A 230,686-nucleotide genomic window follows, 5' to 3' on the forward strand; every position below is an offset into this window, starting at 1 on the left:
AAGCATCATCTATAGCGGAAGCTTTCTCCCAGGCTTCTTTCACCTGGAACCCCGGATAGAGGCACTGGATACGTAAATGGTCCTCTTCGTTGATCATAATACTGACAGATTCGTCCTCACTGAGAATAACTGCACCATTTCTGGATTCGTTCGCAAGACTGGGACTGATCAGATGTTTCTCCACCAGCACCCGTTTGTCGAGTTCATCGATATCCATCAGATCCAGCGTATGAAAATCTCCAAAGGCATGAACCTCATCATATTGAAGTACTTCGCTCAGCTTATTCAGCACTTCTTCCGATTGCTCATTGGAAGCCAGCATCGGAAACGGAACATGCTGCAGGTTGCGTGCGATTCGGACACGGCTGCTAATGACGATTTCGGAATCAGCCGCATCACTGCGCATCCAGTCGCTGAGCGCCTTCTCGGTAAAGCGCAAATTAGGCATTACGCATCCCTCCTACTCATCACAAACTTTACTCCTGAGCTATTTCTTTTTCAAGTTCCCTGATCTGATCACGTATTTGAGCAGCCTCTTCGAACTCCTCTTGAGTAATGCTCTCCTGAAGATCCCGTTTCAGATCAGCGATTTGTCGTTTCACCTTGATGCGGCCACCAGCTCGTGCAGGAACCTTTCCTACGTGAGAAGTGCTGCCATGAACCCGTTTGAATAAAGGATCCAAACGGCTGTCAAAATATTTATAACATGAGCTACAGCCAAAGCGGCCGATTTTGCTAAACTGTGAATACGTCATGCCGCATTCTTCACAACGAAGGGATTGTGCAGGACTTGCTCCCGCACTGCCATTCTTGCCTGAGGGGTCAAAATCAAGCAACCCGGACAATAAGTTGTGAATGGAAAATCCGTTGGATGTTCCGGGGATCATTTCCCCTTTTTCACGAGCGCACGACTCACAAATATGGAACTCCGTCTTCTCTCCATTCACGATTTTCGTAAAATGGAGCGTTGCCGGACGTTTGTTGCATTCTTGGCACAGCACAATGATGTACCCCCTTGATCCCGATAGTTTTCATTTACCGAGCAAAGATATTAACATCGCCTTCAACATTCTGGCACGAATTTGATCCCGGTAAGGAAGTTTGACCAATATAATCTCTCTGGATACAGCTGCTCTCATCAACCCGGCTTCCCTTTTGCTCAAGAAACGTGCTTCTTCCAGCTGGTAGATCAGACCTTCGGCAGCTGTCTGCCCGATCTCATCTCCGATACTATGGTGCAAATGGTTATGCAGAGCCGAGTGAGCCGGCAATTCAATCCGCTGTATGCGAACATAACCGCCGCCGCCACGTTTACTCTCTACAAGGTAACCTTTTTCGAGTGTAAATCGGGTGCTGATGACATAATTGATCTGGGAAGGCACACATGAAAATTGATCAGCCAGATCATTACGTTGAATTTCGACCATTCCTTCGGGACTTTCATGCAAAATACTCTTCAGATATTGTTCGATAATATCAGAGATATTACGCATCCACTCATCCTCCACTGTTTGAAACGTTAAGTCAATAAGGACCCACACGCCCCCACAGAGTACACCTTCTCAACCCATTTAACCAATCGGGGAAACAGCGAAACTCATCTTCCACGGTCATTAACAGGTAAGCGAAGGACGCTCGAAGGTCCTTTATTATTGCCTTTATCCGCTGATGTACTACCCTCTAATTGGCTTCCACCAACGGATTGCAGAAAGAAAGCTACGTAAGTATTTAACCTTTAGTTGACTTTGACTTTCTTTGACTTTCTTTGACTTTATATCCATTATAGCATATTTTGTGGTTTTGCCAAGAGGGAGTACTATTCATTTTTTACGATTTTACACGAAATATTCGGCTGACACAAAAAAACCTCTCCAAAAAAGCTGGAGAAGTCCATTTGTCTCACACTAGCAACGTATTGCTATACAAGTTAAGTCTATGAAAGTGATCCGAAAATGTCGTTACTTCTCGAGGATCAGAAAAAATCCATTAAATACGTTTCCCGTATAGGAATCGCTTGCTCCAGCGCCTTAATCGCATCAGTTGGACCTTCGAGTCTACCGATTTGAGCCATGTCTGCTGGTCTACGATACCCCATTAAAATGGCGGTAAGAGTTTGAATATCGACTTTAACGGTCTGATCTTCAGCTGGAAGCTCAGATGTTTTCCAAATCGAAGCTGTACCGTTCATTGCAACATTCATCTGCCATACCCCTTTATTCCACGGTGCGTGAGCATCCTCAACCTGTAGATTAATCTGTATCGGCGAATCTGGGCTTGCAAAAGGATATTGTGAGATAAATTGTTCTACACTCACAATACGTGCCATGAAAAAAGGTACAATTTCCTGCTGAATTCGCGGATTATCCAATTGAAAAGCAAGCATATCACTGGCTGGTGCCTGTAATGTCACTTCCTCAATCATGGAATCATGGTTGGCTATAAAGGTCCATAGGGCTTGTCTCGCCTCTTCATTGAGATAAATAATCTCTCTAATGCTAAACTTTCTGTCCTTAACCTCATATAAAAGATAGCCTTGTGCTTTACCAGCTTCATCATAATATACAGCCTTCTGGCTGGTTCCATTGGTGAGAACCGAATTCTCCCATCTCGCATCATCCCGTACTAGGGTTCCGTTGTAGCGCTCAGCATAGGCACCATATATTTCTTTGAATATGCTAAGTCCCGGATCGCCGCGCCGAATCGTACCAGGGGTTGCCTTTTTTGCAGGCAAATGAGCTGTAGGCACCTTATATCGTTTAAATTCAACATAAGTCTCCCATCCATATTTCCGATAAAAAGCAAAAGAGAACGGATGCAGAAACGATATACTTTGTTTATTCCGATTCATTTCCTCGAGCGCATGCTTTAACAGCCCAGCTACCCAACCTTTGCGTCTATATTCTGGCCATGTCGCCACACCTGCAATACCGCCCATCTCGAACGATCTCCCATGAATATAGGTTTGAAAAGGAATGATATGAAGTTTCGCACCCAATTGCCCTTCCTCATACACGCCCCATATATCCTGTGACGCAAATTGACTCCGTCGCTTCTCCGTCTGTTCTTCACTCATTACCACTTGAAAAGCATACTCGGAGAGTGCCATTGCTGCTTCAAAATCATCTACCGTCAATTTCTGAATTTCCATGTCGTCCTGCACCCCATTCCCTAGAGTTAATAAAATCAATCCAAATCATGGCTTGATACGTGATATATGTATCCACTATGAGTGTGTCAGAGGAACGAGACAAAGTCAAACAGGAGATATTTTGCATCCCCTAAATTAAAAATAAACAAATAAAAACCACCACCGAATAACATCGGCAGTGGTTCTTTGCTTGGCGGCGTCCTACTCTCCCAGGACCCTGCGGTCCAAGTACCATCGGCGCTAGAGGGCTTAACGGTCGTGTTCGGGATGGGTACGTGTGGAACCCCTCCGCCATCGCCACCAAACATGATTTGTCGAAGCATCGCTTCTTGAAATCCATTGTGGAACTGAAAATCATACACACATTCTGTGATGTACCTATTTTCATTTCAGAGATTATTCTCTGAAAACTAGATCCGAAACGAAACCTGCGATTACAACCTGCAACTTGGATAAGCCCTCGACCGATTAGTACTGGTCAGCTCCATGCATTGCTGCACTTCCACCCCCAGCCTATCTACCTCGTCGTCTTCAAGGGGTCTTACATACTGGGAAATCTCATCTTGAGGGGGGCTTCACGCTTAGATGCTTTCAGCGCTTATCCCTTCCGTACATAGCTACCCAGCGGTGCTCCTGGCGGAACAACTGGTACACCAGCGGTACGTCCATCCCGGTCCTCTCGTACTAAGGACAGCTCCTCTCAAATTTCCTACGCCCACGACAGATAGGGACCGAACTGTCTCACGACGTTCTGAACCCAGCTCGCGTACCGCTTTAATGGGCGAACAGCCCAACCCTTGGGACCTACTTCAGCCCCAGGATGCGATGAGCCGACATCGAGGTGCCAAACCTCCCCGTCGATGTGGACTCTTGGGGGAGATAAGCCTGTTATCCCCAGGGTAGCTTTTATCCGTTGAGCGATGGCCCTTCCATGCGGTACCACCGGATCACTAAGCCCGACTTTCGTCCCTGCTCGACTTGTAGGTCTCGCAGTCAAGCTCCCTTATGCCTTTGCACTCTTCGAATGATTTCCAACCATTCTGAGGGAACCTTTGGGCGCCTCCGTTACTCTTTAGGAGGCGACCGCCCCAGTCAAACTGCCCACCTGACACTGTCCCCGCACCGGATTACGGTACCAGGTTAGAACCTAGATACGATCAGGGTGGTATCCCAACGGTGCCTCCACGCAAGCTGGCGCTCACGTTTCAAAGGCTCCCACCTATCCTGTACAGATCGTACCCAAATTCAATATCAAGCTGCAGTAAAGCTCCATGGGGTCTTTCCGTCTTGTCGCGGGTAACCTGCATCTTCACAGGTATTAAAATTTCACCGGATCTCTCGTTGAGACAGCGCCCAAGTCGTTACGCCATTCGTGCGGGTCAGAATTTACCTGACAAGGAATTTCGCTACCTTAGGACCGTTATAGTTACGGCCGCCGTTTACTGGGGCTTCGGTTCACAGCTTCGGATTGCTCCTAACCGCTCCCCTTAACCTTCCAGCACCGGGCAGGCGTCAGCCCGTATACTTCGCCTTACGGCTTCGCACAGACCTGTGTTTTTGCTAAACAGTCGCTTGGGCCTTTTCACTGCGGCCCCCTCGTGCTATTCACACTACCGGGGCACCCCTTCTCCCGAAGTTACGGGGTCATTTTGCCGAGTTCCTTAACGAGAGTTCTTCCGCGCGCCTTAGAATTCTCTTCTCGCCTACCTGTGTCGGTTTGCGGTACGGGCACCATCACCTGGCTAGAGGCTTTTCTTGGCAGTGTGAGATCATGACCTTCGCTACTATAATTTTCGCTCCCCATCACAGCCCAGCCTTACGATGTGCGGATTTGCCTACACATCAGCCTCACTGCTTAGACGGACATCCATCAGTCCGCGTCACTACCCTGCTGCGTCCCCCCATTGCTCATAACGGCTTACGGTGGTACAGGAATTTCGACCTGTTGTCCTTCGACTACGCCTTTCGGCCTCGCCTTAGGTCCCGACTTACCCTGAGCGGACGAGCCTTCCTCAGGAACCCTTAGGCTTTCGGCGGATCAGATTCTCACTGATCTTTTCGTTACTCATACCGGCATTCTCACTTGTATAATGTCCAGCGCTCCTTACGGTACACCTTCAACCCTTATACAACGCTCCCCTACCCCTGGATCGACTTCACTCCAGCTTCGAAGTCCTGTGTTTATCCCCTGGGAAGCATTTGGTCATCCAAGATATCATCTCTTGTCAGACAAAAATGTCCTTGTGGTAAACACCGCCTCAAAGAAGCAGTGAAGTCGATCCAAGCCATAGCTTCGGTGGTGTGTTTAGCCCCGTTACATTTTCGGCGCAGAGTCACTCGACCAGTGAGCTATTACGCACTCTTTCAATGGTGGCTGCTTCTAAGCCAACATCCTGGTTGTCTGTGCAACTCCACATCCTTTCCCACTTAACACACACTTGGGGACCTTAGCTGATGGTCTGGGCTGTTTCCCTTTTGACAATGGATCTTAGCACTCACTGTCTGACTCCCGGAAGTAAGTCTATGGCATTCGGAGTTTGACTGAGCTTGGTAACCCTTGCGGGCCCCGCACCCAATCAGTGCTCTACCTCCACGACTCTGTTTTCCGAGGCTAGCCCTAAAGCTATTTCGGGGAGAACCAGCTATCTCCGAGTTCGATTGGAATTTCTCCGCTACCCCCACCTCATCCCCGCACTTTTCAACGTGCGTGGGTTCGGGCCTCCAGTGCGTGTTACCGCACCTTCACCCTGGACAGGGGTAGATCACCCGGTTTCGGGTCTACGTCCACGTACTCATTCGCCCTATTCAGACTCGCTTTCGCTGCGGCTCCGGCTCTTCACCTTAACCTTGCACGGGAACGTAACTCGCCGGTTCATTCTACAAAAGGCACGCCATCACCCCTAAAACGGGCTCTGACTTTTTGTAAGCACACGGTTTCAGGTTCTATTTCACTCCCCTTCCGGGGTGCTTTTCACCTTTCCCTCACGGTACTGCTTCACTATCGGTCGCTAGGAAGTATTTAGCCTTGGCAGATGGTCCTGCCGGATTCATACGGGGTTTCACGTGCCCCGCACTACTCGGGATCCGTCTCGGAGGGAACCAACTTTCAATTACAGGGCTTTTACCTTCTTTGGCGGGCCTTTCCAGACCTCTTCACTTAACCGGTTCCTTTGTAACTCCATGTGAGACGTCCCACAACCCCAGAGAGCAAGCTCTCTGGTTTGGGCTTCTCCGCGTTCGCTCGCCGCTACTGACGGAATCACTATTGTTTTCTCTTCCTCAGGGTACTTAGATGTTTCAGTTCCCCTGGTATGCCTCTACACAACCTATGTATTCAGTTGTGAGTAACTGGAAATTACCCCAGCTGGGTTTCCCCATTCGGACACCCCCGGATCAAAGCTTGCTTACAGCTCCCCGAGGCAGTTTCGTTGTTCGCCACGTCCTTCATCGGCTCCTAGCGCCTAGGCATCCTCCGTGTGCTCTTAGTAGCTTAACCACTTCGCTCGTGTTCGAGCTGTCGCTCCGCTTGTTTTGGACTACGTCCAAAGCCAAAAGTTGCTCCATTTCGATCACTCGCTCATGCAATCTACCGTTTTTATTGAAACTTGTTTTACACAAGTTCAGCTAAAAAGGAATGTTCTAATTCGCATTTTTCGTTTCGATATCTAGTTTTCAAAGAACAAGCTAAATAGACGAAATTCTTTGGTGGAGCCAAGCGGGATCGAACCGCTGACCTCCTGCTTGCAAGGCAGGCGCTCTCCCAGCTGAGCTATGGCCCCTCAAATTCCATCAAAACTGAACAAATGGATAAGTAACTGTGTTGCTCTTCATTTCATCCACACCAGAAGTGATGGACCGAAATGAATCGCTGTCGCAGGTTTTCAGAACCTGCGTATTTGAATGTTTCCACGCGGGAAACGATTCTCCATAGAAAGGAGGTGATCCAGCCGCACCTTCCGATACGGCTACCTTGTTACGACTTCACCCCAATCATCTATCCCACCTTCGGCGGCTGGCTCCTTGCGGTTACCCCACCGACTTCGGGTGTTATAAACTCTCGTGGTGTGACGGGCGGTGTGTACAAGACCCGGGAACGTATTCACCGCGGCATGCTGATCCGCGATTACTAGCAATTCCGACTTCATGCAGGCGAGTTGCAGCCTGCAATCCGAACTGAGACCGGCTTTTTAGGATTCGTTCCACCTCGCGGCTTCACAGCCCGTTGTACCGGCCATTGTAGTACGTGTGTAGCCCAGGTCATAAGGGGCATGATGATTTGACGTCATCCCCACCTTCCTCCGGTTTGTCACCGGCAGTCACCTTAGAGTGCCCACCCGAAGTGCTGGCAACTAAGATCAAGGGTTGCGCTCGTTGCGGGACTTAACCCAACATCTCACGACACGAGCTGACGACAACCATGCACCACCTGTCTCCTCTGTCCCGAAGGAAAGGTACATCTCTGTACCGGTCAGAGGGATGTCAAGACCTGGTAAGGTTCTTCGCGTTGCTTCGAATTAAACCACATACTCCACTGCTTGTGCGGGTCCCCGTCAATTCCTTTGAGTTTCAGTCTTGCGACCGTACTCCCCAGGCGGAGTGCTTAATGTGTTAACTTCGGCACCAAGGGTATCGAAACCCCTAACACCTAGCACTCATCGTTTACGGCGTGGACTACCAGGGTATCTAATCCTGTTTGCTCCCCACGCTTTCGCGCCTCAGCGTCAGTTACAGCCCAGAGAGTCGCCTTCGCCACTGGTGTTCCTCCACATATCTACGCATTTCACCGCTACACGTGGAATTCCACTCTCCTCTTCTGCACTCAAGTCACCCAGTTTCCAGTGCGATCCGGGGTTGAGCCCCGGGATTAAACACCAGACTTAAATGACCGCCTGCGCGCGCTTTACGCCCAATAATTCCGGACAACGCTTGCCCCCTACGTATTACCGCGGCTGCTGGCACGTAGTTAGCCGGGGCTTTCTTCTCAGGTACCGTCACCTTGAGAGCAGTTACTCTCCCAAGCGTTCTTCCCTGGCAACAGAGCTTTACGATCCGAAAACCTTCATCACTCACGCGGCATTGCTCCGTCAGGCTTTCGCCCATTGCGGAAGATTCCCTACTGCTGCCTCCCGTAGGAGTCTGGGCCGTGTCTCAGTCCCAGTGTGGCCGATCACCCTCTCAGGTCGGCTACGCATCGTCGCCTTGGTGAGCCGTTACCCCACCAACTAGCTAATGCGCCGCAGGCCCATCCCCAAGTGACAGATTGCTCCGTCTTTCCAGTTTCCTTCAGGCGAAGGAAACAACTATTCGGTATTAGCTACCGTTTCCGGTAGTTGTCCCAAACTTGAGGGCAGGTTGCCTACGTGTTACTCACCCGTCCGCCGCTAAGTATCCAGGAAGCAAGCTTCCTGTCAACTCCGCTCGACTTGCATGTATTAGGCATGCCGCCAGCGTTCGTCCTGAGCCAGGATCAAACTCTCCAATAAAGTATTGAAAAGAGCGATTAGCTCAATTTGAAACTGACGATTCATTATGAATCAAAAGTTACTATCCATTTGTTCAGTTTTCAAGGAACTTGTTTGTCCGTTTATGTTGATGTTTGTCAACCGGACAGGAATCTTATCTTATCATGTTGACTAACTAACTGTCAACTATTTTTTTCGTCAACGTTCAAACCGTTTCGACAATCATTCGTTTGAGGCGACAAGAAATAATATATCATGATCTAATTCATTTAGCAAGCACTTTTTAATAGCTTTTATATAAATGCTTTATAGTCCTCAACTCCCTCTAAGTCAGGATCCTCTCAAATACATCAATAGGCAGATTATATCGATTTAAAAGAACCCTCTCTAATTGCACACAGATACTTCTGCTTACTGAATATATAGATTCTGACTAAAAAACAGATAGGCAGAGCTACATGTACGTAAATAGTATTAGATAGTTATTTAGATGATACTTATAATAAGAAGTGTTCCCCCACCTTTTGATGCAGGTGATCCAAACGCTCTATAATAAGGTATATATAAATAAGATAATGAATGATACTTCCGTTCAAGTAGTCATTAACACCATCATCCTAATGATAATGAATTCTAACCCCGTTCCGTTCTCAAATCATAACCGACTTTATTCATATCGAAGATGTACTGACGAATAACCTATATGGGGTGAATGTATATGAATCAATGGCTAAACAATATTCGAAGGGGTTATGGTAAAAAGCTCGTTTCCATTCATGCCTGGAATGCCTGAATTGTTGTCATCCTCGCGGTATCAGGCCTTATGCTGGTCGGTGGTTTCTGGCGTGAGTTACTCGGGATTGGACGCGTTTGGTTAAAGTGGCTACATATTGTCGTCGGGCTAGCTATGCTAGCACCTGTGGTGTATTACTTACTTTTGGCCGGAAAGCACTGGAAACAACTTCGTAATAGGCCGTGGCAGCGAGCAAATACCATCGTTGTTCTTGCACTACTGGTAGGGTGGCTTTTATCAGGTATAGTGTTATGGCAATTTAAGCTCGCTGGGCCGAGATGGTCGAATGCCTCGCTTCTGGTTCATGATTTGCTGACTTGGGTGGGCCTGCCTTATATAATCTACCACTCCATTACGCGAACGAGATGGTTAAAAGATCCTGCACGCCGTGCAGTAAAAGCAACGACAGTTTTAGTAGAAAGTAGAAATATGGTGCATCCAGCTGATGCTCCTGATGAAAATACGACATCAGCAGCGGTCGTTTCTACCGAATCTATACGTACCACCAAGGAAAATCCTCTCCATCAAGCAGAGAAACCTCAACCCGTGTATACACGGCGGGCCTTTATTCGGTCTGCTGTAGGAGTAGGCCTAGCTGTGACTTTGGGGCCTACTTTCATATCATGGGTTGGACGGAACCTCAGTTTAGATAATAGCATCGACAGCATGCTGGAGAACGACCCCAATAACATGGTGCCCTTACCGCAAGCATTGCCTGCTTCTTCACCACCGATGGGAGGCGGAGCCGAAGGTCATTTCCGTGTATATACGGTAACACCGATACCTTCCTTTTCCAATGCAAACTGGTCCTTCCGAATTGATGGACTCGTTGAACGGGCCCAAGTATGGAACTGGGAGCAGTTCGTTAAACTTGCACGTACCGTTCAGGTCAGTGACTTTCACTGTGTTACAGGTTGGTCTGTATATAAGAATACTTGGGAAGGCATATCCCTTAAGCAATTATTGACCCAAGCCGGAGTGAAACCCGAAGCGCATAGTGTCAAGTTCTACTCCGGAGATGGTGTATATACGGATGCCATTACGATGGATCAGGCACAGATGGATGATATTATGGTCGCTGTCATACATGATGGCAAACCGATCCCGGCAGATCTGGGGGGTCCGGTACGTTTGGTCATTCCCCAGATGTATGCCTATAAATCCGTTAAGTGGCTGAATCGCATTGAACTGATCGAGAGCGAACATATCGGCTACTGGGAAGAACGTGGATACGACAAAGATGCATGGCTCACTGGTGCGGCTCAGCGAATACCTAATTTAAGTTAATACAAACAAACTGTTAAGTTTAAATACACATGTAAACCAAAGACCCCCGTTCCACTTATTCGTGGTACAGGGGTCTTTTAAGTTATTTATTATTTGCTCGGACTACACAGGTTTCTTATATGCCAGGTCATACTAAACATTCACGATTTATCCCTGTTGATTCAAAAGACGCACAAGCTCGTCCTCATCCTCAATGGTAGGAATGCCGAGATCATGGGCTTTGGCCAGTTTGGAACCTGCCTTCTCTCCGGCAATAACGAGATCTGTCTTTTTGGAGACACTACCCGTTACCTTCGCTCCAAGTGCTTCCAGTCGTTGCGTTGCCTCTTCCCGTGTGAGTTGATGCAATGTTCCGGTCAGCACGACCGTTTTGCCACTGAAGAAAGAATCTTCCACAATCACTGCAGGTGCCTCAGGCGCCTGGGCTTTCACACCTAAATTCAGCATCTTCTCAATGGCTGCCTGTGTAAACGGATCTGCAAAGAAATTCACGATGCTCTCGGCAACAATGCCGCCTACGTCCGGAAGTTCAACGAGTTCCTCTGCGGTTGCATTCATAATGGCATGCAGGTCGCGGTAATGATCAGCCAGCATGCGTGTAGTCGATTTGCCTGTATTCGGAATACCCAGTGAGTATAAGAATGAAGCTAGGTCACGATCCTTGCTCTGCTCGAGTGCAGCGAGAAGGTTGTTCGCTTTCTTTTCACCAAACCGCTCCAGCTTCACCAGATCGTCAAACTGTAATGTATACAGATCGGCAGGTTCACGTACGTTCAATTCATCGTACAGTTGAATCGCCGTTTTCTCGCTGAACGTCTCGATGTCCATGGCATCACGGGAAGCAAAATGAGAAATCCGGGCCACAGTCTGCGGTTTGCACGCCAGCTTGTTGTTACAGAACAAATGCGCTCCACGCTGTTCCAGCGGGAATCCACATGCCGGACATTGCTCAGGGAACACAATCTCCTCGCCATCACTCTCTTCCGTCACTTTACCCAGGATTTCAGGGATGACATCATTGGAACGACGGATAAAGACACGTGTACCCAAGGCAAACTTCAGATTTTTCCGCTCAATGTCACCCACGTTATTCAATGTACAGTTCTGTACCGTTACCCCTGCTAACTCAACCGGTTCAACACGCGCAAGTGGAGTCACTTTGCCGGTACGCCCCACATTCCAGACAACAGAGTTCAGAACAGTCGTCGTCTCTTCCGCCTCAAATTTATAAGCCACTGCCCAGCGAGGGAATTTATCCGTATAACCCAGTACCTCACGGGTGCGCATGTCTGTGATTTTGATAACAGCTCCATCAATCAGATAGTCCAGTTGACCCCGGCTCTCCTGGATTGCGGCCAGTTGTTCCATTACATCATCAAATTCATGAAAATACGTAATGGATGGATTGACTTTGAATCGATTCTCACGTAGAAAGTCCATCATCTCCTGATGGTTGGAAAATTGAATATCGTCTGAATAACCTACATTATAGAAATAGGCGTTTAACCGCCGTTCAGCGGTAGTCTTTGGATTCAGATTGCGCAGTGCTCCTGCTGCGGCATTACGAGCATTTTTGAGCGGCTCTGCGGCCGTTTCATTATATCGGTTCAATACAGACAAGTTCATGATGCCTTCACCCTGAACTTCAATCGTACCGCCTGTATAAGGGATTTTGAGCGGGACAGATTTAATCGTTCTAACCTGAGCCAGAATGCCCTCGCCTACGGTTCCGTTTCCCCGTGTAGAGGCTTGAACCAGCTCACCGTTCGTATACGTTAGATTCAGGGTCAGACCGTCAAACTTCAGTTCAATCACATAGCCAGGTTCGGGCAACGGATTGTCCGGATTTTTGGTGTTGTAATCATTGACCAGTTTGAGCACACGAGTATTCCAGTTACGCAGCTGCTCAATGTTCTGGGCTTTGTCCAAGCTCCACAATGCGGATAAATGGCGATGCGGTGTAAAACCTTTGAGCAGTTCCCCACCCACACGCTGTGTCGGAGAGTCAGGCAAAACCATGCCACTCTCCTGTTCCAGCGTAACCAGCTCGTCGTACAGAAGGTCATACTCCTTGTCGCTGATCTGCGGCTGATCCATTGTATAGTACTGATAATTATGCTGGTTCAGCTCGGTAACGAGTTGCTCCATCCGGTGCATCGGGTCCATACAGGGCCATCCCTCCGTTATTATAATTTGGATCTATGTAGAACGAACGTCAGAGCAGGCTCTGCGTTCGTACAAAAAAATTTATTCCACTTTGGTAATTGGAGCAAAGCCTGCAAGCAGACGTTTTAAGCCAACCGGGGCCGGGAATGCGATCTGAAGCTCCGTGTCATTACCCGTGCCTTTCACCCCAACAATGGTACCTGTCCCCCATTTACCGTGTTGTACTTTATCTCCGGCTTTGAACCCTGCTTCACCATTAGTAGCTGCAGGCTTGGAAGCAGACGATGGCGTAGCATATGCTGGGCGGGAAGTACTTGTAGTCACACGAGAAGTTGGCGTGGATGAGGTAGCAGAGGAACCACTTCTGCTTTGTTGTTCGAAAAGCTTGGTTGCATTGCCGCCGCCAAAGTTGCTCCCTCCACTAGCACCAAGCCCACGACCACCATAAGACCCACCTGCGCTGCTACCACGACGGTAGCGGTCACGAGCGATAGAAGTATCTTCTTTTAGCTCATCCGGAATTTCATCCAGAAAGCGTGAAGGCGGGTTCGCCGTTGTTCGTCCGAACAAGGTCCGCATCTGCGCGCAAGACAGGAAGAGTTGTTCTTCCGCACGCGTAATCCCCACGTAAGCCAGTCTGCGTTCTTCCTCCAGCTCTTCATTGTCCATAAAGGCTCGGCTGTGCGGGAACACACCTTCCTCCATACCAACGATAAAGACAACGGGGAACTCCAGACCTTTGGCACTGTGCATCGTCATTAGGGTAATTGCGTCACTCTGATCCTCTTCATCATCGTTCATGCTGTCGATATCGGCAATCAGTGCTAGATCGGTCAGGAATGAAACGAGTGTTTTGTCTTCATTATTTTTCTCAAATTCCATCGTAACGGACAGGAACTCATCAATGTTTTCGAGCCGTGCACGGGATTCGAGCGTGTTTTCATTTTGCATCTCTAGCCGGTACTGACTCATCTCGAGAATCTTCTCGGTCAGTTCGGTTACAGACAAATACTCTACCATCTGGTGCAACGCTGCAATCATGTCATAGAACTCCACCAGCGCATTTCGCGTTCGACCGGCAAAACCAAGATCGTCCACGACCTGAAGCACACGGAATATGGAAATCCCCCGTTCTCCTGCCGCAGCTGCCAGTTTCGCTACCGTTGTATCACCAATGCTGCGTTTAGGTACATTGATGATCCGAGTCAGACTGATATCATCGTCGGGATTAGATAGCAGGCGCAGATATGCCAAGATGTCCTTGATCTCTTTACGATCATAGAACTTAATGCCTCCAACGATCTGATACGGAATATCAGACTTGATCAGAATTTCCTCTATAACCCGCGACTGAGCGTTCGTACGATACAGAATGGCGTGATTTTGATAGGATTTGCCGTTCTTCACATTTTTACTAATCTCGGAGGTAACAAAGTATCCCTCATCATGCTCCGAATCCGCACGGTATACCTTGATCTTCGAACCACCCTCCTTGTCCGTCCACAGCTTCTTCGGTTTACGTCCGGAGTTTAGCCCGATCACCTCATTGGCTGCATTCAGGATATTCGAAGTGGAACGATAGTTTTGCTCCAGCAAAATGGTCTGTGCTTCTGGATAATCTTTCTCAAAGTTCAAGATGTTACTGATATCCGCTCCCCGCCAGCGATAGATGGATTGGTCACTATCCCCTACGACGCAGATGCGGTGGTGACTGTCAGCGAGCATACGGCACAGCATGTACTGCGCACGGTTGGTATCCTGGTATTCATCCACGTGAATGTACTGGAATTTCTTTTGGTAAAAGTCGAGAACTTCCGGTACTTCTTTGAAAAGTTGAATGGTCGACATAATGAGGTCGTCGAAGTCAAGGGAATTGTTGGCTCTGAGCCGTTTCTGGTACATCTTATATACCTTCGCCACAATGCCTTCGAAATAGTCAGCAGCCTGCTTCTCATACTGCTCCGGACTGATTAATTCATTCTTCGCGGTGCTCATCATGGATTGAACGGCTTTTGGTTCAAATTTCTTGGTGTCGATGTTCTGGTCCTTCATACAACTACGAATGACAGATAATTGGTCAGATGAGTCCAAAATGCTGAAATTGGAGGTGAACCCAATGCGTTCAATGTCACGGCGCAAAATACGCACGCACATCGAGTGGAACGTCGATACCCAAATGTCACGACCCTGAGAGCCGCCAACGAGCTGGGATACCCGGTCTTGCATCTCGCGTGCCGCTTTGTTCGTAAAGGTAATAGCCAGAATGCCCCACGGAGGTGCTTTCCGTGTTGCTATAAGATAGGCAATCCGGTGTGTGAGCACCCGGGTCTTGCCACTACCCGCTCCGGCCATAATCAGCAGCGGTCCATCCGTCGCCTCGACGGCTTGCCGCTGAGGGGTGTTAAGCCGTGCAACGGCATCATGTATATTTACAGGTTGCATGCATGCATGCTCCTTTCGTTGGTTGATCGATACAAGTAGGACTAAAGGTTACACTCGTCACTACGATGACAGAATAATCTTCCGATCGCTGTTATTCCCGTATTTTATTAATTCATATTTTAAAAGGTATAAATCCGGTAATAAAGGCGAACGCTCTGCTTCTCCAGCTTATTTCTGTCCTCTCCGTTCTCGTGTAAAAATAGTCAGCTTATAATTTAGAGATAGTTAAAATAACAAGAAAACTGTAATGACTCTTTCAGTTTTTAAAAAGGGACTTCGTTTCTTCAGATTCGTTCTGCACTCTCCGTTCCTGTGTAAACGTTATTGCTATATACGACTTGTTTAAGTAGTAAGGGCAAAGTTCTATTTTAACAGATCAAAAGGGAAAAATGGGGGAATGGTAAACTAAACCGATTAAACGCATTGTTTCACAGCTTGGACCGTCTCCAGCGCCTTGTGTAAATCAATATACACAATGTTGCCAACCACAACGGTGTCTGCAACCTGGGCAGCTTGTCCAGCTTTCTCCGGAGTATCAATCCCGCCGCCGTAAATGAGGTGCGCCCGCTCCAGTTGTCTGTGCGTCTCTCCAACCAGCTCCATGTCTCCAAACGTTCCGCTGTACTCCATATATACGATTGGCAGGTTAAGCAGTCGTTCCGCAGCCTGGGCGTAAGCAACCGCAGCCTCCGTCGTCAATTCCGTATCCGCCCCGGTCATTCGGGCAACAGTAGAGTCGGCATGGAGGACAATATATCCTTCAGCAATAAGCAGATCCCATGGGATAAGATAACCGTAGCGTTCAATAGCTTGCTGATGCTGTCCAATCATCCATTTGCTATCCGTTGCATTCAGTACCATCGGGATCAGATATCCATCAAAACCAGGGACTACCGCCTCCAGATCGGATACTTCAAGCACACAGGGCAACTCGTAGCGACGTACTCGGGACATCAGGTCCACTGTGTTGTCATAGGTAATTCCCGAAGATCCGCCTACAATAATGGCATCGGTTCCCGACAGGCACACCAGATCCAATGCTTCATCTGTTATTTCCTTGTCCGGGTCGAGCTTAAATACATGTCTCCACTGCTTAATCATGTCTATCAACGAACATTCCTCCAGAGGTTCTTCTGCATCCTAAAAAGCTTGTAAACTAAGTCTAAGTCAGCAGGGAGTGAGTGTCAATGTTCGTATAAAAAGGGGAACAAAAAATCACAGACTTTTCCCTGGAATTGCAGGAGAAGCCTGTCATTTTAAAAGTAAGGATGTTGATGTTGAGAACTTTAAATCAGGCACTATATTCCAGTGCGAAGTTCAAAAACATATCATGGGTAAAGCACAACAGGCTTTCGCAACAGTTAACAACCCATATATTTACATTTTAATATCTTAAGGCTTCCAAGCAAATCGCGTATTCATCTCATCCAGTTCCTGCTCGGTCAATACATCCGAATACACGCCGTACACACCCCATTTCTCATAGTTCGCTACCTGGTCAGTGTCATTAATGGTATGCACGTAGGTGACGGCTCCTGCCTGCTTCAGCTTGGCAACGAAATTCTGGTTTACTTTATATTCCGGCATGGTTACGGCATCAATGTCATTCTTTTGCACAAAATCAACGACCTGAGCTTCTGTATCCTGCGTCGCATAGAGCGTATAAATAATAGAAGGAAACGCGTAGACTTCTTTCACGGTTTCGAGCATCGGCTCGTCATAGATCTGAACGACAACACGATTAAGGACTGCCGGATCGTGTTTCTTGGCTGCGTCCACCAGTGATCTCAGTACCTGCTGAATATCTTCGTCCTTCTGTTCTTTGGTATCGGTCACGATATACATATCGGGGTACTTGGCCAATACATCCACAATACCGGCGGCATCCATGGGTTGGTACATGCCCAGAATGGGCGTATTCATAAATTCATCATGTGTCAGCGCCCCTGCCTGCTTGTCTTCAGGTAACTCCTCATCCTGTCCCAGCATTTTGCTCATGTTGGCGGTCCATTCATGTCTGGCTACCGCTTTACGATCCGAGGTCAGCATAAAGTCGATCTCAAACACACGTGTACCCTTCTCATAATTGGCAATCATCGCCTCATAGGCGTTGGTGTAAGGTTGCTCACGGATGCTGCCCATGGCATGGGCAATCAGTCGGTAGGCCGTAAATCCGTCATGCTGCTCCTCACTCTGACTTTCATAAGCAAAAAAGAGTGTGCCCACAGTTACGATCAGTAGTGTAATGACGGCCACAATTCGTTTCATATGGCGTTCACATCCTTAATAGGGTGGTAGGGAAGGAAAAGAGTATGATAATCATGATATGACGAAGCATGTGCGGTATTTCCTTTTTGATAGCTAACTACCCTTATTAGAGAGGAGTAAAACAAAAAGCCGCCCGGAGGCGGCTGTTAAATGGTGGGATGATTTGTTACTCACAATGGTGGAAAATCTAATGTTTCAAGCCTAATAAGCATTCTTGAGGCCATTTCGAATGGTTTCCCATATAATTTTGATATCAAATAATAAAGACCAGTTTTCAATATAAAAGATATCCTGTTCAATCCGATCCTCGATCGACGTATCTCCTCGTAGTCCTTTACTTTGCGCCAAACCTGTAATTCCTGGGCGAACGTGATGTTTAATCATATACTTCGGAATTTCATCCCGGAATTGATTCACGTAGTAAGGACGTTCTGGCCTAGGGCCAACCACGCTCATATGACCAAGCAAGACATTGAAAAATTGAGGTAATTCATCCATGCTGGTGCGTCTTATAAATGTTCCAAAGGCTGTTCGGCGCGGATCATTTTTCGTGGACCACCCCGTGTCAAATGTACCTTCAGGAATGACTTTCATGGAGCGGAATTTATACATCATAAAGTTGCGACGATTGAGTCCAACACGCTCTTGTTTGAAAATTATAGGACCGGATGATGTCAGTCTTACGCCCAGTGCAACGATGGCCATTACTGGGGAAGTCAGTATTATTGCCGCTAACGAAAAAACGATGTCGAACGCCCGCTTCATCAGTCTGTTCACCGCAATATCCAGCGGGATATCACGCACATTAATCATTGGCATACCAGCGAAGTTGTCAAAATGAGGACGGGCCGGTAAATAATCAAAGAAGTCTGGGATGATTAGCGTCCGCACTCCCGCCTTCTCACAGACATTAATAATGTGGGAGTACTTATCGTGAGCATCCAGAGGCAGCGCTAAAATGACTTCGTCTATGAACTGGTTGGACAAAAACTCTTCCAGTTGGTCAATACGACCGAGGATTGGTTTGTAGCTCCCCTGTTCCGTCCGATCCCAGCGGCGGTAATCATCTAGAAATCCCGTGACTTCATATCCCAGTTCTGGATAACTTTTGAGGTTGTCGTAGAAACGCTTGCCTAAAGAACCTGCACCAAGGATCAGAACGAACTGGCGGTTAAATCCTTTTTTACGCAATCGTTTCAGTTGTAATTTCACAACATAGCGATAGAACAGTGTGAATGATACATTGCCAATCATGTACATGGCGAGATACGCACGAGAGATGTTTACTTCTTTGAAAAAGAACATCAGGCTCAGCAACATGAAAAAGGCCACGCCATGAGATTGAACAATTCTCCAAAGTTCGTCTGCAAAACGCTTTTTGCGCTTGGGCGTATATAGAGAGGACATCATGCCAACGACGATCGCAAGAACTCCGTAAACCAGACTCCATAACATGTATTTCTCTATAGGCAAGGGGCTCTGGTGTGTTAACAGATCACTTTCAAATTTCAGCCACCAGGCCAGCAGGAACGAAAGCTGGATCACGCCAAAGTCAGCCGCAATATACAGTTGGGTTAAAAATCGCTGATTACGCCGAATCATGGGTTCACCTCGGAAGATACTTCATTCTCCGCTCTCATGCGGGTTACAGTCTGCCCTGGGCGGACAGGAGGAGACAGCTTGCTGCGCAGCAGGGACAACGTAAACTTGAGCGAGATGCCCATCCACACGGCTGCATTCGTGAAAGGATTGTATTTCTTGGCGTAGTGCTTGCGGTGGAACACCCACATCGCTCTATGAAACTCATACGTAATTTTCAAAGGTTTGCGTCGGGCACTGCCACCCTTGTAGTGCACAATATATGTACGCGGATAATAAAAAATGCCCCAACCCGCCTCTTTGATGCGATAACACCAGTCGATATCTTCTCCGTACATAAAAAACGTCTCATCGAACCCACCCACCTGCTCAATCGTCTCACGACGTACCAGCATGAACGCACCAACAAGACAGTCTACCGGATATTCATCATCCGGGCTGAGATGTCCCAATTGGTACTGATTGAACTTCGGCCGATCCGGAAAGAGTCGAGAAACACCGAATGCGTAATAAAAGGATGCCGATGGCGTAGGAAATCCACGCTTGCATGCTTTATCCAGTGAGCCATCCGGGAGAATGACTTTACAGCCGGAGGCACCCATTTCGGGATGACGATCCATGAAGGAGATCATGGTGTGAAGCGTATCCGGCTGGATAACGGTATCGGAATTAAGGAGGAGAATGTAACGCCCGTTGGCAATGTTCATTCCTTGATTGTTGGCTACGGCAAAGCCTGTATTGCCATGATTTGCAATTAATCGAACTTCTGGGTATGCCTCTCGGATCGCTTCCACAGAGCCATCATGAGATGCGTTGTCCACAACGATGATTTCGTAGCTGTATGACGTAATGGAGGCATAGACAGATTCCAGGCAATCCAGTGTCAGCTGACGGGTATTATAGTTAACGATGATGATGCTCGCGTCGACCATTTGAGATGCTTCTGTTGATTGTAAACCGTCCGTCTGGGCGGCTTCTGATACTTGGGTCATTTGTAAAACTCCTGACTTGTAGTGCTTTATATAATAAATCGATCTTGAATTAATAAAATAGATTATGATGATAAACCTATCATGGCTATTACCCACTTAACGTGAGTATAGCATATTTTGGATGGAGGAAGCAGACCGCAATGCATGCATTTTTTAGAGTTTGCCTGCAATAATAACAAATTTCAGAACAATATTATCCAGAAAAGACTGTCTATAAAAAGGTGTCTTAAACGCATACCACGCTCTATCAAAAACACCTTTTTCTAAGCAATGAAGCAAGTCTCTTATTTCTTCCATTTGTGTATGGGTTAGGAATTCTTCGTACATAGCAAGAAATAGTCTAGCCTGTTTACTTAAAATATAATGGTTGTTCCCGTTCACAAATCGATTTACACGCTTGCGCCATTTCTGAATCCATCCATCACGCCCCCCACCAAGTACATTACCTTGATGCTGCCGATACTGTATACCTGGTATTCCATCAAAGATTACTTCACCGAAAGTAGAGGCATACAGAAAAATCCACCAATCGTGCATAATCACCTGATTTACTTCGGACGGTAGACTGGCTCTGACTTGGTTAAACGTAATGCTATTCATAACCATCGTGCACCCGACACACGAATTTTCCACTAATGCATTGTGTAGCTCAAGTCGCTTCTGAGGAACCTTAGGCCACACACCAATAGCGGTTAAGTGCTGATCTACCATCTGAGTTGAAGAACAATAGAGCAATGGAATTTCCGTACTTCTGTTCTGAAGCAATGTAACCGCTCGAATGAGCTTATCTTGTTCCCACACATCATCCTGATCACAAAAAGCATAATAGTCAAACGTAGGTGGTGAAGACCGCATTAATTCAAAGAAACTGCGAATAACGCCCAGATTCTGCTCTGAGCGAAAATAAATCCGGTCCGGATATGCTTCTACGTATGGCCTCAACTTCTCTATTGTACCGTCTGTAGAGCCATCGTCTCTTATATAGATTTGAGTCTCCACATTTACTTGGGCCATCAAGCTGTCCATCTGTTCATTGATATAGCGCTCACCATTGTAGGTGGACATCATAATTAATACCTTGGGTTGTTTCACATCGCACCTCATTGTTAAATAGCGTTAAGTCATTCTCTAATAGAGATTTTCTCTATTATAAACGAAATCTCCCGCTCATAAGTTACTGGGCGGGAGATTTAAATGACTCAATTTTGCTCTATGTGTATTTCTTTCAAAAAATCACGCAATCCTTCACGCCAAGGTCTAAGGTCTTTTAAACCATTGGTACGGATTGACAAATGGTCCATCACCGAGTTTCGTGGGCGCGGGGCAGGACGGGGAAACTGATCTGTATTACAGGGCTCAAGCTCAGCCTGGATATCAATATCCGGGATTCTCTTCGCCTCTTCAAAGATCGCTTGAGTGAATTCATACCATGTACATGCCCCATTGTTGGAAGCGTGGTAGACACCGTATTTTTCAGTACTCATTAATTCAATCAGAAAATGGGCCAAATCAACCGTATACGTTGGTGAACCCTTCTGGTCATGTACCACTTGAAGCTTGGGTTTCTCCTGACCAAGTTTCAACATGGTTTTCACAAAATTATTTCCGTAAACGCCATACACCCACGAAGTGCGGACAATAAACCATCGGGAAGATAACGATTGTACCAGCACCTCTCCGGCGCGCTTGGATTTGCCATAGATACTTTGCGGATTGGTGTTATCATATTCCTGGTAAGGTACTTCGGAGGTACCGTCGAATACATAATCCGTACTGATATAGATGAGCTTGGCTCCAATCTGCTCAGCAGCTACTGCAATATTTCGGGTTCCTGTGGCATTGACTTGATATGCTCCGTCTACATCCGTCTCGGCGGCATCCACCGCGGTATAAGCCGCACAATGGATGACCACCTCTGGATGATATGTCGATATAACATTGTTGCATTCAAGCTGATCCGTAATGTCCAATTCATCCCGAGCACAAGCCAGAACGGAATGCCCCTCTTTTTCCAAAAGAAGCACCACATCGCGTCCCAGCTGGCCGTTGGCTCCAGTCACAAGCACCTTCATGCCTTGGCGTCTCCCAAACGAGAACCGTATTGCTTCTCATAGTAATCCTGATAGGCGCCAGATTGGATACGCGTCCACCATTCTTTGTTATCAAGATACCACTGGATGGTTTCCTTGATTCCCGTCTCAAAGTTATGCTTTGGCTTCCAGCCGAGTTCGGTCATCGTTTTGGTTGGATCGATACCATACCTGCGATCATGTCCAGGACGGTCCTGTACGTATTGGATCAGAGATTCGGGTTTACCAAGTTGCTCCAAGATTGTTTGGACAATGTGTACGTTCGTTCGTTCGTTATTGCCACCAATATTGTACACCTCGCCATTGCGTCCATGGTGAATGACCAGATCAATGGCACTGCAATGATCCTCTACATATAGCCAATCCCGAATGTTCAGTCCATCTCCGTATACAGGCAGAGCTTCATCATTCAACGCACGTGAGATCATGAGTGGAATAAGTTTCTCCGGGAACTGGAATGGTCCGTAGTTGTTGGAACAGCGCGTAATATTTACAGGAAGACCAAAGGTCTCGTGATAAGCACGTACCAATAAATCTCCTCCAGCTTTGGAGGCAGAGTATGGGCTATTGGGCTGAAGTGGCGTCTCTTCCGTAAACAACCCTGTAGGTCCGAGAGAACCGTAAACCTCATCGGTTGAAACTTGGACAAACTTGGTGATGTTGTGTTTTTTGGCAGCATCCAGTAATACCTGAGTACCATTGACGTTCGTTCTCACAAACACATCCGGTTCCAGGATACTGCGATCCACATGAGATTCGGCAGCAAAGTTAACCACCACATCCACGCCCTGACCGATTAGGCGGTCCATCTCCTTCGCATCAGTGATATCTGCTTTGACGAATGTATGCCGCTTGTTGCCTTCAAGTGATTTCAAGTTCTCCAGATTGCCCGCATATGTGAGTGCATCTACGTTGATAATCTCATAGTCTGGGTACTGCTCAAGCATATATATGACAAAGTTACTTCCAATAAATCCGGCGCCGCCGGTAACGAGTAATTTCATATGGTTGAAACCTCCTAATTACTTCACTTCGAAATCGAAGTTAATATCCGCATCTTGAAGCAAAGGATGCTTTTGGTCCTTCTCTGACAAAATCGGATTAGACGTAGGCCAATCAATTCCAAGTGCCGGGTCACTCCATAATATGCCTCGATCGTTCTCCGGGGAATAGTATTCATCTACTTTGTACAAGACTTGGGTATTCGGGACCAACGTACAGAAGCCGTGGGCGAATCCTTTAGGTACCAGCAGCTGACGGTGATTGTGCTCACTTAGGATGAAGCCCTCCCATTCACCAAAGGTCGGCGATCCTTTACGGATGTCTACGATGACATCATAGATTGCACCTGTTAATACGCGAATCAGCTTTGTCTGCGCTTTAGGATTGAGTTGGTAGTGTAATCCACGGAGCACTCCAGGTTCTGCGGATAGAGATTGATTATCTTGTATGAATTGATAGTTGAGTCCATATTGCTTCATAAGCTGATCGTTGTAGCTTTCCATAAAAAAGCCACGGTGATCCCCATGAACTATCGGCTCAATTAAATAGGCGTCTATAAACTTTGAAGGAGTAATTTTCAAATGGACCTACCATCCTTTCTACTCTACAACTTTAACTTTCCAAACCCCTCACCAAAAATAACATTCTGTGCCAGTTCATTGGCACGAGCCAGAGATGCATGTGTACCTGCATCTGTCCACCAGCCTTCAAGAATATCAAACGTAAGGGTCCCGTTAGCAATATATGCATTATTGACGTCTGTGATTTCCAGTTCGCCCCGGTTAGATGGTTTAAGTGTTTTAACAATGTCAAACACCTTATGGTCAAACATATAAATGCCTGTAACGGCAAAATCACTCTTTGGTTCTTTCGGCTTCTCTTCAATGGAAACAATGCGGTCTCCTTGCAGCTCCGCTACGCCAAAACGATGAGGGTCATGAACTTTTTGTAACAATAGCTTCGCCCCTATTGATTGCTTACGGAAATTATCGACGAAAGGAGCAATGTCATCCTCAAATACATTGTCGCCGAGGATCACAACCATCTGGTCATCGCCTACAAAATGCTCAGCTAGATCAAGCGCCTGCGCGATTCCACCAGCTTCATCCTGCACCTTGTATGTAAAGGTTACGCCCATTTCACGTCCACTGCCGAGAAGGTTAACTACGTCGCCCATATGGTCTTTACCGGTAACAATGAGAATATCGTTAATTCCGGCATGTTTCAGCTTGTGAACAGAGTAAAAAATCATTGGATATTTACCGACCGGCAGTAAGTGTTTGTTGGTAACTTTGGTAAGAGGGTACAGACGAGTGCCTGTACCACCCGCTAAGATAATACCTTTCATCAAAAATCCCCCCGATTTTCTGTTAGTTATAACATTCATTTAACAGAAATACTCTGATAATAGTTGATTGTTTCTTTCAACCCTTGATATAAAGTATACTGACTAGTCCAGCCAAGAATGGAATGAGCCTGTTGATTGCTCAATGAGCTGTATTTAATATCGCCTACACGCTCCCCCATATATTTGGAAGAAGCGTCAATTCCCAGTATGTTACACATCGTTTCAAATAATTCTTTCACCGAAATTTCTGTTTGTGTACTGATATTAGTAATGCAATTCTCCCCTCTGGTAAGAGCCGCGATATTGGCGTTCACGATATCTTTGACATAAATGAAATCGCGAGTTTGATCGCCATCACCGTGAATTTGAATCTCCTTGCCGGAAAGAAGGTTATCCAAAAAAATCGAAATTACACCGCCTTCACCTTTAGGATCCTGTCGTTCGCCGTAAGCGTTGCTGTAACGCAAAATCGTATAATTAACACCATGAAGATTGGAATACAACTGAATATAAAATTCAGGTGTTAACTTGGACAGTCCATAAGGTGACAACGGATAAAGCTTGGCACTTTCTTTTACAGGGAGTTCTTCTGGATAGCCATACACAGCTGCTGAAGAAGCATAGATGATTTTTTGTACGCCGGTTTTATAGCAACAATCCAAAATGTTGATCGTTCCGCTAATATTAATCGATGCGTCCTGTGAAGGATCAGCAACCGAATGCGCCACACTAATCTGTGCAGCATGATGTATTACAATCTGCGGATTAAAGTTCTCAAACACTTCCAATACGTGTTGACTGCGAATATCCACATTATAAAATATAGCCGCAGGATTAATGTTTTCTTGCTTTCCGGTGGACAAATTATCAACGATGCATACTTCATGTTGTTCAGTAATCAACCTGTCAACAATATGAGAAGCGATAAATCCAGCTCCTCCGGTCACTAGTACTCTCATACCTCTACCTTTCCAATACTGTGATTTTTATAATATAGTTCTTCCAATGTATCAATACTCGGCTCCCATCTCCATTCTTCTGCTGTCTTTCTGCCATTCGCGATCAGACGCTGTCTAAGCTCGGTATCTTCGATAAGCTTTTTAACAGCTTGCTTTGCGCCTTCGACATCCCCGATCTTCACGACCAGTGCGTTGTAGTTATCGACAATATACTCATCATGACCGGTCACATCTGCAACTACGCAGGTTCCTCCGCAAGCCATCATTTCCAGAGGTGGACCAAAAAATCCTTCAACCCGGCTCAGTTTAACGAGGATATCACAACTGGAGTAGATTTGATTCATCTGGCTCATTGGCACCTTTTCAAAGAATACGTCGCATTTCCATTCTTTTTTTGGTTTGCCCGCTGAACTTACACACCATACTTCACAATCCAGATCATTAATAGCATTAAAAGCATCTTCCATGCCTTTAAACGGAATATCAATTGGTCCTTCAAGCAGTACCCTTACTTTATCACCTTTTTTTGTAATTGGATCCGTTTGGAAAATAATATTCTCATCCAATCCGTTAGGTACATAGGTAGCGTTGTGGCCAAACTTTTCTTTGAGCCATTTTTGAATCCATTTGGCTTCGGTCATATATTCGTAATCAAATTTATAGGAATCCCATGCTTTTTGACTTTCAATGGATCCTGCAGGATAAAAGCGGCTCTCATCGGATTGAACAAAATATACTTTTCTCTTTGCAGGAATATAGGCGATGGTATAAGCAGTACTCCATCCTGTTGCAACAAGAATATCCAAATTGGCCGGTGCTTCATCAACTCCGATTATTTCAACTTTTTGATTTGGGAACCAATTAATTTCCCGATGATTATCCTCTGTAATAAGCAAAACATCATATCCACGATTTAACAAACGGTTGGCGTGCTGACACACTACTGCGATACCACCCGATATACCGCATCCAGGAATAAGATAGGCAATCTTAGGTTTCATCTCTATAATGTTTTTGTGCTCTTCCAGCATCAGATTAAACCAGCGATTATCATCGTCTTTGAACGAAAGTTCCAGGTTGTTACTGTGTAATCTAAGATTGGTCAACATCAAAGGAATTGATTTGAATTTATAGCCTTTATAAGCCATTCTAAGCCATAATTCATGATCCTCGCGATAACGCATTTTTGTTTTCAGTCCGCCTACCGCTCTGACAGCATCTAGTCTCAACATTACAGTACTTTGGCAAGGAACACACATTTTGAGCAATTCATCATATCCGCAATCCGGACTTAATACTTCCTGTCCATCCTTAATATCAATCATGCGCGATCCGTCCACAAGAGCTCGCCAGCCCCCATAAACGACATCTGCTTTAAATTCATTAATATAATTCAACGAAATCTCCAAGCGATTCAGCTCTGCAATATCATCGCTATCCTGAAAAGCCAGAAATTCTCCGCGTGCCTCACGAATGGCTTTGTTCCGTCCCCGTACCGCATTACCGCTGTTATTATAATATTTGAAAATTCGAACTTTCTCGTGATCTACATATTCATCCACAATTTTCAACGTTTCAGCCGGAGAACCATCACAAACGATGATCAATTCATAGTTCTGATACGTTTGATTCAAAATCGAATCGATGCTTTGTCGTAACACATCTGTTCGGTCATATACAGGAATAACCACACTGATTTGAGGAGTATCTCCAACTTCGTGCTCCACATCAATTTTAATGGGTATAGGAGCGGGAAGTGGCTGATTCCGATTTGTCATTTTTTTGATTACCCATTCTGGATTAGCTATGCCTTTTTTGACCCAGCCTCTATATTTTTTGATTTTGGTAATCAATTTCCAGGAACGAGAACTGTAGATCCTTTCCAGTTCCTTATCTTTTTCTCTTGTGAGTTCAAGCAAGTATTTTGTATTGTTTTCTTTTTGATCCAGCTGATTAAGAAATCCTTCTCTTTCAAATTCCAGATTTTGAATTTGAATGTCTTTGCTGGTTGCCATCTGTGTTAATTTAACAATATCGCGATTCAAAGCCGTTTCAGTCGTTTCCAGTTCAGACTTTAATTGGGCCCGCTGTTTCATTGCCTCTTCTCGTGCTTGCATCAAAGTTGCTTCAGTCTTTCCCAGTTCAGATTTTAATTGAGCCTGCTGCTTCACTGCCTCTTCTCGTTCTTGCATAAGTTTTGCTTGCTCGGCTTGCATCTCTGTCAGGCTTACATTTAATCTGACTTCATTTGCCTCATTGATTTTTTTAACTTCCAGTAAATACTTCAAGTTCTTCTCTTTCTGTACGATCTCTTTTCCAGCAAAAGTATATCCTTCTATGAGATACTCCATAATTCGCGGATCGATAGTAACGATACTATCTCTTTTTTGCTCGCCAAGTTTATACAGCTCAAAATACTGTTCTGCAATGGTTCTAATGTCGTGGAAATGAACAGCAAGTTCCAAATTGGCTTCAATAATCTCACGCGTGTAGAATTTTTGAATTAATTCTATAATTTGATCAGCTGTGTACTTTTCATTGTTTACTCTTCCAGAAAAATTCTTCTGACGAAAATCATAATAAGTATCAGGCGTTACAATACCGTCGCCACCATTATAATCAAACACAAGAGGAAGTCTTCCACAACTCATCGCTTCCAATATGCCACGTCCCAATGAAACAACCACATCAGAATTCAAAATTTCATCTTCCACGTCCCACACGTTGTTGTGTGATTGTCCAACAATGTTAAACTTCATACTTGCTTTGTTGGCTGCTTCTTCCAAAATCTCTTTAACATCAGGAGTATAACGATTAGACAACAATAAGATGGATTCGGGTTTTTCGTTGGTAGGAGTTCTAGGATGAAACCGGGTCTGATCGATTCCATTTCGGATAATAGATATTTGATCTTCTTGAATGTCCCAGTTTTGAATCAGATGTTGTTGTACTTCTTCACTGACCGCTACATACTTGACAATTGAGGGAATAAAAACTGGCTTCTCTTGCCATGGAATAATGCCATGCGAAGTGAATATCATAGGTACAGAGGGATATTTATAAAAAACGGAGATGGCTTCTGCACGATGCTGGGCATGGATAATGTCAACATTATCAGGTAAAGAAGCGATTTCATCTGTGACAAATACACCGATCTCGGTATATTTGTCCGCTAACTGACCAATTCGAGTGGAATAAAGAAAGATTTCATGATTATGTCGCAAAAATTCTTTGATGAGGCTGTAAGTGAAGGTTTCCGTCCCTCCACTGTATTGTAAATCATGAAGAGTAAATAAAATTCTCATTTGACCAGGCGCTCCTATCAAAATAAAGATTATATTCAAAGGTCTACAGGTTTATATAAAAAATCAAGGGGATAATAATGATCCCTATCTTGCAGAAAACCTTTATATTTTTTTAGCATAACTTCCAGTTCATTTTCAGGCCATGAATAGGAATAGGGTTGTCGGGTATATAAAAGCTCATGATTCACCAGCTTTACGTGACCGGAATGAATATTGACACGCAGGCAATAATCCACAATGGTCAAATCGGTAGCATAGGTTTCATCAAAATCTCCATAATATTTGTAGGCATCTTTTTTCAACAGGAACAATTCAGGACTGATTGCTGTAACATTTTGCGCAATTTTGAGTCGACCGAAATAACCGAAAAAGCTGGAATTGATATTATGATGCAGATTTATGACCCCTTTTTGGTTAACTGCAAGTCCATAACTGCTGATTTTATTTTTTTTGTTCAAAACTTTGGGAGCTATAACAACTGATTCGGTAGCAGCAGCTTCTGCAATTAAAATCTTATACCAATCAACAGCCAGAAAACGGATATCCGCATTCAAAACGACAATATAATCAGCAATGCTCGTTTGGAATAAACCATTTAATGCTTCAGCAACATTTTTATCACTGCAGTCATACACTTTATAGTATAAAGACTGCTCAGCAATGCTGTCTGCATCTTTATAAAAAGGAGTGAAATTCATCATTACTACATCAAGCTGTCGGTATTCGGAAGAGATATTCAGTCTGGCATAGTACTCTTCTATAGACTGCGTATTTCCCCAATTGCCCAGGCAAAACAGAGCCGCTGTCTGTATCTCATTTAAAACTGGAGTTATATTAAAAGCGCCATGAAATGCGCCTTCATTCACTGTCAATGATTCGTTTCGGTTTGACATATAATTCTGCAGGGCGTTTTTTCCTGCCTGCAGAGCGTAAGACTTGGCTGAATAGCTGGCAGCTGTGGAATTTTCGCTGATTCGCCAATGATACAAAACTTTTGGAATATGATGGATAAATTCTGCCCATTCAGTCAATCTTAAAATAAAATCGTAATCCTGGCTTCCATCGAATTGGCTATTAAATAGTCCCGTACTCTGAAGCAACGAAGCTTTAAAAACCAAAAAATGACAAATGTAATTATAACTTAGCAATGTATCCGGAGACCAGTCCGGTTTTTTGTGGACACTGATATGTTGCCCGGTATCACCGACTATTTTGTCTTCATCGGAATAAATGACGTCTGCACCATATCTGTTAATAGCATCAATGCATTCAAATAATGCATCTGGCGTCAACAAGTCGTCATGATCAAGCAACCCTATATATTCTCCCTTTGCCATTGCCATTGCACGATTAGTATTTTCCGAGATTCCATAATTAGTTTCCGAGCACGCGTAGACTATTTTATCACTTTTGGACATAAAATGGTTTATTACTTCCTCAACATCACCCTCTGTACTCCCACCATTAAATATGCACAATTCAAAATTGAAATAGGTCTGGTTTAGTACAGAGTCAATCATTTGTTCCAAAAACAGGGGATTGGTATTATAAACAGGAACGACAATACTGATTTTGGGTTGGGTGTCAAATATTTTATTTTTCTGCTCTTCAAGCTGCTGTTCAGCCAACGGTACAAAAGGAGGCTCTGAAAAAGATAGCCGAAACCATTTTTCATGAACCTTATTGATAAAGCTTTTTATTCCTTCATCGCGAACCAGATGAACTGCACGCATGATTGCTCGGAACTTATTAATCATAATTGTCCCCTACTTGTTTTTTATGAATCGCAATAATTCAAACAGTAAAATATTCAGAAAACTAAAGAAAAGACCGTTAATTATAATATCCATAATAGTAAATTGATTCTGGTAAATAAGTTTGCCTACCAGACTGCCTTCCTGGTGCTTCCCCGCGAATGACAGATTCCCGTCCGCCAGACTGGTATTGTCCTTCCAAAAGGTTACTGCTTGAGAACGATCGCTTGTATTGGAAGTTATCTTCAAAATATACATCTTGCCTTTTGAATCCTCAACAGGATCAAAGGAAAATTCGCTATATGCATTATCCTTGGCCTGAGCGTTATTGAATTTTGCCTGTCTTATTAATTGGTTGGTATCTGCTTCGTATAGAGATAACAGCGTTTCACTGTCATTTTGCCTGTTGAATGTAGAAAAAAACAGATCGACTTTAGTAAGACCATCCTGCTTGGCAGAAAAGGACTGTTCAATTACTTTGCCATCTGTAACTTCACCAAAGTTTACATTCAGATTTGTGCCCAGGTTGATCGTCTTGATCTTAGACACTTCCGATGCAAACAGATTGCTATTTTGTATAGCATATACCGAAGATACAAAAGCAAACGTGACGATTATTACAATAACATAGTGCAACATTCTTTTGATCATCATACACACCCAAACTCTCTAAATTATTCTGACTGGCGCCATATCACTCCAGTATCTCCCATTCATGCTTACATCTAAAAAATCCTTCCGCAACAGGCAATCCACGCAGATTTTTCTTGGGCAATACTCTAAATTCGGATATATAATCATTACGATCATACGGATACATAACCATTTCATCAGAGATATGAACGGAAATGAAATATCGTCCATCCAGAAAATCATTGTTCTCCACTTTGATTTTGAATACGGAATAAGGCTGCTCTAAGTTTATATCGTCGCGAACAGTATTAAATAGAGTGACAATGTCGCCTTGCTCATTATAAATGATCAATCCCACCCCGTATTTCAAGCCGGAGGCTCTGAAACCGAGTTCAATCGTGAATACAATATCTTCTCCGGTAACCATTACGTTTTTATTTATTTGAAAGTTTTTCACAAAAATCTTATTTCTAGCTTTATCGGCAGGCACATCAGTAGGTTCTTCTACATCCGCGGCCTTTACAACTTCTTTTGCCTCTTTTTGTTCGATAAAATATTTGTATTTTTCGCAAATTTCGTCTGCTGGTCCCACTTCTCTCAGAATGCCTTTTTCAATCCAGACTGCACGACTGCAAAAATTACGGATCGCGCTTAAGCTGTGACTCACAAACAGAATGGTAGCTCCGCTTTGTACCATTTCCTTCATTTTCTCATAACATTTTTCCTGAAAAAACATATCCCCTACAGCCAGCGCCTCGTCCACAATCAATATATCCGGCTCAACATTGATGGCTACTGCAAATGCCAATCTGGCAAACATACCGCTTGAATAAGTTTTTACGGGCTGGTAAACAAATTCCCCAATATCAGCAAAGTCGAGAATTTGCTGCAGCTTCTTATCAATCTCGTCCTTGCTCAGATTCATCATGCTTCCGTTCAAATAAATATTTTCAATACCTGTGAGTTCCTGGTTAAACCCCGCACCCAGTTCCAAAAGCGCGGATATTTTACCAAGAACGCTCACTGTACCATTCGTTGGATTCAATAGCCCGGTAATAATTTTTAGAATCGTTGATTTACCAGAACCATTTGTACCGAGTATACCTACAATTTCCTTTTTTCTGACCTGAAATGAGACATTGTCAAGAGCAGCATAATCGTTATGGTATTTCTTTTTCATCGGATGCAATGCTTCTTTAAGCCGGTCAGCAGGCTTGGCATATAATTTGTATACTTTGCTGATATTTTTTACATCAATGACAATTTCAGCACTCATCTTAACACTCCATCCTTATAAAACGTCAGCAAAATGAGGTTTTAATTTTTTGTAGAACAATGCTCCGACCACAAAAATGATAAAGGAAACACACCAGAAGTATAGCGTCATCTCGGGTTTTTGCCAGAACCATACTTCACCTACTAGCGAGTCCCTGTATCCTTCAACAATGTAATACATAGGGTTCAGTTTCAATAAAGTCAAATATTTGGCCGGAAACAAAGAAGGTTGCCACAAAATAGGAGACAGCCATATTCCAAATTGCAATATGATAGCCACGATTTGGTTCAAATCCCGAAAAAAAATGACGCAGGAGGCCGTAATGTAAGACAAGCCCAGTAATAAAAAGCAAAGTGCAAAAAGATAATAAAGCAGTTGCACAATATAGATAGTCGGCTCATAACCATACAGGAAATACACATACAATAAAAAAGCCATAAAAAATATGTGTACAAACAGAGCCGAAATAATTTTGATACTTGGTAAAATACTGACTTTAAACACAACTTTTTTTACCAAATAACTGTATTCAATCAAGCTGTTGGTCGAATTGCCAAGGGCCTCGGAAAAAAAGAACCATGGAATAAGACCACACATCAACCATAAAAGATACGGGATATTGTCAAGCGGAACTACACGGAATCCAATTTCGAAAATAAACCAGTATACGAGAATCGTCATCAAAGGTTGGACAAAAGCCCACAAAATCCCAAGTTGAGAATTGGCATATTTAACCCAAAAATCATTTTTAGCCAATCTTAAAACAAGACCTCTGGAATTATAAAATTCTTTAAAAAGAGTTAAAATCTTAATCACTTCTTTCGCATGATATCATCCAATCATCTTATAGGTGGACATCATATAATGTAAGACCTTGGCGATATTTCCTTTTTCATCACAAAGACCAATATCTACTTTTTTGAAAGACTTAATTTAGGTAGCACCGCTCGCCATAAGAGGCTCTGATAAGGAAAATAGGGGAAGCAATCATTATAAAAAAGCTCATACAGCCAACAAACATAAAAAGGATCCCAAAATAGACATTTTCCTTTTTCCATTCTGAAAAAGATCGGTGCAAAAATGTTAACACCCAGCAGAATAGCCAGAATAAGCAGCAAATACTTTTGCTCGATCAACGCTCCTTTAAGATTATGGGCATACTCTTTAAATCTTTGCAGTAATGATGCATGATAATCGATCGCTTCAGATCGTTTTTTATTGTCCGGAGTTAATAATCATAATTGCAAATCCAAGAAAGACGCCTATGCCGCCTGTATAGAACCATTTGGGTAATTTTCCAAACTTAAACCATACCAATCAGTCAATTACCTTTCAGCAGTGACTTTTCTACAACCAGATAGCTTTAAGGGAATAAAAAAGCATAATAAATACAGTTGTCCATAAGTAGTTGACAGAGCCTATTAACCAGATTGAAGTTCCTCCGAAGTTTGACAGTCCGAACCAGCACAAAATAACTACGCAAGTAAAGATACACATCTTGCATACTGTTCATCATTCTTAAACGCACCAAATACAAAATTGTTCCTATCAGCAACACCATCATGATGGCATTCATGATATTAAAGATCGGTTTTGCCAGTAGCAAAAAAGCTGCCCAAAGAAGTGTGCAACTAACCGACCACCCCAGGTAAAATAATGTATATGCAAGGATTGAAATATATTTATTAAACTTGTTACTTTGATATCCGTTTTCAAATAAAGCTATACGCAAAGTCATACGCAAACAATGGTTCATTTAAAACATAAAAACAAGCGAGTAACAGGTCCCTATTATACCTGAGATTCAAATTTACTTTTTGGACATAATATTAATTTCACCCTGATTGTAAAATTTAATCATATTAAAGGCGTCCACCGATGACAGCAAACGTAATAGCATCTTCCAGATCATTAATCTGTATTATTCCAAGCCTGCTGATTAGCCAAAAATAAATTAAATGACCACCTGCTCTGCTCAAAGCAGGTGGATTTAGACATCAATGTTGACGACCATTCCGTAAAGAGTGAAGCTCTTCTGGCGGAGCCTTCGCTCAAGTGTACTTCAACTTCAACACGGATACTCGTCCTCAAGCGGGCATGTCAATAACAGGTGAAATGTTCTGTTCCCACATTTCCCCGCAAACCCCCTATTCCTCTTGCCTGCAATTAAACTATGGCTTAATATTAATTCCATTACTAAAAAGCTCATCACCCCATTTATACAAAGGACGACCAAAATCTGATTTTTCATGAACAGCCTTCCCTTTTCTTTCATTCCACTTTATTTCCCATAAGATTCGTATGGAAAATAATTAGTATAATACTCACATGTTTCTTCTCAATGCTGAATCGACAGGGATTTCCCATAATGTCGGCAATAAAACAATGTAACTATACTACTGTCTTCCGTAAATGAAGGCTCTCTTGAATCCAATGAATCCAATCCTCTATATCTAATACTTGCATTAGTCTCCATAACATAACAATATCTCTTCTTTCAGGCACGAAATATTTTCTGAAGTTGAACAGTTGCCGGGAGGTGCGTAAGGCTGCTGGTCCTCCTTGGTTATATAGGCATCAAACAGTTGAATTTTAACTATATCAACCTTCTAAGAATCATTAGAGTTTATAAACTCTCTTATTCCCCCTATATATTGCTCATCAGCGTCGACGCAAAATATCCATTCAGGAAAATAACATGAAGATAACTTTAGAAGATCATTGTGATGTTCTGTTTCACTTTTTAGTCGTTCCTCAGGATTTTCTCCCAATGTAAATTTCCAATTACTGCAATAAACTTCTCATAATTCTTTAAAATTTCAAAAGTGTTATCCGTACTTGCATCACCAAATAATACCATCTGCAAATTCACTCAAGTGATCTAATGTAACTTTAAGAATTAGAGATTCATTCTTATACGCAACACTACTAAAAGCTTGTAATTTTTATTTTTCTATACTCAAAATAGTATATTTTTCCTTTTTTAAAATGTTAGAAAACCAATTTAATAATTCTATGAATATTTATTCCTCATCACTCCATTTATAATTGGAATACAGGTTTATTCCTTTTTGTATCTGTATGAAATTTACCAATTTATAATTGAGTAAGGATAATTCATCATATAAATCAAGACCACAAATTACTTTCCTATAATTAAAAATGATTCCATTTTTTAAGAGATTAGGAAAAATAACGCTATTTATAGTTAATAAAAGTTATTAATTGTACAGTTGTAATAATTATTATGTTAAAATACTAACAGTAACTACAAGAAAAGGAGATTGCGAACCTTGTCGAATCCAGTATACGGTAAACAAATCAAAACGTCGAGCAAAGCAGTTGCAGGTTTGGCTTCGCCCCTGCAATGGACTCTGACCATAGGACTCATCTTATTTTTACTCTGGTCCGCTTTCCAAGTTGCGTTATTTAACGGACAAACGCTTCAATTTGAAGGACCCATTTATTGGGCGATTGCAATTACAACCCTCCTATTCACTATGTGGGTTGCTGTCTACTTCAAGCAGATTAAGTTAGAAACTCAGCAAGATTGTCTTAAGATCGCGGTGATATTGTTGCCACTTACCTATGTCCTGTCACTCATCAGTGCAGCATCTGAATATTTGGCAGTCAACATGATCCTCATCCAATGCATGTATGCAATGATCTTTGTAATGGCTATGTACCTGCTCCAAAACAACAAAATCAATCATATCATACAATCCTCCTTGATAGGAATTGCATATGTTATTGTCGGATTTGGGTTGTTAAACTGGCTGGGGGCCTTCAGTTTCGCAGGCAAGCTTGTCGGGTGGTTCTCGGCCGGTGTCGTGAATGGAGTCTATAACCAAGCCATCTGGAATGATTCCAACGGTCCACGGCTTGCATCGGTGTTTCAGTATCCCAATACATACGCCGCTTTTCTGATTCCATTTTTGTTTATTACCATTTTTAGTATGATTCGTTCCAAAAAAGTGTACATGCAGCTACTTCATGGATTTATGCTTGTGCCAATCATCCTGTCGTTGCTGCTGACGCTCTCCCGTACGGGGCTTGTCATGCTGCCAATTGTGTTTGTCATTTTGTTGCTCCTGTTGAAACCTGCAAAGCAAATTTTGTGGTTTATCTATTGTGGAGTAGCAGGAATCGGTACAATTATCGTTTTAAATCCGATAAATACAGCTGGACTGGAATTACAAAAGCAATACTCTGGCTCACTCGCAGCCAAGGGTTGGATTTACCTGATTGCTGCATCCGTAGTTGTGACATTGTTATGTTGGGTTATCCAGCGCTGGGTTGCGCCTCGCCTTGAAGGCAAGCTTCAATCCTGGTCAGATCGGAAAGGATCCAGTTTATGGATTCCACTAGGCTCCGTCGTTCTCACCGTCATTGTTGCCGTGCTTCTGCTCGGTACCAGCGTGCGCAACATTTTGCCAGACAGCATTAGTACCCGGCTTGAAAATATCAATTTCCAACAGCACAGTGTGCTGGAGCGGATTACCTTTTATAAAGATGCCATGAAGCTCGTCGCTGACTATCCAATAATTGGAGCAGGCGGTGGTGCGTGGACCTCTTTGTATGAAAAATACCAGAACAATCCTTATATCAGTGCTCAGGCCCACAACTTCTTCATGCAATACCTGGTTGAGGTTGGGATTATTGGATTTGTTGTGTTTATGGCATTCATTCTCTTTGTTTTCTATCAATATGTTCGTGCCTATGTAGTAAGGAGTGAGGAAGAACGCGAATCTCATTTCGTGTACTTCATTCTGTCCATGTCCATTCTGGTACTAAGTATCCTTGATTTCAATATGAGTTATGTCTTTATTGGAATTCTTGTTTTCCTTGGTCTCGGTGGAATGGCTGCTGCGATGGATCCTAAGCCGATGCGTCGCTTGAAGCTTAGTGACTCTACAGCACGAGGAATCTACAGTGTGATTGCAGGAGTAGCTGTAATCATTCTGCTAATTGTATCTGTTCGTTTTCTACAAGCCAATCATTATGCCTATAAAGCTAAAGAGGTAGCTCAAACTAGCCAGGACTTTCAGGAGATCAAAGCTCCACTGGACAAGGACTTATCTATTCGCAGTACACATTTTGATTCATTACTGATGCTTTCTTCCCTCTATCAACAGGGCTATGAACAGACAAAGGATGATCAGTTCTATACTGCATCCGTTCAATTGCTCCAGCGTGGTCTTGAAGCAGAGCCATTCAATAAGAGCATGGTGAAGCAACTCATCAGTCTGTACGAATTGAAGGGTGAGGCTGACCAAGCCTATACTCTCCAAAAAGAGTACGCCGACAATTATGCCTGGGATATGAGCTGGTATGAACAGTTGATCAGTCGATCCTTCGATCTTGGGTATCAGGCAGTTGGACAAGGGGATACAGCTAAGAAAGAATCGTACTTCGCTTCGGGTCTGGATGCTTATCAGCACGTTGTAGACGGAATTGCACATCTGAAGACTCTGCCTGAAGGACAAATGCAGGGAGAAGCTTTTGAGCTGACTCCAACGATGATCCTCAATTCAGGGAAAATGAAATATATGTTAAACGACGCGGCCGGAGCCGCTGCCATCCTGAAAGGCGGGATAGCGGAGGATCTAACCGATGCAACCAACCGTGAAATTGCAAGGTGGTATCTTGCCGTGCTGGCGAAGGAAGGACAACAGGATCAAGCTGTATATGATAAACTGATTGCTGTTGCACCGACCGAGGCAGATGAAATTAAAAAGATCTCAGAATTAAATTTTTAATATGTTTTATAGTTAATAGTTTCATATCATCACAATTTTTATACACAGCAAAAAGGTTTGCCTTCAGCTAAAATGTACCCTATAAGATGGACACTTTAAAAAGGTCATCTTATAGGGTCTTTTTTGTGTACAATGAATAAAAAACGAGCGGTGGTCAAAGTGGATGTCTAAAAAGTTATTTACAACTCAAGAGCAAGCTCAGTTAAGAACAAATCCCTATGTGAAAAATGTCAGTGCTAAAGCCATTACATATACGGATGCTTTTAAAGAACGATTTATTCAAGAGTATAATCAAGGTAAGTTTCCAAGTGAGATTTTTCAGGAGGCGGGCTTTGCCATTGACGTTTTGGGGGCAACCCGGATTCGAAAGGCTTCCAATCGATGGCGTGCGGCTTTTCAGGAACAAGGACCTGCAGGATTAACAGACGCTAGAAAACACGCCTCAGGACGTCCTCTGACCCGCGAATTAAGTCTCGAAGAAAAATATGCCCGTTTAGAAGCGAAAATGAAATGGCTTGAAGCGGAGAATGAATTCTTAAAAAAGCTCGATCAACTCGAAAGGCAGATGAGAAAAAAGAAATTCAATTAAGTACGTGGCAAAAATTCGAACTGATTCAACAGATGATGAGGGCATACCCTCTCCAGCGAAAGGTGCATGTTCTATGTGAAATCGCCGGGGTCTCACGTTCGGGCTACTATCGATATCGTAGTGAAAATGCTCAATTACATCGTCAAAAACAGGAACAAAACGATGAAAACGTCAAAGCGATTCTTCTGAAAGCCTACCGTTACCGGGGAAGGAAGAAGGGAGCTCGTCAAATCAAAATGACGCTGGAGAACCAATATGGAGTTACATACAACCTCAAGCGTATCCGTCGAGTCATGCAAAAGTACAACATCGTTTGTCCGATTCGAAAAGCCAATCCTGCACGACGTATGGCCAAAGCCACTCAAGAGCATCGAACCTGTCCCAACACGTTAAAGCGAGCCTTTAAGCCAGGGGTCGCCGGTCAAGTTCTCTTAACCGACATCACGTATTTAACCTATGGGAAAAACAAGCGGGCCTATCTGTCCACGATAAAAGACGCCGAAACGAATGAAATTTTAGCCTATGAAGTCTCTGCTTCACTTGGTTTGGACATTGCGATCGACACGTTGAAACAACTCAAGAAACATCGCCATCTCACCTCGGATGCCTTGATTCATTCGGATCAAGGATTTCACTACACCAATCCGAAGTTCCAAAAGCTTGTGAAAGAAATGGGGCTAAGTCAATCCATGTCACGTAGAGGAAACTGTTGGGATAACGCTCCACAAGAATCATTCTTTGGGCATTTTAAAGATGAAACGAATTTCAAAACGTGTATGACTTTGGAAGAAGTTACGCAAGAAGTGAAAAGCTACATGATCTATTACAATCATTATCGAGGTCAATGGAACTTAAAGAAGCTGCCGCCTGCGCGTTACAGGCAGCAGCTTGAGGTGGCCTAACCTTTTTTTAATTGTCCTTTACAAGGGGTACATTTTAAGCAAAGGCAGACCTTTTTTTGCTTTGAAACCTAATTCCTATACTTTGCAATTAATTCGATGAAACAACTTTCTTTAAATAGTTCAACAAATCTTCCCGTAGATCATCATGCTGAAGCGCATAATGAATCGTTGTCTCAATAAAGCCCAGTTTCTCTCCCACATCATGACGAAGGCCGTCAAAGTGGTACGCCAATATCCTTCTCTGTTCATTCAGACGGGACAAGGCATCCGTTAACTGGATTTCTCCACCAACACCTGCCGATTGCTGGCCAAGGATCTCAAATATGTCTGGGGTAAGAATATATCGCCCCATAATGGCCAGATTCGAAGGAGCATCTTCAGGCTTTGGCTTTTCAACCAAACGCTTCGATCGGAATACTCGTTCATCGGTTTTTAGAATCTGCTCACCGTCCACAATCCCGTAGCGGGATACCTCCTTCCAATCTACCGGCTGCACACCTACGATTGGGGATTGGTATTCGTCGAACACTTCGATCATCTGCTGCAGGCAAGGCGTTTCTGCCTCTACGATATCGTCCCCAAGCAGAACAGCAAAAGGCTCATCCCCAATAAACTTGCGGGCACACCAGATAGCGTGTCCAAGACCCTTGGGTTCTTTTTGACGGATATAATGGATGTCTGCCATCTCAGAGGGCTTGCGAACTTCATTCAGCAGATCCCATTTCTGTTTACCAGCCAGGTTCTGCTCCAGCTCAAATGAATAGTCAAAATGATCCTCGATGGCCCGTTTACCTTTACCTGTTACGATAATGATATCCTCAATGCCTGAAGCCACAGCTTCTTCAATAATGTACTGTATCGTCGGCTTATCAACGATGGGCAGCATTTCCTTGGGCATCGCCTTCGTGGCAGGCAGAAACCGGGTACCGAGCCCGGCCGCTGGAATAATTGCTTTGCGAATACGCACGCTAGATCCGCCCCTTCTGGTGGAGAAATAATTATATATTAGATGAATCGTAGACTAATTTGGCTAGACTTCATTATACCATCAACAGCTCCCGGATATCCTGCTCGGATAAGGTGGTCGATCCCCCATCCCCCGGTTCAATCACTTCGGCAATCAAATCTTTTTTGCGCTGCTGCAGCTCCAGAATCTTCTCCTCAATGGTACCTTCCGTAACGAGACGAATAACCTGTACCACTTGTTTCTGTCCCATCCGATGGGCGCGTCCGATGGCCTGTTCTTCCACGGCGGGATTCCACCACAAATCATATAAAATAACCGTATCTGCACCCGTTAAGTTCAATCCGGTACCGCCAGCTTTCAAGGAGATCAGGAACAACTCAGCCTCACCCTCATTGAATCTGTGGCACATATCCACCCGACTCTGTGCAGGTGTCTGACCATCCAGGTAGAACAAATCTCTTCCCTGCGCTGCCAACGTCTGTCGGATCAGATTCAGCATGCTTGCGAACTGGGAGAAGATGAGAATACGTTTGCCAGCAGCCAGACAATCCTGAACCGTCTCCAGTAGTTGTTCCATTTTCCCGGAATCTCCCTGATAACCTTCCACAAAAAGGGCTGGATGACAGCACAATTGGCGCAGGCGTGTAATGCCAGCCAGAATTTTGATGCGGTTCTTCTGAAAACCATTCTCTTCCATATCCCTGGATGTCTCATCCTGAAGCTGGGTCAGGTAGGCAGCATACAGTTTTTTCTGCTCAACTGTTAGCTCGGAGCGCTGTACCGTTTCAATACGATCCGGCAATTCCTCCAGCACATCTTTCTTCAGACGACGGAGAATAAACGGACGGACCATTCGTGCGATTCGCTCAGGTGGCAGATCCCGGAATCTGCGATAGCTTGGGAACAGTCCTGGAAAAATCGCTTCAAAGATCGACCACAGCTCATCCAATGAGTTCTCCACAGGTGTTCCTGTAAGAGCGAAGCGACGTGGTGCCTGAATCTGTTTAACGGCCTGAGCTGTCTGGGAAGAAGAATTCTTGATCGCCTGGGCTTCATCCAAAATAAGCGTATGAAACGTTCTTCCGAGATATGTGTCCAGATCGCGGCGCAATAGCGGGTAGGAAGTCACAATAACGTCTGCGTCATCCATACCTTCGAGCATACTGGCTCGTTCGTCTTTTTGACCCGCTGCAATGAGGACTCGCAAATGCGGAGCAAATCGGGCAAATTCATTGGCCCAGTTGTAGGTCAACGAAGCAGGCGCTACGACAAGTACCGGAGGATGGACAGCGCGGCTTCGGATTGATAATCCATCCTGTAATGTACCTGAGGCAGTAAAGAGACTCCCAACCCCTTCCAAAGGCGCCTCATTCAATGGCAGCCCGGTTACAGGATCAATTCCAGAATAAGCAGCATCTGAAAGTCCCTCTGCCCGTAATACGTTCTTCCCATAAACATCTACGCCGTCATAACCTCCGTTTAAAATCGGCTTTTCTTTCAGTTCAGCTGCAATATAAGCGATACTTTGCAGCGTTTTGCCAAGCCCCATATCATCGGCCAAAATGCCGCCAAATCGGTAAAATGCAAGTGTACGCAGCCACTGGTATCCACTGGCCTGATAATCACGCAACACAGGAGCAAGAGCATCTGGCAATGCAAAATCCATTCGTTCGGGATCACGAAGATCATCCAGGAAACGTTTCAGGGAACCTCCCCATTTCACATGTCCCGAAACCTCGTCCCGGCCAGGAAGCTGCAACGCTCGAACCGCCGGTAGCCGAATATGACTGCTCTTGATATCGTCCGCTGCAAGTCCAAGCGAATCTGCCATGTGAGCAAAGCTGTCTGCCCCTTCATTTTCAAGAGAGAGAAAGACACCACTGCGCAAACGGAAATACGGTTTCTTTTCCACAATGCTGCGCATCATTTCCTGAAGCTCCAGCTCGTCTACACCTTCCATCTCGAATGAGATCTCCAGCCAGTCCAACCCCTTACCCAGATCTGCCCGGACTTTTGGAGGTGTCGGATAGGATTGCACCATGGCCTTCACCGCATTCGGAATATAGATATCCACCTGTTTCTCAAGCTCAGGCAGCAAATGATACATCACATCATATATCGCATCTTCTCGTTCACTCGCCCATACGCTACCATCCCGTTCCAGGAAAGAGCGATCTAATCGATCGATCAGGTTCCGCTCCGCATGGCGGTCACGCACCAAAATTACCTTTTTCTCTTCCTCATCGATCAAGTATTCGGCAAGTGGATTAATCACCATAACACTATAATCAAATTCTAAACGCGCTGTAATTCGTTCACGGTAAAAGTCAATGTATAACTTCGGTGCAAGTTCAGGCTCTGCAATCTGTTCGCGTACCTGGGAATCAATAGACAGATGTCCAAGCGTGCGCAGCTCCGGCACCACATGCTGTACAAATTCATCTACCTGCTGAGCAGAAATATCGATACTTTCCTTAATTCCATATGAAGTGAGCGCTCTACTCAGATCTTCCAGACTTCGCATCTGCATCGGTTCCAATATATGCAATTGTCCTTCCACAACAGCAGCGTCGTAGGCCGGAAGTAGAATCAGCTCACGCAATCCGGAAATTTCAAGCTGATACCCTTCATTGGCGCCCTGTGCAATACGGTAAAATAAAGGCAGTGCACCCTCACCCAAGGCGAGTGGTCCGTTCGCGAATCCCGTTCCCTCCATCCGGCTATCTGCCTGAAGCAGCAAATCCAGCAGAGGTTTCCAAACCAGAGGAGCAATCAATATATCTCTTCCGTCCGAAGCTCCCAAGTAACCCGAGATCGACTCGCGGTACGCCTCTTCACTCTGCCTCATCCGAATAAGCATAGACAGGATCGCCTGATCCTGGGGGCTAAAATAATGCATTGAAGGGTCGTAGAAAAACAGCTTGGTAAACGCCATCGGTTCGCCCTTCTCAATACAACTCAGAAACTGCTTTACTTTCTGTACTACATACAGGCGTTTATGGCCCACCTTCAGTTCGAGCGCGAGTTTGGCTCCGCCTTTGTGAACCTGCACTAGCTTGCATATAAACTGGAGCTGGAGCTCTTCCTGCGGGGACGAGCGCAAGACTGGTGCGGTGTATTTACGTTCATTTGCATGCAGGGGGCTACGTTCCCTGGCAAACATGGACAGGATTTGATCGGCTGTGCGATAAGAAGGTTTATCTGCTGATTTGCCCCATCCTTGGGCAGAGCTCGGCCGACCTGCTTGAGCGAAATGCACGAATGGACGATCCACAGCCGAATGGTCATGCAGTTTGGAATCGGAAGGCAAAGGCTCCGTTACAAAGGCGTGAGCAGATGAAGTCGATTGAGAGTCCACATTCATAACTGAACCGTTGTTTGAAATGGAGTTTGGGCGCTCCCACTCCTTCTCTTCCACCAGCGTCCCCACTCTGGAGCTGGAGCCACGTCCTGATTTGGATACCGGGCTCGTCTTCGTTTGAGAGCCAGGTTTAGAGGGATTCATTTGGCCTTCTTTGCCAGTTCCTGTAGTTCCTTCTTTCCCACTTACAATCTTGCTTTTCCGTTGTTCGCCCCATTCATGGATCGCCAGCAAAACAGCAGCCACATGTTTGCAATGGTCATAATAGTTCCCTTCATCGGGACAGTTACAAACGGCCTCTATCTCTCCGGCTTCATCCAGATTAACCGTCACTTTATATCGTTCTGTACCTCGGACCAGTGCCTCATAATGCCGCTCATCCTCACTGACGAGCAGATTGGTCACTCTGCCGGATTGGTTGTACGCTTCCCCGCTTTTGAATGCCGTGACTCCACACAGCAGTTTGATATCCATCATGGTGAATGGCGCCACATGTTCCGCCTCCTTATACGCCCTGACTCATAAAAGTACGTCATTTACCCTCTATTTCCCTTTTAAAGAAAAAACCCCAAGACTCCTTATAGCAGAGATTGGGGTTGCTTCATACTTGTAACATGTTATCGTAACATACGATCCGTTTATTTCACCAATTGACCACGCGTTACGCCAAGCTGGTTGGTTGCTTTCAATGTTTTCCACACTTGTGTACCACTGATCTCACCGCGCAGCGCACGATTGTACAGATCAATAACTTCACGTACCTGCTCCGGTGTTTCCTCCAGGAATTCCACACGATAGCGGGATACACCCAGATCCATGAAGTTGGTCAGATATTCAGCACCGGATTGTTCCACCGCATTATAAACGGTATTGCGGCAGCCTTCATCCACACGTACGGGATGGGACATGCCAATCCGGTCTTGCAGCGATGCACGCTGTTCTTCACAAGGACGACCACAGTTTGTAAAGTCCGTTCCTTCACTCATAAACGTACAGTACACACAGTGCTCCGTATGGAACATCGGCAGATGCTGATGAATAACCACTTCGGTCTGGCTTGTACGGGAGTTACCCAGCAGATCAACCATTTGTTGAATGTTCAGGTCATAGGATGGTGTGATCCAGTCACATCCTGCTTCCAGGAACAGTTCTACCGCTTTATGGTTGGCGATGTTCAATGAGAAGTCACCGATCAGTTCCGGGTGCTTCGCATCCGGATTCTCCATCCGGTGACGCAGGTAGAAGTACAGCGCACCTGTATTACGTACCAGCACAGCGTCCGGCTTCAGACGCAAAATGTTGTTGTGGTAACCATTCTCGCCAGGCATATGAATACGCGGCGTTGCCAGCGCAATCTTGCGGCCTGCGGCATGAACAGCTTCCACAGCTGCCGGGAATTGCTTGATAAACTCGAAGTCGGCGTAGATCATGCCGACACCCGCTTCCAGCGCTGCCTCTACTTGAGGCAGGCTGCGGCAGAGCGCGGTCAGCTCCGCTTGACCGCGAGCCACTGGCGATGCCGGTTTAACCGCATCGCCGTAAACTTCTACCGCCCGTTTCACGTAGACGGGCGGTTTAGGGCGCTCGCCCGCGAGCTGTTCCACCGCCTGACGGCGAATGTTATTCAGCTCGCGCATCGGAATGATGACGTCACCGTGCAGGTTGACGTCCAATTCTTCCAGCTGGAACACCGTGCCGCCCAAACGTCCGAATTGCTCTTCGAGCAGTTCGTGCGTCATTGGACGCTTCTGGGCGATGTCCAGTTCCATCTCGGAATTTACACGGACGGTCGTGCCCTTCTGCACGTCTGTCCACCAAGTGCTAAGCGGCTGCCCTGGGCTGCCGATGACTTTAACGTTTACAGGGAAGACACGATAGGGTTTCTCGGTTTCAAAGCTCTGACGCAAACGTTTGTCCAGGGCCGGGTCATTCGTTTTCCATACTTTATCGCCAACTTTCACGCGGCGCAGGTCCACGTCACTGCGGCCAGGTACAACGTCCACGATCCAGCCTTCCTCGGCTTCGCCTTCAAGCTTCACGCCTTTGCGACGCACATCGTAGACACGTCCGCCTTCTTCCTTCTGCGTTGGATCTCCAGCATCGAATACGATCCCGTCCCCACGCTTCACTGGCGCATCCAGTTTCAGGACGACACCATCACGTAATACTTGGTCTACACGACCCAGGTAGACGCCACGGCTTTTCGGGAACGTCCCGTCAACCAGTTGTTTATTGTTCGTTCCGTCCAGGAAACCGTGCGTGAATCCGCGGGAGAAGCTTTGCTGCAACTCACGGACTTCTTCCTTGCTTGGTGGCGTGTTATCCCCGTCAAAGTAACGGTCGATCGCTTTACGGTATTTACTAACCACGTTCGCCACGTATTCTGGCGTTTTGAGACGTCCTTCAATTTTGAAGGAAGTAACGCCCGCTTCGATCAGTTCGGGCATCAAGTCAATCGCAGCCAGGTCTTTCGGAGACAAGAGATATGCCACATCACCCATCGGCTTGTGCACTCCGTCCACCATCAGGTCATAAGGCAGGCGGCAAGCCTGTGCACATTCACCACGGTTGGCGGAGCGTCCGCCCCACATTTCAGAAGTCAGACACTGCCCGGAGTAAGATACACACAGCGCACCGTGAACAAATACTTCCATCGGCAGCTTCGCCTGTTCTCCGATCTTCTGAATCTGCTTCAGGTTGTTCTCCCGTCCAAGTACGACACGCTCCATATCAAACGGCTTCGTAAACTCCACCGCTTCCGGTGATGTAATCGTCATTTGAGTTGAACCGTGAATCGGGAAATCCGGCGAGATCTCGCGAATCATTTTAACCAGACCCAAATCCTGTACAATCACGGCATCCACACCTGCATCGACACAAGCGTCGATCAGTTCCTTGGCATCCGTCAATTCATTTTCAAAAATCAATATATTAAAGGTCAAAAAACCTTTTACGCCATAACTGTGTAAAAACGCCATAATCTCCGGCAGCTCGTCCATACGGAAATTGTTCGCACGTGCTCGTGCATTAAACTTTTCGACTCCGAAGAAAATCGCATCTGCGCCATTGGCTACCGCCGAACGCATACAATCCCAGTCACCTGCGGGTGCCAGAAGCTCGACGTCTTCTCTTCGTATTGTTGCTGTTTTCATGTAGATCCTCCCCATAACCGGCCATAGCCGGATTTCATCCCTGTATCCTTATACGCTGAGCCTGTACTCTTCCGTACTCCTGCATGGTCACTGTATCGCTATATCTATACATTATGTCTGTATTGCCTGATTCCCGAGCCTACAATCATCTTTATTTGTCAGATCAGCAGTCATAACTCCTGAACTAATATATTGTATCACTTCTGAACGGACTCTTCTACGCTTTCCTAAAAAAACCGTTTATCATTTTCATTTCCATTAAAATTTACACTAGACACTTTCGCTTGCAGGACCATCTTTCCGATCAGCACTCTTCGTTCCATTGTAAATGTATAGAAACCAAATAAACCGGAAGGTCTCCAGACCCTCCGGCATTCATTTCTTTTATTTAATAAAGGTAAATGAGTTCACCGCTTTTTCCAGCGCTGCTGCCTGTACTTCCGTCTTGTTGGCATCATTAAGCCCGCTCGTTATGGTATACGTTGTACCGTTCTGTTCGAACACAATTTGACGTCCGCTATACGGCACACCGTTATCCACCTCATGATACGTGAAGGAAAAGGCAGGTACACCTGCAAACATTAGCTCCTCACTGCTAAGCAGTTTGAAGTTTTTACGAGTCTTGGTTGCTTCGGCATACGCCTCTCTCAGTTGACTGACGGTCATCTCGATCGATTTGTCATCGCTCGCTACAATGGAGAACTCTCCACCAGTAAAGGTATAGACTACAGGAGAATACTCAAAGCGGTCATTGTACGGCGTCCAATAGCGAGGGATATCCACACTGTAATGATATCGTTTGGACGTCCTCGTCAACGTTTTCGTCTTATCTGTCAAATACGGGTCCTCATCCAGCTGACCAAAGTTATCGGATACTGTATCAAAGTCAATCTCAACGCTCTTCATAATCCGTTTAAACCACTCTCGATCTTCGGCCTGATCCTCAGGGAACGTGTATTCAGCATAATAGCGATAGCCGTTCTTTTGTAAAAGAACATCGAACTCCGTCTGCCATCCATCGCCAAAGTTATAACGGAATTCATTGACCTCGGCAGTCTCGCCCGATATATTCATCGTGGAGGAACCAATCGGTTCGTAACTGTCTGGTGTAAATGTCTCTCGCATCCATTTGTCCAATTGGCCACTCCAGTCTTTTACGGTTGCCCCCGTTGGAGCCGATGTAACACGAAGTTGGAGATAGGCCCCGTCTTTGGATTCGTATACCATCTGATTATTGTCCATAGACCAGCCCGCAGGAATGCTCAGTTCAATGCCATAATCATCATTCCATGCAGAACGCATCCCATCATCCACCGTGGAGAGATCCTTGATCGTACGATCGGACTCTGCATATGTAGGCTGGAATGAATTGAGCAGCGCCGCACGCTTGCTTAAATCCTTGTAATTCAAAGCTTCATAATCTGCAAGGTATACATCATATTGGCGACCATCACGGATATACTGACGCATTTCCCATAACAAGCCGTCAACATCTTTAACAACGATTCGAGCATAGGGTGTTTTGCCTTTGGCAATCGATTCCCGATCCAGTACCGTATCTCCCGACTGTTTCGCTTCCTGAACCAGCTGCTGCAACAAATCATCCGCATCCAGCGCCACATCCTGATCGCTCACATACACCTCGAGATAATAACTGCTGTCCGCCGTACCAAAAGTCATCATGCGCTCCTGCTCACCCGTTTGCAGAATCATCAGGTCAGCCGGATAATTAATGGACCAGCCGTAGAAGCTGTTACCAATTCGTGTTTTGCCTGCATCCAGATCAATGCCGCCCTCATCCTCATCCATCGAATCATCCGATTGCAGTAATCGAATAACCATTTCACCTGCACTATTTGGGGCAAGCGTCGCACCAATGCCTGCAGCAACCGGACGAAGTGGCACCATAAGAACTCCATTCACCATTTTGGGGCCTGCCCCCATCTCCTTTTTGACTCCATCCACCCAGGCAATCGAGCTGCCAATCGTCAACGTGACGGTATGCGGGCCTTCCTTGATTTTGACAACATCGTTCTTCTCGAGCCGGATTTCACTGCCAAATGCCTTTTTGAACACACCGACAGGCACCATGGTAATTCCTTTAATCTGATATGGCTTGGCGATTGCCTGCTTACTGCCATTGATGTATGCATTTGTGCTCCCTTCTTTGATCCGCAGTTCACTTGTTGTATGATCCGATGCCCATGCGGGCAATGCCGCACCGATGGTCAGCATCCCGGCCAACACACCTGTGCTCAGCACACGTAAAAATGACTTCTTCATTCCGTTCATTCGTCCTCTCTGATTCCGGGTTACTCGCCGGGCTTTATTGATCTTCATCTATAGGGAACTGTTCGTCTTCATCGTCCTGAATGTCCGCCCGATCAGCGAGTATCACGGTGCGAGTGACAATATCACCGTCTGATTGCATCAACAACTTCATCTTTTGTCCGGGCAAATACTTCTTGAGCAACTCATTGATGTCGACAGCAGAGGATACACGTGTGCCTGCCACACTGTATAACAGATCGCCTTCTTTAATTTTGGCTTTCTTCGCTTCAGCCGACAGCACACCCGTGACCGTCAATGGATCATCTGTAGGCAGTCCCACAATCGCAGACCAGCTCTCTTCCAGTTGCAGACCAAGGCTTGCGCGTTTGATTTTTCCGTACTTAAAGAATTGATTGGTTATATATTGAACGGTATCTACCGGGATTGAAAACCCCATACTCTCGATACCCACTGCTGAAAATTTCATGGAGTTAATGCCAACGACTTCACCTTTCATATTGACCAGCGGTCCCCCGCTGTTGCCCGGATTAATGGCCGTATCGGTTTGAATCAACCGATAGGTGGCCTCCACCCCGCGATTAAGCCCACTGATCACACCTACCGTTGCCGAGTTACGCAAAGAGAAAGAGATCGGTGTACCAATGGCGATGACGGTTTCTCCAACCGTTGTCTGTGAAGCTTTGGCAAAGGTCGCTGTTTGAAGAGATTTGGCATTAATTTTGATCAGGGCGAGATCGCTCAATGGATCACTGTATGTTTTCGTAATTTTGTATGTATTGCCATCGGTCGTCACGACCAGAGGATTAGTTAATCCATCTACTACATGAGCATTTGTCACAATCCAGCCGTTGGAGCGGATAATCACGCCTGTGCCATGAGCCAGGTTATAGCGGTCTGATGTGACCCCATCCTGAGCTTCATCAGATTTGCCGATGATACCAACAACGGACGGAGATACCTTTTCGATCACTTTCGGAATGGCTTCACTACCCTTATACTGATACGTTCCGGTTTTGGCATCATACTGCCCACTTCCGCCAATCGCTTTGACCAAATCCGTTGAATTGACATAGACTTGTCCATCGACCATTTTAGCTTTCATTCCCTTGGCAGTCTCTGCTGCTCCAGCCGTTGTCGCAACACTAACCGAGAGTACAGCAGTCATCAACATGGCTACGGCCTTTTTCCCCAACACTCTCATTCCCTCACCTAACCCTCTCTATATATCCTCCGTTATGCGACCTAGCCATACGATCCATTACTGAATCTATTCTATTCTCTCTATCATCTGCAATACCGGTATTCCCCAATTTATCATACATATTATTCCTGTACAATTGCTTTAAGCCCTATTTTTAATAGAAGTAATCGTATTTTCTATTCCACCCTGCAAAACACAAAAAAACACCCTCCTCAACTCCCCTGGAAAGTGTTTATCTGTTCTTCAACTTGATGTTTTTTTGAATTATTCAGCGGTTTCCCTACGAACCAAACCAACCGGTGATCATAGCATAATCCGTCAACAAAAATACCAAAAGACTGACCACTGCAAATCCGATGGCAAACAAATTTTTCTTCGGTGCACGAATCAGACGTACTACTCCGATGAAAATCAGAATCGTAAACAAGATGACAAAAATATCAAACGCATTAAAATTCGAAGTACTCGCCGTGGCAGCTTCTGCAAACAGCATGGATAGACAGACCTCCTCACCATAGTTGAACAAGCATTTCGCATAAAATCCAGTATTGCAACCTGCTGAAATGCTAACGCATACCCTAATATCTTCCTCTATGTTATCTGTACCCCGCTTGTAATGCAAGCCCTATCATCCAGAAAAATGAAAAAAATCCAGTTTGGACGCACATTCCTGCAATGCTTGCTCCATCGCATATGTAAACACTTTCACGTTATCATAATCGTAAAACCCTTCTCCTCGGAAGCAGGGGACATCAGATCATACATTGATGCCTCCTACTTCATGAAAAGAAGGGTTAGAAATGTGAAAACCAATCTTCCTACTATACTGCAATGATTAACAGATGAAGCGGGTGTAAATATGGTTGTGGGATAACGAGAATGCTGATGAGGATGAAAAGATAGATCATATCCATTTTTCATCCTCATCTCTGCAAGCAGTTACTCCGTCAATTGTAACGTTTTGCTTCGTTCCGTATCCCGCTCCAAGACTGGCTTCAAGTACTTGCCTGTATAGGAAGCTTCCACTTTAATAATATCCTCTGGCGTGCCTGTCGCAACGATGGTTCCTCCACCACTGCCGCCTTCCGGGCCCAGATCAACGATATAATCGGCTGTTTTGATAACGTCCAGGTTATGCTCGATAACCAATACGGATTCGCCGGAGTCCACCAGACGATGCAGTACGTTCAGCAGACGATCGATGTCATCGACATGCAGACCCGTGGTTGGCTCATCCAAGATGTATATCGTTTTGCCCGTACTGCGGCGATACAGCTCGGAAGCAAGTTTCACCCGTTGTGCCTCGCCGCCGGATAACGTTGTTGCAGGCTGCCCCAAGTTAATGTAACCCAAGCCCACGTCGAGCAAGGTTTGCATTTTGCGATGAATTTTCGGAATGTTCTCAAAGAATTGCGTTGCATCCTCTACCGTCATTTCAAGCACATCTGCAATATTTTTGTTTTTGTATCTGACCTCAAGTGTTTCACGGTTGTACCGTTTGCCTTTGCAGACCTCGCAAGGTACATAGACGTCCGGCAGGAAGTGCATCTCGATCTTGATAATGCCGTCCCCGCGACAAGCTTCACAACGTCCACCTTTAATGTTAAAACTAAACCGACCCTTTTTGTATCCGCGCACTTTGGCTTCATTGGTCTGTGCAAACAGATCCCGGATGTCATCAAAGACACCTGTGTACGTAGCCGGGTTAGACCGTGGTGTCCGCCCGATTGGCGACTGGTCGATATCAATGACTTTATCAATATGTTCCAGACCCCGAATTTCTTTGTGCATACCTGGGCGTACGCGTGCACGGTTTAGATCACGAGCCAGTGTTTTGTACAAAATCTCATTGATCAGCGTTGATTTACCCGAGCCGGAGACGCCTGTTACCGCGGTAAATACACCTACCGGAATTTTCACATTCAGGTTTTTCAGATTATTTTCCTTCGCTCCGCGCACTTCCAGCCATCGGTCTCCAACACTACGGCGTTCGGTACGTACCGGAATGAACTTGCGTCCACTTAAATATTGACCTGTTAGCGAGTTCTCGTCATTCATGATCTCTTCCGGTGTACCCTGCGACATCACGGTACCCCCGTGGATACCTGCACCCGGACCAATGTCAATGATATAGTCGGCAGCCAGCATTGTATCTTCATCATGTTCAACGACAATCAGAGTGTTACCGATATCCCGCATATGAGCAAGGGTAGAGATCAGGCGATCATTATCCCGTTGATGCAAACCGATACTTGGCTCGTCCAGAATGTACAATACACCCATGAGACTGGAACCGATTTGTGTCGCCAATCTGATCCGTTGGGCTTCACCACCAGACAATGTTCCGGCAGCACGACTCAGGGTCAGGTAATCCAGACCTACGTTCACCAGGAATCCGAGGCGGCTGTTGATTTCTTTTAAAATAAGTTTGGCAATAGTCTGCTCCTTCTCACTCAATTGCAGTGAATCGAAGAAACGACCAGCTTCTCCAATGGACAAGCTTGTTACATACGCCATGTTGTGATCGTTAATGGTAACAGCAAGGCTCTCACGTTTCAGTCGGTGTCCTTTGCATGTACCACAAGGCTTCGCACTCATATAACCTTCAATGAATTCACGGATACCTTCGGATGCTGTCTCACGGTAACGACGCTCCAGATTATTGACAATCCCTTCAAAGGTAACCAGAGCCTCTTTCCGTTGACCAAAATCATTCTCATACCGGAAACGTATTTTCTCCGTACCTGTCCCCAGTAACAGCTTGTTCATCTGTTCAGCAGGGAGATCCTCTACAGGTACGTTTTGCGGAATGTTAAAGTGTTCGCATACCGACTTAAGGAACTGCGGGTAATAGGTTGACGTTCCACCTGTCCAGGCATCAAAAGCACCGTCTTCAATCGTTTTACTGCGATCTGGTACCAGCAGATCAGGGTCAACTATCATTTTGACACCTAAACCATCACATTCTGGACAAGCTCCAAACGGACTGTTGAATGAAAACATCCGCGGAGCCAACTCATCAATACTAAATCCGCATACCGGGCAGGCAAAGTTGGAACTGAAGCGCAGCTCTTCCTCACCCATAATATCTACCAATAACTGTCCGCCAGACAGATTAAGTGCAGTCTCAATCGAGTCCGCCAACCGTGATTGCACATCTTCCTTGATGACAATCCGGTCAACGACGACTTCAATTGTATGTTTTTTGTTCTTTTCCAATTGGATATCTTCAGATAAATCACGTAATTCCCCGTTTACCCGTACACGGACAAACCCTTGCTTTGCAATATCGGAAAACACACTTTTGTGTTCCCCTTTACGGCCTGAGACAATCGGTGCCAAAATCTGTAGCCGGGTCCGCTCAGGATATTGCATGATGCGGTCTACCATCTGCTCTACGGTCTGGGATGTGATCTCCACACCATGATCCGGGCAATGAGGATGCCCAATACGTGCAAATAACAGACGCAGATAATCATAAATCTCCGTAACGGTTCCGACGGTGGAACGCGGGTTACGACTTGTCGTTTTCTGATCTATGGAGATAGCCGGGGACAACCCTTCAATGGAATCGACATCCGGTTTCTCCATCTGTCCCAGAAACTGTCGTGCATAGGCCGACAACGATTCCACATAACGTCGTTGTCCTTCGGCATATATCGTGTCAAAAGCCAGCGAGGACTTGCCTGAGCCACTCAGACCGGTCAATACGACAAAACGGTCACGCGGGATGGTGATATCGATGTTCTTCAGGTTATGCGCTCGCGCGCCTTTAATGACAATGTTCTCGCTCGCCAATAGTATTCATCCTCTCAATGTTGTAATTCCAACCTTATTTAAAGGCTTTTCGATCCCACCCAAACCCTCCCTTCCAAGGGAGGGCCCCAGAGGGCGCAGCCCTCTGGACACCCGAAACAGGCGGTGCAATGTTGAGGGGTCGGGTCTTGCTATGTGAAGGTGTGTCGTGTGCCCGCAGCCTCGTCCAAGATTCCGGCCGTTTGCCGGTTCTCTTGGACGGCCGCTCTACCGTGAGAGGACGCTCACGGCTTCGCCTCGTTCGCGGAGGTCGCCATTGCCTTTGGCTCGGCTCCCAGGTACACGACTACCAAACGCTTTCCTATAAACCTTTTAACCAATTTCAAGTTTTCTATCAGTATAGACCTGATTTCACATTTTCAACATGTCTAATTATCGGTAGAACCGACTGATTTCCTTACTCAACAAGAGAACGGCCAGTTGGCCGTTCTCTTGTTGCAAATTTATCCTTCAACCGCATCATATCGATGCTCTATCTGATCTTACAAATCATGCCCGCTCAAGGCTATTCTGCACGCAGCTCCAACAATGCATCGCGAAGTTCAGCAGCACGCTCAAACTGCAGGTTTTTGGCGGCGTCTTTCATCTCTGCCTCTAGGCGCTGAATAAGCGACTGACGTTCCTTCTTCGACATCTTCTCAGCAGCGCCTGTAAGATAGTCTTTCTTGGATTCGGCCACTTTGGTTGCTTCAATCACATCACGCACTTTTTTACGAATCGTCTGTGGTGTAATGCCATGTTTTTCGTTATATTCAATCTGAATTGCACGACGGCGTTCCGTTTCCTTAATCGCCTTATCCATCGAATCCGTCACTTTGTCACCATACAGGATAACTCGACCTTCGCTGTTCCGTGCCGCCCGGCCAATCGTTTGAATCAGCGATCGTTCGGAGCGCAGGAACCCTTCCTTGTCCGCATCCAAAATGGCTACCAGAGAAACCTCGGGAAGATCCAGACCTTCCCTGAGCAGGTTGATTCCGATCAACACATGGAATGTACCCAACCTGAGATCACGCAGGATCGCCATACGTTCCAACGTCTTGATCTCAGAGTGCAAATATCGCACCTTGATGCCGACCTCCTTCAGATAATCTGTCAGATCCTCGGACATCTTTTTCGTTAATGTCGTGATCAAGACACGTTCATCCTTGGCAATCCGGTCGTTAATCTCACCGATTAGGTCATCGATTTGCCCCTTCGTTGGACGCAGTTCAATAATTGGATCAAGCAGACCGGTAGGACGAATGATCTGTTGTACCATTGTATCCGTATGCTCTATCTCGTAAGGACCTGGTGTCGCAGATACATAGATGATCTGATTCATCTTTCCCTCAAACTCTTCGAATTTGAGCGGACGGTTATCCAGTGCAGATGGCAGACGGAATCCATGTTCAACCAGCACGTTCTTCCTGGCTTGGTCACCGTTATACATCGCACGGATCTGTGGCAGCGTCACATGAGACTCATCGACCACGATCAACATATCATCCGGAAAATAGTCCATCAGCGTGTAGGGTGTATCGCCACGTTCGCGGAATGTCAGTGGTCCGGAATAGTTCTCGATTCCTGAACAGAAACCGACTTCCTTCATCATCTCGATATCATACCGTGTACGTTGCTCCAGTCGCTGAGCCTCCAGCAATTTCCCTTGTTCACGCAATACTTCAAGCCGTTCTTCCAGTTCACGCTCAATATTCACCAGCGCCACGCGCATCGTCTCTTCTTGGGTTACGAAGTGAGACGCCGGGAAGATCGCAATATGTTCACGTTCGCCAACCAGTTCTCCGGTTAACACGTCAATTTCCGTAATTTTCTCAATCTCATCTCCGAACAACTCCACCCGAATCGCATGCTCACCCTTCGACGCAGGGAAAATCTCAATGACATCACCGCGTACGCGGAACGTGCCCCGCACAAAGTTAATATCATTCCGTTGGTACTGAATCTCCACCAGACGAGACAAAATCTGATTGCGCGGTTTCTCCATGCCTACCCGCAGGGACAAAAGCATGCTGGAATACGAATGCGGTGAACCCAAACCATAAATGCAGGACACACTCGCTACAATGATGACATCCCTGCGTTCAAACAATGAACTCGTAGCCGCATGGCGAAGTTTATCGATCTCTTCATTGATACTCGAATCCTTCTCGATGTACGTATCCGAGGAAGGAATATAGGCCTCTGGCTGAAAATAGTCGTAGTAACTGACAAAATACTCAACCATGTTATTCGGAAAAAAATCTTTGAACTCACTTGCAAGCTGTGCTGCCAGCGTCTTATTGTGGGCAATAATCAGCGTGGGACGTTGCAGCTTGGCAATCGTCTGTGCAATGGTGAACGTTTTACCCGTACCGGTTGCACCCAGCAGCGTCTGATATCTCTTCCCCTCCTGAACACCCTTCACCAATTCTTCAATGGCTGCAGGCTGATCACCTTGGGGAGAAAACTCTGACTCGATTTCGAACGTTTTGTCGCTCATTATAATATCGCTCATTGCCGTATCTCACCCTATCGTCTAAAATAATAGTCACTATATATTGTCGAAGTTCCCCGAATTTACATATGGGAAAACTTATATTAATAAGAATATTTGTTCCCGTTTAATTATACCTCGTCTGTGCAAGTGATGCAAACGCGAAGTGAAGATAGGAGTGGGTTAATTTATGGATATTGCGACACTTATCGGCATTATTGCCGGGATTGCCGCAGTCATTAGCGGTTTTTTATGGGAAGGGGGCCAATTATCAGGTTTGTTACAGAAAACGGCTGCTTTAATTGTATTTGGTGGAACGATTGCAGCAGTGGTTGCCAGCTTCCCTGCACATCGACTGCGTACGATTCCAGCTGCCCTGAGAATGGCTTTTGGACGCAACAACAACGAATCAAGCCAATGGGTTGAAGAACTTGTGGACATGTCTTCCATTGCTCGACGCTCGGGTGTACTTGCACTGGAACGCAAAGTGATGGATCACCCGCATCCCTTTTTACAAGACGGTATTCAAATGGTCGTCGATGGTACGGATCAGGATGTTGTTCGCCAGATCATGGAGATGGAGATTGACTCCGTTGAACAAAAACATGAAGGTTATGCCAAAATTTTCGAATCAGCAGGTGGTTATGCCCCAACCATGGGGATCATTGGTACCGTTATGGGCCTTATTCAGGTCCTTGGCAGCCTGACCGATCCTACCGGACTCGGACCAGCGATTGCTGTAGCCTTTACCGCCACCCTATACGGGGTCGCCAGTGCCAATCTGATCTTTTTGCCCATAGCCTCCAAAATCAAATCCCGCGGAGCAGATGAAATTCAAACAATGGAAATGCTGCTCGAAGGTGTGCTTGCCATTCAGAACGGGGAGAACCCTCAACTGGTGCGTAAACGGCTGGAATCCTTCACACTTACTCATCGTCAAACCACACGACCTGTAGTGAAGGAGGGATTGGATGAGTCGGCGCAGTAAGCGGCGCGGAAAACGTGAACCTGCCGATCATCGGGATCGCTGGATGATTACCTATGCCGATCTCATTACCCTGCTGCTGATCTTCTTCGTCATCATGTATGCCATGAGCCATCTCGATTCAGGTAAATATGACGTTGTTACTCAATCGTTGCAAAATACGTTTAACCAATCCAACTCCCTGCTTGACCAAGGTGAAGGGATTGCTGGTACAGCGGGACAAGCGATTACCAAGAATCCGCCATCTCAGATTCAAGGGGAGGACCCCGGAGAGGGTGAAGGCTCCATCTCAGGTTCCGAGACGGATATTCCCGAAGAGGATGATCAGCCCCTTACGGAACGGGAAGAACAATTCAGGTCACAGGAACAGGAGTTACAAAATCTGTTCAACGTGATTACCCAATATATTGAGGATAATAAACTGGAAAATCAGATTTTTGTCGCGGACAAGCCCCAGGGCATCTCCATTACGCTCAGTGACCACTTCCTGTTTGATCAGGGACAGGCAGCCCTCAAAGGCGATGCTGCACCCACACTGACCAAACTGGCAAGCCTGTTCCGTGATCTCAACACTGTTGTCAGCATTGAAGGGCATACGGACAACGTTCCTGTCGGTGCGAACTCTACCTATAAAGACAACTGGGAACTTTCCGGTGAACGCGCATTGTCTGTATTACGATTTTTCCTGGATAAAGAAAAACTCGACCCTGACGGATTCCAGTATGCCGGATACGCGGACACACGCCCAACCAGTGACAACACCACAGCGGCTGGACGGCAAAAGAACCGCCGTGTGGAAATTACCGTTTTGCGCCAACTCCAGCCCTAGTCTTCAACCTTTCGCGTAATGCATCTTTGCTCCATAATATAAAGAGCACGTTCTTGCTGAATTCGATTCAGAAGAACGTGCTTTTTGATTATACTCTGATCTAATTTTTCTATAACCTACCTATCAAGAGTCTACACCCGGCTGGCTGGGACGTAAAATCACCGAACCCACGGTCAGCAAAATGGCAGCCATGCCCCCCAGAATTAACAGCGGCAGTGTGATATCTGACAATGTACCGCCTGCAGAGACTGTTTCCACAGCCTGAATCGTCCATTTCTGTGGCACAAAATTAGCGAGTTTTTGCATGTAGTCCGGCATAATCGACAGCGGCCAGAAGCAGCCGCCAATCATACACGTCGGTGTAATGATCAGCGAATTCAACATGTTTGCATTTTTGGATTCACGGATCAATCCGGCAACCGTACTTGCAATGCCCATGGAAACCAGCATGAACGCAGCCAGAATGAGGAAATGAATGCCAAAGGGAATTCCCGCATCATAATGAAGCACCCATCTGCTGATCCCCAGAACCAGAACAATCTGGATCATGCCAATCGCAAAGCTGCCCAGGAAATTACCAAGCGCGATTTCATAGGCGCGGACTGGGGCCGTGTAGACCCTTGCCATCGTTCGCTGCCTGCGATCTTCCATAATAACAGCAACAGCACTCGTCAGCAGCCCCATCATGAACATAATCGTAAATCCGGTCACGTTGTTCAGGCCCGGTTTCGGATAAATCTGAAGGTCGGTTGCTTCGCCCGAAATTTGATGTTTGCCCAATTCCACTAACAACTGTTCGAATTTGGCTTGTACCTGAGCAGGATCAGGAGCCTCACCAGAAGCCGCATTTGTTGCCGCCAGTACTGCCGAAGCCGACTGATTCAGTCCAGCTGCCAACCCCTCCACCGCGGCTCTCAGCGTATAAGAGCTTTCACTGACACGAAGCTCGACCAGCTGTACTTCAGCCTGTTTATTTTTCAACAGGTCATTTGTATAATTCGCCGGGATGATCATCCCGGAACTCCCCTTTTGCTGGGCTATGGCTTCCTTAAGTTCGGCGACATTGTTCATTGGTTTGAGCAGGTATTCCTCCTTCTGGCCAAGCTCACCCAAGATCCATTCGCCTGCTGCTCCCTGATCTTCGTTTACATAGGGAATGACCGCACGTGTTCCTTGCTCACTCCCAAACAACAGAACCGCTCCACTGACGACAAGACAGGGAAGGAGAAAAAACGCAATGAAGCCACGTTTGCGCAATATGGTACGCCGGATCATCAACCAGGCAATATTCAGACTATTCATAGCGGTATCCCGCCTTTCTATAGATCAATGCCGCTGCCGCTACAAGTACCGCACATACCGCACTCAGCATCATGATGCTGGACATGATTTCACTTACGGGAGCGTTCAGCATCATTCGAAGAAAACTTTGCAAAGCCCAGTGGTTTACCGTAAATTCACTTATTCGTTGTACAAAATCAATGGCAATCGGTGTAAAGCCGCCGCTGATAAACGTCATGGCAATGATAATGCCCTGCAGAGCAGCACTTGCCGATGTGGCATTTTTGAAGAGCAGAGAAACAATTACGCCGAGAGTCATCGAAGCCAGCGTAATCAGCACACAGATCAGAACAATCAGCCAAGGATGTGTACCCCAGTTCACACCGTATAACCAATGTGTCATCAGTACGATGAGGATGGCCTGCATGAAAGCAAGGAGGCTATTGCCTGCAATTTTCCCTGCAAAGATGACTCCATTGCCAATTGGGGCTGCCTGTAAGCGCATTAATGTTTTTTTGTCTCTCTCCCCAAAAAGGCTATTACTTGTTGTCATGCCTGAATAAAGCATGAACATGGCGAGCATGGAAGCCGCATAGTATTGTGAAGCACTATAGGAATTCCCCGCTTTTCCAGGACTACTGACCGTTACAAAGGATGCGTTCGAGGCATTGGTTTGCGATTTCACACCCATTACAGCCATCGCTTCCGGACCTAACACCTTTGCCCCAGCGACTTGTCTGTTCAGTTCGTCTGTGAATCGGGCAAACAACGTCTGACCCACGACATTAAGCGTGCCATCTTTCCCCAGTATCCATTGCAGTTTCGCCTCTTTCCCTTTCATGATCTGCTCCTCCAGATCGGCTGGGACGATGACTGCAAAATCCAGTTCACCACGACGCAGAGCATACACAGCCTCTTCTTCTGAAGACATGGATTGTACATTCATCATGCTCGCTATCGCCGGAGAAGCCACAAACGATTTCAGCGCTTTACTGACCCAACCGGATGAAGATTCTGCCTGTAGAATACCCACTCTCACCGAGTCCGGGATCGCTCCCTTACCAGTATCCATCGTACTGGAAAGTGCAGTACCCAATATAAAGATCAGCAGCAACGGCAAAATGAACAGGTTCAGCAGAACCGAGCGAATTTTCAGTATGCGTCTTAACTCAAAGATACAAATATGCCATACTTTCATCGGATATCCCCCTAGTCCCGCAGCGTACGTCCGGTCAGATTGAGGAACAACGTTTCCAGATCCGGCTCTTCGACCTGGAGCGACTGAATGGAAACTTCGTGTTTGCTGCAAATGAAAAGCATATCTTGCAGATCTGGCTGTGCCGCAGGCAACGTAATCGTCAGTGTATCCCCCGAAACCTCTACCGCTCGCACGCGGGGGTGCAGTTTCAACTCCTCCACCACAGCTGGACCGATACCCAAAGTCGTGAGTACGATTTTTTCCTCGGTTGCGACCCGTTCTCTCAGTTCTGCTTCAGTACCGCACGCAATAATATGACCTTTATCCATAATCGCTACCCGGTGGCTGATCGCAGCAACTTCTTCCATATAATGACTGGTATAGATAATGGTTGAACCCATCTGATTAAGTGTGCGCACCGATTCCAGAATATGATTCCGAGATTGCGGATCAATACCGACCGTCGGTTCATCCATAATGATCAGCTCCGGGCGGTGCGTAATGGCACATGCAATATTCAGCCTGCGTTTCATCCCACCGGAGAAGGTGGACGGGGCATCCTTCGCTCTGTCCTGCAAACCTACAAACTCCAGCGATTCCTCTACCTTTTCCTTCAGCAGCTTCCCACGCAGCCCGTATAACCGGGCAAAAAAAGTGACGTTATCTGCAGCACTCATCGTTTCGTATAAAGCCAGATCCTGCGGCACCAGCCCGATCTTTCGCTTAACTTCAAGCGGTCTTTCCTTAACGGATATGCCACCCAGACGGATTTCGCCCTGATCGAAGTTCAGGAGCCCGGCAATCATGCTGATGGTCGTACTTTTGCCTGCCCCATTGGGACCCAGCAGCCCGAAGATTTCACCTTTGCCCACATTCAGGTTTAAATGATCCACCGAAATCTTGCTGCCATATCGTTTCACTAAATTTTCGACTTCAAGTATAACAACCATCGTCCTCGCTCCTCTTACTCCAGTTTTCTTCCTGGGTTTCATATCTGTATTGTAACGGATTGCCTTCTTTTGCGAAGGTACGAAAGGTCATGAAACGAAGGTGACTTAAGTCATCTCCTGCTCGGGATGCGGCTTATGATATAATTCAGGGTACATTAACGGGTGATTTTTTCACTCCACTTTTGAAAAGGATGTTACTGACATATGCCGATGCGGTTATTGCAATACGGTTTAATTATCGTTCCGTCTGTGTTGTACATCTTGACGCTTCCCATGGAACGAGAAGATGTATATACCCTATATATCATCATTGCTATTGGACTTGCCGTGTGCAAAGACTTCGCTCGTTCAAGCACTTCACGTATGCTGTTGCTTCTGGTGGAAATGCTCTGGAACTGCTGGCTGATCGTTTTATATGGACCATTTATGTTGTTCCTCTCCCTATCCGTGCTATATGTATATATGTATAAACTGGGAGGGAACCTTCGCTGGCTGATGCTGGGAGCCCAACTCCTTATAAGCAATGTCGCATTACACTGGCACTACGCAGCCCCATCGGAGCTGCCCCCATGGTTCAATGTATCCCTGACCATATCAGGCACCCCATTCACTGAAGAGACAACCGGAAGAATTGTCGGTAACCTGTTCTTGCTCATTATGGCTGCACTCTCCTGGCAGGGGGCCAAGACGGCAAACAGCCGGGGACAGCTGGAACAGGTGTATGATGAAATTCGCAGCAAACATTACGAGCTACAGGAAGCACGCGCACAGCTATTGCAATTCACGAAGCAACTTGAAGGCTTGGCACAAGCGGAGGAACGCACCCGTATCTCAAGACAGCTTCATGATGATATCGGACACCGCCTGATTCGCACCAAGATGATGTCTGAGGCTGCCCTGCTGACTCTTCCAACGAATACGGAACAAGGTACGGTAATGGTAAGACAGATCCGGGATCAATTGGCGGCCAGTATGGATGATATGCGCACGACACTCCACAAATTGCGGTCTGACTCATACTTATCGGATGCCTATGCACTGGATCGTCTACTCGAAGAATTGGGCAGGGAAACGGGTGTAAAAACAAATTACAAGGTTCACGGTCATTCCCAAGCCCTGTATCCCAGCATACAAATCGTCTTGTACAAAAATGCCAAAGAAGCCCTGACGAACGCTCTAAAACACGGGAATGCAACGATGATATCTATACAACTGGCATTTGGTGAGCGTGAAGTGTGCATGACCGTAACCAATGACGGGCAGATCCATTCCCGGCCCACCAAAGGATCAATGAAAGAACATGACGGGGAATCACATACTGACCGGAGTGCGAAAGCAGAGTCTGCAAAGCATGGCATGGGACACGAAGGAATGCGTATGCGAGCCCATTCGGTTGGGGGCACCCTGGAGATTCAATCCGATTATCCCTATACGGTGATCACACGGCTGCCAATCACGAAACAAACGGATATGATTTGAAAAGGAAGTGATGTGTCTCATGTCTGAACAAGAGAGTATCGATCCAATGAATGATGCTGTCTCACCCCAATACATTCGGTTGCTTCTCGCCGATGATGATTCCTTCATCCGCGAAAGTCTCAAAATACTGATCGGACTTGATCCTGGCATTACGGTCACAGGAACAGCTTCAAACGGAAGGGAAGCACTTACACTGCTGGAGACAGGAGCCATTGCCGACGTTGTACTCATGGATATTCGTATGCCAGATTGCGACGGAGTCGAAGGGACTCGAATCATTAAGTCACGTTTTCCTGACGTGCGGGTGTTAATGCTTACCACATTTGACGATGACGAGTACATTATTCAGGCTTTGCAGAACGGAGCCAGCGGTTATTTGCTCAAAAATGTGCCCCCTGACCGGATCATTCAAGGCATCAAAACCGTTCATAATGGCGATATGCTCATTCATCCTGATATCGCCCGCAAGCTGGCCAGTCTTCTCCGCCCAGCTGCAGTTCCTCAGGCACACGGACCCATCGACTCCTACGGACTGACCCGTATGGAACTGGGGGTTGCAGTAGCAATATCCGAAGGGTTATCCAACAAGGAAATTGCCGCCAAACTGTTCCTCAGCGAAGGTACGGTCAAAAACTATGTCACCGATATACTAGGTAAACTAAGCCTGCGGGATCGGACTCAGATTGCCATCTTTATGCTAAAAAATAAATAAAAAGAAAGGGTGTTTCCTCACCTGTGCAGGTTGTGGAAATACCCTTTCTTGGATCACATCTCTACAGACCTTTGCTCTCCTGCAGGTGCAGGGGGCAGGGCCAACGGAGCTTCGTCGGTTCGTTTATCATTACGTCGTGCGAACAATTTGAGACTTACGATATGAAACAACGTTAGGGGACGTAAACGGAGCGCCCAGGCTTCATGATTGTCCGGGGCCATGAGAACGCCAAGTTGATGATGCTCGCCTTCATAGATCGCCCGTTGCATGAACTTGCTCTCTCCCTGATGATTACGCACCTCCAGCTTGCAAAAGGCCGGATTCATGCGCAAGGCCCGATGTAATTGTTCGGGTGAATGCACCAGTACGCCATTCACCTTGTACAACGTCTCCCCCGCTTCAATCCCCAATTCTTCCGCAGGACTGTCAGGAATGACGCCCAGCACCTTCAGGCCGTGTTCAGGATGAACAAACAACGGGCTGCGGTTTTGTTCCTCGAAGCCACTGTACCACACCAGGAACTCATGTCCTGCGAAAGCAGCGAGGGCAGCGACCACCATGAATGGAGACCACCATACTGCCAGAAGACTACATACGAGTAGTCCTGTCCCATAGAGCAGCAACCGTTTCGCCGAAATCTTCACTTTCTGTCCAGGGAGCATACTCTGGGTAACCTCTCCGAATCCCAGTAAAATCGGCAGTGCAACCAGCATATAGCCACTACCCCCGTTCACCAGAGGGGACCATGGGAGCTCTGCCCCGCCCGTAACAGGAACAAGGATCAATAATGGAATCGGCCAAAAATGTTGCAGTTGGTACCCTCCGACAAGCTTGCCGCGTTTGCCTTCAAAGAGCAACGGCGATGCCATGGATACCCCTTGCATCCGTACCATGAATCCTTCGCCGATATGTAATACAGCTGCGAGCACAAGAAGTGCAGGCATATCCAGCGCACGTAAGGCTTCAGTGACAGTTCCTATCCATCCTTCGGGCTGCCAGCCCGAAGCCATATTTAAACCAAACTGCAACACACCAAGCAAACCTGCAGCATAAGCAAAGCATAAGTATCGGATACGGAACAACGCCAGAAAGATCGTAGCTGCCCATATACAGATCAGACTGCTCAGTGTGAGATGTGCCCCGAGGAACAGAGACACGATGGAGACTATTACTCCGATCACTATACCTCCAAGCACTGCACGAATGGTCTGAGTGATCGAGCTTTGCAGACGAACGTGGAACAATTTGCGTTCCTGTAATAATTGACGATGATAAACGAGAGCAATCAAGATTACCGCAATATAATAAAACGGCTGAATCAACAACTGCAACAATGCTTCCCCTAATGTAGTCAACCACAGCCAAACCCATTCCATTGTGGACGGTCACTCCTCTCCTTCAGTCGGTTCAGAAAAAAAGAAGGCTGAAAATCAGCCTTCTTTATGGCTTCGACACCGCGGACGAAATATCCTTTGAGACATTTTCGATCGCGCGCTTCAGCTGTGCATCATATTGAGGATTGGCAATGCGTTCAATCAGAGCCGCTTCCAGTGATTCCGCGGTTTTCTCGTCAATCTGGCCTGTTGCCTGAATGCCTTTTTGTTTCTGGAATGCTTTGACCGCTTCTTCCGTCTTCTGGTCATAGTATCCGTCCACACGATCCGGCTTAAAGTCAAGTCCTCTCAGCATCGTCTGCGCGCTTTTCACATCCGTGCTATTGCTGTCATATTTCAAAGGTAATTTTTCTTTGTTGATGGGTGCCACCGAGAAGTAATCCGGCTGGTTCACCGCAATATCCGGTTTGATTCCTTTTTCATGGATCCAGTCACCATTCGGAGTCAGCCATTTGGCGATGGTGATTTTGAGCAGGCTGCCATCACCCATCTGCTTGTCATAACTCGTCTGTACGGTTCCTTTACCAAAGGAATTTTCTCCAACCAGCGTTGCGCCTGCGGACTGTTGCAAGGCACCGGCCAAAATCTCGGACGCACTCGCGCTTCCTTTGTTCATCAATACCGTAATTGGATAGGATTTACCTGAACCGTTTGATTTACTTTGTTCCTTTTTACCATTCTTGTCTTCGACTTGAACAATAACCTTGCCTTTCGGAACAAATTGCTCGGCAATATCAATAACGACCTGCAAAACACCACCCGGGTCATTACGTACATCAATGATCAGGCCTTTCATGTTCTGCTTCTCCAGCTTCGCCAGTTCTTCCTTAAAGCGATCTCCTGTGTTGAGCGAGAATTGGGTAATTGTAATCACACCAACACCGTTATCCTCCATGTGGGCATACACCGTCTCCAAATCAATGTCATCACGTACAATGACAAATTCAATCAGTTCGGAAGATCCGGCACGTTTAACCTGTACCTTCGCTTCACTGCCTTTTGGACCTCTGATTTTGTTAACGGCTTTGTTCAGTTCCAAACCTTGTAAGGATTCACCATTGACCGACATAATCATGTCTTTGGCGCGAATACCCGCTTTTTCGGCTGGCGATCCTTTGATTGGGGATACTACCACCACATTCCCGTCCTGCGAGGATACTTCTGCACCGATTCCGGTAAATGAACCTTCAATTGATTCCTCGAACTGGGCCGCTGTTTCCTGCCCCATATAGTTGGAGTACGGATCACCAAGGGATTCCATCATGCCGTTGATCGCACCATCAATCAGTTTGGTTCGATCCACGTCTTTATAATAGTTGCTTGAGATCAAATCCATCGCGGTTTCAATCTTCTTCAAATCGTTCTTCTGCTGCGAACTGCCAGTAACACTGGCGAGCAGTCCTTCGCCAGATGTCGTCTGTGCCAGGCCAGGGGAGCTCATCAGCGCAAGCGTAAGCAGGCTGCCCCCAAGAAGGGCTACAATGACAAGCAGCAGGGCCGATCTTTTCTTCATCATCCGTTTGTCACCGCCTTTAGTATTGAAGCGTGTCAAATTCAATTGTTCCGTAAATCATTCCCTGAACATGCCAGCTTAGTATATGTCTAGCTTGTACGGAATATGTTCGTTCCATTCCAACCGTTGCCTAAAATCTACAAATAGTTGAATGGATTCACCGCTGTTCCATTATCACGTACTTCAAAATGCAAATGCGGTCCAGTAGAGTTGCCTGTACTGCCTGATTCAGCAATAATATCGCCACGGCTTACCGTGTCTCCCTTACTGACCTTAAATCCACCTTCACGTAAATGACCATATAACGTCCATAAGCCGCCTCCGTGGTCAACAATGACCGTGTAACCATAGCCGCTGTACCATTCAGCCATAATCACGATCCCGCCAGAAGCCGCATGAACTGACGTTCCTTGAGCAACCGCAAAGTCTACACCCGCATGCATTTTACCCACTTCACCCGTAATCGGGTGAATACGAGGTCCGAAGCCGGAAGATACACGCGCACCCGATACAGGCATCCCAAAGATACCGTTACCACTGGAGTACGTAGTACTACTGCTGCTGTTGGAGCTGACTTTGGTCGGCGCCTTGGCCGCCGCCGCCGCGCGGGCCGCCGCCGCTGCTTTTGCTTTAGCTGCTGCTGCCGCCTGCTGTTCACGCAATTTATTTTTCTCTTGCAGAAGCGCCGAACGCTTGCTTGCAATCTGCATCAATACGTCTTCCTGTTCTTGCGTCAGCTCTTCTGACTCTTCAATTTTAGCATCATAGGAAGCGAGAAGCACTTGCTTTTCTTGTTCCTTCTCATTCAACTGGGACTTGCGCTGTTTCTTCTGCGCATACAGGCTCTTGGCTTCCGCATATTGCACATCCAGTTCTGCCTTTTTGTCCACGACGAGCTGCTTGTCCTTTTTATGCTCATCCAGCAGATGCTGGTCCTGATCCACGATCGTTTTGAGTGAATCTGCACGAGTCAGGAAATCGGAGAAGCTTGTTGAAGTTAGCAATACATCGAGATAAGAAACGGCGCCGTCTGTATACATGAGACGTACACGTGATTCAAGCAATTTCTCCCGAGCCACAATACGATCTTCTGCTGCTTCCAGATCTTTCTTCGTTGCGCGAAGATCCTCTTCTGTATTTTCGATCTGCAAGGATACGTTCGCCAGTTCATCACTTACCACATTGATCTGCTCCATGACAACTTTCAGGTAAGCGTTGGTCTTGTTTTTGTAATGCTGGGCTTCCTTCTTGTTGCTGGCAGCCTTTTGCTGCTCTTTTTTGGCCGAAGCCGCCTTACTCTCCAGTTGCTGAATCTGCTGATCAATATCGCTAATGCTACTCTTGGCATATCCGTCAGAAGGTTGAAGCGTCAAACTGGCCAATAACGTTAAAGCCAGCAGCGAAGCTGTTTTTTTCAAAATGTGATCCCCCATCCTATGAATTCACAAGAAAGCAACCTGCACAGGTGGTGAACAGCATGTTCTTGCTTTCTTTACACTAAAGACTCCGTCATTACTACATATCGTCAAACAGTGTTCAGTTGTGAACCTGCTATGTCATTCTTTTCGATTAAACGTTAAGAGACTTGCGGATGGACAATGTGCTTCCCAAAATTCCAACCAACACACCAAGTCCGATCAACAGTGTTCCAAACAATAGCCAAATATCACCGAGTGGAATCAAATTAAGCATCTGCATAAATACATCCTGACCAATCGTAGCCATCAAACGGCTATATCCGAAGAACAGAACGGCTACCGTAATGGCCGAACCGATCAGTCCAATCAATGCCCCTTCGATAAAGAATGGCCAACGAATGAAGGTATTGGTTGCCCCAACCAGCTTCATGATACCGATCTCCCGGCGCCGTGCCAGAATCGTTACGCGAATCGTATTCGAGATCAGGAACATGGACATTAGAGCCAGTCCCCCGACAAAAATAAATCCGATATTCCGGACAAGCTTCGTAAATTTGAACAACACTTCCACCGTTTCCTTGCCGTAATTCACTTTCATGATTGGCTTCTCCGGATGTTTATCGTTCAATGCTTCAATTTTTTGCGCCACAAAAGTGACGGTTTCCGGTTCAATGACCTCTACTTCAATGGTCTCCGGCAGTGGATTGTTATCCACATCGAAACCGCTCAGCACATTGTCTGCACTTTCGCCAAGACGTTCACGGAACTCTTTGAGTCCTTCCTCTTTGGAGACAAAACGAATTTCACTGACTTCAGGCATGGCACTGATCTCCTGCTCCAGCGTGTTACGCAGGTTCTCATCCACATTCAGCTCAAGAAACGTACTGATCTCGACCTGACTGTCCACCTGGTTGGCCATGGAATTCACATTGAGCACCAGCAGCATGAACACACCCAAAATAAGCAGTGACACGATAATGGACATGATGGAGGCCACGGACATCCAGCCGTTGCGGAATACGTTTTTGAATCCCTCCCGCAAATGGCGCAAGAGAGTACTAAAATTCATAACCGTATTCCCCTCTCATCTGATCCCGTACAATCTGTCCCCGTTCAATCGCAATAACCCGTTTACGCATCGTATTGACGATATCTTTGTTGTGGGTTGCCATAACAATGGTTGTCCCCCGGAAATTAATCTCATCCAGCAGTTGCATAATCCCCCAAGACGTCTCCGGATCCAGATTCCCCGTAGGCTCGTCCGCAATAATGACAGACGGATTGTTCACGATGGCACGTGCGATGGCAATACGCTGCTGTTCCCCACCCGACAACTGTGAAGGTTCACGGTTCGCCTTGCTGCGCAGTCCCACCAGATCAAGCACTTCCATCACTCGCTTCTTGATGTGACGCTTCGGCGCTTCAATAACTTCCATGGCGAATGCCACGTTCTCAAATGCCGTCATGCGTGGCAGCAGACGGAAATCCTGGAACACAACGCCGATATTACGGCGCACATAAGGGATCTTACGTGGCTTCAACTTACCGATATTAAATCCGTTAATGGATATTTGTCCTTTGGTCGGAACTTCTTCCCGGTACATCAATTTCATAAATGTCGATTTGCCTGCGCCGGATGGACCGACGATATAGACAAATTCATTGCGGTCGATCTTCACCGACACCCCTTGTAATGCGTGGGTCCCATTGGCATAGGTCTTCCACACGTCCTGCATTTCTATCACATCATCACTTCCCGTTGCATAGTTAGCCATTATCATTTCGACACAATCCCGGCATTTCCTTTAAAAAGACCTGAATTTCATCAGGGAAAATCCATTTCGCCCCTTTTTCGATGGTGAAGCATGGATACATATAAATTTTATTGTAACAAATTTGTTACCTATTGAGTACCCGAAAGTTTTCCATCATTGGATCATATATATGGAAAGTGTTACGAATTGCGGAACAACAGAAGTACAAAGGAGCGTACGGATATGAAAAAAATACATTTGACAGTCATTGTGCTATTCTCAATCCTCTTGATCGGTTCCGCATCTTACGGATTACTGTACATGTACGTGAACCAGCCTGCTCTGCCGAAAGGTGTACGTGTTGGCGAATGGTCCGTAGAGGGGATGAATCGCAAGGAGGTACAACAAGCACTGGATGAACGATTGAAACAACTGGAGGAGTGGCCTGTCACTCTGAAGGTGGACGATCCAGCAGCCAAAACAATGACGTTCACCGCTGCCCAGACAGGTGCAAATTACAGTGCTGACGACTTCCGGGCAGCCGTAAAGCAGCTGGATGAAGGCAATCTGTGGGAGCGCGCTTATGCCCGGTATCATTTCATCCAGGAGTGGCCCCTGAAGCTGACGTATCATTCAAAACCACTGCAAGAACAACTGAATCCTGCCTGGGAAAAGGAAAGCTTCGGTTCACCCGCGGACGCTGTCCGCCGCATTACCGCAAGTGACCAGGTACAATACATCCCGGAAAAGGGCGTCCGCCGGATCGCCTGGGATGAACTCGCGAGCCTAATGCAGGTCAAACTGCACCGGGATTTCGCTGCACTGGAGCAAGAGGCGAAGCCGAATCCGCTGCTAATTCAGCTGCCATTGTATACACTGCAACCTGAGATAACTCTCGACTCGCTGCGCAAGGAGGGGATTGAGCGGAAGATCATCCAGTTCTCCACCAGCCTTGGCAACAGCAGTGAAGGCCGGATACATAACGTCAGTGCAGCAGCGCAAGCCGTTAACAACATGATTTTGCCGCCTAATGGTACGTTTAATTATGAGAAGATCATCCGCAAGGCGGAGGAAGACTATGGCTTCCGGGAAGCACCAGTCATCGTGAATGGACGGTTAACCCCTGGTATTGGAGGCGGCATCTGCCAGGTATCCAGCACGGTCTATAACGCTGCCTTGTTGACCGGACTGGATATTGTCGAGCGCCGCAATCACTCCCTGCCCGTCAAATATTTGCCAAAGGGGCTGGATGCCACATTTGCCTCAGGTTCGATTAATTTTCGATTCAAAAACAATACCGGCAAATCCTTGCTGATTCAGGCCAAAGTGGAAGGTGGAAGCTTAACAGTCAAATTTTTCGGCACCTTCCCGGAGAACGTCAGTTATGCGCTGGAATCACATACGATTGAAACGTTAAGTGCCCCCGTGAAATATGTTGCCAGCAATGTATTGCCGGATGGAGTCCAGCAAGTGCTCCAGAACGGTCAGCCCGGGTATATTGTTGAAACGGTCCGCACCAAAAAGGTCGACGGTAAAGTTGTCGAATCCAAAACCATAACACGTGACACGTACAAAGCTCAGAATCGCCTGATTGCCCGCTCCTCTGGTCATATTAACCTGCCTGATCCTCAGGAACCCTCTATTGTGGAAGATGGCATTAGCGACACGAAGCAACCTTAAATTTAATCTCTATATCTAGTTGATCGCACTTTAGATGGAATCACGTTGCCAAAATAAAAAAAAGAAAAAGACACATCTCCCGTTTCCCATACTGGGCTCCTGAGAGATGTGTCTTTGGTTTGTTGTATAGATTCTTATCGTTGTAACGATCAGACTGAAACCTTTTTAATGTCCGCCTGTATATTCTCCCTGCTCCTCGCCAATGACCATCTTCTCCTTACCCATGAAGAACGCAGCAATTAATGCGAGCGCTGCCGGAATCGCAGCCCAAGCAAAGAGCTGCACGATGGAGGAAGACAATGCATGCGTAATGGCATCCAGCACCTGTGGCGGGATCGCCTTTCTCAGCTCTGGCGACAGCAACGCATGCGGATCGCTCAGATCCACTCCCTGAGGTACACCGCCTGCTGGAGCACCGGCGCTACCCGCTTCCGCCGCTGATCCGGCGAGGGCATCGTTCATTTTGCGCGTAAATACCTGGCTCTGCACGATACCAAAGATCGTAATCCCCATCGTCATGCCGAGTGACCGCAAAAAGTTAAGCGTGGAACTCGCAGCACCGCGTCTTTGCGGTTCAAACGAGTTCATGGCTGCATTGCTAAGCACCGAGAACGAAGCTCCAACACCAAGACCTATCATCACCATGTAAATACGTATCGTCCAGAGGGAAGAACCCTCATCCAGTGTGGTTAACAACCCGAGGCCAACGACCAGCAGGGCCAATGTAGGAATCATAATGTTACGATACTTGATTTTGGTCATGAGTACCCCACCCATAGAGGCGGTTACGACAGAACCCAGCATCATGGGCAGCAGAACGAGTCCGGAATTGGTCGCTTTGCCGCCGAGCACGCCCTGAATAAAGATCGGAATGTACACGGATGCCGTAATAAATGCCGCGCCACTGAACATGCCAATGACGTTACTGGACCAGTACACCCGGTTGCGGAACATGCCGAAGGAGATAATCGGTTCCTTGGCTCTTGTTTCCGCAAACAGGAAAAGCAGCGCCAGCACTACAAATCCGGCAAACAATCCGATAATCTGCCACGATCCCCAGGCGTATGTTTTGCCACCCAGCTCAAGACCGAAGATCAGACAAACCACAGCACCAATCAGCGTCACTGCACCCAGCCAATCAATCTGTTGGGACTGATGCTGATGAGATTCTTTGTAGAAAAATGCAATAAACACAAATGCAACCAGGCCAAGCGGCAGATTGATATAAAATACCCATTCCCATGTCGCATACTGTGTAATGTAAGCACCCAGCAGCGGACCGAATACGCTGGACAAGCCAAACACAGCTCCAAACAAACCGCCTAATTTGCCCCGGGATTCAGGCGCGACCACATCAAACATAATGGTAAAGGCAATCGGCACCAATGCACCTGCACCAATACCCTGAATAGCTCTGTACATCGTCAGTTCAACAATCGAAGTTGCCGTTCCGCATAATGCTGACCCAAGCATAAACACAATAATGCCAAATACAAAAAACTTCTTCCTTCCGTACATGTCGGATAATTTACCAAAGATCGGCATACCGGCCATCTCGGCTACCATATACGCGGAGGTCACCCAGACGAACTTGTCGAGACCGCCCAGCTTCCCGACAATATCCCCCATTGCCGTTGCCACGATGGTATTGTCCATCGAAGCCATCAGTATGCTCAGCAGTAACCCTGCCAGCACCAATCCAATATTGTTTTTACGTGCAACCATTGTACTCTATCTCTCCATTCACGCTCTATTCATATGACTGCATTAGTATATCCGAAAAGTTGCGGTGGATAATCAGTCCAAGGACCGATTGCTTTGCACCAAAACTTCCGATAGCGGATGAATTTGCAGAGAAGAGCGGTATTCCACTGTACCAATCCGGCAGCCGGGGCCAATTTTTATTTTATCCCCTCGAACAACTTCTGCCTCGGTGTACTCCAATTCGATATCGTCACCTTCGATCATTTCTACCTTGAGTACCGATTTCTGCCCCGAAAATAAACCTTCGAACAGTTTGCCCTTGCCGCTCTTCACTGAAATGATAGATCCACCCATTTCCCTGACCTCGGATGGCCCCATGATTCTGAGTGTCATTTGTTCGGCGCTGAGCATACCTGCTATCGTAAAACGGCCGTTTAGCTTCATATCCTCCACCTGACAATCGCCTGACACATGAAACTCCCCTACCACTTTCATATGTTCAGCTTTTGCATGTAGGTTAGGAGCATAATTGCCCTCCTGATCTTCGTCGCCGGCAGCAGCCCGCTCTTTCAGGGTAAGGGTTCCCGTAATTTTGATATCGGTTGATTCAAGAGATCCATATATAACCGATGTGCCAGTACATTTGAATTGATCACACAACAGATTATCGTTAAATGAGGAATCCCCCACTACCTTGACCTTTCCGTACACACCACCAGAAGAACTGCCGTCGCCGATGATGCTAATATCATGTTTTTTATCCATTGAACTCGCAAAATGGTTATTCAAACCGATCACATCCCTTTCGCTCCAAATCAAAAATTAAATTTGCTGACTGCTGCCCACCTTGGCATCCCGATCTACCTCAAGCTCACCCGAATATTCGACCAATCTGATGTTACAGCCGCGACCGATATGAACCTTGTTGCCACGAACAATGTCTGCCTCAGTATCTTCCAGCATGATTTCATCCCCCTCAATCAAGGATGTCTTGAATGAAGGTGTACCGCCCAGGCCAATACTTTTCCAAAAACCAGTCTGTTCCTTACGACGAATATCAATGCGTTCCCCGCCGATCTCTTTGGCCGAAGAGGATGTATGCAGCCTGATCTCAACCGTTCCCGCATTCAGGAAGCCACTGATTTTAATATTGCCCTGTACGTTCAGGGACTCACACTGTACGTCGCCTTCGATATCGATCACGCCGCCAATATCGATTCGTTCTCCATCCACTCGTCCGCGTACGGTACACTTTCCGTTCACTTCAAGCTCTGGGCTGCGGAGATCTCCGTTAATAGTGGTCAACCCATCCACACGAACACGAGAACTGATCAAGGGGCCATTCAGGGTGCACATGCCATTGATCGTTGCACTTTCTGCACTCAAAGATCCATGCATCTTCAATGTCCCATTCACATTAAGAGAGGTACAGTCCAGGTTACCGTTTACCTTAGCCATGCCATCAATGGATACCCGGTGAAATTCCCCGCCTGCCGTTTGGCTCAAGCCTGCTACGTTCAGATCATTTCGCAAATTTCGTTCCTCCATATATGATCCTCTCCTTATCCCAATTTGAGTTTTAATTCTTCCATAAACGTGCCCATAGGCTGCCTTAGAACCACCTTCACACCATTGTCAAAATAAAACTCCGTTCCTGCCGCCACCAGCATGAATGATGGAACACCCATCTTGCGAATAAGGACCAGCTCGCTTGGTCTGCCAGTGAAACGATAATAATGTTCAGACATCACATCGATCAGCAACGCACCCTCCTGCCGAGTTATATCTCCGCACATTAACAGCTTATCAAGTACATACAGCATCATAATCTGTTCCAATGCATACAGCGGTCGTTCCTGATGTGCTTCTTTCAACAGATCGAGCGATATTTGCGAAACAATGTTTCGCTCCACCAGTTGTTGAGCAGACATTTCCACTTCACCCAATGTAGGCGAAAATACGTCTGCAAGCTCATCCAGTGACAATCCATCCTTCATATTGAGTATCTTGTCAATCCGCAATAATATCTGTTGTTTCGGAAAAAAGGTCTCCTGTCCGGTATAGGACGACTTCCGAATAAACCATTCTTCCGGAATTAGATTTTTCCGCTTCCAGCGGTATAACTGGCCGTAGGAGATTCCCGTCAGGTCCAGCAATTCTTTTTTGGAGATCAAATCATCGGTCATATATGGTCCCCCTTTATATTGAAATCAGTGTAACATAACATTGTTACGTTGTAAAGCAGGCGAAGAACATTGTGAATTGAACCACCGTTTTCTATTCCTATCTCCTGCTCCCACATAAAAATTCACATATTTTCGGAAGCGTTTACTTTCCTCTCCCTACAGTGGACCTTGTTGTTGCATCGGAAGAGATTTACGTATAACCTGTTTACTATAAACACTTTGGAGCCATGACAGCTCCAGCTTCCATCCCTTGTATCAAATTCAGAACACTTCGACAATGAATTATGAAAGGGGTTACTTTAGCACATGGCACTTATTCAATGTAATTTTTACTCGGACACGCTTGGTCTAAGCACCAGCATGCATGTTATCCTGCCACAACAAACCCACAATCAGATTGGTATGGAGAACGTATCAGGTCAAGGACTGCATCCCACACTGTATCTGCTGCACGGTCTATCGGACGATGACTCTATCTGGCTTCGCCGCACATCCATTGAACGATACGTCGCTGACTTGGGGATTGCTGTGGTCATGCCTCAAGTGCATCGCAGCTTCTACACGGACATGGTTGAGGGAGGATCGTATTGGACCTTCATCAGTGAGGAACTGCCCACCATCGCCCGCTCTTTCTTCCCGTTATCGCATCAAAGGGAGGATAACTTCGTTGCCGGCTTATCTATGGGGGGCTACGGTGCATTTAAACTAGCTCTTCGTAAACCAGATCAATATGCTGCGGCAGCAAGTTTATCCGGGGCACTCGACATGAAAGCGCATATGGATAATATGAATTCCAGCCCACTCTGGCGGGCCGAAATGGAACGTATCTTTGGGCCGAAGATTGCAGGCTCGGAGAACGACCTGCTCCAACTACTGAAGGAGAACCAAGCGAGCAGTGGACCTCAGCCATTGCTCTATCAATGCTGCGGGACGGAAGACTTCCTGTATGATCAGAATCAATCCTTCCGTGAAGCCTGTGCGCAGACCGATCTCCAATTGACCTATGAGGAGGAACCTGGTGAACATGAGTGGGGCTATTGGGACAAGAAGATTCAGAATGTATTGAAATGGTTGCCTCTGCGAGAGCGTAAATAAAAAAAATCCAGTGGAACCCGCCAATCCATACTCAAGTAGAACGGTTCATTCACTAAAAGATCGTGAGTCTACAAACCAAAAAAAGCAGGCCTGAGAAAAATCTCTCTGCCTGCTTTTTTTGGTTTTATTTCAAAAGGTGCCTTAAAATCAACCTCGATTGGTAATCCATTGCTCTGTCATTTCCAGCACCTTTTCACTACGTGCAATCGCCTCAGCCACCTGGTTCGAAGCTGTTCCGCCGTATACGTTACGAGCATTAACAACCGCTTCCGGTTGCAGGACATCATAGATCCGCTCATCGAACAGCGGGGAGAACTGCCGGAATTCATCAATGGTCAGATCGAGCAAATACTTGCCGTTTTGGATACAGTACAATACCGTCTTACCGATAACCTCATGTGCTTGGCGGAACGGCAAACCTTCTCCCACGAGGAAGTCCGCAATATCCGTAGCGTTGGAGAAATCCTGATTGACCGCTTGACGCATCCGACCCTTGTTGACCGTCATCGTGGCAATCATCGGAGCAAACAATTGAAGTGCTCCCTCCAGCGTCGCTACCGTGTCAAACATGCCTTCCTTGTCTTCCTGCATGTCCTTGTTATACGCGAGCGGAAGAGATTTCAGTACGGTAAGCAAACCGATCAGGTTTCCATACACACGTCCGGTTTTACCACGGACGAGTTCGGGAACGTCCGGATTTTTCTTCTGAGGCATAATGCTGCTGCCCGTGCAGAATGCATCATCCAGTTCAACAAAACCAAACTCCGTACTGCTCCACAGCACCAGTTCTTCACTCAGACGGGACAAATGAGTCATGATCAGCGAAGCGGCTGCCAGGAACTCCACAATAAAGTCACGGTCGCTGACCGCATCCAGACTGTTCTCATATACCCCATCGAATCCCAGTTGTTCCGCCACAAAATGACGGTCAATCGGGAACGTTGTGCCCGCAAGTGCACCTGCACCCAGTGGCAGCACGTTAATGCGTTTGTAGCTGTCCATCAGACGCTCCGCATCCCGTTGGAACATTGAGACATACGCCATCAGGTGATGGGCGAACAGAATCGGTTGTGCACGTTGAAGATGCGTATACCCCGGTACAATCGTATCAAGATTGTCTTTGGCTTGTCCGATCAGCGCTTCCTGCAACGAGTGCAGCATGCCAACAAATCCAACCACCCGCTCACGCAGGTACAAGTGCATATCCGTTGCTACCTGGTCATTTCGGCTGCGTCCTGTATGTAATTTGCCGCCTACAGGGCCGATGGTATCGATCAGGTTTTTCTCAATGTTCATGTGAATGTCTTCATCCGATACGGAGAATTCCACTTCGCCCGCACGGATTTTGTGCAGAACGGTGATCAAACCTTCCTTGATCGTCTCTACATCCTCTGCCGGCAGAATGCCGCATTTGCCCAGCATCGTTACATGCGCCAGACTTCCTTGAATATCTTCCTCAGCCAACGCTTTATCAAAGTTGATTGACGCTGTGTATTCCTCAACCAGGTGATTGGTTTGTTTGGTAAAACGTCCTCCCCACAGCTTGCTCACAGTGAGTACTCCCCTTTCGCTCATGGACAAAGCCGCTCCTGCCAGATGTGCAAGAACGGCCCGCCTTGTCAGTTATAATCGTTTATGCTCTATATGCAGGATGAAATTAGTTTTTGTTTTGCTCCACACCGGAGTTTACTTTCAAACGCAATGCGTTCAAGCGGATGAAGCCTGTTGCATCCCCTTGATCGTATGCTTGCGTTGGATCAGCTTCCATTGTGGCAATGTCCGGATTGTACAGGCTGACAGGGCTTTTCACCCCTGCGCCGATGATGTTGCCTTTATACAGTTTCACACGAACCGTACCTGTAACATTTTTTTGGCTCTCGGTCACCAGCGCTTGCAGTGCCAGACGTTCCGGTGCGAACCAGAAACCGTTGTAAACGAGTGTGCTGTAACGTGTGATCAGGCTATCACGCAAGTTCATGACTTCGCGGTCCATCGTGATGGATTCCATTTTGCGGTGTGCTGTAAACAGAATGGTTCCGCCCGGTGTCTCATATACGCCACGGCTCTTCATGCCAACAAAGCGGTTCTCCACCATGTCCACACGGCCGATCCCATGCTTGCCACCCAGCTCGTTCAGTTGCTCCATCACTTGCAGTGGGCTCAAACGCTCACCATTCAGTGCAACACAATTACCTTGTTCAAAATCAAGTACAACATATTCCGCTTGATCCGGTGCATCTTCAGGTGCGCTGCTGAGCAGGAACATGTCTTTGTTCTCGTTCGTACTTGGATCGAACCAAGGGTCTTCGAGCACACCGCTCTCATAGCTGATATGCAGCAGGTTACGGTCAGTGGAATACGGTTTCGCCGCCGATGCGGTTACCGGAATTCCATGTTTCTCAGCGTAAGCGATCATCTCTGCACGTCCTGGGAACTGGTTGCGGAACTCTTCCAGACGCCAAGGCGCGATGACCTGAATGTCTGGTGTCAGCGCAGCTGCGTTCAGCTCAAAACGAACCTGGTCATTCCCTTTACCCGTAGCGCCGTGAGCAATCGCAGTAGCGCCTTCTGCACGAGCGATATCGACCATACGTTTGGCGATCAGTGGGCGTGCGATACTTGTACCGAGCAGGTATTGCCCTTCATAGAGGGCACCCGCCTGGAACATGGGATAGATGAAATCTTTTGCGAATTCATCGCGGAGATCGTCGATGTACACTTTGGAAGCGCCAGTAGCGAGTGCTTTTTCCTCAAGGCCGTCCAGTTCATCCTTTTGTCCGATATCCGCCGTAAATGCGATAATCTCTGCATCATATGTTTCTTTCAACCATTTCAAAATTACAGATGTGTCCAACCCGCCAGAATAAGCGAGTACGATTTTTTCCTTAGCCATGTGTGGTGGTCCTCCCCAAGTTCAGTTGCTTAATCTATCATCGCGAAATCTGCACCTAAAATCAACCCATTCAGACAAACAGCTTCTATTCGCTCATTAACGCAGCCATCAATGCTTTTTGTGCATGCAGACGATTCTCCGCCTGATCAAAGATCAGGGAGTTCGGGCCATCAATGACTCCGGCACTCACTTCTTCCCCGCGGTGAGCTGGCAGACAGTGAAGGAACATGTAATCCGGCTTGGCGCCTTTCATCAATTCCTCATCTACCTGATACGCTGCAAATGCCTGCTCACGAATCTTCTGTTCCTCTTCAAAACCCATGCTTGCCCATACATCCGTATACACGATATCTGCATCTTTCACAGCTTCCTGTGCACTGTACGTTACAATCACCTGTGAGCCGCTCTCCTGTGCAATGCTGCGCGCCTGCTCTACAACTGCGCTGTCAGGCTCATACCCTTCCGGAGTCGCTACTGCAACATGCATGCCCATCTTCGCTGCACCAAGCATAAGGGAATGCGCCATGTTATTGCCGTCTCCGACATAAGCCATTTTGAGACCTTCCAGCTTGCCTTTATGCTCAAGAACGGTTTGGAAGTCCGCGAGTACCTGGCATGGATGTGCCGCATCACTCAGGCCGTTAATAACCGGTACATCCGCATGTTGCGCCAGTTCAGTCACATTATGGTGTCCAAAGGTACGAATCATGATGCCATCCAGGTAACGTGACAGGACTTTGGCTGTATCATGTGTCGTTTCCCCGCGACCAAGTTGGATATCGTTTTTGCTCAAGAAGAGCGCGTGTCCACCCAACTGGAACATGCCGACTTCAAAGGATACACGCGTACGTGTAGATGATTTTTCAAAAATGAGTCCGATCGTTTTGCCTTGGAGTGGCTGATACGGAACACCGTTTTTTTGTTTGCCTTTAATCTCAATCGCAAGGTCCAGCAAATAGCGGATTTCCTCCGCTGTATAATCTGTAAATTCAATAAAATCCCGGCCTCTAAGATCTACCTTCTGGATCTTTTCCGTCTGTTGCGCTTGTGTCATGTTAATGTTGTCCTCCTTATTTCCGGTTCCCTGCACCCGCATGGGCAGAAGAGTGTAGAAGATTGAGATTTGACCATCCGGCTGCTCACGTGCATCTTCCGCTAGTTTACCGCGCGGCTACAGGGATTCATCATCTTGTTCCGCATCGAGGCCGGTGAAGGCCTCGAGTCAGAAAGGTTCCTAAACGAATTACTTTATACGTCCAATTAAGCGTTCTTCGCCGCCACATGCTCTTCAATCAATGTAGCTACCAGGGACACTGCTTCGTCAATCTCTTCCTTGCTCACATACAGATTCGGAAGCAGACGAATGACATTCGGTCCTGCGGATACAAAGAGAATGCCTCGCTTCTGACCAGCAAGCACGATGTCGCCTACCGCTTCAGCACATTCAATTCCGACCAGCAGACCCATACCCCGTACTTCTTTTACAAACGCATTACCTGTCAGGCGCTCCCGCAGGGAGTTCATCAGGTATTCGCCCATTTCAGCTGCACGCTCTGGCAGGTGGTCTTCCAGCATCGTTTCAATCGTTGCAATGACAACAGAGGAAGCAAGCGGTGTGCCGCCAAACGTCGTTGCATGGCTGCCCGCCGTAAACGCATCCTTCAGATAACCTTTACCCAGCATCGCACCTACAGGGAATCCACTGCCAATACCTTTGGCTACCGTGAAAATGTCTGGCTCAATGCCATAATGCTCATGCGCGAACAATTTACCTGTACGTCCCATTCCCGTCTGCACTTCGTCTACAATCAACAGCAGTCCGTGCTCTTCACACAGTTTCCGAACATGGTGGACAAAATCCGGCTTGACTGGGTGCACACCACCCTCGGCTTGCACCATTTCCAGCATAATCGCTGCTGTATGGGGTCCAATCGCCGATTCAAGTGCCGCTGTGTCATGCAAGGGTACAGTTACGAATCCGGCTGGCAATGGCAAAAATCCTTCTTTCACCTTATCCTGCCCGGTTGCCGTTAATGTTGCGAGTGTCCGTCCGTGGAAGGACTGGGCAAATGTAATGACTTCGTACCGATCTGTACCCTTCACCTTCTGGTGATAGCGACGAGCCAGTTTAATGGCCGCTTCGTTCGCTTCTGCACCGCTGTTACAAAAGAACACGGCATCTGCGCACGTATTTGCTGTCAACAAAGTGGCTGCTTTTTCCTGACCCGGAATCTGGAACAAGTTAGAGACATGCCACAGCTCATCTATTTGAGCTTTCAGCTTGGCTCCTACCTTCTCCGGTGCATGGCCCAGGCTCGTTACAGCCAATCCGCACATAAAATCGAGATAACGGTTGCCCTGATCATCCCATAACCAGCTGCCTTTTCCCTTGACCAGACTAATCGGATAACGTGCATACGTTTGGAAAAGAGAGCTTTCCGTCTGGGCCGCTGCCCCTGTCGCCGCTACGCCCGCTACTGCTGTGCCAGAACCTGGCTGTTCATTGCCTTTTGCCATCACCTATCACTCCTTATTTGTTGGTACACTCCTAAGGTGAATAAAACATAACACTAGACCACTTGATTGCAGTCCACCTTCCGAACATATGCATACTTCCACTTCGATGACAGAACAACCTTCCGATCGCTGTTATCCCCAGATTTCTTCAATTCATTTTTAAAGGTGGAAATCCAGTGATAAAGGCGCACGCTCCGCTTCTTCAGGTTATTTCTGTCCTCTCCGTTCTCGCGTTGATGTCTTCAGATTGGTTCTGCACTCTTCGTTATCGTGCTATGGCAGATTCACAAAAATCGAGTACATATTTTTTTATATAATATAAGACTTTTAAGACTCTAGCGTATTGAGAGCAAGTTAATGCATACGCATAATTCGGGTTCCGATCGTTTCTCCGCCAAGCACACGGCTCAGGATCTGTGGTTCGCTGCCGTCTACGATGACGACCTCACGCACTTTGCCGTGAATACAAGCGATGGCTGCGCGTACCTTCGGAATCATGCCGCCGTAGATTTCTCCAGTTTGGATCATATCCTCAATCTCCTGTACGGAAACGGATGCCAATACTTTTTTCTCGCCGCCTACGGTCTTCATGATGCCAGGAACATCGGTTACTACGATCATCCGGCTAACTCCGAGATGAGAGGCTACCGCACCTGCGGCTGTATCTGCGTTGATGTTATAACGTTGGCCTGATGCATCCACACCAACTGGCGCAATAACTGGCATATAGCCCATGTTTACGATACCTTGAATAATCTCCGCATTAACGCCCGTTACGTCACCTACCCAGCCAATCTCTGCATGGTTGGTAACGGGTTTCGCCTGTATCAGACCACCGTCCACACCCGACAAGCCCAGCGCACGTCCACCGACACGTTGGATCAGGCGTACGATCTGTTTGTTGATACTCCCCGCAAGAACCATTTCCACCACATCCAGCACGGGTTCTGTCGTCTTGCGCAATCCGTTCACGAACTCGGTCTCAATGCCCAGCTTCGCCAAGTTATCCGAAATCGCAGGGCCACCGCCATGCACGATGACAGGCTGAGTCCCTTGGGACTGCAAGTCACGCAGATCTGCAAAAAAGGATTCAGGCAATGCCGCCAACGTGCTGCCTCCGCATTTCATGACAAACGTCTGCTTCTCGGCACCTGACTCAGCTCCGGCACTCTCATTTTGCAATGTTGAATTCATGAGGGCACTCCTTTCATTTAAAAAATTCTAAAGGGCTTAACACTTAATTGATGCGATAATTGATGGCTGACCGTTCCGAATCCGGATCGTTCTTTCGATCGCTGTTGTCTCCAGGTTTTTTTGAATCCCTCTTTGGAGGGAAAAACCCGGAGACAAAGGCGAACGCTCCGCTTCTACAGAATCGATTCCGTCTTCTCCACTGACTTCACCAGTGTTCAACTACCAAATAAAGTTCAATCCTTATACATTTTCTATATATTATTTGTGAAACAGCTTCTCGTAGGGAAGCTGTTAGCTTCAATAAAATTAATTCAAAATATTTATTACGTGCGGTATGCCGCGTTAATTCGTACATAGTCATACGTCAGGTCACAGCCCCAAGCGGTAGCTGTTCCCTTGCCGTGGTGCAGATCGACCACGATGCGTACGGTATCCGTCTGCAAGTAGGCCAACGCCGCTTCTTCGTCAAATACGACCGGACGGGACTGTGCAAGTACAGAAATATCTCCCAGACGGATATCAACCGTCTCCGGGTTGACTGGCTGCCCTGCGCGCCCTACAGCTGCAATAATACGTCCCCAGTTGGCATCCGCGCCAAACATGGCGGATTTCACCAGGCTGGAGCCAATGACGGTCTTCGCAATCGCTTGCGCGGATTCATCACTAACTGCACCTGTAACCTGTACCTCAACCAGCTTCGTTGCTCCTTCGCCATCACGTGCAATGGCTTTGGCAAGCACTTCGCACACATAAGTAAATCCGGCAGCAAAAGCTTTCCAATCCGGATGTTCCACAGTCAGTTCTTCATTGCCTGCCAGACCACTGGACATCGCTACAAGCATGTCGTTTGTGCTTGTATCTCCATCCACTGTAATCATGTTGAAGGTATGGTTGGTCGCCTGGCGCAGCAGGCGCTGCAACGCTTCTGCGCCAATGACCGCATCTGAGGTCATAAAGGCCAACATGGTCGCCATATTCGGATGAATCATCCCCGATCCCTTGGCGGCACCTGCAATTGTAATCGTTTTGCCGTTCACTTCAACGGCGACGCAGGCTTCTTTTTTCACCAAATCGGTTGTCAGAATAGCTTGGGAAAAATGCTCCGCTTCTTCTTCTTCCTTGCCCATGTGTGCCGGAAGGCCGCTAATCCCCGAGTGCACAGCGTCCATCTTCAGCAATTCACCAATGACACCTGTGGAGGCGACAGCAACATCCTCTTCCGCTACACCCAATTCACGTGCAGCCGCCGTACGCATGGCGTAGGCATCCTCTTCGCCTTGTTGCCCGGTACACGCATTGGCGTTGCCGCTGTTCACGATGACTGCCTGAAGGCGTCCATTGCTCAAGCTCTCACGTGTGACTTTCAGAGGCGCGGCCTGGAACACGTTCGTTGTATACACCGCGGCAGCGGTAGCTGGAACGTCACAGCGGATCGCTCCGATGTCGTTGCGAGATGTTTTTTTCAAACCACAATGCAGTCCGCCAGCAGTAAACCCGCGCGGGGTTACAATCGTTCCGTTCTCAACTATCGTAAAAGCCTTTTGCTCCACATTCGTTCCCATATGTTATCCCCCGTTATGCGTTCGGCTGCATGCCGATGATCCGCTCGCTTAGCTTGATCCGATTCTCCTTAGCTGGTTCCGGAATGACGTCTGCACGCTCTTCCACCAAACCAATCCTTACGGATATACCGGCGTCATGTTCAGCCCGAGGTTCTCCTCCCATCCCATCATCAGGTTCATATTTTGAATCGCTTGCCCGGATGCACCTTTCACCAGGTTGTCAATAACCGAAATGATCGTCAAACGACCTGTACGAGGGTCAGCGGCAAATCCGATATCACAATAGTTCGATCCGTACACTTCCTTGGTTGAAGGCCAGATCCCCGGCTCACGCACACGCACGAAAGGCCGATTCTCATAATATTTGCGATACAGATCAATGATTTCACGGTCACTGTGTTCGCCAGTTAGTTTGGCATACATCGTACTCATGATCCCACGCGTCATCGGCACCAGCTGCGTTGTGAATGTTACTGTGACTGGAGTTCCAATGATATTGCCCAGCACTTGCTCAATTTCAGGAATATGCTGATGTTTATTGAGTTTGTATACTTTGAAATTCTCATTCATTTCTGCATAATGATTCGTCAGACTTGTTCCCCGTCCCGCACCCGATACACCGGATTTGGCATCAATGATGATACTGGAAGGATCAATCCATCCCGCCTCAACAGCTGGAATCAAGCCGAGTAACGTAGCCGTCGGGTAACAGCCTGGGTTGGAAATAAAGCTTTTGCCCTTCACTTCGTCTCCATACACCTCTGCCATGCCGTATACCGCCTGTTCCAGCAATGAAGCAGATGGTGCCGGGTGTTTATACCACTCTTCATACACCGTTCCATCCTTGAGTCTGAAATCTCCAGACAGATCAATGACTTTAAGACCTGCTTCAAGCAGGCTCGGAACGAGTTTCGCGCTTACACCAGACGGGGTTGCTGTGAACACCAGATCTGCACGACTTGCGATCTCAGCCGGGTCTACTCCGTCGAGTGGCCTATGAATCACGTCCGTCAAATGCGGGAATCCATCTGCGATGGACTCACCACTGCTGGATGAAGAGATTACCGAAGTAATTTCAACCTGCGGATGGTTCTGGAAAAAACGAATCAGCTCCACCCCGCCGTAGCCGGTGGAACCGACGATTGCCACTTTTAATTTGTTATTCACTCTCGCTCCCCCAATCTCGTTGTATGCGCTACTTATACTGTTCTCCTGCTCTCAATGAGCCTTCATACAGCAATTCCGTCGCTTCTATGCATATTTGTGTATTATTATACGACTCTAGTTATATAAATACAACACTCTCTCATCAATTTCACATGGATTCTTATGGCTCCCGAACATATCTTTCCAACATCTGCGGACGAACCGGGATACTTCTGCTAAAATACGTATTATAGGAAACATTACAACCAGGGTCTAATTCATAATCAATCTACACGAGGAAGGGTTTATGAATGGATTCATGATGGTCATTATGAAACATGGGGGACTACAGTGCATATCGAATCCATTTTACTTGTTGTACTCCTGGGCCTGAATATTATTTTCGCTGCGGCGGTCGTCTTCTTCGAACGAAAGGATGCGAGTGCATCCTGGGCCTGGCTGCTTGTCTTGAACTTTATTCCGGTGTTCGGGTTTGTACTCTATCTATTAACAGGGCAAAATCTGACGCGCTACCGGCTTTTCCAGTGGAAAGAGCGCAAGAAACTCGGGCTTGAAGAACGTATTGCTAGCCAGCTTGAACAGCTGCACGACAATCGGACACCGTTCCGTAACCAAGCGACAGAGAGCAGTCAGGACATGATCTATATGAACCTGAAGCAGAACGATGCTCTACTGACTGAAGACAATGCGGTCGAGATTATTACCGACGGGACAGACAAATTCCAGCGATTACTCGATGATATCGAGGCAGCGAAGGATCATGTTCATGTGCAATATTACATTTATAGAGGTGACCGACTCGGCAAAAGAATCCGGGATGCACTCATCCGCAAAGCGCGGGAAGGCGTCAAGGTTCGTCTGCTATATGACGCGCTGGGATCACGGCGGGTATCCAAACGCTTTTTCAAAGAGTTGCGCGAAGCAGGTGGCTTAGTTGAAGTCTTTTTCCCATCCAAATTCAGTCTGATCAACTTGCGTATGAACTATCGAAATCATCGTAAAATTGTCATCATTGACGGTAACCTTGGATATACAGGCGGGTTTAATGTAGGAGATGAATATCTTGGTTTGAACTCCAAGTTCGGATACTGGCGAGATACTCATTTGCGTATTCAGGGGAACGCCGTTCATGCGCTTCAGACCCGTTTTCTTCTGGATTGGAATGAAGCGTCCAAACAGCATGATACTCCGTATGTTCCGGCGCATTTCCCACATATTGAGGGGACAGGAACAACGGCCATGCAGATTGTGTCCAGCGGACCGGATGCAGAGACAGAGCACATCAAGAATAGTTATCTGAAGATGATCAATGGAGCCAAACACTCCATTCTGATTCAGACGCCTTATTTTATCCCGGATGCCAGTGTATTCGAAGCCATTCGTCTTGCGTGCCTGTCAGGGATTGATGTTCGCATTATGATTCCCAATAAACCGGATCACGCCTTCGTATATTGGGCTACGCTATCTTATATCGGTGAGTTGTTAAAAGTGGGCGCTACCGTATTCATCTACGATAATGGCTTCATTCATGCCAAAACGCTTATTATCGACAGTATGGTCGCATCTGTGGGAACGGCTAATATTGATTACCGCAGCTTCCGATTGAACTTTGAGGTCAATGCATTTATGTATGATGAGGCCATTGCGACTGCACTTGTGCAGACGTTTGAACATGATCTTCTTGTTTCCCGTGAGATGACACTGGAGGAGTACAATAAACGCAGTGTGAAGATCCGCTTCAAAGAAGCGATCTCTCGTCTGTTGTCTCCGATTCTGTAATAGCAGATATGCGTTGCAGACCAGACAAACTACCGATTCATGTTATTCGGTGATTTTCTCTGTCCATAACGTCCATCGATAAGATTTTAATTTAATATTTAATTGTCGCCATAAGTAATTTCAATAAAAAAGCAGGGACGACCTCGCCAGATCCGGCTGAGACTGTCCCTGCTTTTTATATACAGATGATTCATGAAATATACTATGGTATGCGTATTTACGTGTGTTCGCGCTTAAAGCCTTCGCCAAGCACTTCATGCGCATTACTAATGATGACAAAAGCCCCTGGGTCTACCGACCGGATTAATGCTTTTAATCTCGGTACCTCATTTTGCCCAACCACAACCATCAGTACGGTTCGCTGATCATCGGTGTATCCGCCTTTTGCCTCCAGCTTCGTCAATCCGCGATCCAGATCTTCGAGAATCACCTTCGTAATCGGTTCGATCTGGTTAGAGATAATGTACGCCACCTTGGAGTACCCCAATCCCATCTCTACGGCATCAATGACTTTCCCTGTAACGTACAACCCAATCAGCGCATAAAGCGACTGCTCCAATGACAATACAAAGGCTGCCATAATAATGACTGTAGCATCCATAATCACGACGCAAAGAGAGTAACTCAGTCCACTGTACTTTTGCACGATTCTGGCGAGGATGCTCATGCCTCCTGTTGAACCTCTCCCCCTGTATACAATCCCAATACCAAGTCCAACCCCAATTCCTCCATAAAGAGAACCGAGCAGCGGATTCGTTGTTGGAATAGCCCAGTCTTTCGTGAGATAGACAAACAGTGGAAGCACAATACTTCCGAGCACTGAACGGATACCATACTGCTTGCCAATCAGGAGAAAACCTGCGATCAGAAGAGGAATATTAATGGCCCACTGGGTATAAGCCGGTTCAAGCCCCAGCCAATGTTTGCCCAATATCGATAACCCGGATACTCCGCCTGACGCAATCTGGTTTGGAAGTAAGAATAAATTAAAGGCCACGGCAATCAAAAACGAACCTAAAATGATGGATGCGGTATCCACGACATTTCTCCAGGGGCCGTTCAGGGGGATGAGGGTGGTCAACCTCTTTTTGCGATTATTGTGTAAATGCTGTTGCTGCTGCATGTCATCGTGCTCTCCTTTTTTTGTATATATGCTCAAAAAAAAGCCCCTGTATACACCAGCATACGCCTACACGTATCGGGTCTATACAGGAACTTTTGATTAATCGGTATCTACTTTAATCTGGCTGCGCAAATAACCATCGATGAATCCATCGAGGTCGCCATCCATAACTGCTCCTGTGTTTCCAGTCTCCACGCTCGTACGGTGATCCTTTACCATACTATAGGGATGGAATACATAGGAGCGAATCTGGCTACCCCACGCAATATCCGACTGTTCTCCTCGGATTTCGTCCAGCTGTTGTTTTTGTTCTTCAATTTTACGTTCATATAATTTGGAACGAAGCATCGTCATCGCTCGCTCACGGTTCTTGATCTGTGAACGTTCATTCTGACACGTTACCACCACACCTGTTGGAAGGTGAGTAATCCGTACGGCTGAGTCGGTGGTATTGATATGCTGTCCACCCGCGCCACTCGCACGATACGTATCGATCTTGAGATCTTCTGTTCGAATGTCCAATTCAATCGTGTCATCAATCTCAGGCACCACATCACAGGATACGAAGGAAGTATGCCGGCGTCCAGAGGAGTCAAAAGGTGAGATCCTCACCAACCGGTGAACCCCCTTCTCAGCTTTCAGATACCCATAAGCGTTATGCCCCTTGATGGATAACGTTACACTCTTGATTCCTGCCTCATCGCCTGCCAGATAATCCAGTACCTCCACCTTGAAGCCGCGCTTCTCGGCCCAACGTGTATACATCCGCATCAGCATCTGTCCCCAGTCCTGTGACTCGGTACCCCCAGCACCGGGGTGAAGCTCCAGAATGGCATTCATCTTGTCATACGGCTGATTCAGGAGAAGCTGTAACTCGAACTCTTCTACCTTGCTCACGATGGCCGTCACACTGTTGGCGATCTCAACGGCCAGATCATCGTCGCCTTCTTCATCAGCCAGCTCTGCCATCATCACGGCATCGTCATAATCCTGCTGCAGCTTGGTGTATTGATCCACAGATCCCTTTACCGCATTCAGCTCAGCGATTAAAGATTGGGCCTTATCATTATTATCCCAGAAATCCGGGGCGGACATCTTCACCTCGAAGTTCTCGATCATCTCTTGCTTCAGATCTAAGTCAAAGAGACCCCCTAAGATTTGTTAGTTTCTTGCCTATTTCACGCAGGTCCTGCTTCACGCTTGGATCGATCATGTGCAATTCCTCTTTTCATTAAGATAAGCTCCCCGCATCCAGGGCATTCCTTCAGATCAAGTATCCGATGTTTCACCCTGGAGTCCAGGTTACCTTTATATCGGCAATCCCTTCTCCATGAACATGGTCACATAGTTATAACTATGCACCAATGACAGGTTGTGCATCCTTCACTTGATCATTTAGAATACCCGGCCGCAAGGAGCCGTTCATGTCATTCTATTTAAGTTGATCCAGCATTCGTTACACCTTACCACTCCAATTACAGTAGCATCTTCCGATCACTCTTATCCCCAGATTTTCTTGATTCCCTTTCACAAGGGAAAAATCCGGTGATAAATGCGAACGCTTCGCTTCTCCAGATTGCTTCTGCACTCTCCGTTATGGTGTAAAAAATTCAGATCCAACTTATACGCAGGGTAATATATGAGAGTCGTTTAACTACTCTTGACCGTGACAGTGTTTGAACTTTTTGCCGCTGCCACATGGACAAGGATCGTTACGTCCGATCTGGTCAGACACTTTTACCGGACGTTTCTCCGCAGGTTCGCCGCTGGTCGAGATCTGACTTTCGTCCACAACCGCCTGACGCTCCTGATTGCTCTCGATTTGCGCTCTCATCACATAGGTTGCCACTTCTTCCTGGATCGAAGCAATCATCTGATGGAACATTTCGAAGCCTTCGAACTGGTACTCACGCAGCGGATCTGTACCGCCGTAAGCACGAAGGTGGATACCTTGACGCAATTGATCCATCGCATCAATGTGATCCATCCATTTGCTATCTACTGCACGGAGCACAACCACTTTCTCGAACTCACGAACCATCTCTTCACCGATTCGTTCTTCACGTGCATTGTACTTGTTCTGAACTTTCTCAAACAGGTAATCGATAATCTCTTCGGCTTCCTTGCCCCACAGATCATCCTTCGTTACGGAGCCTTCATCCAGCAATTTGCTGTTCATGTAGTCAGCAACTTCCTGCAGTTCCCAGTTTTCCGGAATATCGTCACCGCAATGCGCTTCGACGATGCGTTCAATGGAAGGTTTGATCATATCCATAACAATTTGTTTGATATTCTCGGACTCAAGCACCTCGCGACGCTGTTTATATATAATTTCACGTTGTTGGTTCATGACATCATCATATTGGAGAACGACTTTACGTACGTCAAAGTTATTACCTTCAACCCGTTTTTGTGCCGACTCTACCGCACGGGTAATCATCCGGCTCTCAATCGGTTGGTCTTCTTCAAAACCAAGACGCTCCATCATGTTCAATACATTGTCTGCACCAAAACGTTTCATCAGCTCATCACCCAGTGACAGGTAGAACTGTGTGGAACCCGGGTCACCCTGACGTCCTGCACGTCCGCGCAGCTGGTTATCAATCCGGCGAGATTCGTGACGCTCTGTACCAATGATATGAAGACCGCCCACTTCAGCGACACCTTCGCCCAGGATAATATCTGTACCCCGTCCAGCCATATTGGTTGCAATCGTCACCGCGCCTGCTTGACCTGCACCTGAGATGATTTCCGCTTCTTCAGCGTGGTACTTGGCATTCAATACCTGGTGTCTGATTCCACGGCGTTTCAGCATGTCTGAAAGACGCTCGGAGTTCTCAATCGATACCGTACCAACCAGAACCGGCTGGTTCTTGCTGTGACGTTCCACGATTTCTTCCACAACCGCTTTGAACTTGCCGTCGATGCTCTTGTACACCACATCAGCCATATCATTCCGTTTGTTCGGACGGTTGGTTGGAATTTGCAATACTTCAAGACCATAGATTTTTTTGAACTCTTCTTCCTCAGTCTTCGCTGTACCCGTCATTCCCGCAAGCTTGCGGTACATCCGGAAATAGTTCTGGAATGTAATCGTAGCAAGTGTCATGCTCTCGTTCTGTACTTCAATGCCTTCTTTGGCTTCAATCGCCTGGTGTAGTCCATCGCTATAACGACGGCCTGCCATCAGACGGCCAGTGAACTCATCGACAATCAGTACTTCCTCATCACTCACCACATAATCGACGTCACGACGCATGATTACGTTGGCTTTCAACCCCTGTACGATGTGATGGTTGAGCGTAACATTGGCATGATCATACAAGTTTTCGATACCAAACGCTTTCTCCGCCTTCGCCACACCAGCTTCAGTCAACGCTACGGATTTCACCTTGATGTCCACCGTAAAGTCTTCTTCTGGAACCAAACGTTTCACGAAACGGTCAGCTGCGTAGTACAGGTCTGTCGATTTCTGAGCTTGTCCCGAAATGATCAGAGGTGTACGCGCCTCATCGACCAGAATGGAGTCCACTTCATCAATGATACAGAAGAACAATGGACGCTGTACCATCTGCTCTTTGTACAACACCATGTTGTCACGCAAATAGTCAAAACCGAATTCGTTATTCGTTCCGTACGTAATATCACATGCATAAGCATGTTGCTTCAACGCATGGTCCATACCGCTCAGGTTAACCCCTACCGTCATGCCCATGAATTCATAAATTTGTCCCATTTCCTGGCTATCCCGTTGAGCCAAATAATCATTGACCGTTACCACGTGTACACCTTTGGACATCAATGCATTCAGGTATACCGGGAGTGTTCCTACCAGTGTCTTACCTTCACCCGTCTTCATCTCTGAAATCCGGCCTTCATGCAAGGCAATGCCTCCGAGCATCTGTACGTCATAGTGACGTTTGCCCAGTACACGGCGAGATGCCTCACGTACGGTTGCAAATGCTTCCGGAAGAAGTTCATCCGTAGTTTCTCCCTTTTCAATGCGGGCACGGAATTCATCCGTTTTGGATTTCAGTTGTTCATCAGACAGAGCCTGAAATTGTGGTTCCAGTTTATTGATCACATCGACTGTCTTCATCAGACGTTTAACATCACGTTCGTTCATGTCGCCGAAGATCTTTTTGACAAGTCCTAGCATGGTATACCCCTTTCGTGCAAAACAGAATAGACCCCCTGCTGCCGCCGCGCGACACCATCGGATGGATATGTATCCACTTGCCCGGGGGTGACAAACGATATAAATAATAATATGGATGAATCAACTCCAGGCTTGCCAAGGTTCCCTCATGAAGCTGATTCGGTAATTCATCCGGATCCGGTTTATTAGAAAAAACCGAATACCGATCCTTATGAATCATGTTCATGGTGCTGTGCCTGTCATTGATTATGATTAGTGATCATTCGTTGACAATTCCTCATCAGGACAATGATTCTCTTTGTATAAATTGTAACAGTTTGTAAGGGTCCCCGCAACAAGCCACGGTACACTTCTTTGAACTTCTGAAGCCTCTCGGAAGGAGAATAAGTGCAAAAAATCATAGTCGTTAGCGGAAGCCTGAATTTATGCCGTTTCATTTCCCAGGAAGATAAGCCATGTTAACGAGTTTCAGTGGTAAATTTGGATGAAAATCTCAATCTCAATATAGAGAAAAAGAATACATCTGAGAATTATATCTGCCATGACATCTTCGTGCTATGAAAATTTAGTATATCCTTTCCACGGATCTGTCGCATTTCTACTATCTATTAGACGTAGCAGCATGGGAAATAGTTTCACAATCTTGCTTCAGCGACTTTTTTCCAGCCACCGCCGCGCGCCAAAGAGCCCCATCCCATAAAGGATGGAGGCTCTTGTTAGTTTTTTAATTCCAATACAGGAAGCATTGTATCCCTGTCATTATTCGTTTTCATTAAGTAATTACTTTTTCTTTTCAAACATAGGTTTAGTCATTCATAGATTCAATCATTAAAACTAGGCTAGGTATTATCATCAATCCATTAACCTTGTTCGATCAAACCGTATTTTCCATCATTCCGTTTGTATACAACGCTGACTTCTTCATTCTCAATGTTGGAGAATACGAAGAAATTATGGCCAACCATGTTCATTTGGAGAATGGCTTCTTCCACGTCCATCGGTTTCAACATAAACCGTTTCGTCCGAACCACTTCCAAATCATCGTCATCCGTTTCCGTATCCAGTTCAGCAGTAGCCACTGTGCCTGTCGGATCTTCCACGAAGAGCGTTTTCAGGCTGCCTTCCTGGCGGAACTTACGGTTAATTTTTGTTTTGTGTTTACGGATCTGACGTTCCAGCTTGTCTACCACGGAGTCAATGGAAGCGTACATATCGTCACTCTCATCCTCGGCGCGGAGCACAAAGCCTTTCAAAGGGATCGTCACCTCTACCGTATGCAAGCCTCTCGTCGTGCTCAATGTAACAGCACCGTCAGAGTTAAGGGGTGCATCGAAATACTTCTCGAGTCTACTCAACTTTTTGTCGACATAATCTTTCAAAGCATCGGTAACCTCGATTTGTTGACCTCGAATACTTAAATTCATAGGGCACTCCTCCTTTTCCTTTGCCACTTCATTATAACACGAATGTAAGCGCCATGTAAAAACTCCAGGTGTCCGAATAATGACATCTGTTCAAGCCACATCAGCCAACATAGGCTTACCGCCATATTTCGCGATATTTCTCCATTTTGAGGCATAATCATTCATTAACATGGATTATCTTAATAGGCGCTTGATGATGTAATTAACCGTTTCCGAGCTGCTTCAATCTGTTATGTAAAATGAACATCAATTTACCTGTTGTATCTGCCAGACTCATACGAATATTGACCTCAACTGATCCTCAAATATCGAATCTATTAAACAAAAAAAGACCCCGGAAAAACCGGAGTCTGATGCTAGCGATAATTCAATTGGTAACCATCTAACCATATATGTAGGTCGGATTGTCCGGATGATTATAATTTGATTACGTTAGCTGCTTGCGGTCCACGCGCGCCTTCGACGATGTCGAATTCTACGGATTGACCTTCTTCCAAAGTTTTGAATCCTTCGGATTGAATTGCGGAGAAATGTACGAATACGTCGCCGCCGTCTTCAGTTTCAATGAAACCGTAACCTTTTTCTGCGTTGAACCATTTTACTTTACCTTGCATGCACTAACATTCCCTTCGTCATCAAATGAAGTGAGGTTGTGTCAAAGACCCTTGCCCACAATTCAGACTATATCACCTAAAGTTATCCATTGTCAATTGGTAACGTAAATGTTTTCTTGGAATTTTTTGTAGATTTTTGTTGCTTAATCTCTAATCGGATACACCTTTAATCCTTATAGCTCACTTCTGAGCTCCAGTAGCTTTTGTGATATGTTTTCAACCATTAAGCACACTAGTTAGTTTAAATCAATTTTTAATTAGTAAACTTAAATGTCCCATAGAAGAAAATTCTTTCTCAGTAAGAAAATCAATTATATTTTTCACATATACATTTGTATGTTCAGATATCTTAGTAAACGATTGAATAAGTTTAAGGACCTTATCTGTTGTTAATCCTTTATGTTTAATTGACATACCAATGAGAAGGAGCTTTAACAATACATAATGACTTACCAATATTGTATATACCTTATAAACATTTTTGCTCTCACTCTTAGGGAATAAGTGGGAATAGATAAAGTTAACAGCATAATTTTCAAAAATATACTCATATTCATCCATGAAGGGTTTATAATAAGAATGATAACCCTTTTGATAAAAATTAACTAAATCTAGTTTATCGTCTGAATCTTTGTGCTCATTGAGTCCATCTAAATAATCTTGCACACAAGAAGCAAATCTTGCATTTGAACCTATGCTTCCAAGATTTTTAGAGATAATATTGTTTAGTGCAATAAATTGAAATTCATGATCCTGGGGAAAAGTTCCATAGTCCTGTAACTCTGCGTTGTTATTGATCATCTCTTTGAAATTTTCAATAAGACCTTTAATATCACTTTCACTTTCTAGGTTTTGATCGATTAACCGTTGCAGTTGTTCACAGAACAAACCCATTATGATTAACCTATGTGGAAAACTGTAATTCCTATTTTGAATAATTTCAATAGTGAAAATTCGGATATCCCAGAAAAAATTCATGAATGTGGGATTTGGCTGATCAGTAAAAACCTGACCTTTCGATTGAGCGTTTTTTTGCAGCATGGCCTCGGTATGTGTAAACTCCATTTTTTCAGGGTTCAACAATGCTAATCTGGCCGCTTCTGGACACGACATCACTGCAGAGATTTCCTGCTCGTTATTTACCCAGAATATATTACGTGGATACGTAGCACATATGGGTGCCAAATATCTTTCTCCAAGCGAAGCTTGTATAGTACATAGCTTTTGTTCGTCTAACATGGAACAACATCCGGTTTTACTATCCATTTTCATTTTTGCAAACTGGTCATTGGTTCTTGAAGGGGTTTCAACCTTTTCAATACCCGATTTAAAGTTATCCCTTAAAGCTTTTTGTGAGACACTCGTTAGATTGGTATAGGTTGTTTTATCAATTTGCACATTCCATCCTATACAGCAACTATCCTCACAATCAGATCCAATACACTTGAAATCTAACATATATTTTGGAACAAGCGCAGCTGCAGTATTCATAATCATTCCACTCCCTAAATCACGTTTTTTTTGATTATTATATTTGAAACAGGTTATAATTTATTTTGCAAATATTCAAAATCTCCTTGGATATATATTTGATAGCCTTCTTCCTCTTCTTCCTCTATGAGTTTAGTTTCAAATGAGAATTTGACTAATATAAAAACATCCAAAACCATTATTCATTATTTAATATATCGGCATACATGATCCAGAAAATTAACTCATTAGTATAGTAGAAAAATTAAAAAACCGAATTTTCTATGAAAATTCGGTTTTCGTTGTCACTTTCTGTCATCAATGAACAGGCTATCTGGAATGTAAGCTGTCTGATACGCAACTTGCTGAGCTTTAATTGCCCCCTGCTTCTCCAAGAAATTTGAAGCTTCGTTTTTAAAGAATTCCATACGAGATTTTATTAGAGAATCGTAGCTAAGAATAGACACAATTTGTTCTTTTTCATCTGCTGTAGGCTTCTCTTGGAGAACCAGGAGTTGCTGAACAAGTAACTCCCTCTCCCCCGTAAAGCTCTCCAACTCTTCATACGTCACTTCACTTAACCTATCTACCATTTGATCCGTTAATAACGTTAATTTAATTAGGATTTGCTGGATAGTCACGTTCAGCCCTCCGCTGTCATTCCAGGCGATTTGGCTGCCTCTAACCATGCTTCTCTCAGTTCAGAAAGATGCTCCAACACTTCCATAGCTATATCCTTGTTCTTTTTAATATTAGCTTCAACAAGTCGATTCAACAAGTACTCATATATAGACAACAATTCAGTAGAAATGGAGTAATTAAAGTTCAGAGAAGCAATTAATTCATTAATAATGGCCTGAGCCTTACAAAAGTTATTGTTAGCCTTCTCTATATTCCGCTCTTCCACACCCTCAATCCCCACATTGACGAAACGAATGGCTCCATCATATAACATAATCAGCAATTTGGGTTTAGAGGCAGTCTGTGCTTGCGTCTGTTGATACTTTTGGTACGGTGAAGTAATCAATTATATACCCTCCTTATAATCAAGACAAGAAGCTGGTAAGTGAGCCAGATATACCATTATACTTGTTAATCGCCACTTCCATGGCGGTGAACTGTTTATAGTACTGTGTCTCCTTCCTTGTCATAAGACTGTTCATAGTCGTAATTCGATTGTCAATATTTCTAAGTTCTACTCCCATCAAACTGGTAGCCAGAAATGATGAATTCAGATCACTGTTTGTTTTGGAAGTTCCCGCTTTTTGAGCCATGCTTTCTAGAGAAGTTGAAGAAATTTTCCGCAGTCTTGTGTAAATACCATCCGTGGCATCATATCTTTGACTTGTTCCAGATGAACCAATTTTCCCTGAACTAAACGCATTAGCAACAATATTTGGGTCTGAAGCGATAGCCTGCTTTAATTTATCTTCATCCAAATAAAGCTTCCCTTTTTCAGACCAAGTTCCTGTCGTAATACCTAACTCGGTAAGATTTATTTTTTTCCCATTGCCAAGATCAATATCCTCTATAATTGAAGATCTCATGTCGGAGATTGCTTGTTTTAATATACTATCATTCTTCAGCATCCCGCTCTTGGCTTTATCTTCCCAGAGCTTGATCTCATCTTCTTTCATACCCTCTTTTTGTTCCGAAGTTAACGGTGTATATTTCAAATACCTTTCTTCATCACTCTTGCTATTAAGCGCCGCCAATATTTCATTATATGCAGTCACAAATTGTTTAACGTTGTCTACGATTTTATCAGTATCTTGTACCACTTCAATTTTGGATGATTGCCCGGTAGTGTGAACACCTGTCAAGTTAATTTCTACACCATTCAATGTAAATCGGTTAGATGATTGCTGCATAGTAATTCCGTTAACTGTTAACTTTGCATTCTGACCAACCGATGGTGTTGCCAGATTGAATTTATCAATAATATCACCACTAAAACTGAGTTGTGCATCAGCTCCTGTGGCTTTGTTCGTTAAAGAAAGCTTGCCTAGTGTTGGGTCATATACAGCTGTCACCCCAGCTTCCTTGTTGTTGTTGATTTTAGCGATCATAGAATCAATTGTATCTGTAGCATCAATGTTTATATCAATATCGTTTATTGTAATTTTCGTTTCAGCTGAAATGTCGGAAATGAGAGTCGAGCCTGGCTTATTACCAATTCCCGTGGTACTTACAGTACTCGCTGCCTTAGCTAGTTGTTGTACACTAATATCAAGTGAACCCGTACTCGCCGCTCCTGTGGCTGAAGCAGATACTACACCGGCCGTTCCGCTAACTTCAGCCTTTTTGGTTTGAGTTGAGCTGCTCAAACTCAAATTCATTAAGTTTGTATTCGAGAATGTAATCAACTTTGAACTTATTTCTCTATAACCTTCACGTTTCCATTCAACCAATTGCTTTTGTTGATTAAGCTTGTCTAATGGTAACCTTTGAGCTTTCATTAGTTTAGCTACCGTTGCATCAACATCCATACCTGAAGCAAGACCTGTGAGTCTCATCGTTTTTTATCCCCCTTAGATTTTCTCATCAATAATCAGTCCCGTAATTTCCATCATTCGTGCTGCAAGATCCAAAATTTTCTCTGGAGGAACCTCACGAATCAGATCTCCACTTTCCTTATCCAACACCTTAATCATAATCGTGTGGGTTTGTTCATGCATAGAAATCTCAAATGCCTTTTGGGGGCCTTGAATGGCACGAATAGCCTTCTGAAGATCAGCGATTATTTTTTCTTGATCCAGAGGGGTATTGCCTGTAGTCGAAGTTCTAATCTTCTGGTTTTCCTTTGAATCAGAAATAGGAGATCCAGTTGATGAAGCAGATGAATGGCCAATTGAGGGCATAGAATTTAATGAAGTTTGTGTTGATAATTTCGTATCCATGTATCATCCTCCTATCATAATCATTGATTGATCTAAAAATGTGCCGGTATGTAGTTTCAATTACTATATATATCGGTTAAAGTTCGACTTAATTTAGGTTAATATAGAGAAATCCCAAAATTCATCTTTCAAGCACAACAAAAAAGAGGCCTTGAAAATCAAGACCTCTGAATTGATTGTAAATCTTAACGAAGCAAGGAAAGAACGCCTTGTGGTGCAGAGTTGGCTTGCGCCAGCATGGATTGGGAAGCTTGCAACAAGATGTTATTCTTGGACAGAGCAACCATTTCCTTAGCCATATCTGTATCACGGATACGAGATTCAGCTGCAGTCAAGTTCTCAACAGTAGTACCCAAGTTGTTGGAAGTGTACTCCAGACGGTTTTGAACAGCACCCAGTTTCGCACGTTCAGTGGAAACACCTTTAATAGCGGTCTCAATATCTGCAGTAGTTTTAGTTGAATTCAGTCCTTTGAAAGTACTTGTATCAATCGTTCCAATAGCGATTTTTGTAGTACCGTCATCGCTAACGATGATATCAGCACCACCAGTGATCGCTTTACCATTGAATTTAGTCGTGTCAATGATTTGGTCGATTTGACCGGACAATTCAGTCAACTCTGAATCAATGTTAGCTTTATCTTCTGTACCATAAGTACCGCTCGCTTTTTGAACATTCAGTTCTTTCATACGAGTCAACATGGAGGATACTTCGTTCATCGCACCCTCAGCTGTTTGTACGAATGAAATTCCGTCTTGAGCATTACGTTGTGCTTGCTCCAGACCACGAATTTGGCCACGCATGGACTCGGAGATGGACAAACCAGCAGCATCGTCAGCAGCACGGTTGATGCGCAAACCGGAAGCCAATTTCTCCATGTTTTTGCTTGCAGCAGTGTTATTCAAAGTCATGTTACGGTGAGTGTTCAAAGCTGGTACGTTGTGATTGATAATCATTTTTTATTTCCTCCCTGAAATGGTTATATGCCCACATCCATGTGGTATTAGCGTCTTCACAGGTCGGCCGCCCTGAAGATTACCGCCTTAATATATATATCGACGACATGACATAATTTGTTTATAGCCATTTCAACTTTTTTTCTATTTTTTATCATAGTTTTTTGACTAAAATACATTTTCAATATTAATCATTTATTTTCCCGAATTCTTTGATCGTTTTTTGCAATATCTCCAGATTCATCGCCGCGTTTTGATTGTTCTGCTCAATTGCTTCCAGAACTTCTTTACGATAAATATCAATATCCCTCGGAGCTGTTATACCAAGTTTCACATTTTCTCCATCTACAGATAGCACAGTCAGCACGATATCATCTGAAATGACAATAGATTCACCTTTTTTACGTGTAAGTACCAGCATTAGATGTCACCATCCTTGTTGAAAGAAGCCTCATCTTTCCATAATGCATGTTTGGTTTTGTATTCTGTATTCTGCAACACAATTTGTTTGCCCATTTTATTTTGTTTATTGAACACAATTGGAGCCAGCAAGTTTGCGGTTGCGTTTCGAATCTCATCGTGTAGTGTGACAATACAACGAACCCCTACGTCATCTGGATCTGTTACACCCAAATCTTCTACGTTTTCAGGTGAAAGTTCAAACTCATATTCCGGATGAAAATCAAATGGATTTACGGTTACAAAGGCTACAGCCGGTTCTTTAACTGAACTGAAGAGACTGAACACTTCGTCATGCTGCTGCAAATCAAACGTTTTTAGTTCTTCAAATCCTGGGATCCCTTTAACAAAAGTATATGTTTCTTTTAAGGTCTGCTTTTCAGTTGTACCAACTTTATTGTCCTGATTCATTTTGTTCATCCTCCTAAATTAGTAAAAAAAGCTACGGACTGTTCTCTGTCCATAGCTTACGGTGTATCTATGATTAAAATCAAATATTTACCTCATAAAGTCCATTAGTGTGGGTTGCATGATTTGAGCAGAAGATTTAAGAGCTGCTTCATAGATCGTCTGTGCGGACGAAGCCTGAATCATCAGGCTTGCAACATCAGCGTCCTCAATTTTTGATTGAAGAGTAGTAAAATTCAAGCTTTCATCGCTTAAACGATTCTGTACTAATTGAACTCGGTTACTACGAGCACCGACTTCTGATAAGCTGGATTGCATTTTCACTGACCTGGATTCTATATTCTTTAGCTCTTGCTGTGCAGCAGCCTGATCACCACTTGCTAATGCGGTCGAAAGATTATCAATAACTTTAAATATGTTGTCAGCTTCACCTTTACCTCCGAAAAAATCTGAGCCGGAAGTGTTAATTTGAAAACTGACCTGCTCACTGATCGAATACATAACGGCTTGATTATCGGTCTCAACATCATAATACTCTGTTACACCAGAGGATAGTTCATAAGGCTGTTTATCATAAGTTTGTCCGTTAAAGATATACTTTCCACGAATCTGCGAGTTTCCAATTTCCGCAAGATGCTTCTTCAGTTCTTCTACTTCAAGATTAACTGCTTCGATTCCGTTATCCGGAAGAGTACCATTAGAACCTTGGACAGCCAACTCCTTTAACCTTTTCACTACATCAAGCGCTTGCTGCATATTCGAATCCGTCGCATCCAGCCAACTTACCGCCGCATCCGTGTTGGATTGATACTGCTCATTCGCAGCCAACTCTGCACGATAACGAAGCGCATAAGTCACACCAACAGGATCATCTGATGGTTTATTGATTTTACGACCGGTGGAAATCTGATTGGACATGTTGTCCATACGATTCAGGTTACGATTCAGGTTACTCAGCATCTGAGTGCTCATCATGCCTGAGGTTACACGAATGGCCATTCTTGGTTACCCCTTTCTACGTCTTAGCGACCGACTACACCGGTGCTGTTTATTAGTTTGTTTAGTAGTTCATCGTATGCAGTCATGAAACGGGCAGCGGCACTGTAAGCATGCTGAAACTTAATCAAATTACTCATTTCTTCATCGAGAGATACGCCACTTACGGATTGGCGATTTAAGTCAACCTGCTCCGTGAGGAGTTGAGCATTTTGTGCCTGACGATTGGCTTCTTGAGTCTGGACACCTAATTGACCCACAATCGCGCCAAAAAAGTCATCCACCGTGGTCGGTTTGGACAGTCCAGTACCAAAATCAAATTTTGAATCTTTTAGTCCAGCCATGGCCAGCGCCAAGCTGTTATTCCCCAGTACTACACTCTCGCCTGTACCTGTTCCGGTAGTACGCATCGAAGTTGCGATGTTATTCGGGTCATTTTGGATATCTGTACTTAATGTGATATTCCCAGCCGTAATCGTTCCTGAGCCGTCTTTGGTTGTAAAGAAGTCTCCGCCCGCTGTTGGCGTATTTCCACTAAGCGTATAGCCCAGTTTGTGCAGCCCATTGATCCCTTGAACTGTCACTTTCAAATCTGATGTTAGCGTTCTATTGTTATTGGCATCTGAATAGGTCACATTGTTGAAAACCGTACCGCTAGGCAATACGGATCCGGCAGGAATGGTAATCTCAATATCCCCGGTTGCGAGCGTATTGGCCAGCTGATTTATCTGATTGCGATAGTCTGCTACATATTGATCACGGGAATGGATCATTCCGTAGACCTCGCCACCCGTTAGCGTACCCGCTTGATAGGCGTTCTCCAAAATATCAGCCGTGACAGGAACAACTGCTGCTCCGGTGACTGCTACTTGGCCTGCAATCGTTACCTGGTAGCCACTATCCAGTTCTGTTATCTGAACGCCTGCAATCTTGGAGAGCTGATCTACGGCATAATCGCGTTTGTCACGCAAATCATTGGCATTGTCTCCAAGTCGCTCTACTTTTACGATGTTGTTGTTCAGATCCGCTATGGACTGCAGATATGAATTGATTTCGGTCGTTTTTAATGAAACGTTGTTCGTCAGGTCGCTAGTCAGCGCATCCAATTGGAGACTGATTTGATTCAAACCATCTGTCAACGCCAAAGTTGTCTCTTTCACAATTTTGCGGTTGGTAATGTCCTGTGGGTCTTGGCTTAGATCGGACCAAGAGTTCCAAAAATTATTCAGTACCGTACGGATTCCCGTATCCGAAGGTTCATTCACAATCGTTTCAAGCTTTTCAAGTGTACTATTCCGAACGGTCCATCCTCCAAGAGAGGTATTTTCATTGCGGAATTGGCCATCAAGGAAAGATTCGCGAACACGCATTATCGAGTTAAACTCTACACCCGTTCCAAGCTGGCCTGGCGCTGTTGTGCGATAAAACGCCACTGCATCAATTGGATCTGCTGCAGTCATGTTAACGACTTGACGTGAATAACCTGGTGTATTCGCATTCGCAACGTTATGTCCTGTTGTGTTCAAAGCGGCCGTTTGTGTAATCAGACTGCGTTTGGCCGTTTCAATTGAATGAAATGTTGAAGCCATATTGTTTTTCCCCCATTATTATGCTCGAGTATCAAATAGTCCGGAGCGAGCCATACCATAAGGCTTCTCCGAAGGATTCTGATACGTGGCTTCTGATTCAGAATGAAATGACATTGTCTCAATAAAAAAGTCGATGTACGAGAGCGACTGCTCAATAAGCTGTTGATTGGCTTCATTAAGATATTTCACCTTTTGCAGTACATCTGTTAATGAAGTTTGAGCTTCAAGAAGTCTCCTTTTCTCTGTGGCATCGAAAACTAGTCTCATCAGCTCACTAATGGTCAGATTCAACTTGGACTTGATGCCACGTTCCTCCAGAAACTGGTGGACAGCCTGAAGTCTTTGCTGCTCGATCAACTCAATCCTTTTCAGCAGTTTGGATTCCTGATTAATTAGAGAGATCAGTATATCAACTTTGTTAGCAACAACAGCTTCCTTCTTCCGTTCCCCCAGCTCAAGCATATCCACATGTGCGGCCTCCAGCTCTGCAAGTACATCAATTATCGATTCAATTGCCATGTGTCCTCCTATTGATTAGGGAAGTTCTTAAAGTATGGAGCGAGCTTCTCGGCAAGCTTCTGGCTGTCTACTTGATAAGTTCCCGAATTTACCTGTTCCTTTAATTCTTGAATACGTTGTATACGTCCTGCATCCTGTGTACGACCTTGTTCCTCAAGCATCTTCATCGCCTCCGGAGAAATGGATACTTCGTCCTTACGGCGGCTCTTTTTGGCATCAGCCTGCTGATTGGATTCAACGTTCCTCTGATAGGAATTGATAGCACCAATTCTATTCGGTTCATTGATTTTCATACGAACTACACTTCCTTTACCTTAGGATTTTATTAGATTATAGAATTCAGACGTTTTCAGCCAAGCTGAAAAATTCTATAATCGCAAGAAAAACTACTGCTGAAATGCGGTCTGTCTCCCTTGGACATTCGTCGATCAATGTTTCTTCTTACATTATCTTTATGTTAACGAACAATTAGGATAATAAAAAAAACCGATAATCTTTAATAAGTTTATCGGTACGTTCCAAAACATTTGTTATAGCAAAAACGGTATTTAAGCCCTCGTTCCTATGAATCGCGCAGTTTGTCGACAGCATTGTAGGTTCGTCCGCCTATATTGCCGTTATCCTTCTGGCCTACCTCACGCGCTGCCCCAGCCAGGTCCTTCGTCAAGCGACTTCTACAAGAGTCGCACATATGTCCTTCGCGGATCAACGTTCCGCATACTTCACAAGGATACATCATATTCGGGGCGTTTTCGATGGAAATCCGACCCTCCCGAATGAAGCCGGTGATCTGCTTAATAGAAATTTCCGTTGCATCAGATAGTTCCTGTATATTGGTACCCTTATTCTCACGTAGATAGTCTACACATGACTGATATTCCTGCTCAATTTCTTTGATACAGTTCGAACATACATCTCGAAAATTCAACGCATATAATTTTCCGCAGCGAGGACAATTACCCAGATTCATCGCTAAAACGCCCCTCTCAAACTTCTACTAGGTATACTTTACTTTATAACGTCTTTTCAAGTCTACTTTTTAATATCATACCAAAAATATGAGAAAAAGACTGCGTCAATGCGCAAGCTGATCTTAGAAAATAGAAGTTTATTTTAATGTCTTTACGCTAAGCAATGTGGTCCATCCACTTATGTTTGAACTGTTTAGCGCCCGAATGCGGTGCTTGTGAGTACTTAATGCAATTAATTCGGAGTGCAAAATACTTGTTCATCCGTAACAACTACAGTCTTCCTATTTGCTTCAATTTCATATGATGTAGCGTTTTGGATTAGCAACCCAGGCCCGTGTAATTGACGCGTTCGTCTGATTCCCTTTTAATATCGGCGTTACAAGTTTGGTTAACCCCAATATTTGTTCGCTCCATGAGCTTACGCCTGCTGCATTTTTGGATCGGATTCGAAAAACATGATCCGTGTCAGGTAGAAGATTGCTTTTAATATAGCTTGTACCGGATACAGAAACAATAACGCCATCCACTTCCAAATCATACGCAGTTGCACCTTTAACAGCATTCCATTTTAGTGTTATGGATTTATTGGTAGAGGCAGTAACATTTAATCCGGTTACAATGTCGGGTTGAGTAACTTGAGAAACGATTCCCGTCCAAGCGCTATCGTTAGTATCACTTAATGCACGAATACGATATTTATGTGACTCTCCCGGATTTAATCCCTCAACAATGTAAGTAGGATCAATAGATCTGCCAACTATGGTTCCATCTATCTCTATTTCGTAATATGAAGCTCCTTTAATGAGTTGCCAAAATAATTGAGTGTCTTTTGATGATAAAGAATTTGTCTTAAGTACAGGGGTCGCTAATTGGGTCAAACCCAATACAGAATTGCTCCAGCTTCCTACTTCCAGTTTGTTTTTGGTTCTTACCCGGAAAGTATGCTGCGAATCAGGTGTAAGTCCTGTCTTCGTATAGGATGTGCCCGATACTGAAACTAATTTGCCGTCGATCTCTAGTTCATATCCCACGGCACCACTCATAGCCTGCCAACTGACTTTAATCTGGCTGGACTTAGCTTCCATGATCTTCAAACCACTCTCATAATCGGATACAGTAAGTTGAGAATAGGTATCACTCCAAAGACTCTCGTTATCAGAAGAGAACGCTTTGAGTTTATAGGAGTGGTTGGACCCCGGAACTAAATCTACATGATCATATGAATAAGTATCATTCAGATGAACCGGTTCATCCTCATCAATTTGCAATTGGTAGAAATCCACCTCTTCTATAGGTGACCATTGAATTGTATTTTTTCTTGCCACTGGAATAACGTTCAGAGAAGGCTTGCTTAATAATGTTTTTACTGAATAAGTATCACTCCACTCACTTGCTCCAAACGAATTCACCGCTCTTACTCTATAGTTATAGACTGAGTTCGAATTCAAAGAATGATCAACCCACGTATTTATGTACGATTGCCCTTTTAAAATTCCATTCACTTCTACTTCATAAGCAGTTGCTTTATTTGATTTATTCCAACTAAGTTCAACCGAACCATCACTCACTTTAGCTACCAATTCGTTTGGGGTTTCAACTGGCACAGAAGGTTCTTCTACATCTACTATTTCAGGTATAAACGAATAAATCTCCTCATTCGAATGATAGTATGGGTTAATGTTGGCAATCAAATCTACAACTTGACCTGTTTCGGCATTAATCACCAGGCTCAGGGGTTTGACTTGCGTGTCATATACTTCAATCGGAGTCACGTTTCCTAATGGATCGGTTTCAGAAAATAGCCAATCTCCATTCACAAAGTCAACTTGGTGATATTCCTCCCAAAGTTTATTGAATTCAACAACGAAAGCATGCTTAACTTCTCCTGTATAAGTTGAATGGTATGTCCCAAAAAAAACTTGAGAAATATCGTTAGTCTCCCCTACAATTAACTGACTTTTAAAGGAAGGTAACGTTGACGTCGGAATATTCTCAGATCTTTGCCACCTTAATTCAACTTGATTCATATTTGATTTTAATTTACCTTCTTGGACGTAAAGAACAAACTGAGAATCATTACTAGAAGAAAGTACACCTCCTTGAACCATTTCGGCATGTGCCCGATTCCCCCCGTACACGCCAAACTGTCCGAATACCAGCATGAACACCAGTAAACGGACGATCCATAAGTAAAACCCGTTTTTTCTTTTCCCTGCACCCACCGTTGTTCTCCCCTTTAAACAGATAAGTTGTGCCACTCCCCGTACTGTCACCTATGGTGAACGGCAGAACTATCTATTCTACATGGAAGAAGGGATTCCTCTTTTTCACATGTAAAAATATTCTTGTTTAATAAAGCTCCAAATTTCATCAAACAACCAATATACAAATCATATGCATGCATATAAAAATCCAAAAAAAGATAACGCTATAAATATATGAACATAAGTTCCTATTTGTAAGCTATTAATTTTTGTCATCATGTAACCTGCTTCTCATAATCGGACCATTATTAAGTAACTATCTGCTCAAGCTATCTGTCCTATTCAGGATCTGGCCAACGTCAGCGTGTAAATTTCAATTGGAAGGTTCATGGAAGATCCAGTGTTCAGGATTACCTGTCCGCAAGCATCCAACGTACTGCCCGTTGTGTAAATATCGTCAATCATCAGCAAGCGTAAGGGAGCAATTTGCCAACCTTGTTCCGTTGATCTGTTATTCGAAGACACTTCCTGCCCATAAGCGTATAAATTTGCCCGTTGGGAATGCATGTCCTTTTGTGTGGATTGATTGATGGTCCTATAGAGTTCGAACATCAGCTCCATTCCACCTGGCTGCATTGCAAACGCATCCTGCATGGTCTGAATGCGCTCGCCGCGTGTTTTGAAGCTTTGTTTGGTGGTGTTGATCCGACGCTGCAGCAGATCAACTACAGGCAGGCGGACGGCTCCGGCAAGTCCTGCTGCGAGCCGCTCGGCCTGGTTGAAGCCGCGCTCGGCAAGGCGTTCGTTGCTGACGGGCACATAGGTCACCGCGTCTGGCCGCCATCGCGGCTTGTTGTTTTGGAGCAGCGACTGGCGGTTTCGCGTCGCTGTTCCGGGATGAGCGTGTGTGTAGCACGCGTATGAGCTGTGGTGTTGCGAGCGTGTATGTGCGGGCGCAAACACGGCATGTGAGTGAACAGGCTCGCTGATTGATTGACGCGAGCCAAGTCGTTGAACGGGCGCGTGTGTTGTTCCGCGCCCGCCAGGTCGGTGAACGAGTGCGTTGGTTGACGCGCTCGAGTCAGGTGGATGCAAGCTGGCATCCACCTGGTAATGAGCAGGTGTGGCGGGATGAGCCACGGGGGCCAGGGTTTCTTTTCCCAAAACAGGGTTGAGTTCTTCACTCATTGCTTGGAATGCTTGAATAATAAGCGCAGTTAATAGCGGCGCGTAGCGCTCGTGTCCTCTGAATTTGTACATCCCAATCCACTCTTTCATAAGAGCGTTATACTGGACGGCGCTGCGGTTGCATATAAAAGAACGGTTTTGCATGTGTGTGCGGACGCAGTCCGGGCAGCCGATCCCCCGACCACAACGCAGACAGCGAATGGAACGAATCCATGGAATTTGCTGCACACAACGCTGACATATGCCTGGATAGACTGGAGATAGTAACGCTCGAGTACCACAGGTTAGACAAGTCGCTCCCGGTGGGGCGAACAAGCCATGCAGGCGATGGGTGAGATGTTGCAGATGGTCGGTTATATTAGTTAACCAGTTGGGCATCGAATATTAGCCTCCTTTCGTATTTATTGGTGTGATGGGGGATGGAGGTAGCCTTTGCGCCTTGCGATCGTGTTCATTTTTTGGATCTGTGCCACCGCTTTTACCTGGGATCGCGTACGACGGGAGGATGCAAAGACGACCCTTCCTGCTGGATCATCCATGGAGCGACCTGCTCTGCCCGCCATCTGTACCAGAGAAGCTTCGTCGAAGAGCCCGTTATCCGCATCCAAAATAAATACATCGCTGCGCGGAATGGTGACGCCCCGCTCCAAGATAGTGGTGGTCACGAGCAGACGGATCGACCGTTCACGAAAAGCAATAACTTTGCTCGCACGATCCGGATCTTGGGATGATGTTCCTTCGATATGGATTTGCGGAAATATGTGACGCATGAGAGTTACAAACGCCTCAATCTGAGCGATCCGTGTCACAAATACAAATACCTGTGCTTCTCGTTGCAAGGAAGTCTGAATACTCTTTTTAAGAGTAGCAGGCAGTTCGCGCTTCCGAATACATTCGGCGACTGTAGGCATCTTCAATAAACGTGGCACGGGTAAAGGATAGCGGTGGAAGCGCACCGGAACTCTGGCGTGATCGAGTTTCCCTTGCGCCGCTTCCCGCTGTAGCCGGGCTGGTGGCGTAGCAGACAAGTACATAAAATGGCCATCAGGCTTGCACGAGGACGCCGCCGCATGAGCCAGCATAGGATCATTATGGTAGGGAAATGCGTCGAGCTCATCGATGATGACCAGATCAAACGCCTGATAAAAACGCATTAACTGGTGCGTAGTCGCGAGTGTGAGCTGCGCGTCTTTCCAGCGCTCGGTGCTGCCTCCATATAGCGTAGCGAGCGAGATGTCGGGGAATGCTTTCGCCAGACGAGGAGCCAGCTCCAGCACGACGTCCCGGCGCGGCGTAGCAACAAGCGCACGTCCACCCCGCTCCAATATGTTTTGGAGCAGTGGGAAAATCATTTCTGTTTTGCCGGCCCCGGTCACGGCCCACAGCAAAAACCGCTCCGGCCCATCTCCTCCGGATGGCCGGGCCAAAAACGCCAGCGCCGCGGCAGCCGCCGCGCTCTGCGCCGGGCTCAACCCCCACCGGGCAAGTCCGCCCTCGGTGGGGGCAACGGTCGTGCCACGCGATGCTTCGCCGCGTCGTGGCACGGCCCATGGCGCTGCGCTGCGCAGCAGCAGCGCACAGGCACGGCTGCGCCCCAACGCGAGGCAAGCCTCGCAGTAGGCGCACGCCGCCAGGCCGCAGGCAGCGCAGGGCACGCGCTGCCCGGCAAAGCTGCCGCATCGGCGGCAGCGGGGCGCGCTCTGCGCGCGGCCAAGCCACGCGAGGCGCTGCCGCCGCGTGGCAGGCCCTTCCAGGGCGGCTGTGATGCTCAGCCGCCCGCTCAGGTGCGCGAGCTGCGCAGCCGCGCGCCAAACCGAGGCAAGCTGCGGCGCCGTGTCCGCCAGCAGCGCCTCTGCCTCGGCCGCCAGCAATTGGCGGCCGCGAAGCAGCTCAGCCAGCAGGGCTGCGCCCCGCTCCAGCTGAGCCCACTCCCCGGCGGGATACGACTCTGGCATCCCGCCCACCTCAAGCTCCCTGCCAGCAGCACTCCCTGCATTGTGCCCAATCCCTATCCTATCCTCATATTCCCCAGTAACTCGCTCATACTCATCCATTTTCCGCTGCATATATGCCTGCCAGTGCTCCCCGCCCCATTGATCCATGCCTCGCTCCATTTCAAAATTCTCAACCATCCAAGAGGCCTGACTTAAAGGCAGCTCTCTGCCTAGCAGCAACCACCGCAACACCTGCTGTCCGCTCATACCTTCAAGCCACCACGCTACATCCACCCGGATATCCAGGGACAGCATCATCTTCCACCTTTCTCTAACCCGGCACACATATAATCCAACCTTCATCTGCTCTCCTCCCTCTTCTCCCTGTTTCCAAACGCAAAAAAAGCACACGCCAACCGACTATTTGTCGGAGCATGTGCTTCATGTCCATATCTCACTTAATTCAATATCTACTTGTATAATCACTATATCAATTGTTAAAGCTTCCCACAAGTTGTTGTACTCCAAATCTGCCCAATAGGCCCATTTTACCAATCCTACTAATAACGATATTCTTTCTTTATCATGCGAAACTTTTTCCAATCCGCGCAGTCTATACTTTTAACTTAAGAGTTCTGAATTCGAAAAGGTTCATTCTTCACCTCAACAAGCCTCCAAAGGCTCAATAACCATAGATTGCATAAAAACCCATATTTAATTTAACAGCAAGCTTGGCTACAATGACAAAAAAAGACTACAGCATACGCTGTAATCTTTAACCTCGAACATGATGAACTCCAAGCTTATTTTGGCAAGCTGGCATGACTTCATTGAAAGTGCATTCTGACTGATGACCCGCTTTAGCCAGTCTGTCTCAGCAGCATCCACGATTAATGAGCCCAACTGGTGCAAAAAAACATCTACTGCTTTGGATCACGCAAATCGATAAGACGAATCGCACGGTTCCCGGTCTGAGTTACCTGTTCCATATCGGAAGGGACAGCAGACAGGTAGGATAGCTCCATTCCTTGCCTATGCATAAGCTTTTCAATAATACGAACCGTTTCCGCTTCCGTACGATCAGCGATAACTGTCAATGTGAAGCTCTTTCCACGGTAAAATAATTCCCGGCAAAGCGCTCTTACAATGCCTTCAATCCGTTGTTCCTGATTGGAAGGAATGAGCATAATCTGCTCGTAGCCTTCGGGATCCGGATGGGAAAGATAGCGCTGGTGCATGGCATGAACGGCCATTGCCGCCAGGAAGTATATGAGCAGAATCATAGTCAGATGAGCAACCATGGCAACTGCACCTCCTCGGAAGGTCATGCTCACCCATGGCGAACATCCCTGTATACAGCAGTATATGCCACTCTTTCCGAAGGGTTACACTTGCAATTCCAAATGCTCATATTCATTCTGATCGACACCGGACGAAGAAGACAGGCCAGGTCGCTCACTCATTCATGCCGAAAATCGAACCTAAGTTTCGCATAACTCCACGCTTTGCTCATTTGCAGTAGTAAAGTCCATTAACCCGCTAACCAGTCCAGCATTCTGGAACGGGCGCGAGTAAACAGAATATCCTATGATCTCGTAAGGTTATACTGTGTAGTACTACAATGATATTAGAGCGTTACCCAGCCATATTTAATTGAATTGATAACGGCTTGGGTACGGTCGTCCACTTCCATTTTCTGCAGAATACTGCTGACATGGTTTTTTACTGTTTTCTCACTGATAAAGAGGAACTCACCAATCATTTTGTTGCTCTTTCCTTCTGCCATCAGACGCAGAACTTCAGCTTCACGACGAGTCAGCGGATTATTGTCGCCAGCGACAAATTTGACGCCTGCTTCTTTTGAAGCTCCTTCGCTCATTGCCCCTGTTTCGTTAAGGTACGTCATCCGACGCAGCTGCATGATCAGTTTGCCAGTTACTTTAGGGTGGATGAATGCATGCCCTTCATGAACGGAACGAATCGCATTAATCAGGGACTCGGCCTCCATATCTTTCAGCAGGTATCCATTAGCGCCTTTACGCAGCGTCTCGAACACATAACTCTCATCATCATGAATAGACAAGATAATGACTTTGACATCCGGGAACAGCTCACGCAATTTCTCCGTCGCTTCAACCCCATTTTCAACAGGCATGTTGATATCCATCAATACAATATCCGGTTTCTCCTGGTTACAGAATTCGAGCACCTGAATCCCATCGCCACATTCGCCGATGACCTCAATGTCGTCCTCCATATTTAAAATGCGCTTCAGACCTTCACGGAACAGCTGATGATCATCAGCCAAAAGAACTTTAATCGATGTCTTGCCAGTATCACGGTTTTCCATCCTGCTACTCCTTTCCCTTATCCACGTTTGTCGGGATATGAATCACTATTTTGGTTCCTTGATTTTCCGCGGATTCGATCTCTATTCTTCCTTCTAGCAGTTCAACCCGCTCTCTCATCCCAATCAGACCGAAGTGGGTATGATCCTTGCTCTTCTTCGCAAGAAGCTCCGGTTTGAACCCAAGCCCATTGTCCTGCACGACAATTTTGACGAGCTGAGCCTGGTATGTAATTTCCACCACAACATAAGTGGGATAAGCATGCTTTGCAGCATTGGACAGACCTTCCTGCACGAGGCGGTAGATCGCAGCCTCCATCGCGGAAGACAACCGGTGTTCCTTGCCTCTCGTTTCAAAAAGCGAGCGGATTTTTGTTTTTTCTTCAAAATCCTGCACGTACTTCCGAAGCGTTGGAATCAATCCCAGGTCATCCAGTGCCATAGGACGCAAATTGAAAATAACTTTTCTCATTTCTCCAAGACTCGAACGAACCTGGCCTTTCAAATCTACTATTTCGGCCTGGACCATCTTAAAATCCTGCTTTATGAGCATTCTTTCTACAATTTCCGTCCTAAGCACTAGATTTGCGAGCATCTGCGCAGGACCGTCATGGATCTCACGAGCAATACGCTTCCGCTCTTCTTCCTGGGCCAAAATTATTTTCAAACCTATCATTTGTCGATTTTTGGCGGATTCAATGATGCGGGTCACTTGACCCAGCTCACCCGACAGATACTCCAGCACAACCCCCATCTGGGAGCCGATCGTCTCGGCGCGCTCTACCGAAGCTTCCACATTTTTGGCACGCTTCTGCAGATCATCCCGACGGGCCTTCAGATACATTTCCTTCTCACGATAAATCATCAGATCCAGCTGTAGCTGCGTCGCTTTCTCATACGCCTGTTTGATATCATGCTCGGAATAACGGACAAAGTCACGGCTAACCTCGGTCAGCCGGATCCGGGAGCGGCGGTAGTTGAGCTCCAATTGATCTACTTTCTCGATCGTTTCCGCCGTCTCCTTCAGGACCGACTTCAACTCCTCGTTCAGCGTTTTCAGCTCATTCCGAGTCGAGTCCATAATCTCAAACATTTGATATTTACTGTTTTCCATGACTTGTATGGCGTTTTTTATGACGCGGTCTATGGCATCGGCTTGTAAATCCACGTTTGTTCGACTCCATTTCTATCGTTTCCGGTATATATCATACCATATCACGATGAGATGGTAACGGTCTTCGTGTTCTGTTCCCATTTTACAGTCAGTCCAAGCTGCTCCGAAACGAGTCTGAGAGGGACTAAAGTCCTACCACCAGATACGTATGGTGCTACTGTAGCGCTTTGCCTTTTGCCATTAATGATGAATTCTTTCTGGCCAACAACCAGATCAATCAGCTTGCCGCCACGTACAACCGTAATCCGTTGATTTTTGCTATCCCAGCTCGCCTGCCCTCCAAAAGCGTCCAGCACATGCTTGATGGGCACATACGTTGTTCCATTTTTTAGTACCGGTGCCGCATCAATTGCCTTTTTCGTTCCATTAACGGTCATGGATTTCTGTCCAAGCACCAGCGAAGCTGTTCCTGTAGGCAATCCCACTTCACTGGACTTCGATGGCATGGTGAAAGCAATGTTGTCAAAAGCGACCGTTCCTGTCATCGCACGCTCATCCTGACCTTCTTCCACGTTCACCACATAGACCCGTTTCAGCTTCGCCGGATAGGCCATGTTCAACCCATTCAAGTCCACAGTGAGCTTTTTCCAACCCTCCCAATCAATGGCCTTGGCAAGATCAGCATATACCGTTTTGCCATTGGCATCGGTAAATTCGGCACGCAGCCAGTTCAAGCTTTTATCTCCCATCACATCCATGGACATGGATGTCGCTGTTGCAGATACCTCTTTGCCGGTGGAACCGTTCAATTGGGCATAAGCATACATTTTACCTGTGCCTGCGGTCATGTCATAACTTAGCTGCAACACCTTGGAGACCGCTTTTTCACCTGTTCCTGCTGTTACGGAAGCCGATCCGGTTACACCTGGTGCATTGGTCGTGAAGTTGATCGGGTAGCTCACATTTTCGAAGTTCTCCCATATCGTTTCACTTCCTGCAGCGGAGAGAACAACTACCGTGCTGTAACCGTCATAACGACCAATTGCATAACCTACTTGAGCGCCAGAGTCCACAGAAGATACAGTTAATTGGTCGGCAGCGACTTTACCCTTGAAACCGATAAACTCCCATGTCAGCGAGTCAGCCGGAACCGTCACACTTTGCCCATTTTTCGTCTTCGCCGTTACCGGGATTGAAATGGTTGTGCCCGCCTGGAGCGATCCCAATCCAGATCCTGCTGTCAGCGAAGCCAGTTCACTGCCCCCTAGTACGTTAACTTTAATGGAGGATGAAGCGCCATTACTCGTTGCCGTCAGTGTTGCTGTGCCTGGCTTCACGGCTTTGATCGTTCCGTTGCTTACACTCACGATACCGTTGTTGCTGGATTTCCACGTCATCTTGATATCGCCTGTCGCAATCGGGTTGTAATACGTGTCATATCCTTTGGCTGTGTACTTGCCCTCTTGCCCTACCAGCAACGTTTGGCTGCCACTCACGGCAAAGCCCTTCAGCTTGCCTTCCGGTGCCGTAGAGAACACCCCCAGCGTGTTTACGACCTGACGCTGCTCTGTACCGTACTCCGTGTTGAACGTAAGCCCTGCTGTCTCCTCGCCGAGTGGACGAGTTACCATCGTTGTGGAGCCCCCTCCGTCCAGGTTCATGCCCTTCCATACACCAATGCTAGTCATGAAGGATTGCAGTTCAGTCAGCGACATACCGCTGCTGTTACTGTTTTTCTCCGCTGCAACGATGTAGACATACCGACCATCCTGAGAGTAACCGACTGCTGTTCTCGCACGAATGCCACCAATACCGGAAGCAGCAATATCGCGGGAAAATGTAGCCGCCTTGCCGCCATTCACCAGAATAGTGTGACCACCGATCATCATCTCCAGGTTGCTTGGATCAACGGTTTCCCCACTTGTTTTGGCTTTCAGTTTGTAATCCGCATTCAGCGTCTGCCCCACTGTGAGATGGGTCATAATCCAGGTCGCTGCCGTTCCATGCGCGCGCAAAATATACCCATCTTTCGGCACCGTCATGTCCAACGCCTTTTTATCAGAAATCTGGGTAATCACGCCGTTCTGCACAAGTACCTCGGTTGGTGTTGTGGAGGGATCATTCGGCCGTTTCGTGGATGTCCACGCCGGTGTATAAATATACATTGAATTGGCATGACTGTATTTGACCGAACTCGATTCGACCGTGTAATCCTCTTTATTTATCCCACGCAAAGGGAAGGTTGAACCATCGTCTGCTCTCACGGTGCCATCGAATGAATACTCATCAATCATCGGTTTGCCATCCTTGGTTACAGTGAGGGCATACATGCCCGACAGTTCCGATGGAGTGGATACGAGGACCCCGTCCGAGACCTGTCCACCAATTGGAGCGAGCTCACCAGATACATTGAAATAATCGCCGTTCACGGCAGCTACTGCACCGTTTTCTTTGGCCATGCTACCCGTGCTTTGTTTACTGTTCAGATTGCCACCCTTGCCTGTCATGACGTCCAGCTTCACATATGGATTTTGCAAATCCACTTGAATGACGTCTGCCAGTACGTTTACCTTCGCGCCAGAACGTGTTGTTGTATAGTTATATTTCATCAACTTCGCACCCGAAGTCAGAATTTCTTCACTCAGTTTGCTTGTCGTTGTAGATGCCGCAGCAGCTACCGATTGCCAAGAAGTGCCTGACCACACCTGCTGTCCCGCTCCCAGAACCGGAGCAATCCAGATGACACCTGCCAGTGTTACCATCGCCCATTTCTTTGCCTGATTACCCTTAACGTCATTCAGCCGTTTCCCTTGTTTCCCCAACATGTTTGAAACGTCTCTCCCATCTTGTATATCAATCTTAGAGATCACGATCTCTGCCACGTGGCAGCAGATAGCGAGATCTCTAGTATACTCTTCTATTAATAGACTGCTTTTTGTGGAAAAAGTTACGCCAATAGCTAACTTTGAGGGTATTCTTGGCAAAAAAAGAACCCACATATGGAGTTAACTATCCGTACATGGGAATATACCGGTATATTCGTATTAATCAGATTCTAAATCTAACTCTGGGAAATGAATCTCGGTTAACGTTCGATTGGTATCCTCATCGTTCGCACTAATGTCATTATCATAACTATAATTCCAGTGCCCATTGGCGTAATCGAGGTAGATCAGCGCCTCATATATAGAACGGTTCTGCTCTATCTTCTCTGAAAAGTAGCTCCATTCCAAGGTGGCATGAACAACAGCTTGCTTCTCCCCTAGAAACACAACTCGTTCATTGGATATACGATACGTAGTGTCTCCATACTCAAAAGAAGCTCTTGTAATGTGCTCCCAGGTTCTCCATTCATCAACAGTATCTGCGTTCATTCGTTCAATATCAAATGGCGAAGTATACTTATACGTTAAATCAAAATCTTCCTGATTATATGCTCTATAATATGTCTTTAAGTCAGATAGGACACTTTGTTGCTCATCATTAAAATTCTCTTTTATTATACTTACAGCTTTATCGATATCTTCTGGAAGCGTAGTATTACGGGAAAGATATCGATCCTGAAGTATTTTCCACTGATTGTTCTCCTTTATAATTCGAAACACGACCTCATGTTGGTCATTTATTACCTGATTATTATGAATATAAGTAACGTACAATAATGCCTGGTTCGCAGATTCGTATGTAATGCTTGTTATATCAACATTATAGATTCGATCCGGAATTTCACTCTCTGGGAGTGTAATCTTACTGTCCGTCAAATAGGATCTCTGTATATGATCTGAAGCAAGTAGTTTTACAGTAAAAGCTCTATCATACGTTGTTATCAAATCAAGTATCTCTTTCTCTTGACCATACCCATACTGCAGCATCCACGCCGTATTCGACTTTTTATCATAATTAACCGAGTGCTTAGTTAACCAGGCGGCATAGCGGATAGGTAAATAGAATTTACCATTGATTTGAATGCCTGGTCTTTGTAATTCGTAATAATCTCCTGATCCACTAATGTAGTCGTCATTCGGTAGGAAAGTGAATGTCGACGCTCCAATAGTGGCTGTAATCTCTCGATCCTCCACTGAATAATTCACCTGATGCCCCATGACTTGGATAAACTCAGAGTCCCAAAATCAAGAATATACATAGCAACTTTCTGATCATAAAAACACCTTCTATCAATAGATTTTGCCTATTAACTCACATAGCAAAAAGCGGAAAACAATCAGATGGACTTATTATTCTGATCGCTTTCCGCTTCAATTAGATAAATCGATTTTTTCCTGATTAGAACTACAGATAACCCAATTTATTCAATACACGCTTCAACATTACCGCTGCTTGTGCACGTGTTGCATTACCTTGTGGCACAAAAGTCGTCGATGTCATTCCTTGGATAATGCCTCCCTGAACCGCTTTAGCAACAGAATCCTTGGATTGAATTTTGTTGCTGTCCTTAAACTTCGATAACATTGACGCTGCCGAAGTATTAAGAACAGTTGGCTGACCGGCATAATCCAAAGCCCGAACCATCATGATGGCCATCTGCTCACGAGTAACGAGGCTATCCGGTTTAAAAGTACCATCCGTATTACCAGTGACAATACCCGCTTTAGCGGCTGCACCAATATATGCACCTGATATATCACCATACCGAACATCTTTAAATTGTTGTGCACTAGCATAGTCGCCTGGCAATCCCAACCCTTTTGCCACTAAAGTAGCGAATTCTGCTCGTGATATCTGCTGATCAGGAACATACAAGGTTCCATTTTGTCCATTGATAATCCATTTTGCAGACAACTCACCAATGACGTCCTTAGCCCAGTGTGAAGCAGTATCCCGATATGAAACGGGATGGGACGCAGCCACAATAGCCTGATTGCCTTTCAGCTGTCCTGTTATAATAACTGCTCCAGTTGCATTGGAGAAATGATGAGGAATATTAGCCAGAGCTGAAGTACCTTGATCAATGTAGACCAGACCTGTAGCCGGTCCTGTTGTCGTTGAAGGCAATCTGAGTGCAACTGAACTCTTCACCAGTTGTTCTGCACGTTGGCCACTGTAGCCATTATAGGCGGATAGATAAACATCCGTAATCTCGGATACTCTCTGTGCTCCGGCGGATGCAAGCATACCGTCCATCGTACCAGAGACAGTTACAGGAATTGATTCAAGTTGAATATAAAAGTATGAAGAACCCGAACCTGCATTCACGCTTTGCGCAATACTGGAAGGATTCAAATCTGACAAAGGCACTGACCACAGGCGCTCACCATATTTCACCCCAATAAATGAAAAGCGCTCACGTGACGCTATCTCCGTCAGCGTGTCTATAGGGAATCCAACGTAAGCTGATGCTTCTGTAGAAGGAACTTCAAATACCACCATGCGACTTGAATTATTGCTTAAGTTTGCATATTGAAATGCCTGATTTAACTTGCTAGCATCCACATTAAACTGACGGGTAGAGCGACTATTGCGCGACTGGGCGGAAGTTGTTGCCGCTGCATCCGTGCTCATGACATACATGGACTGGTTAAAAGCCGATGTGTCCGATACGGTTAGCCAGGATGGCAAGTTGCCACTCAAACTGCCAGTGTTAGTAGTAGAACCCGTACTTTGAGTTTGGCTTAACGATAGCGGTCCAAAAGCCTCAACAATTACGTTCTGAAGCGTACTTAGCGGGATCACTCCTGGTGAATAACTTACGGTTCCCGTTGATCCACTTGTTGCTGAACTGGCTAACTTCAGAGTTACCGTCGTTCCAGACGCTGTAGCAGAAACCACACTTACCTGTGAGCCTCCCAACTGTACACTAAATTGAGATGGGGTAAGCAGAGTCTGTGACTGCAGAGATTCTCTAAAGGTAATAGTCACTGTATCCCCTTGCAATGTAGCTGATTTCACCATACCATTACCCGCTGTGTAGCTTACAGGGGTTAAGTTGATATAACCAGCAGGATTACCGTTTAGGTCCGTCAGACGCAATGCTCCAGGGACATAAGAAAGTGTTACATTCTGGTTCGTGCCTACGGCTGAAGCCAAAGTCAGCGTGACTGTTTCATCTTCAATATCCGTGTCGTTTACAAATAAAGGTTTACCATCTACAAGGACAGAATACTGGCTTTTTAACGGTTTGTTGGTTGTTCTAAGTGGCTCGTTATAACGGATCCATAGCTTGGAGCCACTTATTTCAGCACTCTGAAATTCAGGCGCCTTGGTATCGATGCTATTCCGAACATAGAAGCCGCTGAATCCCGCAAGAGCTTGTCCCCGACTGTCTTTTACAGGAGAAGAGCCTGGTGCATACGAGACACGAACCACTTCCCCATCGGTAATGGAACGGCTCAGATTCAATGTAACCATTGAACTATTAGTTAAGGATATACTGTTGATTCCTACCGAAGACTGGTTTGCAGTCACACTGAATTGTGACACCGCATCACTGGAATTGATATATACTGTCTCCGGGTAGTAGAGATTAATTGTACTGTAATATACAGTACCTTCCCGTGGTTTGGACATGACCGAGTCCAATGTATTTTCCACATCTCGTGCTGCAAACGAAGCTGCCGGGTTCAGCGAATTATCCTGTATTGGACGCAATCCAGGCGTATACCCGATCCGGACAACCTGCCCTACAGCTACACCTGTATCGAGTACGACATATACGCTATCTCCTGATACATATGCAGTGCTGACATTACGCGCTTCCCCATTTACTGTTACCGCGAAGCTGCTATAAGCTGGATTCGCGCTGAACAAACTTTCATCGTAGGTAAGACGAATCGTATTGTTACTGTACATCTTGACTGTTTTAAGTACCGGGGCCGTAGTATCTCTGCTAAGCGTCTTAAAGCCCCATGTACTGGTACCTGTCAATCCGGTGAACAGGTTACCCGCCTTGTCCCTAAACACATTTGCGGGGATATCCACGTAATAATTCGTATTGCTTTCCAGTGTGCTCTGCGGAATAATCCGCAGCTGTCTGTTGTTAGAACTGCTAATGGTTGTTGTTACGGCTACGGTTCCACCATTGGCCTTTCTCAACGTCGCATTGCCTGGATAATTGGTATCAAGCTCTTTGTTAAATGTAACCGTTAGTTCTCCCGTCAAAGGTGCATTCGTCGTACCGTTCGTTGGGGAAACAGATGATACGGTGAGGGCAGTAGGATCCGAAATGACGCCAAACCCCCACTCGGTTCCTGCAATTCCACTGGTGTCGTTCCCAAGTTCATCCCTTAAAAGACCTTCTGGCATAACAACATAATATGTGCTGCTACTATTCCAGTTTTTCTCTGGATCAATCACAATGGAATTCGTCCCCAGACCATTAACACGTGGAGAACCTGCATTCACAGGTATTTCCTCATATAGTGTAGTCCCTTGAAAAATCTGCAGTTTCCCAGCACCTGCAAAAACCTTTTTACTAAATGTCATTGTTATGTTAGATGAAGGTGATACCTGCATCGCTGCATTCGCGGGAACCTTCTCTACCAATGATGCTGTGCCTACACCTTGTGTATGGAACGTCCATTCTTTGCTCAGTCCATTGAAAGCTGTATTATTCTCATCCGCGTATACAAATGAATTTTTATCGATTTGAACATAATATGTCCCTCCTGGCAGAGGTGCATGATTAATCGTCACTTTTCTCCCTACATCCGGAACACTGGCGTCATCTAGTGTAATGCTAATATTACTTGATTCCGTTGGGTCCACTAAGATAGGTGGAATAACCTCCGTATCATCTGACACACGTTTTATTGATATGTATCCACTGGTAGTCCCCGCTGCTTTTCGAACAGGTTGGCCAAATTCGATCTCCAATGGGGTGCTTCCATTCACATTTTTCTCTCCTGCTACAGGTAACGTTGCCGTGACTCCCAGCGTAGTTAAGTCATCTGCTGCATAAACAGTGTTTTCCACTCCAAGCAGGCCCGTCAGCCAACTTTGGGCGGTAAATATTACGATTAAAAGCCCAATTGTACTCTTCTTGGCCATTCGTTTCAAACTCACCAATTCGTCCCCCTCAACTTATATTTCTTCTCCTGTCTAATGTACAGACCTCATTATGTATGTCGGTTATAACAGACATTTTATTTAGTCAAAAGGGATTAAAAGGAATATTAATTAGTTCGGTAGATTCTCTCTATAACCCAATTACTTATGTATGTAAAAAAGCCCCTGATTCCTTATCGGAACCAAGGGCTTGAATCTATTTGTATCTTAAACTTACTTACAGACCCGCTTGCTCTTTCAAAACGTCTGCTTTGTCCACTTGTTCCCAAGGTACATCCAGATCTGTACGGCCAAAGTGACCGTAAGCTGCCGTTTGTTTGTAGATTGGACGACGCAGATCCAGCATACGAATGATGCCTGCCGGACGCAGATCGAAGTTGTTACGTACCAACTCAACCAGCTTCTCTTCGCTGACTTTGCCTGTGCCGTATGTATCCACGTTGATCGATACCGGGTTGGCTACACCAATCGCGTAAGCGAGCTGGATTTCCACTTTGTCTGCAAGACCAGCAGCAACGATGTTTTTCGCTACATACCGAGCCGCATAAGCCGCGGAACGGTCTACTTTTGTCGGATCTTTACCGGAGAACGCGCCACCACCGTGACGTGCATAACCGCCGTAAGTATCCACGATGATTTTACGTCCAGTCAGGCCTGCATCTCCTTGAGGTCCGCCAATAACGAAACGTCCTGTCGGGTTGATGAAATATTTAGTCTGCTCGTCCAGCAATTCAGCTGGAACAACAGGCAGGATTACATGTTCTTTGATGTCTTTTTGAATTTGCTCCAACGTAGTCTCTTCAGCATGCTGAGTGGACACGACGATCGTATCAACACGTACCGGTTTGTCACCGTCGTATTCGATCGTTACTTGAGTTTTACCATCCGGACGGAGGTATTCCAAAGTCCCGTTCTTGCGTACTTCAGCCAAACGGCGAGCGATACGGTGTGATAATGCAATTGGCAAAGGCATGAGTTCAGGTGTTTCGTTGGTTGCAAAACCAAACATCAGACCTTGGTCACCAGCACCAATGTTCTCTGTTTCGCGAGCCATTTGTTCCGGGTCACGGTTCTCCAGAGCTGCGTTCACGCCTTGTGCGATGTCAGCAGACTGCTCGTTCAGAGAAGTCAGGACTGCACAAGTATTATAGTCGAAACCGTATTTGGCACGTGTGTACCCGATTTCCTTAACCGTATTACGAACAATGGACGGAATGTCCACGTATTCAGACGCTGAACTAATCTCACCGATGACAAGCACAAGGCCTGTAGCAACGGAAACTTCGCACGCTACACGAGCGTTTGGATCATTCGCCAGGAACGCGTCCAACACGGCGTCCGAGATCTGGTCGCAAATTTTATCCGGATGTCCTTCAGTTACAGACTCCGATGTGAATAGATGCCGGCCTTTAATAGACATTGAAGTTTCAACCTCCCATAACCAGTAGTATGGCGATTGCCCGAACAAAACATTTACGGTGATTCGTTCACTGTACCCTCGAAAGCTTTCCGGGCGGAATAAGGACGCGGGTCCGCAGTTACGAAGATAAGGATTTTTCAGGTAATGGCCTCAACAAAAAATCAACCTTTCCCTAGTGGAAAAGGTTGCGTACCTCAACTGCCATCTTAACGTATTTGTCAAGACGTGTCAAACGAATTGGAATAAGGAAAATACCCTATAAGTGCTGCTCTGCCTGACGAATCAGCCTTTTCGTAATCTCTCCACCAACCGATCCATTCTCACGGGAAGTCAGGTGGCCCCAGCCTTTATAATGGCCATAGGAGTGATCACTCACAGCTCCCAGTTCAGAACCAAATTCGGTATCTGCACCAGCAAGGCCTCTGCCACCATATCCCACATTCAGCCCAAATTCGGCAGCAATTTCATACTTCATCTGATCCAGCATTTGACGACTTTCCGGCACCACTTTGCGGTTGCTTCTAGCCATGATTCCTGCACCTCCGATTATTGGTTGTCTACAGTTATAGAGTGAGCAGGAACAAGGTTGGCTAGCCATATTAATGTTTGTTAGAACTGGTTAATCTGCGCAAATAAAATGAATGACAACCGAATAATTTCTTGGACAGATGCACATTCTATTTCAGAGAATATCCACCACGCACCATCACTGTCAGGCTGTACTTGTTACCATCCAACACCGTTATACCTCGTCCATCTCTTGGAAAAGAAAGCAGGTGATTGGACGGCGCCGCCTGCCCATTCGTCAGGTCAATCCCGTCCGTCAGATCAGCTACCCCATTCGTACCTTCACTGACGATCACAGCTTTGCCGCTACGCACGATGAACTCTGCGCCAGACTTACCGATCAGCTGCTGACCCGGCTTCACCGTTACGATCTCAACAGCATCTGCCGCACCAGATACTACTGGTGGAAGTGTTGTATCACCACCTGTGCTTCCTGTTCCTGTAGAGCCGTTGTTGTTCCCTGATGTATTACCCGCCCCTGCATTGTTGTTGCCTCCACTATTCGTGTTACCACTTCCTGTGGGAATTTTACCACCCAAAGCTTGTTGAATTTGCTGGTCTACATAACTCTTCGTTACTACCGGATCATCCGCTGTTCCTGGCTGGCTTGTACCCGCACCTATCGCGGTGTTGCTGTATACGGACCCAACCCATACGCCAACACCGATTGCCAGCGCTGCCATTGAGATTTTCATATAAGGTTTCATGTAATACCTTCCTTTCTATCAGACTATCCAAAGATATTTATTCTCTTGGTCTATCATATCTTTAATAGAAAGATTCTACAACGACTCCGGTGAGGGATTATTTCCACCATCCGGTAGATTCCCAACCGCAGGAACAAAACCCATCGCTTGAGTAGCAAGCTTGATCCGTTGTCCCTGGAATTCATCATAAATGGCGATTGTGTAAGCCCCACTGCGGCGATCATCAAATACTACATCTTGGATCGTCCAATTTAAGAATTGATTATTACCTTCTTTAAGATCTTTGTCCAACACAATCTCTTTATCGAATACTTTTCCAGTAGGTTCAATAATTTGTACAATCAGCTTATGACCATTCTCTGGCAAATTCAACTCATTATTCCGGGAGGCGTCGTAATTCCATGCGAGGTTGACCGTAGAGCCACCGCTAAGAGATGCTTTGAAGTCTCTCGTTTGAATGGTAAAAGGATAAATATCCACATTTTTAATTGTTGTCAATGTAGACTCTTGATCAGGTTTGAGTTCATAGGAAGCTGCATCCACATATCCCGTACCAGCAGCCACTGCTCCTTCTTTGCCTGTGCTTTCTCCTCCCACAGTTTCACCGATTAACAGCCTCATATCTGATACAACCGTATTTCTCGGGATTTTGGACCACATGGTCACCAAAGCCGAGTTTCCAGGACCTGCGGGATAATCAATTTGTTTAACGGTCGTTTTGTAGTACTGCCCGTTTTTGGATTCGTAATATCCCGTTAATTGGGCCAGATCAATTTGGCGATTTTCCACATTTTTCACCTGTAGCTCGGTATATACGATGTCGGAAGATGTTCCCGGATAGACGAGAGTTCTTTTCACTTTGATTTCAGATCTCTTTCCAGGCTTATTTAATACATAATTAGTTCCCAACTCCACTTGTGGTAATGCTGGAAGTTCGCCAATGTGAGTAAGACGAATCAACTCAGATGAATTCTCGCCCACAACCTCAGATAACGCTACTTGCAGTTGAGCCACGCCCAGGTCACTAGGAAGAGAAGTCAATAGGTGAATATCCACCGAATTTCCAGGTCCAAGTAAGGCTGAATTTTGGCTAATCATTAATTTCGTATCCGAAATATCCGCCGAGTCAATGGACAACATTCCTTTTAGATCAGGAAGCTTGAGCGTATTCGTAGAAATATTACGCAAAGTCACCCTTGCTGACAAGACATCCGAGTTCTCCCAAGGCAAGCGTTGAATCGAGTTCCACGTCACACCCAATGTTCCATTCTGTAGTTGCAGAGTACTCTCCGTTCCAATAGACTGTTGCATCGAGTTTGCTTTAGGCAAAACATAAATTCCAGCCGGATACGAAAACTTAATTTCCTTGTCCACCGCGCCTTCAGCGCCCTCGGCCTTTGGCGTGTTCATCACCAATTTCAGCGATTCATCGGATTCCTCATAAGGCAAACTAAATGTCAAACGTATTAAACGTTCTTCATCCGGCTTTAATTTGAGACTATCCAGTGCCTTTGTAGTTAACGGGAAATCTTTTCCTTTTTTGTTCTGAACCGAGAATTCATACTTAGGAACAGTAACTTCCCGTGAACCCGTATTTTTAATTTTAAAGTTGACGGTATAATAGTTATTGCCATGAGTCTGACTTACACTTACCTCTCCTACACTTGTAGCCATCTTACCTTTGTTATCCTCAAGTGTGATCGTATGAACCTTGCCGACCTTAATTTCTGTATTCTTCAATGAAGTAGACTTTGGCAATTGCATGGTGGCCAGCGGAATGACTGATTTCTCTGCTTCATTTTCTTGCACCATGATAAGCTCAGCCCCGTCCAGCTTCACCTTCTTGGGAATGGTTGTTATATAGTTAATACTCTTTGATTCCTGAGGCTGTATGCTATACGTTGCATCATTAGCGTTCAAATTAAGCGGGTAGCTGCTTCCACCTTTTGTGATAAGAACCCACTTCACACTAGGGTTTTCCAATCCCTTATACCCCACATTATGCATATTAATCTTCACACTTGCATAATTGGATTTGTCTGAAGCAGAGAACGTCTGAAGACTTTGAACCTTAACCTTCACCGGGATATCATTAATTCGCACCTTTTTAGGTGTATTTACAGGAGTAGCCACACTATACGCGGCAGGAATATTGATTTTCCCAAGGATGCTTTCATAGTTTGGTTTACTGAAATCCCATTTCACAATTTCAAAATTAAGACTGCTTAACTGCACGTTCTTACCTACCGTAGTCACATATGTAACCGAGAGTGTAGAGCCCCCAGCGACACTTTTTTTCTCTGCATCCTGAGCCAGCAGTTTGGAATTATAGGTTGTTCCGCCCTTGCTGCGCACCTTTGTCCAATAATCAACTAACTGCAAGCTTTTCTTATCATTGTTAGTGTATGTGAGAGTATACGTAATTAGCTTGCCTTCGTCCTGTGTTAACACGTTAACATCCGTGAGTCTAACACTACTTTTGCTTGATAATTTGACAGCCGGAACATTTCCAAGCGTTTTTACAACCACTTTTTTCGATTGCGCTACAGAACTTGAAGATTTTGAAGCCCCCGCAGCATCCACGCTTGCAACATAACCGCCCCATACACTTTGCGTAATCCCCAATAAAGCACCAGTAATAATAACCTTCGTCAATTTATTTTTCACTTGAAACCTCCATACATAGATTTCCATTATGTTATAGTATAGACGCTTTTTAGGTAAAGGAAGTTTCAAAGAGGTAACTTTTAATGAAATTTAATGATTTCTTGAATAAGAACATAACAAAAAACAGCCTTGCATCTTATTGATGCAAGGCTGTTTTAGGAAGATATGGATTACAGTTCTTTACCGTATGAGAACTCACCCAATGCATTGCCGTTTTCGTCGTTAATAGCTTTTGCTGCTTTGTTCTTTTCACCGTCAAATTTGACAGTTGCTACTTTTCCATCTGTGTTACCAACTACAGTTGCAGTAACAGTGATTGTTTTCTTATCTGTAGGGTCGATAGTAGCACCTGTAATTGTTGCAGTCACGCCGCTACCTGCATCAACACTGAACAATCCTTGAATGTAAGCAGTACCGTAGTTGCCATCTTGTTTAAGAGCCTCAGATGCGTATACAGTAAATGTTACAGTGTTACCCGATTTAACGATATCTTTCAAAGTTACCGTTGGAGCAATACCGTCCAATACAGTTGCAGTGAACGCTTGAAGTTTATTACCAAAGCTATCTTGAGTGCTAGGGTTAGTAGCTTTCAAAGTATAACCGTCAACATCGTTAGCGATAGTGTTGTCAGCGAACTTCAGAACTACAGTTTTGTTAGAATCAGCCATTGTGTAGCTTGTAGGGCGAATTCCGTTCAGATCGAAGTCTCCCAAGTTAACATTCGACAACGCTGTGTTGAATTTAACTTTAACTTCGTTACGGCTTGTAGCATAGACATCGTTAGTTGTCGCAAGTACTTCGGAAGAACCAACGTTAGATCCTACAGTGTAGTTACCACTGTTGAAGTATTTACCTTCGGAATCTTTAATGTAGCTTGCGGAAACTTTAGCTTTAGCCCAGTCAGTGATCGCAACATTATTTGTAACAGCGATTCTAACAGTGTTTGTAGAAATCAATGTGATGTCATTGTTTTCTTTAGCGATTTGATATGGAGTTCCAATAGGAGCACCATTGTTATCAACGTTTGTTACCATATATTTAGCTGCATCCAGAGCATTACCGTCACCGGAAGTAGCCAAAGTTTTGTTGAATTGAACATACACATAACGAACACCGTTAGTCACATCGGACCATACACGTGTAACACTACCGTTTTGAGCTGTGTTAGCGTTCAGTGTCGCAGTGTAAGGCAACAATACATTTCCGATGTAAGCAGTATCGATAACACCTGATACAGTCAGAGTGTAAGTTGCATCAGATTTCAAGCTGCTTCCCAGGTTAACTTTAACAGTTTTATTGTTATCAGTATAAACTGGTGTGATTACTGGGTGACCTTTGGAAGTCAATCCAGAAGCAGTTACAACTTTACCATCTGCATCTTTGAGAACATAGTTCTCTGGGTTTTGTGCAGAATCCAATTTCAAAGACTTGCTGAATTGAATTTCAGCGATGTAGTTTCCGTTTTCCATTTTGAACTTAGTATCAACAACTGCTGGACGAACTGTATCCAAAGTTGGAGTTACTTTTGCATCAACGGAAGCAGAGTTATTGCTGTAGTCAGAAACCGCAGTCAGATAAACTGTGTTTTCCGATACGTTCAACGGATTGTTGAATTTCAATGTAACTTTGTTGTCGTTGATTTCAATGGATTGTGCAGTGTTGCCTGTAGTGTTAGCGTATGCACTTGCAACGCTTTTCACTGTTTCGTCGAACTCAACAGTTACTTCTTTCAAGTCGTTGGATTTAACACCAACTACTTTAGGAGCAGCTGTATCTTCAGTTGCAGTGAATTTGCTTTCTACTGGAACGATAGCCAGACCAGAGTAGTCTTGTACGCCGCTCACACGCAATGTGTGCTCACCAGCAGTCAGATCTGTAGTTACAATTGCAGTGTTAGGATAAACGTATTTTACAGAAGCTGCAATTACGTTGTTATCTACACGGAAAGAAGTTGCGTTTACAGTTTCAGGTTTAACTGGCTCACTGAAAACTACTTTGAAAGCTTTTGTTCCCAAAGCTTTAACTTCTTTTACTTCTGGAACTGCAACATCAAGTGGAGTAAACTCTACTTTTTGTGTGAAAGTTTTTGTTGCATCAGCATTTTTAACATTGTTGATTTGAAGACTAGTGGATCTTTGGTTAGTCAAAGAAGTGTTACCTTCAGATACCAACAAAGTTACAGTAGTTTTGTCATCGGACAATGTAGCGCTTTTGAAAGTCAATCCGCTAACAACATAGTTATTAGTGCTTTCAGCAGAGTTAGGATCTACAGTACCATCAAACTTAACTGTGATTTCTTTCAAGTTTGTAGCAGATACAGAAGCTACAGCTTGAGCTACAGTAGTTTTATAAGTAACTTTTTCAGTGAAGTTTTTCTCTTTGTAAGTGAATTTCACTTCAGTTTCTTTGTTAGCTTCCAGAGCTTTATCCAAAGTCACTTTAACGGACTCTCCATCGCTCATTTTGAAAGTAACAACTTTACCAGCTTCAGTTACTTCGTAAGAAGAAACTTTCAAGCTTTGCTCTTGATCAATTGCATAAGCAGCGCCTACAAGCAATTGACGGGAAGCATTGGATTGGAAGTTCAATTTGGAATCAAGCAGACCAGCGTTGATTGCTGCTTGAACATAACCTTTAGCCCAAGCTGTTGCTGAGTTGTTAGTTTCAGTTGGAACTTCGAGATCCAAAGCGATTGTCAGAACTTTCGCCATTTCTTCGATAGTTACTTTACCGTTGAAGTCGAAGATTTTCTTCTCAACGTTTTTACCTTCCATGATGCCTGCAGCTGTTACTGCTTCAATGTAAGGAGCAGCCCAGTTTTTAGCATTGTAGTTTTTATCCTTGTAAGAATAAACACCAGTAATTTCTTTCAGACCAAGCAATTTAGTGATAACTTTTGCGAACTCAGCGCGAGTCATCTCTTTGTCCAAACCAGCTGTTCCATCTGGATAACCAGTGAAAACACCTTTTGCTTTCAATGCATCAAACTGTTGTTGTGGTGAAACTGCTGTATCACCGAATGCTACAGATGCAAACATCGAGAATGCCATTGCTGTAGACAATGCTACGGATAAAATTTTCTTCATAACCTTTTTTTCTCCTCCTTGGGCGTTCATAACATGGGAATTTTCTTTAATAGTTTCGCTCGTGTTCCTCATATATTGTTGCACCCCCTTTCCAGAGTCCTGAGCAAGTTAATATAAATGATGTCTGTGAGCATATCACAGAAACTTGTAAACAAGCATAATAATAGAACCATACGAAAATAGAGTAGTTTCCTAATCCTACCTAACGTATTATACAATGGGTTACTCTCGCCGTAAAGAAATTTTTTCTAATAAATAGACAAGATTCTTCACGAGGTCATTCTTGGTAAGAGGCCCAATGTTTTTGACTCTACATCTTAAACGCAGCAGATTTCAAAAAGTTGCGGATTCTTCAAAAAAAGTTTTGAACTTATTTATGTATTGATACAGTGCGGGTATTTAAGACGTCCAAAACCTTTAAATCAGTGGCATTACAGCAGCATAGATGAAATTATTCTGTGTCTGGATCGTTGTGGACGTTTAATTAGTACCCACTTATTACCTACATGAAGCGACAAATTCCTCTAAAACTAAAAAATAAAAGGCATTCCCTATGGAATGCCTTCATGTCGAGTTCTCGCTATATAACTTAGCGAATTTTCATCGCAAGATCAATAATTTGAGCACGCATATTTGGATCACTGTTCAATCTCAGATACATGTCGTCAATAGGTTGTCTATTTTCCCGGTATGTCTTTTCATGCTTCATCGTGGTGTGAGACCATTCAATCAAGTCATTCTCAGCCAGAACCAAATTGTTATACGCATCATGGAAGCCAGTTGCCTGTACGAGCCCTTCCATCACTTCTTGGGAAACTTCCTGTGTTTTACGTGTATCTTCTATCTTCTTCTCCAGAATGACTGCCTGCTTCTCGAACTGTGTCTTTGCCTTCATGTAGCCCAGTTGGGCCTTCGAATAAATCGGTTTCATTAGCTAACTTCACCCTCTAGATCATTGTGTATTTATCGTTATTGTATCTTAATCTCTAGCAAATTACAAAAATAGTTACTGGTAAAAAACTTATTTCTTCTATTATAAAAGTGTTCTTTAACAGTTGTTTTTCAGTTAAAAAGACCTGCCCTTTCGCACAAGGGACAGGTCCTTCCAATAATGCATAGATGATCTTACATGAATTAGCTCAAGTTTTTAGGGAATACTTTAGTGCTTTTCTTGAGCAGTTCCACAGCAATTTTGCCTGCTTCTGCCCGAGTTAAGTTACCTTTCGGATTGAAGTTATACTGCGGTTTTTTCTGGCCCGGAACCGTTACAGCGGCACCTTCCATAATTTTCGCCTTGGATACAGCCATAATGGATGGACCTGCATACTTCTCAATACTGCCCGAATCCATAAAGGCCTTGGCGAGTGAAGCATCAAGCTTGCTATCGTTATTTGCCAGTTTTAATTTCAGAGCACGTGCTATCATGACTGCCGCTTGTTCACGTGTCAGCGGTTGATCCGGTCCAAACACCCCGTCAGTCAAACCTGTTACGATACCCGCTCTTGCTGCTGTCTCAATACGGTCATAATCCCATGTTGCAGAACGTGCACCTGGCACAAGATCCACGAATGTACGATTGTTATCCGAGTTAATTGGCAGATTAAGGCCTTTAACCAGCAAGGTAGCAAATTCGCCTCTTGTCGTCTGATCATCTGTACCAAATTGCTCGAAACGCAAGTTGTTCATAAAGCCTTTGGAATAGAGACCATTCAGAATATTACGAGCCCAATTGTGATTCGTTATATCATTATAACTGCGGCTTAATTTCATTACTTTGTAATAGCCGAATTCATCAAACGGCACAGTGACCGTATGCGCTTTGGTATCGACCTCGCCACCAATATTTTCCCACTGGCGATTAGACGTATAGCGATATACTGTAATCGTAGAACCAGCTTCGTCTACTACATTAGGATCAAACGACAATGTCAGACTTCCCCGCTTTGATGGTGTAATTTTGCGTTCTGCCGGTGTCTGAGGATTACCAAACAATCCTTCTACGGAGTATGGAGCAAGTCCATTCGTTGGAGCCGCATACGTAGCTGCACCCAGATCCCCGGCTTCACCCAAACCTCCATTAATCCAGAAGATCTGTGAGACTGGACCGAAGTTGCTTGACGCACTCGTCGACCCAAAGTTAAGCAGATACTCATCCGGAATGCTCCACGACGGTGCACCACTGTTTTCGCCCGTTCCAGGGAAACCAATCACGTTACCATAGTCATTTCGTCGTTCCACAATTCCCGTAGTCGGGTCCGCGATACCAAACAGCAGCTTCGTATCCGGATAATACTTTGTAATGCCTCTTGTGTTGGTGCTTTGCATGACAGTCCCTTTCGGGAAACTGAGTTGTAACCCCTTATTGAAGACGTTATATTTGGTTGCTACCTTCGGAGCCATATACTGAGCATCCACACCTACAGTACTTGTATAGAATATTTCAATGGTATCTGTGTTGCTTGTACCTGCACGTGTGATTGTAATTTTGATCTTGTTTTCTTTGTCCTGCTTCAATCCTACATAGTCATATACAAAACGGTTATTTCCCAGATCTGTACGTTTCACAGCAGGGTCTTTACCGATGAGAACTGCTGTCGCTCCCTCAGCTTCAATGTCAAAATGAACAAAGTTTTTGTTCACTACAATCTGCTTACCCACCGTTGGTTGTGGAGAAAGAATGCGATATGCACTCACTTCTCTTACTATTTCCAGTTTTTGCGACGTTTTGGCTCCGGTCTCATTGATTAACTCCAACGTGTACACATAAGTACCTGGTGCATCTGCAACGAGATCCTGAACACGCATGATAAAGTCTTTTCGATCACCGGCAAAATCATAAGTGTAACGATCACCAGCGAATGTAACCGTTGCGTTATCTACTGAGTTAACCGGCAAGTCAACCGACATAATATTTTTGGTTCCCATGTTAAGATTCATCTTGACTGCACCGCTACCACGGAGAACCACATCATAGTTTTTCAAGCTGGTCGTATACTTATTATCATTATAAGTAAACTCAGGAGTCAGATTGAAGATCTGTGCCAGCTGCGGGTTATCGGCGCTATATTCTTTCGGGGGGAAGCTTGGACGATCTTTCCCCACAGCCGGTTGGAAATTAGCAATGGTAGATACATTGTTATCCACAATATAAATCCGTAATTCTTTTCGAATTTCACGGGCCTGACCTTTCTCATCTTTACCCGTTCCCGTCAAGATAATACGGTTTTCCCCGAAGACCAAAGGACCGTCTTTCAAAGAAATATTGAGATTGAGATTGAATGCTCCAGTGGTTTTATTCAACCAGGCAGGATCTAAGCTTTCTGAAGTATTCGTTGATCTCACTTTCACACCATTAGCAAACACTTCTGCCACAAAAAAGCTGCTGTTGATCGTATCATCGAAGTCAATGTACTGCCCTTTGACAGCAAGCGTATTTCCGCTTCCCGAATTTACATTGTACGTTTGACCATCTGTGAGGTTCTCAACGTAAATAAAGTTCTTGGAAGCATAGGAGATTGTGACATCCTTATAAGCTGTAGATCCATCGTAGTTGAACCGAACTGTCTGGTTACCATTCTTCAATCCAACTACTTTGAAGATATAGCTGGTATCAGACACTGTTGCTACATATTGAAGCGTGATTGGGCTTGTTCCCAAAGGGAGATAATTTGCTTTCAATCCCGTCGTAGGATTAGCTGGCTTACCGTTCGTATTTACCATGACGTAGAAATCACCAGAATCCACTTTCGCGCCGTTCAAGGGCTCGCCCGTCGGAAGATTGGTTGTACCACTTCCACTGTAACCTTTGAGATACTTCAAGTCAGTAATAACCGTCTGTCCCTTCATATATTGAAAGTCCATCCGCTTGCTTATTGTCTTCGTTCCGTACGTTACGGATAATGTATGATTTTGATCGACCAAAACTGCACCATTAGTATCCTTGTTAAAATTCACAGCATTGATATCAAACGATACCAGCCAGTATGAAGGCGTGTTATCCTTCAGACTCGGAATGAAAACTTCTTCAGTGAAGGTAGGCGTCTCTTTCGTTGTGTTGTTGTCTACAATGATCTCAGCGCCTTCACTGAATTTGTTTTTGTTTACTTCATCATAAGGAATCAACATTTGCACATGTACCTTGGCCTTATCCGTGTCTTCTGTAAAGACAGGCTCCACACCAAGCAAACTCTGCGCATTCCCACTCGAATCAAGCAGGTCGAGCTTCACTACCGGATTTTTTTCATCATAATAAAACAAAGAATAATTAAAGGTAAGTGTATCTGAACCATTCTGTATAACCAGTTTCAGATCATTCACGCCTGGTTTCAGCTTAAGTTGCGGTGAGAAGAATGTACCATCTTGTAAAAGTTGTGTTGACAAAGCTTGGCCACTATTTACCGATACCGTTCCTTTCGTGGCATTCATGGCTTTACCTTGAAGCGTAATTTCATCCTTGTTCACTACAATTTGTGTTCCTTCATTTAGATCCAGATTGTCTGAACCGCCAAGCACCTGCAGCTTCTCCACATAAGGTACTTGGTCAAAGAGGATATAGAACGTTTCGGAACGTTCATTCTGTCCTTGTGCACCCGTAAATGTAATGCGGTTCATACCCGGGTATAAAGTAACATTTGCTTTGAAACGGTTATCCGGTCTGTCCGGGTCCAATGTTACTACTGCTGGAGCGACACGTGTAGCGTCCTCTACCCAGCGATTCGTGGTTTGATCCCAGTTCAGCAACTGGATATTAGCACCCAATGTCGATCCGGTTACTTTTGTATACGTACCGCTAATTGCTTGCTGTGCATCTGTTACTTTATATACTTTATCTCTCGTTATTTGATTTACCCCAGCCGTCAATGTCAAATCAACCGTGTTTCTCAGTGCGGAAACATCCGGGGTGAAATAACTTGTCAGTTTGTCTGCCGCCGATGCGACTGGTGCAAGGCCTGCTGGTATTAGAGATACAACCAGTGCCACCATCATCAGCCATATCATTGGCTTCTTCGTACGCTGCATGCAATCATCTCTCCTCTTTTTAAGTCAGTTACCGTTATATATCGGCCATTAGGTTCCAATTATTTAGTAAAAACAACAAAATAAACAAAAAGCCTTGTCCACGAGGGACAAGGCTTGGGCCTGAAAGAATATTCAATAAGATCAGTAAACGAGCGTTTCTATTTAGGATTTCGAACGAGTCTCCGGGTTTAGCTTCACACGCATGCGCATCAGGAAGTTAATAACCGGTCTTCTGGTTTTGCTTACAAGTCCGATGACTTCTGCTCCGACCTGAAGGAAGAACATCATGATACAGATTACAACGAACGTTACCCAGTTGGCTTCGAACATCGCAGCGGAAGATTGGATAATCGCCAGTACACCGAAGAATGCGGCAATTCCGTAGATGATCAGCACCGTCTGACGGTGACTGAATCCAAGTTCACGCAAGCAGTGATGCAAGTGACCTTTATCCGGTGAGAAAATCGGTTTCCGTTGTACCGCACGACGAATGATCGCGAAGAAGGTATCCGAGAGCGGCACGCCGATAATGATCAACGGTGTAATGAAGGACACGACCGCAATTTGTTTGAATCCGAGCATGGACAACATCGCCAGAGAGAACCCAAGGAATAGCGATCCCGTATCTCCCATGAAGATCTTGGCCGGATGGAAGTTAAAGAACAGGAATCCGATAATACTACCCAGCAGCACAAGACACATCAAGGCAATCATCATATTACCCATCAGGAAGGACATCACGGCAATGGTACCAATGGCAATACCGGATACACCGGCAGCCAGACCATCCAGACCATCAATCAGGTTAATCGCATTCGTTACCCCAACAATCCAGAGGATCGTCAGCGGAATGGACACCCAAGCTTCCAGTGAGGAATAGGAATCCTGAAAAGGAATATTGACAAAGTCTACACGGATATTGAATCCGAACACGACGACAGCAGCAGCAACAATTTGTCCGAGCAGCTTCACTTTGGCTGACAGTTCAAACCGATCATCCAATGCGCCAATCAGCACAATGATCGTTCCACCGATCAGAAAGGCACTGACAAAGCTCATATCTCTTGTTGTAAACCAAGAAGACACAAAAGGAAGCAGTGCAGCAACCGTAATGATAAAGGCCAGGAAAATTCCTAAACCACCAAGACGAGGCATAATCCGAGTGTGCACTTTACGTGCATTTGGCGTATCCATCGCCCCAATTTTGACTGCGAACTTTTTGACAAGCGGTGTCAGGGCTAGAGCCAGTCCCATTGACACGATAAATCCAATGATAAAGATCGCTACCATATGAACATTCGACCCCCAATTATAATACCTGTACGAAATTATAAATCCCCTGATCTCTTTTTATATATAAAAATGTTTTGTTAGTTATTTTTGAATACTTGTTACACGATAACGAAGAGAGCAAGGAAAGCCTAAAGAAGCGAAGCGTTCGCCTGAAAGCTTTCTGAAAGAAAGCTACTTCGAAAGCATACGCTATCACCGGATTTCACCCTTATAAGAGGGTAATAAAAGAAATCTGGGGATAACAGCGATCGGAAGGTTGCCTTGCTATCGTAGTTGCTCAGTGTAACCTTTTAATTCAAGCAGCACGACACATGTAATCCAGAACGAATTATACGCTGATCACAGGCGAAATGCCAACCTCAATTTTTAGCAAAAACGTGCATTTTACTCGTAATAGCCTAATTTTAACGGACTTTAGTCACGTTTTCTTTGTCCCGCATCACTTTGACAGCAAATTTCGGAAGCGCAAGCATTCGGCCAGCCCGACTAGGTTCGCGAAGCAGACGGTAAAACCATTCCAGTCTTAACTTTTGAAACAGTTTCGGTGCACGTTTGGTTTTACCCGAAATCACATCAAAACTGCCTCCAACCCCCATGGTTACGGGAACCTGAAGTACATCTTTGTACTTGTGAATCCACGGTTCCTGTGTGTCTGCCCCACGTGCAACAAACAGCAGATCAGGTGCAGCTTCACGAATAGAGGCAACCACCTGCTCGTCCTCAGCCGGACCAAAATAACCGTCACGATAGCCCACAATTCGAATCGCCGGATATTGCTCTTGTAACCGAACTGCTGTTTCTTGAATCACCTCAGGTGTAGAGCCGAGCAGATAAACGCCCCACCGATAGTTTTCTCCAACACGTAGCAATTCATGTAAAAGCTCAAATCCAGGCACCCGCTCAGCCACAGGCTCTCCACAATAATTGGCAGCCCATACCACACCTGTTCCATCGGGAACAATCATTTCCGCAGACTGCATAACCTTCATCATCGCCGGATTCTCCAGCGCTGCCATGACCATGATGGGATTGGCTGTGATAACCTGGTGCGGCTTCTTCGTGAGCACTGCTTCGCGTAAAACCTCCACCGTTTCTTTCATCGTTAGTTTGGAAAAAGGAATACCATAGATCGAAACGGTAGGTATCGGTCCGGTCTGATTCATTTTAATTCACCCTTTGCGGCCTAAATAGTTAATAATTTGCTGTGCAGGCACTCTGGCTTCCTGCTTCAATTCAGTAATGCTTTCTTCATGTTCCTTCAGCCACTGTGAACGCTGATCCAACAGGTTAGCCACCGTCTTCGCCAGTTTATCCCCATCCAGCGCATCCGTACTGCCCACGGTTTCACTATCCAGACGCAGCATGAACTGATCGATCTTCGGATCATACGAGATACCAACGGGTGGAACATACTGTGATGCTGCATAGATCAGACTGTGCAGACGCATGCCGATAACGACATCACAATTGCTGACTTCCTGCAGCATCAGCTGCGGATCAGTGAGATCCTTGGTAATACTTACTTCGCTACCCTTGTTACCCAAATCACCGAGCATTTCCATGACAAAACGTGAAGCCTGCTCATCAATCGGTAAGTGAAATGGCATAAAGCGCAAGTGAACGGCTTTTTTGGAGCAGAGCTTCTTAAGTCCAGCAGCAATCGCTGTAAGTTCTTTACGATCTGACTCCCAGAAACGTACGGATACACCGACAACCGGGAGCTTCGTATGAACGCTTGTTTTATCTGCAATTACATCCCCTGCATTAAGATCAACAGCTTGATCACCCACTGTGATCTCCTGAGCATTAGATGATGGTTCTGGAGATTTCAGTTCTGGCAAAGGCAAGCCCATCACCGGGTCGGGAACGACATGAATCTGATTCCACTGCAACCCCAGTCCTCGCAGATAATCCGCAGATTGTTCATCCCGAACTGATACATATTTGCAGGCCTTGAAGACCGAGCGAATCATCGGATTGAAAATTTTGCGATTTACAGGCCCAATGCCCTGCGCATAGATAAATGTTGGCTTCTTCAACCATTGGGCCAGTTTGATGACACCCAGATAGTAGGGGATGGATTTCAGTCCGGTTGCATCCTGCAACAGACTTCCACCCCCGCTGATTAATCCGTCACTTTCCTTGATCGCTTCACGAACGTCCTTCAACTTCATCCGATGTACTGAACGTACTCCGTACATTGAAGTGGTCGACTCCGGGTCACCGGAGAGCACAATCGGTTCAATTGTGATGTTCGACCGTTGGCTCTCCTCTTCCAATGCCGTCAAAATCGACTTCAGCACTGCTTCGTCTCCGCTGTTGCGGAATCCGTAATATCCCGAGATGACTAACTTTTGAGAAGTGGTGACCATTTTTTCCAACATCCTTCCGCTACTTGCCACACACCCACAGCAACGATACCGAAGATTAAGCCAAGTCCCAATCCCATCACTCCACGAATGAGTGACAACACAGCAGGCGTATGGATATGCGCGAACGTATCCACCATGGACAATTGCCCAATTGCTGCGATAATGAGCACAAAGATGACTTTACGATATTTTAAAGCGGCGAACACGCCAACGATAAACAGCGGGTGTCCCAGCATAAATTCTTTGAATCTTGGTCGCACGCCGAACGTGTCTTCCAACACAACACGCAGGAACATCTCGAAAGGCGTAACCGAACCCGAGTTGCCTGTACGACTCAAATAGTAATACCCAACAACGGCAGCAACAAGTGCCAATACAACCATCACAACGGTGATCGGTGTACGCAACAGTTCTTTGACTTGCTTAATGGAGAACGAACCCGAACCCCGGTAAAACACAATATATATCGCCACCAGCGCCATCGGTGCAAAGTGTAACAGACTCACGCCCCGGAACTGGTTGATGACCAGACTGTACGTAATGCTGTTCAGCAAAGCGATGACAAAAGGCACGGCTAGGAACGACAGAATCGATGTTCTTACATATAAAAATAACGTTTGCGCTAAACGACGACCCGCAGGCGCGTCTGGCTGACGCTGTTGCTGATAGTTCACTGTCCGAACCGCCAGTACCATCGCGATGGTCGGCGCGCTGATTGCGACCAGCAAAGCAATGCCTTGCTCCAGCAATGTCGGTTTGAGCAAGAATAATCCGGCACTCCCTACCAGAGCCAGTGCAAATACCAGCAATGTCAGCAGTGGTACAAAATATGAAACCATAAGAGCAATCATTGCAATTGCACCAATCAAGGCAACCAGCTTGGCATAACGCTGAATGGATGAATCCTTAACCGTGAATGCTTCAGCTTGTCCCAGTTCAAAGCCATGTTTGCCCATTCGTTCAATCGCATGACCCGGCTCATTCAAACTGTTGATCAGATTATCAATCGGATTGGTGATCATGGCTTTGGCGGTATTCCGGCTTGGCGAAGCATTCATATAGAGCATACGAATGTTACGGTCTTTGGTAGCCAGAACAAAACGGTCAGCAATGGTATCTACATCCAGATTGGCATCCCCGTCACTTAAGGAGTACAGACGAGTTACATTATAATCAATTTTGTAAGAGAGAGTCTCAAAACCGGATTGTGGTTTCTTCAAATTCTCAATAGCCGCCAGTCCAATATGGTGCTTGTTCAGCAACTGGGCAAACATATCGAGACTTTTCATCTCTTCATTATCATTGTACCCTTTCACAGCATCGCCATCAAACAGGATGCGCTTTACCCCATTCTCTTCGAAGAAGGTAAGCAGACGTTCCATGGATTCCTGATTGTAAGGAACACTGTCCGAGATCCGTGGCAAAATGTAAAATCCTTTATCACGCAGCATCTTCACGGCAACCGGATCAGGCTGCAAAGGCTGCATGTTGGCATTCTCCGGTGGAGTCTGCAATATTAAGCCGCTACGACCTTCATATTCCCATGAAACCACAGGAATCTCCCGATCGGCGAATGTTTGTTCAATGATAGGGGTATACGTTTGTGCATTTTCCTCATTTGTGAACAGCACATACGTGTAATTATCATTAGCAGGAATGACGTTTTTGGTCATATTCGCAAGATCCTGCCCGTTATATACCATCAAGCGGCGGGACTTCTTCAACTCATCCAGTGTACTTTCGAACACTGCCATGGTTGTCACTCCGGCATCTTTCAAACGAGTCAGTTGTTCATTCATGAAGTCTTGCGGATGGGCCTGATAAGCCGAGATATCCAATAGACCCCGATAATTGAAGACAAGCTCCACCTTTTTGGCGGAAGATTCCGTCTGCACCCGATCACTGATGACAGGGATGGAAGCAATCAAACCGATAATGACAACAATCCACAACCACTTCCGTGAAGCGGTATTCCAATAAAGCCATTTTTGACGCACTACATGTACCTCCTCAAGTGTTGGAACCAAATGCACGTTCAGTTCATGATTTTCATTACAAGATCGTGAATAAATACCGGATACAAACAGCTTGTGTCAACAAACGTGCATCTATCCGCAATTCATCCCAAATCGACGAGACTTTCATCTTTTTTTACCTAAAAGAAAAGCCCCTCCGCCAACCAACCTTACGGTGCGGAGAGGCTTTCTCATGTTATTGCTCCGTGCTGCTTCGTATTTATTGTGCATCTACTCGCGTCATCACCGTAGTAACCAGACGTTCGATGCGGCTTTCCGCATCTTCCAGGCTCTCTCCGCGCACGGCGAAGTATACTTTGATCTTCGGCTCTGTTCCCGAAGGACGCAGGCAGAACCATGATCCGTCTGCCAAAATATACTTCAGCACATTCTCTTTAGGCAAGCCGTCCAGGCCAAGGGAGTAATCCAGCACATCTTGTACAGCGATGCCTGCAACTTCTTGTGGCGGATTAGAACGCCAGTCGGTCATTTTCGCCTGAATTTGAGCTACGCCGTCTTTACCTTTCAGTGTACGGGATTCCAGCTTCTCCAAGAAGTAGCCGAATTGGCTGTACAGCTCTTGCAGAACATCATAGAGGGTTTTACCTTGATTTTTATAATAAGCAGCTGCTTCAGCAATCAGCATTGCAGCCAGAACAGCATCCTTGTCACGTGCGTAGCTGCCTGCCAGGTAACCATAGCTCTCCTCGTAACCGAACAAGAACGTATGACTGCCGGTTGCTTCGAACAGGTTCATTTTTTCACCGATATATTTAAAGCCTGTCAGAGTGTTCATCACTTCTGCACCGTAATGCTCAGCAATGACTGCTCCCATCTCGCTCGTTACAATCGTTTTGACAACCGCACTGTTTTTCGGCAATTTACCTGTCTCTTGCAAGCGGCTCAGCACATAATGCACCATGATGGCTCCCGATTGGTTACCGGACAGCACAAAATATTTGCCGTCGTTGTCTTTCACTACTGCACCCATGCGGTCTGCGTCCGGGTCTGTACCGATCAGAATGTCCGCACCTACAGATTCACCCAGCTTCATCGCCAGCGTGAACGCTTCGCGCTCTTCCGGGTTAGGGGATTTCACTGTGGAGAATTCAGCATCCGGCTGCTCTTGTTCTGCCACAATGTGAACCTGCTCAAAACCGATCTGTTCCAACACACGGCGTACAGGCACATTACCTGTTCCGTGCAGTGGAGTGAAGACGATTTTGAAATCACGGCCGACGCCGGATTGAATCAGGTCACGACTGAGACTTAGGCTTGCAACTGTATCCACAAATGCCTGATCTTCCTCTTCCCCAAGCCATACGAGCAATCCTTGGGCTTCAGCTTCTTCCTGTGTCAGCTTCTTCACATCCGCGAGGGAAGGAACTTCCTGAATGTATTGGATGACTTTCTCCGCTTCATGCGGTACCAGTTGACCGCCTTCATGGTTGTACACTTTGTAGCCATTGTATTCAGGAGGGTTATGACTGGCTGTCACCACAATACCACCGGTTGCTTGCAAATGGCGCACACTGTATGACAGTTGAGGCGTAGGACGCAGGGATGTAAACAGCTTAGCCACAATGCCATTGCCAGCCAAAACTAGGGCAGCATCCAGTGTGAACTCCGGTGAGAAATGACGGGAATCATGCGCGATCACGACAGAAGGTTTACCTTCTTTGTCACCATGCTGCTCCAGCAAATAACGCGCAAACCCCTGCGTCGCACGACCTACAGTATAACGGTTCATCCGGTTGCTTCCGGCACCGATCACACCACGCAATCCACCTGTACCAAACTCCAGATTTCTGTAGAAACGATCCTCCAGCTCTTTCGGCTGATCCTGCAAATCACGAAGCTCCTGTTTCGTCGCTTCATCAATCGAAGCATCCTCCAACCATTGCTGCAATGTTTGTGCTGCTGCTGTGCTTAACTGTTCCATTCCTGCAAGCCCCTTCCTTCTATATAAATTCAATTACCCATCAATGAATATAATCCTTAGCTTGGGTCAGACAGGGCGAACATGATTTCGCCTTCAGCCACGACTTTATCGCCTACTTTGGCGGTAGCTTTGCCTTTACCAATTGAACCTTTGAGACGCGTGATCTCCACTTCCAGCATCAACGTATCTCCAGGCACAACTTGTCCACGGAATCGGAAATTATCCAGTCCCGCCAAAAAGCCGATTTTGCCTTTGTTGCCTTCCAGATTGAGGATAGCTACTGCACCGACCTGTGCCAGTGCTTCTGTAATCAACACGCCCGGCATTACCGGATACTCTGGAAAATGACCAATGAAGAAAGGTTCGTTAATGGTTACATTTTTTAACCCAACGGCACGTTTGCCATCTTCTAACTCTACAATCTTATCCACCAGCAAAAACGGGGGACGATGCGGAATAATCTCTTGAATCTGTTTGATATCGAGCACAGTGTAATCTCCTCTCAGGGTGTTTATATGAGAATTCTTCATCATGGATTGAAGTTAAGCGCAATGGCGGTCGTTCCGGTTACGGATCGTTCTTTCCGATCGCTGTTGTCCCCGAATTTTCTGATACATTTTAGAGTGGTCTAAAATTCGGTGACAAAGGCGAGCGCTTCGCTTCTTCATGAACGATTCCGTTCCCTCCACTTACTTTAGTGCCCGTAAGCCGTCAACCCCAACATGATCAAGTCGAACCTCATATAAATGTTTTTTTAATTTAATGTTGTATGAAAAGCATATTTTCGGTTAACACTAGTTATATCCTTCATGACTGCAGTAGTGAAGGTTGAGATAAGGGGTCTCTCTTCGCGATGACGAAAGTCTTTCGCAGGGGAGGCCTCTTTTGACGTCAAACGTCATCCATCATTATACTGTTTTCAACGCCAAAAAGAAAACTCCTGCCTGCGCAGGAGTTTTCACATATATCATCAATCTACGGAGCGAACACCAGATCATATACATGTTCCCATGTACTCCACTGCAATACGGAACCGATATCCTGTTTACCCAGTACCACATATCCAGCTACCATTCCGCCAGCGAGGGCAAGAACAAGCAGGACCGGAACCAGAAACCATCTTGCGATGCGCCATCCACTCTTCTTCTTGACTTTCGTCTTATCCGGCTTGCTGTTCTGCTGTTGTGTATCTGTCATCACATTCACCTTTTATGCTCTCATATTGTTGGCAAGACCCGACATGGAATCACTGGATGTCAGCGCCCGTGCCGCCAGTTGGTAGGTCCGCTGTCCTTGCATCAGCAAAGCCATCTCCTGTGTCAAATCCACATTGGATTGCTCCAGGTAACCGGTACGAATCATGGCAGTGGCTTCACGTGTAGCTGCATTGGCTCCAAATACATCATTTTCAGTCAGACCGGCACCCAGACCAAACAGGTTATCTGCATACTGCACAAGCCCTTCCGGGCGTTCGATATCTACGAGTTGCAGTTGGGCTCCAATTGTTGCATTAGCTGCATTCCCACGACGGATCAACAGATTGCCTTTTTCATCAAAAGCTACTTTGCTATTATTCGGTGCCGTAATGCGATTACCCTGACGATCCAATGCAAAGTGGCCTTCCCCATTGACCAATACCATCATGTCTGGTGCATTGGGATTCGTTTTGGGTCTCGTGTCAGGGACAAAATGGAATGCACCCTGACGCGTCCACATTTTCTCACCATTTGCTTCAACGGCAAACATCGCATTACCTTCAATGGCCAGATCTGTTGGATTGCCTGTCTCATTGAACGAACCCTGAGACATATCCTTCGTCACATCAGCCAACCGAACACCAAATCCGAGGTTGTACCCCATCGGAGTCGAGCGTCCATCCAGCTTATACTCATCGGGTTGCTGCTGCACTCGGGTTAGTACATCCTCGAAGGCTGCTTGCTTGCTCTTATAGCCTGCCGTATTCACGTTGGCAATATTATCGGAAATGACATCCAGACGTTGCTGTATTCCGGTCATGGAGACCATTGCACTAATCATGGAATTATTCATACGGTGGTTATCCTCCCTGTTTTCACCCTCCCAAACCCTCCCTTGTAGGGAGGGCCCCAGATGGCGCTGCCCTCTGAACTCCCGAAACAGGCGGAGTGGGTGCGTGGGGTACGATCTTGCTAAGTGACGGTGGTGTGTGTGCGCCGCGACTGCCCAGCTATGATTCTCGCCATGGTTTCACATGGCTGAATCATAGCTGGGCACGCTCTTTATCCGGCGGGTAGCTCCGCGTGGTCTCTCCCTGCTTTGCTTCGCAAAGGACTGTCGAGACCTTCGCTGCGCTTAGGATAATGCTTCGCAATCCTCGCACAGGCTCGGTTGCGTTTGAGCTTGGCGCTCCGCGTGGTCTCTCCCTGCTTTGCTTCGCAAAGGACTGTCGAGACCTTCGCTGCGCTTAGGATAATGCTACACTATCCTCGCACAGGCTCGGATGTGCTTATTCTTTCGCTTCGCGTGAGCCTCTCTGCTTTGCTTCGCAAAGGGCGTTTGGCTCTCCGCTACGCGGTTATATTGGTATGTCGGCGTTATACGCGGCCGACTTCATTAACGGCTTTATCCAGACTTCGGTCGTAGAATTGCACGACCTTCTGGTTCGCTTCATACGCACGGAATGCGGCGTTCATATCCACAGTCGCTTGTGAAGCATCTACATTGGACCCTTCCAGATAACCCTGACGGATCTGCACATTATCTCCGGCAGCCATCATTCTGGCGGTTGCTCCACCCTGATCATTCAGGCTGAAATTCCCATCGCCCTGGCGTACCAGCTGGTTGGGTTGATCGATTACACTAATTCCCAATGTTACACCTGTTGGTACACCTGTGTCTGCATTGACAAGACGACCTTGCTCATCCACTTTAAATTGGTCTACCGAACCTGTCAACACAACCGGCTGTCCATTATTATCCAACACTTGCGAACCCGTTGAACTCAGGAGTTGTCCAGTCCCTGTAACCTCGAAATGACCATCGCGTGTATATCTTGTATTACCTTCTGCATCCTGTACCGTAAAATACGCCTGAGGCTGGTAGGTTACCGTGCCATCAGCCCGTACAAATTTGCCTGCAGAATCAAAGGGGACAGGTTGTCCTGTCTGCGGATCATTCACGGCCAGATTGGACGAAATGGCAAAGTCACTCTTTTGCCCGCTTTCCATAATGGTTCCCTGCAAATTCATGGACAAACTTTCTTCCGCGAACACACCCGTGTTCAGCTTGCCCAGCCGCTTTGTCGGAAGATTCGCATCTCCGCCTACCAAAGTAATGAGCATTTCCGGGAAAGAACGGCTTACGCTGTTCACTTGTTTGTAACCCGTTGTGTTCATATTTACAATATTCTGCGTTGCGGTGTCATGGCGGCGTTGTTGCGTTATCATTCCCGCAGTTGCGGTGTACAGACCTCTTAACATGTATTAACCCCTCTCCTCAAGCGCTTGTCCTGCATTACAGGATGGCTGCTTGTCCGTTCTGCTTCCCGAGCATGGCGAACCTTTGCTTTTTATATCGGCAGATCAGAACTTTTTCTTAACCACCTGATCCAAATTATTCAACATAATGCCTGTTCCCTTCACGACACAATGCATCGGATCCTCTGCAACCCATACCGGTACATGCAATTCATTGGACAACAGTTCGTCCAGTCCGTTCAGCAAAGCGCCTCCACCTGTCAACACGACACCTCGGTCAATAATATCTGCCGACAATTCCGGCGGTGTCCGCTCCAATACCGACTTGGCTGCAACGATGATGGATTGCACGGAATCCCATAGTGCTTCCTGCACTTCATTTCCCGACACCGTTACGGTAACAGGCAAACCGGATACCATATCCCGTCCGCGAATGTCCATCTCCGTCTGATGACCACCCGGGTGAACAGAACCAATCGCAATCTTGAGATCTTCGGCTGTACGTTCACCGATCATGAGCTTGTATTTAGCTTTGATAAACTTGGTAATCGCTTCGTCGAACTTGTCCCCTGCGACTTTAATAGAAGAGGCGGTGACTACGTCGCCCATAGACAGGACTGCAACGTCAGTCGTTCCGCCGCCGATATCCACGACCATATTGCCGCTCGGCTGAAAAATATCCATTCCCGCACCGATCGCTGCCGCTTTCGGCTCTTCTTCCAGAAATACTTCTTTGGCACCGCTGCGTTCCGCAGCCTCACGGATGGCCTTCTGCTCCACGGAAGTAATATTGGTTGGTGCACAGATCAGAATACGCGGGTGGCTGTACCAGCTTCTAGCCCCCACACGATTAATGAAATGTCTAAGCATTGCTTCCGTAATCTCGAAGTCCGCAATAACACCGTCACGCAGCGGTCTAATGGCAACAATGTTACCTGGAGTACGCCCCACCATACGACGCGCTTCTTCCCCAACAGCAAGGACCCGCTTCGTATCGCTTTCAATGGTCACGACGGAAGGTTCATCGAGGACGACCCCACTTCCTTTCACGTGAATAAGCACGTTCGCCGTGCCAAGATCAATACCGATATCCTTGCTAAACATAAAAGAGCCCCCAAAGTGATATTATTTGGTCAGCGTATCCTGTGAAAAAGAGTCCCTTATCACGTCACCGCTCGTTCGACAAAGTGCAACATATATATGTAAAAATCGGGCTGATAAGATGTCATAATTCGATCCTGTACCAGCTTTTAACATATCATACTTCAGGGGAGGGATTCAATGCATGTGTGAGCTTTTTGACCTACGTCTTGCCGCAGGTCCCTACAATTTAGCGGAAGCCAGCACCTCACGTTTTTTACCGCTTGTTTTTTTGTATTTGATTTTGGTCGCTTCACCGCCCCGCAAATGGCGGATGGATTTGTGATACTCCAGAATGTGTTTCACCTGGTCAGCAAGATCAGGGTTGATTTCCGGCAGACGCTCCGTCAGATCCTTATGCACAGTACTCTTTGACACGCCGAATTCCTTGGCAATGGTACGGACCGTATTCCTCGTCTCAACAATGCAGCGACCAATTTTGATGGTCCGTTCCTTGATGTAATCGTGCACGCTCCCGCCTCCCTACTGTGTGGATAGTTTGGTACATTATATGAGGAGCATGCCTATATATTCGCGGTTTAGAGGTGTGACAAGCTTCGAAGGTCCCATTATTTTCTGAAAAGCACAAAAAGAGCAGAGGAGAAATCCCCTCTGCCCGTCATGTTGCTGCGGTAAAAATCATTTATTTTTCCGGAAGATATCCTTGCGGGTTGACCGGTTGACCGTCTTCGTATACTTCAAAGTGAAGGTGGTTGCCCAGCGTTTTTTCCAACTCGTTAACGCCAGCAGATGCAATCGCATCTCCTTGCTTCACTTCATCATCCTGTTTCACTTTAACGTCAGCCAGGCTTTGGTATACGGTCTTGAGGTTATCACTGTGTGTGATTTCCACAACTTGACCTGTCAGCGGGTTTTGTTCCACCCGTGTAACTTTACCGCCGAGTGCTGCTTTGACTTCGAACGTTTTGTTATCGCCCCGTGCCAAGTCTACACCCGTGTTCGGGATAAATGTGTCATTGTACTGCACCATCGCCGCTTCATGTTCCTCGGTTGAACCTTCGTTCTCATAGAATGGTTTTACGACCGAAATTTCGGACGGCACCGCTACCGGCCAAACAAAATTCTCCGACTTTGCAACAACTTCCACACTTTCCTGTTCTCCATTAACCGCAGTTTCTTCCGTACCCGATGCGCCGGTTTCTACTACCCCGCTTGCAGGGTCCGAGTTCAGCGTTTTTTCGCCTGTGCCCTGATAGACCCACACTAAGGTTAGTATAATGCCTGCTGCTGCGATGTAGGCTGCCGGGAAGACCCAGCGTTTGGACATTGCTCTTCTCCATGAAGAGGGCTGGCTAGCCGGTACTCCTTGAGTTGTTTTAGGAGTTTCTTCTTGGACTGTTTTTTTGTTTTGTTCATTCATCTTGATCACCTCAGTAACAAGTGTTACCGGGTGCAACTCTTTTATACACGCGCGACTCTAATTATTTTCACAAAGCTTTCAAAGAGTGCTATATAAGGTGAAAAAGAGGAGCTACACTGGGCCACTCCGCGTGCAGAACAACCTTCCGGCCACTGTTACTCCCAGATTTCTTCTATCACCTTCTTCAAAGGTGAAATCCGGGAGTAAAGGCGGACGCTCCGCTCCTACAGGTTTTTTCTGCACTCTCCGTTCCGGTGTAGCTATTGATCCAGCCTGATATACCCAAGTTTTGAAAGCTCCGGAAGGGAGAGACGGAAATACATCGATTGGATTTAACAGCCAATCCTTATCAAGTGCGGCTGTAAGATTGAACATGGCGTTATAATTTAAGTTCATTAATAGAGCAAAACTGTGGCTTTTAATTTTTTCGGCTTAGCAACTTCATAGATTGCCTGCGAGGACTCGCTTTATATTATAAGCGACCCCATTCCATTACTACTAATAGACTAACGGTTGGTAATTCAAATGGTCTGGTCGAAACTGACTTCCATGTTAGCCTATTTTGAGGCCAGCATCTTGGATGCCTGTCCGAAAGAGATACCGGTGTAGTAGTGTTTGAGAATCTGGGTTGCAGTGTGACCCTCCTGTGCCATCCCATTGGCTCCCCACTGGCTCATACCGACGCCATGACCGTATCCATACGTGGTAATCTGGACCTCATCCCCATCCGTCTTCCAGCTGAACTGGCTCGATCTCAGGCCTAGCAGCTTTCGAACCTCCGGTCCGCTAAAGGGTGTACCTGCAATCCGCATTTCCTTGATCCGATGGCCTTGCGTGGTAGACATGACTTCCATCCAGCCACCGTTCTGCTGCGCGGTCACCGGGATAGAGCTCGCACTAAGATTCAACTTCTGGAGAATCTCGCTGCGTCTCATTGTGATCGTTTCCTCAAAACCCGGAGCCAGTTTTTTATCCCACGGACTGGCTACACTTTGCAAGTAGGGAACAGGGTTGCCCCACACATCCTCTGCATTTTCTGTATATCCGTTACTCGTGGAGAAAAAAGAAGCGGTGATCGCCTTGCCCTGATATGTCATGACCGCATCCCGGCTCTCGCGGACAGCCTGTTGCAGTTTCTCCCATTCCTTGGCTTTCCCTAATCTTGTCCAGTCCGCTTTCACTTGGTCTGGTGGTATAAACACCTGATGGCTCACGGTATCGGTCACATCGGCTTCTCCTGATGGCACACCGCTTGTATCATTCGCGGCCAGCCTCCGGACGATAAACGTTCTTGCAGCAATGGCCTGAGCCTTTAATGCTTCCAGTCTGAATTCAGCTGGCATCTCGGCTGCCACCACACCCGTAACATATTCCTCCAGCGGAAGATTCATCGTTGTACCGGTTGCAGACAGGTATACCCTTACTTGAGGTTCAGGGTAGGTAACAGGTACAGCTGGAGAAGGCGCTGGAGGCGTTACCTTACCTATAACTGATGGAACAGGGATCGGTTTGACCGGATCAACCGCCCGGGGCCAGACCAGAACGGCGGGTATGAGCAAGGCAAGCGCCAGTAATGTAGAAACAGCTGCTACCGGCTGCCAACGAGTTGTGCCTTTCCCCCATCGGGGGACTCTGCCAAATGTACGCATTCTGCGGCGTTTGACACGACGGAACTGGTCCAATTCAATAACAGGTACGTGCGCACGCCCCGCAAACGGCCCCGCTGGCTCTATTAACGGGTCTGGACTGGATGATGGTGTTACGGATTTTCCTGAAACGGTCCTGAAGTTCGTGGAAGCAAGCTTGTCTTGTTCCACACCGAAAACAGCAATCTCCTCTGGCTCCTTCCCAGGTGGACGGGGGACAAGAGGTACTTTAACCTGTACACGGGCTTCTTTCATTGTGATATAACCCTCCGTTGTCCATGGCCGGTCAAGCGCCGGTCCTTTTGTTCAAATCCATAGTTTAGGGTATGAGCTGCACGGATCTGATAGAACCTGATTTAAGAGAAACGAAGGGAGTTCATATGGGCTGCCTTTAACTAACCTCTGCACTTTAAAAACAGAGAAACGTTGACCCGGCGCGATTTTCCGGTTCGTATTGTACAACACATTTCTTTAAAACTCGCCCTTTCATTTTGTCAGAATCAGCACAGAATACGATGTTATGCTACAAGTTAGGACCAGCTATTAATAGAATCAGGTACTGATTCAATTGATTGATGAACACAAAAAAAGCCAAGCCAGTTGGCTTAGCTTTTAAATCTGTAGTTACATGACAGCATGCATGCTCCTGGATCGTCAATCACAATATTTTGAGATTGCGGTTTAGAACAACAGCCATTATCCCATCTAACGTTAAGCCCAAGTCGGTTGTACCTTAAACATCGGTACTTCTTCCTCAACCTTTTCGTTCGATGCTTTGACTGCATCCAGCTTAGGCTCTTCAACCGAAATACGATAAATATCGGCTCCAAGTCCATTAAGCTTCTCAGCGAGGTGTACATAGCCACGGTCAATGTGATGAACACCGCCCACTTCTGTTGTACCTTCAGCAACCAGACCCGCAATAATGAGTGCGGCACCCGCACGCAAATCAGTCGCTGTTACTTTGGCACCCTTCAGTTTGGCATTGCCTGTGATGATGGACGAGCGTCCTTCCACTTTGATCTCCGCATTCATCAACTGGAATTCATCCACATGCATGAAGCGATTTTCAAAAACAGTCTCTGTCACCACACTGGTTCCCTCAGAAGCAAGCAAGAGCGCCATCATCTGGGACTGCATATCGGTAGGGAAACCAGGGTATGGTAATGTTTTCACATCCACAGCCTTAAGAGGACGGTCTGCGATCACTCGCACGCCATTCTCGTCAGGGTGGATTGTTACACCCATCTCTTCCATCTTCGCAATGACGGAGCCCAAATGGTCTGAAATCGCACCTTCGATATACACATCACCACCGGAAATTGCAGCGGCAGCCATATAGGTACCTGCTTCAACGCGATCCGGAATGACGGTGTGTTTTACGCCAGTCAGTTTCTCCACACCTTCGATGCGGATGACTCCAGTTCCAGCGCCACGAACTTTGGCACCCATGCCGTTCAGGAAATTGGCAAGATCCACGATCTCTGGCTCTTTTGCCGCGTTCTCCAGAACAGTCACGCCTTCAGCCAATGTTGCAGCCATCATAATATTTTGAGTGGCTCCTACGGAAGCCACATCCAGATAAATTTTAGCTCCACGCAACCGTCCTTGGCTGCGAGCTTCTATATAGCCCTGGCCCAAGCTGATCTCAGCGCCCATGGCTTCAAAACCTTTCAAATGCTGATCAATAGGCCGTGTACCGATGGCACATCCACCAGGAAGCGAAATTCTTGTATGACCCATACGTGTCAACAATGGCCCCATGACCAGAAAAGACGCCCGCATTTTACTTACCCATTCATACGGTGCCTCACAGGAAGTAAGTTTCTCCGCATTTACGGTAATCACTTCGTCCCGGTATGTAACACCCGCTCCCAGCGATTCCAACACCTTGTTAATCGTCATCACATCGTCTAGAGGAGGAGCGTCAATAATTACGCTTTGTCCTTCTTCCCCTAAGAGAGAGGCAGCGATGATCGGAAGAACAGAATTTTTAGCGCCGCTAACTTTGACACTTCCGGTCAACCTTTTGCCACCGCGGACGATAAATTTGCTCATCATGGTTCCCTCCGCGCTTTTATTCCCTTTTCTTCATTCCGGAATACGTGAGCCCCTCTGTGATAGAAGGGACCGTTGCTGTGTGTGGAATTTCGACATAACCTGGCAAATAACGCCCTTCATGTCTGTTCAGAAAAGAATTGGTTTATGATCCATATCGATGATACCACGTGCCGTGCATAATACCTTCCGACCTTGTAAATATAATGCCTTACAGGTCAAGCAAGCATCAGAACAACAGATTGGGATGATTATTAGCCGGATTCAACCGGATATCCCGTTTATAACCACAAAATAAGTGAACAATGGTGAATTCCCTAACTTCCATCATAACATTGTTGAATTGTACGATACAAGCATTTTTACATAAACATCTCAAATTCATTCAATACCTTGTCACACTTTTTTCTCAATTCTTCCGCCGACAACTGATACTCTAATTGTTAACACAATCAATCGATGTTATTCGACAATGACTGCTTGAAGAACTTAACAGATGATTAACCAACCATCTCAACATTAAAACAAATGACGCAACATTTGTGTCCATGACAAATAGTCAATGACAAAGCCTGAAACCGCATGACCAAGTATGATGGCCAGCAGCAAATGTAACAGTCTTCCCTGTGCTCCTCGTGGCTGCCTGATGATTAAATCCAGCTTGAGATTCTGCAGAGCCCACCAAGACAACGCTATACATAAAAGAGAGACGATAATCGAGACCAAGCCATTCGTACTTAATGTCTGGTTCAACTGATTTGTCAGATCAGTATCCATATATTCATTACCTCCACATTTGTTGCAGCGATCAGCATAATTATGCCTGGCATCCATAACTTGTTAGAATACTGGAATGTCTCGAACACAACACACTGAACCTACATTCAGACTTACTCCTGACATGCAGGAACTTTTGATGCCCAATCACGGAGCAGCAACCATCTGGTTGTGAATGACTATGGAATTCATCTACGCAGTTTCCTGCATCTGCTGACTCTATGGAATATAGGCTCTTTCATCATACATTGTCAATTACATTGATTTCCACTTTGCAAATATTTTAAATTTAAATGGTCGGGATTTTGTGACTAAAACGACATAAAAGAGGGTGATTTCGATATCGATCTTGTCATTTCCTCGGAAATAATTTGGAATTCCGTCGTTAAAAAATGGTTCTACCAGGGATCTGTATTGTCACGACTTTAGTCCTACATTCTATTCATATCCCCATAAACGGTGAATATATTTAACATCAATTAACTCAAAAAAGCCTGGCACATTAAGCTGCCAGGCTTCCAAGAATCGTTTATTTGCCGTGTACGTTGATCCGGTTAACCGCTTTTTGCAGAGCAATCTCTGCCCGGCGGTGATCAAAGTGGTCCTGATTGCTTTGGCTGCTAAGCCGGCGTTCCGCCCGCTCTTTCGCTGCACGCGCACGGTCCACATCAATACTTTCCGGGAATTCGGCACTCTCTGCGAGCACAACAACCTTATCTTTACGGACTTCGATAAACCCGCCGCCAATAGCGACTTGCTTGTTCTGTTTTCCGTTTTTGATAATAATCGGTGCGATCTGCAATGGTGTGACCATAGGGATGTGACCTGGCATAATACCCAGTTCCCCTTCAACACCTCGAACGATGATACTATCCACTTGCTCTGTAAATACCAAACGCTCGGGCGTTACAATTTCCAACAAAAAGGTGCTCAATTCCATCCCTCCTGAAACTATCCGATAGCTCGCTTCATAAGGACAATCCCTGGATTCAGACTATACCAGTGTTTTGGCTTTCTCCACTGCCTCTTCAATTGTACCCACGAAGAGGAAAGCTGCTTCCGGAAGATCGTCGTGCTTGCCTTCGAGAATTTCTTTAAAGCTGCGCACCGTTTCTTTAACCGGAACGTATTTACCCGGAATACCGTTAAATTCTTCAGCAACGTGGAATGGCTGGGACAAGAAACGTTGAATCTTACGAGCACGGTAAACGAGCGCTCTGTCTTCTTCACTCAGCTCATCCATACCAAGAATCGCAATGATATCTTGCAACTCATTGTAACGAGCCAAGATGCGTTTAACGCCCTGAGCTACGTTGTAATGCTCTTCGCCTACAACTTCAGGGGACAAGATCCGGGAGCTGGATGCCAACGGATCTACCGCAGGGTAGATACCCATCTCGGAAATTTTACGCTCCAGGTTCGTTGTTGCATCCAAGTGGGCAAACGTTGTTGCTGGAGCCGGGTCAGTATAGTCATCCGCAGGCACGTAGATGGCCTGGATAGATGTTACAGATCCTTTTTTGGTCGAAGTGATACGTTCCTGCAGTTGACCCATCTCTGTAGCCAGCGTTGGTTGGTAACCTACCGCGGAAGGCATACGTCCGAGCAAGGCAGATACTTCTGAACCTGCTTGGGTGAAACGGAAGATGTTATCGATAAAGAGCAACACGTCACGGCCTTCTTCATCACGGAAGTATTCCGCCATCGTCAGACCTGTGAGGGCTACACGAAGACGTGCGCCTGGAGGCTCGTTCATTTGTCCGAAGACCATCGCTGTTTTGTTGATAACGCCGGAATCACTCATCTCGTGATACAAGTCATTACCTTCACGTGTACGTTCACCAACACCCGCAAATACGGAGATACCGCCGTGCTCTTGTGCGATGTTGTTGATCAATTCCTGAATCGTTACGGTTTTACCTACACCGGCACCACCGAAGAGACCGATTTTACCACCTTTGGCGTAAGGAGCCAGCAAGTCGATAACTTTGATCCCAGTCTCCAGCATTTCAGCCTGGGTAGTCAATTCATCAAAAGCAGGAGCCGAGCGGTGAATCGGGTTCTTATGTTCAGCAGCTACAGCGCCGCCAGTATCAATGGCTTCGCCGAGTACGTTAAATACACGACCCAGTGTCGCTTCCCCAACAGGTACAGAAATCGGAGCTCCTGTATCTACGGCTTCCATACCACGAACAAGTCCGTCCGTGGAGGACATCGCGATACAACGTACTCGGTTGTCACCCAGATGCTTTGAAGCTTCGAGTGTAAGATTCACACTTACGCCGCTTTCGCTTACTGTAGTGATCGTAATGGCATTGAGGATTTCCGGCAGACCGCCGCGATCAAACTCGACGTCAACAACCGGACCCATGATGCTCACAACGCGTCCTTTGTTCATCTTAACGTTCCCCTCCTACAAGCCTGCTAGTTTTGCAGAAATAATGTCCGTTCTCTTTTATCTCTGCACTGCAAGCCTTCATTAATAAAAAACGGTTAGCCTTGTGCTGCGTTGGCACCTGCCACAATTTCCGTAATCTCCTGCGTAATCGCCGCCTGACGGGCACGGTTGTAGGTCAATGACAAGTCGTTAATGAGTTTGGATGCATTTTTGGTTGCATTACCCATTGCAGTCATTTTCGCGCCCAGCTCACTCGCCTTACCATTCAGAAGTGCACCGTAGATCAGCGTTTCCGCATAACGCGGTAGCAAAACTTCCAGTACAGCCTCAGCTGAAGGCTCGTATTCGTAGCTTGCCGTCGGTCCTTCCGCAGCAGTTACCTCAGGTGTATCCATCGGAAGAAGACGTTCAACCGTAGGAATCTGGGTCAACGCATTCACAAAGCGGTTATAACAAATGTACAATTCATCAAATTTAGCCAGCTCAAACCCTTGAACAGCCTCGTGTGCAATGGATTTGATATCTGCAAATGATGGTGAATCCGACAGATCCGTTATAACGGATGCCATCGCCATTTCGCGCCGTCTGAAGTAATCGCGTCCCTTACGTCCAATGACGAACAATTCGTAGTCATTCTGAGAGTTGTGGCGCTCTTTGAGCGTCAGATTGACCTGACGCAAAACGTTCGCATTGTAACCCCCCGCAAGACCACGGTCCGATGTGATGATTAGATACGCTGTCTTTTTAACCGGACGGCTCTCCAGCATCGGATGTTGAATTCCTTGCGTACTTGATGCAATACTAGCCACAACTTCTTTCAGTTTCTCCGAATAAGGACGGGCTGCCTCTGCTTTCTCCTGCGCTTTCCGCAGTTTTGCAGCAGCAACCATCTCCATTGCTTTGGTGATCTGCTTGGTGCTTTGTACGCTTTTAATTTGCCGCTTTATTTCGCGCATGCCTTTTGCCATGATTTCACCACCTTAAAGTTTTGACAAGGTCAAAACTACTTCGTAAGCATATTGAAACTTTGATAAATCAAAGTTTTACATGCAGACATGCGGAATCCGTTAAACAACTCCGCAGCTGCATATCATCTATTTAGACAGAGACAGCGAAGCTCTTTCTGAATTTCTCAATAGCATTTTTCAGAGCGGATTCATTGTCTGCAGTCAATTCTTTTGTATCACGGATGGATGCCAGAATTTCAGGGTGGCTGCTCTCCATGAACGCGAGGAATTCACCTTCAAAACGAGTCACATCACCTGTAGGAATTTCATCCAGGAATCCTTTAACCGCTGTGTACAAGCTGACTACCTGTTGTTCTACAGGCAGAGGCTGGTTTACACCTTGTTTCAGGATTTCCATCATGCGAGCACCACGATTCAGGCGGGCCTGAGTCGCTTTATCCAGATCGGAACCGAACTGAGAGAACGCTTGAAGCTCACGATATTGAGCAAGGTCGAGACGCAGGGAACCTGCAACCTTTTTCATCGCTTTGATCTGAGCAGAACCACCAACCCGTGATACGGAAATACCTACGTTGATCGCTGGACGTTGTCCAGCATTGAACAGGTCAGCTTCCAGGAAGATTTGTCCGTCTGTGATGGAGATTACGTTCGTCGGGATGTAAGCAGATACGTCGGAAGCTTGTGTTTCAATAAACGGAAGTGCGGTTAAAGAACCACCACCAAGTTCATCATTCAGCTTCGCTGCACGTTCCAGCAAACGGGAGTGCAAGTAGAAGACGTCACCCGGATAAGCCTCACGGCCCGGAGGACGACGAAGCAGCAAGGAGAGCTCACGGTATGCGGAAGCTTGTTTGGTCAAGTCATCATAGATAACCAAAACATGCTCACCTTTATACATAAAGTACTCTCCCATCGAACAACCGGAATACGGTGCGATGTACAACAGTGGTGATGGATCAGATGCTGCCGCAGTTACAACAATCGTGTACTCCATTGCGCCTTTACGACGAAGAGTTTCTACGACTTGTGCAACTGTAGATTGTTTTTGACCGATAGCAACGTAGATACATTTCATGCCGCTACCTTTTTGGTTCAGGATCGTATCAATCGCGATTGATGTTTTACCTGTTTGACGGTCACCGATGATCAACTCACGTTGTCCGCGACCGATTGGAACCATTGCGTCAATGGCTTTGATCCCTGTTTGCATCGGCTCATGAACGGATTTACGATCCATTACGCCTGGTGCTTTACCTTCAACCGGACGGAATTCCGTTGTAGCGATTGGCCCTTTGCCATCCACTGGAATACCGAGCGGGTTAACAACGCGTCCAATCAATGCTTCGCCAACAGGCACTTGCATGATTTGACCCGTACGTTTTACTTGGTCGCCTTCACGAATATCATAGTAAGGTCCCAGGATAACGACACCGACGTTGCTCTCTTCTACGTTCATGGCGAGTCCCATAACACCGCTTGGGAATTCAACCAACTCATTGGACATTACATTCTCAAGTCCGTATACACGGGCAATACCGTCACCGACCTCAATAACCGTCCCGACTTCGACTACATCGATATCGTTCTTGTATTGTTCGATCTGACTCTTAATTAATGTACTGATTTCTTCTGGTTTGATACTCAAGTGTCCTCACCCCAATCTACTGTACTCGTCTGTTAAAAGACTGCTCAAGACGTTCGAGCTTGCCAGCCAAGCTGCCGTCATAGATCGTATCGCCAATGGCAACTTTCAATCCGCCCAGCAGAGTCGGATCGACAATGTTCTCGATACGGATCTTTTTATTCACACGGCCACCGAATTCACGGGCTACCGCTTCTTGTTCTTCATCATTCAAAGCATAAGTCGAGTACACGCGTGCATCGGCTATGCCGAGCGATTCGCCCTCGATCTTCACATAATCATTCAGCAGAGCTTCCAGCAATTCAACACGTCCTCGCTCAATCAAAAGCAAAACGGTTTTCAGAACAGGTTCAGACACCTTGCCGTCAAGACTTGTGCGAAGTACGTTCTGTTTTGCCTCTTCAGAGATGTTGGGTGACTCGATAAATTTACCGATTTCCGCATCACCTGTGATGGCACTCACGACAGTACGTAGCTCTTGTTCGACTTCAAGCACCTGCTGCTGTCCGAGAGTAACCTCAAACAATGCTTTCGCATAACGCTTGGCAACAATCGTATCGCGGCTCATTGTCGGCCTCCTACCTCATTGAGGTATTGGTTCACAAGCTCCTCTTGTGCAGGACCGTTCTCAACTTCTTTTTTGATCAGCTTGGAAGCGATTTGAACGGAAGCTGTACCCAGTTCGCGGCGAAGCGCTGCAACCGCTTTGTTCTTCTCGCTCTCAATCTCACGCACAGCATCGTCTTTCAGGCGATTCGCTTCTGCTTTTGCATCCGCCAGAATCGTTTCAGCCTGTTTGCCGCCTGTTTGTTTCGATTGTTCAATGATGTCATATGCATCTTTACGTGCCTTTTCAAGAGCCTGCTTCTGTTCCTCAACATAGGCAATAGCCTGATCCCGCGTTTGGGCAGCCTCATTCATTTGCGCCAATACGAGTTCACGACGTTTTTCCATAATGGAGAAAAGTGGACCAAATGCATAACGGCTAAGCAGCCAATATAAAATACCAAATGCTATAATCGCCAGAACTGTATTTTCCCATACGAAATTCAATCTGTTCACTCCTTCCTGAAGGTATCCTCAGGCCGCAACTCCGCGTTTACGGACGCTACCTAAAAAGAAGGCGCGGATGGCTGTGGCCTTCCCCGCCAAACCTGCACTGATTTTATTAAGCCGCTCCGTAGAAAATGAACGCCAGTACCACACCGATGATCGGCAATACCTCGATCAAACCTACACCGATAAACATTGTTGTTTGAAGAGTGGATTTTGCTTCCGGTTGACGGGCAATACCCTCCACCGTTTTGCTGATTACCAAACCATTACCGATACCTGCGCCAAGTGCGCCCAATCCTGCAACAATTGCTGCTGCCAATAATGCCATTGCTCCCATTTGTATATCCTCCTTAGAATGTTCGTTCAAATTTTATAGTTCAGCCCTACAGGGTTAACCGTATTGGACTTGAATCTTAATGTTCCTCGTGCGATTCGACGGTTTGTGATATGTATACCATCATCAAAACCGTAAATACGAATGCCTGTATGGCCCCGATGAAAATACTGAACCCCTGCCATGCCGTCAACAGCGGGATTGCTGCAATTGCGCCAATCCATTTGAATGCTGTAAGCTTCATAATCGTGGAGATCAGAACCTCACCTGCAAAGATATTGGCAAACAAACGCATACCGTGTGTCAACAATTTGGATGCCGTCTCCACAATGTTTATTGGGAAGAACAGCCAATGTGGTTGGAAATAATGCTTGAGATACGTTTTGGTGTTTCGGAAAAGTCCCAATCCATGCGCGATAGCAAAAGCAATCAACGCAAGACCCATGGTTACCGAAAGGTCAGCCGTAGGTGATTTCCACCAGGCAACTTCGATATGTGGATGAGCTTCAGGATCCTTCTCATGAGCTTCATGGAACGCTTCCTGGACCGAAACAATTGGCTTGCCAAAGATTTCAGCTTGGCTTACATCCGTAGCTCCAGTGACTACGCCCAAAGGGAGACCCAACATGTTTCCCACAAAGATAAACATAATCATTGTGGTTGCCAAGGTAAGGAAATGTTGCCCCTTCTTCATGTCCATCGTGCTTGAGATCAGGTTGCGTACAAACTCAATCGCCCACTCTAGGAAGTTTTGCATTTTGCCCGGATTATCCACCGACAAGTTCCGCGTAGCCAGTTTAGCAACAATAAATACAATGGCGGATGTTACGATGAGCATGAGCAGAACAGACAAATCCAGATGGAACCCACCCAGGTTAATTATCGGAGATTCATGCATATTTTTCTCACCCCTTTCTCATTCGAAAGCTTGCAGCACCACTATGAGTCTGCTTTGCGGGACAACAATATCCCTATAAATAGCAAGGAAAATTGTGCTATGACCAGGCCAGCTACAACCGCATATAAATTGAAGTATTGCGGATACTGCATCGCCATGAATATAGCGAGTACTGCGAGAGCTGCTCTAGTCAAGAATCCCAGGTTCACTCGCTTAAGGTTTCCTTCCGCTGCACCATCCAACATTCTCCTGACTTTGCGACCCAGATATGAAGCGTTGATCCAACTGATCACCGTTCCCAGGGCCAGTCCCAAAGCTATTGTTTCCACACGGGGCAGAAAGGCCGCTGCGAGAAAACAAATCATAAGAAAGTACATGATGAAAACAGTCATCCATCTGCGGTATCTGGTTAGTTCACTCATCACTTTCCCCCATGAATTTTTTCGCGATAAAGTAGATGCTTACGCCGCCTGCCGCCAAGAAAAAGAGAACGCTTACGGCGATCCATATTCCGCTACCTCCAATGGTCTTGTCCAACCAGGAGCCGACGTAATATCCGGCAACAGCGAGAATGGCAATCTCGATTCCAAAAGCTGTCACGAGCCCCATTGCTTTCCACACATTATCATCATGGTTACGGGATGAATTTGGTTTGTTCGAATCGGCCATTTTCCACGCCACCCTTGCAATCCCAGTTAATTTTACTGAATGATGAGAGCCTTTGTCAATTGAATGATTTTAGCGTTTTAAAGGGGGAAACGACGGGATTACAGGCCATCAGAGCCCATAAACCCGCGTAAACCGTACAGTTTAACTGTATGCTGTACCCTTTATAAATCTGTCAGAAAAAATGAATTATTTTTTGAATTTTCTGTGAAATGATTCCGGACGTTCACTATTCACACCAAAATGGTGCAAAATCGCATTGACAATTCTTTCCGAAGCATGTCCATCACCGTACGGATTGGCAGCCTGACTCATGCTTGCATACAGCGTCTCGTCTGTAAGCAGAGCTCTGGTCCGTTCATATACACGTTCCTCTTCGGTGCCTACCAGTTCAAGTGTTCCTGCTTCGATGCCCTCCGGGCGCTCCGTTGTATCCCGCAGGACGAGCACAGGCACACCAAACGAAGGCGCTTCTTCCTGCAAACCGCCTGAATCGGTCAATATCAAGTGAGTATGCGGATAAAAGTTATGCAAATCCACGACGTCTAGTGGATCAATCAATTGAATACGGGGATGATTCCCCAAAATCGCGTGAGCCGGCTCCTTCACAGCAGGACTTGGATGCACCGGGTACACGATGGCAATATCCTCAAACTCGTCGGCAATCCGTTTAACGGCCTGGAAAATGTTACGGTGAGGCTCGCCCTGGGATTCACGGCGGTGAGCTGTCATCAGCACAAGACGTTTGCCTTTTGCCCAATCCAGTACCGGGTGTGTGTAATCCTGCCGTACTGTATATTGAAACACATCTGTTACCGTGTTGCCTGTGACATACGTACTAGACTCTGATTTATTTTCTTTGGCAAGATTGGAAGAAGACCAGTCCGTTGGTGCAAAATGCAAGTCAGCAAGTACGCCGGTTAACTGCCGGTTCATCTCTTCCGGGTATGGAGAGAGCTTGTTCCATGTTCGAAGGCCCGCTTCCACATGCCCCACCTGGATCTGCTGCAGGAACGCAGCATAGCTGGCTACAAACGTAGTCAGCGTATCACCGTGAACCAGCACGATATCCGGTTTGGCTTCACGCAAGACTGGCTCCAGGCCTCCCAGCACACGAATTGTAATTTCATTCAGCGTCTGGCGATCTTTCATCACATCCAGGTCATAGTCTGGATGAATATCGAATACTTCTAGAACCTGATCCAGCATTTGGCGGTGCTGTGCAGTAACGCAAACGATGGATTCAATCGATTCGGGATGTTTCTGCAGTTCCAAAATAAGCGGAGCCATCTTGATGGCCTCCGGGCGCACCCCAAATATCGTCATGACTTTAATTTTCTTGGACATTGAAGCAAGCCCCTTTTCTATTCAGCATGCAATATGCTTATTTTGTGCCGTACAGACGGTCTCCTGCATCTCCCAGTCCGGGAACGATATAACCGTGATCATCGAGACGATCGTCCAGCGCAGCCACGTAGATGTCTACATCCGGATGAGCATCCTGAACTGCTTTTACCCCTTCAGGAGCTGCAACAAGGTTCATCATTTTGATCTGGGTGCATCCGCGTTTTTTCAACACGTCAATAGCTGCAATGGCAGAACCGCCAGTTGCCAGCATCGGGTCAATTACAATCAATTGGCGCTCTGTCACGTCTGTAGGCAGTTTGGTGTAGTATTCTACCGGTTGCAGGGTTTCCGGGTCACGGAACAGACCCACATGTCCAACTTTTGCAGCTGGCAACAATTTCACAACGCCATCCAGCATGCCGAGTCCTGCACGCAGAATCGGTACCAGTCCGAGCATACGTCCAGAGATGACTTTGCCTTGTGTGGCTGCTACAGGTGTCTGTACATCGATCGTCTCCAGCTCAACATCTCTTGTAATCTCATAAGCCATCAGCGTTGCCACTTCATCCACCAATTCACGAAAATCTTTCGTATTCGTACGCATGTCGCGTATAAACGTCAGTTTGTGTTGAATCAAAGGGTGATCACATATTACTAATTTTCCCATCTAATTTGTCCCTCCGGTAAGTTCTTCATGTTCAGCATTTCCAAATATGCCTAATCACCATTCATAGGCCCGATAAATCCTGTATATTATATCATCACCTACACCGAATTACACCATCAAAGGGCACCTAATCATTACAGAAAACCGAATCCTATAAAAATAGGACCGGAAAAATGAGTCATCCGGTCCTTTTTTCTCTCGCTGTTATGTCAGTTGAATGTTAAAAAAATCTGTAAACACTTATGAAGCTCCGCAAACCGAATGACCTTCTGATCGCTGTTATCCCCAGAATTCTTTGATCCATTAATAAATGGTGGAATTCCGGAGATAAAGGCGAGCGCTACGCTTCTTCAGGTTCTTTCGGTTTGCTCCGTCTGCATGTTTACATTAAGAACACCTCAAATACAAACAGCATGAGCAAATTTTTTAGTATTTAAGGTCAGTGTAGAGCGGGAATTGATCTGTCAGTGCCGTCACTTCCGCACGAGCTTCATCCAATTTCGCTGCATCTTTAGGGTTTTTCAATGTTTTGGCAATGATTTTACCAATCGCTACCATTGCTTCTTCGTTCATACCACGGGAAGTGGCCGCAGGTGTACCGATCCGGATACCACTCGTTACAAACGGGCTGGTTGGATCGAACGGAATTGCATTTTTGTTCACGGTAATGCCGATGGAATCGAGTACATGCTCGGCTTCCTTACCTGTGATGTTTACGCTGCGAGTGTCGATCAGCATCAAGTGGTTGTCTGTACCGCCGGATACGATGTTCAAACCTTCAGCAATCAGCGTTTCAGCCAGAACCTGTGCATTTTTCACGACATTTTGTGCATACGTTTTGAATGATGGCTGCAACGCTTCACCGAATGCTACCGCTTTGGAAGCAATCACGTGCATCAGAGGTCCACCTTGGGAACCCGGGAATACGGCTTTATCAATGGCTGCTGCCCATGCTTTGCGGCACAAAATCATACCACCACGAGGTCCACGCAGCGTTTTGTGTGTTGTTGTTGTTACAAAATGCGCATGTGGAACCGGGCTTGGATGCAATCCGGCAGCCACCAGTCCTGCAATGTGAGCCATATCCACCATAAACAAAGCACCTACATCATTGGCGATGGAAGCAAGCTTTTCAAAATCAATGGTACGCGGATATGCACTTGCACCTGCAACGATCATGCGAGGACGATGTTTGAATGCTGCTTTGCGCACTTCATCGTAATCAATCAGGAACGTATCTTCTTGTACACCATAAGCCACGAAATTGTACAGCAAGCCGGAAGCGTTAACCGGGCTACCATGAGTGAGGTGTCCACCATGCGCAAGGTTCATACCCAGCACAGTATCACCAGGTTTCAAAGCCGCAAGGTATACTGCCATGTTCGCTTGTGCACCGGAGTGAGGTTGAACATTGACATGTTCAGCTCCAAACAATTCTTTGGCACGGTCACGTGCGATATCTTCAACGATATCGACATGTTCACAACCACCGTAATAACGTTTACCTGGATATCCTTCAGCGTACTTGTTCGTCAGTACAGATCCCAGAGCCTCGATAACCGCTTCGCTTACGATATTCTCGGATGCGATCAACTCAATGTTGTTTTGTTGACGTTTCAGTTCAAGATTCATCGCTTCCAGTACTGCCGGGTCATTCTTGCGCAATTGTTCCATGATTAAATTCCTCCCAGTTTATAAGTGAAGTTATAAAGCGAAATCATGTTTACACGAAAACGGAGAGTGCAACACCAATCTGGAGAAGCAGAGCGTTCGCCTTTATCACCGGATTTCCCCTTATATAAGGGATTCAAAAAAATCTGGGGATAACAGCGATCGAAAGATGGTGATGCAATCGAAGTCAGGAGTGTAACCAATCGTTTCGGTTTATATGTTAGTCACAAAATGTCGAATCTGGTTGCTCTTCCATACGATACACTGCGCGTTCGCCGCCAATCAACTTGGGACGAGTCAATGCTGTAGTTACACGGGCATCCCCGATGTAGCGGAGCGCTGTTCGGAAAGGCACCGCCACATGCCGCAGATGCATGCCAATCATGGTTTCCCCGATATCCAGTCCCGCATGGGCCTGCACATGTTCAGCCAGACATGGATCAGACAGTGAGCGATACGCTGCGGATGCCATGGAGCCACCTGCTTTTGGCACAGGTACAGCACCTACCTCAGTCAATCCAAGACGTGTAAGCAAGGAACGCTCCATCACCAGAGCACGGTTCAGGTGCTCACAGCATTGGAATACAACATCAAAACCGAACTCCTGCTGCACCTCGGATATACCTGCAAGAAGCTGCTGCGCCACTTCGATCGCACCGCTTGTACCGATCCGTTTGCCTGCGACTTCACTTGTACTGGTACCAATCACAACGATCTGTCCATGTCCAAGCTGTCCGGCAAGCGCCAATTCACGCAGAATGGATGCGGTCTGTTCATGTAATCCGGGTTGTTCCGAATCCAACTCAATAGTCATCCTATCGCCTCCCGATAAAATCATGCCCGACTTCCTCTTAGCTGTCCTTCGTATTCTTGTACGGCATTTCAGGTACTATTATAGCGAATATTCAGATGAAAGACGAAAAAAAGAGCAGTCTGCGGGTATCGCAGAATTGCTCTTTTGCCCAGGCGACCGGCCGTTTGTTCCGGTGCTCCATCGTGGTTATGCCCACTTCGTCGCCAGTTACACCGGATCCCTGTTTTCCCCTTCATCATAAAACAACCTGCGTCTAAAATCAACGGGTAATTTACATCCTGTGTCCGTTTTTTATAAAAAATGACTCGAATTAATCTAACTTGTCCAAAAGTCTGTCGAGCGCAGTCCGAATCTCTGCCGCGGCTACATTGTAATCATCGCGACTGCCGCCAAACGGGTCCGAAATATCAAAGCTCGGAATGCGCTGCCTGATCTCAATCGCCCGCTCACGCTCAGACGCCAGGATCTCCTGACCGAGTGCACGTTTCATCTCCAATGTGGCAAACAGGCTGTCCAATTCCTGAAGATCATTCAGGACGCTCTCATCATTCTCCACATATTCTTTCAAAGTGTACGTCTTGTGCACCGCGTCGGGAAAAACCTGCATAACATGCTGTTTATGGCTCCGTGTTAACGTTAGAATAAGGTCCGCCCAGCCGACTAGGTTCGGACTAAGCATCGTCGAATGGGGTGGCCCCTCAACGTTATGATCCCTCAATACGGCCTCCGCGTGGTGAGAAATTGGCATGCCCGTTGTTGCGGCTACGCCTGCAGAACGAACATCCACTTGAATGCCCCTCTCAGACGCCAGTTTACGCATAAGCCCCTCTGCCATGGGGCTGCGGCATGTATTTCCTGTACATACAAACAAAATATGTTTCATTGTGTTAGCCTCCCCATTTTGCAAATATTGTCGAATCATGTTCTAAACCCATCTAATCAAGTGAACCTATAACTCTATATTGAAGACTGTACTTGGCTGTAGTCGTCATTAACGTTGTATTCTAAAATATAAACAAAAGTCCAAAAGCAAGCAAGATCGCGCCGCCGACTGCTTCCCCGTAGTCCCCCATATTTTGGCTCACACGCCGTCCCAACAGCAGGCCCATAACAGACATCACTCCGCCGCATACACCGAAAGCCAGCACGGTTAACACCAAATCACTGCTGAACATGCCGAGCGAGACACCAACGGAAAATGAATCAACACTGACACTGAGCGAGAACAAAATCACACCGAGCAAAGATCGATGATCCACCAGCTTGGTATCTCCCTCACGAAAAGCATTCAGAATCATATGGGCACCAAGCAACACCAACAGACCGCCAGCTGCATACGTGGTGATGTCACCCAGCAAAGAACTGACGTATTTGCCCGTATACATGCCGATGAGCGGCATGATGATGTGAAACAGGGCCGTTACGGTACTGATCCGCAATATGTCTCGCAGACGGATACCTTTCATGCCAATCCCGATTCCGAGTGAGAAAGCATCCAGTCCGAGAGCGACGGCCATTATCAAAATGGTTACTAACTGCCCAACATGGGCAGATACATCCCACATCCCCATACCCCCAAGTCACGTAAAGGTTCTTGTACACCATATGCGGACAAGGACATAAACATGACCGGAGAAGTCTTTTGGCATGACTGGCATTCAACGAATGAATGACTAGTCGTGGCTAGAGGACGGATGCAGAAGGAAATATTCTTAGCGATATTATAGAAAAAGGGGAGCTATCCGTTACCGACCTGTATGAGTCGGTGACCTGCCGCCTTGAGCAGCCGATTCATGACGGCTGCTCCCAGCCCTTCGCGCGAGCAGGCCTCAGCCACAATATATGTGGCACCCTGCTCATCGCAGCTGCGCAGCGCGGCGTACAGCCGGTGCGCTGCTTCCTCCAGCTCGCTGGCTTCGCCCAGCGAGAACACGGCATCGGCGCGGTACTGCTCCGCGTGCTCGGCGAACGCCAGCACCGCGGTGCGCTCCCCGCGCTGCGCCGCCTCTGCGAGGGCGGCGCTGATCCAGGCCGCCACCGCTGCGGGCGGCCCCTCCACCACGCACAGCGCGCCTGTGGGCGCATAGTGCGTGTACTTCATGCCCGGCGAGCGCGGCGCCGGGCTGTCATCGCCACCGGGCCCCTCGGCGAGCAGCGCCGGGTCCGTGGCGACACGAGCGGCAACGGCGGACAACTGCTCCGCCGTAATGCCGCCAGGGCGCAGGATGGTGACGAGACCGTCGTCACCGACCTGCACCACCGTGGACTCGACGCCCACCCCAGTGGGGCCGCCGTCCACGATGCCGCCGATGCGGCCTGCCAGATCCTCGCGCACATGTGCGGCGAGTGTCGGGCTTGGCCGCCCGGAGCGGTTGGCGCTCGGCGCGGCGACCGGGCATTCCGCCGCCGCGATCAACTGCAAGGCCACCGGATGGTCCGGCATACGCACGGCCACCGTGTCCAACCCGGCGGTAACCCGCGGGGATACCGCCCCTGGCCTAACCGGCAGCACAAGCGTTAGTGGCCCCGGCCAGAAGGCCGCCATAAGCGCCTCCGCTGTGTCGTTCACTTCCGTGACCAGGGAATCCAGCTGATCCCGATGGGCAATATGCACAATCAGCGGATTGTCCGAAGGCCTCCCCTTGGCTGCAAATACAGCTTCAACTGCAGCTGTACTGCGAGCGTCTGCGCCCAGACCGTATACCGTCTCGGTTGGGAATGCCACGGTCTGCCCTTGACGAAGACAGGATGCGGCATCCTGCAAGTCAGAAAGGGCCTGTTTATACACACTCCCTTTTGCCACATCATCCGAGTTTTTATTGGCTACAAGTACATTGACATCCCACATATGCGTAACCAGTTGCCCTGTACTCTCATCCATCCCCATGCCTTTCATGGAAGACTGATGCAATTGTTCGTTCTCTCTATTCATATATCCATCATTCCTAAACTTCAGTAGGGTAGTAAACGCAAGACATCCCGCTTCCGCGATGCCTTTTTATCTTTTATGGCTGATTCTTATAATTATAACATATCTGCTCCACCCGAGGATGCGTCCCGTTAACAACCATTTAGCTTCATGGGTGAATAACATGTATTCATAATAATAATAATAATAATAATAAAAGGGCACTCCCCTAATTCGAAGTCCCCCTGATCAACTCACTCATACCCACATGTTTATGCAAACAATCCCGTTACCCAATCCCACAACTTTACTGCCATATCCCACAGGAAGAAACGTGCCTCCGGTGTGGCTGCCTGCACGGATGCTTTCGCATCTCCTGGCTCTGCAGACACTGCTGATGCTGTTGCAGGCTTCGCTAGTGCATCACCTGTCCCTGCATCTATGAAGCATAATGGCGGAAACAATACACACCACCAGTTTTGCCCTTCGCCTTTACCCAGTGTTATCCGCACTGCTTCATAATCTCCAGCGGGATATACGGTACCCCCATATAACTTGGTAGGAAACGGAACAACGCCGAGTTCCACCTGATACGAATAGGTTAACCCACGATTGGCAAGCTCTTCGCCCACACGATCCTCGATTTCCGATAAATGCTGACGAATGACCCCACGAGCTTCTTCCAGACTTTGCGGATTCTCCAGCTCGGTTACCCATTCATCCATCTGGGCAACAACTGCATCACGAATCTCGCGTTTGACCAATTGATCCCCCGCTGCATCCGAGTTTGCGAGAATACGCAAGCGAATGGATTGTTCCGGAATCGCTGTGGCTGCCACAGCTGCATCGGTTTTCTGACCTTCCCACATCATAATGACCATCATAAGACATACCATAATAAGTCCAATTTGTTTCACGATTCTTCTGCTCATTCCGTTCTCCCCCTCGGCTCCCATGATCATGATCCCTGTAACTCTCTCATGTCTATCAGTATGCCCGGAAGAGACGGAAGTAAACCTGGTAGATTACAAATCTACTAAAATTTTAATAGGATGGACAGACTTAAAACGAAAGGGCTGTTAGCACGCCTTATGTGTGACGAAAGTCAAAGAAGCACCTGCCTAATGGAACGCTTGTCGGCTGGCACTTCCTTGAAAATCCAATATTCTAACCTACCCTTGATGTTCCAATTTGGCTAGCTGCATGAAGCTCCTGCTTCTCGGTTACTTGTTCACCCGGAAAGCTTCCCAGGCCCCACCAACCGAATTGCGGCTCGCTACAAGTTTACCGCCATTATTCAGATCACAGGTCACATACAGGTTATTGGCGAGTGCCTGCAACGCAATTGTTCCATCACCTAAATCCACACGATTAAATTTCTCCCATTGCTGAATGGTTGTGGCTTTTGCGATCAGGGCACCACCCGCATTAACATCTGCTGTGACATATTTATTATTGATTTTGGACTTGAGTGACACCGTTCCATCGGAATTCGTGATCCATTCAAAAAGCTCCCAGTCTCCAGCCGTCGCCCGATTGGCAACAAGCTGGTCATTGCCTTGATTCTCGGCGGAGACGATTTGCTGATTTGCTTGAGCAACCAAATAGTTGTACCCGCTTGGATTCGGAGGCTGCACCGTGCCACCACCCGTCACCTCTGAATATACGGCCTGAAGCAGCGCACCAGAGCGATCATTGCTGTACTCCCAGAACATGATGCCGCCCAAATTGCTGTTTTTCACATATTGCACCTTCAGGCTGAGCGATTGCGGGTCGTCATAGGAGATAAAGGTATTTCCATTAAACAGATAAGGAGCTTGGGCACTGCTGTCCCAGTACCGTGTATATCCGTTTTTATTTAAATATTGGCTGACAATGGTGTTGTAATCGGGTTCAAAACCACCGGAACCAGGCCTGTCCAGACCATTGTTCGAATTCTGAACACCAGTCCAGGCCCGGCCGTAAAAGGCTCCGCCAATGACCAGTTTGTTCGCGGGAACACCGCTGTTTCTGAACAGATTGACCGCAGAAGTTACGCTTATATCTCTTCCAGACAGATTGGTATGATGCCCTGTAGTAGCGTCCCAGGTTCCATGAAAATCGTAAGTCATCAGATTGATCCAGTCCAGCAGAGGCGTGATATTGTTGATTTCCACACCGTTCAGATAACTGCTGCTTGCTCCGGCGGCAATGGTCAGCAGATATTGCTTGCCATTGATTTGCCCTTGAGCATTCAGCTTCTCACGAACCTTCGCGAGCAGTTGTGTGAAATTTTCTTTATCCTGTGGCCGTGCAGTTGTACCCGCAGCAGGGTTGGTTGGATACTCCCAATCCAGATCGACGCCATCCAAATTATTGGAGGTGACCAGCTGCACAATACTGTCAGCAAACGTTGTGCGTGACGCGTCTGTTAGCGCAGCGTCGGAGAAACCGTTAGCTCCCCAGCCCCCAACAGACAGTAACACCTTCAAATCCGGGTTTCTGGATTTCAGTCCAACCATGAGTTGCAGTTTGGTACGATCTGTATTAGTAATCGTCGCTTTGCCGTTGGAGATGAGAGCGAAGGAGTAATTGATATGAGAGAGCTGCTCTGCCTTGATATCATTTGCGGTCCAATTGGCCCACCCAGCCACATAAGCAATAATTTTTTTGGGAAGGGGAGCTGCGTCAGCTTGTTTCGCTGGTCCGATGGCAAATGTTGAAACGGTTAGCGCAAAAGATAAGAATAAGAGCATGAACACTTTTACCAATGAAGGGATCGTACCAACTCGATTTGGGTTCATTGCATAATTCTCCTTTGATTTTTAATTTTAGAAATTTGCAGTTGCGTTACGCTTTTGTAAGCAGGAGGATCACGCCCTGTACTCCCTACGCCTTCTCTCATTAACGCCCCTGAACGTCCTGTTTTGTTGATCCACATCAGTTTCCACCCTTTCTCGTCGATTTAGGGGAAGCGTTTACATTTTAATGTAATCGATTTCATTTATGATAAAATATATCTGGTTCGTTGAAATTCATGAATAGAATACATAGATTTGCAGAAAAATTAGGCTAGTTCAAAAAGGATCATAGAACGTTGATCTGAAGGGTAATGGGATATCCAAGGATTTTTGCAGCTGAAAAATTTTTAAATCTCGGGAAGAGTACACCAACGAATTAAAATACATTCATCATTGGCATGACAGGGTGCATGGATGAGGAGTAGGTTCATAACCCACTTTCAAAGTATTGATTACTATTTGAGGTGTAGAGTGTAAGTAGGCAGGTAAAATACTTATATAATCTAGTTAAAATTAGGATAATACACAATTGAAATATTTGTCAATAAAAATTAAATTTGTCATTCACCCCGTCTTCTAAGTTCACGGTACCTTTAAACATAAAAAAGATCTTCACCTGAATGCGCAGGTAAAGATCGAAAGGGTAAACCTATCGCAAAGTATCTGGTTTTAATATACGTTCCAACAAAGTGCATTGGAGGATGGGTGTTCATAATAGAGATGCTCAAACCAGTGATGTTCGTACCAGAGAAGTTTATACCAAAATATCAGGCTTATGCTGTTGTCTTTTCCTTTTTGACCAGACTCCATAAGCGTTCCAGCAAGTTAGGTCGTTGTTCTCCCATAAGAAGTTCGTCCTCTTCTTCCTGACCATATAATTTAATACTCATCACCAGCCCGATACACGCCATATTGATGAGTAATGAGGTACCGCCATAGCTGATAAACGGCAGCGTAATGCCTGTGAGCGGCATCAGCCCAAGGAAAGCCCCTATATTTTCAAACACTTGATATAACAGCATACCGATAATACCTACAATCACAATAGGCCCTGCCCGGTCCCTGCAATGTAGAGCGATTAACACCATACGATGGATGAGGATAAAGTACAACAAGAGCAAAACAGATCCACCCACAAAACCAAACTCCTCGGCAATGACCACAAAAATGGAATCTGAATACGTATACGGTACCCGCCCGGATTGCACGGACGTACCCTGCATGTAGCCCTTGCCCGTTATACCTCCTGAGCCTATGGCAAGACCCGCATTTTTCGTATGCCAGGAAGCCTTCGACGTGGCTTTATCCGGGACAAGCCAGGGATCAATTCGCTCAGCCCAGTGTTCCCGGTTCGCCTTTTCCAGAAAAATAAAAATCTCATCGTGATACGACGTATATGTTTTGACAAATCCAAAAAAGGTTACTCCCACAATGGTAAGAGCAATTAGTGCATGAGACCACTTGATATTCCCTATCCATAACACAGCGACCAGAATCACGATGTATCCGAGGGCATTGCCCAGGTCATTCTGAGCCATCACAAGCGCAAAGGGTACGAACGTCCATAATCCGATGGGCACGATATCTTTCCAAAAACGAAGCGTAGACTTTTTTCTTTTGACTAATACATGTGCCAGAAACAGAATCAGGATCATTTTGAACAACTCTGCCGGTTGAAAAGAAAGATATTCATTAATCTTGATCCAGCCATTCGCATTATTGATAGGCCCGCCAACAAAGTTGACAAGAATCAGCAGAACGATCCCGACTCCGTAAATATAGAACGCATATTGGATATACAGTTTATAATTGACCAATCCAATACCAATGATGGCCACGAATCCAATCACGTAAAACAATAACGTTTTGATATGATGATTTCCAAGATTCGGATCGGACTGAATCGCACTGTACACCGTAAATACACTCATGACCATAAGCAACAACAACACAAACAAAATAACCCCGTCCATCTTCTTCAGCATTCTCAGCATGTTCTCACATATCCCCCTGAGGCTCAGTAATCCAATAGTTATTTCCAGTAGTCTTTAATATTACCATTGTATATAATTGGAAGACAACTTGGAAATTACACACGCTAAGAAAAACCCTGAGTCCAACAGATCCTCTTGCTCTGATCTGTTTGGTCTCAGGGTTCCTTTTTTCACTATACTTCGGCCAATCGTCTAGTTCTATTCCTTGAATAAACGCTATTGCTCCTGCTGGGATGGTTTGCGTCTAAACAGCTTCATGACCAGCTCTGTAATGCCTGGTTGTTCTGAGGAACCAAGGATGTCCTCGTTCTCTTCCGTGTGAACCTTGATACTCATCACAATCCCCATGCTGACCATGTTGATCATAATTGAGGTCCCCCCCGAACTGATAAACGGCAACGTAATCCCTGTCAATGGCATCAGACCAATGAACGGACCGATGTTGACAAAGATCTGGTAGAGCAGCATCGCTATAATACCGACAATCAGATAGGGCCCTGCCCTGTCCTTACATTCCAACGCAATCAGCACCAGCCTGTGAATAAGAATGAAGTACAATAGCAGCAACACGGAGGCGCCTATAAACCCAAATTCCTCCCCAATCTGTACAAAGATCGAATCGGCATATGCCAATGGCACCCGATTCGACTGAATCGTTGTTCCTTCCAAATACCCTTTGCCCGTAATGCCGCCAGAACCTATCGCAAGCTTCGCATTATAGGTCTGCCAGAGGACATCTCTTGAGGTCAGTTCCGGCACGAGCCATGGATCGAAACGATCCGCCCAGTGCGAACGCCCAACATCCTTCAGGAATTTCACAATCTCATCATGATAATGAATATAAGCCTGTATACCACCGATAAAAGCAGCCACAGCGATGATAAAACCAATAAGAGCATGGGTGAATTTAATATTACCAATCCATAATAATCCCACAAGAATGACCACATAACTTAACGCATTCCCCAAGTCATTTTGAAGTAATACGAGTAGTAATGGCGGCAGTACACAGAGTGAGATTGGAATGACATCACGTCCGAAATATAGCGGACGATTCTTTTTTCGGGCCAAAAAGGCTGATAAAAACACAATCAGGCACAGCTTGAACAATTCAGCAGGCTGCAGACTGACTCCGAATATGGATAACCAACCTTTCGCGCCATAATATTCTTTACCAAAGAACATAACGAAAACGAGCAGCAGCATACCCACGCCATAGATATACAAATAATTTTTGATAATGAATTTGTAATTGATCATCGAGATCCCAAAAAAGACCACGAAGCCCAAAATATAATACATCACTGCACTTTTCGTGAGTCCCTCCAGCTTGGGTCTGCCAAAGGTGGTACTATAGATTGACAAGATACTGATGACCATCAGAATAAGCAATATAAAAACAATCGAGTAGTCTATTTTTTTGAATTTATGCAGCATGTAATTATGTTCCTCCAAGCATTCAGCAATCTCCGGTATATCTCATTGTAGAGGATTTCACGGGAAAAAGAAAACCCGTAGAACCTTACATTTTCGTCACCTGTTCCGAAGTGCGAACACCCAGTACATGCCGTTCAATGCCCGCAAGGTCCGGCACGACGATAATTTCCGGCCAGTATCCCGCCGATTCAAGCAGGGCCGCGATGTCCCCTGCCTGTCCCTGACCCAGCTCAAAACCGATGACCTGCGGCGGTGCAGGCAGCAGCGCAAGCTGCTCCAGCATGATGCGGTATGGCCCAAGTCCATCCGGGCCGCCGTCCAGTGCCGTGCGCGGCTCATGATCGCGCACCTCGGGCTGCAACCCGGCGATATCTGCCGCCGGGATGTAGGGCGGGTTGGACACCAGGATGTCCACCCGCGCCCCGGCGAACGGGGCCAATAGATCGCCTTCACGGAAGTCGATCTGCACCCCGTTCGCGGCCGCGTTCCGCGCGGCCACTTGCAGGGCAGCCGCCGAGATATCTCCGGCGCCTACCTGCCAGCGCGGGCGCTGCGAAGCCATCGTCACCGCGATGGCACCGCTGCCCGTGCCAATATCGACGGCGAGCGGAGCGCCGCCGGGAAACACGCGGTCGGCTTCGCGCAGCACAGCCTCGACCAGCAGCTCGGTCTCCGGCCGCGGAATCAGCACGGCCGGCGTGACCTCGAACGGCAGCCCATAGAATTCCTGGCTGCCGATGATGTACTGCGCCGGCTCACCCGCAGCCTTGCGCGTGACGGCGTCTTCCCAGCGGCTGCGAAGCTCGCTGGGAAAGGGCTCCGGCTGCATCATGTAGTACGCGGCCCCTTCGCGGCCGAGTACATATTCGAGCAGCAGCCGGGCATTGTTGTGCGGCTCGTACACGCCGCACTTCTCCAAAAAAGAGGAAGCCTCCACGAAGGCTTCCCGACAGCTCTGTTCCGGCGTCATGACAAACTGCGCGCGGTTCACAGGTTTATTCTCCTCTTTCCATCATATCCGTCTGCTCGGCAATCGTCAGTGCAGACAAGATATCTTCTATCTCCCCGTTCATCACCTGATCCAGCTTGTGCATGGTCAGACCAATGCGATGATCCGTCACACGGCTTTGCGGGAAATTGTAGGTACGAATCCGCTCACTCCGGTCGCCTGTTCCCACTTTGCTCTTACGCTCACTCGAAATTTTCGCCTCTTCTTCCTGACGCATCATATCGAAGATACGGGTACGAAGAACCTGTAACGCTTTTTCCTTATTCGAGTTCTGCGATTTACCATCCTGACACGTTGCCACAATTCCCGTTGGAACGTGGGTTACCCGTACAGCGGATTTTGTCGTATTTACCGATTGTCCACCAGCACCACTGGAACAGAACGTATCCACACGGATGTCTTTATCATGAATTTCGATATCGAAATCTTCGGCTTCAGGCATAACCGCGACTGTTGAAGTAGACGTATGAATCCGTCCGCCCGACTCGGTTGTCGGGATACGCTGTACACGGTGTGCACCACTTTCGTATTTCATTTTGCTGTATGCACCGCGACCGTTAATGAGGAAAATAACCTCTTTGAATCCGCCCACATCATTTGTATTGGCATCCATCAATTCCACGCGCCAGCCTTGATTATCGGCATAACGTGTGTACATCCGGTACAGATCCGCTGCAAACAGCGCTGCTTCATCTCCACCCGCCGCTCCGCGAATTTCGACAATGACGTTTTTATCATCATTCGGGTCTTTGGGCAGCATCAGCACACGAATCAGATCATCCAGTTCTTTCTTGCGCGCGCTCAGCTCATCAATTTCCATTTTGACCATTTCACGCATCTCGTCGTCCAGTTTCTCTCCCTGCATCTCCTTGGCAGCTTCGAGATCCTGACTTACCTGTTTGTACTCATTGTATGCTTCATAGGTAGGTTGCAGATCGGATTGTTCTTTGGAATATTCCCGCAGCTTCTTGTTATCACTTGCCACATCCGGATCACACAGCAACTCGCTTAATTTGTCATAACGGTCGGCTAACGCCTGTAATTTATCCAACATATATAGTCACCTCACGCTTTATTTTCGGTTATTACGCTTCGCATCGTTTCAGATGAGCGTTCCATGTTCCATCATTCGTACCATTTATAATTTACATCGCACAGCATATTTGGGAAGAAACCCTACCGTAACGTTCATTTTATGATCGACGTATAACATCGCTACAACGTCATCAAATCCTTTGCTTTTAAGTTATAAAAAGAAATCGCGTACCCTTTGCGGAAACCCGCTTCAGCTCCTTAAGTTGAGCGCGAAATTCAACATGGGTATACGACTCTTAATTATAGCATATTCTTATGCTCGTGAATAGCAACTGTTCACCAAGCCTTACACCAAAATTTCATTCTGATCAGATGGAGCCATAACGAAGTCTCTTCTGATTCTTCATCATGTAACCTGCCTTGGCGTCCTACTTTTTATTATATCCACCACTCGCAAACAATCCAGCAAAAATAATGGTCATGCTAAAAGGATCTGAAAATATAGAAAGTCCTGCTGTCTTCTCTTGAAGATAGCAGGACTTTCTATATAACATATAAGTGGTTCTGTGTTGAATTAAGAATTAAACGTTGAAGCGGAAGTGCATAACATCGCCGTCATTGACAACATACTCTTTACCTTCGAGACGAAGTTGTCCACGTTCCTTCGCACCGTTCATGGAACCGGCTGCAACCAGATCATCGTAGGAAACGACCTCTGCCCGGATGAATCCGCGCTCAAAGTCCGTGTGAATAACACCCGCTGCGCCTGGTGCTTTCGTACCCTTGCGGATCGTCCATGCACGAACTTCCTGTACGCCTGCTGTGAAGTACGTGTACAGACCCAGCAATTTGTAAGCGGCTTTGATGAGCAGGTTCAGACCGGAATCCTCGATGCCGAGTTCTTCCAGGAACATTTGTTTATCTTCGCCTTCCAGCTCGGAGATTTCTTCTTCCACTTTCGCACTGATCGGTACGACTTCAGCATTTTCAGCAGCTGCGAATTCTCTTACTTTTTGCACGTAAGCATTATTGGCTACATCGCCGATTTCATCCTCTGCTACATTGGCTGCGTACAGTACAGGCTTCAGCGTAAGCAAGTGCAGATCGCGCACGATCAAACGCTCTTCGTCCGTAAGCTCCATGCTGCGTGCCGGCTTGTCTTCGTACAAAACAGCCTTCACTTTCTCCAGTACTTCCACTTCCTGAGCAGCAGACTTGTTGCCGCCCTTCATGTTTTTCTTGGAGCGGTCGATTTTTTTCTCGACACTCTCGATATCGGCCAGGATCAGCTCCAGATTAATCGTCTGGATGTCGCTTACCGGATCAATTTTGCCATCGACGTGTGTGATGTTCTCATCTACGAAGCAGCGTACCACGTGTACAATTGCGTCTACTTCACGAATGTGGGCAAGGAACTTGTTACCAAGGCCTTCTCCTTTACTTGCACCACGAACAAGACCTGCGATATCTACAAATTCAAACGCTGTGGGTACCGTTTTTTTCGGTACAACGAGTTCTGTCAATTTGTCCAAACGCTCATCCGGTACTTCAACGATCCCCACGTTCGGGTCAATCGTACAGAACGGATAGTTTGCCGACTCGGCACCTGCTTGTGTAATTGCATTAAAAAGTGTGGATTTACCAACGTTAGGCAAGCCCACGATTCCAGCTTTCAAAGCCATGTATATGACAACTCCTCATTGATTACTTGTTCGGTATGGATAATCCTATACATTATATATGACAAACCCCAAGGCATCAAGAAACTTCGCCAATTCGACCAGAGCACCATCCGCTTCCCGAAATCCCCGGTTACTGCGGATGATGCGTTTTGCATAGATCATACCTTTGGCTTAGATTATCCGTTTTTAGGCTTACCCTTTAATTTCCTTGTACATGGTCAAATCCGTTATCTCATATCCCATCTTGCGATACAGGCTGCTCGCCCGCACATTATGCCCAAACACATGCAGACCAATGCGATCCACCCCAAGGCTCAAGGCTTCCCTCTCAAGTGCCTCCATCGTCTCTGTACCATATCCTTTACCGCGGTGCGCTTCTTCAACGACAATATCGAGCAAAAATGCCTCTTTCCCACGGCGATTATCCGTAACGTTAAACCAGATATAACCCACATTCCCGTCAACGGCATGTACCAGATTATATAAATAAGCACCCGGTGTATTCAGCCCTTCCGGCAAATATTTATCGTAGGATGCCTCCGCAAGTCCCTGCGCCTCTTCCGCAGCCCAAGTACCCGCCTCCACTTTCTCTTCTGCAAAATCTTTAATCGAGCGAACACGGAAATTTGCATATTCTTCTTGATTCATTCTGGTTAGCTTCATCAGAGTATTCCTCCACATTCATAAATATGTATACAGTTTTGGTGATGTATTCACTACATTAGAGCCTTATCTAAATATGTTATCCTATTCAACAAAATGACGCTAATGATTTCATTTGCGACTCTTGTTGTCTTGATACTTACAAACAAACGGAAATAGAACGCCCTACGGCAAAAGGAAGCGGTCTATTTTTAGGCTTTCATTCTAAATCCGGAGCCGAACCGCCCAAATATAACATCCATTTTAATGCGCAGTCCACAATTCAAACCCCTGTTCCCACGTATTCCTATACAACTTTTAGTTACCTCACTCTGTTTATACCTATATGAACGAAAGGAGCAGATTACTTATGAATACACGTCGTCCCTTTTCAAAAAGGAAAATAATCATCCTATCTATAGTGATTCTCTTCATTGGATTAGTTATTTCTATGGTTTATCAGGCGCTGGAACCCTTTAGACATTTAAGGATCACGATTCACAATCAGTCCGACTATGATCTTTCAAATATTACAGCACGCGTGAGCAGCGGCATTGACTCGTCCGACACAAACAATCCGGGTACCCTATACGCCTTAAAAAAAGGTGTCCCCAGCGGGGAACAAGTGAAGTTCGCTCCACAGCTGCGACTCTCCGGTGAAGGATCCATCCATCTGGAGTTTACGGACAGCCGTGGTGAAACCCATAACAAGACGGTTTGCGGTTATACCGAATACTTGTCTGGCAACTCCTATGTGACTGTAACCAACGAAACGATAACCGTGAAAGAGGAATGTATGTAATAACGATACTTCGTCCAAGAACTTATGTTAAAATATAGGGGCGAGCGACCCGCCAAAGTTTCTCGCCCAAAGTCGATTGGATTATTCCATCGGCTTTTTTATTTTAACCTGATTGTATTGATTAATTAGATCATCCAGGACCATAGATTGCTGTATAACATGAGGATGAAGCAGATCTCCATAGTCCATCTTAAGTTGATAGAGCTTTTTCCTCGCTGCTTCGATCTGCAACTTAAGCTCACCACAATCCATATTCACCCCTCCCTGTTGTAACATTCTAGTCCATTCTGCTAATTAGTAGGAAATCAAGCGAACTCCAACACGAAAAAGCTCCCTTCAACGTAGACAATTCATCATTCTACTTGAGGGAGCAGCTCATATAAAAAAGGCGTATTTTCAGAAATACTGGTTAACTCCCTGTGCCGTGGCCATTCGCCTTTATGATTGCTGGATGGTCTATTTCAAGGGAGATTGGTTGAATAGTAGGCATAATTACTCCTACGGCGATACTGCATGTAAATATAAATGTTGCCAATTTCATCTTCATTCGTCATCAAACCTCCTGAATCAATTTTTTGTATCGCAGTTTAGCTTCTTCGACTGCACAATACCGAAATTCTTCAAATAATTTTATACATTCTAGAATACTATCTTTATTCTTAATTTTAATTGCAAAATCCATACCTCTAAGGATCAGTTCATATCCTTTGGTGAAATTTTGATGTTGAAGATAGTATCTCCCTAAACCAATAATAAAAGTACCATATTGATCATTCGTATATTGCTCGCTGATTTTTCCAATACGGCTACTCTGTTCTTGGTACATGAAATAACCATCATATGCTTCAAGAACTGAATCAATGTTGATATCAAATCGATTTGCCGCATTCACAATTGCACATAAAGCAGGAAAGATCTCATTTTCTCTCTCAGAGATGTAGTTGATATAACTTTGGATAACCTCTGTTTTACCTGACATTAGTTCATATAGATATCGGTTGCCTTCTGCCCATTCCTCAAACTGACGAATAACAACGGTTTCCTCTTCGCTCGGATCATTTACCCAACTATAATCGGTGTACATAGACACATATTGAAGTGCTTTTTCATATTCTTCATAATAGAAACAAGCCTCTCCAAGCATCAAATATGCGTATAAAACATAGAATATAATCTGCTTTTTAGGGTTATCTTCCACTACTTTTGCTTTTTTCTTTAACTCATAATGAATCATTGCTTTTAACTTTAACTGATTAGCAAGGCTCCTCACCTTTTCCCATCGACGCAACGATGCATACACATTAATCAAATCGTTCAATCCATCAAGCTGGAAGGATTCATCAAGCCGATCTACAAGAAACTCAAACTGCGTAGCAAGTGCAAGATTGCTCAACTGATCCTTGGACAGTCCGATTGTGAACAAACGATACTGACTTAGAGCCAACCGTTCAGAATGCTGCATTTTCTCGCCCTCGGCTACACAAAGGTACAGGGGCTTGGCCGCTTCAAGCCTCCCTTCACGATATAACTGTTCCGCCAACTCGAACAAAAGCGGTGCATAGGAAAGATTATCCATAATTAGACTAACGGCTTCTTCCATATACTCGACCTTACCGAGTTCGGCACAACGGTATAAAAAAGGTCCAAGTCTTCGCCAATCCGGGCTTGTATGTACAAAACACTCATGTATGTATAATTCATAGAAGTAACCCTCTGTTAGACCCATCCCGGCAGTAAGTCGATCCAACTGCTGCATGCCTATTGGACGCAGCCCGTTCAGCGTACCACTCAACGTTCCTGAGTTAATTCCCGATATCTCAGAGAATTGATTGAGTGTCATATGGTTAGTTTTTAGATAGTCTGCTAAATGATCACGTATTGTGGCTACTGAATTCAAAGGTACACCACCTTCCAAGAAAAATTAAGCAATGGTCAATAAAATAATACTATATTTTTGAATTTAATATCAATATTTTACTTGTAAATAATTTACTTTTATTATAATGATATTTATCTGCTTTGCTTAAAATGTTGTAAAGAATAGCCTGGAAGAGGGCTAAAAAGCCTTTGTCATAGAATACGATCAAGCATCAGATCTATATCCACACGGTCGGGAGTCCACAATAAGACATCCGTGAGAAATGTCAACGCATCCATACTTGGGCGACACTTTAGATGCAGCCAGCGTCACTAAAAATGCACTGGCTAGGGAAGCAAAAGTAAGACCAAACCTTATATATGATTTGTGTGAAGGAAAAACGAAAAGGCTTGATTTAGATACCTTAAATAACATCGTGAACACTCTACGGGCAATGACAGGAAACGACTATACTCTTATAGATGTGTTAGAGTACATACCGGACGATGATAAGGTGTAATAAAACAAACTGGGCTGAGCATTGTCAATGGAGCCTTCACCTTCTCACTTTCAAAGAGAAACACAAACAAACCGTCCATGTTTACTTTGGACGGTTTGTTTGGCTTACTACTGACTTCTGATTATGTTAAAACAAGCACGAAATAGATAAGGCGCTTTAAGGATTTGATAAGTTGTACTCCATACGGAGTGCAGCCGACCCACTTCCGCCTGGATGATTTCAATCCACGTGCTCCATACGGAGTGTGACCAACAAGATTTGCAACAATACTCTAACACAGTTAAATTTCAATCCACGCACTCCATACGGAGTGCGACCCTAGCAAGTACAAATTATCCAAAATAGATCGAGCTATTTCAATCCACGCACTCCATACAGAGTGCGACTGCGAGTAACCTCTAGGTTTGTATTCCACAATTATTTCAATCCACGCACTCCATACGAAGTGCGACAGCGGAAACACACGTAATAAAGTCGCAAAATTTAGACATTACTACGTGTTTCCCATAATTATAACAAATCTTATCTACATTTATGATATAAAACAGCCTAAATCGAACATCAGTGTTGCCAAAAGGTCACAAAAAAGTTGTTTTCGGGTGCGAATCCTTCAGGGAAATCGTGTGAGCTTGGGATTCGCACCTCCATTTCGGTCCCCTATCTAACGCCGCCGCTCGACCAAACGTGGCGTCCCTTGCAACTCTTCGATTCGTCCGGCGCCGATGCCGAACATGACGGTACGCAGTTCGAACTCGACTTGCTCCAGCCGCTGATCCAGTGCCTCGTCGGAAGCGACCGCAGACTCCAGCAACGATCGGCCAAACCCCGCCAGGTCTGCACCTAGCGCGAGCGCTTTGGCCGCATCCACTCCGTTATATAGTCCACCACTGCCGATCAGGACACCATCCGGATTCAGTGCTTTCACTTCCTGAATACTTTCCGCTGTAGGAATGCCCCAATCGGCAAATGCCTCTGCTGCAGCCCGGCGTACCGGATTGTTGTTTCGGAACTTCTCCACCTGTACCCAACTGGTGCCACCCGCTCCAGCCACATCGACAAAGGCTGCGCCTGCTTCATACAATCGCTGTGCCGTCACTCCGTCCATGCCAAAGCCCACTTCTTTCACGCCAACAGGCACATCCAACTGGTGACATAAATCCTCGATCCGTTGAAGTAACCCGCTAAAGTCGGTATTTCCCTCCGGCTGAAAAATCTCCTGCAAACTGTTCAGGTGAAGCACAAGCATGTCCGCTCCCGCAATCTCAACGGCCCGCTGGAAATCGGCCGTGTTGAAGCCGTAGTTCAGCTGCACCGCACCGAGGTTCGCGATGACCGGAATATCGGGTGCCCAGCGCCGCACATCGAAGGTATTGGCCAGCTCCGGGTTTTCTACAGCGGCTCGAATCGAGCCTACACCGAGTGCCCAGCCCCGGGCATTCGCGACACGGGCCAGCCGTTCGTTTATGGCGCCTGTTGTCTTGCTTCCGCCTGTCATCGAACTGATGAGCAGCGGCGTACGCACGTTTTGACCCATAAAAAAAGTTTCCAGGCTCACGTCGTTAAAATTCAATTCAGGTAACGGGTTATGACGAAAAGAATACCGCTCCATCCCGCTGGTTACCCCTTCTCCTGCAACATTCTCCTCAAGACAGAGGCGCACATGCTCCAGCTTCCGTTCTCCCGTGGCCACCTCGGGAAGCAGCCGTTCGCTGGCCCGTTCTTGTTCATTCATGATGAGACCTCCTTATGTGAGAATAGTGCTGATGGACAGAATAACCTGTCAGTTTCAGATTCCTTGCCTCTATGTAACGTACAAAATATATGAATTGGATCTATATATGTTCAACTAATATTTACACGATAACAGCGATCAGAAAGTTGTTCTATCGTCAGAGTGTCCATGGAGATATCCATTAGTTTACTTATATGGTTTAGACGTATTACAGGTCAACTCTATCCAGTATACCGTTCCACACCTTCGATGGAAAGGGCGCCCCGAAACAGAACTTCAGCTTGGATTTCGGGGCATGCTCCTCCAAAAATGACCAACTGGTCAAAATAGTTGAATAGATCAATGAAATGAAAAAAACACCCCTCGCGCTCTTGCGTCAAAGGATGTCCTGTATACACTAACCTATACCTTTTATTGAAGTCCTGCTTTAAGAAACATAAGAATCAGTACCTTAGCCCAGGCGGCCGCTCTGCAAAATACTCACGTTCCATCCACGATTGCCAATCCGCTGAATCTCCGGGCATAATCCACTGCGGGTAACGTGCATTCTCTGCACGCTCATATCCCTTGCTCCCAAGAACAAAGCGCATATGCGGGAACTCGCCCGCAATTCGTCCCAAAAGCTGATCACACAGCTCAAGCAGTTCAGAACGGGTAACCGAAAGACAGACCAACCGGATGTTCTGCTCTCGAATGATGGGGAACACCCCCTCTTCCGGCGTATTAGCTCCGAGATAGAGCACTTCTGCACCATTTTGCGCATAAAGAGCGAGAACAACAATAACCCTACCTGATGATGCTCCCCTTCCGGGCACATGGCCAGAACTTTGGGCAGATGCGGATAGATCGGGAACAGATGGAAAAACTGATAGAAGCGCTGTGAGATCAACTGTGTCATGAAATGCTCCTGAGCAACCGAAGCCCTGCCCTGTTCCCAGGCATCTCCAACCCGAACCAGAATGGGTACCAGCACATGATAAAACATGGAATCATATCCGTACATGGTGAAGCCGGAATCTATTAGCCCATTGGCCCGTCCACCCTGAAAGTTGTATAGCGAGTCGTAGATCTGATCGGCTATACGTTCATACGCCTCATCCATCGTGGGTACTGGAGCTGTTAACGGCGTGGGCAAAGCGGCCTCAGGTGGTGGGGTGGTTTTGTTCGCCTTGAGCATGCGAACCGCTTCCGAAATATTGGTCTGATGCTGCTCTACCTGCTCTTTCAACCAGCGCAGATCCTCGACAATCTCTGTCAATTGAATCCATTGAATGGGGCGCTCTGCGTCAATGTTGTTATCCGGGTGGTAATAGAAGTCAGCAAGCACAGAAGGGGGAGCTAACATTGTTTTCTTTTGGCCGCAAGACATCTGACCGCAAGTCTTCACGCGGCAAATTTCCATACATACGAACAGGTCTTGGATTACTGGTATTATGGCTTATTACCGTTATGCTCTACCAGACCTATAAGCCATTACCACCCGGCATTTCCTATGAAAGTCCGGTATACCGTGTGGATCAGGTGCAGTTTCTCACTGATCTGACCTACCCCTCCACTGACGGACAGATGGAGCACGAACAGCAGATCTTCCAACGCATGCTTCAGGTTGTCGAGGAAGCGGAACAGTTTGTCGTGGTGGATATGTTTTTATTCAATAACTACCAGCACAAAGGGCAGCATTTTCCACCTGTCAGCACAGAGTTCACGGACGCCCTGGTCGCCAAAAAAAATCAGAAACCGGATATGGACATCTGGTTCATTACGGATGAGGTGAACACCAACTACAACTCTGCGCCCAATCCGCTGCTGGAGCGGATGAAACAGGCCGGAATTCATGTAGTCATCACAGATGTGGACCCTTTACGCGATTCCACTCCCGTGTATTCTGCTGTATGGCGCACCTTCTTTCGGTGGTTTGGTCAATCCGGGGATGGATGGATTCCGAACCTGATGGCAACCGACGGACCGGATGTCACTCTGCGCTCCTACCTCAAGCTGCTTAATGTGAAAGCCAATCATCGCAAAGTTGTAGTCAGCGAGAAGACGGCCATTGTCTATTCGGGCAACATTCATGATGCCAGTGCATACCATTCAAACATCGGTTTTGAAATAACTGGGCCCGTAATTGGGGATATTCTTGAGTCGGAGCAGGCTGTACTGAACTTTTCGGGCGGGGGCAAACTCCCTTCGTATACCGCCCCTTCCACAGACCCGAATAAGGGGGATTTGCGAATTCGTTATCTGACCGAGGGCAAAGTAAATGACGCGGTGCTCCATGAGATTAATCTATCCGTAAAAGGTGACACCTTATGGATGGGCATGTTCTACATCGCTTCACCTAAAGTATTGGACGCTCTGCTCGAAGCCTCGAAACGCGGTACCGAGATAAAGCTTGTCCTCGACCCGAATGAAAATGCCTTTGGTCAGGAGAAGATCGGCATTCCCAATCGTCCTGTAGCTGCCGAGCTGCATGATAAGTCGGATGGCAAGATTCAGATTCGTTGGTATAACACAACCAAAGAGCAATACCATACCAAACTGATGTACATTGCCAAAGCTACCGGAGATCATATCGTCCTTGGCGGATCAACCAACTTCACCCCCAGAAATATGAATGATTATAATCTGGAGAATGATCTCTGGGTCGCTGCCCCGGCAAACAATGCCTTTACGCAAAGTATCGCGAATTACTTTGATCGATTATGGAACAATGAGGATGCCAAGTTCACCCTGGACTTGGATGAGTTCCAGGAAAAAACGACATTTTTGAAAGAAATCGTATATAAGCTGCAACTGATCTTGGGTTTGACGACCTTCTAATTAAAGTTGAACTCCAATTTCTAAGCATACACCCGCCTGTACACATCGTGCAGGCGTTTTTTGTGGCTTGACAGCGAATGTGAAATGTGAAAATATAGATTACCTAACGACCGTTAGGAAGGTGATGTTAATGACTGCACATTCGATTCGGGATGCTGCCCTGATCCATTTTGCAAGAGATGGTTATGAAGGAGCTTCCTTAAGAGCAATCGCAGACGAAGTCGGGATTAAGAAACCGTCCATATATGCACATTTTAGCGGCAAGGATGACTTGTTTTTGCACACGCTTGCGCATGCGTTCAAGGATGTTCAGCGTCGAACGCTGGAATACTTCCGTGACCATTCCGGTCTCCCTCTGGAACAGCGGTTAAAGGGGTTGCTGATGTGGTTTGAGCTAGAGTACAACTCCAACGCCTCTGCCCGCTTTATGCTGCGTATGTGTTACTTTCCGCCGCTTGCACTATATAGCGAAGTAATGGATTTGGTGTATCCATTTCTGGACGGGATGGAACGCTCACTGACTAGGCTGTTGGAGCGTGAGATTCGTAATGGGGGCATGCCGGCTGTTCCGGTAGAACAAGCTGCAATTGCTTTTATGACTTTTCTCGATGGCATTACGGTCGAGATTATTTATGGAAGCTCTCGTCGATACAAGAGACGTATTGAAGCGTCCTGGCCTGTGTATTGGCACGGCATTCAATATCTGAAAGTAGAGGCACAGACAAAGGTGCCGAAAGGAGATTCATCATCATGAACCGCAACTGGTTATATGTATTCATCGGAGGAATCATTGAGATTGTGTGGGTAAGCGGGCTGAAACACGCCTCGAATGTTTGGGAATGGGCCTTGACGGCCGTTGCCATCATTTTCAGCTTTGGATTAATTATCGCTGCTTCCAAAAAGTTGCCTGTAGGAACGGTGTATGCCGTATTTACCGGGATTGGTACCGCAGGTACGGTACTGACCGAAATGCTGCTGTTTGGTGAAGCATTCTCCCTTGCCAAGGTTTTGCTAATCGGTCTGCTGCTATGCGGAGTGGTTGGACTGAAACTGGTCACGGACCAGCAATCAGCAAAAGGAGGTGAAGCATAATGGCTTGGATGGCAATTGTTGGTGCAGGTATATGTGAAATTTTTGGCGTGATCGGCATCAATGGCGCTTCGTCTCGCAAGGGCTGGCCTTATATCGTGCTTATGCTTGTATCGTTCGTATTCAGCTTCTCGCTCTTGTCCTATGCCATGACTTCTATTCCCATGGGCACTGCATACGCAGTGTGGACTGGAATCGGTACGGTGGGCAGTACGCTAACAGGTATGTTCCTGTTCGGTGAGCGGAAGGAAGCCAAGCGCCTGCTATTTATAGCTATGATTTTGGTGGCGGCAATCGGATTGAAATTGATTACGTAAAATCTAAACTGTACCCTATAGAGTAGACAATAAGTCTATCTATAGGGTGTTTTTGTTTTATGCTTGAATAATAGGTAGAAATGGTGAAATATGAGCAGAAAAATTTTATAGTAGGCGAAGTGAAGTTGCTTTCTGCAAATCGATATGTGAAGTCCTTATCTGCGAAAGGAATTAGGTATATAGACGAGTTTAATCAACTGTTTATTGCATCAAATCAGCAAGGAAAGTTGCCCTGAGACATTTTTAAAACCTGTGGATTTGACGTACAGATGATTGAAATGACTCGCATCGAATCCTCTGGGAAGCGCGCTTATCTTTCCACCATCAAGGATAGCTCGACCAATGAGATTTTGTCTTATCATGTGTCGGAGCCGAATGACCATGGATCTGGCGACAAATGCCTTGCTTCACTTACAGAAAAATCGAAGATGACCGAAGATGCCTTCATACATACCGATATAACGCTCCGCAGGATCGTTCTTTGGTCATTTTAAGGAAAGAACTATACGATGCTAGACGAAGTCTAACGAGAAATTAAGTCTATATGATATTCTACAAACTACTACTGACAATGGAACTAAAAAAAGATGACCCCTGTAGAATACAAAGATCATCTTCTTAAAGCAGTATAGTCTTTTTTAAAATGTCCTTTACCTAGAGCACGGTTTATGTTTGACTTGGTTTTCTATTTATTCGTTTACTCCTGATAGACAACTACACTTACATTGGCTTATTATCTTCTGGCGTGTTTGCTGTAAAAATGACATTATGATTAACTTTGGTGACACTCCATCCGACCATTAAATTCCCGAATGCAGAACCTATTTTGTCAGCCAATTCATCTAATGTCTCTGTTCCTGATAATCTAACACGTTTGGTAACTTCAGTTGTACCGTCTTGGAATAAGACTCTAATGGTCCCTGGCTTGCTAGGAGGAGCATCAATTTTTAAAGTTATAGCTTGCTTCACGCCCGCATACATCTCAGTTCCCGGTGTGGTGATCGAGCTGGATACAACTCCAAAACCTACTGTTGCTTCCTCTATTACCACGGATAGATTAGGATTATTCTCCGAAGGTACTCGGGCTGTAAATATAACCTTCCTATCATTTGACCTGACGTCCCAATCAGCTAAAGAGTTATTAAATGCCATCGCTATTTTCATTGCCACTTCAGCAGCAGTCTCTGTACCCAGCAATTTAACATTTTGGAGAATAGTAATGTTACCGTCTGTAAATTTAGCCGTAATGGTTCCGGCAGATGTTGCCCCTGAGTCTATCACTAAAGTGGCCACTTGTGCAGTACCTGGTAGTGGTGCTTTTCCTACTGCTGTTATAGTACTATCTGGCATGCCAATTCCTGTGTTTAATCCAGAAAGTCTCGCCATAGCCTTTATGTTATTCTCTGCCGGAAGCTCTGAAGTGTAAATCACTTCTCTGCCACTTGAAGAAACGATCCAATTAGGAATCGTGCTCCCGAATGCAGCCGCTATCTTGTCAGCGAGTTCACTCCCTGTTTCAGGGCTCCCCATCATAGACACATAGGCTGTCCATGAAGATATTCCATCCGTGAACTTAACCCCAATCGGCCCACCGCTACTCTCAGAATAGGGAAGACTTAGCGTGACCACCTGAGAAGTGTTGGTGTTAGGGTTCCCTGGAACCGTAAGCGTACTCGATGGCGCCCCAACCCCTGATGCTTCCAATGCATATATCCGAACACTTTCATTATGAGTACCTGGCACTTGAGATGTGAAATGTACCTTGACACCCTCAGCTTCTGTACTCCATCCCGCTACGAGCGTTCCAAATGCTTCTGCTATTTTGGAAGCTATTTCAGCAGCTGTTTCTGTTCCCATCATGTAGAAGTCTTTTCGGACAGATACTACTCCATCTGTAAAATAGACATAATATGAACCTGGAGCAGTCGCACCGTTCTCTATCTCTAACGTTGCTATTTGAGCCGTACCTGCATTGTTATGAATACTACCTGGAACAGTAATGACACTGCCACTCGAGACCACACCCGTCATTATGCTTTCCACAGTGACTTTAACCTGATCGTTGTTAACGGCTGGATCTACTGCTGTGAAATAAATGCTTGCACTCTCAACATCCACATTCCATCCTATTAACGTGTTATCAAACGCTCTGGCTACTTTAGAAGCTACCTCAGAATCCATTTCAGTTCCATCAAGTTCTACATAAACGGTCACTGGATTGACTCCATCCATAAACGTTGCACGCAATGAACCTGGCGCATTCGCACCGCTTGTTATTGTGAGAGTGGCCACTTGAGATATACCTTGGACGGCTTTGACGCCTTGGGTGGTAATTATTGTGGATGTCCTCACTCCTGTAGTAGTCGAAGGTGAATCAGAGTCATTAGATGTACTGGGTGAACCCGAGTTCGCAGTAGGTACAGATGGTGAAGGAATATTTCCGTTATCTTTACTTTCATTTTCTTTTTCTCTTTCTCTTTCTCTTTCTCTTTCTCTTTCTCTTTCTCTTTCTTGAATCAAGGTTATCACTTTATCCAACATCACAACAGCTTCAGCTCGCGTAATTGGGGATACCGGTTTGAATGTACCATTTGTATAACCAGTAATGATATTTTTTGAGAATAAAGCACCTATAGCACCCTTACTCCAATATACAAATTCTGAGGAATCCTTAAATGCTAAAGTTGCTTTTTCATTACTCGGTAATTTTAGTAAGCCTGCTAGAATAACTGCAGCTTCTTGACGACTTATCGGTTTAGAAGTACGTATAGTTTGATCTTTATAACCTTGTATGTAGCCTGCTTTTATAGCCTTTTGTACTTCTAGATAGCTCCAATTTGAAGACAACAAGTCAGTGAAATGTATTTCTTCTACCTCATTAAAATCAAACTGCCGATTAACCAATGCCATAAATTCCCCACGCGTAATCAAATTGTTCGGCTTGAGTGTTTGGTCAGAATAACCTCTAATCAATCCTTCTGAAAGCCATTTACTAAGGGTATGTTCAGCCCAATGTCCTTCAATATCTAAATGGGTTTTCTGACCATATGCAACCCCACCAAACAGGGATAGCATACTCGTAGCTAAAATGAATATGCCTACTTTTCGAGTCGTTTTTCTAAAAAACATATACATCCTCCAGTTCAAATTTAACCATTTAATTAATCAATCGAATAAATTAGACTATCCCCTCCAATTACTGCTCGTAAAGCGATTTAAGATTACAGTATTGAGTTTCAACCGTTTACCTCTCAATACTATATTAGTATATCGGTTTACACTAGTTCACTAGTTATACTTAAATTAGGAGCGAACGTTTGCCAACGTCTACTACATCTGATACCAATGGGATTTATAAAAGACGACCCCTGTAGAATACAGAGATCATTTTGAAGAAATGTAGTCTTTTTGGGGATATGATGTAAAAAGGGAACCTCCAAACACTCTGTTACGTAAGAAAGGATGTCGTGATAATGAAAAAATGGTTCGTGCGCATGGGTTCTTTTACCGGATACATCTTTCTGATCGCAGTGGGAGCCTTCTATTTGATTGCTCTTGTAGCCATTATTCTTCTGGCCATTTACGTGTTTAGGGGCGGGGCCTGAAATCGATCATGGTGAACTTATCAACCTCAACTTGTCTCTGCCTTAACCTGAATACTCCGTATTTGATACATATTGCAAAACACATTCATCACTCATTACATTGCCTTTATGGCGTCTGCATGCTGTAGGAAATGCCCCAGAACCCTCAACATGCCCCACCTCTTTTTCCATTTTCCTCCCATTTGAATTTCATTGTTCATATCGCTTATACTTGTTTTGACCCTAAAGTCAATTCCAGAACTCATAAGTTCCGCAGATGAGGTGAACGAATCGTTAATGAACCCTATCCATGAAATGAATGAGAAGAAAAAGCTCATTATTACCACAGCACTCAAACTGTTCTCAGCCAAAGGCAGTGCTGCAACATCCATGCAGGAAATTGCAGAAATATGCGGGATGTCGAAGGGCAGCCTCTATCTCATGTTCAAATCCAAAGAAGAATTAGAGGCCAGTACCATGGAGTACTGCATATTTACGCTTATGGATGAAATGTCCCAGATTGAACATGAAGCTGGCCTCACTTCGAGAGAACGTCTGCACAAGCAGATCGAGACACTGCTTGTCCATGTATCCGAGCTGAAGGAATTTTTACGCGTGCAAATGCGCAGCATGATGATGGATGATGAGCAGTATCGCAAGGAAAGGTGCAACCCGCAACACAAGGATCTCGAGGTCCGCACCTTGCACTGGTTCAAGGACAAACTGGAGGATCTGTACGGACCGGAGATTGAACCCTATACCATTGACCTTATTTTGCTCACCCATGGTCTGTTCCTTTCCTACGTCAAGATCTGGTTTACGGAAATGCCTTCCCTCACCGTCTCCAAGTTGGCAAACAACATGTTGCAAACGATCGATTATGCAGCTCTCGGATTGCTGGGTCAGCGCCCTGAGCCTTTGATCCCTTTGGAACATTGGCCCGCGTGGAGCAGCGATTCAGATACGGATTCCACTGTGATGCGTCATCCCATTCACATTATCAAACAGATGAAGGATATCATCACGTCTGATATGCCTCCAGGGCAATTGCGCAATGACGCGCTGGAGACCATCGCCATCCTGAGACAGGAAATGATGGAATTCACACCGCGACGTGCCATTATTCTGGGCATGATGCGCAATCTGGATCACATTCCTGTCATCCAGCCATTGCACTCCGAGCTTCAGCACATTATGGATGCCATGTATAGCCGGTATATCCAGGCTGGCTCGTCACAACCATAAAGAAATACAGGGAGAAACAGAGAGGAGAAGAAACCATCGTATGAAAGGAATTATTAATTTTTCACTGAACAACAAGTTTGCGATTTGGATTCTGACCATCATCGTTTCCTTCGCCGGTTTGTACAGCGGACTGACGATGAAGCAGGAAACCATTCCAAACATCAATGTGCCATTCCTGAGCGTCACGGCCATTGATCCGGGGGCAGCTCCAGAAGGTATTGTCGAGGATGTCACCAAACCACTGGAACAGACATTAAGAAATGTAGAGGGAATTAAGACACTTACCTCCACCTCCATGGAGAATGCTTCATCTATCACTCTCGAATTTGATTATGGTACCGATCTGGACAACGCTACAGCAGCGGTACGTGAAGCGTTGAATGAGGTACAATTGCCGGATGGTGTACAGAAACCAACCATTTCCAAGTTCAGCATCAACTCCTTCCCGGTTGTCTCACTCAGCTTGTCTGACAAAGACGGCGGCGATCTGGAACAATTGACAAAACTGGTTGAAACGGATATCCAGCCTGCACTCGAAGATATTGACGGTGTAGCTCAAGTCCAGGTTTCCGGCCAATATGTTAAGGAAGTTCAACTGAAGTTTGACCAGAAAAAAATGAATCAACTTGGTTTGACCGAAGACACAGTCAACGGCATCGTTCAAGGTTCTTCTGTCCGGGTACCATTGGGACTATTCGAACTGGACAAAGCACAGAAAGCTGTTGTTGTTGACGGTAATATCATCGATCTGAATGATTTGAAAAATCTCGCTATTCCGGTTGTACCAGGCGGTGCAGGAGCAGGCCGCGGTTCGGCCACAGCTCCACAAGGCGCGGGTGCACCAAGCGATGCTTCCGCACAGGCTGGTGGGGCGGCACAAGGTACAGCTCCAGGATCTGCGCAGGGTTCAGACCAGGCTGCAGGACAAGCCGCTGGTGGAAATGCCAGTGTGGGTAGCCCTTCAGGCGCCGCTAATGCACCTGGAATTCCAACGGTTAAATTAAGCGAGATCGCCAAAATTGAAGTTATTGGTCAGGCGGAATCAATCTCCCGGACAGACGGTAAGGAATCCATCGGGATCTCCATCGTCAAGTCCAATGATGCTAATACGGTTGATGTCGTTAAGGCGGTTAAAGACAAAGCGGAAGAATTGCAGACGCAGTTCAAAAACGCCGATTTGACTGTTTTGCTCGACCAAGGTAAACCTATTCAGGACTCTGTAAATACGATGTTGTTCAAAGCAATGTTTGGTGCTTTGTTCGCCATTTTGATCATTCTGTTGTTCCTGCGTGATATTCGATCCACCATTATTTCCATTATCTCCATCCCGCTCTCCTTGCTCATTGCATTGACAGCACTCAATATGATGGACATTACACTGAACATGATGACCCTGGGTGCCATGACGGTCGCGATTGGTCGGGTTGTCGATGACTCCATTGTCGTGATCGAGAATATCTATCGCAGACTGACACTCAAGGGAGAAAAACTCAAAGGCCGTGATCTGATCCGGGAAGCCACCCGGGAAATGTTCATTCCGATCCTGTCTTCCACCATCGTAACCATTGCGGTATTCCTGCCGCTGGCACTGGTGAGTGGCATGGTCGGTGAGCTGTTCATGCCATTTGCCCTGACAATGGTCTTTGCCCTCGTGGCATCCCTGATTGTGGCTGTTACGATTGTACCCATGCTGGCACACACGCTGTTCCGCAAAGGTCTGAAGAACAAGCAGAATCATGAGAAACCAGGCAAGATGGCGGAAGGTTACAAACGACTCTTGAACTGGACATTGTCACACAAACTCATCACCGTCAGCGTTGCTGTATTACTGTTGGTCGGCAGTTTGTTCCTGTATCCGTTCATCGGTGCAAGTTTCTTGCCGGAGCAACAGGATAAATATGTGACGATAACGTACAGCCCGGAAACTGGAGCTTTGCGTGAAGATGTTGAAAAAGAAGCTCTCGTAGCCGAGAAATGGTTGCTGACGCAGCCAGGTCTGGAGAAAATGCAATATTCCATCGGCGGCAGCAATCCACTGAGCAGTATGGGTGGAGGAAGCTCCAACTCTGCGCTCTTCTATATCGAATATAACGAAGATACAAAAGACTTTACCAAAGTGAAAGAACAGCTTGTGGAAGGTCTGAAGAAGGAAGTTACTGTAGGAACTTGGAATGAGCTCGATATGTCCGGGGGTCTGGGAGGCAGCAGCTTGAGCCTTTCCATCTATGGTGACAGTGTAGAGCAGATCAAACCGGTCTCGGATGAAATTCTGAAATTGGTTGAAGCAGATACCCAATCTTTTGAAAAAGCCGACACTACACTTTCCGATACCTACGGGCAATACACACTCGTCGCGGATCAGGAGAAACTGAGCTCGCTGGGTCTGACTGCAGGCCAACTGGCTATGACGCTCAGCCCTGCACGTGAACGCCCTGTACTCACAGAAGTGGATATCGACAACAAAACGTATAAAGTCTATGTAGAGACGGACAAAAAGACATTTACCAGCATAGCTGATATTGAAAATGAAAAAGTCACTTCACCGCTTGGCATCGAAGTACCGATCAAAGATGTCGCCAAAGTGGAAGAAGGCACCTCGCCGAACTCCATCATGCGTATTGATGGCAAAGTCGTCGTTCAGGTGTCAGCCAACATTTTGGCTTCCGATGTGCAAAAGGCTTCAACAAACTTGCAGGCGAACATCGACAAGCTGGATCTGCCTGATGGTGTTGAAGTGAAGTTTGGCGGTACAACCGAACAGATCAATGACACGTTTACCCAACTTGGTCTGGCCATGCTGGCAGCCATTGCGATTGTGTACTTTGTACTTGTCGTTACGTTCGGCGGCGGACTGGCGCCATTTGCCATCCTGTTCTCCCTGCCATTTACCGTCATTGGTATTATGGTCGGCCTGTTCGTGGCTGGCGGTACGCTAGATGTCTCTGCCATGATGGGTGGACTGATGCTGATCGGGATCGTGGTCACCAATGCCATCGTCCTGATTGACCGTGTTATTCACAAGGAAAAAGAGGGTATGCCTACCCGCGAAGCCTTGCTGGAAGCCGGTGCAACACGTCTGCGTCCTATTCTGATGACAGCTCTGGCTACCATCGGTGCCTTGCTGCCACTGGTTACAGGACTCGAAGAAAGCGCAGGGATCATCTCGAAAGGTCTCGGCATTACTGTTATCGGCGGCCTGATCAGCTCCACGCTGCTGACTCTGGTTATCGTGCCAATCGTGTATGAATTCCTGATGAAGTTCAAAAAGAAAAGAATCGAAGATTAATCGACATCTTCTGTTGATCGATTTAGATCACCATTTAGAATTAAGATGAGCTTCTAACTTAGAACACCCCTTAGTCCACATTAGAATGGTTTGTACATTCTGATCTTCGGCTAAGGGGTGTTTTACATTTAGCTACGATTGCTTAGCGTGTAAAATGAGAGCAATTCCCCTCACGGATTCCATCCCCCTATTCCCGGTAACACATGAACAAAGTAAATCTTCCTCCAAATAAAGACGCATAATCATTTGTATTTATTGATGAAATATTCGGAAAATATGACATATACCCTCGTATTCTTGTTGATTTTCTTGTATAAACATTGATAACAGCATTTTGCAAAATGCTTGTACAGAAGGACGTGAGATCCCGCCTCGATACGGTGTCTGGTTCTGGAATAATGAAGGCGGTGTCATTGATCACCGTCCGTCACCCATACTGGCTGGGAAATTACGTTTCCGCACAGTCTCGCAAAGGAATTTTAAAATCAGAAATCGGGGTGGTCCGCATGTTTGATTGGCTGGGATGGAGAAAAGGGTGGCCGCTGTGGCGGTCGTACCGGTTAAATGTACATATTCAGCAGGATGTGGAGGAAATCTTTGAGGGGATCGCCGAGACCCGGCGGCAGCTTTTGATGGATTGGACACATGAGCAGTGGAATCATCTGGATCGATTGCTTCAGCAAGTACGGGCGGCTCAGCCACAAGGTATGCTGCAAGGCTCGGCCAACGGTCAGACACTAGATACATGGTTCGCAGCAAGTTATATACGCGCTTCGGATAGTACGGAGCTTTTTATGGTGAACGAGCAAAACCAGGTTGTATTTTCTACATACAAGCAACATATTGGACAGATCTACGAAGATGGAAATACTTTGATCGGGCCAGGACTAAGGTATGCCCAGGCAGATATCAACGGACAAAAGTGCCTGTTCGGGCCTTATTCTGATCCAATCACATTAGAAATCGGACCACGTTCTTCCACGTTTCACGATGATGTAACCTTGATGTTTATCGTACCTATTATGGAACAAGATCGATACATCGGTTCCCTGTGCAGCCGTGTGCCAAATGATGTATTAGGTGATCTGATCCAGCGTGAATCTGGCCATATCTATCCCGATTCCGGTGACAATTATCTCTTCATGGCTGAATCGAAGCTGCGCCCTGCACTTCAACCGGGCACTGCCCTGTCCCGCAGCCGCTTCGAGGATCATACGTTCACCCATGGGGAAAATCTGAAAGACGGCGTTACCACCGATTGGGGCGTCGTATCAGTTAAGGAGCATACCGAACTAGAGTTAATATTTACCGATCCTTCCACCAGCGAACTTCATCCCGGTGTAGCCAATACGATCCGCAATGGCTCCAATCTGTTTGTGTCATACCCGGGGTACTCGGATTATCGTCATATCTCAGTTATTGGCAAAGGCATTACATTCCAGTTGCCCCACTGCCCGGATCTATGGGGCATGATGTGTGAAGGCGATCTGGAGGAAGTGTATCGGATACGCAGCATTGGCTGGCGGCAATTCAAGCAGCACAGCCTTTATATCCTGTTGTCAGGCATGGCGGGAGCGGCACTTGTATATGCGCTGACTGGAAGTGCATGGAACGCAGCAGCCATTGCTTCCTTCAATGTCATTTATGGATTCCTGACTGCAAGCCAGCTGCAACGAAAACATGTTCAACGGGTTCATGAGGATTTACGCCGCATTAGCCGATTTATTCGAATTAACGCCGAAGGCAAGGGGGATCTGACCCAGCGTCTGGATACATCTGCTTTTGCCCAGGATGAATCGGGGGAACTGGCAAAATGGATCAACAACATGATTGACTCGCTGGAAGGCATCATGCTCAAGGTACAGCTTGCCACGGTAGATGTCATGAACAACCAGCATCAGATGCGGGCGTCAACGGAGACCACACAGGGAACAACCGAACGTGTAAACCTCAAACTCGGCTCCATGATTCAGGGGATTCGCAAGCAGCTTGAGGACCTGGATCAGGCCAAAGCAGCCGCAGATGATATGCGCCTCACCCTGCAGCAGCTTGAAGTGTCTGCTACAGAACAGATTGACGTAGCTCGTCAGGAAGTGGAGCGCATTGGTGACAAAATGGCTCAGATTTCGGGAGCCGTGTCCGATACCAACCAAACGATCCTGTCCTTTATGGCGACCATGCAGGATATCTACCGCGCGCTCGCTGTCATTGATGAAATCTCTGCACAGACGAACCTGCTCGCACTGAATGCTTCCATTGAAGCAGCCCATGTCGGCGAACACGGACGTGGATTTGCTGTGGTTGCAGGTGAGATCCGCAAGCTGGCCGAATTATCACGTTCCTCCACGGAAGACATTCATCAGATTCTGGATAATATCTCTGTAGCGGCAAGAGCAGCCTCGCAATCCATTAAGGAAGGTGATCAGGTGCTGGCTGAGGGAACCACGCTCGTTCAGGCCGCTTCACGTTTACTCCAAAGTGCTACAGCTGATGAACCCCAACGGACACAGGTTGTGGATCAGGTTGTGGTGTTAATGGAGAATATCGCCGCGATCAGCCACAATAACCGTTCCACATCTTCCGAGGTGGAAGCCGAGATGGTTGAGCTTATCAACGACATGCTCCATGTTCAGCATTCATCCCATAACGTGGAAGCCATTACGGTCTTTTTGCAACAGCTTGTGGGACAATTCCAACTTACGCATCCTGAAAAAAAGAATTTCACCTGACATCATCATTGACGCGGATTGGAGAAATAGCTAAAATTTGATGCAACTGTTCATTTAGACATTGTCGGTTCATTTATTATAGAAGCTCTCGAATCTGAGGTATGAAAGGGTGGTCTGCATGGAAATGCTCCAGGATTCTTTTGGCAGGATACATGACTACATCCGGATTTCCGTTACGGACCGCTGTAATTTGCGTTGTGTGTACTGTATGCCCGAAGAAGGCATGGAATTTGCGCCGCATGACCAAATTATGAGCTACGAGGAGATTACCCAGGTGCTCAAAGTACTCGCTCCAATGGGCATGCGCAAAGTGCGTCTGACCGGAGGCGAACCGCTGGTACGTAAAGACCTGCATAAACTTGTCGGCATGATCTCGGCCATTGACGGGATTGAAGATATTGCTTTGACTACCAATGCATTGTTGCTGGATAAACAGGCACAAGCATTGAAGGATGCCGGATTGAACCGGATTAATATCAGTCTGGATTCCCTGCAGGCGAGCCGCTTCTCCATGATTACTCGCGGTGGGGATGTAAACAAGGTTCTGAAAGGCATTGAAGCGGCTACGGCTGTTGGACTGGCTCCGATCAAATTGAATGTGGTGTTAATGAAGGGCATCAATGATGATGAGATTAAGGATTTCATTGCCATGACCATCGATCAGCCACTGCATGTGCGCTTCATCGAATACATGCCGATTGGGCAGGCTTCCGATTCATGGCGCAAATCGTATTTGCCGCTGGAAGCCGTTACGGATGTATGTGCAGAAGCGGGTTGGACGGTAGAAAATACAGCAGGTCCGGCAGGAAATGGTCCATCTCGGAATATGAAGATTGCCGGTTCACAAGGTACATTCGGATTGATTCATCCGGTGAGTGATCACTTCTGTGACAACTGCAACCGTCTCCGCCTGACAGCAGACGGACATATCAAAGCTTGCCTGTATTGGTCGGATGAATACAATGTTCGTCGCTTCGCAGATGATCCAGATGCCATGGCAGCACTCTTCCTCAAGGCTCTTGGCACCAAGCCGAAGAACCATGAAATGGCATTGGCATTGGAACAAAAAATGCAAAGTCATACGCCGACCGTACGACGCATGTCCCAGATCGGTGGATAAACAAACATTTCACTCCTGAATGCATGTTCATATTCATCTGCATGCATCTGAGCAGTCCCATATCAAAAAACAATCGCCCGCTTTACGTAACGTTCGTATTGACCAGCGTTATTCCCTAAGCTGCTGAAGACCTACGGCCCTCAGCAGCTTTTTTTTCATATGATCATTCCTGCTCAATATAGTCGATTGATTCTCCTGATTCTATCGTTAAAATAAATCTCTCCATGCCCTCGCCGGGCCTTCAGGAATGCTTCAATTGTGACGATGTATATACCATACAACATCAAGATCATACGTACCCATAAATAGGAGTTGATTCGATTGAATATTGTTGAAGCACTTGTAGCAGCAAGCCCGTATTTTAAAATCATGCTTAAAGAAAATGATTTGATGATTGCTGTTACCGATATGGAGCAGTTCCGGTATTACGTACGGAGCGAAGATCTCGATCTGGGCATCCAGGCCGGAGATCCCATCTCGCTGGAAGATCCTACTCTGCGCCGGGCACTTATAGTTGGCGAGACTTCAGCCAATCGTATCGATGCCAAGTTTTATGGTACCCCTATTAATTCGGCGGCCACCCCGCTTCGCGATGAAGCAGGCCATATCGTCGGTGCACTCGCCATTGGGTTTTCACTCAAAAATGAGGAACAACTGGAGCATCTCACCGAACTGATCGGCGGCATCAGCGGCAGATTGACGGAAATGGTACAGAGCGTAGCTGCCCAATCCCAGCAGCTGACCGCATCATCTTCGCAGATTTTGGACAACACACGGATAGCGGTGCAAAATTCCAGTGAAGTCACCAAAGTGGCTTCATTCATTCGCGAAATTTCAGAGCAGACGAACCTGCTAGGTCTGAATGCTGCCATTGAAGCGGCTCGAGCAGGAGAAGCAGGGGCCGGTTTTGGCGTCGTGGCTACCGAAGTACGCAAATTATCGACCGGAACCAAAGAAGCCACGGTGAACATTGAACATTCCTTAAAAGAAGTACAGCATTCCATTCGTCAAATGGAACAGGAGATTACATCCATTACCCAATTCAGCAGCCAGCAAGCCGAGCTCGTCACCGAGTTCAGCGAGGTGATTGATCAACTGAACAACGCATCCAGGGATCTCAAAGCTTTCATTGAATCCATGCTACTGAAGGCAGAATAATAGAATACTCATTAGGCATATTAAACATAAGGCCAGCATACGACAATGAGGATGTCCCATAAGTCATGAATATGACGGGGGGACATCCTCTTTTAGTGTTATTTTGTTTTAATGAACCTGACACACGCTATTCGCTCCCATTTGCCCAGATCTGAGATCTAACGAATCACAGAGACGTTATTTCGTCGATTCACTTGATTTTTTAGGTTTTGAAGCCCTTTTATGACGAAATAGCGTTACTGAGGTTCGTTAAATCTTGCAACCATTGATGATCTGCCTTTTAAGGTGCGGTAGGTTCGTTAGCGCTTGGATCGAGGCGGAATTCCTTTTGAGACAGCCCCATTCTTTTCTATTTTTACGATACGATCAGCTTCCACAGCATCATGCCCGCCATTCCGATCATCACCACAGCGGACAACCGATTGAACAAAATACTGACCCGGCCTGTACGATCTTTACTCCCTATAAGTCTGCCTGCACCTGCAAGCCCCAGAAACCATACCCATGATACCACGGCGGCCGTGATGGCAAAATAAATGCGTGCCTGTCCATCATACTGAAGCGAACTGGTGCCGATCACGGCTACTGTGTCCAATAGAGCGTGTGGGTTAAGCAAGGAAACGGAAGCTGCAAAGGCGATCTGTCGCCCCGCAGACAGTACGGTTGCTGAATCATTTGCAGGTCCGGCTGACCTCCAAATACTCCATGCCATATAGAGCAAAAATGCACTTCCTCCCACATACAATACACTCGCCAGCAGCGGCCATTGCAGCAAAATGAGAGACACCCCTCCAACCGCTGCGCCAATCAACAACGTATCACTGATTCCTGCGGTTAATATGGCTGGCAGCGCCCGCGCATAACTTCGCTGACTCATGCCCTGATTAAAAATAAATACATTTTGTACACCCAGTGGCAAGATCAGGCCAAACGCCAGCACCACCGCGTGAATAATTACACTCATCGTTCATCCCCCTTAGACATGTCTCCATAGTAGTAGAGATAACGTCAGGCGTAACCAACCACTTGGATGGCATCAAACCCAACCAAATGATATAGTGTTCGAAATAAGAGAAAACGGGATATCGTCACTCATTCCTTAAAGGAGGCTAACCTGCTTATGAATCGTTCCGATGCTCGACCTGAAATCGGCTGGAAGCCGGACCCCTCCCATGCGTTACCCCTGTACCGTCAGATCGAGGTCTTTATTCGTGAGAAAATCACTTCCGGGGAATGGACGGCGGGATACCGGCTTCCTTCACAACGGACATTGGCTCAATCCATGGATGTGAACCGCAGCACGCTGGTCACTGCGCTGGAAAACCTGGCCGCCGCAGGCATGATTGAAGGCAGACATGGCGGCGGAACCTATGTCTGCGGCTCCGGCTGGCATGCGCTGGCTCACGGAGCCATGCCCAACTGGCAGGAAGCCATCGAAGAAGGGTGGTATTACCCCAATCTGCCAGAGGTGCAGCAGATTAATCGGGCTGAGTTCCAGCCAGGCATCATCCGGCTTGGTACAGGCGAGCTTTCCCCTGAGCTGATGCCCCAGGAGGCTTTTAACGACATTCTCCAAACGCTATCCAGTCGTTCTCGTACACTAAACTACCTCGAACCTCAGGGCAGTCTGGAGCTCCGGCAGGCTTTGTCCGTTTACTTGCAAGCAAGTGGCATTCAAGCCTCCCCTGACTCCATTCTGATCGTATCCGGCTCTCTCCAGGCATTGCATCTTATCTCCGTTGGCCTCCTGCCCCGCGGATCAGCAGTCGTGCTGGAGAAACCATCCTATCTATACTCCATTCATGCCTTTCAATCTGCCGGGTTGAAAATGAGCGGAATCCCGATGGATGCTGAAGGATTGCACATTTCGCGTCTGGAAGATGCCATCCAGAACGTGGCTAACAGAGACAGCATCTCGCTGCTTTATACGATTCCGAGCTTCCACAATCCTACCGGCTTGGTCATGAGTGACAGCCGCCGGGAAGAACTGCTCGCCACAGCGCGGAATACCGGCATCTCCATATTGGAGGATGCCGCTTACAGCGACCTGTGGCTGGACGAGCCCCCGCCGCCATCGCTGAAGGCGCGCGACAAGGAAGGACGGGTGCTGCATATGGGCACCCTGTCCAAGGCGGTCAGCCCCGGCCTGCGCCTCGGCTGGCTGGTTGGACCGGAGCCGGTCATCCGTCGCCTCGCAGACATCAAGATGCAGACGGATTATGGCACCAGCTCCCTCGCTCAGGAAGCAGCTGCGCTCTGGTTTGCCGATGGATACCATGCGCAGCATATGGATCGTCTGCGGCCGGAACTTCGAAGACGCAGAGACGTGATGCTGGAGCTTCTGCAACGCGATTTCGGCGAACTGGCCGAGTGGAGCATACCTGCCGGAGGCTTTTATATCTGGCTCCGATTTATCGACAGTCCTGTTTCCATTCGTGAACTGTTCCATGCCTGTCTGGAAAAGAATGTGTTGATTCATCCGGGATATCTCTATGACCGATTGGATGCAGACCACATTCGTCTGTCCTACGCCTATGCTTCACCGGATGAGATGGAGCGTGGACTTCAGTTGCTGGCACAGGAAGTCAAAAAGCTGATGACATCATAAATAAAAGACCGCCTTGATCGGAAGGGATTACATCCCTCAGATCAAGGCGGTCTTTTCGAGCTTTAGTATAAATGAGACCGATACCTCTAGGTAACAGGTTTTCCTTATCCTTTTACCGCACCCTCTGCAATACCCTCCATGATGAACTTTTGGAAGAACGCATAGATGAGAACCACCGGGATCGCGGTAAGTACCAGGGAAGACAGAATCAGCGGCCATTCCTTGTTGTACTCGCCAAACAGCATGTTGGTGGACAAAATCAGCGTATAACGATTCACATCCGTCAGCATGAGCAGTGGCAGCAGGAAGTCATTCCAGATCCACAGAAAGTCCAAAATGGCGATGGTGACTGTAATCGGCAGCAACAACGGGAAGATAATCTGGAAGAACGTCTGGAACTCATTACATCCATCCATCTGTGCCGACTCTTCCAATTCACGCGGAATGGACTTAACAAACCCGTGATACAGGAAGATCGCCATGTTCACACCAAGTCCGATATAGATGAGGGCCAGCCCGTATGTGCTTCCTTGGACGTGAAGTCCTTTGGCAACCCGTGTCAGTGGAATCATGATCGAGTGAAAAGGAACGAGCATGGAAGCCACGAACAGGAAGAAGATCAGATTGCTCAATCTGCCTGAGGTACGCGACAGCTTGTATCCGGCCAATGAAGCGCAGAATACAATACCACCTATGCCCAGGAAGGACACGATCGCCGAGTTCATCGAGCTGCCCAGCAGGTTGATTTTGTTAAACGCATCCGAATAGTTTTCCCAATGAAATGTCGTTGGCAGAGCGATAAAGGACTGGAACATCTCCCCTTGTGTTTTGAATGAGTTCACAATAGCCATGTAGATAGGCAGCATGGCGACAAGAGAGCCCAGCACCAGCAGCAGTCGGATCAGGTAGCTGTTGATTCGTTGCATCCTCATGCTTCCACCTCTTTCTTCTTCATCACCGTAATCTGAATGAGCGTGAAGATGAGAACGATGGCGAATAACACAACCGACTTGGCGCTGGCATATCCGTATCTAAAATTGTTGGAGAATGCCTCTTCATAGATATTCATCGTAATCACCTGAGTAGCTCTGCCCGGACCGCCACCGGTCAGGCCGTACACAACTTCGAATACTTTGAAGGCTCCGTTCAGTGTCAGAAAGAAACAGATCGTCACGGCATGCGTAATCATCGGCAATACGACATTACGCAGTACCTGGAATGCGTTAGCTCCATCGATAACTGCCGCTTCCTTGAGACTCTTCGGTACACCCTGGAGTGCTGCCAGATAGATAATCATCATATACCCCACACCATTCCAGAGCGACACGATCAGGATGGAGTAGAATGAAAATCTCGGATCACCCAGCCACTGCTGGTCCAGAAAAGACACGGCCAACTTCTCGGCCAGCTGCGGCAGCACCTGGGAGAAGATGAACGTCCACATAAAAGCGCTGATGATCGTACTGATCATGTTCGGCATGAAGAACAGGGTCCGGAATAGTCCCTTGCTGCGCGTCCGTGTCTCAATAAACACGGCGAGCAGCAAGGCAATTCCATTTTGCAGAATCAGCATAAACACCACATATTTCAACGTGAACCACAGGGAATTCAGAAAGTCGGGATCTTCCTTGAACAGTTCCACGAAGTTCCCCAGACCGATAAAACTGTAATCCCGGTTCAGACCATTCCAGTCTGTCAAACTGTAGAACAAGCCGCTAAATGTGGGATACAGCAGGAAAATGGCATAGATGACAAAGGCAGGCGCAGTGAACGCGAGCAGCGACAGATACTTCTTGAATACATTCGTAGCCATTGGTTCTCCCCCTTTTCACTATAAGCAGACTCGCGGAAACGGGGGAACGAAGACCGTTCTGCCAGCCGTTTCATCTGCTTAGAGACTACGACGAAATAAAGTACCGCTAATTTGTTGACAAAACTCCCAAAACCGTGGAGATTTTGTCAACAAAAGCGGTTACTAAATTTCCTCGCAGCTCCTTACTTGTTGACTTTGTTGTAGGATTTCCACGCCTTGTCGAGCGCATCGATCACCTGCTGCTGATTCAGTTGTCCGGAGTAGTAACCTTGCAGTGCTTTGCCTGATTCATCTTTAACCGCTTGAGGAATGGATGGATCCTGATAGGCTTTGCCTTCATTGACATATTTCAGGGCATCGTCTACCCAAGGGAAACTTTTGAAATCATGGATTTTGGCCACCGGATTGAATTTCAGTGCTTCATAGAATGCACTCGAATCTTTGTCATCGAGAACATAGTTTACGAAGTCGAGTGCCACTTCCTTGTTTTTACTGGTAGAAGACACGGCCAGCGATGTGGATGTGCTCAAATTGATTTTGGTATCATCCGGGTTGTCATTGATCGGCAGTGGTGCCACACCGAAGTTGATGTCCGGATTGGACTTCAGGATAGTCTCCGCGAACCACGGTCCTTGAATCCACATCGCTGCTTTGCCTGTTGCAAAGGCTGCTGATCCATCATCGCCGCCCACTTCAAGCGCTTTCTCTGTTCCATTGGCATTGACGAGATCGAAGACGTCAAACAACGGTTTCATATCCGCGAAGGACCCTTGATCCTGATTCATCTTGTCGATGAAGTCTTTATGTTCTGACTGGGTCAGTGCACCCACCGTGAGTGGCAGGAAGAGTTGTGGAATCCAGGCTTCTTTGTAGGACAGTTCAAACGGTGTGATGTTGGCTGCTTTCAGCTTTTCCACGACCGCTTTCATTTCCGTCAGAGTCGTTGGTACCTCTAGGCCCTGCTCTTTGAAAATATCCTTATTGTACAGGTATCCCCAAGACAACGTTTCCAAAGGAACAGCCACGACTTTACCCGACGCATCCGTTACAGAAGGCTTAACGGAATCCAGTAATTTATCAACAAAAGGTTGACCCGACAAGTCTTCCAGATAACCCGCTTTGCTGAATGGTGGAATCTCATTGACCGCATGAAGGGCGAACACGTCCGGTGCATCATTGGAGGCAAGTCTTGTTTTCAGAATCTGCGGCGCATTATCTGCTGGCGGCATCTCCAGTTGCACGTTAACCTCAATATTCTTTTCGGCTTTCTCCTTGGCTTTGAACTGTTCTATATATTTATCGTAATGTTCTTTCAGCCGCGGCTGTGCAATGAATACTTTGAGGGACACCGTACTGCCTGATGCAGACCCCTCTGCCTTACCATCCGTACCCGCATTGGAGCCGCAGCCTGCGAGCAGAACACTCACAAGCACCGCACTTGCTACGCTTTTCCATACTTTCATCTCTTATGACCTCCCGGTGTAACTTGTTTGTCTTTCATAGGATCATTATATATCACGAAATGAAAGCGCTTCATTGGACAAAATTAGACTCGTTTATTGGATTATTTTAAACCTTAATCCAGCTTCAATCGCTCTGTGAGTAAATTATTTAGGGCTGTTATCTGACACGAGGCTGTCCTTTTCGCATCTCCCCAGGCGAAACGCCGAAGTGCTTCTTGAATACCCGGTAAAAGTAAGAGACATCCTCATAACCTGTCATCTCGGCAATATGTTTGAATGGAATTTGATCATCCAGCACCCATTCCTTTGCTCTTGCCATGCGTAACTGGACAATATAGTCGGTCACATTCACGCCGTATTCTTTTTTGAACACCTTGCTGAGATATTCTTTGCTGACAAAAAAGATCTGGGCCAGCTGCTCCAGCGTAATCATCTCCATGCAGTGCTGCTCAATGTACTGCTTCACCTCATCCAGGTTCAGCTTGTTCTTGAATTTGCGCTGCGCAATCAGCTGCTCCAACGAAGTATAGTAAGGCGCTGATATCCAGTCCACTGCCGATGTGATGGACGCCAGAGCAGCCGGCGGCGGGAGCACAGCTGCTACAGGTTGCTCGCATAAGCCGTTGGAAACGCACAGCTCGCCCAGCAGGGTCTGCAATTCGTATGCGACCCGTCCAAGCTGTTGCGGTCTTCGGATATCACTGGTATCAAGGCGGTGCTCCAGCTGCCCGAACAGCTCATGCAATCCCTGAACGTTCAAGTCATTAAAACGCAGGCGTGCCTGCTGCTGGAACAACGAGAACTCGCCAGAAAAAGCGGAAGGATACGGTTCCCAGGACTCTGGTCCGGATTCGGTCTTTTCCAATTCCCGTTTACATTTAGCCAGAACGTTATTCAATTCATCAGGATTCACCGGCTTGAGCAGATAATCAGCCGCACGGTGACGAATCGCATGCTTCGCATAATTGAAATCATCATATCCGCTGACTACAATCACTTTGATATGTGGATATTGCGCGCTTAGCGTCTGGAGCAATTCCACACCGTCTGTCCCCGGCATACGCATGTCTGTAATCATTATATGGGGCTGATGCTGCTCTACCATCCGAATGGCCTCTTCGCCATCCTCTGCCTCACCTGCAACAATCATGCCAAGTTCATCCCACGCGCCCAAATTGCGCAAAATATCTCTGTTCCATGGCTCGTCGTCCACCAATACCACTCGATAATGATCCTTGTTCACAAGAATTCGCCTCCTGTATGGCAAGGAATTCGAACAGTGACAATCGTTCCCTGTCCTTCCCTGCTCTCCATGTTCATGCCGTATGCAGGACCAAAGTGCATCACGATCCGTGATGCGGCATTAACCAGCCCAATGCTTGTCCCCGAGCTCCATACCCTGTCACCTTGCTGGGACAGCCTGGACAGTCTGGATTGCATCTCGGCCAATCTCTCTTGATTCATGCCAACCCCGTTATCGGAAATGCGGATAGTTACCTTATCGTGCTCACGGACAACGTTAATGTTCAATTTCCACTCTCCCTGCTTTTTCTCCAGACCATGGACAAATGCATTCTCCACAATCGGTTGCAGGGACAACTTGGGAATATAGCAGTCTCCCAGCCCGCCCTGAATCTCCAGTGTAAATTCAAGTCTGCTGGCAAAACGCTGCTTCTGTATGAGCATATAATGCTCCAGCTGGTCCAATTCGGACTGTAAGGGTACGAGACCATCCGGCGCTCTGACAATATAACGGAACATCTCACTTAATGCACGAATCACTTTGTAGCTATCTGCCGGCTTCTGTGAGTACACCATACCCCCGATCATCTGCAGCGTATTTTGCAGGAAGTGCGGGTGAATCTGGGACTGAAGCGCTTTGAGCTCAGCAGTCTGTTTCTCCAGATTCATCAGATAGTTGTCCCGGATATGTTCCCGGATGCGACTTGCCATCCCATGCAGATTTTTCTCCAGCAGGCCAATCTCATCCACTCGACCACTGCGCACCACTTCCTTGTCCTTGATCAGCTGGATTCCCTTCATGGAATTTGCCAGTGTAACAATCGGTTTGGATGTTCGCCATGCCACGAATGCTGCCAACAACACCGAAACTACGGTAGCCAACCCACCCACAATAAGACCATACTTCATCGTTTCCAATGCACTCTCATTGATGACATGAGAAGGAACAATTTTGATCAGCCGCATTCCTGACGGGTCAATGGCATGATAAAATACATATTCCTTGGCTGTTCGAATGAAACCGGAATTGTCCTTCGTAGCTGCAAGTCTTTCCAGCGCTTCTGCTGAAGGCCGTATCTCTTTGCTGGGCTGATAGACCGGACTTCCCGTACTATCGGCAATGTACACCGCATAATCGCCCCGGCTGTCCAGCAATTCCAGCGTCTGATTGAATTCGGCCCACTTGACTTCCAGACTGATTGCGCCGATCTGTGCCTGATCCTCGAAACGGTTCATGCTGCGGGTCATATGAAACTTCTCTGGATCATTCGGATCATTAATAATCGTAAAGTCCTTATGCTGCTCAAAAAGCTCATGATATGCCGAAGGAATATCCGGGACTGATCTGATTCGGCTCTCCATTGAATTAAAGGTGAACAGCGTGTCCAGTTCTTTCAGGTATAATTCCACGCCAAATACATAGTTGCCAGCCGAATAATAGACACTGTTCAACATGTTGAACATCGCCTTCTGTTCATCGAATCGGCTGGCAGCTGGAGCATCCTGGTTTAATGCCAGATACTGATGGAGTTCATCACTGATCTGAATGGAATAGATGAGATTGTTCATCCGCGCGAATTGTTCACCCAAATAGATGGAGGCCCAATTCATATTCGCACGGTTGGTCTCCATGATCTCTTCTTCCATGGAAGAGCGGGTATTCTCGGCCGCTACAACGGTCATGGCGATGACGGGCAGAATCGCTAGAAACGTCATGGTGAGAATTAACTTGTTGCGAATGCTTCGTTTGAACGGATCAGTAAGCTTCCGGTATAATTCGGTAAACACGATGCATCCACTCCTGACCTTATGAGCTAAAAATAAGAACAAACGCCCCGGCGTGGAAGCCGAGGGCGCTTTGTCTTGTATTCTTTTTATAGTCATTGAACATTAACTTGTCAATTCATTTATGATTTCCCATTATTGCTCAATAATGCAGAACCCCCAAGGTTCCAGCTCCATGTTCTGCCCTACGGACACCGATCTTCCCGCCAGAAGTTCCGTTCCATCACCGTAAGCATTCACGAACGAAGCCGCCTGATCGGAGTAGTTAAAGAAATACCGAATCGTATTTCCCTGATCATTCACACCCGACTTCACGATGATTGGAAAAGCCAACTCCTGATCAGTTCCCCACAGTCCGGCTTCCTTCATGACACGCTCCAACACTTTACGGATCACAGCGGAGCTGGTATAACATCCAACGTACGTCGCTTTGCCCTTGCCGTAGGCATTCTCGGTAATGGCCGCATATTCTCCCCAGTGAGGATGATCATACCAGGCTAACACTTCAGCAGTTGTTGGTGTGATGAGTTCCATCCAGGTATGGATCTGGTTCTGTTCCTCTCCAACCTCGAACGGATCATCCCGAAGCGACACATTTTTCGGCTCAACAAACAGGTTGTAACTGATGCCACAAGCCTCGCTGATCAGTCCAGGTTGGCGGGTGGAGCGGACCTTAATATGTTCGTTGGCGAATCCGCTCTTGAAAGAGTAAACGACATGCCCACCATCCTGTACAAATTGGTTCAGCCTCTCAAGCAAGATATCGGAAGCTGCGTACAAAGCAGGCACAACAATCACATCATATTCTTCATAACTTTCAACAGACGGATCAATCAGATCACAGCCTATATTCATTTTGTATAATTCGTCGTACATCCAGCGAACAACGTCATTGTATTTTTTGTCACTGGTAAAATTAAACCCGAACCACTTCATCGACGTCAATGCCTCATTGCTGAACAGCACGGCTACGCGATTCGTTTTCTTCAAATTCACCAATTGCGGGCTGAGTCTGGCAAAATCCCGACCGATCGTTTTCGCCTCGTTGTACACCGGATTCGGTTCAAAATCGTGGCTCAGCAATCCTTTCCAATAGGTCTCGAACGAATTGTGCAAGGAATGCCAGTGCCAGTAAGCGACCATGTTTGCTCCGGAGGCCAGGTGGCTGAATGCCTGCAGTCGAAGCTGTCCCGGATAGGGAACCCAGTGCCAGAATGCCTGTGCTTCGGTCTCCAGTACGAGATAGTTCGATTGTTTGGTGGAGCGCGCGACATCACCGCCGAATGAAATCTCAATGCCGGTCAGATCATCCTGCGACGGGTGATAGATGTCCACACTGGTAATGTCAAAAGGTTTGGATGCGGCAAAATGGTCCACATCCCCTTGAATGCCGTACGAATATCCACGCCAGTCGAAGTCAAAGTTCTGGGTGACAAACTGGCCTTTCTGTTTATACTCATTTACAATTCCGACCTGCCACGCCAGAAAGTTGGTAACCAGCTGGCGCTGGAATTTGGCAAATTCAGCGCCTAAACTGCCGTTGATTGTACCAACAACAGACGGGAAGTCCTCCCAGCTATTAATGCGGTTGCTCCAATAATCCAGCCCAAACTCCTTGTTCAGATCATCCAGCGAGCTGAACTTGTTGCGCATATATTTGACGAATTGCAATTGCACATTGTCTCCTGCGGTATTGTAATGCTTCGTTTCGTTGTCTGTCTGGTAACCAATCACGGCAGGGTGCTTGCTGACACGGGAAATCAGCTTGCGAATGATGCGTTCGGCATAGAAAAGATACGTCGGATGTGTGATATCCATGATCTGCCGCGCACCATATTTCCCTGGTCCCTGCACGGTCGTTGCCAGAACATCCGGGTGTTCCTTGACCATCCACGTCGGAACAGCATACGTAGGTGTACCCACGATGACCTGAATGCCCGCTGCGTGCATGGCATCCAGTACACGATCTACAGAGGAGAAGTCGAAGACGCCATTTTGCGGTTCATGTGTACTCCAGGTGGATTCCGCGATTCGTACCACATTGATGCCCGCATCCTTCATCATCTGAATATCTTTGTCCAATCGCTCGTAAGGCATATATTCATCATAATAGGCTACCCCGTATAATAACTTGTCCATGTTATAATCCTCTTTTCATCTGAAAGTATGGAGCGCTTGGCATTTATACAAAATGAAATAATTCATTTGAAAAATGATAACGTTTACATTAATATCTATTGAAGTACATTAGACGCTTAGCCATCTGTCCAAACGCTGTCCTATCCTACGATTTCCATCGTTGGCGTTTAAACTGATTATAATGAAGTATACTATGGGTGCCGATTGTACAAGGCGAGTTGTTTTTACCCTTTTCCGAGGTGAATGTTCATGGATATCCGTTCACAGCTCCGAGAGATGCCACATCATACGCTGGCTCACTGGCTGCCTATTATCGACTGTAACATTAAATTCTATGGAGCGCACAGCCAACAAGTTCCATATGGTTGGGCAATGCCGGAGGAATCCCATCCGGGCTTTGAAATTATGCTGATTATACAAGGTACCCAGGAGAGTGTGATTCACGGGTATACCTATACGGTTGAGGAAGGTTCCATTCTGCTGATTCCACCGGGATTCAAACATACAAACCAATGCGTATCACCAGAGGGCATGACGTATTTCAGCGCTCATTTCAATGTGGATGATCCTGTATTTACCTTGAAGCTGATGTCACGGCACAGCCAAATCTATGCGGCGGGTACCGCTGACAACATGCAAATACGCCCCGTCCTGGAGAACTGGATGAGCATGATCAGAACATCAGAGGCCTACACTTCCACAGACAAATTTGTAATGCAGGCACGCATGTTTGAATTGTTCGCCCTGCTGTCCCAGGCAGCTGACCGCGAACCACTGTCCAACCTGTCCGGCACAGAACCACATGCTCCAGCCCCAGCAGCCATGCATTACGCAAGCGCCATCGCAGAAGCTATCAAGCAGGCGTTCCATACGCAGCTCCGAATCAAAGATGGCGAGGTTTCTCAGGTCAAGGTGGAACAGATCATATCCTCCTTTGGCATTAGCCCGGGATATGGCTTACAGATTTTTCGTAAAGTATACGGACAATCTCCACGGGCCTATCTGTCCAGCCTGAAGCTGCAGGAAGCCAAAGTGCTGATCGAACAGCCGGAGCTCTCTTTGGGGGACATTGCATGGAAGTTGGGTTATACCCACCTGTCGCACTTTAGTCGGCAATTCAAACGATGGACTGGCCAAAGTCCGCTTCAATATCGCAACTCCGTTCAGGGTTAGGAACCCTGATGGCGGTTACGAATATGCTCATACTCTTCCGGGGTATTCATATTACTAAGCTGCATTGCCACATCGTGGACACCAGCGCTTTCCAGTTCATCCACGTCGACATATCGGCAACCGATCTCTTCAAGCCATTGGGTTACCTTCAGCCGATGATCTATTAAGCGCTGTTCAAGTTCGGGTAAAACACGTCTATGGTATGCACCTGCAAGCGGATGAACGCGCCCTGCCAATCGCGGAACGACCGCATGATGCTCTTGCCCTGATTCGATGAGCTTCTTGATGCCTTCGAAAAAGGATGGCTGTAACAGCGGCATGTCACAGGCGCAGACGAGGTTCCAGTCCGTCTTTGAGACTTTCAGCGCAGCATGCAACCCAGCAAGCGGCCCTTTCCCCGGATAGTCATCCTGAACATGAACGCAGTCGTAGGCCAGCGCGGGGTATGCAGTCGTGCTGGTGCCTGCGGAAATGATAAGACGTTGTACTGCTGGTTCCATCGCTTGGATGACCTGTTCCAGCACACTGGAACCATTCCATTCCAACAATGCTTTATTGGAACCCATACGGCTGGATAAGCCTCCTGCCAATATAATGCCAGTCCATTCCATTTTGCTCACGGTTACCCTCCTCATTCAATAAACTTATTCTATACATTGAATACCCTTTCAACAAATGATACATTGAAGAATATGATTCTGAAAGGAATGGCTGTATTGGACAGATATGCACCCGGAAGAGGCAATCCCTCTTTGGTTTCGCTGAAACTATATAACTTTTTCATTTATGGAGCCATTTCCATCTTCGCCGGTTTTCTTCAGTTATATTTGCAGGAAATCGGTATGACCAAATTGGAGATTGGCAGTCTGATGGCGATTGGTCCGTTTGTATCCTTGTTCGCTAATCCGTTCTGGGGCTTCTGGAGCGACAAATCGCGTAATATCCGTATTATTTTGATGATAATGATGGGTGGTACCTTTGTGCTTGCCCAGGCCGTATTTTATGCGCCTACCTATGCCTGGATATATGCAGCCATGATCTTTTTTTATTTTTTTCAAAGTCCTTTGTTTGCCCAAACCAACAGCCTGATTCTCGGTTATATTGATGGGACCACTCAGAAATTTGGCACATTTCGGCTTTGGGGATCGCTGGGTTGGGCACTGACCGCTGTGGCTGCCGGACCGCTCATTGACCGTTTGGGTGCAGGCAGTGTATCGATTGTCTTTGCGTTTATGATTGTCATTGCCTTTATTTTCGCCTTGTTTTTACCCAGACAACCGATCGCTTCGGATACACCTGTAGTCAGTTTTCGACGTTTCGGCAGAGTCATGTTCAATCCGTACTTTATGGTCTTTATCGGGCTTGGGGTGCTGGTTTCCGTACCCAACGCCATGAACAGTACATTCATGTCATTGTACATCGTGGAGATGGGTGGGGATAAACAGATGGTCGGCTGGGCCATCTTCACATCATCCATACTCGAAGTCGGCGTGTTCCTGCTGCTGGACCGTTTTCTCAAACGTAAAATGAGCATGCTTCTCGCATCACTGATATGGATCAGTTTGCTGTTCGCCATTCGCTGGCAGCTCATGGCCCTGGCGAACAATCCGTTAGAGATTGTGTTCATTCAGCTTATGCACTCCATTACGTTTGGCGGGTATTTCTATGTCGGGACCCAGCTGACGATGCTGTTCATTCCAAGACCTTATCGCTCCTCGGGCCAGGCCGTGTATACGATGGCCTGGGGCGGGATATCCGGTGTCATTGCCGGCCTGTTCGGCGGCTGGTTATTCCAGAGCTTCGGTGCTGAAGTGATGTATAACATCGGGGTATTCTTCTCCCTGATTGGTGCCGTTGGTTTTGGTGTCATGTGGTTCTCGAACCGCCGTAACGGCTATCAGCCAACTGTGCTGACAGAAATGGGTGAGAGGTAGTCTTTTGTTGTAGGCTATTCGCACGTTCAAAGTCACACTGGAGCACTCCGATGACAGAACAACCTTCCGATCGCTGTTATCCCCAGATTTTTTGAATCCCTTATTTAAAGGGGAAAATCTGGGGATAAAGGCGAACGCTCCGCTTCTTCAGGTTATTTCTGTCCTCTCCGTTATCGTGTAACATCATCGTTTAAAAAACCGAAACAAAAGATTAAGAATAATAGTAGTAAAGAGAAAGGCGTCTCCTTTGGCTTATTGCCATGGAGACGCCTTTTACGTTTATAGGTTGAAGTTTACAGCTTAGGTGTATAACCCTAACTTGTAGCTTGAGACTAAACCTCTAACTTTACCCTCGCCTACCTTTGTACTTCACCTTATGCTTTTGGCAGTTGGAACGAGCTCTTCAGGGATACGACCCGGTTAAATACCGGACGGCCTGGCTCGGAGTGTTTCGGATCAACACTGAAGTAGCCGTGACGGAAGAATTGGAATTTATCCTGAGCTTTCGCTTCCTTCATCTCTTGCTCCACAAACCCTTGAACCACTTCAAGCGAGTTCGGATTCAGCTGATCCAGGAACGTTTTCTCCGGTTGTTCTTCCAAAACCTCAGCTTCTGCCCCTGCTATTTCCACTTCCACATCTGCTTCCGGCGCCTCTGCCAAGATTAATGGCTCATACAGGCGGAATTCAGCCGGTACCGCTTGAGTCGCTTCTACCCAGTGGATCGTTCCTTTGACTTTACGACCTGTGAACCCACTGCCACTTTTCGTCTCCACATCATAGGTACAATGGATTTCGGTCACATTGCCTTCTGCATCTTTAATCACATCGTTACATTTAATGAAGTACGCATGTTTCAAACGAACCTCGTTGCCAGGGAACAAACGGAAGTATTTGTTCGGCGGATTCTCCATGAAGTCGTCTTGTTCAATATATATCTCACGAGAGAACGGAATTTGGCGACTGCCCATCTCCGGATTCTCCACATTATTCTCTGCTTCCAGCCATTCAACTTCTCCTTCAGGATAGTTGGTGATGACTACTTTGAGCGGGTGCAGAACAGCCATCGTGCGCGGCGCTTTCAGTTTCAGATCTTCACGGACAAAGTGCTCCAGTGTTTGCAGATCGATGACACCCTGACTTTTGGAAATGCCCGTTTCGAACACGAAATCACGAATGGCTTCCGGTGTATATCCCCGGCGGCGCAGACCCGAAATCGTTGGCATGCGCGGATCATCCCATCCATCCACATGACCTTCGTCCACGAGAAGTTTCAGTTTCCGTTTGCTGGTCACCATTTGAGACAGGTTCAGGCGACCAAACTCATATTGATGCGGTTGGTTCTCCATCTCACATTCGGCAACAACCCAATCATAGAATGGACGTTGGTCCTCAAACTCCAGGGAGCAAAGAGAATGGGTTACCCCTTCAATGGCATCTTCGAGCGGATGTGCAAATGCGTACATCGGATAGATGCACCATTTGTCACCCGTATTATGATGATGTGCATGAGCAATTCGGTAAATGACCGGATCACGCAGATTGATGTTCGGTGAAGCCATATCAATCTTGGCGCGCAGCACTTTCTCGCCGTTCTGGAACTCGCCTGCACGCATCCGTGTGAACAGGTCGAGATTCTCTTCTACAGTGCGGTCACGGTACGGGCTATTCTTGCCCGGCTCTGTGAGCGTTCCACGCATAGCGCGAATTTCGTCGGCGCTTTGGTCGTCGATGTATGCTTTGCCTTTTTGGATCAGCAGGACAGCACGATTGTACATTTCATCAAAATAATCAGAGGCAAAACGTTTCTCGCTCCACTCGTATCCGAGCCATTTTACGTCCTCCTGGATCGATTGTACATACTCCACATCTTCCTTGACAGGGTTCGTATCGTCGAAGCGAAGATTCGTTTTGCCGCCAAATTCGCCACCCAGTGCAAAGTTAATCCAGATCGCTTTGGCATGGCCGATATGCAGATAACCGTTCGGTTCCGGAGGAAAACGGGTAATGACTTCCTGGACTTTCCCTGACCGGAGATCTTCGGTAATAATATTTTTGATAAAGTTAGGTGGGGTTGTACGATTGTCCACAGGTATCAAACCTTTCATGAATTGATTGGAACTTTCAGTAATTGCAACGCGTTTCATATAAATATACCTTTAACGAGGGAGGAGTTCAATAAATAACGCCCCAAAGTCAGGATCAGTTATACACAAGATAGGCCCAAAACCATTTTGACGGGTTCGCGCGAATCATGTAGCATGATAGAAAAACACAATTTAAGGGAGGGTTTCCCATTGAACGCGCTAAAACTGAGCAAAGAACAACAGGATGAAGCCATACGCACCATCCAGTCGTATTTCGAAGAGGAACGCGGCGAAGAACTTGGCGATCTGGCAGCATGGGGTATGCTGGATCTATTCATGACCCAATTGGCTCCCTACATATATAATCAGGCACTGAGTGACGCACGTTCTACGGTGAATCAACGCATGGCCTCGATGGAAGAAGACCTGTTTGCATTGGAGCGCAAGCTACCGAAAAATTCCCGATAATCCATTATTTCAAAGAAAGAAGGTTGCACTCATGTTTACCTATTCATTGGATGAATATACCGAACTCCGCCCACTTGCCATGGAACACACCAAACCGTTGTTCGAACTCACAGACCGCTCGCGGGATCAGTTGAGACATTGGTTACCGTGGGTGGACCATGTGACCGAGATTGAGCACACTTCAAACTTCATTACAAATGCGTTGAAACAGGGAGCCGAGAACGGCGGCTTCACCGCAGGTGTATGGCTGAAAGGCGATCTTGCAGGCGTCATTGGCTTCCACGAAATTAACTGGACCAACCGCTCTGTCAGCATTGGATACTGGCTTGGCAAAGGTTTTGAAGGCCAAGGCTTGATGACCAGTGCATGTCGCGTTCTGGTGGATTACGCTCTGGTTACACTGGATCTGAACCGTGTTGAGATTCGTTCAGCAACCAACAATAAGCGGAGCCGGGCTATCCCTGAACGCCTTGGATTTGTCCTTGAGGGCGTTATTCGCCAGGCTGAGAAGCTTCCCAAGGGCTATGTTAACCATGCGGTATATGGCATGCTGCAGCATGAATGGGAACTTTTACGCTAATCAGACTTACATAATTGGAATTACATCCTACGGAGAACAGTGATATGCCCCATACCTGTGAGATTTCCAGACATAGGTGAGGGGCTTTTTCCTCCCAATGCATGAATCAACTCAAAGCCCCTCCTTCTCCACAGTACGTGGATAGGAGGGGCTTTATCTTTATCCTATTTTCATATTGATGCATCCGTATAACTTGGAATCTTTAAATCAGGCTTCTTCCTTAGAGTGCACGCACCATGCCACCATCCACCACAAGAGATGTACCGGTAATGTACGTATTTGCTCCTGATAAGAGGAATACGACCGCTTTGGCAAACTCCTCGGGTTGACCATAACGTCCCAGTGGAATATCCTTACGGAATTGTTCGGCAACCTCTTCCTCACTTATTCCGTTCTGCTCTGCACGCGCTGCATCCAATTCCCGTATCCGATCGGTTCCGATCCGACCAGGCGCTACCGTGTTGATCAAAATGCCATATGGCGCAAGTTCCTGTGATAAGGTCTTCGCCAATCCAAAGACACCCGTACGGAACGTATTGGACAAGATCAGACCGGGAATCGGCTGTTTTACGGAAGTTGAAGCAATGTTCACGATATGTCCGCCATTCTCCTTCATGTAAGGAAGTGCACCACGAATCAGTCTGACATAGCTAAGTACATTTAATTCAAATGCGCGTTCCCAGTCTTCATCCGTCAATGACTCGAATGTTCCTGAAGGCGGGCCACCTGAATTGTTCACCAGAATATCAATCTGCCCAAATCGTTCGCCTGTCTTGCGGATCAGAGCATCAATATCTTCCTTGCGTGTCACATCCGTTGCACAATATTCGACACGTCCGCCACCACCAAGCGCCAGCAGCTCCTGCTTCACCGCTGCAAGCTTCTCTTCGCTCCGGCTGGCGAGCATGACATCAGCGCCTTCTGCCGCCAATTGAGCGGCTACCGCTTTGCCCAGTCCTCGACTGGATGCAAGCACCAGCGCCTTTTTACCCTGAAGTCCCATGTCCATTGCTATTCCTCCTTCAACAGATAAACCCTATCCTTTTCTCTGTATAAAATAACTCATCAGAATATCGTCCACATATTGGCCTGCAATATAAAATTCCGACACCAATCTGCCTTCCGTCACGAATCCGCACTGTGTATAAAACGCAATCGCTCCCGGATTGCTGGATAACACCCGCAACCTAAGTTTGCTGATCCCATGTTCATGAGCATGCTGCTTCATGGCATCCATCAAGGCCGTAGCCATACCACAGCGACGGTCATGGGGATGCACCGCGATATGAATTTCGTATACATGACGGTTGACAGGCATGCCTGTCGCCGGATGAAAGCCCACATAACCACATACCCGCTCTCCCTGAACGGCAATCAACTGACTGCCGGGAGGACAGTGCTGCAAATATTGCTGTCTGGATCGCCACTGCAATGGCGCCGGAGAGGTATGTTTATCCCATACCATGGCGTCCAGCTCCATGAGTTGGCCTGCATCCTTGATCTCGGATGGACGAATGGTAAATGTATGGCTGGTAAGCATAAAAATTCAACCTTTCGTGCAATAGTCAAAAATGCTGCGCGAAGCAGCTTTCGGTAATATTGTGGCTATTCGTTTCATATTGAGCGATATGCAGATGTACATGAAATCTGATGCACATGCTCCTTTGTTTTATATTGTAGCATAGCCTCAGGCCGGACTAAAATTTCACGCTGTGGATTGAAATTAATGCTAACCTTTCCGTAACGTCATCCTTTATACTAAATCGATAATATACTGATTCGATAAGGAGGTGTACATGATGAACATTAAGGAAGCCGCTGACAGACTCGGCATATCGGCGAGAGCCATTCGCTTTTATGAGGAAAAAGGACTGATTTCCCCCGCTAAACAGACAACTAACGGGTATCGCACATACACCGAGAATGACATCTGGCGGCTGCAAACCATTGCAGCGCTGCGTGAGATCGGGATGTCGCTTCAGGATATCACCCAAGCCCTCGGCGAGATTGATCAAGGCAATCAGCAGCGGCTGGAAGAATATCTGGAGTTACAGCAGGCGGTCATGTATGCCCAGTGGGTCGAACTCAAACGCATGCTGGATACAACCCAGCGCATGATTGATCTGAACCGCCAGGACGGGCCGCTGGACGTCAGCCATCTCCATGATCTTGCAGACAGTGCGCGTCGCCTCAGGGAAGCCCGGCAGAACTGGCATGATCGCTGGAACTACGACACCCAGGCGGCTATCCATGATCAACGAGTACAGGCGGAGGATGGCCGTATGCCCGGACAAACTGCATCGAAGGTCAGAAATGATTCGAAACCCGGAGCCATGCGAGCAACAGATGAGCCGGATCAAGAAGGCGAGCCAGATCATAACGGTGATGAAGTTCGTATTGATAAGAATAGCTGGATAGTACACAAGCTAAACAGCGTTACAACGTATTCAGAAGATACAGGATTAGGGTTAGATTCAGGAGTAGGTGCAAGGCCGTTCAATATATATGACAACTATGACGAAGCGCTGGAGCAGACAGCAAGCTGGATATCTCCTGTGCCCGGTGAGAAGGGGCTGGACATTGGAACAGGCACGGGCAATCTGGCTGGCAAACTGTTAGAGCGCGGCGCAGCGATGACCGCCATCGATCAATCCCGGGAGATGCTGCGTACATGCCGCACCAAATATCCAGAGATGCATGTGAAGCTTGGCAACTTTCTGGCGCTGCCTTTTGCCGACCAGTCCTTCGATTTTGTCGTATCCAGCTTTGCCTTCCATCATCTAAGCTCAGACCAGCAGCAGTTGGCGTTACAGGAGATGCAGCGAGTGTTAACTGCACGTGGACGGATCTGCCTGACAGACCTGATGTTTGTGGATGCAACTCACCGCCAGACGTATATCCAACAGGCTGAGGCAGCAGGTCATGAGGACCAACTGCACACGATAAGGGAACGTCATTTCCCACTGCTGGACGAGCTGTGCAGCTGGCTGGAGGGCGAAGGCTATGTTACGAAGCATATCCGCCATAATGCATTGTTGCACACGTTGCTGGCCGTTCCTTTGCGTTAGAATGAATATTCGTATCGTAACCGTCCCCCAACCTACCGATTGATCAACTAAAAAAGCCACAATAACAAAAGGTCACCCTTCCCTGTTAGGGAGGATGACCTTCCACTCTAGTGAAACATCGAGCTTGTATTGAATTTACATATAAATTTCAACAATCGCACGCTCAGAAGCACTACGCGCTTGTTTGAACTCATCCAGCGAGATACGGGCTCCACCCTGACGGTAGCGATTCGCCGTTTGCTCGGTGCGGATGTCCTTTCCGTTTACCGTTACACGGTTAACCGAACCTTCGTTCAGATGATAGATAAACGTTACCGGCTCGCCTGCATATTCAAATTCGAATTGCATGCCATCCAGCTCAGCCGGCAATACCGGGTCAATCACCAGATCTCCGCCTTCCTGACGAATGCCGAGTGCGTTCGAGATCAGTTGGTTCATGTAGATTCCAGGACCGCTGGAGTAGATTCTCCATCCACCCTTTACCTGCACCGTTCCTTTGCGTAGTTGATCAAAATGCTCCTGAGCCTCGTACCGCGTGTTGAACTTGCCGTCAGAACTGCTGAAATACGCATTCGCCTGACGAATCTCCGCATTAGGTACAACTTCGCCGATGCCAACCGGGTTAATCATGGCGAGACCATTCCACACCTGATCTGTCTTGCCGAGCTTCGCCATCGCTTCAACGTAACGGATATGAGCGTGTACATACTGCAAACCGATCTCGCGACCGAAGTTGGACGCCTGCTCTGCCCGCTTGAAGTGACTGCTCACACCGCCTGCATATTGAGCTGGGCGATTCATCAGACGTACCCCATCCGGGCACAGGAACTGCTCACGAATCAGTGCATAATGCGATTCTGCCTGTTCTGCATTCAGCAATTCACCGATCATGCTGCGTGTCATCGGCAGAAGGCGGTATTGAATGCCTGTCTCTGTGTCTGTTGGGTGAAGCATCAGCTTCGCCTGATCCGCTTCTTCCATGTATACGAAACCTGGAATCACATCTGTACCCAGCATGTAACGATTAAAGTCTTCACGGATACCTTGAGCCAGAACGTCCAGCTCCTGTGCAAATGCTGCGTCCTTATGCTGCAGTGCCTGTGCAAGCACATTTACAGACTGATACGTCAATGCAACGGTCCAGCTGCTCACCATGTATTGTTTGAGCTGTGCATTGGCTGGCTGGAGCGTATCATCCCAGTCCCCATCCCCGTAGGAAGACAGGAATGTGTCGTGAAGGAAGTGTGAGCGGATATATTCGATCTCTTTTTTCGCGTGGTCGAGTACAGTTGCCGTTTCTTCCGTGAATCCAAAGCTGTGCTTCACGGTATACGGCACTTTCTCATCCAGAATCGCATAGTCGCGAGTCGCTGTCAGATAATCCGCCAACACTTTCAGCGGCCATACGATGATGTCACCATGGCTCTCTTCCTGCTGAATGGCAAAATACTTATCAAACATGAACCATTGCGGCCAGTTGCCATCATCTTCATATTGGTGGGTATACACCATTTTGATGATATCCCGAACTTGCTCGTATTTTTGCGTTGCCATGAAGTATTCAACCGGACCTTGGCATACATCCCGAGTGCCCCATGCCGCGCCGCCATACTGCTCCAATCCGTGAGGTACGGAGTAGTGAACCAGCATGTTATGTGTGTACCACCAAGCCAGCGCGTTCACTTTGAACAGATCCTCTGCACTTTGACCCTCACCACGAGACAAACGGAAACCGTTCATTACGCCTGCGAAGAATTCGCGGTACGCCTGCACTTCCTCTTCAAATGTAAGGCTGGAGCCTGCTGCGACAGAGCCGTCTGACTCGTTTGCCTGACCTTCCAATACCCCTTGTACCTTCAGTGTCCATTCTGCACTCTCTTCCAGGCTAAGTGTAACCAACGATGCAGACCCACTGCGGATACCGCTCGCCAGCAGCGTTTCGTCTCCAACATTTACGGCTGCGCCATCCACCGACATGCGGTATTGCAGGTCTGGATACGTTCCGGCACTAATCGCTTGCGAATCAGCCTTGAAGATCAGCGTATTGCCATCCTGCGTCATATGCAGTGGATACTCGTATTCATTGACATTCATCGTAATCTGGTTGGTTACCAGATAGCGATATGCTTTTCCACTTGTCGAGCGTACGTTCATGCTTACTTCGGTCGTGTGTGCCCCGGTGTAGTTGGTCACGATAATGGTATCGGACTCGGTTTTATAGATCCAGCGTACATAGTTGAAGCCGATTTCGAACAGAGAAGGCATGGTCAGCAGACGATATTGTCCGTCCATTTCCACATAAATGCGTTGCCCAGCCGTCTTCGGCACGTTCAATGCGTTGCGGGCATTACTGATCATTTTATTAAAATTGGTATTACCAATAACGAGCTGTGAGTTGAAAATACCATACATATACGACGTTGTCGTAATCACTGGTGCACCAAGCTGTACGTTGCCGCCACTCATCAGAATATGGCCGTGCGGACGCTCTACGAGCAATTCTTTCGCTTTCAATACGATATGTTCATAGCTGTCCGTAAAGAAGGACAACAGCGAGTCACCGCTATGCTCTTCCTGATGACGATCAGGGAACAGCTCATTAATCTCATCTTGTGTCAAATCAAGTGCAGCAAGCGGTTCACCCAAGAAGGATGACAGTTTCACCTGTTCCAATGTCTCGCCATGCTGAGCAGTCAATGCTTGTACTTCGTTCCATGCTGCATTCACTTCATCCCCAAATTCCAGTGTAGAGATTCCGGCTGGATGATCTGCTTTGGCCAGTCCGTAGAAGACCACTCGGGCTTCCCCGTCCAAGTTTACGCTCTCCGATTGCAATGCTGTATAGGCAAATTCATACTGGTACGTCTCATTTGCCAGGGTATTATGGCTCAGGCTCTCAGGCTGGTTCGTTTCCTTGTAAGACAGACCAAAGAATTGGAATCCGTCTGTGGAGTAACCCACTGCCTTGGTCAGAGAACCTTGTTGCATGTAAGGGAAAGCACCGCCCTGAGGCTGGTTTTGACGGGAACATACCACATATCCCTTCGCTTCATCTTCGAACACCGTATGGTCAATATACTGTGACAGATAGGCTTCATTGCTGCGTACGGCACCTGGATCAGCAAGACCTACATCCTGTCCATATACCACGTCAACGTTATGTTGTTGTCCTGTGAGCTTCACATCCCAGAACCAGACGCCTTGCGTTGTAGCTGTAAACACAACCTGATAGCCAATGCCTTGTTCATTACCTTCAAGCTGTACTGTACCTTTCCAGATCAGTTGATTGCCGGATTGCGCTTTGCTTGTAATCACTTTGCTGTTCGAACGCACACCGAGCAATGGGAACGAGTGGATGTTCTCTCCCTCATGTACACGCAGGTACAGGTTATTCAAAGATCCATCAATCTGGTTGCTGAGCAACTGATTCAACATGGTCGTACCAGACTTGGCCTGATACAAGTCCCCACTGTTCAAAAAGGTAAAGGATAAATCCCCGGCAGTCAGCCGGATTGGTTCATTAATCATCGTTGTCATACTACTCACTCCTTCAATTGGTATAAAATCGAAACGTTTCGATACATCTGAAAAAGAATAGGGGTCCTCTGCGAAATGGCCTTTGCTGGCCCATTCGGACGGTGATCCCCATCATTCAACTCTCCATTCAAAACTTCTAGCCCATCAAAAACAGTGACTCAAGCCGCATTCCCTACCGACAAATCACATTTTAGGCCGGCTGAATTCCTGACTCTACCTGCAGCGATCGCACAGATTCACGCTCAACCAGATCAATGGTTAATGTGTACGATGGATTCACTGCTTCTCCATTCAGCATCTGGAAGAGCAAATGCCCTGCCAATGAACCCGCTTCGTGCTTGGGCTGCCGCACTGTTGTAAGCGGAGGATGAACATATTCGGACAGTTGAATATCATCAAATCCGATAACCGAAATGTCATTCGGTACGGATATTCCGCTCTCTTCAAATGCCTTCAGTCCACCAATCGCCATTTCATCATTCCCGTAAAATACGGCAGATGGTAGCTCGCCCTGCATAACCATCATCTTGGTTGCACTATATCCGCCCTCACGTACAAAGTTACCGCTTAGACGCCATTTGGACTTCTCTTCAAGGCCAGCCTCCTGCATGGCTCGCAAATATCCTTGATAACGCAGAGCATTATCATAAGAATTGGATGGCCCACTGATATAGGCGATGGTCTTATGCCCCTTCTGAATGAGGTGTCGTGTAGCCAGGTAACCACCTTGTTCCCCATCCACCAGCACGTTGACCAGATGATCACTCGACAACTGCCGATCCATCACAATGATTGGGAAACGCCCCCCGGCAGATTCCACCAGGGTATCATCATGGATGTTATGAGCCAGGATAATAGCGCCATCCACTCTTTTTTCTTGCAAGAAACGAACCGCTGTGGAGTCGCGACCTCCCATAGAGCTGCAAGCAATCAGATCATATCCGTTAGCCAGCGCTACGTCCTGTACGCTCCGAATCAATTCGGAGTAATACGGACCCGACAGATCTGTAAGAATCAACGCAATTGTGTTCGTTCGGCTCCGCTTCAGGTCCATGGCAAAGCCGTTTTTGCGATAATTCAATTCCCGTGCTGCCGCCAGCACTTTTGCCTTGGTCTTGGCACTTACCTTGCTGTCCCCATTGAGTGCATAGGAAGCGGTTGAGAGCGCCACGCCTGCCAGCTTTGCCACATCCTTAATCGTTGCCATTCCACGTTCGCTCCTTCTAACTTTCTTGTTACCTATCATTTTATACTGTACATGGTTGCAACAACCACTCATCTCTATTCATTGTCCAACGGAAGTTACATCCACTCCCGATTCATCGAAACGTTTCGAGGTATTTCCAAAAAAAATCTCTCTTCACGTCTTTTAAGCATCACTGCTGAATCTTATACCCTTTAATTGTAAATATAACTTGGTCGAGAGACCTTATTTCAATATTGGACTAGAGGAAGAATTCATTATAAATCACAATGAATACGCCTGTAAACCATAGATTGAAACGTTTCGACATTTTCATTATAGTCGGAGTTGATAGCGATTTCAACCTCTTTATCCATTTTCCACGGAAATATGTGAAAGGAATGATTTGGGTACCTACAACATGCCTTTGTGGTATTATACTGCATATTAGTTCAATTCACTATAAGGAGTCCGTTAAGTTATGAACAATCTGGTTCCAAACTTTCATAAATCGTCCCAGCTCCAAGCTGGGCGCTTGCAGGAAATCAGCACTGTTCCTCCCGCGATGTTTAGACTGTGTCACCTGGCTCGGCTCCATGATCACGAATCTTACTCTCGTATAGATGAACTCTGGAGCAATAAGCATGTTCTCTATGTCATTACCTCGGGTCAGGCAAGGCTGATTAGTGATCATGGACATTTGATGGTTAATAGCGGCTCGGCTGTCATGCGTCAGGCGGGGACTTTACTTCAACATGAAAGCAAACGCGGTTCACTATCGCCGGTTCAGGGCATCGCCATTGCCTTTGATCCTGCTGATAACGAACAAACTCTCTGGCCATTTGGACCTCCTGCTGCCATTTCGAGTCGCGTCATTATCGAACTGGTCTCTGATCTCGTTCTGGCCTGTTCGCAAAGCAAGGAGTCCGGTCCGTTCAAACCCCATGCGTTGTTCTATCAGCTGCTGGATACTTTACGTGATCATGCTGTGCAATTGGCTCATGAAGACCATTCGTGGCTCGATCTTGTGATTGCACACATTCATGAGATGGTTGCCTATCCCCTTACCCGGGAGCAATTAGCAAGAGAGGTGAATGTGAGTCCAGAGCATTTTTCACGAGAATTTAAAAAGCATACCGGACTTACGTTTGTGGAGTATGTTACCCGGCTGAGAATTCGAATTGCCCAGGAAAAGCTGCTTTTTGCTAATCCGACATTGCAGGAGCTCGCGCAGTTGACAGGATACAGAGACACCTTTTATTTAAGTCGGAAATTTAAGCAAACGGTTGGTTGCGCACCGACACTCTATCGGAAAACGCCAAAAAAAATCGTAAGTCTTACTTACAACTATACTGCGTCCTTGCTCGCACTGGGCCATATCCCTCATATGGGTGCCGTCGGGGATTGGATGGAAGCAAAAGTAGTTGAATACGGGGCAGAACCATTCATACAATATTCTGAACATGAACTTATTAATCATACGGATCTAATCGCAGACACTCATCCTGATGTCATTCTTGGTTATGCACCTCATTCGGGCATGGATAAATTACGGCAGATTGCACCCACCATTTTGATGCCCTTCGAGGAACTCGACTGGCAGGAACAATTCATTCATTTGGGACGTATCACGGGATTGGAAAAGAAAGCTCGTGCGCTATTAGACCGTTATGATACGCTTCAGCAGGAGGCCAATCGTACACTGGATCAGATGATGGGTGAACGTGGTTCAGCCGTATGCATATTCATGATTGGTGAGAGTGGGGCGTACATCTACGGTCACGGATGGGGCAGAGCTTCTCATATTTTGTATCACTCGCTGGGCTTCACCCCTCCTGCACGCATGGAGAAGGATGGCCAGCTGCTCACAGGTTACATTCATGTTCCGTTAGCAGAGATTCATCTGTATGCGGCAGATCATATTTTTATTGACTATGCCAGGGAATCGTCGGAGCAGCATGCTGTGGACAAGCTGTTCGCTCAGGAGTCCTGGAACGCCTTGAGTGCTGTCCGGGAAGGGCGACTGTACGAAATTGACTCAAATATGTTTTATGGATTCGACCCCATCTCGGTTATGGAGCAATTACAGCACATCATGCATAAACTGACATCACATCTGTCCATGCACTAGTCATCATAGATGTCCATGTACAAATATCACGTCATCCTCTATGTTATTAATGAGAATAATAATCATTATTGATTACACATAGGGGGAACAATCATATGTTTGCTGCAAAAAAACGCTTTTCCGGCTTGCTGCTTATGCTCGCCATCCTCATGATCCTGGCTGCCTGTAACAGTGGTACGGGTTCGGGCACAACGGAACCAACAGCGGCGGGTTCAGAATCGACAACAGGTTCGACCGAAACAGACACCGACTCTTCGTCCGGTTCAGGCAATTTGAAGGCTACGCGGATCTACAAGTCATTAAGTGGAGATGTTGAAATCCCGGCTGAACCGAAACGAATTGTTACGGATATGTACGTAAGTGATCTGCTTGCACTAGGGGTGAAACCCGTTGGTGCTGTTCAATATTATTTGGAAAACCCGTTCTATGCAGATCAGGTGGAGGGCATAGAAAGTATTGGTGATCGGGGTGCTGTATCCCTGGAGAAGGTGATTGCGTTGGACCCGGATCTGATTATTACCTACTCTGACCAAGCCGAAGAAATTGAGAGCTATCAAAAAATCGCACCTACTGTGGTCATTCCCTACGGTACATTTACGAATGTAGAGGATGAAATTCGGGGGTTTGGAGAACTCATGAACAAATCCGAAGAAGCCGAAGCCTGGCTGAAAACGTACGACGAACGAATTGAAGCGGCTCGTGCCAAAGTAAAAGCAGTCATTAAACCGGAGGAAACCTTCTCGATCCTCGAAGTATCAGACAAGAGCTACTATGGTTATGGAGACAACTTTGGTCGCGGTGGACAGGCCGTTTATCGTGCTTTGCAACTTGCACCACTCGAAATCACCAAGAAAGAACTGATGGGTGATACCCAGTGGAAAGAGATTTCACGTGAAGTCGTTGGTGATTATGCTGGAGACCATATTTTCCTGACCGTAGGGGAGAACAATAAAAATTACCAAGGCGACTCCATCTGGCAATCGCTCCCGGCAGTAA

General features: G+C 46.5%; 173 protein-coding genes, 1 tRNA gene, 3 rRNA genes, 2 pseudogenes and 1 riboswitch (2 of these 180 cut by a window edge). Of the genes and pseudogenes, 30 read left to right on the forward strand and 149 right to left on the reverse strand.

What is annotated here, in order from left to right; all coding sequences use genetic code 11:
- The 8 genes from mcsB to JNUCC31_RS11185 form a co-directional block, all read right to left on the reverse strand.
- On the reverse strand, positions 1-448 hold the start of the coding sequence (mcsB, locus tag JNUCC31_RS11150; protein ID WP_192271115.1) for a protein-arginine kinase McsB. The gene continues 623 nt to the left of window position 1, outside the view; 448 of the gene's 1,071 nt are visible here — the first part of the coding sequence; the start codon lies at positions 446-448; its stop codon lies beyond the left edge, outside the window.
- Positions 449-476: 28 nt separating this feature from the next.
- Positions 477-1,001 (reverse strand): protein-arginine kinase activator protein McsA, encoded by a 525-nt coding sequence (mcsA, locus tag JNUCC31_RS11155; protein WP_192271117.1) that lies wholly within the window; start codon positions 999-1,001, stop codon positions 477-479.
- A 30-nt stretch (positions 1,002-1,031) separates the two neighbouring features.
- A complete protein-coding gene (locus JNUCC31_RS11160; protein ID WP_024633618.1) occupies positions 1,032-1,493 on the reverse strand; it encodes a CtsR family transcriptional regulator in 462 nt (153 codons plus the stop codon).
- Positions 1,494-1,972: 479 nt separating this feature from the next.
- Positions 1,973-3,148, reverse strand: coding sequence for a GNAT family N-acetyltransferase (locus tag JNUCC31_RS11165; RefSeq protein WP_192271119.1), 1,176 nt, complete (start codon positions 3,146-3,148; stop codon positions 1,973-1,975).
- 188 nt (positions 3,149-3,336) lie between these two features.
- Positions 3,337-3,453: ribosomal RNA gene (rrf, locus tag JNUCC31_RS11170) — 5S ribosomal RNA — on the reverse strand.
- 143 nt (positions 3,454-3,596) lie between these two features.
- Positions 3,597-6,644, reverse strand: a 23S ribosomal RNA gene (locus JNUCC31_RS11175).
- A 207-nt stretch (positions 6,645-6,851) separates the two neighbouring features.
- Positions 6,852-6,927, reverse strand: a tRNA-Ala gene (locus JNUCC31_RS11180).
- Between the two features lie 152 nt (positions 6,928-7,079).
- Positions 7,080-8,631: ribosomal RNA gene (locus JNUCC31_RS11185) — 16S ribosomal RNA — on the reverse strand.
- Together the 16S, 23S and 5S rRNA genes with 1 tRNA gene alongside form the textbook arrangement of a ribosomal RNA operon.
- A gap of 802 nt (positions 8,632-9,433) precedes the next feature.
- Between JNUCC31_RS11185 and JNUCC31_RS11190 the strand changes: the two genes are divergently transcribed.
- Positions 9,434-10,690 carry a molybdopterin-dependent oxidoreductase gene (locus JNUCC31_RS11190; protein ID WP_323374372.1) on the forward strand — a complete coding sequence of 419 codons (1,257 nt, stop codon included), beginning with the start codon at positions 9,434-9,436 and terminating at the stop codon, positions 10,688-10,690.
- Positions 10,691-10,837: 147 nt separating this feature from the next.
- On the opposite strand, the gene ligA is transcribed toward JNUCC31_RS11190, so the two are convergent.
- The 19 genes and pseudogenes from ligA to JNUCC31_RS34090 form a co-directional block, all read right to left on the reverse strand.
- A complete protein-coding gene (ligA, locus tag JNUCC31_RS11195; protein ID WP_192271121.1) occupies positions 10,838-12,856 on the reverse strand; it encodes an NAD-dependent DNA ligase LigA in 2,019 nt (672 codons plus the stop codon).
- An 81-nt stretch (positions 12,857-12,937) separates the two neighbouring features.
- Positions 12,938-15,298, reverse strand: a complete 2,361-nt coding sequence (gene pcrA / locus JNUCC31_RS11200; RefSeq protein WP_192271123.1) for a DNA helicase PcrA — start codon at positions 15,296-15,298, stop codon at positions 12,938-12,940.
- A gap of 414 nt (positions 15,299-15,712) precedes the next feature.
- Positions 15,713-16,399, reverse strand: a complete 687-nt coding sequence (pcrB, locus tag JNUCC31_RS11205) for a heptaprenylglyceryl phosphate synthase (RefSeq protein WP_416234430.1) — start codon at positions 16,397-16,399, stop codon at positions 15,713-15,715.
- Between the two features lie 291 nt (positions 16,400-16,690).
- Positions 16,691-17,566, reverse strand: a complete 876-nt coding sequence (locus tag JNUCC31_RS11210; protein WP_192271127.1) for a phosphatidylinositol-specific phospholipase C/glycerophosphodiester phosphodiesterase family protein — start codon at positions 17,564-17,566, stop codon at positions 16,691-16,693.
- A gap of 201 nt (positions 17,567-17,767) precedes the next feature.
- On the reverse strand, positions 17,768-19,168 hold the full coding sequence (locus tag JNUCC31_RS11215) for an undecaprenyl-phosphate glucose phosphotransferase (protein ID WP_192271129.1): 1,401 nt from the start codon (positions 19,166-19,168) through the stop codon (positions 17,768-17,770).
- On the reverse strand, positions 19,165-20,097 hold the full coding sequence (locus JNUCC31_RS11220) for a glycosyltransferase family 2 protein (protein WP_192272934.1): 933 nt from the start codon (positions 20,095-20,097) through the stop codon (positions 19,165-19,167). The genes JNUCC31_RS11215 and JNUCC31_RS11220 overlap by 4 nt, the downstream gene beginning before the upstream one ends.
- Before the next feature lie 213 nt (positions 20,098-20,310).
- Entirely contained in the window at positions 20,311-21,249 is a 939-nt protein-coding gene (locus tag JNUCC31_RS11225; protein ID WP_228469619.1) for a glycosyltransferase family 2 protein, read from the reverse strand.
- A 107-nt stretch (positions 21,250-21,356) separates the two neighbouring features.
- Positions 21,357-22,229 carry a dTDP-4-dehydrorhamnose reductase gene (gene rfbD, locus JNUCC31_RS11230; RefSeq protein WP_192271133.1) on the reverse strand — a complete coding sequence of 291 codons (873 nt, stop codon included), beginning with the start codon at positions 22,227-22,229 and terminating at the stop codon, positions 21,357-21,359.
- Entirely contained in the window at positions 22,226-23,251 is a 1,026-nt protein-coding gene (gene rfbB / locus JNUCC31_RS11235) for a dTDP-glucose 4,6-dehydratase (protein ID WP_192271135.1), read from the reverse strand. The genes rfbD and rfbB overlap by 4 nt, the downstream gene beginning before the upstream one ends.
- 18 nt (positions 23,252-23,269) lie before the next feature.
- Positions 23,270-23,830 carry a dTDP-4-dehydrorhamnose 3,5-epimerase gene (gene rfbC / locus JNUCC31_RS11240; RefSeq protein WP_192271137.1) on the reverse strand — a complete coding sequence of 187 codons (561 nt, stop codon included), beginning with the start codon at positions 23,828-23,830 and terminating at the stop codon, positions 23,270-23,272.
- A 23-nt stretch (positions 23,831-23,853) separates the two neighbouring features.
- Complete coding sequence (locus tag JNUCC31_RS11245; RefSeq protein WP_192271140.1) at positions 23,854-24,597, reverse strand: sugar phosphate nucleotidyltransferase; 744 nt, start codon at positions 24,595-24,597, stop codon at positions 23,854-23,856.
- 35 nt (positions 24,598-24,632) lie between these two features.
- Positions 24,633-25,556 carry an NAD-dependent epimerase/dehydratase family protein gene (locus JNUCC31_RS11250; protein ID WP_192271142.1) on the reverse strand — a complete coding sequence of 308 codons (924 nt, stop codon included), beginning with the start codon at positions 25,554-25,556 and terminating at the stop codon, positions 24,633-24,635.
- Positions 25,553-28,861, reverse strand: coding sequence for a glycosyltransferase (locus tag JNUCC31_RS11255; RefSeq protein ID WP_192271144.1), 3,309 nt, complete (start codon positions 28,859-28,861; stop codon positions 25,553-25,555). The genes JNUCC31_RS11250 and JNUCC31_RS11255 overlap by 4 nt, the downstream gene beginning before the upstream one ends.
- 35 nt (positions 28,862-28,896) lie before the next feature.
- Complete coding sequence (locus tag JNUCC31_RS11260) at positions 28,897-30,618, reverse strand: glycosyltransferase family 2 protein (RefSeq protein WP_192271146.1); 1,722 nt, start codon at positions 30,616-30,618, stop codon at positions 28,897-28,899.
- Positions 30,619-30,627: 9 nt separating this feature from the next.
- On the reverse strand, positions 30,628-31,269 hold the full coding sequence (locus tag JNUCC31_RS11265; RefSeq protein ID WP_192271149.1) for a hypothetical protein: 642 nt from the start codon (positions 31,267-31,269) through the stop codon (positions 30,628-30,630).
- Between the two features lie 40 nt (positions 31,270-31,309).
- The gene (locus JNUCC31_RS11270; RefSeq protein ID WP_192271150.1) at positions 31,310-32,524 is read right to left on the reverse strand and encodes an ABC transporter ATP-binding protein; all 1,215 of its coding nucleotides are present in this window, start codon (positions 32,522-32,524) and stop codon (positions 31,310-31,312) included.
- Between the two features lie 15 nt (positions 32,525-32,539).
- Entirely contained in the window at positions 32,540-33,340 is an 801-nt protein-coding gene (locus tag JNUCC31_RS11275; RefSeq protein WP_192271152.1) for an ABC transporter permease, read from the reverse strand.
- Between the two features lie 112 nt (positions 33,341-33,452).
- Positions 33,453-33,644: a DUF6056 family protein gene (locus JNUCC31_RS34085; RefSeq protein WP_416234431.1), complete on the reverse strand. Its 192-nt coding sequence runs from the start codon at positions 33,642-33,644 to the stop codon at positions 33,453-33,455.
- A 227-nt stretch (positions 33,645-33,871) separates the two neighbouring features.
- A pseudogene (locus JNUCC31_RS34090) lies at positions 33,872-34,240 on the reverse strand (DUF6056 family protein).
- A gap of 1,577 nt (positions 34,241-35,817) precedes the next feature.
- Between JNUCC31_RS34090 and JNUCC31_RS11280 the strand changes: the two are divergent.
- Together JNUCC31_RS11280 and JNUCC31_RS11285 are read left to right on the forward strand one after the other, a co-directional pair.
- On the forward strand, positions 35,818-38,283 hold the full coding sequence (locus tag JNUCC31_RS11280; protein ID WP_192271154.1) for an O-antigen ligase family protein: 2,466 nt from the start codon (positions 35,818-35,820) through the stop codon (positions 38,281-38,283).
- Positions 38,284-38,446: 163 nt separating this feature from the next.
- A protein-coding gene (locus JNUCC31_RS11285; RefSeq protein ID WP_416234357.1) for an IS3 family transposase occupies positions 38,447-39,774 on the forward strand; the annotation gives its coding sequence in 2 pieces (ribosomal slippage) (positions 38,447-38,816 and positions 38,816-39,774; 1,329 coding nt in all).
- Between the two features lie 88 nt (positions 39,775-39,862).
- Here the strand turns inward: JNUCC31_RS11285 and galU are convergent.
- The 9 genes and pseudogenes from galU to uvrB all read right to left on the reverse strand — a co-directional run bounded on the left by galU (position 39,863) and on the right by uvrB (position 57,060).
- Positions 39,863-40,741: a UTP--glucose-1-phosphate uridylyltransferase GalU gene (galU, locus tag JNUCC31_RS11290; RefSeq protein WP_192271156.1), complete on the reverse strand. Its 879-nt coding sequence runs from the start codon at positions 40,739-40,741 to the stop codon at positions 39,863-39,865.
- A gap of 73 nt (positions 40,742-40,814) precedes the next feature.
- Positions 40,815-44,246, reverse strand: a complete 3,432-nt coding sequence (locus tag JNUCC31_RS11295; RefSeq protein ID WP_416234432.1) for a DEAD/DEAH box helicase — start codon at positions 44,244-44,246, stop codon at positions 40,815-40,817.
- 90 nt (positions 44,247-44,336) lie between these two features.
- Positions 44,337-44,579: pseudogene (locus JNUCC31_RS34095) on the reverse strand (SWIM zinc finger family protein); the annotation flags it as partial.
- Positions 44,580-44,740: 161 nt separating this feature from the next.
- Entirely contained in the window at positions 44,741-47,254 is a 2,514-nt protein-coding gene (locus tag JNUCC31_RS11300) for a U32 family peptidase (RefSeq protein ID WP_192271160.1), read from the reverse strand.
- 384 nt (positions 47,255-47,638) lie between these two features.
- A complete protein-coding gene (locus JNUCC31_RS11305; RefSeq protein ID WP_228469620.1) occupies positions 47,639-49,594 on the reverse strand; it encodes a stalk domain-containing protein in 1,956 nt (651 codons plus the stop codon).
- A complete protein-coding gene (locus JNUCC31_RS11310; protein WP_192271162.1) occupies positions 49,581-50,747 on the reverse strand; it encodes a S1C family serine protease in 1,167 nt (388 codons plus the stop codon). Before JNUCC31_RS11310 ends, JNUCC31_RS11305 begins: the two co-directional genes overlap by 14 nt.
- 280 nt (positions 50,748-51,027) lie before the next feature.
- Positions 51,028-51,240 (reverse strand): hypothetical protein, encoded by a 213-nt coding sequence (locus JNUCC31_RS11315; RefSeq protein WP_024631564.1) that lies wholly within the window; start codon positions 51,238-51,240, stop codon positions 51,028-51,030.
- A 446-nt stretch (positions 51,241-51,686) separates the two neighbouring features.
- The gene (gene uvrA, locus JNUCC31_RS11320) at positions 51,687-54,545 is read right to left on the reverse strand and encodes an excinuclease ABC subunit UvrA (RefSeq protein WP_192271163.1); all 2,859 of its coding nucleotides are present in this window, start codon (positions 54,543-54,545) and stop codon (positions 51,687-51,689) included.
- 523 nt (positions 54,546-55,068) lie between these two features.
- Positions 55,069-57,060, reverse strand: a complete 1,992-nt coding sequence (uvrB, locus tag JNUCC31_RS11325; RefSeq protein ID WP_192271164.1) for an excinuclease ABC subunit UvrB — start codon at positions 57,058-57,060, stop codon at positions 55,069-55,071.
- A gap of 169 nt (positions 57,061-57,229) precedes the next feature.
- Here uvrB and JNUCC31_RS11330 point away from each other — a divergent pair, with 169 nt between their 5' ends.
- Together JNUCC31_RS11330 and JNUCC31_RS11335 are read left to right on the forward strand one after the other, a co-directional pair.
- Positions 57,230-58,027 carry a flagellar motor protein gene (locus JNUCC31_RS11330; RefSeq protein ID WP_192271165.1) on the forward strand — a complete coding sequence of 266 codons (798 nt, stop codon included), beginning with the start codon at positions 57,230-57,232 and terminating at the stop codon, positions 58,025-58,027.
- The gene (locus JNUCC31_RS11335) at positions 58,011-58,853 is read left to right on the forward strand and encodes an OmpA/MotB family protein (protein WP_192271166.1); all 843 of its coding nucleotides are present in this window, start codon (positions 58,011-58,013) and stop codon (positions 58,851-58,853) included. Before JNUCC31_RS11330 ends, JNUCC31_RS11335 begins: the two co-directional genes overlap by 17 nt.
- A gap of 123 nt (positions 58,854-58,976) precedes the next feature.
- Here JNUCC31_RS11335 and JNUCC31_RS11340 read toward each other — a convergent pair whose 3' ends face one another.
- The 3 genes from JNUCC31_RS11340 to JNUCC31_RS11350 are packed head-to-tail and all read right to left on the reverse strand — an operon-like array spanning position 58,977 to position 62,282.
- The gene (locus tag JNUCC31_RS11340) at positions 58,977-60,155 is read right to left on the reverse strand and encodes an ABC transporter permease (RefSeq protein ID WP_192271167.1); all 1,179 of its coding nucleotides are present in this window, start codon (positions 60,153-60,155) and stop codon (positions 58,977-58,979) included.
- Entirely contained in the window at positions 60,148-61,332 is a 1,185-nt protein-coding gene (locus JNUCC31_RS11345) for an ABC transporter permease (protein WP_192271168.1), read from the reverse strand. Before JNUCC31_RS11345 ends, JNUCC31_RS11340 begins: the two co-directional genes overlap by 8 nt.
- An 11-nt stretch (positions 61,333-61,343) precedes the next feature.
- Positions 61,344-62,282 (reverse strand): ABC transporter ATP-binding protein, encoded by a 939-nt coding sequence (locus JNUCC31_RS11350; RefSeq protein WP_323374373.1) that lies wholly within the window; start codon positions 62,280-62,282, stop codon positions 61,344-61,346.
- Between the two features lie 204 nt (positions 62,283-62,486).
- Between JNUCC31_RS11350 and JNUCC31_RS11355 the strand changes: the two genes are divergently transcribed.
- Together JNUCC31_RS11355 and JNUCC31_RS11360 are read left to right on the forward strand one after the other, a co-directional pair.
- The gene (locus tag JNUCC31_RS11355; RefSeq protein WP_192271170.1) at positions 62,487-63,761 is read left to right on the forward strand and encodes a sensor histidine kinase; all 1,275 of its coding nucleotides are present in this window, start codon (positions 62,487-62,489) and stop codon (positions 63,759-63,761) included.
- Positions 63,762-63,780: 19 nt separating this feature from the next.
- Positions 63,781-64,473, forward strand: coding sequence for a response regulator transcription factor (locus JNUCC31_RS11360; RefSeq protein WP_192271172.1), 693 nt, complete (start codon positions 63,781-63,783; stop codon positions 64,471-64,473).
- Between the two features lie 53 nt (positions 64,474-64,526).
- On the opposite strand, the gene JNUCC31_RS11365 is transcribed toward JNUCC31_RS11360, so the two are convergent.
- The 5 genes from JNUCC31_RS11365 to ftsE all read right to left on the reverse strand — a co-directional run bounded on the left by JNUCC31_RS11365 (position 64,527) and on the right by ftsE (position 70,543).
- Complete coding sequence (locus JNUCC31_RS11365) at positions 64,527-65,849, reverse strand: PDZ domain-containing protein (RefSeq protein ID WP_192271174.1); 1,323 nt, start codon at positions 65,847-65,849, stop codon at positions 64,527-64,529.
- Between the two features lie 64 nt (positions 65,850-65,913).
- Positions 65,914-67,383 carry a S41 family peptidase gene (locus JNUCC31_RS11370; protein ID WP_192271176.1) on the reverse strand — a complete coding sequence of 490 codons (1,470 nt, stop codon included), beginning with the start codon at positions 67,381-67,383 and terminating at the stop codon, positions 65,914-65,916.
- A 134-nt stretch (positions 67,384-67,517) separates the two neighbouring features.
- The gene (locus JNUCC31_RS11375; RefSeq protein WP_192271178.1) at positions 67,518-68,798 is read right to left on the reverse strand and encodes a murein hydrolase activator EnvC family protein; all 1,281 of its coding nucleotides are present in this window, start codon (positions 68,796-68,798) and stop codon (positions 67,518-67,520) included.
- Between the two features lie 151 nt (positions 68,799-68,949).
- Positions 68,950-69,867 (reverse strand): permease-like cell division protein FtsX, encoded by a 918-nt coding sequence (gene ftsX / locus JNUCC31_RS11380; protein ID WP_192271180.1) that lies wholly within the window; start codon positions 69,865-69,867, stop codon positions 68,950-68,952.
- Entirely contained in the window at positions 69,857-70,543 is a 687-nt protein-coding gene (gene ftsE, locus JNUCC31_RS11385) for a cell division ATP-binding protein FtsE (protein WP_024631580.1), read from the reverse strand. Before ftsE ends, ftsX begins: the two co-directional genes overlap by 11 nt.
- Positions 70,544-70,795: 252 nt before the next feature.
- Here ftsE and JNUCC31_RS11390 point away from each other — a divergent pair, with 252 nt between their 5' ends.
- The gene (locus JNUCC31_RS11390; protein WP_192271184.1) at positions 70,796-72,232 is read left to right on the forward strand and encodes a VanW family protein; all 1,437 of its coding nucleotides are present in this window, start codon (positions 70,796-70,798) and stop codon (positions 72,230-72,232) included.
- A 165-nt stretch (positions 72,233-72,397) separates the two neighbouring features.
- Here the strand turns inward: JNUCC31_RS11390 and JNUCC31_RS11395 are convergent, their stop codons facing one another.
- The 4 genes from JNUCC31_RS11395 to JNUCC31_RS11410 all read right to left on the reverse strand — a co-directional run bounded on the left by JNUCC31_RS11395 (position 72,398) and on the right by JNUCC31_RS11410 (position 76,122).
- The gene (locus JNUCC31_RS11395; RefSeq protein ID WP_192271186.1) at positions 72,398-73,957 is read right to left on the reverse strand and encodes an MDR family MFS transporter; all 1,560 of its coding nucleotides are present in this window, start codon (positions 73,955-73,957) and stop codon (positions 72,398-72,400) included.
- A 72-nt stretch (positions 73,958-74,029) separates the two neighbouring features.
- Positions 74,030-74,701, reverse strand: coding sequence for a hypothetical protein (locus JNUCC31_RS11400; protein ID WP_228469621.1), 672 nt, complete (start codon positions 74,699-74,701; stop codon positions 74,030-74,032).
- A gap of 57 nt (positions 74,702-74,758) precedes the next feature.
- The gene (locus JNUCC31_RS11405) at positions 74,759-75,484 is read right to left on the reverse strand and encodes a polymer-forming cytoskeletal protein (RefSeq protein ID WP_192271191.1); all 726 of its coding nucleotides are present in this window, start codon (positions 75,482-75,484) and stop codon (positions 74,759-74,761) included.
- A gap of 14 nt (positions 75,485-75,498) precedes the next feature.
- Positions 75,499-76,122 carry a YhbD family protein gene (locus JNUCC31_RS11410; protein ID WP_192271193.1) on the reverse strand — a complete coding sequence of 208 codons (624 nt, stop codon included), beginning with the start codon at positions 76,120-76,122 and terminating at the stop codon, positions 75,499-75,501.
- Positions 76,123-76,428: 306 nt separating this feature from the next.
- Between JNUCC31_RS11410 and JNUCC31_RS11415 the strand changes: the two genes are divergently transcribed.
- Complete coding sequence (locus JNUCC31_RS11415; protein WP_192271195.1) at positions 76,429-77,217, forward strand: alpha/beta hydrolase; 789 nt, start codon at positions 76,429-76,431, stop codon at positions 77,215-77,217.
- Positions 77,218-77,364: 147 nt separating this feature from the next.
- On the opposite strand, the gene argH is transcribed toward JNUCC31_RS11415, so the two are convergent.
- The 7 genes from argH to argC all read right to left on the reverse strand — a co-directional run bounded on the left by argH (position 77,365) and on the right by argC (position 86,550).
- Positions 77,365-78,768 carry an argininosuccinate lyase gene (gene argH / locus JNUCC31_RS11420; RefSeq protein WP_024631587.1) on the reverse strand — a complete coding sequence of 468 codons (1,404 nt, stop codon included), beginning with the start codon at positions 78,766-78,768 and terminating at the stop codon, positions 77,365-77,367.
- Positions 78,769-78,874: 106 nt separating this feature from the next.
- Positions 78,875-80,110 carry an argininosuccinate synthase gene (locus tag JNUCC31_RS11425; RefSeq protein WP_192271197.1) on the reverse strand — a complete coding sequence of 412 codons (1,236 nt, stop codon included), beginning with the start codon at positions 80,108-80,110 and terminating at the stop codon, positions 78,875-78,877.
- 85 nt (positions 80,111-80,195) lie between these two features.
- On the reverse strand, positions 80,196-81,164 hold the full coding sequence (argF, locus tag JNUCC31_RS11430) for an ornithine carbamoyltransferase (protein WP_192271199.1): 969 nt from the start codon (positions 81,162-81,164) through the stop codon (positions 80,196-80,198).
- 206 nt (positions 81,165-81,370) lie between these two features.
- Positions 81,371-82,627 (reverse strand): aspartate aminotransferase family protein, encoded by a 1,257-nt coding sequence (locus JNUCC31_RS11435; RefSeq protein ID WP_192271201.1) that lies wholly within the window; start codon positions 82,625-82,627, stop codon positions 81,371-81,373.
- 354 nt (positions 82,628-82,981) lie between these two features.
- On the reverse strand, positions 82,982-83,821 hold the full coding sequence (argB, locus tag JNUCC31_RS11440; protein ID WP_192271203.1) for an acetylglutamate kinase: 840 nt from the start codon (positions 83,819-83,821) through the stop codon (positions 82,982-82,984).
- A 323-nt stretch (positions 83,822-84,144) separates the two neighbouring features.
- Positions 84,145-85,383 carry a bifunctional glutamate N-acetyltransferase/amino-acid acetyltransferase ArgJ gene (gene argJ, locus JNUCC31_RS11445; protein WP_192271205.1) on the reverse strand — a complete coding sequence of 413 codons (1,239 nt, stop codon included), beginning with the start codon at positions 85,381-85,383 and terminating at the stop codon, positions 84,145-84,147.
- A gap of 117 nt (positions 85,384-85,500) precedes the next feature.
- The gene (gene argC / locus JNUCC31_RS11450) at positions 85,501-86,550 is read right to left on the reverse strand and encodes an N-acetyl-gamma-glutamyl-phosphate reductase (RefSeq protein ID WP_192271207.1); all 1,050 of its coding nucleotides are present in this window, start codon (positions 86,548-86,550) and stop codon (positions 85,501-85,503) included.
- Positions 86,551-86,880: 330 nt separating this feature from the next.
- Between argC and cls the strand changes: the two genes are divergently transcribed.
- On the forward strand, positions 86,881-88,329 hold the full coding sequence (gene cls / locus JNUCC31_RS11455; RefSeq protein ID WP_192271209.1) for a cardiolipin synthase: 1,449 nt from the start codon (positions 86,881-86,883) through the stop codon (positions 88,327-88,329).
- Between the two features lie 217 nt (positions 88,330-88,546).
- Here cls and JNUCC31_RS11460 read toward each other — a convergent pair whose 3' ends face one another.
- The 76 genes from JNUCC31_RS11460 to JNUCC31_RS11825 all read right to left on the reverse strand — a co-directional run bounded on the left by JNUCC31_RS11460 (position 88,547) and on the right by JNUCC31_RS11825 (position 180,240).
- Positions 88,547-89,452 carry a YitT family protein gene (locus tag JNUCC31_RS11460; RefSeq protein ID WP_192271211.1) on the reverse strand — a complete coding sequence of 302 codons (906 nt, stop codon included), beginning with the start codon at positions 89,450-89,452 and terminating at the stop codon, positions 88,547-88,549.
- Between the two features lie 99 nt (positions 89,453-89,551).
- Positions 89,552-90,665 (reverse strand): peptide chain release factor 2 gene (gene prfB, locus JNUCC31_RS11465; protein ID WP_192271213.1). Its coding sequence is split into 2 segments (ribosomal slippage): positions 89,552-90,592 and positions 90,594-90,665, totalling 1,113 coding nucleotides; the frame shifts between segments, so codons are not numbered across the junction.
- Between the two features lie 441 nt (positions 90,666-91,106).
- Entirely contained in the window at positions 91,107-93,611 is a 2,505-nt protein-coding gene (secA, locus tag JNUCC31_RS11470; RefSeq protein ID WP_192271215.1) for a preprotein translocase subunit SecA, read from the reverse strand.
- A gap of 860 nt (positions 93,612-94,471) precedes the next feature.
- A complete protein-coding gene (hpf, locus tag JNUCC31_RS11475; RefSeq protein WP_192271217.1) occupies positions 94,472-95,035 on the reverse strand; it encodes a ribosome hibernation-promoting factor, HPF/YfiA family in 564 nt (187 codons plus the stop codon).
- A gap of 416 nt (positions 95,036-95,451) precedes the next feature.
- A complete protein-coding gene (locus tag JNUCC31_RS11480) occupies positions 95,452-95,649 on the reverse strand; it encodes a cold shock domain-containing protein (protein WP_024631599.1) in 198 nt (65 codons plus the stop codon).
- Positions 95,650-95,895: 246 nt separating this feature from the next.
- Positions 95,896-97,140, reverse strand: a complete 1,245-nt coding sequence (fliB, locus tag JNUCC31_RS11485) for a flagellin lysine-N-methylase (protein ID WP_192271219.1) — start codon at positions 97,138-97,140, stop codon at positions 95,896-95,898.
- Between the two features lie 284 nt (positions 97,141-97,424).
- Positions 97,425-97,760, reverse strand: coding sequence for a flagellar protein FliT (gene fliT, locus JNUCC31_RS11490; RefSeq protein ID WP_192271220.1), 336 nt, complete (start codon positions 97,758-97,760; stop codon positions 97,425-97,427).
- 2 nt (positions 97,761-97,762) lie between these two features.
- Complete coding sequence (fliS, locus tag JNUCC31_RS11495) at positions 97,763-98,146, reverse strand: flagellar export chaperone FliS (RefSeq protein WP_192271221.1); 384 nt, start codon at positions 98,144-98,146, stop codon at positions 97,763-97,765.
- Positions 98,147-98,165: 19 nt separating this feature from the next.
- Positions 98,166-99,635 (reverse strand): flagellar filament capping protein FliD, encoded by a 1,470-nt coding sequence (gene fliD / locus JNUCC31_RS11500; RefSeq protein ID WP_192271222.1) that lies wholly within the window; start codon positions 99,633-99,635, stop codon positions 98,166-98,168.
- 15 nt (positions 99,636-99,650) lie between these two features.
- Complete coding sequence (locus JNUCC31_RS11505) at positions 99,651-100,019, reverse strand: flagellar protein FlaG (RefSeq protein ID WP_192271223.1); 369 nt, start codon at positions 100,017-100,019, stop codon at positions 99,651-99,653.
- Between the two features lie 185 nt (positions 100,020-100,204).
- Positions 100,205-100,975 (reverse strand): flagellin N-terminal helical domain-containing protein, encoded by a 771-nt coding sequence (locus JNUCC31_RS11510; protein WP_192271224.1) that lies wholly within the window; start codon positions 100,973-100,975, stop codon positions 100,205-100,207.
- A gap of 187 nt (positions 100,976-101,162) precedes the next feature.
- Positions 101,163-101,396: a carbon storage regulator CsrA gene (gene csrA, locus JNUCC31_RS11515; protein WP_192271225.1), complete on the reverse strand. Its 234-nt coding sequence runs from the start codon at positions 101,394-101,396 to the stop codon at positions 101,163-101,165.
- Positions 101,396-101,845, reverse strand: a complete 450-nt coding sequence (gene fliW / locus JNUCC31_RS11520) for a flagellar assembly protein FliW (RefSeq protein WP_192271227.1) — start codon at positions 101,843-101,845, stop codon at positions 101,396-101,398. The genes csrA and fliW overlap by 1 nt, the downstream gene beginning before the upstream one ends.
- A gap of 87 nt (positions 101,846-101,932) precedes the next feature.
- Positions 101,933-102,841 (reverse strand): flagellar hook-associated protein FlgL, encoded by a 909-nt coding sequence (gene flgL, locus JNUCC31_RS11525; protein ID WP_192271229.1) that lies wholly within the window; start codon positions 102,839-102,841, stop codon positions 101,933-101,935.
- A gap of 23 nt (positions 102,842-102,864) precedes the next feature.
- Positions 102,865-104,427 (reverse strand): flagellar hook-associated protein FlgK, encoded by a 1,563-nt coding sequence (gene flgK / locus JNUCC31_RS11530; protein ID WP_192271231.1) that lies wholly within the window; start codon positions 104,425-104,427, stop codon positions 102,865-102,867.
- 18 nt (positions 104,428-104,445) lie between these two features.
- The gene (locus tag JNUCC31_RS11535) at positions 104,446-104,946 is read right to left on the reverse strand and encodes a flagellar protein FlgN (RefSeq protein ID WP_192271233.1); all 501 of its coding nucleotides are present in this window, start codon (positions 104,944-104,946) and stop codon (positions 104,446-104,448) included.
- A gap of 8 nt (positions 104,947-104,954) precedes the next feature.
- Positions 104,955-105,239 carry a flagellar biosynthesis anti-sigma factor FlgM gene (gene flgM, locus JNUCC31_RS11540; protein ID WP_062329757.1) on the reverse strand — a complete coding sequence of 95 codons (285 nt, stop codon included), beginning with the start codon at positions 105,237-105,239 and terminating at the stop codon, positions 104,955-104,957.
- Positions 105,240-105,508: 269 nt separating this feature from the next.
- Positions 105,509-105,916 (reverse strand): TIGR03826 family flagellar region protein, encoded by a 408-nt coding sequence (locus JNUCC31_RS11545; protein ID WP_192271236.1) that lies wholly within the window; start codon positions 105,914-105,916, stop codon positions 105,509-105,511.
- Between the two features lie 297 nt (positions 105,917-106,213).
- Positions 106,214-108,139, reverse strand: coding sequence for a fibronectin type III domain-containing protein (locus JNUCC31_RS11550; protein ID WP_192271238.1), 1,926 nt, complete (start codon positions 108,137-108,139; stop codon positions 106,214-106,216).
- A gap of 324 nt (positions 108,140-108,463) precedes the next feature.
- Positions 108,464-108,949, reverse strand: a complete 486-nt coding sequence (locus JNUCC31_RS11555) for a ComF family protein (RefSeq protein WP_192271239.1) — start codon at positions 108,947-108,949, stop codon at positions 108,464-108,466.
- 457 nt (positions 108,950-109,406) lie between these two features.
- Positions 109,407-109,601 (reverse strand): hypothetical protein, encoded by a 195-nt coding sequence (locus JNUCC31_RS33265; RefSeq protein WP_228469622.1) that lies wholly within the window; start codon positions 109,599-109,601, stop codon positions 109,407-109,409.
- 109 nt (positions 109,602-109,710) lie between these two features.
- Positions 109,711-111,606 (reverse strand): helicase-related protein, encoded by a 1,896-nt coding sequence (locus JNUCC31_RS11560; protein WP_192271240.1) that lies wholly within the window; start codon positions 111,604-111,606, stop codon positions 109,711-109,713.
- Between the two features lie 557 nt (positions 111,607-112,163).
- The gene (locus JNUCC31_RS11565) at positions 112,164-112,571 is read right to left on the reverse strand and encodes a hypothetical protein (RefSeq protein ID WP_228469623.1); all 408 of its coding nucleotides are present in this window, start codon (positions 112,569-112,571) and stop codon (positions 112,164-112,166) included.
- A gap of 299 nt (positions 112,572-112,870) precedes the next feature.
- A complete protein-coding gene (locus JNUCC31_RS11570) occupies positions 112,871-113,593 on the reverse strand; it encodes a response regulator transcription factor (protein WP_062321765.1) in 723 nt (240 codons plus the stop codon).
- Between the two features lie 4 nt (positions 113,594-113,597).
- Positions 113,598-114,758 (reverse strand): sensor histidine kinase, encoded by a 1,161-nt coding sequence (locus tag JNUCC31_RS11575; RefSeq protein WP_024631628.1) that lies wholly within the window; start codon positions 114,756-114,758, stop codon positions 113,598-113,600.
- Between the two features lie 47 nt (positions 114,759-114,805).
- Positions 114,806-117,529, reverse strand: a complete 2,724-nt coding sequence (locus JNUCC31_RS11580) for a stalk domain-containing protein (protein ID WP_192271242.1) — start codon at positions 117,527-117,529, stop codon at positions 114,806-114,808.
- Between the two features lie 219 nt (positions 117,530-117,748).
- Complete coding sequence (locus JNUCC31_RS11585; protein ID WP_192271243.1) at positions 117,749-118,783, reverse strand: hypothetical protein; 1,035 nt, start codon at positions 118,781-118,783, stop codon at positions 117,749-117,751.
- A gap of 211 nt (positions 118,784-118,994) precedes the next feature.
- A complete protein-coding gene (locus tag JNUCC31_RS11590; protein WP_192271245.1) occupies positions 118,995-122,723 on the reverse strand; it encodes a SwmB domain-containing protein in 3,729 nt (1,242 codons plus the stop codon).
- A 220-nt stretch (positions 122,724-122,943) separates the two neighbouring features.
- On the reverse strand, positions 122,944-124,146 hold the full coding sequence (gene metK / locus JNUCC31_RS11595; protein ID WP_192271247.1) for a methionine adenosyltransferase: 1,203 nt from the start codon (positions 124,144-124,146) through the stop codon (positions 122,944-122,946).
- Between the two features lie 256 nt (positions 124,147-124,402).
- A complete protein-coding gene (locus tag JNUCC31_RS11600) occupies positions 124,403-124,675 on the reverse strand; it encodes an alpha/beta-type small acid-soluble spore protein (RefSeq protein ID WP_192271250.1) in 273 nt (90 codons plus the stop codon).
- Positions 124,676-124,823: 148 nt separating this feature from the next.
- Complete coding sequence (locus tag JNUCC31_RS11605; RefSeq protein ID WP_192271252.1) at positions 124,824-125,420, reverse strand: hypothetical protein; 597 nt, start codon at positions 125,418-125,420, stop codon at positions 124,824-124,826.
- Between the two features lie 75 nt (positions 125,421-125,495).
- Complete coding sequence (locus JNUCC31_RS11610; RefSeq protein ID WP_192271254.1) at positions 125,496-128,087, reverse strand: DUF4352 domain-containing protein; 2,592 nt, start codon at positions 128,085-128,087, stop codon at positions 125,496-125,498.
- Positions 128,088-128,257: 170 nt separating this feature from the next.
- On the reverse strand, positions 128,258-131,245 hold the full coding sequence (locus JNUCC31_RS11615; protein ID WP_192271256.1) for an S-layer homology domain-containing protein: 2,988 nt from the start codon (positions 131,243-131,245) through the stop codon (positions 128,258-128,260).
- Between the two features lie 517 nt (positions 131,246-131,762).
- Positions 131,763-132,104 (reverse strand): hypothetical protein, encoded by a 342-nt coding sequence (locus tag JNUCC31_RS11620; RefSeq protein ID WP_024631636.1) that lies wholly within the window; start codon positions 132,102-132,104, stop codon positions 131,763-131,765.
- Between the two features lie 203 nt (positions 132,105-132,307).
- Positions 132,308-136,192, reverse strand: a complete 3,885-nt coding sequence (locus JNUCC31_RS11625; RefSeq protein ID WP_192271258.1) for an S-layer homology domain-containing protein — start codon at positions 136,190-136,192, stop codon at positions 132,308-132,310.
- 162 nt (positions 136,193-136,354) lie between these two features.
- Entirely contained in the window at positions 136,355-137,482 is a 1,128-nt protein-coding gene (locus JNUCC31_RS11630; protein WP_192271260.1) for a glycosyltransferase family 4 protein, read from the reverse strand.
- Between the two features lie 407 nt (positions 137,483-137,889).
- Positions 137,890-138,648, reverse strand: a complete 759-nt coding sequence (locus JNUCC31_RS11635; RefSeq protein ID WP_192271262.1) for a WecB/TagA/CpsF family glycosyltransferase — start codon at positions 138,646-138,648, stop codon at positions 137,890-137,892.
- Positions 138,649-138,654: 6 nt separating this feature from the next.
- Positions 138,655-139,857: a polysaccharide pyruvyl transferase CsaB gene (gene csaB / locus JNUCC31_RS11640; RefSeq protein WP_192271264.1), complete on the reverse strand. Its 1,203-nt coding sequence runs from the start codon at positions 139,855-139,857 to the stop codon at positions 138,655-138,657.
- Complete coding sequence (locus JNUCC31_RS11645) at positions 139,833-141,854, reverse strand: DUF5693 family protein (RefSeq protein WP_192271266.1); 2,022 nt, start codon at positions 141,852-141,854, stop codon at positions 139,833-139,835. Before JNUCC31_RS11645 ends, csaB begins: the two co-directional genes overlap by 25 nt.
- A 238-nt stretch (positions 141,855-142,092) precedes the next feature.
- A complete protein-coding gene (locus tag JNUCC31_RS11650) occupies positions 142,093-143,814 on the reverse strand; it encodes a phospho-sugar mutase (RefSeq protein ID WP_192271268.1) in 1,722 nt (573 codons plus the stop codon).
- A 56-nt stretch (positions 143,815-143,870) separates the two neighbouring features.
- Positions 143,871-144,302: a 3-hydroxyacyl-ACP dehydratase FabZ gene (gene fabZ, locus JNUCC31_RS11655; RefSeq protein WP_063567749.1), complete on the reverse strand. Its 432-nt coding sequence runs from the start codon at positions 144,300-144,302 to the stop codon at positions 143,871-143,873.
- Between the two features lie 487 nt (positions 144,303-144,789).
- Entirely contained in the window at positions 144,790-145,011 is a 222-nt protein-coding gene (locus JNUCC31_RS11660) for a DNA-directed RNA polymerase subunit beta (RefSeq protein ID WP_192271270.1), read from the reverse strand.
- Between the two features lie 12 nt (positions 145,012-145,023).
- Complete coding sequence (locus tag JNUCC31_RS11665; protein WP_192271272.1) at positions 145,024-145,863, reverse strand: flagellar hook-basal body protein; 840 nt, start codon at positions 145,861-145,863, stop codon at positions 145,024-145,026.
- A gap of 524 nt (positions 145,864-146,387) precedes the next feature.
- A complete protein-coding gene (locus tag JNUCC31_RS11670; RefSeq protein WP_192271274.1) occupies positions 146,388-147,272 on the reverse strand; it encodes a flagellar hook-basal body protein in 885 nt (294 codons plus the stop codon).
- Between the two features lie 102 nt (positions 147,273-147,374).
- Positions 147,375-148,373, reverse strand: a complete 999-nt coding sequence (gene mreB, locus JNUCC31_RS11675; protein ID WP_192271276.1) for a rod shape-determining protein — start codon at positions 148,371-148,373, stop codon at positions 147,375-147,377.
- Between the two features lie 219 nt (positions 148,374-148,592).
- On the reverse strand, positions 148,593-148,880 hold the full coding sequence (gene spoIIID / locus JNUCC31_RS11680; protein WP_017691945.1) for a sporulation transcriptional regulator SpoIIID: 288 nt from the start codon (positions 148,878-148,880) through the stop codon (positions 148,593-148,595).
- A gap of 172 nt (positions 148,881-149,052) precedes the next feature.
- The gene (locus JNUCC31_RS11685; protein ID WP_192271278.1) at positions 149,053-149,790 is read right to left on the reverse strand and encodes a M23 family metallopeptidase; all 738 of its coding nucleotides are present in this window, start codon (positions 149,788-149,790) and stop codon (positions 149,053-149,055) included.
- A 111-nt stretch (positions 149,791-149,901) separates the two neighbouring features.
- Positions 149,902-150,186, reverse strand: a complete 285-nt coding sequence (locus tag JNUCC31_RS33270; RefSeq protein ID WP_228469624.1) for a hypothetical protein — start codon at positions 150,184-150,186, stop codon at positions 149,902-149,904.
- 161 nt (positions 150,187-150,347) lie between these two features.
- Positions 150,348-151,691, reverse strand: coding sequence for a stage II sporulation protein D (gene spoIID, locus JNUCC31_RS11690; protein WP_192271279.1), 1,344 nt, complete (start codon positions 151,689-151,691; stop codon positions 150,348-150,350).
- 456 nt (positions 151,692-152,147) lie between these two features.
- Positions 152,148-153,494, reverse strand: a complete 1,347-nt coding sequence (murA, locus tag JNUCC31_RS11695; protein ID WP_082704050.1) for a UDP-N-acetylglucosamine 1-carboxyvinyltransferase — start codon at positions 153,492-153,494, stop codon at positions 152,148-152,150.
- A gap of 519 nt (positions 153,495-154,013) precedes the next feature.
- Positions 154,014-154,271: a DUF1146 family protein gene (locus JNUCC31_RS11700; protein WP_062321714.1), complete on the reverse strand. Its 258-nt coding sequence runs from the start codon at positions 154,269-154,271 to the stop codon at positions 154,014-154,016.
- Between the two features lie 529 nt (positions 154,272-154,800).
- Complete coding sequence (locus JNUCC31_RS11705; RefSeq protein WP_192271280.1) at positions 154,801-155,205, reverse strand: F0F1 ATP synthase subunit epsilon; 405 nt, start codon at positions 155,203-155,205, stop codon at positions 154,801-154,803.
- Between the two features lie 60 nt (positions 155,206-155,265).
- Positions 155,266-156,669: a F0F1 ATP synthase subunit beta gene (atpD, locus tag JNUCC31_RS11710; RefSeq protein ID WP_192271281.1), complete on the reverse strand. Its 1,404-nt coding sequence runs from the start codon at positions 156,667-156,669 to the stop codon at positions 155,266-155,268.
- Between the two features lie 95 nt (positions 156,670-156,764).
- Positions 156,765-157,637 carry an ATP synthase F1 subunit gamma gene (atpG, locus tag JNUCC31_RS11715; RefSeq protein WP_192271282.1) on the reverse strand — a complete coding sequence of 291 codons (873 nt, stop codon included), beginning with the start codon at positions 157,635-157,637 and terminating at the stop codon, positions 156,765-156,767.
- Between the two features lie 130 nt (positions 157,638-157,767).
- Positions 157,768-159,282 carry a F0F1 ATP synthase subunit alpha gene (gene atpA / locus JNUCC31_RS11720; protein ID WP_192271283.1) on the reverse strand — a complete coding sequence of 505 codons (1,515 nt, stop codon included), beginning with the start codon at positions 159,280-159,282 and terminating at the stop codon, positions 157,768-157,770.
- 16 nt (positions 159,283-159,298) lie between these two features.
- A complete protein-coding gene (locus JNUCC31_RS11725; protein WP_192271284.1) occupies positions 159,299-159,847 on the reverse strand; it encodes a F0F1 ATP synthase subunit delta in 549 nt (182 codons plus the stop codon).
- Complete coding sequence (atpF, locus tag JNUCC31_RS11730) at positions 159,844-160,332, reverse strand: F0F1 ATP synthase subunit B (protein ID WP_192271285.1); 489 nt, start codon at positions 160,330-160,332, stop codon at positions 159,844-159,846. Before atpF ends, JNUCC31_RS11725 begins: the two co-directional genes overlap by 4 nt.
- 115 nt (positions 160,333-160,447) lie before the next feature.
- Entirely contained in the window at positions 160,448-160,672 is a 225-nt protein-coding gene (atpE, locus tag JNUCC31_RS11735) for a F0F1 ATP synthase subunit C (protein WP_090903513.1), read from the reverse strand.
- Between the two features lie 76 nt (positions 160,673-160,748).
- Entirely contained in the window at positions 160,749-161,567 is an 819-nt protein-coding gene (atpB, locus tag JNUCC31_RS11740) for a F0F1 ATP synthase subunit A (RefSeq protein ID WP_192271287.1), read from the reverse strand.
- 41 nt (positions 161,568-161,608) lie between these two features.
- Positions 161,609-161,989, reverse strand: coding sequence for an ATP synthase subunit I (locus JNUCC31_RS11745; protein ID WP_090903511.1), 381 nt, complete (start codon positions 161,987-161,989; stop codon positions 161,609-161,611).
- Entirely contained in the window at positions 161,982-162,236 is a 255-nt protein-coding gene (locus JNUCC31_RS11750; protein WP_076287589.1) for an AtpZ/AtpI family protein, read from the reverse strand. Before JNUCC31_RS11750 ends, JNUCC31_RS11745 begins: the two co-directional genes overlap by 8 nt.
- A 186-nt stretch (positions 162,237-162,422) precedes the next feature.
- The gene (gene wecB / locus JNUCC31_RS11755) at positions 162,423-163,580 is read right to left on the reverse strand and encodes a non-hydrolyzing UDP-N-acetylglucosamine 2-epimerase (RefSeq protein WP_192271289.1); all 1,158 of its coding nucleotides are present in this window, start codon (positions 163,578-163,580) and stop codon (positions 162,423-162,425) included.
- A gap of 37 nt (positions 163,581-163,617) precedes the next feature.
- A complete protein-coding gene (gene upp / locus JNUCC31_RS11760) occupies positions 163,618-164,247 on the reverse strand; it encodes a uracil phosphoribosyltransferase (RefSeq protein ID WP_017691929.1) in 630 nt (209 codons plus the stop codon).
- Between the two features lie 426 nt (positions 164,248-164,673).
- Positions 164,674-165,921 carry a serine hydroxymethyltransferase gene (locus JNUCC31_RS11765; protein ID WP_192271291.1) on the reverse strand — a complete coding sequence of 416 codons (1,248 nt, stop codon included), beginning with the start codon at positions 165,919-165,921 and terminating at the stop codon, positions 164,674-164,676.
- A gap of 217 nt (positions 165,922-166,138) precedes the next feature.
- Positions 166,139-166,732 (reverse strand): TIGR01440 family protein, encoded by a 594-nt coding sequence (locus JNUCC31_RS11770; protein ID WP_192271293.1) that lies wholly within the window; start codon positions 166,730-166,732, stop codon positions 166,139-166,141.
- Between the two features lie 139 nt (positions 166,733-166,871).
- Positions 166,872-166,953: riboswitch (ZMP/ZTP riboswitch) on the reverse strand.
- An 89-nt stretch (positions 166,954-167,042) separates the two neighbouring features.
- Positions 167,043-167,615: a low molecular weight protein arginine phosphatase gene (locus tag JNUCC31_RS11775; protein WP_192271295.1), complete on the reverse strand. Its 573-nt coding sequence runs from the start codon at positions 167,613-167,615 to the stop codon at positions 167,043-167,045.
- Between the two features lie 121 nt (positions 167,616-167,736).
- Positions 167,737-168,297 carry a manganese efflux pump MntP gene (locus JNUCC31_RS11780; RefSeq protein ID WP_192271297.1) on the reverse strand — a complete coding sequence of 187 codons (561 nt, stop codon included), beginning with the start codon at positions 168,295-168,297 and terminating at the stop codon, positions 167,737-167,739.
- 173 nt (positions 168,298-168,470) lie between these two features.
- Positions 168,471-169,664 carry an L-threonylcarbamoyladenylate synthase gene (locus JNUCC31_RS11785; RefSeq protein WP_192271300.1) on the reverse strand — a complete coding sequence of 398 codons (1,194 nt, stop codon included), beginning with the start codon at positions 169,662-169,664 and terminating at the stop codon, positions 168,471-168,473.
- A 248-nt stretch (positions 169,665-169,912) separates the two neighbouring features.
- Positions 169,913-170,572, reverse strand: a complete 660-nt coding sequence (gene spoIIR / locus JNUCC31_RS11790) for a stage II sporulation protein R (protein WP_192271302.1) — start codon at positions 170,570-170,572, stop codon at positions 169,913-169,915.
- A gap of 291 nt (positions 170,573-170,863) precedes the next feature.
- Entirely contained in the window at positions 170,864-172,423 is a 1,560-nt protein-coding gene (locus JNUCC31_RS11795) for a glycosyl hydrolase family 18 protein (RefSeq protein ID WP_228469625.1), read from the reverse strand.
- 770 nt (positions 172,424-173,193) lie between these two features.
- Complete coding sequence (locus JNUCC31_RS11800) at positions 173,194-174,414, reverse strand: FtsW/RodA/SpoVE family cell cycle protein (RefSeq protein ID WP_192271304.1); 1,221 nt, start codon at positions 174,412-174,414, stop codon at positions 173,194-173,196.
- A 216-nt stretch (positions 174,415-174,630) separates the two neighbouring features.
- Positions 174,631-175,851 carry an FtsW/RodA/SpoVE family cell cycle protein gene (locus JNUCC31_RS11805; RefSeq protein ID WP_192271306.1) on the reverse strand — a complete coding sequence of 407 codons (1,221 nt, stop codon included), beginning with the start codon at positions 175,849-175,851 and terminating at the stop codon, positions 174,631-174,633.
- Positions 175,852-175,936: 85 nt separating this feature from the next.
- Complete coding sequence (gene prmC, locus JNUCC31_RS11810; protein ID WP_192272941.1) at positions 175,937-176,821, reverse strand: peptide chain release factor N(5)-glutamine methyltransferase; 885 nt, start codon at positions 176,819-176,821, stop codon at positions 175,937-175,939.
- 25 nt (positions 176,822-176,846) lie between these two features.
- A complete protein-coding gene (gene prfA, locus JNUCC31_RS11815) occupies positions 176,847-177,914 on the reverse strand; it encodes a peptide chain release factor 1 (RefSeq protein WP_062321670.1) in 1,068 nt (355 codons plus the stop codon).
- Positions 177,915-178,476: 562 nt separating this feature from the next.
- Positions 178,477-179,577 (reverse strand): redox-regulated ATPase YchF, encoded by a 1,101-nt coding sequence (gene ychF / locus JNUCC31_RS11820; RefSeq protein ID WP_062321666.1) that lies wholly within the window; start codon positions 179,575-179,577, stop codon positions 178,477-178,479.
- A gap of 192 nt (positions 179,578-179,769) precedes the next feature.
- Positions 179,770-180,240 carry a GNAT family N-acetyltransferase gene (locus tag JNUCC31_RS11825; RefSeq protein ID WP_192271308.1) on the reverse strand — a complete coding sequence of 157 codons (471 nt, stop codon included), beginning with the start codon at positions 180,238-180,240 and terminating at the stop codon, positions 179,770-179,772.
- A 349-nt stretch (positions 180,241-180,589) separates the two neighbouring features.
- Between JNUCC31_RS11825 and JNUCC31_RS11830 the strand changes: the two genes are divergently transcribed.
- Positions 180,590-181,021, forward strand: coding sequence for a hypothetical protein (locus JNUCC31_RS11830; RefSeq protein WP_192271310.1), 432 nt, complete (start codon positions 180,590-180,592; stop codon positions 181,019-181,021).
- 81 nt (positions 181,022-181,102) lie between these two features.
- Here JNUCC31_RS11830 and JNUCC31_RS11835 read toward each other — a convergent pair whose 3' ends face one another.
- Positions 181,103-181,273 (reverse strand): aspartyl-phosphate phosphatase Spo0E family protein, encoded by a 171-nt coding sequence (locus JNUCC31_RS11835; RefSeq protein ID WP_111619338.1) that lies wholly within the window; start codon positions 181,271-181,273, stop codon positions 181,103-181,105.
- 301 nt (positions 181,274-181,574) lie between these two features.
- Positions 181,575-182,918, reverse strand: coding sequence for a transcriptional regulator (locus JNUCC31_RS11840; RefSeq protein ID WP_192271312.1), 1,344 nt, complete (start codon positions 182,916-182,918; stop codon positions 181,575-181,577).
- A 244-nt stretch (positions 182,919-183,162) separates the two neighbouring features.
- Between JNUCC31_RS11840 and JNUCC31_RS11845 the strand changes: the two genes are divergently transcribed.
- Positions 183,163-183,399: a helix-turn-helix domain-containing protein gene (locus tag JNUCC31_RS11845; RefSeq protein ID WP_192271314.1), complete on the forward strand. Its 237-nt coding sequence runs from the start codon at positions 183,163-183,165 to the stop codon at positions 183,397-183,399.
- A 661-nt stretch (positions 183,400-184,060) separates the two neighbouring features.
- Here JNUCC31_RS11845 and fni read toward each other — a convergent pair.
- Both fni and JNUCC31_RS11855 read right to left on the reverse strand, forming a co-directional pair.
- Positions 184,061-185,131: a type 2 isopentenyl-diphosphate Delta-isomerase gene (gene fni, locus JNUCC31_RS11850; RefSeq protein WP_192271316.1), complete on the reverse strand. Its 1,071-nt coding sequence runs from the start codon at positions 185,129-185,131 to the stop codon at positions 184,061-184,063.
- Positions 185,132-185,582: 451 nt separating this feature from the next.
- Positions 185,583-186,476: a B12-binding domain-containing protein gene (locus JNUCC31_RS11855; protein WP_192271318.1), complete on the reverse strand. Its 894-nt coding sequence runs from the start codon at positions 186,474-186,476 to the stop codon at positions 185,583-185,585.
- Here JNUCC31_RS11855 and JNUCC31_RS11860 point away from each other — a divergent pair.
- The 4 genes from JNUCC31_RS11860 (at position 186,476) to JNUCC31_RS11875 (ending at position 189,357) form a co-directional block, all read left to right on the forward strand.
- A complete protein-coding gene (locus tag JNUCC31_RS11860; protein ID WP_228469626.1) occupies positions 186,476-187,951 on the forward strand; it encodes a phospholipase D family protein in 1,476 nt (491 codons plus the stop codon). The two genes, JNUCC31_RS11855 and JNUCC31_RS11860, sit on opposite strands and share 1 nt — an antisense overlap.
- A gap of 130 nt (positions 187,952-188,081) precedes the next feature.
- Positions 188,082-188,705, forward strand: coding sequence for a TetR/AcrR family transcriptional regulator (locus JNUCC31_RS11865; protein WP_192271320.1), 624 nt, complete (start codon positions 188,082-188,084; stop codon positions 188,703-188,705).
- The gene (locus JNUCC31_RS11870; RefSeq protein ID WP_192271322.1) at positions 188,702-189,043 is read left to right on the forward strand and encodes a DMT family transporter; all 342 of its coding nucleotides are present in this window, start codon (positions 188,702-188,704) and stop codon (positions 189,041-189,043) included. The genes JNUCC31_RS11865 and JNUCC31_RS11870 overlap by 4 nt, the downstream gene beginning before the upstream one ends.
- Positions 189,043-189,357 (forward strand): DMT family transporter, encoded by a 315-nt coding sequence (locus JNUCC31_RS11875; RefSeq protein ID WP_090903482.1) that lies wholly within the window; start codon positions 189,043-189,045, stop codon positions 189,355-189,357. The genes JNUCC31_RS11870 and JNUCC31_RS11875 overlap by 1 nt, the downstream gene beginning before the upstream one ends.
- A 720-nt stretch (positions 189,358-190,077) precedes the next feature.
- On the opposite strand, the gene JNUCC31_RS11880 is transcribed toward JNUCC31_RS11875, so the two are convergent.
- The gene (locus JNUCC31_RS11880) at positions 190,078-192,486 is read right to left on the reverse strand and encodes an S-layer homology domain-containing protein (RefSeq protein ID WP_192271324.1); all 2,409 of its coding nucleotides are present in this window, start codon (positions 192,484-192,486) and stop codon (positions 190,078-190,080) included.
- A 344-nt stretch (positions 192,487-192,830) separates the two neighbouring features.
- Between JNUCC31_RS11880 and JNUCC31_RS33810 the strand changes: the two genes are divergently transcribed.
- The 6 genes from JNUCC31_RS33810 (at position 192,831) to JNUCC31_RS33920 (ending at position 202,479) form a co-directional block, all read left to right on the forward strand.
- A complete protein-coding gene (locus tag JNUCC31_RS33810; RefSeq protein ID WP_267132508.1) occupies positions 192,831-192,962 on the forward strand; it encodes a hypothetical protein in 132 nt (43 codons plus the stop codon).
- Between the two features lie 294 nt (positions 192,963-193,256).
- Complete coding sequence (locus tag JNUCC31_RS11885) at positions 193,257-194,186, forward strand: TetR/AcrR family transcriptional regulator (protein ID WP_228469627.1); 930 nt, start codon at positions 193,257-193,259, stop codon at positions 194,184-194,186.
- A gap of 40 nt (positions 194,187-194,226) precedes the next feature.
- Entirely contained in the window at positions 194,227-197,472 is a 3,246-nt protein-coding gene (locus JNUCC31_RS11890; protein ID WP_192271327.1) for an efflux RND transporter permease subunit, read from the forward strand.
- A 506-nt stretch (positions 197,473-197,978) separates the two neighbouring features.
- Entirely contained in the window at positions 197,979-200,201 is a 2,223-nt protein-coding gene (locus JNUCC31_RS11895) for a methyl-accepting chemotaxis protein (RefSeq protein WP_192271329.1), read from the forward strand.
- 118 nt (positions 200,202-200,319) lie between these two features.
- Complete coding sequence (gene moaA / locus JNUCC31_RS11900; RefSeq protein ID WP_192271331.1) at positions 200,320-201,321, forward strand: GTP 3',8-cyclase MoaA; 1,002 nt, start codon at positions 200,320-200,322, stop codon at positions 201,319-201,321.
- Between the two features lie 321 nt (positions 201,322-201,642).
- On the forward strand, positions 201,643-202,479 hold the full coding sequence (locus tag JNUCC31_RS33920) for a methyl-accepting chemotaxis protein (protein ID WP_192271333.1): 837 nt from the start codon (positions 201,643-201,645) through the stop codon (positions 202,477-202,479).
- 355 nt (positions 202,480-202,834) lie between these two features.
- Here the strand turns inward: JNUCC31_RS33920 and JNUCC31_RS11910 are convergent, their stop codons facing one another.
- Positions 202,835-203,443 (reverse strand): LysE/ArgO family amino acid transporter, encoded by a 609-nt coding sequence (locus JNUCC31_RS11910; RefSeq protein ID WP_192271335.1) that lies wholly within the window; start codon positions 203,441-203,443, stop codon positions 202,835-202,837.
- 156 nt (positions 203,444-203,599) lie between these two features.
- On the opposite strand from JNUCC31_RS11910, the gene JNUCC31_RS11915 reads away from it, so the two are divergent.
- Positions 203,600-205,087 (forward strand): aminotransferase-like domain-containing protein, encoded by a 1,488-nt coding sequence (locus JNUCC31_RS11915; RefSeq protein ID WP_192271337.1) that lies wholly within the window; start codon positions 203,600-203,602, stop codon positions 205,085-205,087.
- Between the two features lie 104 nt (positions 205,088-205,191).
- On the opposite strand, the gene JNUCC31_RS11920 is transcribed toward JNUCC31_RS11915, so the two are convergent.
- From JNUCC31_RS11920 to JNUCC31_RS11945, 6 genes are all read right to left on the reverse strand, one after another.
- Positions 205,192-206,019 carry a carbohydrate ABC transporter permease gene (locus tag JNUCC31_RS11920; protein ID WP_192271339.1) on the reverse strand — a complete coding sequence of 276 codons (828 nt, stop codon included), beginning with the start codon at positions 206,017-206,019 and terminating at the stop codon, positions 205,192-205,194.
- On the reverse strand, positions 206,016-206,900 hold the full coding sequence (locus JNUCC31_RS11925; protein WP_192271341.1) for a carbohydrate ABC transporter permease: 885 nt from the start codon (positions 206,898-206,900) through the stop codon (positions 206,016-206,018). Before JNUCC31_RS11925 ends, JNUCC31_RS11920 begins: the two co-directional genes overlap by 4 nt.
- A gap of 182 nt (positions 206,901-207,082) precedes the next feature.
- Positions 207,083-208,363, reverse strand: coding sequence for an ABC transporter substrate-binding protein (locus JNUCC31_RS11930; protein WP_192271343.1), 1,281 nt, complete (start codon positions 208,361-208,363; stop codon positions 207,083-207,085).
- 157 nt (positions 208,364-208,520) lie between these two features.
- Positions 208,521-209,606, reverse strand: a complete 1,086-nt coding sequence (locus JNUCC31_RS11935) for a response regulator (RefSeq protein ID WP_192271345.1) — start codon at positions 209,604-209,606, stop codon at positions 208,521-208,523.
- Positions 209,603-211,393: a sensor histidine kinase gene (locus tag JNUCC31_RS11940; RefSeq protein WP_228469628.1), complete on the reverse strand. Its 1,791-nt coding sequence runs from the start codon at positions 211,391-211,393 to the stop codon at positions 209,603-209,605. Before JNUCC31_RS11940 ends, JNUCC31_RS11935 begins: the two co-directional genes overlap by 4 nt.
- Positions 211,394-211,525: 132 nt before the next feature.
- Positions 211,526-213,529: a beta-galactosidase gene (locus tag JNUCC31_RS11945; RefSeq protein WP_192271349.1), complete on the reverse strand. Its 2,004-nt coding sequence runs from the start codon at positions 213,527-213,529 to the stop codon at positions 211,526-211,528.
- A gap of 249 nt (positions 213,530-213,778) precedes the next feature.
- Between JNUCC31_RS11945 and JNUCC31_RS11950 the strand changes: the two genes are divergently transcribed.
- Positions 213,779-214,702: an AraC family transcriptional regulator gene (locus JNUCC31_RS11950; protein ID WP_192271351.1), complete on the forward strand. Its 924-nt coding sequence runs from the start codon at positions 213,779-213,781 to the stop codon at positions 214,700-214,702.
- On the opposite strand, the gene mobA is transcribed toward JNUCC31_RS11950, so the two are convergent.
- The gene (gene mobA / locus JNUCC31_RS11955) at positions 214,699-215,313 is read right to left on the reverse strand and encodes a molybdenum cofactor guanylyltransferase (protein WP_228469710.1); all 615 of its coding nucleotides are present in this window, start codon (positions 215,311-215,313) and stop codon (positions 214,699-214,701) included. The two genes, JNUCC31_RS11950 and mobA, sit on opposite strands and share 4 nt — an antisense overlap.
- Before the next feature lie 81 nt (positions 215,314-215,394).
- Between mobA and JNUCC31_RS11960 the strand changes: the two genes are divergently transcribed.
- Positions 215,395-216,636, forward strand: a complete 1,242-nt coding sequence (locus JNUCC31_RS11960) for an MFS transporter (protein ID WP_416234399.1) — start codon at positions 215,395-215,397, stop codon at positions 216,634-216,636.
- Positions 216,637-217,010: 374 nt separating this feature from the next.
- Here JNUCC31_RS11960 and JNUCC31_RS11965 read toward each other — a convergent pair whose 3' ends face one another.
- The gene (locus JNUCC31_RS11965) at positions 217,011-218,744 is read right to left on the reverse strand and encodes a glutamine--tRNA ligase/YqeY domain fusion protein (protein ID WP_192272944.1); all 1,734 of its coding nucleotides are present in this window, start codon (positions 218,742-218,744) and stop codon (positions 217,011-217,013) included.
- Between the two features lie 189 nt (positions 218,745-218,933).
- Here JNUCC31_RS11965 and JNUCC31_RS11970 point away from each other — a divergent pair, with 189 nt between their 5' ends.
- Together JNUCC31_RS11970 and JNUCC31_RS11975 are read left to right on the forward strand one after the other, a co-directional pair.
- Entirely contained in the window at positions 218,934-219,191 is a 258-nt protein-coding gene (locus JNUCC31_RS11970; RefSeq protein ID WP_192271354.1) for a DUF2164 domain-containing protein, read from the forward strand.
- Positions 219,192-219,222: 31 nt separating this feature from the next.
- Positions 219,223-219,771 (forward strand): GNAT family N-acetyltransferase, encoded by a 549-nt coding sequence (locus JNUCC31_RS11975; protein WP_062321589.1) that lies wholly within the window; start codon positions 219,223-219,225, stop codon positions 219,769-219,771.
- A 220-nt stretch (positions 219,772-219,991) separates the two neighbouring features.
- Here JNUCC31_RS11975 and JNUCC31_RS11980 read toward each other — a convergent pair whose 3' ends face one another.
- Entirely contained in the window at positions 219,992-220,780 is a 789-nt protein-coding gene (locus JNUCC31_RS11980) for an SDR family oxidoreductase (RefSeq protein WP_192271356.1), read from the reverse strand.
- A 27-nt stretch (positions 220,781-220,807) separates the two neighbouring features.
- Entirely contained in the window at positions 220,808-221,311 is a 504-nt protein-coding gene (locus tag JNUCC31_RS11985; RefSeq protein WP_192271358.1) for a GNAT family N-acetyltransferase, read from the reverse strand.
- Positions 221,312-221,567: 256 nt separating this feature from the next.
- On the opposite strand from JNUCC31_RS11985, the gene JNUCC31_RS11990 reads away from it, so the two are divergent.
- Positions 221,568-222,839: a methyltransferase domain-containing protein gene (locus JNUCC31_RS11990; protein WP_192271360.1), complete on the forward strand. Its 1,272-nt coding sequence runs from the start codon at positions 221,568-221,570 to the stop codon at positions 222,837-222,839.
- A 135-nt stretch (positions 222,840-222,974) separates the two neighbouring features.
- Here the strand turns inward: JNUCC31_RS11990 and JNUCC31_RS11995 are convergent, their stop codons facing one another.
- Positions 222,975-226,376, reverse strand: coding sequence for a GH36-type glycosyl hydrolase domain-containing protein (locus JNUCC31_RS11995; RefSeq protein WP_192271362.1), 3,402 nt, complete (start codon positions 226,374-226,376; stop codon positions 222,975-222,977).
- A 190-nt stretch (positions 226,377-226,566) separates the two neighbouring features.
- Positions 226,567-227,583, reverse strand: a complete 1,017-nt coding sequence (locus tag JNUCC31_RS12000; protein ID WP_192271364.1) for a LacI family DNA-binding transcriptional regulator — start codon at positions 227,581-227,583, stop codon at positions 226,567-226,569.
- Between the two features lie 457 nt (positions 227,584-228,040).
- Between JNUCC31_RS12000 and JNUCC31_RS12005 the strand changes: the two genes are divergently transcribed.
- The gene (locus JNUCC31_RS12005; protein ID WP_192271366.1) at positions 228,041-229,690 is read left to right on the forward strand and encodes an ABC transporter substrate-binding protein; all 1,650 of its coding nucleotides are present in this window, start codon (positions 228,041-228,043) and stop codon (positions 229,688-229,690) included.
- Positions 229,691-229,785: 95 nt separating this feature from the next.
- Positions 229,786-230,686, forward strand: the 5' portion of a protein-coding gene (locus tag JNUCC31_RS12010; protein ID WP_192271369.1) for an iron-hydroxamate ABC transporter substrate-binding protein. Its footprint extends 125 nt past the window's final position; only the first 901 of its 1,026 coding nucleotides appear in the window; it begins with the start codon at positions 229,786-229,788; the stop codon falls past the right edge of the window.

The organism is Paenibacillus sp. JNUCC-31, from assembly GCF_014844075.1.
Classification (GTDB): Bacteria; Bacillota; Bacilli; order Paenibacillales; family Paenibacillaceae; genus Paenibacillus.

Coding starts and splice junctions, on each gene's coding strand:
- JNUCC31_RS11160 (WP_024633618.1), bottom strand. CDS start 1,493: ATGCGTAATATCTCTGATATTATCGAACAATATCTGAAGAGTATTTTG.
- JNUCC31_RS11165 (WP_192271119.1), bottom strand. CDS start 3,148: ATGGAAATTCAGAAATTGACGGTAGATGATTTTGAAGCAGCAATGGCA.
- JNUCC31_RS11190 (WP_323374372.1), top strand. CDS start 9,434: ATGCTGGTCGGTGGTTTCTGGCGTGAGTTACTCGGGATTGGACGCGTT.
- ligA (WP_192271121.1), bottom strand. CDS start 12,856: ATGGACCCGATGCACCGGATGGAGCAACTCGTTACCGAGCTGAACCAG.
- pcrA (WP_192271123.1), bottom strand. CDS start 15,298: ATGCAACCTGTAAATATACATGATGCCGTTGCACGGCTTAACACCCCT.
- pcrB (WP_416234430.1), bottom strand. CDS start 16,399: ATGATTAAGCAGTGGAGACATGTATTTAAGCTCGACCCGGACAAGGAA.
- JNUCC31_RS11210 (WP_192271127.1), bottom strand. CDS start 17,566: ATGAAACGAATTGTGGCCGTCATTACACTACTGATCGTAACTGTGGGC.
- JNUCC31_RS11215 (WP_192271129.1), bottom strand. CDS start 19,168: ATGATTCGGCGTAATCAGCGATTTTTAACCCAACTGTATATTGCGGCT.
- JNUCC31_RS11220 (WP_192272934.1), bottom strand. CDS start 20,097: ATGGTCGACGCGAGCATCATCATCGTTAACTATAATACCCGTCAGCTG.
- rfbD (WP_192271133.1), bottom strand. CDS start 22,229: ATGAAGGTGCTTGTGACTGGAGCCAACGGCCAGCTGGGACGCGATGTG.
- rfbB (WP_192271135.1), bottom strand. CDS start 23,251: ATGAAATTACTCGTTACCGGCGGCGCCGGATTTATTGGAAGTAACTTT.
- JNUCC31_RS11245 (WP_192271140.1), bottom strand. CDS start 24,597: ATGAAAGGTATTATCTTAGCGGGTGGTACAGGCACTCGTCTGTACCCT.
- JNUCC31_RS11250 (WP_192271142.1), bottom strand. CDS start 25,556: ATGAGAGTACTAGTGACCGGAGGAGCTGGATTTATCGCTTCTCATATT.
- JNUCC31_RS11255 (WP_192271144.1), bottom strand. CDS start 28,861: ATGAGAATTTTATTTACTCTTCATGATTTACAATACAGTGGAGGGACG.
- JNUCC31_RS11260 (WP_192271146.1), bottom strand. CDS start 30,618: ATGATTAATAAGTTCCGAGCAATCATGCGTGCAGTTCATCTGGTTCGC.
- JNUCC31_RS11265 (WP_192271149.1), bottom strand. CDS start 31,269: ATGATGATCAAAAGAATGTTGCACTATGTTATTGTAATAATCGTCACG.
- JNUCC31_RS11270 (WP_192271150.1), bottom strand. CDS start 32,524: ATGAGTGCTGAAATTGTCATTGATGTAAAAAATATCAGCAAAGTATAC.
- JNUCC31_RS11295 (WP_416234432.1), bottom strand. CDS start 44,246: ATGAATCCCTCTAAACCTGGCTCTCAAACGAAGACGAGCCCGGTATCC.
- JNUCC31_RS11300 (WP_192271160.1), bottom strand. CDS start 47,254: ATGAAAACAGCAACAATACGAAGAGAAGACGTCGAGCTTCTGGCACCC.
- JNUCC31_RS11305 (WP_228469620.1), bottom strand. CDS start 49,594: ATGAAGATCAATAAAGCCCGGCGAGTAACCCGGAATCAGAGAGGACGA.
- JNUCC31_RS11310 (WP_192271162.1), bottom strand. CDS start 50,747: ATGAGAGTGTTGGGGAAAAAGGCCGTAGCCATGTTGATGACTGCTGTA.
- JNUCC31_RS11315 (WP_024631564.1), bottom strand. CDS start 51,240: ATGCTGTTTGCAGAAGCTGCCACGGCGAGTACTTCGAATTTTAATGCG.
- uvrB (WP_192271164.1), bottom strand. CDS start 57,060: ATGAGCGATATTATAATGAGCGACAAAACGTTCGAAATCGAGTCAGAG.
- JNUCC31_RS11330 (WP_192271165.1), top strand. CDS start 57,230: ATGGATATTGCGACACTTATCGGCATTATTGCCGGGATTGCCGCAGTC.
- JNUCC31_RS11335 (WP_192271166.1), top strand. CDS start 58,011: ATGAGTCGGCGCAGTAAGCGGCGCGGAAAACGTGAACCTGCCGATCAT.
- JNUCC31_RS11340 (WP_192271167.1), bottom strand. CDS start 60,155: ATGAATAGTCTGAATATTGCCTGGTTGATGATCCGGCGTACCATATTG.
- JNUCC31_RS11345 (WP_192271168.1), bottom strand. CDS start 61,332: ATGAAAGTATGGCATATTTGTATCTTTGAGTTAAGACGCATACTGAAA.
- JNUCC31_RS11350 (WP_323374373.1), bottom strand. CDS start 62,282: ATGGTTGTTATACTTGAAGTCGAAAATTTAGTGAAACGATATGGCAGC.
- JNUCC31_RS11355 (WP_192271170.1), top strand. CDS start 62,487: ATGCCGATGCGGTTATTGCAATACGGTTTAATTATCGTTCCGTCTGTG.
- JNUCC31_RS11360 (WP_192271172.1), top strand. CDS start 63,781: ATGTCTGAACAAGAGAGTATCGATCCAATGAATGATGCTGTCTCACCC.
- JNUCC31_RS11365 (WP_192271174.1), bottom strand. CDS start 65,849: ATGGAATGGGTTTGGCTGTGGTTGACTACATTAGGGGAAGCATTGTTG.
- JNUCC31_RS11370 (WP_192271176.1), bottom strand. CDS start 67,383: ATGATGAAGAAAAGATCGGCCCTGCTGCTTGTCATTGTAGCCCTTCTT.
- ftsX (WP_192271180.1), bottom strand. CDS start 69,867: ATGAATTTTAGTACTCTCTTGCGCCATTTGCGGGAGGGATTCAAAAAC.
- JNUCC31_RS11390 (WP_192271184.1), top strand. CDS start 70,796: ATGAAAAAAATACATTTGACAGTCATTGTGCTATTCTCAATCCTCTTG.
- JNUCC31_RS11395 (WP_192271186.1), bottom strand. CDS start 73,957: ATGGTTGCACGTAAAAACAATATTGGATTGGTGCTGGCAGGGTTACTG.
- JNUCC31_RS11400 (WP_228469621.1), bottom strand. CDS start 74,701: ATGGATAAAAAACATGATATTAGCATCATCGGCGACGGCAGTTCTTCT.
- JNUCC31_RS11405 (WP_192271191.1), bottom strand. CDS start 75,484: ATGGAGGAACGAAATTTGCGAAATGATCTGAACGTAGCAGGCTTGAGC.
- JNUCC31_RS11410 (WP_192271193.1), bottom strand. CDS start 76,122: ATGACCGATGATTTGATCTCCAAAAAAGAATTGCTGGACCTGACGGGA.
- JNUCC31_RS11415 (WP_192271195.1), top strand. CDS start 76,429: ATGGCACTTATTCAATGTAATTTTTACTCGGACACGCTTGGTCTAAGC.
- JNUCC31_RS11425 (WP_192271197.1), bottom strand. CDS start 80,110: ATGGCTAAGGAAAAAATCGTACTCGCTTATTCTGGCGGGTTGGACACA.
- argF (WP_192271199.1), bottom strand. CDS start 81,164: ATGACACAAGCGCAACAGACGGAAAAGATCCAGAAGGTAGATCTTAGA.
- JNUCC31_RS11435 (WP_192271201.1), bottom strand. CDS start 82,627: ATGGCAAAAGGCAATGAACAGCCAGGTTCTGGCACAGCAGTAGCGGGC.
- argB (WP_192271203.1), bottom strand. CDS start 83,821: ATGAATTCAACATTGCAAAATGAGAGTGCCGGAGCTGAGTCAGGTGCC.
- argJ (WP_192271205.1), bottom strand. CDS start 85,383: ATGGGAACGAATGTGGAGCAAAAGGCTTTTACGATAGTTGAGAACGGA.
- JNUCC31_RS11460 (WP_192271211.1), bottom strand. CDS start 89,452: ATGCAGCAGCAACAGCATTTACACAATAATCGCAAAAAGAGGTTGACC.
- secA (WP_192271215.1), bottom strand. CDS start 93,611: ATGCTAGGACTTGTCAAAAAGATCTTCGGCGACATGAACGAACGTGAT.
- hpf (WP_192271217.1), bottom strand. CDS start 95,035: ATGAATTTAAGTATTCGAGGTCAACAAATCGAGGTTACCGATGCTTTG.
- JNUCC31_RS11480 (WP_024631599.1), bottom strand. CDS start 95,649: ATGCAAGGTAAAGTAAAATGGTTCAACGCAGAAAAAGGTTACGGTTTC.
- fliB (WP_192271219.1), bottom strand. CDS start 97,140: ATGAATACTGCAGCTGCGCTTGTTCCAAAATATATGTTAGATTTCAAG.
- fliD (WP_192271222.1), bottom strand. CDS start 99,635: ATGAGACTCACAGGTCTTGCTTCAGGTATGGATGTTGATGCAACGGTA.
- JNUCC31_RS11505 (WP_192271223.1), bottom strand. CDS start 100,019: ATGGATACGAAATTATCAACACAAACTTCATTAAATTCTATGCCCTCA.
- JNUCC31_RS11510 (WP_192271224.1), bottom strand. CDS start 100,975: ATGATTATCAATCACAACGTACCAGCTTTGAACACTCACCGTAACATG.
- csrA (WP_192271225.1), bottom strand. CDS start 101,396: ATGCTGGTACTTACACGTAAAAAAGGTGAATCTATTGTCATTTCAGAT.
- fliW (WP_192271227.1), bottom strand. CDS start 101,845: ATGAATCAGGACAATAAAGTTGGTACAACTGAAAAGCAGACCTTAAAA.
- flgL (WP_192271229.1), bottom strand. CDS start 102,841: ATGGCCATTCGTGTAACCTCAGGCATGATGAGCACTCAGATGCTGAGT.
- flgK (WP_192271231.1), bottom strand. CDS start 104,427: ATGGCTTCAACATTTCATTCAATTGAAACGGCCAAACGCAGTCTGATT.
- JNUCC31_RS11535 (WP_192271233.1), bottom strand. CDS start 104,946: ATGGCAATTGAATCGATAATTGATGTACTTGCAGAGCTGGAGGCCGCA.
- flgM (WP_062329757.1), bottom strand. CDS start 105,239: ATGAAAATCAATGAACCGAATAGAATTGGTGCTATCAATTCCTATCAG.
- JNUCC31_RS11545 (WP_192271236.1), bottom strand. CDS start 105,916: ATGAATCTGGGTAATTGTCCTCGCTGCGGAAAATTATATGCGTTGAAT.
- JNUCC31_RS11560 (WP_192271240.1), bottom strand. CDS start 111,606: ATGAAGGTTGGATTATATGTGTGCCGGGTTAGAGAAAGGTGGAAGATG.
- JNUCC31_RS11565 (WP_228469623.1), bottom strand. CDS start 112,571: ATGACCTTCCGAGGAGGTGCAGTTGCCATGGTTGCTCATCTGACTATG.
- JNUCC31_RS11570 (WP_062321765.1), bottom strand. CDS start 113,593: ATGGAAAACCGTGATACTGGCAAGACATCGATTAAAGTTCTTTTGGCT.
- JNUCC31_RS11580 (WP_192271242.1), bottom strand. CDS start 117,529: ATGTTGGGGAAACAAGGGAAACGGCTGAATGACGTTAAGGGTAATCAG.
- metK (WP_192271247.1), bottom strand. CDS start 124,146: ATGTCTATTAAAGGCCGGCATCTATTCACATCGGAGTCTGTAACTGAA.
- JNUCC31_RS11600 (WP_192271250.1), bottom strand. CDS start 124,675: ATGGCTAGAAGCAACCGCAAAGTGGTGCCGGAAAGTCGTCAAATGCTG.
- JNUCC31_RS11605 (WP_192271252.1), bottom strand. CDS start 125,420: ATGAAACCTTATATGAAAATCTCAATGGCAGCGCTGGCAATCGGTGTT.
- JNUCC31_RS11615 (WP_192271256.1), bottom strand. CDS start 131,245: ATGAGGAACACGAGCGAAACTATTAAAGAAAATTCCCATGTTATGAAC.
- JNUCC31_RS11620 (WP_024631636.1), bottom strand. CDS start 132,104: ATGAAACCGATTTATTCGAAGGCCCAACTGGGCTACATGAAGGCAAAG.
- JNUCC31_RS11625 (WP_192271258.1), bottom strand. CDS start 136,192: ATGCAGCGTACGAAGAAGCCAATGATATGGCTGATGATGGTGGCACTG.
- JNUCC31_RS11630 (WP_192271260.1), bottom strand. CDS start 137,482: ATGGTAGCGATCTTTATCATTGGATTTATCGTGTCAATGGGACTGGCT.
- JNUCC31_RS11635 (WP_192271262.1), bottom strand. CDS start 138,648: ATGAATCAGACCGGACCGATACCTACCGTTTCGATCTATGGTATTCCT.
- csaB (WP_192271264.1), bottom strand. CDS start 139,857: ATGGTCACCACTTCTCAAAAGTTAGTCATCTCGGGATATTACGGATTC.
- JNUCC31_RS11650 (WP_192271268.1), bottom strand. CDS start 143,814: ATGGAACAGTTAAGCACAGCAGCAGCACAAACATTGCAGCAATGGTTG.
- JNUCC31_RS11660 (WP_192271270.1), bottom strand. CDS start 145,011: ATGACAGATACACAACAGCAGAACAGCAAGCCGGATAAGACGAAAGTC.
- JNUCC31_RS11665 (WP_192271272.1), bottom strand. CDS start 145,863: ATGAATAATTCCATGATTAGTGCAATGGTCTCCATGACCGGAATACAG.
- JNUCC31_RS11670 (WP_192271274.1), bottom strand. CDS start 147,272: ATGTTAAGAGGTCTGTACACCGCAACTGCGGGAATGATAACGCAACAA.
- mreB (WP_192271276.1), bottom strand. CDS start 148,373: ATGTTTAGCAAGGATATCGGTATTGATCTTGGCACGGCGAACGTGCTT.
- JNUCC31_RS11685 (WP_192271278.1), bottom strand. CDS start 149,790: ATGAATGAACAAAACAAAAAAACAGTCCAAGAAGAAACTCCTAAAACA.
- JNUCC31_RS33270 (WP_228469624.1), bottom strand. CDS start 150,186: ATGAACTTAAATTATAACGCCATGTTCAATCTTACAGCCGCACTTGAT.
- spoIID (WP_192271279.1), bottom strand. CDS start 151,691: ATGAAAGAAGCCCGTGTACAGGTTAAAGTACCTCTTGTCCCCCGTCCA.
- murA (WP_082704050.1), bottom strand. CDS start 153,494: ATGAGCAAATTTATCGTCCGCGGTGGCAAAAGGTTGACCGGAAGTGTC.
- JNUCC31_RS11700 (WP_062321714.1), bottom strand. CDS start 154,271: ATGGATACTGATCTGACAAATCAGTTGAACCAGACATTAAGTACGAAT.
- atpD (WP_192271281.1), bottom strand. CDS start 156,669: ATGAACAAAGGACGCGTTGTGAGCATCATGGGTCCGGTTGTTGACGTC.
- atpG (WP_192271282.1), bottom strand. CDS start 157,637: ATGGCAAAAGGCATGCGCGAAATAAAGCGGCAAATTAAAAGCGTACAA.
- JNUCC31_RS11725 (WP_192271284.1), bottom strand. CDS start 159,847: ATGAGCCGCGATACGATTGTTGCCAAGCGTTATGCGAAAGCATTGTTT.
- atpE (WP_090903513.1), bottom strand. CDS start 160,672: ATGGGAGCAATGGCATTATTGGCAGCAGCAATTGTTGCAGGATTGGGC.
- atpB (WP_192271287.1), bottom strand. CDS start 161,567: ATGCATGAATCTCCGATAATTAACCTGGGTGGGTTCCATCTGGATTTG.
- JNUCC31_RS11745 (WP_090903511.1), bottom strand. CDS start 161,989: ATGAGTGAACTAACCAGATACCGCAGATGGATGACTGTTTTCATCATG.
- JNUCC31_RS11750 (WP_076287589.1), bottom strand. CDS start 162,236: ATGGCCGATTCGAACAAACCAAATTCATCCCGTAACCATGATGATAAT.
- wecB (WP_192271289.1), bottom strand. CDS start 163,580: ATGTCCAAGAAAATTAAAGTCATGACGATATTTGGGGTGCGCCCGGAG.
- upp (WP_017691929.1), bottom strand. CDS start 164,247: ATGGGAAAATTAGTAATATGTGATCACCCTTTGATTCAACACAAACTG.
- JNUCC31_RS11765 (WP_192271291.1), bottom strand. CDS start 165,921: ATGGAACAATTGCGCAAGAATGACCCGGCAGTACTGGAAGCGATGAAT.
- JNUCC31_RS11770 (WP_192271293.1), bottom strand. CDS start 166,732: ATGACTATTGAGTTGGATTCGGAACAACCCGGATTACATGAACAGACC.
- JNUCC31_RS11775 (WP_192271295.1), bottom strand. CDS start 167,615: ATGAAACATATTTTGTTTGTATGTACAGGAAATACATGCCGCAGCCCC.
- JNUCC31_RS11780 (WP_192271297.1), bottom strand. CDS start 168,297: ATGTGGGATGTATCTGCCCATGTTGGGCAGTTAGTAACCATTTTGATA.
- JNUCC31_RS11785 (WP_192271300.1), bottom strand. CDS start 169,664: ATGAATAGAGAGAACGAACAATTGCATCAGTCTTCCATGAAAGGCATG.
- spoIIR (WP_192271302.1), bottom strand. CDS start 170,572: ATGAGCAGAAGAATCGTGAAACAAATTGGACTTATTATGGTATGTCTT.
- JNUCC31_RS11795 (WP_228469625.1), bottom strand. CDS start 172,423: ATGAACCCAAATCGAGTTGGTACGATCCCTTCATTGGTAAAAGTGTTC.
- JNUCC31_RS11800 (WP_192271304.1), bottom strand. CDS start 174,414: ATGCTGAGAATGCTGAAGAAGATGGACGGGGTTATTTTGTTTGTGTTG.
- JNUCC31_RS11805 (WP_192271306.1), bottom strand. CDS start 175,851: ATGCTGCATAAATTCAAAAAAATAGACTACTCGATTGTTTTTATATTG.
- prmC (WP_192272941.1), bottom strand. CDS start 176,821: ATGACGCCGGAACAGAGCTGTCGGGAAGCCTTCGTGGAGGCTTCCTCT.
- prfA (WP_062321670.1), bottom strand. CDS start 177,914: ATGTTGGATAAATTACAGGCGTTAGCCGACCGTTATGACAAATTAAGC.
- ychF (WP_062321666.1), bottom strand. CDS start 179,577: ATGGCTTTGAAAGCTGGAATCGTGGGCTTGCCTAACGTTGGTAAATCC.
- JNUCC31_RS11825 (WP_192271308.1), bottom strand. CDS start 180,240: ATGAAGCTAACCAGAATGAATCAAGAAGAATATGCAAATTTCCGTGTT.
- JNUCC31_RS11830 (WP_192271310.1), top strand. CDS start 180,590: ATGAATACACGTCGTCCCTTTTCAAAAAGGAAAATAATCATCCTATCT.
- JNUCC31_RS11835 (WP_111619338.1), bottom strand. CDS start 181,273: ATGGATTGTGGTGAGCTTAAGTTGCAGATCGAAGCAGCGAGGAAAAAG.
- JNUCC31_RS11845 (WP_192271314.1), top strand. CDS start 183,163: ATGTCAACGCATCCATACTTGGGCGACACTTTAGATGCAGCCAGCGTC.
- fni (WP_192271316.1), bottom strand. CDS start 185,131: ATGAATGAACAAGAACGGGCCAGCGAACGGCTGCTTCCCGAGGTGGCC.
- JNUCC31_RS11855 (WP_192271318.1), bottom strand. CDS start 186,476: ATGTTAGCTCCCCCTTCTGTGCTTGCTGACTTCTATTACCACCCGGAT.
- JNUCC31_RS11865 (WP_192271320.1), top strand. CDS start 188,082: ATGACTGCACATTCGATTCGGGATGCTGCCCTGATCCATTTTGCAAGA.
- JNUCC31_RS11870 (WP_192271322.1), top strand. CDS start 188,702: ATGAACCGCAACTGGTTATATGTATTCATCGGAGGAATCATTGAGATT.
- JNUCC31_RS11875 (WP_090903482.1), top strand. CDS start 189,043: ATGGCTTGGATGGCAATTGTTGGTGCAGGTATATGTGAAATTTTTGGC.
- JNUCC31_RS11880 (WP_192271324.1), bottom strand. CDS start 192,486: ATGTTTTTTAGAAAAACGACTCGAAAAGTAGGCATATTCATTTTAGCT.
- JNUCC31_RS33810 (WP_267132508.1), top strand. CDS start 192,831: ATGAAAAAATGGTTCGTGCGCATGGGTTCTTTTACCGGATACATCTTT.
- JNUCC31_RS11885 (WP_228469627.1), top strand. CDS start 193,257: ATGAATGAGAAGAAAAAGCTCATTATTACCACAGCACTCAAACTGTTC.
- JNUCC31_RS11890 (WP_192271327.1), top strand. CDS start 194,227: ATGAAAGGAATTATTAATTTTTCACTGAACAACAAGTTTGCGATTTGG.
- JNUCC31_RS11895 (WP_192271329.1), top strand. CDS start 197,979: ATGTTTGATTGGCTGGGATGGAGAAAAGGGTGGCCGCTGTGGCGGTCG.
- moaA (WP_192271331.1), top strand. CDS start 200,320: ATGGAAATGCTCCAGGATTCTTTTGGCAGGATACATGACTACATCCGG.
- JNUCC31_RS11910 (WP_192271335.1), bottom strand. CDS start 203,443: ATGAGTGTAATTATTCACGCGGTGGTGCTGGCGTTTGGCCTGATCTTG.
- JNUCC31_RS11915 (WP_192271337.1), top strand. CDS start 203,600: ATGAATCGTTCCGATGCTCGACCTGAAATCGGCTGGAAGCCGGACCCC.
- JNUCC31_RS11920 (WP_192271339.1), bottom strand. CDS start 206,019: ATGAGGATGCAACGAATCAACAGCTACCTGATCCGACTGCTGCTGGTG.
- JNUCC31_RS11925 (WP_192271341.1), bottom strand. CDS start 206,900: ATGGCTACGAATGTATTCAAGAAGTATCTGTCGCTGCTCGCGTTCACT.
- JNUCC31_RS11930 (WP_192271343.1), bottom strand. CDS start 208,363: ATGAAAGTATGGAAAAGCGTAGCAAGTGCGGTGCTTGTGAGTGTTCTG.
- JNUCC31_RS11945 (WP_192271349.1), bottom strand. CDS start 213,529: ATGGACAAGTTATTATACGGGGTAGCCTATTATGATGAATATATGCCT.
- JNUCC31_RS11950 (WP_192271351.1), top strand. CDS start 213,779: ATGGATATCCGTTCACAGCTCCGAGAGATGCCACATCATACGCTGGCT.
- mobA (WP_228469710.1), bottom strand. CDS start 215,313: ATGGAATGGACTGGCATTATATTGGCAGGAGGCTTATCCAGCCGTATG.
- JNUCC31_RS11960 (WP_416234399.1), top strand. CDS start 215,395: ATGATTCTGAAAGGAATGGCTGTATTGGACAGATATGCACCCGGAAGA.
- JNUCC31_RS11965 (WP_192272944.1), bottom strand. CDS start 218,744: ATGAAAGGTTTGATACCTGTGGACAATCGTACAACCCCACCTAACTTT.
- JNUCC31_RS11975 (WP_062321589.1), top strand. CDS start 219,223: ATGTTTACCTATTCATTGGATGAATATACCGAACTCCGCCCACTTGCC.
- JNUCC31_RS11980 (WP_192271356.1), bottom strand. CDS start 220,780: ATGGACATGGGACTTCAGGGTAAAAAGGCGCTGGTGCTTGCATCCAGT.
- JNUCC31_RS11985 (WP_192271358.1), bottom strand. CDS start 221,311: ATGCTTACCAGCCATACATTTACCATTCGTCCATCCGAGATCAAGGAT.
- JNUCC31_RS11990 (WP_192271360.1), top strand. CDS start 221,568: ATGATGAACATTAAGGAAGCCGCTGACAGACTCGGCATATCGGCGAGA.
- JNUCC31_RS11995 (WP_192271362.1), bottom strand. CDS start 226,376: ATGACAACGATGATTAATGAACCAATCCGGCTGACTGCCGGGGATTTA.
- JNUCC31_RS12000 (WP_192271364.1), bottom strand. CDS start 227,583: ATGGCAACGATTAAGGATGTGGCAAAGCTGGCAGGCGTGGCGCTCTCA.
- JNUCC31_RS12005 (WP_192271366.1), top strand. CDS start 228,041: ATGAACAATCTGGTTCCAAACTTTCATAAATCGTCCCAGCTCCAAGCT.